At 72.0% G+C, this 226,544-nt stretch carries 204 protein-coding genes and 6 pseudogenes (1 of these 210 running past the window's edge); 117 read left to right on the top strand and 93 right to left on the bottom strand.

Features of this window, described 5'->3' with window-relative positions; all coding sequences use genetic code 11:
- Positions 1-1,296: heavy metal translocating P-type ATPase (locus tag ACWCXX_RS02695; protein WP_451123583.1), on the bottom strand; the 1,296-nt coding region annotated here is incomplete at its 3' end.
- A 247-nt stretch (positions 1,297-1,543) separates the two neighbouring features.
- Here ACWCXX_RS02695 and ACWCXX_RS02700 point away from each other — a divergent pair.
- Complete coding sequence (locus ACWCXX_RS02700) at positions 1,544-2,233, top strand: copper homeostasis protein CutC (protein WP_451123585.1); 690 nt, start codon at positions 1,544-1,546, stop codon at positions 2,231-2,233.
- Positions 2,234-2,333: 100 nt separating this feature from the next.
- Here ACWCXX_RS02700 and ACWCXX_RS02705 read toward each other — a convergent pair whose 3' ends face one another.
- Positions 2,334-4,466: a HelD family protein gene (locus ACWCXX_RS02705; protein WP_451124332.1), complete on the bottom strand. Its 2,133-nt coding sequence runs from the start codon at positions 4,464-4,466 to the stop codon at positions 2,334-2,336.
- Positions 4,467-4,926: 460 nt separating this feature from the next.
- Between ACWCXX_RS02705 and ACWCXX_RS02710 the strand changes: the two genes are divergently transcribed.
- Positions 4,927-5,907, top strand: a complete 981-nt coding sequence (locus ACWCXX_RS02710) for a pyridoxal-phosphate dependent enzyme (protein ID WP_451124334.1) — start codon at positions 4,927-4,929, stop codon at positions 5,905-5,907.
- A 239-nt stretch (positions 5,908-6,146) separates the two neighbouring features.
- Positions 6,147-6,338, top strand: a complete 192-nt coding sequence (locus ACWCXX_RS02715; protein WP_451123587.1) for a hypothetical protein — start codon at positions 6,147-6,149, stop codon at positions 6,336-6,338.
- 36 nt (positions 6,339-6,374) lie between these two features.
- On the opposite strand, the gene ACWCXX_RS02720 is transcribed toward ACWCXX_RS02715, so the two are convergent.
- Positions 6,375-8,018: a DNA repair helicase XPB gene (locus ACWCXX_RS02720; protein WP_451123589.1), complete on the bottom strand. Its 1,644-nt coding sequence runs from the start codon at positions 8,016-8,018 to the stop codon at positions 6,375-6,377.
- A 180-nt stretch (positions 8,019-8,198) separates the two neighbouring features.
- Complete coding sequence (locus ACWCXX_RS02725; RefSeq protein WP_451123591.1) at positions 8,199-10,733, bottom strand: helicase-associated domain-containing protein; 2,535 nt, start codon at positions 10,731-10,733, stop codon at positions 8,199-8,201.
- Between the two features lie 184 nt (positions 10,734-10,917).
- On the opposite strand from ACWCXX_RS02725, the gene ACWCXX_RS02730 reads away from it, so the two are divergent.
- Positions 10,918-12,189, top strand: coding sequence for a hypothetical protein (locus ACWCXX_RS02730; protein WP_451123593.1), 1,272 nt, complete (start codon positions 10,918-10,920; stop codon positions 12,187-12,189).
- 97 nt (positions 12,190-12,286) lie between these two features.
- On the opposite strand, the gene ACWCXX_RS02735 is transcribed toward ACWCXX_RS02730, so the two are convergent.
- The 4 genes from ACWCXX_RS02735 to ACWCXX_RS02750 all read right to left on the bottom strand — a co-directional run bounded on the left by ACWCXX_RS02735 (position 12,287) and on the right by ACWCXX_RS02750 (position 16,366).
- On the bottom strand, positions 12,287-13,276 hold the full coding sequence (locus ACWCXX_RS02735) for an ABC transporter substrate-binding protein (RefSeq protein ID WP_451123595.1): 990 nt from the start codon (positions 13,274-13,276) through the stop codon (positions 12,287-12,289).
- A gap of 119 nt (positions 13,277-13,395) precedes the next feature.
- Positions 13,396-14,274 (bottom strand): ABC transporter ATP-binding protein, encoded by an 879-nt coding sequence (locus tag ACWCXX_RS02740; RefSeq protein WP_451123597.1) that lies wholly within the window; start codon positions 14,272-14,274, stop codon positions 13,396-13,398.
- Positions 14,271-15,359, bottom strand: a complete 1,089-nt coding sequence (locus ACWCXX_RS02745) for a FecCD family ABC transporter permease (protein WP_451123599.1) — start codon at positions 15,357-15,359, stop codon at positions 14,271-14,273. Before ACWCXX_RS02745 ends, ACWCXX_RS02740 begins: the two co-directional genes overlap by 4 nt.
- The gene (locus ACWCXX_RS02750) at positions 15,356-16,366 is read right to left on the bottom strand and encodes a FecCD family ABC transporter permease (protein ID WP_451123601.1); all 1,011 of its coding nucleotides are present in this window, start codon (positions 16,364-16,366) and stop codon (positions 15,356-15,358) included. Before ACWCXX_RS02750 ends, ACWCXX_RS02745 begins: the two co-directional genes overlap by 4 nt.
- Positions 16,367-16,549: 183 nt before the next feature.
- On the opposite strand from ACWCXX_RS02750, the gene ACWCXX_RS02755 reads away from it, so the two are divergent.
- On the top strand, positions 16,550-17,173 hold the full coding sequence (locus tag ACWCXX_RS02755; RefSeq protein WP_451123603.1) for an HAD family hydrolase: 624 nt from the start codon (positions 16,550-16,552) through the stop codon (positions 17,171-17,173).
- 72 nt (positions 17,174-17,245) lie between these two features.
- Here the strand turns inward: ACWCXX_RS02755 and ACWCXX_RS02760 are convergent, their stop codons facing one another.
- Together ACWCXX_RS02760 and ACWCXX_RS02765 are read right to left on the bottom strand one after the other, a co-directional pair.
- Positions 17,246-18,133, bottom strand: coding sequence for an alpha/beta fold hydrolase (locus tag ACWCXX_RS02760; RefSeq protein WP_451123605.1), 888 nt, complete (start codon positions 18,131-18,133; stop codon positions 17,246-17,248).
- Between the two features lie 147 nt (positions 18,134-18,280).
- Positions 18,281-18,505 (bottom strand): hypothetical protein, encoded by a 225-nt coding sequence (locus ACWCXX_RS02765; protein ID WP_451123607.1) that lies wholly within the window; start codon positions 18,503-18,505, stop codon positions 18,281-18,283.
- Positions 18,506-18,714: 209 nt separating this feature from the next.
- On the opposite strand from ACWCXX_RS02765, the gene ACWCXX_RS02770 reads away from it, so the two are divergent.
- A complete protein-coding gene (locus ACWCXX_RS02770; protein ID WP_072485776.1) occupies positions 18,715-19,098 on the top strand; it encodes a cold-shock protein in 384 nt (127 codons plus the stop codon).
- 139 nt (positions 19,099-19,237) lie between these two features.
- Here ACWCXX_RS02770 and ACWCXX_RS02775 read toward each other — a convergent pair whose 3' ends face one another.
- From ACWCXX_RS02775 to ACWCXX_RS02790, 4 genes are all read right to left on the bottom strand, one after another.
- Positions 19,238-20,098 carry a 1,4-dihydroxy-6-naphthoate synthase gene (locus ACWCXX_RS02775; RefSeq protein WP_451123609.1) on the bottom strand — a complete coding sequence of 287 codons (861 nt, stop codon included), beginning with the start codon at positions 20,096-20,098 and terminating at the stop codon, positions 19,238-19,240.
- Complete coding sequence (locus tag ACWCXX_RS02780) at positions 20,079-20,798, bottom strand: futalosine hydrolase (RefSeq protein WP_451123611.1); 720 nt, start codon at positions 20,796-20,798, stop codon at positions 20,079-20,081. The genes ACWCXX_RS02775 and ACWCXX_RS02780 overlap by 20 nt, the downstream gene beginning before the upstream one ends.
- An 89-nt stretch (positions 20,799-20,887) precedes the next feature.
- Positions 20,888-21,367 carry a DUF2771 domain-containing protein gene (locus ACWCXX_RS02785; RefSeq protein ID WP_451123613.1) on the bottom strand — a complete coding sequence of 160 codons (480 nt, stop codon included), beginning with the start codon at positions 21,365-21,367 and terminating at the stop codon, positions 20,888-20,890.
- Between the two features lie 27 nt (positions 21,368-21,394).
- Positions 21,395-22,906, bottom strand: a complete 1,512-nt coding sequence (locus ACWCXX_RS02790) for an MFS transporter (RefSeq protein WP_451123615.1) — start codon at positions 22,904-22,906, stop codon at positions 21,395-21,397.
- Positions 22,907-23,353: 447 nt separating this feature from the next.
- Between ACWCXX_RS02790 and ACWCXX_RS02795 the strand changes: the two genes are divergently transcribed.
- The 3 genes from ACWCXX_RS02795 to ACWCXX_RS02805 all read left to right on the top strand — a co-directional run bounded on the left by ACWCXX_RS02795 (position 23,354) and on the right by ACWCXX_RS02805 (position 29,218).
- Positions 23,354-24,289 carry a DUF3027 domain-containing protein gene (locus ACWCXX_RS02795; protein ID WP_451123617.1) on the top strand — a complete coding sequence of 312 codons (936 nt, stop codon included), beginning with the start codon at positions 23,354-23,356 and terminating at the stop codon, positions 24,287-24,289.
- A 416-nt stretch (positions 24,290-24,705) separates the two neighbouring features.
- Positions 24,706-27,990, top strand: a complete 3,285-nt coding sequence (locus ACWCXX_RS02800; RefSeq protein WP_451124336.1) for a sacsin N-terminal ATP-binding-like domain-containing protein — start codon at positions 24,706-24,708, stop codon at positions 27,988-27,990.
- Positions 27,991-28,336: 346 nt separating this feature from the next.
- Positions 28,337-29,218: a calcium-binding protein gene (locus ACWCXX_RS02805; RefSeq protein WP_451123619.1), complete on the top strand. Its 882-nt coding sequence runs from the start codon at positions 28,337-28,339 to the stop codon at positions 29,216-29,218.
- 134 nt (positions 29,219-29,352) lie between these two features.
- Here ACWCXX_RS02805 and ACWCXX_RS02810 read toward each other — a convergent pair whose 3' ends face one another.
- On the bottom strand, positions 29,353-31,869 hold the full coding sequence (locus ACWCXX_RS02810; RefSeq protein WP_451123621.1) for a cation-translocating P-type ATPase: 2,517 nt from the start codon (positions 31,867-31,869) through the stop codon (positions 29,353-29,355).
- A gap of 181 nt (positions 31,870-32,050) precedes the next feature.
- A complete protein-coding gene (locus ACWCXX_RS02815; protein ID WP_451123623.1) occupies positions 32,051-32,341 on the bottom strand; it encodes a DUF2530 domain-containing protein in 291 nt (96 codons plus the stop codon).
- 230 nt (positions 32,342-32,571) lie between these two features.
- Here ACWCXX_RS02815 and ACWCXX_RS02820 point away from each other — a divergent pair, with 230 nt between their 5' ends.
- The gene (locus tag ACWCXX_RS02820; RefSeq protein WP_451123625.1) at positions 32,572-34,026 is read left to right on the top strand and encodes an NCS2 family permease; all 1,455 of its coding nucleotides are present in this window, start codon (positions 32,572-32,574) and stop codon (positions 34,024-34,026) included.
- Here ACWCXX_RS02820 and ACWCXX_RS02825 read toward each other — a convergent pair.
- Complete coding sequence (locus tag ACWCXX_RS02825; RefSeq protein ID WP_451123627.1) at positions 34,019-34,249, bottom strand: ribbon-helix-helix protein, CopG family; 231 nt, start codon at positions 34,247-34,249, stop codon at positions 34,019-34,021. The genes ACWCXX_RS02820 and ACWCXX_RS02825 overlap by 8 nt on opposite strands.
- Positions 34,250-34,394: 145 nt before the next feature.
- On the opposite strand from ACWCXX_RS02825, the gene ACWCXX_RS02830 reads away from it, so the two are divergent.
- On the top strand, positions 34,395-34,835 hold the full coding sequence (locus tag ACWCXX_RS02830) for a MarR family winged helix-turn-helix transcriptional regulator (protein WP_451123629.1): 441 nt from the start codon (positions 34,395-34,397) through the stop codon (positions 34,833-34,835).
- A 100-nt stretch (positions 34,836-34,935) separates the two neighbouring features.
- Complete coding sequence (locus ACWCXX_RS02835) at positions 34,936-36,270, top strand: MFS transporter (protein WP_451123631.1); 1,335 nt, start codon at positions 34,936-34,938, stop codon at positions 36,268-36,270.
- Positions 36,271-36,348: 78 nt separating this feature from the next.
- On the opposite strand, the pseudogene ACWCXX_RS02840 reads toward ACWCXX_RS02835, so the two are convergent.
- Positions 36,349-36,903, bottom strand: a pseudogene (locus tag ACWCXX_RS02840) (Uma2 family endonuclease).
- A 130-nt stretch (positions 36,904-37,033) separates the two neighbouring features.
- Here ACWCXX_RS02840 and thpR point away from each other — a divergent pair.
- Positions 37,034-37,609, top strand: a complete 576-nt coding sequence (gene thpR, locus ACWCXX_RS02845; RefSeq protein WP_451123633.1) for an RNA 2',3'-cyclic phosphodiesterase — start codon at positions 37,034-37,036, stop codon at positions 37,607-37,609.
- A 196-nt stretch (positions 37,610-37,805) separates the two neighbouring features.
- Here thpR and ACWCXX_RS02850 read toward each other — a convergent pair whose 3' ends face one another.
- Positions 37,806-38,612 (bottom strand): alpha/beta fold hydrolase, encoded by an 807-nt coding sequence (locus ACWCXX_RS02850; protein ID WP_451123635.1) that lies wholly within the window; start codon positions 38,610-38,612, stop codon positions 37,806-37,808.
- 85 nt (positions 38,613-38,697) lie between these two features.
- On the opposite strand from ACWCXX_RS02850, the gene ACWCXX_RS02855 reads away from it, so the two are divergent.
- A complete protein-coding gene (locus ACWCXX_RS02855; protein ID WP_451123637.1) occupies positions 38,698-39,225 on the top strand; it encodes a PadR family transcriptional regulator in 528 nt (175 codons plus the stop codon).
- A 156-nt stretch (positions 39,226-39,381) separates the two neighbouring features.
- On the opposite strand, the gene ACWCXX_RS02860 is transcribed toward ACWCXX_RS02855, so the two are convergent.
- The 4 genes from ACWCXX_RS02860 to pip all read right to left on the bottom strand — a co-directional run bounded on the left by ACWCXX_RS02860 (position 39,382) and on the right by pip (position 44,623).
- Positions 39,382-40,377, bottom strand: coding sequence for an aldo/keto reductase (locus ACWCXX_RS02860; protein ID WP_451123639.1), 996 nt, complete (start codon positions 40,375-40,377; stop codon positions 39,382-39,384).
- A 53-nt stretch (positions 40,378-40,430) separates the two neighbouring features.
- Complete coding sequence (locus ACWCXX_RS02865) at positions 40,431-41,645, bottom strand: alpha/beta hydrolase family protein (protein WP_451123641.1); 1,215 nt, start codon at positions 41,643-41,645, stop codon at positions 40,431-40,433.
- 103 nt (positions 41,646-41,748) lie between these two features.
- Entirely contained in the window at positions 41,749-43,524 is a 1,776-nt protein-coding gene (locus tag ACWCXX_RS02870) for a serine/threonine-protein kinase (protein ID WP_451123643.1), read from the bottom strand.
- 46 nt (positions 43,525-43,570) lie between these two features.
- Positions 43,571-44,623 (bottom strand): prolyl aminopeptidase, encoded by a 1,053-nt coding sequence (pip, locus tag ACWCXX_RS02875; RefSeq protein ID WP_451123645.1) that lies wholly within the window; start codon positions 44,621-44,623, stop codon positions 43,571-43,573.
- Between the two features lie 84 nt (positions 44,624-44,707).
- On the opposite strand from pip, the gene ACWCXX_RS02880 reads away from it, so the two are divergent.
- Complete coding sequence (locus ACWCXX_RS02880; protein WP_451123647.1) at positions 44,708-45,232, top strand: hypothetical protein; 525 nt, start codon at positions 44,708-44,710, stop codon at positions 45,230-45,232.
- A gap of 136 nt (positions 45,233-45,368) precedes the next feature.
- Positions 45,369-47,537, top strand: coding sequence for a serine/threonine-protein kinase (locus ACWCXX_RS02885; protein ID WP_451123649.1), 2,169 nt, complete (start codon positions 45,369-45,371; stop codon positions 47,535-47,537).
- Between the two features lie 21 nt (positions 47,538-47,558).
- Here the strand turns inward: ACWCXX_RS02885 and ACWCXX_RS02890 are convergent, their stop codons facing one another.
- Positions 47,559-47,936, bottom strand: coding sequence for a hypothetical protein (locus ACWCXX_RS02890; RefSeq protein WP_451123651.1), 378 nt, complete (start codon positions 47,934-47,936; stop codon positions 47,559-47,561).
- Between the two features lie 143 nt (positions 47,937-48,079).
- Here ACWCXX_RS02890 and ACWCXX_RS02895 point away from each other — a divergent pair, with 143 nt between their 5' ends.
- Positions 48,080-48,670: a cysteine hydrolase family protein gene (locus tag ACWCXX_RS02895; protein WP_451123653.1), complete on the top strand. Its 591-nt coding sequence runs from the start codon at positions 48,080-48,082 to the stop codon at positions 48,668-48,670.
- A 12-nt stretch (positions 48,671-48,682) separates the two neighbouring features.
- On the opposite strand, the gene ACWCXX_RS02900 is transcribed toward ACWCXX_RS02895, so the two are convergent.
- On the bottom strand, positions 48,683-49,276 hold the full coding sequence (locus ACWCXX_RS02900) for a TetR/AcrR family transcriptional regulator (protein WP_451123655.1): 594 nt from the start codon (positions 49,274-49,276) through the stop codon (positions 48,683-48,685).
- A gap of 271 nt (positions 49,277-49,547) precedes the next feature.
- Between ACWCXX_RS02900 and ACWCXX_RS02905 the strand changes: the two genes are divergently transcribed.
- Complete coding sequence (locus ACWCXX_RS02905; RefSeq protein WP_451123657.1) at positions 49,548-50,198, top strand: hypothetical protein; 651 nt, start codon at positions 49,548-49,550, stop codon at positions 50,196-50,198.
- An 89-nt stretch (positions 50,199-50,287) separates the two neighbouring features.
- On the opposite strand, the gene ACWCXX_RS02910 is transcribed toward ACWCXX_RS02905, so the two are convergent.
- The gene (locus ACWCXX_RS02910; protein WP_451123659.1) at positions 50,288-51,136 is read right to left on the bottom strand and encodes a class I SAM-dependent methyltransferase; all 849 of its coding nucleotides are present in this window, start codon (positions 51,134-51,136) and stop codon (positions 50,288-50,290) included.
- 226 nt (positions 51,137-51,362) lie between these two features.
- Here ACWCXX_RS02910 and ACWCXX_RS02915 point away from each other — a divergent pair, with 226 nt between their 5' ends.
- Both ACWCXX_RS02915 and ACWCXX_RS02920 read left to right on the top strand, forming a co-directional pair.
- Positions 51,363-51,989 carry a TetR/AcrR family transcriptional regulator gene (locus tag ACWCXX_RS02915; RefSeq protein WP_451123661.1) on the top strand — a complete coding sequence of 209 codons (627 nt, stop codon included), beginning with the start codon at positions 51,363-51,365 and terminating at the stop codon, positions 51,987-51,989.
- An 87-nt stretch (positions 51,990-52,076) separates the two neighbouring features.
- A complete protein-coding gene (locus ACWCXX_RS02920; RefSeq protein ID WP_451123662.1) occupies positions 52,077-52,694 on the top strand; it encodes a cupin domain-containing protein in 618 nt (205 codons plus the stop codon).
- Between the two features lie 54 nt (positions 52,695-52,748).
- Here ACWCXX_RS02920 and ACWCXX_RS02925 read toward each other — a convergent pair whose 3' ends face one another.
- Positions 52,749-53,495: a GDSL-type esterase/lipase family protein gene (locus tag ACWCXX_RS02925; protein ID WP_451123664.1), complete on the bottom strand. Its 747-nt coding sequence runs from the start codon at positions 53,493-53,495 to the stop codon at positions 52,749-52,751.
- Here ACWCXX_RS02925 and ACWCXX_RS02930 point away from each other — a divergent pair.
- Positions 53,494-54,474, top strand: a complete 981-nt coding sequence (locus tag ACWCXX_RS02930; RefSeq protein ID WP_451123666.1) for a WD40 repeat domain-containing protein — start codon at positions 53,494-53,496, stop codon at positions 54,472-54,474. The two genes, ACWCXX_RS02925 and ACWCXX_RS02930, sit on opposite strands and share 2 nt — an antisense overlap.
- A gap of 184 nt (positions 54,475-54,658) precedes the next feature.
- Here the strand turns inward: ACWCXX_RS02930 and ACWCXX_RS02935 are convergent, their stop codons facing one another.
- Complete coding sequence (locus ACWCXX_RS02935; RefSeq protein ID WP_451123668.1) at positions 54,659-55,441, bottom strand: TetR/AcrR family transcriptional regulator; 783 nt, start codon at positions 55,439-55,441, stop codon at positions 54,659-54,661.
- Between the two features lie 92 nt (positions 55,442-55,533).
- Here ACWCXX_RS02935 and ACWCXX_RS02940 point away from each other — a divergent pair, with 92 nt between their 5' ends.
- The 3 genes from ACWCXX_RS02940 (at position 55,534) to ACWCXX_RS02950 (ending at position 57,887) form a co-directional block, all read left to right on the top strand.
- Entirely contained in the window at positions 55,534-56,541 is a 1,008-nt protein-coding gene (locus ACWCXX_RS02940) for an ATP-binding cassette domain-containing protein (protein WP_451123669.1), read from the top strand.
- On the top strand, positions 56,538-57,365 hold the full coding sequence (locus ACWCXX_RS02945; RefSeq protein ID WP_451123671.1) for an ABC transporter permease: 828 nt from the start codon (positions 56,538-56,540) through the stop codon (positions 57,363-57,365). The genes ACWCXX_RS02940 and ACWCXX_RS02945 overlap by 4 nt, the downstream gene beginning before the upstream one ends.
- 114 nt (positions 57,366-57,479) lie before the next feature.
- Complete coding sequence (locus tag ACWCXX_RS02950) at positions 57,480-57,887, top strand: DUF4259 domain-containing protein (RefSeq protein ID WP_451123673.1); 408 nt, start codon at positions 57,480-57,482, stop codon at positions 57,885-57,887.
- On the opposite strand, the gene ACWCXX_RS02955 is transcribed toward ACWCXX_RS02950, so the two are convergent.
- The 8 genes from ACWCXX_RS02955 to ACWCXX_RS02990 form a co-directional block, all read right to left on the bottom strand.
- A complete protein-coding gene (locus tag ACWCXX_RS02955; protein ID WP_451123675.1) occupies positions 57,888-58,499 on the bottom strand; it encodes a Uma2 family endonuclease in 612 nt (203 codons plus the stop codon). It abuts the gene before it with no gap.
- Between the two features lie 148 nt (positions 58,500-58,647).
- On the bottom strand, positions 58,648-59,766 hold the full coding sequence (serC, locus tag ACWCXX_RS02960; RefSeq protein WP_451123677.1) for a phosphoserine transaminase: 1,119 nt from the start codon (positions 59,764-59,766) through the stop codon (positions 58,648-58,650).
- A gap of 120 nt (positions 59,767-59,886) precedes the next feature.
- Positions 59,887-61,095: a cytochrome P450 family protein gene (locus ACWCXX_RS02965; RefSeq protein ID WP_451123679.1), complete on the bottom strand. Its 1,209-nt coding sequence runs from the start codon at positions 61,093-61,095 to the stop codon at positions 59,887-59,889.
- Positions 61,092-62,342 carry a cytochrome P450 gene (locus ACWCXX_RS02970; RefSeq protein ID WP_451123681.1) on the bottom strand — a complete coding sequence of 417 codons (1,251 nt, stop codon included), beginning with the start codon at positions 62,340-62,342 and terminating at the stop codon, positions 61,092-61,094. The genes ACWCXX_RS02965 and ACWCXX_RS02970 overlap by 4 nt, the downstream gene beginning before the upstream one ends.
- Entirely contained in the window at positions 62,339-63,004 is a 666-nt protein-coding gene (locus ACWCXX_RS02975; RefSeq protein ID WP_451123683.1) for a GTP-binding protein, read from the bottom strand. The genes ACWCXX_RS02970 and ACWCXX_RS02975 overlap by 4 nt, the downstream gene beginning before the upstream one ends.
- Entirely contained in the window at positions 62,985-63,356 is a 372-nt protein-coding gene (locus tag ACWCXX_RS02980) for a DUF742 domain-containing protein (RefSeq protein WP_451123685.1), read from the bottom strand. Before ACWCXX_RS02980 ends, ACWCXX_RS02975 begins: the two co-directional genes overlap by 20 nt.
- Entirely contained in the window at positions 63,353-63,802 is a 450-nt protein-coding gene (locus ACWCXX_RS02985; protein ID WP_451123687.1) for a roadblock/LC7 domain-containing protein, read from the bottom strand. The genes ACWCXX_RS02980 and ACWCXX_RS02985 overlap by 4 nt, the downstream gene beginning before the upstream one ends.
- On the bottom strand, positions 63,799-65,358 hold the full coding sequence (locus tag ACWCXX_RS02990) for a sensor histidine kinase (protein ID WP_451123689.1): 1,560 nt from the start codon (positions 65,356-65,358) through the stop codon (positions 63,799-63,801). The genes ACWCXX_RS02985 and ACWCXX_RS02990 overlap by 4 nt, the downstream gene beginning before the upstream one ends.
- A gap of 429 nt (positions 65,359-65,787) precedes the next feature.
- Here ACWCXX_RS02990 and ACWCXX_RS02995 point away from each other — a divergent pair, with 429 nt between their 5' ends.
- Entirely contained in the window at positions 65,788-68,628 is a 2,841-nt protein-coding gene (locus ACWCXX_RS02995; RefSeq protein ID WP_451123691.1) for an FAD-binding and (Fe-S)-binding domain-containing protein, read from the top strand.
- Positions 68,629-69,010: 382 nt separating this feature from the next.
- Positions 69,011-69,922 (top strand): annotated as a pseudogene (locus ACWCXX_RS03000) (MarR family transcriptional regulator); the annotation flags it as partial.
- A gap of 42 nt (positions 69,923-69,964) precedes the next feature.
- Here ACWCXX_RS03000 and ACWCXX_RS03005 read toward each other — a convergent pair.
- The gene (locus ACWCXX_RS03005; protein ID WP_451123693.1) at positions 69,965-70,756 is read right to left on the bottom strand and encodes an alpha/beta fold hydrolase; all 792 of its coding nucleotides are present in this window, start codon (positions 70,754-70,756) and stop codon (positions 69,965-69,967) included.
- Positions 70,757-70,881: 125 nt separating this feature from the next.
- Between ACWCXX_RS03005 and ACWCXX_RS03010 the strand changes: the two genes are divergently transcribed.
- The 3 genes from ACWCXX_RS03010 (at position 70,882) to ACWCXX_RS03020 (ending at position 72,838) form a co-directional block, all read left to right on the top strand.
- Positions 70,882-71,532 carry a TetR/AcrR family transcriptional regulator gene (locus tag ACWCXX_RS03010; RefSeq protein WP_451123695.1) on the top strand — a complete coding sequence of 217 codons (651 nt, stop codon included), beginning with the start codon at positions 70,882-70,884 and terminating at the stop codon, positions 71,530-71,532.
- 347 nt (positions 71,533-71,879) lie between these two features.
- Complete coding sequence (locus tag ACWCXX_RS03015; RefSeq protein ID WP_451123696.1) at positions 71,880-72,257, top strand: PadR family transcriptional regulator; 378 nt, start codon at positions 71,880-71,882, stop codon at positions 72,255-72,257.
- Positions 72,254-72,838, top strand: coding sequence for a hypothetical protein (locus ACWCXX_RS03020; RefSeq protein WP_451123698.1), 585 nt, complete (start codon positions 72,254-72,256; stop codon positions 72,836-72,838). Before ACWCXX_RS03015 ends, ACWCXX_RS03020 begins: the two co-directional genes overlap by 4 nt.
- A 292-nt stretch (positions 72,839-73,130) precedes the next feature.
- On the opposite strand, the gene ACWCXX_RS03025 is transcribed toward ACWCXX_RS03020, so the two are convergent.
- The 4 genes from ACWCXX_RS03025 to ACWCXX_RS03040 all read right to left on the bottom strand — a co-directional run bounded on the left by ACWCXX_RS03025 (position 73,131) and on the right by ACWCXX_RS03040 (position 74,977).
- A complete protein-coding gene (locus tag ACWCXX_RS03025) occupies positions 73,131-73,700 on the bottom strand; it encodes a GNAT family N-acetyltransferase (RefSeq protein WP_451123700.1) in 570 nt (189 codons plus the stop codon).
- Between the two features lie 240 nt (positions 73,701-73,940).
- On the bottom strand, positions 73,941-74,150 hold the full coding sequence (locus ACWCXX_RS03030; protein WP_451123702.1) for a DUF397 domain-containing protein: 210 nt from the start codon (positions 74,148-74,150) through the stop codon (positions 73,941-73,943).
- Positions 74,147-74,641: a DUF5753 domain-containing protein gene (locus ACWCXX_RS03035; protein WP_451123704.1), complete on the bottom strand. Its 495-nt coding sequence runs from the start codon at positions 74,639-74,641 to the stop codon at positions 74,147-74,149. Before ACWCXX_RS03035 ends, ACWCXX_RS03030 begins: the two co-directional genes overlap by 4 nt.
- 39 nt (positions 74,642-74,680) lie before the next feature.
- On the bottom strand, positions 74,681-74,977 hold the full coding sequence (locus tag ACWCXX_RS03040; RefSeq protein ID WP_451123706.1) for a helix-turn-helix domain-containing protein: 297 nt from the start codon (positions 74,975-74,977) through the stop codon (positions 74,681-74,683).
- 139 nt (positions 74,978-75,116) lie between these two features.
- Between ACWCXX_RS03040 and ACWCXX_RS03045 the strand changes: the two genes are divergently transcribed.
- From ACWCXX_RS03045 to ACWCXX_RS03075, 7 genes are all read left to right on the top strand, one after another.
- Complete coding sequence (locus ACWCXX_RS03045; protein WP_451123708.1) at positions 75,117-75,374, top strand: hypothetical protein; 258 nt, start codon at positions 75,117-75,119, stop codon at positions 75,372-75,374.
- Complete coding sequence (locus tag ACWCXX_RS03050; protein WP_451123709.1) at positions 75,371-75,646, top strand: DUF7848 domain-containing protein; 276 nt, start codon at positions 75,371-75,373, stop codon at positions 75,644-75,646. Before ACWCXX_RS03045 ends, ACWCXX_RS03050 begins: the two co-directional genes overlap by 4 nt.
- Positions 75,646-76,056, top strand: coding sequence for a hypothetical protein (locus ACWCXX_RS03055; RefSeq protein WP_451124338.1), 411 nt, complete (start codon positions 75,646-75,648; stop codon positions 76,054-76,056). The genes ACWCXX_RS03050 and ACWCXX_RS03055 overlap by 1 nt, the downstream gene beginning before the upstream one ends.
- 94 nt (positions 76,057-76,150) lie before the next feature.
- Positions 76,151-76,294: a hypothetical protein gene (locus ACWCXX_RS03060; RefSeq protein WP_451123711.1), complete on the top strand. Its 144-nt coding sequence runs from the start codon at positions 76,151-76,153 to the stop codon at positions 76,292-76,294.
- A 262-nt stretch (positions 76,295-76,556) separates the two neighbouring features.
- Positions 76,557-77,027 carry a hypothetical protein gene (locus ACWCXX_RS03065; protein ID WP_451123713.1) on the top strand — a complete coding sequence of 157 codons (471 nt, stop codon included), beginning with the start codon at positions 76,557-76,559 and terminating at the stop codon, positions 77,025-77,027.
- A gap of 8 nt (positions 77,028-77,035) precedes the next feature.
- Positions 77,036-78,871: an alpha/beta hydrolase gene (locus ACWCXX_RS03070; RefSeq protein ID WP_451123715.1), complete on the top strand. Its 1,836-nt coding sequence runs from the start codon at positions 77,036-77,038 to the stop codon at positions 78,869-78,871.
- Between the two features lie 92 nt (positions 78,872-78,963).
- The gene (locus ACWCXX_RS03075; protein ID WP_451123717.1) at positions 78,964-79,419 is read left to right on the top strand and encodes a hypothetical protein; all 456 of its coding nucleotides are present in this window, start codon (positions 78,964-78,966) and stop codon (positions 79,417-79,419) included.
- A 46-nt stretch (positions 79,420-79,465) separates the two neighbouring features.
- Here the strand turns inward: ACWCXX_RS03075 and ACWCXX_RS03080 are convergent, their stop codons facing one another.
- Positions 79,466-80,428: a LysR family transcriptional regulator gene (locus tag ACWCXX_RS03080; protein WP_451124340.1), complete on the bottom strand. Its 963-nt coding sequence runs from the start codon at positions 80,426-80,428 to the stop codon at positions 79,466-79,468.
- Between the two features lie 116 nt (positions 80,429-80,544).
- Between ACWCXX_RS03080 and ACWCXX_RS03085 the strand changes: the two genes are divergently transcribed.
- Both ACWCXX_RS03085 and ACWCXX_RS03090 read left to right on the top strand, forming a co-directional pair.
- Positions 80,545-81,636 carry an EamA family transporter gene (locus tag ACWCXX_RS03085; protein WP_451123719.1) on the top strand — a complete coding sequence of 364 codons (1,092 nt, stop codon included), beginning with the start codon at positions 80,545-80,547 and terminating at the stop codon, positions 81,634-81,636.
- 176 nt (positions 81,637-81,812) lie between these two features.
- Positions 81,813-82,247 carry a DUF3592 domain-containing protein gene (locus tag ACWCXX_RS03090; protein WP_451123721.1) on the top strand — a complete coding sequence of 145 codons (435 nt, stop codon included), beginning with the start codon at positions 81,813-81,815 and terminating at the stop codon, positions 82,245-82,247.
- A 37-nt stretch (positions 82,248-82,284) separates the two neighbouring features.
- Here the strand turns inward: ACWCXX_RS03090 and ACWCXX_RS03095 are convergent, their stop codons facing one another.
- Complete coding sequence (locus ACWCXX_RS03095; protein ID WP_451123723.1) at positions 82,285-82,821, bottom strand: hypothetical protein; 537 nt, start codon at positions 82,819-82,821, stop codon at positions 82,285-82,287.
- A gap of 188 nt (positions 82,822-83,009) precedes the next feature.
- Between ACWCXX_RS03095 and ACWCXX_RS03100 the strand changes: the two genes are divergently transcribed.
- The 10 genes from ACWCXX_RS03100 (at position 83,010) to ACWCXX_RS03145 (ending at position 96,628) form a co-directional block, all read left to right on the top strand.
- Positions 83,010-83,822: a TIGR03084 family metal-binding protein gene (locus ACWCXX_RS03100; RefSeq protein ID WP_451123725.1), complete on the top strand. Its 813-nt coding sequence runs from the start codon at positions 83,010-83,012 to the stop codon at positions 83,820-83,822.
- Positions 83,819-85,531, top strand: coding sequence for an acyclic terpene utilization AtuA family protein (locus ACWCXX_RS03105; protein ID WP_451123727.1), 1,713 nt, complete (start codon positions 83,819-83,821; stop codon positions 85,529-85,531). The genes ACWCXX_RS03100 and ACWCXX_RS03105 overlap by 4 nt, the downstream gene beginning before the upstream one ends.
- An 86-nt stretch (positions 85,532-85,617) precedes the next feature.
- Entirely contained in the window at positions 85,618-87,216 is a 1,599-nt protein-coding gene (locus tag ACWCXX_RS03110; protein WP_451123729.1) for an acyl-CoA carboxylase subunit beta, read from the top strand.
- A 7-nt stretch (positions 87,217-87,223) separates the two neighbouring features.
- Complete coding sequence (locus tag ACWCXX_RS03115) at positions 87,224-89,224, top strand: ATP-binding protein (protein ID WP_451123731.1); 2,001 nt, start codon at positions 87,224-87,226, stop codon at positions 89,222-89,224.
- Entirely contained in the window at positions 89,221-90,411 is a 1,191-nt protein-coding gene (locus ACWCXX_RS03120; RefSeq protein ID WP_451123733.1) for an acyl-CoA dehydrogenase family protein, read from the top strand. The genes ACWCXX_RS03115 and ACWCXX_RS03120 overlap by 4 nt, the downstream gene beginning before the upstream one ends.
- Before the next feature lie 116 nt (positions 90,412-90,527).
- Positions 90,528-92,111 carry a 4-coumarate--CoA ligase family protein gene (locus ACWCXX_RS03125; protein ID WP_451123735.1) on the top strand — a complete coding sequence of 528 codons (1,584 nt, stop codon included), beginning with the start codon at positions 90,528-90,530 and terminating at the stop codon, positions 92,109-92,111.
- 29 nt (positions 92,112-92,140) lie between these two features.
- Complete coding sequence (locus ACWCXX_RS03130) at positions 92,141-92,887, top strand: enoyl-CoA hydratase family protein (RefSeq protein WP_451123737.1); 747 nt, start codon at positions 92,141-92,143, stop codon at positions 92,885-92,887.
- The gene (locus ACWCXX_RS03135; protein ID WP_451123739.1) at positions 92,875-93,468 is read left to right on the top strand and encodes a TetR/AcrR family transcriptional regulator; all 594 of its coding nucleotides are present in this window, start codon (positions 92,875-92,877) and stop codon (positions 93,466-93,468) included. Before ACWCXX_RS03130 ends, ACWCXX_RS03135 begins: the two co-directional genes overlap by 13 nt.
- 125 nt (positions 93,469-93,593) lie before the next feature.
- On the top strand, positions 93,594-94,982 hold the full coding sequence (locus ACWCXX_RS03140) for a serine hydrolase domain-containing protein (RefSeq protein ID WP_451123741.1): 1,389 nt from the start codon (positions 93,594-93,596) through the stop codon (positions 94,980-94,982).
- Entirely contained in the window at positions 94,979-96,628 is a 1,650-nt protein-coding gene (locus ACWCXX_RS03145; protein ID WP_451123743.1) for an alpha/beta hydrolase, read from the top strand. The genes ACWCXX_RS03140 and ACWCXX_RS03145 overlap by 4 nt, the downstream gene beginning before the upstream one ends.
- A gap of 57 nt (positions 96,629-96,685) precedes the next feature.
- On the opposite strand, the gene ACWCXX_RS03150 is transcribed toward ACWCXX_RS03145, so the two are convergent.
- Positions 96,686-97,795: a citrate synthase 2 gene (locus ACWCXX_RS03150; RefSeq protein WP_451123745.1), complete on the bottom strand. Its 1,110-nt coding sequence runs from the start codon at positions 97,793-97,795 to the stop codon at positions 96,686-96,688.
- Between the two features lie 243 nt (positions 97,796-98,038).
- On the opposite strand from ACWCXX_RS03150, the gene pdxH reads away from it, so the two are divergent.
- Together pdxH and ACWCXX_RS03160 are read left to right on the top strand one after the other, a co-directional pair.
- Positions 98,039-98,665 carry a pyridoxamine 5'-phosphate oxidase gene (gene pdxH / locus ACWCXX_RS03155; protein WP_451124342.1) on the top strand — a complete coding sequence of 209 codons (627 nt, stop codon included), beginning with the start codon at positions 98,039-98,041 and terminating at the stop codon, positions 98,663-98,665.
- Positions 98,666-99,077: 412 nt separating this feature from the next.
- A complete protein-coding gene (locus tag ACWCXX_RS03160; RefSeq protein ID WP_451123747.1) occupies positions 99,078-100,436 on the top strand; it encodes a PAS domain-containing protein in 1,359 nt (452 codons plus the stop codon).
- 105 nt (positions 100,437-100,541) lie between these two features.
- Here ACWCXX_RS03160 and ACWCXX_RS03165 read toward each other — a convergent pair whose 3' ends face one another.
- The gene (locus ACWCXX_RS03165; RefSeq protein ID WP_451124344.1) at positions 100,542-101,297 is read right to left on the bottom strand and encodes an SIS domain-containing protein; all 756 of its coding nucleotides are present in this window, start codon (positions 101,295-101,297) and stop codon (positions 100,542-100,544) included.
- Positions 101,298-101,513: 216 nt separating this feature from the next.
- On the opposite strand from ACWCXX_RS03165, the gene ACWCXX_RS03170 reads away from it, so the two are divergent.
- Both ACWCXX_RS03170 and ACWCXX_RS03175 read left to right on the top strand, forming a co-directional pair.
- Positions 101,514-102,206 (top strand): metal-dependent transcriptional regulator, encoded by a 693-nt coding sequence (locus tag ACWCXX_RS03170; protein WP_451123749.1) that lies wholly within the window; start codon positions 101,514-101,516, stop codon positions 102,204-102,206.
- 793 nt (positions 102,207-102,999) lie between these two features.
- The gene (locus ACWCXX_RS03175) at positions 103,000-103,893 is read left to right on the top strand and encodes an alpha/beta fold hydrolase (RefSeq protein WP_451123751.1); all 894 of its coding nucleotides are present in this window, start codon (positions 103,000-103,002) and stop codon (positions 103,891-103,893) included.
- Positions 103,894-104,045: 152 nt separating this feature from the next.
- Here the strand turns inward: ACWCXX_RS03175 and ACWCXX_RS03180 are convergent, their stop codons facing one another.
- From ACWCXX_RS03180 to ACWCXX_RS03190, 3 genes are all read right to left on the bottom strand, one after another.
- Positions 104,046-105,689 carry a transporter gene (locus ACWCXX_RS03180; protein ID WP_451123753.1) on the bottom strand — a complete coding sequence of 548 codons (1,644 nt, stop codon included), beginning with the start codon at positions 105,687-105,689 and terminating at the stop codon, positions 104,046-104,048.
- Entirely contained in the window at positions 105,686-106,534 is an 849-nt protein-coding gene (locus ACWCXX_RS03185) for an ABC transporter ATP-binding protein (protein WP_451123755.1), read from the bottom strand. Before ACWCXX_RS03185 ends, ACWCXX_RS03180 begins: the two co-directional genes overlap by 4 nt.
- Before the next feature lie 180 nt (positions 106,535-106,714).
- On the bottom strand, positions 106,715-107,410 hold the full coding sequence (locus ACWCXX_RS03190; protein WP_451123757.1) for a bifunctional DNA primase/polymerase: 696 nt from the start codon (positions 107,408-107,410) through the stop codon (positions 106,715-106,717).
- A gap of 362 nt (positions 107,411-107,772) precedes the next feature.
- On the opposite strand from ACWCXX_RS03190, the gene ACWCXX_RS03195 reads away from it, so the two are divergent.
- Together ACWCXX_RS03195 and ACWCXX_RS03200 are read left to right on the top strand one after the other, a co-directional pair.
- Positions 107,773-109,155 (top strand): transcriptional regulator, encoded by a 1,383-nt coding sequence (locus ACWCXX_RS03195; RefSeq protein ID WP_451123759.1) that lies wholly within the window; start codon positions 107,773-107,775, stop codon positions 109,153-109,155.
- A 318-nt stretch (positions 109,156-109,473) separates the two neighbouring features.
- Positions 109,474-111,066 (top strand): hypothetical protein, encoded by a 1,593-nt coding sequence (locus ACWCXX_RS03200; RefSeq protein WP_451123761.1) that lies wholly within the window; start codon positions 109,474-109,476, stop codon positions 111,064-111,066.
- A gap of 98 nt (positions 111,067-111,164) precedes the next feature.
- Here ACWCXX_RS03200 and ACWCXX_RS03205 read toward each other — a convergent pair whose 3' ends face one another.
- Complete coding sequence (locus tag ACWCXX_RS03205; protein WP_451123763.1) at positions 111,165-112,442, bottom strand: ABC transporter substrate-binding protein; 1,278 nt, start codon at positions 112,440-112,442, stop codon at positions 111,165-111,167.
- Positions 112,443-112,616: 174 nt separating this feature from the next.
- Here ACWCXX_RS03205 and ACWCXX_RS03210 point away from each other — a divergent pair, with 174 nt between their 5' ends.
- Together ACWCXX_RS03210 and purU are read left to right on the top strand one after the other, a co-directional pair.
- Positions 112,617-113,063: an SCO4402 family protein gene (locus ACWCXX_RS03210; protein ID WP_451124346.1), complete on the top strand. Its 447-nt coding sequence runs from the start codon at positions 112,617-112,619 to the stop codon at positions 113,061-113,063.
- A 28-nt stretch (positions 113,064-113,091) separates the two neighbouring features.
- Positions 113,092-113,970 (top strand): formyltetrahydrofolate deformylase, encoded by an 879-nt coding sequence (gene purU, locus ACWCXX_RS03215; RefSeq protein WP_451123765.1) that lies wholly within the window; start codon positions 113,092-113,094, stop codon positions 113,968-113,970.
- Between the two features lie 170 nt (positions 113,971-114,140).
- Here purU and ACWCXX_RS03220 read toward each other — a convergent pair whose 3' ends face one another.
- Positions 114,141-115,484: a zf-HC2 domain-containing protein gene (locus tag ACWCXX_RS03220; RefSeq protein ID WP_451123767.1), complete on the bottom strand. Its 1,344-nt coding sequence runs from the start codon at positions 115,482-115,484 to the stop codon at positions 114,141-114,143.
- A complete protein-coding gene (locus tag ACWCXX_RS03225) occupies positions 115,481-116,059 on the bottom strand; it encodes an RNA polymerase sigma factor (RefSeq protein ID WP_451123769.1) in 579 nt (192 codons plus the stop codon). The genes ACWCXX_RS03220 and ACWCXX_RS03225 overlap by 4 nt, the downstream gene beginning before the upstream one ends.
- A 367-nt stretch (positions 116,060-116,426) precedes the next feature.
- Here ACWCXX_RS03225 and ACWCXX_RS03230 point away from each other — a divergent pair, with 367 nt between their 5' ends.
- Together ACWCXX_RS03230 and ACWCXX_RS03235 are read left to right on the top strand one after the other, a co-directional pair.
- On the top strand, positions 116,427-116,795 hold the full coding sequence (locus tag ACWCXX_RS03230) for an STAS domain-containing protein (RefSeq protein ID WP_451124348.1): 369 nt from the start codon (positions 116,427-116,429) through the stop codon (positions 116,793-116,795).
- Positions 116,796-116,891: 96 nt separating this feature from the next.
- Positions 116,892-117,413 (top strand): EF-hand domain-containing protein, encoded by a 522-nt coding sequence (locus ACWCXX_RS03235; RefSeq protein ID WP_451123771.1) that lies wholly within the window; start codon positions 116,892-116,894, stop codon positions 117,411-117,413.
- A 128-nt stretch (positions 117,414-117,541) separates the two neighbouring features.
- Here the strand turns inward: ACWCXX_RS03235 and ACWCXX_RS03240 are convergent, their stop codons facing one another.
- Positions 117,542-119,086 carry a class I adenylate-forming enzyme family protein gene (locus tag ACWCXX_RS03240; RefSeq protein ID WP_451123773.1) on the bottom strand — a complete coding sequence of 515 codons (1,545 nt, stop codon included), beginning with the start codon at positions 119,084-119,086 and terminating at the stop codon, positions 117,542-117,544.
- 146 nt (positions 119,087-119,232) lie between these two features.
- Here ACWCXX_RS03240 and ACWCXX_RS03245 point away from each other — a divergent pair, with 146 nt between their 5' ends.
- The 4 genes from ACWCXX_RS03245 (at position 119,233) to ACWCXX_RS03260 (ending at position 123,652) form a co-directional block, all read left to right on the top strand.
- Positions 119,233-120,450 carry an amidohydrolase family protein gene (locus ACWCXX_RS03245; protein WP_451123775.1) on the top strand — a complete coding sequence of 406 codons (1,218 nt, stop codon included), beginning with the start codon at positions 119,233-119,235 and terminating at the stop codon, positions 120,448-120,450.
- 7 nt (positions 120,451-120,457) lie between these two features.
- Complete coding sequence (locus tag ACWCXX_RS03250; protein WP_451124350.1) at positions 120,458-121,621, top strand: acyl-CoA dehydrogenase; 1,164 nt, start codon at positions 120,458-120,460, stop codon at positions 121,619-121,621.
- A 6-nt stretch (positions 121,622-121,627) separates the two neighbouring features.
- Positions 121,628-122,566, top strand: a complete 939-nt coding sequence (locus ACWCXX_RS03255; RefSeq protein ID WP_451123777.1) for an acyl-CoA dehydrogenase family protein — start codon at positions 121,628-121,630, stop codon at positions 122,564-122,566.
- Between the two features lie 507 nt (positions 122,567-123,073).
- Positions 123,074-123,652: an ATP-binding protein gene (locus ACWCXX_RS03260; RefSeq protein ID WP_451123779.1), complete on the top strand. Its 579-nt coding sequence runs from the start codon at positions 123,074-123,076 to the stop codon at positions 123,650-123,652.
- Between the two features lie 114 nt (positions 123,653-123,766).
- On the opposite strand, the gene ACWCXX_RS03265 is transcribed toward ACWCXX_RS03260, so the two are convergent.
- Positions 123,767-124,693 (bottom strand): cyclase family protein, encoded by a 927-nt coding sequence (locus ACWCXX_RS03265; RefSeq protein WP_451123781.1) that lies wholly within the window; start codon positions 124,691-124,693, stop codon positions 123,767-123,769.
- Between the two features lie 83 nt (positions 124,694-124,776).
- Here ACWCXX_RS03265 and ACWCXX_RS03270 point away from each other — a divergent pair, with 83 nt between their 5' ends.
- The 3 genes from ACWCXX_RS03270 to ACWCXX_RS03280 are packed head-to-tail and all read left to right on the top strand — an operon-like array spanning position 124,777 to position 126,982.
- Complete coding sequence (locus tag ACWCXX_RS03270; protein WP_451123783.1) at positions 124,777-125,691, top strand: SDR family oxidoreductase; 915 nt, start codon at positions 124,777-124,779, stop codon at positions 125,689-125,691.
- A 53-nt stretch (positions 125,692-125,744) separates the two neighbouring features.
- Positions 125,745-125,936, top strand: coding sequence for a hypothetical protein (locus tag ACWCXX_RS03275; protein WP_451123785.1), 192 nt, complete (start codon positions 125,745-125,747; stop codon positions 125,934-125,936).
- Positions 125,933-126,982, top strand: coding sequence for a Zn-dependent alcohol dehydrogenase (locus ACWCXX_RS03280; protein ID WP_451123787.1), 1,050 nt, complete (start codon positions 125,933-125,935; stop codon positions 126,980-126,982). Before ACWCXX_RS03275 ends, ACWCXX_RS03280 begins: the two co-directional genes overlap by 4 nt.
- 47 nt (positions 126,983-127,029) lie before the next feature.
- Here the strand turns inward: ACWCXX_RS03280 and ACWCXX_RS03285 are convergent, their stop codons facing one another.
- The gene (locus ACWCXX_RS03285) at positions 127,030-128,013 is read right to left on the bottom strand and encodes a GlxA family transcriptional regulator (protein ID WP_451123789.1); all 984 of its coding nucleotides are present in this window, start codon (positions 128,011-128,013) and stop codon (positions 127,030-127,032) included.
- Positions 128,014-128,216: 203 nt separating this feature from the next.
- Here ACWCXX_RS03285 and ACWCXX_RS03290 point away from each other — a divergent pair, with 203 nt between their 5' ends.
- Both ACWCXX_RS03290 and ACWCXX_RS03295 read left to right on the top strand, forming a co-directional pair.
- A complete protein-coding gene (locus tag ACWCXX_RS03290; protein ID WP_451123791.1) occupies positions 128,217-128,669 on the top strand; it encodes a ribosomal maturation YjgA family protein in 453 nt (150 codons plus the stop codon).
- 139 nt (positions 128,670-128,808) lie between these two features.
- On the top strand, positions 128,809-130,155 hold the full coding sequence (locus tag ACWCXX_RS03295; RefSeq protein WP_451123793.1) for an MFS transporter: 1,347 nt from the start codon (positions 128,809-128,811) through the stop codon (positions 130,153-130,155).
- Positions 130,156-130,178: 23 nt separating this feature from the next.
- Here ACWCXX_RS03295 and ACWCXX_RS03300 read toward each other — a convergent pair whose 3' ends face one another.
- Positions 130,179-130,922, bottom strand: coding sequence for a DUF6585 family protein (locus tag ACWCXX_RS03300; protein WP_451123795.1), 744 nt, complete (start codon positions 130,920-130,922; stop codon positions 130,179-130,181).
- A 142-nt stretch (positions 130,923-131,064) separates the two neighbouring features.
- On the opposite strand from ACWCXX_RS03300, the gene ACWCXX_RS03305 reads away from it, so the two are divergent.
- Entirely contained in the window at positions 131,065-131,949 is an 885-nt protein-coding gene (locus ACWCXX_RS03305; protein WP_451124352.1) for a LysR family transcriptional regulator, read from the top strand.
- A gap of 59 nt (positions 131,950-132,008) precedes the next feature.
- Here the strand turns inward: ACWCXX_RS03305 and ACWCXX_RS03310 are convergent, their stop codons facing one another.
- Positions 132,009-132,632: a flavin reductase family protein gene (locus tag ACWCXX_RS03310; RefSeq protein ID WP_451124354.1), complete on the bottom strand. Its 624-nt coding sequence runs from the start codon at positions 132,630-132,632 to the stop codon at positions 132,009-132,011.
- 232 nt (positions 132,633-132,864) lie between these two features.
- Here ACWCXX_RS03310 and ACWCXX_RS03315 point away from each other — a divergent pair.
- Positions 132,865-133,563: pseudogene (locus ACWCXX_RS03315) on the top strand (phosphatase PAP2 family protein); the annotation flags it as partial.
- Here ACWCXX_RS03315 and ACWCXX_RS03320 read toward each other — a convergent pair.
- Both ACWCXX_RS03320 and ACWCXX_RS03325 read right to left on the bottom strand, forming a co-directional pair.
- Positions 133,546-134,232 (bottom strand): response regulator, encoded by a 687-nt coding sequence (locus ACWCXX_RS03320; protein WP_451123797.1) that lies wholly within the window; start codon positions 134,230-134,232, stop codon positions 133,546-133,548. The pseudogene ACWCXX_RS03315 and the gene ACWCXX_RS03320 overlap by 18 nt on opposite strands.
- 40 nt (positions 134,233-134,272) lie before the next feature.
- Complete coding sequence (locus tag ACWCXX_RS03325) at positions 134,273-135,739, bottom strand: sensor histidine kinase (protein ID WP_451123799.1); 1,467 nt, start codon at positions 135,737-135,739, stop codon at positions 134,273-134,275.
- Between the two features lie 216 nt (positions 135,740-135,955).
- Here ACWCXX_RS03325 and ACWCXX_RS03330 point away from each other — a divergent pair, with 216 nt between their 5' ends.
- Positions 135,956-136,777: an SDR family NAD(P)-dependent oxidoreductase gene (locus tag ACWCXX_RS03330; RefSeq protein WP_451123801.1), complete on the top strand. Its 822-nt coding sequence runs from the start codon at positions 135,956-135,958 to the stop codon at positions 136,775-136,777.
- A gap of 52 nt (positions 136,778-136,829) precedes the next feature.
- On the opposite strand, the gene ACWCXX_RS03335 is transcribed toward ACWCXX_RS03330, so the two are convergent.
- The 4 genes from ACWCXX_RS03335 to ACWCXX_RS03350 form a co-directional block, all read right to left on the bottom strand.
- On the bottom strand, positions 136,830-138,281 hold the full coding sequence (locus ACWCXX_RS03335; RefSeq protein WP_451123803.1) for an amidase: 1,452 nt from the start codon (positions 138,279-138,281) through the stop codon (positions 136,830-136,832).
- A gap of 107 nt (positions 138,282-138,388) precedes the next feature.
- Positions 138,389-139,228 (bottom strand): enoyl-CoA hydratase/isomerase family protein, encoded by an 840-nt coding sequence (locus ACWCXX_RS03340; RefSeq protein WP_451123805.1) that lies wholly within the window; start codon positions 139,226-139,228, stop codon positions 138,389-138,391.
- Between the two features lie 223 nt (positions 139,229-139,451).
- Positions 139,452-141,680, bottom strand: a complete 2,229-nt coding sequence (locus ACWCXX_RS03345) for an acetate--CoA ligase family protein (RefSeq protein ID WP_451124356.1) — start codon at positions 141,678-141,680, stop codon at positions 139,452-139,454.
- A gap of 278 nt (positions 141,681-141,958) precedes the next feature.
- Positions 141,959-142,537 carry a TetR/AcrR family transcriptional regulator gene (locus ACWCXX_RS03350; protein WP_451123807.1) on the bottom strand — a complete coding sequence of 193 codons (579 nt, stop codon included), beginning with the start codon at positions 142,535-142,537 and terminating at the stop codon, positions 141,959-141,961.
- 91 nt (positions 142,538-142,628) lie between these two features.
- Here ACWCXX_RS03350 and ACWCXX_RS03355 point away from each other — a divergent pair, with 91 nt between their 5' ends.
- The gene (locus ACWCXX_RS03355) at positions 142,629-143,075 is read left to right on the top strand and encodes an anthrone oxygenase family protein (RefSeq protein WP_451123809.1); all 447 of its coding nucleotides are present in this window, start codon (positions 142,629-142,631) and stop codon (positions 143,073-143,075) included.
- A gap of 63 nt (positions 143,076-143,138) precedes the next feature.
- Here the strand turns inward: ACWCXX_RS03355 and ACWCXX_RS03360 are convergent.
- A pseudogene (locus ACWCXX_RS03360) lies at positions 143,139-143,303 on the bottom strand (IS5/IS1182 family transposase); the annotation flags it as partial.
- Between the two features lie 151 nt (positions 143,304-143,454).
- Here ACWCXX_RS03360 and ACWCXX_RS03365 point away from each other — a divergent pair.
- Positions 143,455-144,816, top strand: a complete 1,362-nt coding sequence (locus ACWCXX_RS03365) for a hypothetical protein (RefSeq protein ID WP_451123811.1) — start codon at positions 143,455-143,457, stop codon at positions 144,814-144,816.
- An 84-nt stretch (positions 144,817-144,900) separates the two neighbouring features.
- Here ACWCXX_RS03365 and ACWCXX_RS03370 read toward each other — a convergent pair whose 3' ends face one another.
- Positions 144,901-145,422: an SMI1/KNR4 family protein gene (locus tag ACWCXX_RS03370; protein ID WP_451123813.1), complete on the bottom strand. Its 522-nt coding sequence runs from the start codon at positions 145,420-145,422 to the stop codon at positions 144,901-144,903.
- A 224-nt stretch (positions 145,423-145,646) separates the two neighbouring features.
- Between ACWCXX_RS03370 and ACWCXX_RS03375 the strand changes: the two genes are divergently transcribed.
- Both ACWCXX_RS03375 and ACWCXX_RS03380 read left to right on the top strand, forming a co-directional pair.
- Positions 145,647-146,156 (top strand): N-acetyltransferase family protein, encoded by a 510-nt coding sequence (locus tag ACWCXX_RS03375; protein ID WP_451123815.1) that lies wholly within the window; start codon positions 145,647-145,649, stop codon positions 146,154-146,156.
- A 323-nt stretch (positions 146,157-146,479) separates the two neighbouring features.
- Positions 146,480-147,651: pseudogene (locus tag ACWCXX_RS03380) on the top strand (beta-ketoacyl-[acyl-carrier-protein] synthase family protein).
- Between the two features lie 125 nt (positions 147,652-147,776).
- Here the strand turns inward: ACWCXX_RS03380 and ACWCXX_RS03385 are convergent.
- From ACWCXX_RS03385 to ACWCXX_RS03395, 3 genes are read right to left on the bottom strand one after another with little or no spacing between them, the layout of a single operon-like run.
- Positions 147,777-148,220 (bottom strand): hypothetical protein, encoded by a 444-nt coding sequence (locus ACWCXX_RS03385; RefSeq protein WP_451123817.1) that lies wholly within the window; start codon positions 148,218-148,220, stop codon positions 147,777-147,779.
- Positions 148,217-148,477 (bottom strand): DUF7848 domain-containing protein, encoded by a 261-nt coding sequence (locus tag ACWCXX_RS03390; RefSeq protein WP_451123819.1) that lies wholly within the window; start codon positions 148,475-148,477, stop codon positions 148,217-148,219. The genes ACWCXX_RS03385 and ACWCXX_RS03390 overlap by 4 nt, the downstream gene beginning before the upstream one ends.
- On the bottom strand, positions 148,474-148,734 hold the full coding sequence (locus ACWCXX_RS03395) for a hypothetical protein (RefSeq protein ID WP_451123821.1): 261 nt from the start codon (positions 148,732-148,734) through the stop codon (positions 148,474-148,476). Before ACWCXX_RS03395 ends, ACWCXX_RS03390 begins: the two co-directional genes overlap by 4 nt.
- A gap of 105 nt (positions 148,735-148,839) precedes the next feature.
- On the opposite strand from ACWCXX_RS03395, the gene ACWCXX_RS03400 reads away from it, so the two are divergent.
- Both ACWCXX_RS03400 and ACWCXX_RS03405 read left to right on the top strand, forming a co-directional pair.
- On the top strand, positions 148,840-149,670 hold the full coding sequence (locus tag ACWCXX_RS03400) for a helix-turn-helix domain-containing protein (protein ID WP_451124358.1): 831 nt from the start codon (positions 148,840-148,842) through the stop codon (positions 149,668-149,670).
- The gene (locus ACWCXX_RS03405) at positions 149,667-149,876 is read left to right on the top strand and encodes a DUF397 domain-containing protein (RefSeq protein WP_451123823.1); all 210 of its coding nucleotides are present in this window, start codon (positions 149,667-149,669) and stop codon (positions 149,874-149,876) included. The genes ACWCXX_RS03400 and ACWCXX_RS03405 overlap by 4 nt, the downstream gene beginning before the upstream one ends.
- 87 nt (positions 149,877-149,963) lie before the next feature.
- On the opposite strand, the gene ACWCXX_RS03410 is transcribed toward ACWCXX_RS03405, so the two are convergent.
- Positions 149,964-150,407 (bottom strand): nuclear transport factor 2 family protein, encoded by a 444-nt coding sequence (locus ACWCXX_RS03410; protein ID WP_451123825.1) that lies wholly within the window; start codon positions 150,405-150,407, stop codon positions 149,964-149,966.
- A 104-nt stretch (positions 150,408-150,511) separates the two neighbouring features.
- On the opposite strand from ACWCXX_RS03410, the gene ACWCXX_RS03415 reads away from it, so the two are divergent.
- The 3 genes from ACWCXX_RS03415 to helR all read left to right on the top strand — a co-directional run bounded on the left by ACWCXX_RS03415 (position 150,512) and on the right by helR (position 154,308).
- The gene (locus ACWCXX_RS03415) at positions 150,512-151,081 is read left to right on the top strand and encodes a PadR family transcriptional regulator (RefSeq protein ID WP_451123827.1); all 570 of its coding nucleotides are present in this window, start codon (positions 150,512-150,514) and stop codon (positions 151,079-151,081) included.
- Positions 151,068-151,931, top strand: coding sequence for an SGNH/GDSL hydrolase family protein (locus ACWCXX_RS03420; protein WP_451123829.1), 864 nt, complete (start codon positions 151,068-151,070; stop codon positions 151,929-151,931). Before ACWCXX_RS03415 ends, ACWCXX_RS03420 begins: the two co-directional genes overlap by 14 nt.
- 229 nt (positions 151,932-152,160) lie before the next feature.
- The gene (gene helR, locus ACWCXX_RS03425; RefSeq protein ID WP_451123831.1) at positions 152,161-154,308 is read left to right on the top strand and encodes an RNA polymerase recycling motor ATPase HelR; all 2,148 of its coding nucleotides are present in this window, start codon (positions 152,161-152,163) and stop codon (positions 154,306-154,308) included.
- 116 nt (positions 154,309-154,424) lie between these two features.
- Here helR and ACWCXX_RS03430 read toward each other — a convergent pair whose 3' ends face one another.
- Positions 154,425-155,624: a flavin-containing monooxygenase gene (locus ACWCXX_RS03430; RefSeq protein WP_451123833.1), complete on the bottom strand. Its 1,200-nt coding sequence runs from the start codon at positions 155,622-155,624 to the stop codon at positions 154,425-154,427.
- A gap of 205 nt (positions 155,625-155,829) precedes the next feature.
- On the opposite strand from ACWCXX_RS03430, the gene ACWCXX_RS03435 reads away from it, so the two are divergent.
- Complete coding sequence (locus ACWCXX_RS03435; RefSeq protein ID WP_451123835.1) at positions 155,830-156,282, top strand: DoxX family protein; 453 nt, start codon at positions 155,830-155,832, stop codon at positions 156,280-156,282.
- On the top strand, positions 156,279-156,689 hold the full coding sequence (locus ACWCXX_RS03440) for a Zn-ribbon domain-containing OB-fold protein (RefSeq protein ID WP_451123837.1): 411 nt from the start codon (positions 156,279-156,281) through the stop codon (positions 156,687-156,689). Before ACWCXX_RS03435 ends, ACWCXX_RS03440 begins: the two co-directional genes overlap by 4 nt.
- A 59-nt stretch (positions 156,690-156,748) precedes the next feature.
- On the opposite strand, the gene ACWCXX_RS03445 is transcribed toward ACWCXX_RS03440, so the two are convergent.
- Genes ACWCXX_RS03445 through htpX form a run of 3 tightly spaced genes read right to left on the bottom strand, consistent with a single transcriptional unit; the run spans position 156,749 to position 158,920 of the window.
- The gene (locus ACWCXX_RS03445; protein WP_451123839.1) at positions 156,749-157,327 is read right to left on the bottom strand and encodes a DUF1707 SHOCT-like domain-containing protein; all 579 of its coding nucleotides are present in this window, start codon (positions 157,325-157,327) and stop codon (positions 156,749-156,751) included.
- Positions 157,328-157,386: 59 nt separating this feature from the next.
- Positions 157,387-157,971 carry a PspA-associated protein PspAB gene (gene pspAB / locus ACWCXX_RS03450; RefSeq protein WP_451123841.1) on the bottom strand — a complete coding sequence of 195 codons (585 nt, stop codon included), beginning with the start codon at positions 157,969-157,971 and terminating at the stop codon, positions 157,387-157,389.
- Between the two features lie 37 nt (positions 157,972-158,008).
- On the bottom strand, positions 158,009-158,920 hold the full coding sequence (gene htpX, locus ACWCXX_RS03455) for a zinc metalloprotease HtpX (RefSeq protein WP_451123843.1): 912 nt from the start codon (positions 158,918-158,920) through the stop codon (positions 158,009-158,011).
- Between the two features lie 263 nt (positions 158,921-159,183).
- Between htpX and ACWCXX_RS03460 the strand changes: the two genes are divergently transcribed.
- Both ACWCXX_RS03460 and ACWCXX_RS03465 read left to right on the top strand, forming a co-directional pair.
- Complete coding sequence (locus ACWCXX_RS03460) at positions 159,184-160,380, top strand: cytochrome P450 (RefSeq protein ID WP_451123845.1); 1,197 nt, start codon at positions 159,184-159,186, stop codon at positions 160,378-160,380.
- Between the two features lie 38 nt (positions 160,381-160,418).
- A complete protein-coding gene (locus ACWCXX_RS03465; protein WP_451123847.1) occupies positions 160,419-160,607 on the top strand; it encodes a ferredoxin in 189 nt (62 codons plus the stop codon).
- 103 nt (positions 160,608-160,710) lie between these two features.
- Here the strand turns inward: ACWCXX_RS03465 and ACWCXX_RS03470 are convergent, their stop codons facing one another.
- Positions 160,711-161,376 carry a pyridoxine/pyridoxamine 5'-phosphate oxidase gene (locus ACWCXX_RS03470; protein ID WP_451123849.1) on the bottom strand — a complete coding sequence of 222 codons (666 nt, stop codon included), beginning with the start codon at positions 161,374-161,376 and terminating at the stop codon, positions 160,711-160,713.
- Between the two features lie 84 nt (positions 161,377-161,460).
- On the opposite strand from ACWCXX_RS03470, the gene ACWCXX_RS03475 reads away from it, so the two are divergent.
- Together ACWCXX_RS03475 and ACWCXX_RS03480 are read left to right on the top strand one after the other, a co-directional pair.
- Positions 161,461-161,739, top strand: coding sequence for a type II toxin-antitoxin system Phd/YefM family antitoxin (locus ACWCXX_RS03475; protein WP_451123851.1), 279 nt, complete (start codon positions 161,461-161,463; stop codon positions 161,737-161,739).
- Positions 161,732-162,136 carry a type II toxin-antitoxin system VapC family toxin gene (locus ACWCXX_RS03480; RefSeq protein ID WP_451123853.1) on the top strand — a complete coding sequence of 135 codons (405 nt, stop codon included), beginning with the start codon at positions 161,732-161,734 and terminating at the stop codon, positions 162,134-162,136. The genes ACWCXX_RS03475 and ACWCXX_RS03480 overlap by 8 nt, the downstream gene beginning before the upstream one ends.
- 34 nt (positions 162,137-162,170) lie before the next feature.
- Here ACWCXX_RS03480 and ACWCXX_RS03485 read toward each other — a convergent pair whose 3' ends face one another.
- On the bottom strand, positions 162,171-163,340 hold the full coding sequence (locus ACWCXX_RS03485; RefSeq protein WP_451123855.1) for a thiolase C-terminal domain-containing protein: 1,170 nt from the start codon (positions 163,338-163,340) through the stop codon (positions 162,171-162,173).
- A 194-nt stretch (positions 163,341-163,534) separates the two neighbouring features.
- On the opposite strand from ACWCXX_RS03485, the gene ACWCXX_RS03490 reads away from it, so the two are divergent.
- Together ACWCXX_RS03490 and ACWCXX_RS03495 are read left to right on the top strand one after the other, a co-directional pair.
- Positions 163,535-164,818: an acyl-CoA dehydrogenase family protein gene (locus ACWCXX_RS03490; protein WP_451123857.1), complete on the top strand. Its 1,284-nt coding sequence runs from the start codon at positions 163,535-163,537 to the stop codon at positions 164,816-164,818.
- Positions 164,815-165,342: a nitroreductase family deazaflavin-dependent oxidoreductase gene (locus ACWCXX_RS03495; protein WP_451123859.1), complete on the top strand. Its 528-nt coding sequence runs from the start codon at positions 164,815-164,817 to the stop codon at positions 165,340-165,342. Before ACWCXX_RS03490 ends, ACWCXX_RS03495 begins: the two co-directional genes overlap by 4 nt.
- Positions 165,343-165,574: 232 nt before the next feature.
- Here the strand turns inward: ACWCXX_RS03495 and ACWCXX_RS03500 are convergent, their stop codons facing one another.
- Entirely contained in the window at positions 165,575-166,222 is a 648-nt protein-coding gene (locus tag ACWCXX_RS03500; protein ID WP_391725495.1) for a TetR family transcriptional regulator, read from the bottom strand.
- 677 nt (positions 166,223-166,899) lie between these two features.
- On the opposite strand from ACWCXX_RS03500, the gene ACWCXX_RS03505 reads away from it, so the two are divergent.
- Entirely contained in the window at positions 166,900-169,275 is a 2,376-nt protein-coding gene (locus ACWCXX_RS03505) for an outer membrane protein assembly factor BamB family protein (RefSeq protein WP_451123862.1), read from the top strand.
- Between the two features lie 75 nt (positions 169,276-169,350).
- Here ACWCXX_RS03505 and ACWCXX_RS03510 read toward each other — a convergent pair whose 3' ends face one another.
- Positions 169,351-170,046, bottom strand: a complete 696-nt coding sequence (locus ACWCXX_RS03510; RefSeq protein ID WP_451124360.1) for a hypothetical protein — start codon at positions 170,044-170,046, stop codon at positions 169,351-169,353.
- Positions 170,047-170,216: 170 nt separating this feature from the next.
- Here ACWCXX_RS03510 and ACWCXX_RS03515 point away from each other — a divergent pair, with 170 nt between their 5' ends.
- Positions 170,217-170,768: a hypothetical protein gene (locus ACWCXX_RS03515; RefSeq protein WP_451123864.1), complete on the top strand. Its 552-nt coding sequence runs from the start codon at positions 170,217-170,219 to the stop codon at positions 170,766-170,768.
- A 17-nt stretch (positions 170,769-170,785) separates the two neighbouring features.
- Here the strand turns inward: ACWCXX_RS03515 and ACWCXX_RS03520 are convergent, their stop codons facing one another.
- From ACWCXX_RS03520 to ACWCXX_RS03530, 3 genes are read right to left on the bottom strand one after another with little or no spacing between them, the layout of a single operon-like run.
- Positions 170,786-171,577: an enoyl-CoA hydratase/isomerase family protein gene (locus tag ACWCXX_RS03520; RefSeq protein WP_451123866.1), complete on the bottom strand. Its 792-nt coding sequence runs from the start codon at positions 171,575-171,577 to the stop codon at positions 170,786-170,788.
- Positions 171,578-171,583: 6 nt separating this feature from the next.
- Positions 171,584-172,024 (bottom strand): Zn-ribbon domain-containing OB-fold protein, encoded by a 441-nt coding sequence (locus ACWCXX_RS03525; RefSeq protein ID WP_451123868.1) that lies wholly within the window; start codon positions 172,022-172,024, stop codon positions 171,584-171,586.
- Between the two features lie 5 nt (positions 172,025-172,029).
- A complete protein-coding gene (locus ACWCXX_RS03530; RefSeq protein ID WP_451124362.1) occupies positions 172,030-173,178 on the bottom strand; it encodes a lipid-transfer protein in 1,149 nt (382 codons plus the stop codon).
- Positions 173,179-173,269: 91 nt separating this feature from the next.
- On the opposite strand from ACWCXX_RS03530, the gene ACWCXX_RS03535 reads away from it, so the two are divergent.
- Positions 173,270-174,823, top strand: coding sequence for a FadD3 family acyl-CoA ligase (locus tag ACWCXX_RS03535; protein ID WP_451123870.1), 1,554 nt, complete (start codon positions 173,270-173,272; stop codon positions 174,821-174,823).
- Between the two features lie 174 nt (positions 174,824-174,997).
- On the opposite strand, the gene ACWCXX_RS03540 is transcribed toward ACWCXX_RS03535, so the two are convergent.
- Positions 174,998-175,207, bottom strand: coding sequence for a hypothetical protein (locus ACWCXX_RS03540; protein WP_388991708.1), 210 nt, complete (start codon positions 175,205-175,207; stop codon positions 174,998-175,000).
- Between the two features lie 221 nt (positions 175,208-175,428).
- On the bottom strand, positions 175,429-178,386 hold the full coding sequence (locus tag ACWCXX_RS03545) for a BTAD domain-containing putative transcriptional regulator (protein WP_451123872.1): 2,958 nt from the start codon (positions 178,384-178,386) through the stop codon (positions 175,429-175,431).
- Positions 178,387-178,648: 262 nt separating this feature from the next.
- Between ACWCXX_RS03545 and ACWCXX_RS03550 the strand changes: the two genes are divergently transcribed.
- On the top strand, positions 178,649-179,881 hold the full coding sequence (locus ACWCXX_RS03550; protein ID WP_451123874.1) for an amidohydrolase family protein: 1,233 nt from the start codon (positions 178,649-178,651) through the stop codon (positions 179,879-179,881).
- A 127-nt stretch (positions 179,882-180,008) separates the two neighbouring features.
- Here the strand turns inward: ACWCXX_RS03550 and ACWCXX_RS03555 are convergent, their stop codons facing one another.
- Positions 180,009-180,833 (bottom strand): MerR family transcriptional regulator, encoded by an 825-nt coding sequence (locus ACWCXX_RS03555; protein WP_451123876.1) that lies wholly within the window; start codon positions 180,831-180,833, stop codon positions 180,009-180,011.
- 379 nt (positions 180,834-181,212) lie between these two features.
- Positions 181,213-181,416, bottom strand: coding sequence for a cold-shock protein (locus ACWCXX_RS03560; protein ID WP_003967102.1), 204 nt, complete (start codon positions 181,414-181,416; stop codon positions 181,213-181,215).
- 492 nt (positions 181,417-181,908) lie between these two features.
- On the opposite strand from ACWCXX_RS03560, the gene ACWCXX_RS03565 reads away from it, so the two are divergent.
- The 4 genes from ACWCXX_RS03565 to ACWCXX_RS03580 all read left to right on the top strand — a co-directional run bounded on the left by ACWCXX_RS03565 (position 181,909) and on the right by ACWCXX_RS03580 (position 187,056).
- Positions 181,909-182,787 carry a menaquinone biosynthetic enzyme MqnA/MqnD family protein gene (locus ACWCXX_RS03565; protein ID WP_451123878.1) on the top strand — a complete coding sequence of 293 codons (879 nt, stop codon included), beginning with the start codon at positions 181,909-181,911 and terminating at the stop codon, positions 182,785-182,787.
- 458 nt (positions 182,788-183,245) lie between these two features.
- A complete protein-coding gene (locus ACWCXX_RS03570; protein ID WP_451123880.1) occupies positions 183,246-185,114 on the top strand; it encodes a protein kinase domain-containing protein in 1,869 nt (622 codons plus the stop codon).
- A gap of 71 nt (positions 185,115-185,185) precedes the next feature.
- Positions 185,186-186,385, top strand: coding sequence for a cyclic dehypoxanthinyl futalosine synthase (mqnC, locus tag ACWCXX_RS03575; protein ID WP_451123882.1), 1,200 nt, complete (start codon positions 185,186-185,188; stop codon positions 186,383-186,385).
- A gap of 38 nt (positions 186,386-186,423) precedes the next feature.
- Positions 186,424-187,056, top strand: coding sequence for a hypothetical protein (locus tag ACWCXX_RS03580; RefSeq protein ID WP_451123884.1), 633 nt, complete (start codon positions 186,424-186,426; stop codon positions 187,054-187,056).
- A gap of 55 nt (positions 187,057-187,111) precedes the next feature.
- On the opposite strand, the gene ACWCXX_RS03585 is transcribed toward ACWCXX_RS03580, so the two are convergent.
- Positions 187,112-187,846 (bottom strand): DUF3152 domain-containing protein, encoded by a 735-nt coding sequence (locus ACWCXX_RS03585; protein WP_451123886.1) that lies wholly within the window; start codon positions 187,844-187,846, stop codon positions 187,112-187,114.
- Between the two features lie 135 nt (positions 187,847-187,981).
- On the opposite strand from ACWCXX_RS03585, the gene ACWCXX_RS03590 reads away from it, so the two are divergent.
- The 3 genes and pseudogenes from ACWCXX_RS03590 to ACWCXX_RS03600 all read left to right on the top strand — a co-directional run bounded on the left by ACWCXX_RS03590 (position 187,982) and on the right by ACWCXX_RS03600 (position 191,464).
- Positions 187,982-188,674 (top strand): demethylmenaquinone methyltransferase, encoded by a 693-nt coding sequence (locus ACWCXX_RS03590; RefSeq protein WP_451123888.1) that lies wholly within the window; start codon positions 187,982-187,984, stop codon positions 188,672-188,674.
- 201 nt (positions 188,675-188,875) lie between these two features.
- Positions 188,876-188,920 (top strand): annotated as a pseudogene (locus ACWCXX_RS03595) (hypothetical protein); the annotation flags it as partial.
- Between the two features lie 354 nt (positions 188,921-189,274).
- Positions 189,275-191,464: a cell division protein PerM gene (locus tag ACWCXX_RS03600; protein WP_451124364.1), complete on the top strand. Its 2,190-nt coding sequence runs from the start codon at positions 189,275-189,277 to the stop codon at positions 191,462-191,464.
- Positions 191,465-191,529: 65 nt separating this feature from the next.
- Here the strand turns inward: ACWCXX_RS03600 and ACWCXX_RS03605 are convergent, their stop codons facing one another.
- On the bottom strand, positions 191,530-192,060 hold the full coding sequence (locus ACWCXX_RS03605; RefSeq protein WP_451123890.1) for a GNAT family N-acetyltransferase: 531 nt from the start codon (positions 192,058-192,060) through the stop codon (positions 191,530-191,532).
- A 96-nt stretch (positions 192,061-192,156) separates the two neighbouring features.
- Between ACWCXX_RS03605 and ACWCXX_RS03610 the strand changes: the two genes are divergently transcribed.
- On the top strand, positions 192,157-193,443 hold the full coding sequence (locus ACWCXX_RS03610) for a geranylgeranyl reductase family protein (RefSeq protein WP_451123892.1): 1,287 nt from the start codon (positions 192,157-192,159) through the stop codon (positions 193,441-193,443).
- A gap of 32 nt (positions 193,444-193,475) precedes the next feature.
- Here the strand turns inward: ACWCXX_RS03610 and ACWCXX_RS03615 are convergent, their stop codons facing one another.
- The 3 genes from ACWCXX_RS03615 to ACWCXX_RS03625 all read right to left on the bottom strand — a co-directional run bounded on the left by ACWCXX_RS03615 (position 193,476) and on the right by ACWCXX_RS03625 (position 197,410).
- Entirely contained in the window at positions 193,476-194,690 is a 1,215-nt protein-coding gene (locus tag ACWCXX_RS03615; RefSeq protein WP_451123894.1) for an MraY family glycosyltransferase, read from the bottom strand.
- 161 nt (positions 194,691-194,851) lie between these two features.
- Positions 194,852-196,333, bottom strand: a complete 1,482-nt coding sequence (locus ACWCXX_RS03620; RefSeq protein ID WP_451123896.1) for an acyltransferase family protein — start codon at positions 196,331-196,333, stop codon at positions 194,852-194,854.
- A gap of 258 nt (positions 196,334-196,591) precedes the next feature.
- Positions 196,592-197,410, bottom strand: coding sequence for a C40 family peptidase (locus tag ACWCXX_RS03625; protein ID WP_451123898.1), 819 nt, complete (start codon positions 197,408-197,410; stop codon positions 196,592-196,594).
- A gap of 806 nt (positions 197,411-198,216) precedes the next feature.
- Between ACWCXX_RS03625 and ACWCXX_RS03630 the strand changes: the two genes are divergently transcribed.
- The 15 genes from ACWCXX_RS03630 to recQ all read left to right on the top strand — a co-directional run bounded on the left by ACWCXX_RS03630 (position 198,217) and on the right by recQ (position 216,500).
- Positions 198,217-198,576: an NADH-quinone oxidoreductase subunit A gene (locus tag ACWCXX_RS03630; RefSeq protein ID WP_003992243.1), complete on the top strand. Its 360-nt coding sequence runs from the start codon at positions 198,217-198,219 to the stop codon at positions 198,574-198,576.
- A gap of 18 nt (positions 198,577-198,594) precedes the next feature.
- Positions 198,595-199,149 (top strand): NuoB/complex I 20 kDa subunit family protein, encoded by a 555-nt coding sequence (locus ACWCXX_RS03635; protein WP_451123900.1) that lies wholly within the window; start codon positions 198,595-198,597, stop codon positions 199,147-199,149.
- Complete coding sequence (locus ACWCXX_RS03640; protein WP_451123902.1) at positions 199,146-199,871, top strand: NADH-quinone oxidoreductase subunit C; 726 nt, start codon at positions 199,146-199,148, stop codon at positions 199,869-199,871. The genes ACWCXX_RS03635 and ACWCXX_RS03640 overlap by 4 nt, the downstream gene beginning before the upstream one ends.
- Positions 199,871-201,232: an NADH-quinone oxidoreductase subunit D gene (locus ACWCXX_RS03645; protein ID WP_451123904.1), complete on the top strand. Its 1,362-nt coding sequence runs from the start codon at positions 199,871-199,873 to the stop codon at positions 201,230-201,232. Before ACWCXX_RS03640 ends, ACWCXX_RS03645 begins: the two co-directional genes overlap by 1 nt.
- A gap of 29 nt (positions 201,233-201,261) precedes the next feature.
- Positions 201,262-202,083, top strand: a complete 822-nt coding sequence (gene nuoE / locus ACWCXX_RS03650) for an NADH-quinone oxidoreductase subunit NuoE (protein ID WP_451124366.1) — start codon at positions 201,262-201,264, stop codon at positions 202,081-202,083.
- The gene (gene nuoF / locus ACWCXX_RS03655; protein ID WP_451123906.1) at positions 202,083-203,459 is read left to right on the top strand and encodes an NADH-quinone oxidoreductase subunit NuoF; all 1,377 of its coding nucleotides are present in this window, start codon (positions 202,083-202,085) and stop codon (positions 203,457-203,459) included. Before nuoE ends, nuoF begins: the two co-directional genes overlap by 1 nt.
- Positions 203,456-205,987, top strand: a complete 2,532-nt coding sequence (locus ACWCXX_RS03660; protein WP_451123908.1) for an NADH-quinone oxidoreductase subunit G — start codon at positions 203,456-203,458, stop codon at positions 205,985-205,987. The genes nuoF and ACWCXX_RS03660 overlap by 4 nt, the downstream gene beginning before the upstream one ends.
- A complete protein-coding gene (gene nuoH / locus ACWCXX_RS03665) occupies positions 205,984-207,387 on the top strand; it encodes an NADH-quinone oxidoreductase subunit NuoH (RefSeq protein ID WP_451123910.1) in 1,404 nt (467 codons plus the stop codon). The genes ACWCXX_RS03660 and nuoH overlap by 4 nt, the downstream gene beginning before the upstream one ends.
- A complete protein-coding gene (gene nuoI, locus ACWCXX_RS03670) occupies positions 207,380-208,024 on the top strand; it encodes an NADH-quinone oxidoreductase subunit NuoI (protein WP_451123912.1) in 645 nt (214 codons plus the stop codon). Before nuoH ends, nuoI begins: the two co-directional genes overlap by 8 nt.
- A complete protein-coding gene (locus ACWCXX_RS03675) occupies positions 208,021-208,854 on the top strand; it encodes an NADH-quinone oxidoreductase subunit J (RefSeq protein ID WP_451123914.1) in 834 nt (277 codons plus the stop codon). The genes nuoI and ACWCXX_RS03675 overlap by 4 nt, the downstream gene beginning before the upstream one ends.
- A complete protein-coding gene (gene nuoK / locus ACWCXX_RS03680; RefSeq protein WP_018101339.1) occupies positions 208,851-209,150 on the top strand; it encodes an NADH-quinone oxidoreductase subunit NuoK in 300 nt (99 codons plus the stop codon). The genes ACWCXX_RS03675 and nuoK overlap by 4 nt, the downstream gene beginning before the upstream one ends.
- Positions 209,151-209,164: 14 nt before the next feature.
- Positions 209,165-211,108: an NADH-quinone oxidoreductase subunit L gene (gene nuoL / locus ACWCXX_RS03685; RefSeq protein ID WP_451123916.1), complete on the top strand. Its 1,944-nt coding sequence runs from the start codon at positions 209,165-209,167 to the stop codon at positions 211,106-211,108.
- Between the two features lie 5 nt (positions 211,109-211,113).
- Positions 211,114-212,685: an NADH-quinone oxidoreductase subunit M gene (locus ACWCXX_RS03690; protein WP_451123918.1), complete on the top strand. Its 1,572-nt coding sequence runs from the start codon at positions 211,114-211,116 to the stop codon at positions 212,683-212,685.
- The gene (gene nuoN, locus ACWCXX_RS03695; protein WP_451123920.1) at positions 212,682-214,346 is read left to right on the top strand and encodes an NADH-quinone oxidoreductase subunit NuoN; all 1,665 of its coding nucleotides are present in this window, start codon (positions 212,682-212,684) and stop codon (positions 214,344-214,346) included. The genes ACWCXX_RS03690 and nuoN overlap by 4 nt, the downstream gene beginning before the upstream one ends.
- Positions 214,347-214,502: 156 nt before the next feature.
- Positions 214,503-216,500, top strand: a complete 1,998-nt coding sequence (recQ, locus tag ACWCXX_RS03700) for a DNA helicase RecQ (protein ID WP_451123922.1) — start codon at positions 214,503-214,505, stop codon at positions 216,498-216,500.
- Between the two features lie 42 nt (positions 216,501-216,542).
- On the opposite strand, the gene ACWCXX_RS03705 is transcribed toward recQ, so the two are convergent.
- The 5 genes from ACWCXX_RS03705 to ACWCXX_RS03725 form a co-directional block, all read right to left on the bottom strand.
- Positions 216,543-217,151, bottom strand: coding sequence for a Uma2 family endonuclease (locus tag ACWCXX_RS03705; RefSeq protein WP_451124368.1), 609 nt, complete (start codon positions 217,149-217,151; stop codon positions 216,543-216,545).
- Positions 217,152-217,292: 141 nt separating this feature from the next.
- Entirely contained in the window at positions 217,293-217,970 is a 678-nt protein-coding gene (locus tag ACWCXX_RS03710) for a GOLPH3/VPS74 family protein (protein ID WP_451123924.1), read from the bottom strand.
- Positions 217,967-219,196, bottom strand: a complete 1,230-nt coding sequence (gene fahA / locus ACWCXX_RS03715) for a fumarylacetoacetase (protein WP_451123926.1) — start codon at positions 219,194-219,196, stop codon at positions 217,967-217,969. The genes ACWCXX_RS03710 and fahA overlap by 4 nt, the downstream gene beginning before the upstream one ends.
- Positions 219,197-219,498: 302 nt before the next feature.
- Entirely contained in the window at positions 219,499-221,493 is a 1,995-nt protein-coding gene (locus ACWCXX_RS03720; protein WP_451123928.1) for a CocE/NonD family hydrolase, read from the bottom strand.
- Positions 221,494-221,502: 9 nt separating this feature from the next.
- The gene (locus ACWCXX_RS03725) at positions 221,503-223,002 is read right to left on the bottom strand and encodes a peptide MFS transporter (RefSeq protein ID WP_451123930.1); all 1,500 of its coding nucleotides are present in this window, start codon (positions 223,000-223,002) and stop codon (positions 221,503-221,505) included.
- Between the two features lie 156 nt (positions 223,003-223,158).
- Here ACWCXX_RS03725 and ACWCXX_RS03730 point away from each other — a divergent pair, with 156 nt between their 5' ends.
- From ACWCXX_RS03730 to ACWCXX_RS03740, 3 genes are all read left to right on the top strand, one after another.
- The gene (locus tag ACWCXX_RS03730; protein WP_451123932.1) at positions 223,159-224,169 is read left to right on the top strand and encodes a polyprenyl synthetase family protein; all 1,011 of its coding nucleotides are present in this window, start codon (positions 223,159-223,161) and stop codon (positions 224,167-224,169) included.
- A gap of 228 nt (positions 224,170-224,397) precedes the next feature.
- A complete protein-coding gene (locus ACWCXX_RS03735; protein WP_451123934.1) occupies positions 224,398-225,675 on the top strand; it encodes a LolA family protein in 1,278 nt (425 codons plus the stop codon).
- Between the two features lie 171 nt (positions 225,676-225,846).
- Positions 225,847-226,544 carry the 5' portion of an ATP-binding cassette domain-containing protein gene (locus ACWCXX_RS03740; RefSeq protein WP_451123936.1) on the top strand. It continues 340 nt past the right edge of the window, so 698 of the gene's 1,038 nt are visible here — the first part of the coding sequence; the start codon lies at positions 225,847-225,849; the stop codon falls past the right edge of the window.

Here is a 226,544-nt window from a genome sequence, read left to right on the forward strand (position 1 = left end):
GGTGCCGACCATGAGGGCGGTGGGGGTGGCCAGGCCCAGGGCGCAGGGGCAGGCGATGATCAGTACGGCGACGGCCGCGGTGAACGCCGCGGTCAGGCCGCCGCCGTTGCCGAGCCAGAAGCCGAGCGTGCCGAGGGCGAGCGCGATGACGACGGGTACGAAGACGGCGGAGATCCGGTCGGCGAGGCGCTGGGCGGCGGCCTTGCCGTTCTGGGCCTCCTCGACGAGCTTCGCCATCCGGGCCAGCTGGGTGTCGGCACCGACCCGGGTCGCCTCGACGACGAGCCGACCGCCCGCGTTGAGGGTCGCCCCGGTCACAGAGTCGCCGACGCCGACCTCCACGGGCACGGACTCGCCGGTCAGCATCGACGCGTCCACGGCCGAGGCGCCCTCGACGACGGTGCCGTCGGTGGCGATCTTCTCGCCGGGGCGGACCAGGAACCGGTCGCCGACCTGGAGTTCGGCCGTCGGAACGGTCACCTCGCGGTCACCGCGCAGCACGGTGACCTCCTTGGCGCCGAGTTCGAGGAGCGCCTTGAGGGCCGCGCCCGCCTTCCGCTTCGACCGGGCCTCGAAGTAGCGGCCGGCCAGGATGAAGGCGGTGACGCCCGCGGCGGCCTCCAGGTAGATGTTGCCCGCGCCGTCGCTCCGGCCGATGGTCAGCTCGAAGGGGTGCGTCATGCCGACCATGCCCGCCGTGCCGAAGAACAGCGCCCACAGCGACCAGAGGAACGCGGCCGTGGTGCCGACCGAGATCAGCGTGTCCATCGTCGCCGCGCCGTGCCGGGCGTTGGTGAACGCGGCCTTGTGGAACGGCCACGCGGCGTACGTGACGACGGGGGCCGTCAGGGTCAGCGAGAGCCACTGCCAGTAGTCGAACTGGAGCGCCGGGACCATTGACAGCGCGATCACCGGCACGGCGAGCGCGACGGCGGTGAACAGCCGCTGCCGCAGCGGTCGCAGCTCCTCGGCCCCGTCGTCCTCGGCGGCGCCGCCCGGGGCGTCGCCCTCGGCGCGGGCCGGCGGCGCGGGCTCGTGCGCGGTGTAACCGGTCTTCTCGACGGTGGCGATCAGGTCCTGCACCGAGACGTCCTCGCCCCGGTAGCTGACCTTCGCCTTCTCGGTGGCGTAATTGACGGTGGCCTCGACCCCGTCCATCCGGTTGAGCTTCTTCTCGATGCGAGCCGCGCAGGAGGCGCACGTCATGCCGCCGATCGCGAGCTCGACCTCTGCGGTGGTGCCGGTGGCTGTCCCGGTGCCGGTACCGGGGCCGGGTGTGGCGGTGTGCGCGGACACGATGTCCTCCCTGGCGGAGACCTTGATACCCCTAGGGGGTATGCATTGCTGATTCATGTATACCCCCCACCCCTATGAATTGCAAGGGTGGAAATATCGCGGGAGCCCGGAGTGTGCGCGTCCGGTCGCCCGGCACGCGTCCGACCTCGCGTATCTTCGCCTGGCGTTGAGCTGCGCACTCGACGTACCGGCCCGTAGGCTGGTCATTGGACTAGACCTATTGCTGCTTCCTGGAGGATTGGGACCCATGAGCAACCGTGCAGTCCTGGAGGTGATCGCTCTCGACGCGGAGGACGCGGTCGCCGCCCAGGCGGGTGGTGCGGACCGGCTTGAGCTGGTCACCGACATGGCGGCGGACGGCCTGACCCCGTCCTGTGCGACCTTCGCGGAGATCCGGGCGGCGGTGGACATCCCGCTGCGGGTGATGCTCAGGCTGGCGGACGGCTTCGCGGCGGGCGACATCGAGGAGCTCGTGGCCAGGGCGCGCGAGCTGCGGGCGGCGGGTGCCGAGGAGTTCGTGTTCGGCTTCCTCGACGAGGAGGGGAACCCGGACCTGGTCGCCGTCGAGCGCCTCGTCGCCGAACTGGACGGCTGCCGGTGGACCTTCCACCGGGCGATCGACCGGGCCGCCGACCGGGACGCCCTGCGCAAGCAGCTGGCCGACCTGCCCGGCCTGGACACCTATCTGACCGCCGGTTCGGCGAAGGGCGTCGACGAGGGCATCCCGACGCTGCTGGTCGAGGCGGCGCGCAAGGGCGAGGCCGGGTACGAGCCGCAGATCCTGGTGGGCGGCGGCCTGCGCCTGGAGCACCTGCCGGAGCTGCTGGCCGCGGGCATCGACGCCGTGCACATCGGCGGCGCGGCCCGCCCGCACGGATGGTCCGGCCCGGTGGACGCGGCGGCGGTACGGGAGTGGCGCACGGTGCTGGACGCGTAGGGGGTGGGCTTCGGGGGCCGGGGCCGAGGGGCCGCCGGTACGGGCGGGCCGGAGGTACGGAGGCCGGGGCCGGGAGGCGTGGGCCCCGGCCCCGTACCCCTCAGACCTCCGGTGCCGCCAGCTCGTCCGGCAGCTCCGCCGAGTGCACCACCGTCAGCCCCGACACCGCACGCGTCAGCGCCACGTACAGCCGGCGCAGCCCCGTGCGTTCGTCCGGCTCCCCGTCCACCACCGCGGCCGGCTCGTCCAGTACCACGTAGTCGTACTCCAGGCCCTTCGCGAGCGAGGCCGGAACCAGCGTCAGCCGGGACTCGGCGCTGGTCTCCTCGCCGGGGGAGAGGTACGGCTGCCCCGCCGCGGTCAGGGCCTCGGCCAGTACCGGGATCCGGGCGTCGGCCGCGATCAGGCCGATCGACCCCTCCCGGGTCAGCGATGCCGCGCACTCCGCGAGCACCGCCGCGTCCAGCTCCGCCGGGCCGGCCACCCGCCGCACCTCCAGCGAACCCGGCGACTCGCGCACCGACTCCACCGCCGCCAGGCCCGGCGAGATCACCGGCAGCAGCCGCGACGCGTACGCGATCACCTCGCGCGGCACGCGGAAGCCCGCCGTCAGCTCCTCCACCACCGCGTCCGGCTTGCCGAGGTGGTGCAGCGCCTGCGCCCAGCTCTCCGTCGACCACGGCGTCGTGCCCTGCGCGAGATCGCCGAGCACCGTCGCCGAACCGGTCGTGCAGCGGCGGCCCACCGCCCGGTACTGCATGGGCGACAGGTCCTGCGCCTCGTCGAGCACGACGTGGCCGAGCGAGTGCGTGCGCGCCACCAGATCGCTCGCCTCGTCGATCAGCACTGCGTCCGCCGCCGACCACTTCGCCGACTTCACGCTCCGGGCGGGCTTCGCCCACAGGATCGTCTTCTGCTCGTCCTCGTCGAGCAGTCCCTCGGCGTGGGCGGCCAGGAACTCCGCGTCCGACAGCAGCCGCAGTACCAGCTTGGCGGGGTCGACGGCCGGCCAGATCGCCTTCACGGCCGCCTTCACCGCGGGGTTGCGGGCCACCGCGTTCTGCACCCGGTCGTCGGGGGCCTCGCCCGCCTCCTCCATCCGGACCAGGACGGCGTGCGCGATGCGCTGCGGAAGCGCCTCGTGGGCGGCCCCGTAACGCATCTCACGGGCCAGGAGCTCGTTCACGATCTCCTCCAGCTCGTACGCCGGAATCCGCCAGCGCCGCGAACCGCGCACGACCACGACCGGCTCCGTCGGCGGCGTCACGTGCGAACGGATCGCCCGCCGCAGCACCTCGGCCATCCTGGCGTCGCCCTTGACGACGGCGGCGTCCGCCGCGTCCGTGCCGCGCACCTCGACGCCCGCCGTCGCCACCAGGTCGTCGACGGTCGCCTGCTTCACCTCCAGCTCGCCGAGCGCGGGCAGCACCTGCTCGATGTAGTGCAGGAACGACCGGTTCGGCCCGATGACCAGCGTGCCGGTACGGGCCAGCCGCTCGCGGTGCGCGTACAGCAGGTACGCGACCCGGTGCAGGCCGACGGCCGTCTTCCCGGTGCCGGGCCCGCCCTGCACGCACACCGTCCCGCCGAGCCCGCTGCGGACGATCTCGTCCTGCTCGGGCTGGATCGTCGCGACGATGTCCCGCATCGGGCCGACGCGCGGTCGCTCGATCTCCGCCTGGAGGAGCTTGCTGACCTGCTCGGCCTCCGCGGGATCGGTGAGGTGCTCGTCCTCGTACGCGGTCAGCTCGCCGCCGGTGTAGCCGAAGCGGCGGCGCTGCCCGACGTCCTGCGGGTCCTTCCGGGAGGCCCGGTAGAACGGCTGCGAGACCGGCGCGCGCCAGTCGATGACCATCGGGTCGCCGTCGGCGTCGTGGACGTGGCGCCGCCCGATATAGAACTGGCCCTCCCGTCGCCCACCACCGCCCTTGTCCGAGGCGCTGCGCGCCGCCCCTTCGGATGCACCCTCGGCCAGATCGCCCCCGACCCGGTGCAGATAGTCCAGGCGCCCGAAGAAGAGGGGGGTGTGGGAGAGGTCGGCGAGCGACTTGATGCGCTCGTCGATCTGGGCCTGCAGGACGGCCGCGTTGACCCAGTTCGCGGTGACGTCGCGGATGTCGAGGGCCTGGGCGTCCTCGCGCATGGCGCGCAGCGCGGAGCGGGACGCGGCGAGATGGGCGCGTTCGCGAGCCAGGGGATCGGTGGTGTCGCTTTCGAGTTCGTGCGCGGGCACGGTGTTGCCTCCGGCTTTTCGACGCAGGACGGCGAACCGCACCCCGCCCCCGGGCGACACCCGGGAACGATGTGATGCGGTCCGCTCGGGAATCGATCACGGGTGCGCACAGCGGGTGTGCACACGGCTGCCGGCCGGTTTCCGTCCGGTCGGCGGCGCTCCCCCGGCTGCCGGCACGGACCCTCACGGGCCGCCGGTACCACGGTGCGGGAGGCGGGCAGACCGGCGATTGTATCCACCGGGCCGGATTCGGGCCAACGCGTATCACCCGGGGCGGCACCGCGCCCACCCCGGGCGGGGGCCGTGTCGGCCGGGACGCGCGCGGCGTAGGGTGACCGAACCGCCGCCCGATCGGTCCCGTCGTGCGTGGAGCCGGTGCCACCTGGGCGCCGGCCCTCCGTCACGGACGGCACGATCCCCGGTCGTCGCGGCTCGGACCGGGTGAGGGGGAGCGAAGGTGCTGATCACTGTCGCAGAGGTGGAAGCCGCAGCCGAGCGGATCGCGGGGCATGTCGTATGGACCCCGACGGTGCCGAGTCCCGGGCTTTCCGACTTCCTGGGCGCACAGGTCACCGTGAAACTGGAACTCCTCCAGCGCACCGGCTCCTTCAAGGCCCGTGGCGCGACGGCGAAGCTGCTCACGCTCGGCGAAGCCGAGCGCGCCGCCGGTGTCGTGGCGGTGAGCGGCGGCAACCACGGCATCGCGACCGCGGTCATGGCCGGCGCGCTGGGCATCGGGGCGACCGTCGTCATGCCGCGGTCCGCCCCGGGCCGTGCCGTGGCCGTCGCCGAGGCCGCCGGGGCGAGTGTCGTCCTCGTCGACACCATGGACGAGGCGTTCGCCCTCGTGGACGAGTTCCGGGCCAAGGGCCTCGCCCTCGTCCATCCCTTCGACGACCCGGTCGTCATCGCCGCCCAGGGCACCGTCGGCCTGGAGTTCGCGCAGGACGCCGGGGAGCTGACCGACGTACTCGTCAGCATCGGCGGCGGGGGACTGATCTCCGGCGTCGCCGCCGCGCTGCACGCGCTCCGTCCCGGGGTACGGATCTGGGGCGTGGAGACCGAGGGCGCGCGGGCGATGTCGCAGGCCCTGGCCTCCGGCGGGCCGGTGCCGGTCGAACTGTCCTCGATCGTCTCGACGCTGAGCGCCCCCAGCGCCTCACGGCTCACCTACGAGCACGTCTCGTCGCTGGTCACCGACGTGCTCACGGTGAGCGACGCGGAGGCCGTGCGGGGCACCCTCGATCTGGCCGACCACGCGAAGGTCTGGGCCGAGCCGGCCGCCGGATGCCTGCTGCCCGCGGCGCGCCGGGTGCTGGAGCGCGTCGGCGGGGACGCGAGGCTGGGCCTGGTGGTCTGCGGCGGCAACGCGACGACCGCCGACATGACCGCCTGGGCCGACCGCTTCGGACTGCGCCGACCCCTCCCCGAGCACCCCTGACCTCTCCCTGAGTACCCCCGACCTCTCCCCGGCTGCCCCACGGGCCCCGCGTTTCCTGGCACTCCCCGGCACTTTCCGGTGTTCCCCGGCATCCCGCCCGATCCACCGGTCCACCCAGCCGTCCACCTGCGGGTCCATCCCGTAGGGGACGGGATGCGACCGGAGGTCTACACGGGTCGTGCGCCGGTTCAATCCACGGGCCGATGCCCGCGGGGGCCCGGCGCAGGACCATGGAACACATGAGCACCGTCACCCTGAACCCCCGCAGGACCGACCCCGCGCACGGCGCGACCGCGGCCACCGGTCACCACCACACCCACCGCATCGGCGACGCGGCGCGTGCCGTCAAGGTCTTCGTCCGCGCCGCGTTCGGCGTGGTCGTGCTCGGCGAGTACGCCGAGGAAGCGGGCATACGCCGCCGCTCCCGCTGAGCACGCGGACCGTTTCCCCGTGCGCCGGTCGCTGCCTCAGCTCCCGGACAGCAGCTCGTCCGCGTCGACGATCCGGTACGCGTACCCCTGCTCGGCCAGGAACCGCTGGCGGTGCGCCGCGAAGTCCTGGTCGATCGTGTCGCGGGCGACCACCGAGTAGAACCGCGCCTCGTGCCCGTCGGCCTTCGGACGCAGCACCCGGCCGAGCCGCTGCGCCTCCTCCTGGCGCGAGCCGAACGTCCCCGACACCTGGATGGCGACGGTGGCCTCCGGCAGGTCGATGGAGAAGTTCGCGACCTTCGACACCACCAGGACGTTGAGCTCGCCCCGCCGGAAGGCGTCGAAGAGCTTCTCGCGCTGGGCATTGCTCGTCTCGCCCTTGATCACCGGGGCGTCCAGATGCTCGCCCAGCTCGTCGAGCTGGTCGATGTACTGCCCGATGACCAGGGTCTGTTCGCCGCGGTGCCTGCGCACCAGGGCCTCCGTGACCTTCCGCTTCGTCGCGGTCGTCGCACAGAACCGGTACTTCTCCTCGGCCTCGGCGGTCGCGTACGCGAGGCGCTCCGAGTCCGTCAGATTGACCCGCACCTCGACGCAGTCGGCGGGCGCGATGTAGCCCTGCGCCTCGATCTCCTTCCACGGGGCGTCGAACCGCTTGGGCCCGATCAGGGAGAAGACGTCCGACTCCCGGCCGTCCTCGCGCACCAGCGTCGCGGTGAGGCCGAGGCGCCGCCGCGCCTGGAGATCGGCGGTGAACTTGAAGACGGGCGCGGGCAGCAGGTGCACCTCGTCGTAGATCACCAGTCCCCAGTCGCGCGAGTCGAACAGCTCCAGGTGCGGGTAGACGCCCTTGCGACGCGTCGTCAGCACCTGGTACGTGGCGATGGTGACCGGCCGGATCTCCTTGCGCGTACCGCTGTACTCGCCGATCTCGTCCTCGGTCAGCGAGGTCCGCTTCACCAGCTCGTGCTTCCACTGCCGGGCCGAGACGGTGTTGGTCACCAGGATCAGCGTGGTCGCCTTGGCCCGGTCCATCGCCCCGGCCCCGACCAGCGTCTTCCCCGCACCGCAGGGCAGCACGACCACACCCGAACCGCCGTGCCAGAACCCCTCGACGGCCTGCTTCTGGTACGGGCGCAGCGTCCAGCCGTCCTCGACGAGCTCGATGCGGTGCGCCTCGCCGTCCACGTAACCGGCGAGGTCCTCGGCGGGCCAGCCCAGCTTCAGCAGGGTCTGCTTGATCTGCCCGCGCTCGGACGGGTGCACGGCCACGGTGTCCGCGTCGATGCGCGCCCCGACCAGCGGCTGCACCTTCTTCGAGCGCAGGACCTCCTCCAGCACGGGCCGGTCGGTGGAGGTCAGCACCAGCCCGTGCACCGGATGCTTGGAGAGCGTGAGGCGGCCGTACCTGGCCATCGTCTCGGCGATGTCGACGAGCAGCGCGTGCGGAACGGGGTACCGCGAGTACTGCACGAGGGCGTCGACCACCTGCTCGGCGTCGTGCCCCGCGGCCCGCGCGTTCCACAGCCCGAGCGGGGTCAGCCGGTAGGTGTGGATGTGCTCGGGCGCGCGCTCCAGTTCGGCGAAGGGCGCGATGGCACGACGGCAGGCGTCGGCCTGGTCGTGATCGACTTCGAGAAGCAGTGTCTTGTCGCTCTGGACGATGAGGGGTCCGGTCACGTACGGCCCTTTCTGTTGCGGAGACGGCCGGGAACAGCCGGGACGACCGGCAACGGCCAAACGTCCAGTGTGCCGCATGAAGGGGACATGGCGCGTGTGTCGTCGCGCACGGACCCGCCCCGAGCGCCGGCCCGGTCCCGGGGCTCGGGACGGTATCGGGGCCGGTGCTCGTACCGGTGCTCAGGCCGTGGTGTCGTCGGCGAGTTCGGCGACGCCGGTGATGCGGTGCAGGGGGTAGGTGCGGATCTCGTCCGCCGTGTGGTCGTACGCCGTGACGAAGCCGCCCTCGACCCGGACCGGGGCGATGACGCGTTGGCTGGCCGCGCCGTCCGCGTTGACGTAGCCGATCCAGAGCGCCGAGCCGGTCAGGACGGCGGCCTGGACGGTGGCGAGGGTCTCGGCGGAGGTCGTGCGGGGCAGGGTGCCGGGCGTGGCCGCGGGGGACTCCGGGGTGTCCTTGCGGGCCACCGTGGCGGCGGTGTCCCCGGCACGGATCGCCCGTACCGCCGCGCCGAGCAGGGTGTCGTCGGGTACCGGCGGGCCCTCGGGGACGGGGGCGGGGGGTGTGCGGGGCGGGGTGCGGCGGGCGCCCGCGCGGGTGATCAGGACGTCGCCCTCGGCGGACTCGGCAGCCGGGGCGTAGCCCATCTCGCGCAGCCCGTCGAGCAGGGACGCGGGATCGACCTGGGCGGCCAGGGCCGTCGGCGCGAGGCGGCGCAGGCGCAGGGTGACCGAACGCCGGTCGGCGAGGATCTCGTTCAGCACGGCCTCGTCGTCGCAGCGCACGTACGAGGAGGCGGCGCCGATCCGCAGATGGCCGTGGCGGCGGGCGACGTCGTCGATGAGGTAGCTGAGCGGCTGCGGGACCGGCGTGCGGCTGTGGGCGGCGAGGAACGCGTGCAGGTCGGCCGCGGACTGCCCGGCGTCCAGGGCACGGCGCACAGACCCGGGGGTGAACCGGTAGACCGTCGCGCCGCCCTTCGACTCGATGTCCGCGAGGGCGGAGAGCATGTCGGCCAGGGGGCGTTCCAGTGGGCCGGGGGCGACGGCCGTGAGGTCGGCCTGGAGCAGGACGTGGTCCAGCGGCTCCGGGATCAGGGGCGCGAGCAGCGCGGCGGCCTCGGCGGGCCCGGAGTCGAGCAGGGCGCGGGTGTGCGCGGCGAGCGCCCCGCGGCCGGTGATGCCGAGGAGTTCCGATTCGTTGAGCGTCCACAGCGCGATCCGCGACCGCAGGTCCGCGCCCCCTCCCGAAGCGCCGGACGCGGAAGCACCGGATGCCGAAGCAGTGGACGCGGTGGAGGGTGCGGCGCCGCGCAGGGGGCGTTCCCAGCGGAGCCGGGCGAGCACGGTCTCCGGGTCGGGGGCGGTGCCCGGGTCGAGGGCGGCGAGGAGCGCGAGGACCCGGTGGCGCACCTCCGGGGCGGCGGAGCGGTCGAGTTCGGGGCCGAGCGCGGACAGGGCCCGGCCCTTGGCGTCCTGGCCGCCGACCAGCCCCGGGGTGCGGGTGGCGGCGAGCCAGGCGGTGGCGAGGGCCACCCACCGTTCCTGGGCGGGGAGTTCGACCCAGTCGTCGTACGCGGGCGTCGGGGCGTACCGTTCGTCGGCCTCCCCGTCGGAGGCCAGCAGCCCGGCCGCGTAGGCGGTCTCGGCCCAGAACGCGGCGACCGGTTCGGGGACTTCGAGGGCGGCGGCCGTCCTCTTCAGGTCGCGGACGCTGAGCCCGCCGGAGCGCAGTATCGGGGGGCCGCCGCCGTTCCAGCTCTTCAGCAGTTCCTCGACGGTGCTCACCGCCAGGAACGCCTGACCGGCCGCGGCGCTGTCCACAGCCTGTGGATCGCGTTGGGCGACCGCCTCCACGGCCGGCGGTCGCGGTTCCGGTACGCGGTGGGCGCGGCCGGCCCGCAGGTGCAGGGCGGCCTCGCGGGGCAGCACCACGGTGCGGGTGGCCACGGGCAGCAGCAGCCCCCGGTCGCGCAGCCACTTCACGGGCGGGGTGGGGTTCGGGGTGATCTCCCCGTACGGCGGCCCCCACACCAGCCGGTCCAGCACGGACAGGGCCTCGGCGGGGGCGGTGTCCAGCAGCTCGCCCATCCGCGCCCGGTCGGTGAACAGCCCGGTCAGGGACGCCACGGCGGAGACCGGGTCGTGGGTGGCGGGCAGCCCGGCGGCGGCCAGGATCTCCTGGAGGCGGCCGGGGGACATCCCGGAGGTCGCCTCGGCGACGGTCGGCCCGAGACCGGTGGGGGAGGGGTGCTGCGGGGACGGGGCGAGGAGTTCGCGCGCGGTGCGCACCAGACGCAGCCGCTCGTCGTCCCCCCAGACGAGGGCCTGTTCGCGCAGGGTGGCCAGGGCGCCGGGCAGCGCGTCCGCGATTGCCTTGTTCGCGATCACCGTGTCCGCGGGCACCGCGTCCGCGCCGCCGCCCTGGTCGGGGCCGTCGTGCCCGTCGCCGGTGAGCAGGCCGAGCAGCGTTCCGTACGGGGCGGGGTCGGGCGCCACCGCGAGTGCTTCGGCGGTCTGCAGGGCGAACTTGTCGAGGTGCTCCAGCGCGCGTACGACGGAGGCGCGGGTGCCGGCTCTCGTCGCGAGCTGGGTGATGTCGCCCGGCACGGGGTTGAGGAGATCGGGGCGGGCGCGCAGCAGTCCGGCCAACGACTCGTCGTCCCGGGCGCGGAGGGCTTCGGCGAGCGTCCGCGGTGGTGTGGTCATCCCCATCCGCCCCACGGTAGTCCCCATCCGCCCCCGGGAGGTCGCCATCCGCTCCGGGGCGGGCGGCTGTCCGGCACCGCCCGCGTCGCGGCAGTCGTCACGACAGTCGCCGTGGCAGTTGTCACGGCAGTCGTTCGGGACGGGGCCGGGACGCTACCGTCGGTGCAGGGCGGTAGAGGGGAATCGACGCGTGGGGATCGAGAGCGACCAGCTGGTCTACGACTACCTGAGCCGGGTCGGGGACCTGGCCCAGCAGCAACAGCTGTCCTCGGGCACCCGGATGAGGCTCGTCGCCGAGCTCCGGGGCGAGATCGACCGGCAGCGCGGAAAGCAGTCCGCGGACTCTCCGGCGGCGGTCCGCCGCATCATCGGGAAACTCGGCACGCCGGACGAACTGGTCGCCGCGGCGGCCGCGTCGGCGGACGGGACGGTCGAGCTTCCGGACCGGACCGGGCGAACCGGGCGAACCGAACAGCCGGGACGGTCGGCGAGTACGTCGACAAGCACGCCGACGAGCACACCGGCGGACGCGGGAAGTACGGGAAGCGCGGGAAGTACGGCGAGTGCGGGCCGGGTCGGGGAAGCGGCGGGGAAGCCGGGGGCGGGGCCGGACGTTCCCCGCCCGCGCACGTCGTTCGACCCGCGCACATCGCTCAAGGGGGTGCTCCGGAAGGCCGGTCCCGGCAAGGACGCGCCGCGCCCCCGGGCGGAGAAGCCCGGCCCCGAACCGGGGGCCGACGCCGAATCGGGCCCCGACTCGGGTGCGCCCGGCACGGCGGCCGGGCAGGTGCCTTCGCCGCCGCACCGGGCCGGTACGGACGAGCTGGGGCCGTCCGGGAGCGAACCCGACTGGTGGCGGATCGAGCCGGGGCCGTTCGGTGACGGCGTCGACGTGCCGGGGTTCGTCGGCGGGGTCGAGATCCCGGCCATGCTGAAGCCGCCCGCGCCGAAGGACGCGGTACCGGCCCAGCGCGCGGGCACGGACGAGGCACTGGACGACGAGGGGGCGGCGGCCGAGGACGACGCGCCCGAGGCTGACGAGGCACCCCCCAAACGCCGCCGCCCACCCGGGCTCCGCCGTCGCGCCCCTCGCGCCCCCCGCGAGGAAGGGGCGAGTGGCCGCGGCTTCTCCCACCCCCTGCTGCTGCTCGCCGCCGCATTGCTGGTCGTCGGCGCGGCCCTGGGCAACTGGCTGGGCCTGGCCGGCGGCTGGCTGCTCGCGTACAGCTCGCGCACCCTGTCCCGCACGGAGGCGAAGTGGGCGGCGATGGGGCTGCCGGGCGTGGTCGCGGCGGGCGCCGTCGTCTGGCTCTGGGGTCGCACCGAGGGCCGCTGGGGCGAGCCCGTCCCGCGGGGCGGGATGGACGACGTGCTGAGCGGGATGTGGCCGGTGGTGGTCCGTACGGCCGCGCTGGCCTCGGCGGCGTTCCTGGTGTGGCGGGCGCGCAAGCGCACGGAATAGACGGACGGAGCGGAGCGGGGGAGAGGACGGGGTCGGGCGGCACAGCCGTACCCGTACCCGGCCGTAGGCGCCCCGGGCCTCGTCCGTCCCCCGCTTCCTACTTCGGCAGGTCCGCTTCCTGCTTCGTCAGGTCCGCCTGGAGCTCGTCGAGGATCTTGCCCGCGGCCGTGTAGCCGATGCCCGCGATCCACAGCCGGTCGTCGACCTTGAAGACCTTGCCGTTCCTGGACGCCCTCAGCCCCTTCCACAGGCCGCTGTTCATCGTCCTGGTCGTCCCCGCCTTGCCCGGGTCGCCGTAGGTGGACGTGAAGACGACGTCCGCGTCCGCGAGGTCGATCTTCTCGGGGGACACGTCGTACGAGAAGCCGTCCTTGGCCTTGTCGGTGATCGCGGGGCGGCCCAGGCCCAGGTCGGCGAGGATCGAGCCGATGTAGTTCTGCTTGCCGTAGATGCGGATGTCGGCGCCCTCGACGAAGCGGACGAAGTTGACCTCCGTTCCGGCCGCCTTCTCCTTCCCGCCGATCGCCCCGGTCACCTTCGCGACGTGGGCGTCGTACTCGGCGACGACCTTCTTCGCCTCGGCCTGCTTGCCGAGCGCCTCCGCGTGCACCTGGAAGTTCTCCTTCCAGGCCGTTCCGGTGGACTCCGTCATCACGGTGGGGGCGATCTTGCTGAGCTGTTCGTAGCGGTCGCCGTCCCGGACCTTGCTGGTGAGGATCAGGTCCGGCTTCAGCGAGGCGACGGTCTCCAGGTTGGGGTTGGCGATCTCGCCGACCTCCTTGATGTCCTTCGTCCGGCTCTCCGGCAGGTAGGAGGGGAAGCCGTCCTCCGTCGCCGAGTGCGTCGCGCCGACGGGCCGCACGCCGAGGCTGAGCGCGGAGTCCAGCTCGCCGGTGTCGAGGACCACGACGCGCTTCGGGGCCATGGGGACCTCGACGTCGCCCATGGCCGTCTTGACGGTGTGCGTCCGGGCCGCCCCGCCGTCACCGCCGCCGGAGTCCGAGGAACCGCAGGCACCGAGCGTGAGCGCGCCGGTCAGGGTGAGGGCGCCGAGGACGGGGCCGCGGCGGCGGATGGAGGTGGGCATGGGCTGCCTTTCGTCGGGGTCGGAGTGCCGGTCACGGATGCGCGGGCGGCCGGCCGGTCACCGCGGACGGCCGGAGAAGGAACGACGGCGCGCCGGGCCACGGGAGGAAGGGCGCGGGTTCACGGCGTCGGCGTCGGCGCGGCCTGCCAGGGCGCCCCCGGCACCACCAGCGGCGAACCCGTCACCGGGTCCGGGACGATCACCGCCTCCAGGCCGAAGACCTCGTGCACGAGGCCGGCCGTGACGATGTCCTCCGGGCGGCCCTCGGCGACGATCCGGCCCGCCTTCATGGCGACCAGGTGGTCCGCGTAACGGGCGGCCTGGTTGAGGTCGTGGAGCACGGTGACGACGGTCCGGCCGCGGGTGCCGTCCACCGCCGGGGCGGTGAGCCGGCGCACCAGGTCCAGGACCTCCACCTGGTGCGCGATGTCGAGGTACGTGGTCGGCTCGTCGAGCAGCAGCAGGTCGGTCTCCTGGGCGAGTGCCATCGCGATCCAGACCCGCTGGCGCTGCCCGCCGGACAGCTCGTCCACCGACCGGTCGCCGAGCGCGGCGACGTCCGTGCGCTCCATCGCGTCCGTCACCGCCCGCTCGTCCTCGTCCGACCACTGCTGCCACCAGTGCTGGTGCGGCTGCCGGCCGCGGGCGACGAGGTCGGAGACGGTGATCGCCTCCGGGGCCACCGGGGTCTGCGGCAGCAGTCCGATCGACTGGGCGATCTTCCGCGTGGGGATCTTCGACAGCTCGGTGCCGTCGAGGAGCACCGAACCGCCGCGCGGCTTGAGCAGCCGGCCGAGCGCGCGCAGGGTGGTCGACTTGCCGCAGGCGTTCGGGCCGACGATGACCGTCACCCGGCCGTCCGGCACGGTGAGGTCCAGCTCGTGGACGACGGTGCGGTCCTCGTACGAGAGCGTCAGCCCCCGCGCGGCGAGCCGACCGGTCGCGGGCGCTTCCGCCCCCGTCCCGGTCCCGGTCTCGGACGTACGGGTCGAACTCATGCGGTGCCTCCATTGCGGCCGCGACCGCCGTCCCGTCCGCGGACGATCAGCCAGATCAGGTACGGGGCGCCGACCGCCGCCGTCAGGACGCCCACCGGCAGTTCGGTGGGCGAGAAGAGCTTGCGCGCGAGCAGGTCCGCGAACACCACGATCACCGCGCCGAGCAGTGCCGAGCAGAGCAGCGGGATCTGCGCGGTGCGGGTCGTCCGGCGGGCGATCTGCGGGGCGAGCAGCGCCACGAAGTCGACCGGCCCGGCCGTGCCGGTCGCCACGGACGCCAGGACCACCCCGAGGGCGACGAGCCCCAGCCGCACCCGCCCGAGCCGCACCCCGAGCGCGGTCGCGGTGTCGTCGTCCAGCGAGACGGTGCGCTGCGCGCGGGCGGCCCACAGGAGGGCCGGGGCGAGGAGCAGCAGTGTCCAGCCGAGCGGCGCGGCCTGGTCCCAGCCGCGGCCGTTGAGCGAGCCGGTCATCCAGACCTTGGCCTGCTGGGCGACCAGGTAGTCGCCCTTCGTCATGAACAGCGTGGTGACCGACCGCAGCGCGATGGCGAAGCCGATGCCGATGAGGACGAAACGGGCCGCGTGCAGACCGCCGCGCCACGCGAAGACGTACACGAGCGCCGCCGCGGCCACCCCGCCGATGACGGACAGGTACGGCAGGACGGTGTACGAGGTGACGCCGAAGGTCATCGCGCCGACCGTGAGCGCGCTCGCGCCCTGGCTGATGCCGATGATGTCGGGGCTTGCGAGGGGGTTGCGGGCGACGGTCTGGATCAGTGCGCCGGCGATCCCGAACGCCGCGCCGACCAGCAGCCCCACGACCATCCGCGGCAGCCGCAGGGTGCCGACCACCAGCTCGTCCGGGGACGGCTGCCCCAGGACCACCTTCACGACCTCGCCGGGCGCCACGAAGCTCTCGCCGACGCAGAGGTACGCGACACAGACCGCGGCCAGCAGGACCACGAGGGCGACGGCGACGAGGGCCGCCCGGCGGTGCAGCAGGAACCGGCCCCGCGCCCCGATCCGTACGACGCCGTACCCGGCGGGCCGCACCCGCACCTCCGTCTTCGTCCCGGTGCTCATGCGGGCACCGCCTTCCGGCGTACCAGGGTGACCAGGAACGGAACGCCGATCAGTGCCGTCATCACGCCCGCCGGGACCTCGCTCGGCGGGAACAGGACCCGGCCGACGACGTCGGAGACGAGCAGCATCACGGGCCCGAGCAGTGCGGCCATCGGCAGCACCCAGCGGTGGTCGGAGCCGACGATCGCGCGGGCGAGGTGCGGGACGGCGAGTCCGATGAACGCGATCGGCCCGGCCGCCGCGACCCCGGCACCGGTCAGCACCGTGGCCCCGACGCCGCCGACGATCCGTACCGTCGCGACCTTCTGCCCGAGGCCCTTCGCCAGGTCCTCGCCGAGCGCCAGCGCGTCGAGACCGCGTGCCACGGACAGCACGAGGACCGTTCCGAGCAGCATGAACGGCCAGATCTGCTGGGCGATGTCGGCCTCGCGCCCGCCGAGCGAGCCGACCTGCCAGAAGCGGAACTCGTCCAGCGCGGACGCCTTGGTCGTCAGCACCGCCGAGGTCACGGACACCAGCAGCGCGTTGATCGCGGCGCCGCCCAGGGCGAGCTTCACGGGGGTGGCGCCCCCGCGCCCGCTCGACGCGACGGCGTACACGGCGACGGAGGCGATCGCCGCCCCCGTGAACCCGAACCACACGTACCCCGTCAGGGTGTGGACACCGGCGTACGCGATGGCCAGCACCACGCCCACCGACGCGCCCTGGCTGATGCCGAGGATGCCGGGGTCGGCGATGGGGTTGCGGGTGATGCCCTGGAGCACCGTGCCCGCGAGGGCCAGTCCGGCGCCGACCATCAGCCCGATCAGGGTGCGCGGCACGCGCAGGTTCCGGACGACCTCGGCGTTGTCGGAGTGCCCGCCGTTCAGCAGGGCGTCGAACACCTCGGACGGGGGTATGGAACGGGCCCCCACGGCGAGGCTGAGAAGTACCGCCGCCAGCAGCGCCACGACGGCCGCCGCCGTCGCGAGTGCGCGTCTGGAGCGGCGTGGAGCGACGGCTGACATCGGACCCAATCGAGAGCGAAGCAAAGTTAGGCTTGGCTAAGTCTAAGCACCGCCGATTTCGGACCACAGAGCCCCACCGGGTCGACCCGACGCCCCACCCACCACACCCGCCCCGCTTCCGCACCCACCCCCGCTTCCGCACCCGGCTTCGCGCCCGCCCTCGTACCCCGCGTCCCGCGCACAATGGATGCCATGCCTTCGCATCCCTTGACGGTCGGCTTCGACCTCGACATGACGCTCATCGACACCCGCCCCGGAATCAAGGCCGCCTACCAGGCGCTTTCCGCCGAGACGGGGACGCCGATCGACGCGGACCTGGTGGTGAGCAGGCTCGGCCCGCCGGTCGACGAGGAACTGCGGAACTGGTTCCCGGCCGACGCGGTGGCCGCCACCGCCGACCGTTACCGGGAGATCTACCCCGCACACGCCATCCTCCCGAGCCCCGCGCTGCCCGGCGCCCGGGAGTCGGTCGCGGCGATCCGCGCACGGGGCGGCCGGACGATCGTCGTCACCGCCAAGCACCGGCCGAGCGCGGAACTCCACCTGGCCCACCTCGGCATCGAGCCCGACGCGGTCATGGGCGGCCTGTGGGCGGAGGCCAAGGGGCGCGCGCTGCGCGAGCACGCGGCGGACGTCTACGTGGGCGACCACACCGGCGACGTACGCGGCGCCCGCGCGGCCGGCGCCCTGTCGGTCGCGGTCACCACGGGCCCGTGCGACGCGGACGAACTCCGGGAGGCGGGAGCGGACGTGATCCTGTCGTCCCTGGCGGAGTTCCCGGACTGGCTGGAGAAGTACACGGCGTAACCCATCGGTGGGAGCCGGGGCCGCGCGGCCCCGGTCACCCCGTCCCGATGCCGCGGGGCGCCGAGACGACGCTCACGCGCGGCCGGTGTGCGCCTCGACGGCGTCGTTGATCACGGGCCAGAGCTCACGGGGGCGGTCGTGCCCCATGTCGGGGATCAGCAGCAGCTTCGCTCCGGGTACGAGAGCCGCGGTGCGCTCCCCGCCGCTGGGGTCGATCAACGTGTCGTCCAGCCCGTGGATCACCAGGGTCGGGACCCGGAGCTCCCGGAGGGCGTGGGCGCGTGAACCGCTGAGGAGCATCGCTCCGAGCTGACGCCCGACCCCGGCCGGGTAATGCGCGCGGTCGTAGCCGGCGGCGGCCAGCTCACGGAGGGCCGCGGGGTCGCCGTAGCGCTTGGAGGCCCAGACCAGGTCCCGCTCCGCCGCCGCGATGTACCCCTCCCGGTCCGTCGGCTTCGGACCGGAGATCACCGCCTGGGCCTCGGGGCTGGACCGGCCGTATTCGGGTTCGCCGGTCGTGGACATCATCGACGTCAGGGTCAGCACCCGGTCCGGCCGGGCGATGGCCATCAGCTGCGCGAGCACGCCGCCCATCGAGGACCCGACCACGTGGGCCCGTTCGATCCCGAGCGCCGTGAGCAGGCCGAGACCGTCGTCGGCCATGTCCTGAAGCGTGTAGGGAACCATCGCGAGGGCGGCCGGAACGTCCCCCGAACTCACGGCGGCGATGAGCCGGCCCGTGTCGACGGGACGGTCGTCGAACTTGGTGGACAGCCCGCAGTCGCGGTTGTCGTACCGGATCACATAGCGGCCACGGCCGGCGAGTTCGCGGCAGAAGTCCTCGTGCCAGGCGATCATCTGCGCGCCGAAACCCCCCACGAGCAGGACGGGCGGGTCGACGGGGTCACCGAAGGTCTCGTACGCGAGGGACACTCCGGGAGAGACTTCAACAATCGGCATGTCGGCAGTTTCCCCGTACACACTGCCTGGACACACCTGGATTACCGGCCGCGCCCGGCCTCTGCGTTCCCTGCCGCCGGGCGGCGCGCTCCGCGCCAACGCTTCGCCGAACCCGCCCGCGCTAACGCTTCGCCGAACCCGCCCGCGCTAACGCTTCGCCGAACCCGCCCGCGCGGACCGGATCACGCCCGCGGCGGCGATCAGGAAGCCGACGCCCATCAGCATGCACAGCGACCAGGCGATGGACGGCAGCGGGCGGGTGCCGAGGAACAGCGGGGCCACCGTGACCAGTGTGGACAGCGCGCCGACGAAGAAGACGATCGCGCCGATCCGGACCAGCCGGTCGCCCGCGCCAGAAGGTGTAGTACTCACCCCGCCAGGGTAGTTCCCGGGGGCGGCGAACCACCCCGGGGCCATCGACGCGCGCAACAGGCGCCGTTTCCGGACAGCAGTCCGGATGACCAGGCTTGACGAGGGGTACTCCTCCTGTGGAGGCTGCTGCCAGCAGGGGAGCACCACCACTGGATAGCCTGACCTGCTGAGGCTTGTTCCGGCACACGGGTTGAGATGGGGTGCGTGCTTTGCCGACTGGCAAGGTCAAGTGGTTCAACAGCGAGAAGGGCTTCGGCTTCCTCTCCCGCGACGACGGCGGCGACGTCTTCGTGCACTCCTCCGTGCTGCCCGACGGCGTCGACGCCCTCAAGCCGGGCCAGCGCGTCGAATTCGGAGTCGTCGCAGGTCAGCGGGGAGATCAGGCGCTCTCGGTGGCGATCTTGGACCCGACCCCCTCCGTCGCGGCCGCGCAGCGCCGCAAGCCGGACGAGCTCGCGTCCATCGTGCAGGACCTGACCACCCTGCTGGAGAACATCACGCCGATGCTGGAGCGCGGCCGTTACCCCGACAAGGCGGCCGGCAAGAAGATCGGCGGCCTGCTGCGCGCGGTAGCCGACCAGCTCGACGTCTGAGCCCCGGTTCCGTACGGGCTCCGGTTCCGTACGGGCTCCGGTTCCGCGCGAGCCCTTGCTCTGCACGGGCCCGGCTTCGTACGGGCCCCGGTTCCGTACGGTCACGGCCCCGGTGGCCGGTTCAGCCCCGGTGGCCGTTTCAGACGAACGACAGCGCGTCCGGGCCGAGGGGCGGTACCAGTCCCTCGGCCGCCGCGCGGGTCAACAGGCCGCGGATCGCCGCGTAGCCCTCTTGGCCGAGATCGGACGTGAACTCGTTGACGTACAGCCCGATGTGCTGGTCCGCCACGGCCGGGTCCATTTCCTGGGCGTGCTCCAGCACATAGGGCCGGGACGCCTCCGGCTCGTCCCAGGCCGCCCGCACCGAGGCGCGCACGGAGTCGGCGAGCAGTTTCAGGGTGTCGGCGCCCAGCGACCGCTTGGCGATGATCGCGCCGAGCGGGATCGGCAGTCCGGTCGTGTCCTCCCAGTGCCGGCCCATGTCGGCCAGGTTGTGCAGCCCGTAGTTCCGGTACGTGAAGCGGGCCTCGTGGATGACGAGACCGGCGTCCACCTTCCCGTCGCGCACGGCGGGCATGATCTCGTCGAACGGCATCACGACGATCTTGCCGACGCCTCCCGGCACCTTCTCCGCGGCCCAGAGCCGGAACAGCAGGTACGCGGTGGAGCGCTCGCTCGGCACGGCGACGGTCCTGCCCGTCAGGTCCCCGTCCGCGCCCTCCCGCGTGAGGACGAGCGGCCCGCAGCCCCGCCCGAGCGCCCCGCCGCACGGCAGCAGCGCGTACTCGTCGAGGACCCAGGGCAGCACCGCGTACGAGACCTTGAGGACGTCGAGTTCGCCGCGCTCGGCCATTTTGTTGGTGAGGTCGATGTCCGCGAAGGTGACGTCGAGGGCGGGCGCGCCGGGGACCCTGCCGTGTGCCCAGGCGTCGAAGACGAAGGTGTCGTTGGGGCAGGGCGAGAAGGCGATCCGCAGCGGGTCAGGAGTCGTTTCGGTCACGGTGGATCCAACTTTCCAGTACGGGGGCGAGCTTCCCGAACGCGTCGGTGAGCGCGGCCAGCGCGTCGCCGATGCGCCAGGCGTCCCGGTCGCGCGGGCCGACGGCGTTCGAGACGGCCCTGATCTCCAGGACGGGCACGCCGATGCACTCGGCCGCCTCCGCGACCCCGAAGCCCTCCATGGCCTCGGCGGCGGCCCGCGGGTGCGCGGCGAGCAGGGCGGCGGCGCGCCCGGCGCTGCCGGTCACGGTGGAGACGGTGAGGACGTCGCCGGTGACCGCGCCGGTGGCGGCGGCCACGTCCCGTACCAGCGACCGGGGCGGGAAATGCAGGACCCGGCCGAAGCCGAGCCCGGTGACGGGCACGAAGCCCTCCGGGGTCTCGGCGCCCAGGTCCGCCACGCCGATGCGATCGGCCACCACGAGGGAGCCGACCGGTGCGACACCGGCGAACCCGCCGCCGATGCCGGCCGAGATCACCAGGTCGTAGCGGTCCGATGCCGGACCGAACGCGGCCAGACCGAACGCGGCCGAGGCCGCCGCGGCGCCCGGCCCCACGCCGCCCGCGAGGACGTCGAAGGGGCCCGCGCGGTGGATCTCCGCCCCCGGGGCATGGCACACCGACACCTCGGCCCGGTCCTCGAACGCGCGCGTGACCGCGTCCCGTTCTGCCGGGACAGCGGTCACGACGAGCACATGCACGGAGCGGTCCTCCGAGGTTCAGGAGGGGTTTTCGGGGTTCGCGGGGCCTGCCGGGCGGTCGGGAGGGCCGTGCCGGGCACGGCCCGGGGTCAGGAGGTCTTCTTCAGCTCGAAGTGCCAGATGCCCGTGAGCTTCTTGCCCTGGGTCTCCACGATGCTGACCTGCGTCTTGTTCGTGGTCTCGCCGGTCTGGCTGGAGAAGAAGGCGCTGCCCGGGATGGACCGGTAGGTCTTCTTGTACGGCTCCTGCTCGGCCTGCTGGCCGTTGATGAACAGGGTCCAGCCGTTCTCGGCGATCTCGGGGTCGACGCCGAAGCGGACCTTGTCGTCCATCGCGACCTCGACGGACTTCTCCGCCTTCTTGTTGAGGCAGCGCTTGATGTCGGCCTGCTTGAGGGCCTTGCCGTCGTTGTAGCAGGAGGCCTCGGAGCTCACCGAGTTGCCGCCGACCGTTACGGTCGCGAGCGGCGTCGGCTTGTCGCAGGCGGAGAGGACGAGGAGTCCCGCGGACACGGCACCAAGAGCGACGCCGATTCGACGGCCCTTACCGGAGAAGAACGCAACGGTCATGAGCCGAAGGCTATCGGTCGCTCCGGCTCACGCCACGCGGGGGTGCGGCGAGCCGCGTCGTGCGGCGCCCAGCAGGCCCCGTACGGAGGTGGCGGCGCCGAGGGCGAGAATGCCCGCGGCGACCGACATGCCCAGTACGCCGTTGAGGGGGAGGGCGATGCCGATGCCGCCACCGACCACCCAGGCCATCTGGAGCGCGGTCTCGGAGCGTGCGAACGCGGAGGCGCGCACCTCCTCCGGCACGTCGCGCTGGATCATCGCGTCCAGCGACAGTTTCGACAGGGCCAGGGTGAAGCCCGCGGTGGCGCTGAGCGCGGCGACCAGCACCGTGCCGAACAACAGCGTGGCGAGCACGGCGACCCCCAGGGCCAGGGCCAGCATCGCCACGACGATCACTTCGGGGCCGCGGGCCCGGAGCCAGGAGCCGACCGCCGTACCCGCCGCGTTGCCGGCGCCGGCCGCGACGCCGGCGATGCCGAGCGAGACGGCGGCGCTCTGCCCGGCGAGCGGGTGCTCGCGCAGCAGGAACGCCAGGAAGAAGATCAGGAAGCCGGAGAGCGCGCGGTGCGCGGCATTGGCCTGGAGGCCGTTCAGCACGGACGGCCCCACGGACCGCAGCCCCGGCCGCCTCTCGCCGTTCCGCCCCGGTGGCCTCTCCCCGTTCCGTTCCCCGCGCCGTGCCCGACGGAGCCACTTCCCGCCGGTCCGCTTTCCACCGGCCCACTTCCCGCCGGTCCGCTTCCCGTCGCCTTGCCCCGGGCCGGCCCCTCCCGGACCGCTCGGGGAGACCGCCACCCCGTGCGGCGGCACCAGCCGGGCCTTCCGCTCGCCCTTCGCGGAGTCGACCTTGGGCGGCAGCGTGAAGGCGAGGACGGCCCCGCCGACGAAGATCGCGCACGCCCCGTACAGCGGCCAGGCGGGCCCGGCCATCTGGAGCGCCGCCCCGATCGGGGCGGCGACACCGGTCGCCAGCAGCCCGGCCAGGGTGACCCGGGAATTGGCCTTCACGAGGGAGAAGCGCTGCGGCAGCAGGCGCGGCACGACGGCGCTGCGCACCACCCCGTACGCCTTCGAGCAGACCAGGACGCCCAGCGCGGCCGGGTACAGCTCCAGGCCGCCGGTGGCGACCGCGCCCGACATGGCGAGCGCGAGCACCGCGCGGGTCAGCATCGCGGCCGCCATCGCGGCGCGGCGGCCGTGCGGCAGCCGGTCCAGGAGCGGGCCGATCACGGGGGCGAGGAGGGCGAAGGGCGCCATGGTGATGGCGAGGTAGAGGGCGACCCGGCCGCGGGCCTCGTCCGTCGGCACCGCGAAGAACACCGTCGAGGCGAGCGCGACCGTGATCATCACGTCGCCCGCGCCGTTCACGGCGTGCAGCTCGATCAGTTTGCCGAGCCCGGACTCGCCGGCGCCGTGGGCGTGGGTCGCCTTCCGGATGCCCTTCGCGGCGCCGGTGAACGGCGTGTGGAGGGCACGACCGACCGCCCGGCCCGTCCTGCGGAGCGGACCGGGCTCCTCGTGCGACCTGGCGGAAGCCACCCCGTCATAGTGCCCCAGTCGCGACGGCGGCGAACCGGTATCGGCGCGGGGCGCGGCGCACTCCGTCCTGCCGGGCCGGTGGTTCGCGCCGGTCGGGCGCGCCCGGCGCGACCCGGATCCACCGGCGGTTCACAAGCCCTCCGAAGCGGCCCGCACCCGGGACGTGGCGTCGGACACGACCTCGGATACGACCTTGTTTGGGACGGGCAGGTGGGCGGGGGGCGAGAGAGGGGGTAGCGTGCGTAGCGCGCCACCGGCGGTTGACCTCGGCCGCGCGCCTCTCGGCGATCCCGCAGAATGGATGGCAGAAGGTGCGCCCGAGACAGGCAGCAACGGGTGTGGACGTCGACGCGGCCCCCAGGTCCGCTCCGCCCGCATCCGTCATGGCCGGGACCGATGGATGTGCAGGCGCGCTCGTGAGACTGGCGTAGGAGAGAAGCGAGACCTGTGAGTGCTGCGACGACGCGAAGCCGTACGGCCCGTACCCCCGTTCCCGACCGTCTGTGCGCCGAGGCGGTAGACCTCGCCCGCGCGGCGGCCGAGGAGGCAGCCGCGCCGGGGGTCGTCGGTGAGCATGTGGGCGTGGTCTCCGAGGGGGACCGGGTCGTCACTCACTTCTTCGAGTGCCAGGAACCCGGCTACCGGGGCTGGCGCTGGGCGGTGACCGTCGCCCGCGCCTCCCGCGCGAAGAAGGTCACCCTCGACGAAACGGTGCTGCTGCCCGGCAGTGACGCGCTGCTCGCCCCGGAGTGGGTGCCGTGGAGCGAGCGGCTGCGCCCCGGCGACATGGGGCCCGGCGACCTGCTGCCCACCGAGGCGGACGACCTCCGCCTGGAGCCCGGCTACACCGGTGAGGACGAGCCGCCGCCGAACTCCGCGGTCTCCGAGGTGTCGCAGGAGATGGCCGACCTCGTCGACGCGGAGGACGCGGAGCTGACGACGCGCCCCGCGACGACGAGCCGGGGTTCGATCGCCGCGGTCGCGGAGGAGCTCGGCATGCGGCGGGCGCGGGTGCTGTCCCGGTACGGGCTGCACACGGCGGCCGACCGCTGGGACGAGGGGTTCGGGGCGAAGACGCCGATGGCACAGGCGGCCCCGGCCTCGTGCGTCACCTGCGCGTTCCTGGTGCCGCTGGCCGGTTCGCTGAAGCAGGCGTTCGGGGTGTGCGCGAACGAGTTCGGTCCGGCGGACGGCCACGTGGTGTCGCTGTCGTACGGCTGCGGCGGGCACTCGGAGGCGGCGGTCATGCCGAAGCCGCCGAAGCCGGCGCCGCACGCGCTGGACACGATGCAGGTGGACGAGTACCCGCTGCGGCCGGCCCGGGACTCCGGCTCGGTCCCGGCGGAGCCGGACGAGCCGACGGAGGACCTCGGCCACTCGTAGGCGGCGGCCGGGGACGGTGGGGTTTCCCGCGGCTGCGGGGTGCGGGCTGTTCCGGCGGACCGGCCTCCGTCCTCAGACGCCGGACGGGCTTGAGCGGGATGCCGCTCGGCCGGGGCTTCCCGGGGCCGCCGTGACACGAGGGGCATCGGGTCCGGCGGGGCACCGGTTCCGTCCTCGATCGCCGGACGGGCCTGATCGTGCCGCTCGTCCGGGGACTCTTCGCTCGGCCGGGAGATTTTCCGCCTGCCCGGCAACCTCCTGCCCGGAGGCGGAGCCGGGTGCGCAGCCCGAGGCCCCGAACCGGCCGATGCGCTGTTCGGCGGCCCCCGCCCGACGAGAGGACCCGGTACCTTCGGGCGCACACTTGGCGGCACGGGCAACGCGTAACCGAAGAAGAGCGGAGTCAGAGCGTGAGCATGAATGCGACCGAAGGGGCCGATCCGTTCGGGACCGCACGGCTGCGCCGCGGGGTGCTCGACGCCTGGGGCGCCGGCCCCGCCAGGTTCCGCGAGGACGCCAACGCCGAGGAGGACCTCGCGCTCGGCGGCTACCGTGACCGCCTCGTCGTCGAGCTGGCCCAGAACGCCGCCGACGCCGCCGCCCGTGCCCGGGTCCCCGGCCGGCTCCGCCTCACCCTGCACCCGGCGACCGGGGGCACCCCCGCGGTCCTCGCCGCCGCCAACACCGGTGCGCCCCTCGACGCCACCGGCGTGGAGTCCCTCTCCACCCTGCGCGCCTCCGCCAAGCGCGAGGGCCACGAGGGGGCCGTCGGCCGGTTCGGCGTCGGGTTCGCCGCCGTGCTCGCGGTGAGCGACGAGCCCGCCGTGGTCGGCCGGCACGGCGGCGTCCGCTGGTCGCTCGCCGAGGCCCGTGACCTCGCCGCACGCACGGCCGCCGCCAGCCCCGGCCTCGGCGACGAACTCCGCCGCCGCGACGGCCACGTACCCCTGCTGCGGCTCCCGCTGCCCGCCGAGGGCACCGCACCCGACGGCTACGACACCGTCGTGGTCCTCCCGCTGCGCGACGGCGGCGCCGAGGACCTCGTCGTCAGACTGCTCGACGCGGTCGACGACGCACTGCTCCTCACCCTGCGCGGCCTCGACGAGGTCGTGATCGAGACCCCGGCGGCCGTACGGACGCTGCGCCGCTCGCAGCGCGGCCCGTACGTCCACGTCGAGGACTCCGCGCACGGCACGACCCGCTGGCGCGCCGTCACCCACCACGGCGCCGTCGAACCGGCCCTCCTCGCCGACCGGCCCCGCGAGGAACGGCTGCGCCCGCACTGGTCGGTCACCTGGGCGGTCCCGGTGGACGCGGAGGGCGCCCCGGCACGCCCCCGCACCGCTCCCGTCGTCCACGCCCCGACCCCCACCGACGAGCCCCTCGGCATCCCCGCCCTGTTCATCGCGTCGCTGCCGCTCGACACCAGCCGCCGCCACTTCGCGCCGGGGCCGCTCACCGACTTCCTGGTGCAGCGCGCCGCCGACGCGTACGCCGAACTGCTCGCGGGCTGGCAGCCGCTGTCCCCCGACACCATCGACCTCGTACCGGGCCCGCTCGGCAAGGGCGAACTGGACGGCGCCCTGCGCGGCGCGATCCTGGAACGGCTGCCGCGCGTCGCGTTCCTGGCCCCCGCCGTCCCGCGCGACACCACCGTCGACGCGGGCCGCTGGGACGGCTGGGAGGAGCGGACGGAGGACATCGGCGACCCCACGGCCACCACCGCCCTGCGGCCCATCGAGGCCGAGGTCCTGGAAGGGGCCGGCGCCGAAACCGTACGGGTGCTCGCCGAGGTCCTGCCGTGCCTGCTGCCCGCCGGGCTGGAACGCCGCAGCGAACTGCGCACGCTCTCCATCGCCCGGGTCCCGCTGACCGAGGCGATCGACCGGCTGGCCGGCCTGGAGCGCGAACCCCGCTGGTGGCGGCGGCTCTACGACAGCCTGTCCGGCATCGATCCGGACCGCCTCTCCGGCTTGCCCGTACCGCTGGCCGGAACCCCAGGAGCGGCCGGGGCGACGGACTTCGAAGCGGTGGAGGCTGCAGAGGCGGCCGGGGCGGCGGAGAGCGGTGTGCCCGGCGCGGCGGAGGCCGGGCCCTCGCCCGTGCCCCGCACCACGATCGGCCCCCGCCAGGTCCTCCTCCCGCTCCCGGACGCGCTCACGGGCCCCGTCCTGGACCGCCTCGCCCGGCTCGGGCTGAAGGTCGCCCACCCGGACGCCGCCCACCCGCTGCTGGAGAAGCTGGGCGCCCTGCCCGCCACCCCGCGCGCCGTGCTGACGACCCCGCAGGTGCGGGCCGCCGTCGCCGGATCGCTGGACGCGGGCGAGATCTGGGACGAGGACGCGCTGGACGTCGACGAACTCGCCGAGACCGTCCTCACCCTCGTACGGGACGCCGAACTGGCCCCCGGCGACGAACCCTGGCTCGGCGCGCTCGCCCTCCCCGACGAGGACGGCGAACCGGCCCCGGCCGGTGAACTCGTACTGCCGGACAGCCCCTTCGCGACCGTCATGCGGGAGGGCGAACTGGCCCTGGTCGACCGGGAACTGGCCGACCGCTGGGGCGAACAGCCGCTCACCGCCTGCGGCGTGCTGGCCGGCTTCGCCCTCGTACGGGCCACCGACGTCGTCCTGGACCCGGACGAACTGGAGCCGCGCGACGGCGACTTCGCCGAACCCGACGACGCCGGTCTGCTCGACGCCGTCGACGTGTGGTGCGAGGACGTCCTCGACCAGCTGCCCGACACCCCGGTGCCGCCGGTCGCCACCGAACTCGTCGCCGTCCGCGACCTCGACCTCGTCGACGACGACGCCTGGCCGCAGGTGCTCGCCATGCTCGCGCAGCCGCCGCTGCGCGACGCCCTGACCCAGCCGGTGCGGGTGCTGCTCCCCGACGGCACCACCCGGTCCGTGCGCCCGTACACCGCCTGGTGGCTGCGCGGCCACCCGGTGCTCGACGGCCGCCGCCCCGCCGGGCTGCGAGCCGCGGGCGGCGACCCGCGGCTCGCCGGGCTGTACGACTCCGCCGACGCGACCGGCTTCGACGACGCCCAGGTGCTGCGCGCCCTCGGCGTGCGGACGTCCGTGGCCGCCCTGCTCGACGAGCCGGGCGGCGCCGCCGAACTCCTCGGCCGGCTCGCGGACGAGGAACGCCCGGTCGACCCCGTACAACTGCACTCCCTGTACACGGCCCTGGCCGACCTCGACCCCGAACAGGTCACGCTGCCCGACGAGTTGCGGGCCGTGGTGGACGGCGAGGTGCGGGTCGTGGACGCGGCGGACGCCGTGATCGCGGACGCCCCCGACCTGCTGCCGCTCGCCGCCGGACTCCCGCTGCTGCCGGTCGCCCCGACGCGCGCGGCCGAACTCGCCGAGCTGTTCCAGGTGCGGCGGCTCGGTGACAGCGTCGAGGCGGAGGTGACGACGGAGGGCGAGGAGCACCGCGTACCGGAATCGGTGCGGGTGCTGCTCGGCGCGGGCACGCCGGAGGTGTACGTCGAGCACGGCGAACTGCGCGCGGGCGGCGTCGAACTGGACTGGCGCCGCACCCCCGACGGGACCGTGCACGCCGCCACGCTGGAGGGCGTCGCGGCGGGGCTGGCCTGGGCGGCGGGGCAGTGGCCGCGCCGCTTCGAGGTGGCGGCGCTGCTGGAGGACCCGTCCCGCACGGAGGAACTGGCCCGGGACCGCTGGTTCGACTGACGACCGGTGCACCGACGGGCCGACGCCCACGGACCGGCACCCACGGACCGACGCCCACGGACCGGCCCGGTGCGGCCGATGCGCCCACGGACCGGCCCGGTGCGGCCGATGCGCCCACGGGCCGGCCCGATGCGGTCAACACGGACCGCCGCCGAGGGGCGATCGGCCCGGCCGACGGCCGTCACGGGCACCCAGAATGGATCTTCGCAAGAAATTCAATGCTGCGTACAACCCTTCACATGTGTCACTGGTCTGGTCTGTCGAGTCAGCAGGCTCTACAGACCGAACCAGCTCCGCCCGGAGCACATCACGTGCCCGCGGAGCTCTTTCTCCACTGGGGAAGCACATGCGTATTCGCGCCACTGTCGCTGCCGTTTCCGGCGCGCTGGCCCTGTCTGCTCTGGCTGTTCCGGTCGCCCAGGCGGGCGACCACTCCGCATCGAACCTGAACAAGCCGACGTCGGGTGCCGAGGCGTTCGGCATCACCGCCCGGAGCGCCGCGAAGGCGTCCGTGGCCGCCGCCGACGTGTCGGAACCCGTCATCTCCAAGGTCGTCGTCAACGGCGGCAAGAACATCGTCCTGGGCACCACCGCCACGAAGACGATCTCCATCTCGGTCACGGCCTCGCACCCGTCCGGTGTCGTCGACGCCTACGCCGACCTGTGGCACGGCACGAACCCGACGTCGCCGGACACCATCGACGGCGCGATCCTGCCGAACGAGGACGTGTCGAAGTGCACCAAGATCAACGCGACGACCTCGACCTGCAAGCTGACGTTCACGATCGACCCGCGCTACGACCTGTACAAGAACTCCCTGGCCGGCACCTGGCACGTCTCCGCAGGCGCGCTCGCCGGTAACCAGACCGACATCGCCTACACCGACTTCTACAGCACGGCGAAGGTCCAGCGGCTGTCGCGGCTGACGGTCAACGCCGCGCCGGAGCCGGTGAAGAAGGGCGGGACGATCACGGTCACCGGGAAGCTCTCGCGGGCCAACTGGGAGGACTACAAGTACCACGGCTACACCGGCCAGGCGGTGAAGCTGCAGTTCCGCAAGAAGACCAGCTCGACGTACACCACGATCAAGACGGTCAAGACGAACAGCACCGGGAACCTGAAGACCACGGTCACGGCCTCGGTCGACGGCTACTGGCGCTACAGCTTCGCCGGTACGTCCACCACCTCGGCCATCACCACCGCGGGCGACTTCGTCGACGTGAGGTGACACCGAGACGTGAAGTGACGTCGAAGTGACGCGGGGCGGGGACGGCGCCGAAGCCGTCCCCGCCCCGCTGCCTCGTCGCCCCGCCCCGCCCCGTGCCGTGCTGGGGACGGCGGGTGTCGGCTTCGGCGTCGGCGTTACGACGGGAAGCGTCGGCCGATCAGCCGCCAGGCGTACTCCAGGACGACCGCCGCCACCACCGAGATGCCCACCGCGGTCCACGGCATCGTCGTCCCCACCAGCTTCAGCGCGAAGAATTCCTGCAGCCACGGCACGGCCAGCACGATCAGGAACGCCAGCCCCATCGCCGCCACCAGGCAGATCCGCCACCAGGTGTACGGGCGGGCGATGATGGCCAGGACCCACATCGAGACCAGGAACAGCGTGAGCGTGGCCGCGCTGGTCTCCGCCTCCAGGGAGCCCGGTCCGGTGTAGTGGTGCCGGGCGAGCAGATACGTCACGAAGGTGGCGGCCGCCGCGACGACGCCCGAGGGGATCGCGTACCGCATGACCCGGCGCACGAAGTGCGGATGCGCCCGTTCCTTGTTGGGGGCGAGGGCCAGGAAGAACGCCGGGACACCGATCGTCAGCGTCGACAGCAGGGTCAGGTGGCGCGGCAGGAACGGGTAGTCGACCTGCGTGCAGACCACCAGGATCGCCAGCAGCACCGAGTAGACGGTCTTGGTCAGGAACAGGGTGGCGACCCGGGTGATGTTGCCGATCACCCGGCGGCCCTCGGCGACGACGGACGGCAGCGTCGCGAAGCTGTTGTTCAGCAGCACGATCTGGGCGACGGCCCGGGTCGCCTCGGAGCCCGACCCCATGGAGACGCCGATGTCGGCGTCCTTCAGCGCCAGGACGTCGTTGACGCCGTCGCCGGTCATGGCGACGGTGTGGCCGCGGGACTGGAGGGCGGCGACCATGTCCCGCTTCTGCTGCGGGGTGACCCGGCCGAAGACCGCGTTCTCCTCCATGGCCGTGGCCATCTCGTCGGGGTCGGTGGGCATCCGGCGCGCGTCCAGGGTGTGCTCGGCGCCCGGCAGGCCCAGCTTCCCGGCGACCGCGCCGACCGAGACCGCGTTGTCGCCGGAGATGACCTTCGTGGCGACCCGCTGGTCCGCGAAGTAGGCCAGGGTCTCCCCGGCGTCGGGCCGCAGCCGCTGCTCCAGGACGACCAGCGCGCTCGGCACGGCCCCCTCGGTGGCGCCGCTCCCTTCGAGTCCGCCCTGCGCGCGGGCCAGCAGCAGCACCCGCAGGCCCTGCTCGTTGAGCTGCTCGATCTCGGCGAGCGCCGGGTCCTGCTCGGGCAGCAGCACGTCGGGGGCGCCGAGCAGCCAGGACGACTCCCGGCCGTCGCCCTCGTCGAACGCGGCGCCGCTGTACTTGCGGGCCGAGGAGAACGGCAGCGTCTGCGTGCACCGCCACCCCGCGCCGTCCGGGTAGGCGTCGGCGATGGCCTGCAGGCTGGCGTTGGGCCGGGGATCGGACGAGCCGAGGGCGCCCAGGACGCGTTCCAGCTGGGCCCGGTCCGCTTCGCCGAGCGCGCGGACCTCGGTGACGTCCATGCCGCCCTCGGTGAGGGTGCCGGTCTTGTCCAGGCAGACCACGTCGACCCGGGCCAGCCCCTCGATGGCGGGCAGCTCCTGCACCAGGCACTGCTTGCGGCCGAGCCGTACGACCCCGATCGCGAAGGCGACCGAGGTGAGCAGCACGAGCCCCTCCGGGATCATCGGCACGATGCCGCCGACGGTCCGGGCGATCGACCCCTTGAAGTCGTTGTTCTTGACGACGAGCTGGCTGATCACCAGGCCGATCGCGGTCGGCACCATCATCCAGGTGACGTACTTCAGGATCGTGGAGATGCCACTGCGCAGCTCGGACTGGACGAGGGTGAAGCGGGACGCCTCCTCGGCCAGCTGCGCGGCGTAGGCCTCGCGGCCGACCTTGGTGGCGGTGAAGGCGCCGCCGCCCGCGACGACGAAGCTGCCGGACATCACCGGATCGCCGGGGTGCTTCAGCACCGGGTCGGCCTCGCCGGTCAGCAGCGACTCGTCGACCTCCAGGCCGTCGGCCTCGGCGACCGTGCCGTCCACCACGACCTTGTCGCCGGGGCCCAGCTCGACGAGGTCGCCGAGGACGATCTCGGAGGTGGAGATCTCGGCGGCGACCCCGTCGCGCCGCACCGTGGGTTTGGCCTCGCCGATGACCGCGAGACTGTCCAGGGTCTTCTTGGCCCGCCACTCCTGGATGATGCCGATGCCGGTGTTGGCGACGATCACGAAGCCGAAGAGGCTGTCCTGGATCGGCGCGACGAACAGCATGATCGCCCAGAGCACGCCGATGATCAGGTTGAACCGGGTGAAGACGTTGGCGCGGACGATCTCGCGCAGCGAGCGGGACGAGCGGACCGGTACGTCGTTGACCTCGCCGCGGGCGATCCGCTCGGCCACCTCGGCGGCCGTCAGACCGCGGGTGTTCACGGCCGGGCCGGGAAGGTCCATCGGGTGGACCGGGTCGAGCTCGGCCCCGGCGTCGATCATCGCCGGACTGGTGGAGCCGGTGGAACCGGAGGGGCCGGGGGGTCCGGCGGAGCCGGCCGAGCCGGTCGTCTCGGGAGGCTGCTCGCCGAAGGAATTGGGTGCCCGGTGCGTCATGGTTCCGACGGTACGGGGGGATGGTCTGGTTCACCCACCGAGGGGTACGAAGATCAGACCGGGGGAGGAGGGGGATGGTCCCGTGGGTGGACGAAGAACCTGGCGGCAGCCGTCCGGCAACGGGCCCGTGTGCGCCGCGGGTCCCGGGAGGCGACGCGGCTCCCGGGCGACCCCGCGGGTCTCAGGAGGTGGCGTGGTCGGCGGCGTCGTCCCGGTCGGCGGTGGCCGCGGCGGCGGCCCGCTTGATCGCCGCGTCGCGCCCCCGCACGTACCAGATGCCGATCAGCCCGAGTCCCGCACCGGCCAGGCAGGTCCACAGCCACCACAGGTGGCCGTGGTCGTCGAACCAGTTGTAGAACGGAAGCTGGACCAGGAAGAGGACGAACCAGAGGATCGTGCCGCCGGTGATGGTGGCGACGACGGGCCCCTCCAGGGGCTCGGGTGCCTCGTGCTTCGGTGTCCACTTCGCCATGGGCTCAGTGTATGGGGCCCTCCCGGACCTCCGGCCGGTCCCTCCCAGCCCTCCGGCCGGTCCCTCCCGGACCTCCGGGCGGCCCGGTGGCCCAAGGGTCTACGCGCGGAGATAGCGATCTTTGTCTTATGTATTCATACTGAATCCGCTTAAGACTGTCTCGATTTATTCATGCGAAAGTCCAAAGCTGACCATATTTAACCCCCCTCTCTGTACGTCTGAGGTCATACATGTCCCCCTCGGCCACCGCTCCGGTCGACTCCAAGCAGCCTTCGGCCCAACAGCCGCACGGTGGGCTGGATCGTTTCTTCAAGATCTCCGAGCGGGGGTCGTCGGTCGCGCGCGAGATCCGCGGAGGATTCGCCACGTTCTTCGCGATGGCGTACATCATCGTGCTGAACCCGATCATCCTCGGCAGCGCGAAGGACATGTACGGGCACCAGCTCGACGGTGGCCAGCTGGTCACCGCCACCGTGCTGACCGCCGCGTTCTCCACGCTCCTGATGGGCGTCATCGGCAATGTGCCGATCGCGCTGGCCGCGGGCCTCGGCGTCAACACCGTCGTGGCGCTCCAGCTCGCCCCCCGGATGAGCTGGCCGGACGCGATGGGCATGGTCGTCCTCGCGGGCTTCGTGGTGATGCTGCTGGTCGCGACCGGTCTGCGGGAACGCGTCATGCACGCCGTGCCGACCTCGCTCCGCAAGGGCATCGCGATCGGCATCGGCCTGTTCATCCTGCTGATCGGTCTGGTCGACTCGGGCTTCGTCTCCCGCATGCCGGACGCCGCGCACACCACCGTGCCGCTCCAGCTCGGCGGCAACGGACACCTCCACGGCTGGCCGGTCCTCGTCTTCATCATCGGCACGCTGCTCACCCTCGCGCTGCTCACCCGCAAGGTGCCGGGCGCGATCCTGATCTCCATCGTCGCGATGACGGTCCTCGCGCTGATCATCGACGCCGTCGCCGGCCTGCCGTCCGAGGCGTGGGGTCTGACCGTCCCGAAGTGGCCGGGCAACCCGCTCGCCACCCCGGACTTCGGGCTGGTCGGTCAGGTCAGTGTGTTCGGCGGCTTCAGCAAGGTCGGCGTGCTCACGGGCGTCCTGTTCGTCTTCACCGTGCTGCTGTCCTGCTTCTTCGACGCGATGGGCACCATCCTCGGCGTGGGCGACGAGGCGAAGCTGACCGACCCGGAGGGCAACTTCCCCGGCATCAACAAGGTGCTGTTCGTGGACGGCATCGCGGTCGCCGCGGGCGGTGCGAGCTCCTCCTCCGCCACGACCTGCTTCGTGGAGTCCACGGCGGGGGTCGGCGAGGGCGCCCGCACCGGCCTCGCGAGCATCGTGACGGGTGCGCTGTTCACGGTGGCGCTGTTCCTGACGCCCCTGGCGACCATGGTCCCGTCGCAGGCGGCCACCCCCGCGCTGCTGGCGGTGGGCTTCCTGATCATCTCGGGCTCGGTGCGGGACATCGACTGGAGCGACTACACGCTCGCCATCCCGGCCTTCCTCGCCATGCTGATGATGCCGTTCACGTACTCGATCACCAACGGCATCGGCATCGGCTTCATCGCCTTCTGCGTGCTGCGGGTGGCGGCCGGGCGCTGGCGCGAGGTGCCGGTGCCCATGTACGTGGTCTCGGCGGTCTTCGTCTTCTACTACGCGATGCCGGCCCTCGGCCTCACGTGACCTCTTCGGCCCTGACCTCCGCGGTACCGGCCACCGGGGTTCCCTCCGACCCGTAGAACTTCTCCGTCTCGTCGACGGCCGCCTTGAAGCGCTCGTCGAAGTCATCGCGAATGAGCGTCCGGACGACATAGTCCTGGACGCTCATTCCGCGTTTCGCGGCATGCTGCCGGAGCCGGTCGAGCAGCTCACCGTCTATCCGCAGGCTGAGCACAGTCGATCCCATGGCAAGCAGGGTTACGGCCCGAGGCGTCGTTTCACGTCACTTTCCGGATCCGACTCACTCGTTCGGGTGAGCAATTGGGCGAAGTGCCCCGCGCGCGTGTAACACGAATGGTCTTTAGGTTGGGTAATGAGTTACGCTAATAAACATGCCTGACCTGATCCACGACGGCGAAAACGCCGCCGCCGTGAGCTCCCTCCGCTCCGCCGTGATGCTGCTCAGTCGGCGCCTCAAGCACCAGCGCGTCGACGAGTCGCTGAGCCCCACCGAGATGTCGGTGCTCGGCACACTCGCGCGGTGCGGCTCCGCCACACCCGGCGAGCTGGCCCGCAAGGAGCACGTGCAGCCTCCGTCGATGACCCGAATCGTCGCGCTGCTGGAGGCGAAGGGGCTGGTCAGACTGGAACCGCACCCCGACGACCGTCGCCAGAAGGTGGTCAGCCAGACCGAGCAGGCGGAAGCCATGCTCGAAGAGAGCCGTTCCAAACGGAACGCCTGGCTGACCTCCCTGGCCGAGGGTCTGGACGAGGACGAGTGGGAGACGCTGCGCAAGGCGGCGCCCGTGCTGGAGAAGCTCGCCCACCTGTAGCGGGGCGGGGCGGACCGCGCCGGCCCCGGGCCGGCGCACCGCCCGCACCGCCGCACCTCGTCAGTCGGCGAAACGTATACGTCCGAGGAGGCGAACCCTTTTGAGTACGGGATCCGGAGCAGACTCCGCCCCCGCACCGACTTCCACCCACGAGAGCAAGCCCGGCGGGACCTTCTCGTCGCTGAAGATACGCAACTACCGCCTGTTCGCCACGGGCGCCGTGATCTCCAACACCGGTACCTGGATGTCCCGCATCACGCAGGACTGGCTCGTCCTGAGCCTCACCGGGTCCGCCGCCGCCGTCGGTATCACCACGGCCCTCCAGTTCCTCCCGATGCTCCTCTTCGGTCTGTACGGCGGTGTCATCGCGGACCGCTTCCCGAAGCGGAAGCTCCTTCTGTTCAGCCAGGCGGCGCTCGGCCTGTGCGGGATCGCCCTGGCGGTCCTCACCCTCTCCGGCGTCGTCCAGGTGTGGCACGTCTACCTCATCGCCTTCCTGCTCGGCATGGTGACGGTGGTCGACAACCCGGCCCGCCAGTCCTTCGTGTCCGAGATGGTCGGCCCCGCCCAGCTGCGGAACGCGGTCAGCCTCAACTCGGCCAACTTCCAGTCCGCCCGGCTCATCGGCCCCGCCGTCGCGGGTGTCCTGATCACCACGGTCGGCAGCGGCTGGGCCTTCATGTTCAACGGCCTGTCCTTCGCGGCCCCGCTCGTCGGCCTGCTGATGATGCGTACGAACGAGCTGCACAAGACCACCGTCGTGCCCCGCGCCAAGGGGCAGCTGCGCGAGGGCCTGCGCTACGTCTCCGGGCGCCCCGAGCTGATCTGGCCGATCGTCCTGGTCGGCTTCGTCGGCACGTTCGGCTTCAACTTCCCGATCTGGCTCACCGCCTTCGCGGACGAGATCTTCCACGGCGGCGCCGGGATGTACTCGCTGTTCAACATCCTCATGGCGGCCGGCTCCCTGGCCGGTGCCCTGCTCGCCGCCCGCCGCCGCTCCTCGCGGCTGCGGATGCTGGTGGCCGCGGGCACGGCGTTCGGTCTGCTGGAGATCGTCGCGTCCCTGTCGCCGTCCGTCTGGCTCTTCGCGATCCTGCTGGTCCCGATCGGCATGATCGGCCTGACGACCAACATCAGCGCGAACACGAGCGTCCAGATGGCCGCCGACCCGGCCATGCGCGGCCGGGTGATGAGCCTGTACATGATGGTCTTCGCCGGTGGTACGCCGGTGGGCGCCCCGATCGTCGGCTGGATCAGCGACGCCTACGGGGTCCGTACGGGCATGGCGGTCGGCGGCGCGTTCTCGCTGGTGGCCGCGCTCGGCGTCGGCCTCGTGCTGGCCCGCGTCGGCGGCCTCCGCCTCCGCCTCGACCTGCGACCGGGCCGCCCGCACGTCCGGTTCGTCCCGCGCGAGGAGCTGGCCACGGCGGCGTGAGCGCCGTCCGACGAGACGCATGACAAGGCCCCGACCGGTACTCACCGGCCGGGGCCGTGCCATGTGTTCCGGGGCGCGTCAGTCGCGGGGGAAGTCGCCGGTCTCCAGGACGAGGCCGACCACGGTCGAGGTGAGACCGACCGGGGCGCCGAAGTCGAGGCTCAGCACGCTGCGGTACTCGTCCTCCTTCGGGAGCGTGTGGAGGTGCCACGTGCCGGTGTACGGGTCGACGATGAGGTACCCGGGCACACCGGCGGTGGCGCAGGTGGCCTTCTTCGACCCGTAGTCGTTGGCGGCGGTGTCCTTGGAGATCACCTCGGCGACGAACTCGATGTCCTGGTAGCGCCAGCGGCCGTTGGAGTCCTTGGTGGCCTCCTCGGACAGGGCCACGACGTCGGAGGCGAAACCATTGAGACGTCCCGGAAAGTCGATACGCACGTCGGACTTCAGCCGCTTTTACGGGTACCTGGCACGGAGTTGCTCGACGATGTCGAAGACGACCTCCCCGTGGGTGTCCCGTTGCGACGACATGTAGATGTTCCCCTCGACGATCTCGACCTTGAATCCCTCGGGGGTGGGCTCAAGCCGCTCGAACATCATGTCCGGAGTGCGCTCGTCGCTGCTGTCGGCCATCTCGATCCTGTCGGTCTCCACGACGGTCGTCGTGCCGCTCCTCCCCGCTGCCGTGCGGGCGCGGGCAGCCACGTAGTACAACGAGACGTACGGAGACCTGGACACGCCGGGACGGTGCGACACTCGGCGCATGAGCCGTCTCAGACTCTTCGTCGCCGTGCTGCCGCCCGCTTCCGCGGTCGAGGAACTGCGCAGTGCCGTCGCCCCGCTGCACACGCTTCCCGGTGCCAGGGGTCTTCGCTGGACCGGGGTGCCCGGCTGGCACTTCACACTCGCCTTCCTCGGGTCCGTGGACGAGGAGCTGCTGCCCGAACTGGGCGAGCGCCTCGCGCGGGCCGCGCACCGCACCGACCCCTTCCCGCTGCGCATCCACGGCGCCGGGCGGTTCGGCGGGCGGGCGCTCTGGGCGGGCGCCGCGGGCTCGCTCGACATGCTGCGGCTCCTCGCCGAACGCGCCGAGGCCGCCGCCCGCCGCACCGGCATCCCCATGGAGGAGCACCGCCGCTACACCCCGCACCTCACCCTCGCCCGCAGTCGCCGCGCCGAGCTGGACCTGCGCCCCTGGACCGACGCGCTCAAAGGCTTCGAGGGCACCCCGTGGGAGGTCGAGGAGCTGTCTCTCGTACGCAGCAACCTGCCGGTCGCCGGAGTGCGGGGGGAGCAGCCCCGGTACGAGGTGGTCGGATCCTGGTCGCTGGGAAGCTGAGGGCTGCGGTTACGCTCGAAGGGTGGATCCGAAGACCAGAAACCGCGTCATGGCGGCCGTGCTCGTGCTGATGTTCGTCGTCGTCGCCGTGGCGGCCGCGGCCGGAGCGTGACGCGGCGGGCCCGTCGTGGTGCGGCCCACGGGCCATGGGCGGGGCCGGGCGCGACGACGGGTCCGGCGGCACACCCGTCTCCCCTCAGGCGGTGAGCCTTCGGGGAGCGAGGGCCGACGCGGTCTCCCGGGCGAACGCCTCCGGGTTGTCCAGCATGATGTTGTGCCCGCAGTCCGGGACCGCCACGACGCGTACCCCGTGCTCGACGAGGGCGGCCTCGCCGGGCAGCGGTCCGTCGGCCGACGGGCGCAGGAACGTACGCGGAATCCGCAGGCCCAGCAGGATTTCCCGCATCGTCGGCGTCGTCCCGCGGGCGAGGTGCGCCGCACTGCGGTACAGCGCCTCGGGGCCCGCCAGCCGCATGGTCGCCCACCAGAACGGGCCCACCCGCTCGCCCACCTCGGCCAGGCCGCCGGCCAGGAACTCCTCCTCCGTGTACGCCGCGATGCCGCTGCTGCTCGGCCGGTCACGGACGGGGGCGACCGGGTCCAGATTGGCGTCGACCAGGACCAGCCTGCCCACCAGGCGGGGGTGGCGCGCCGCGAGCACGATGGCCACCGCGCCGCCCATGCTGTGCCCGATCACGTCCGCGCCCTCCGCACCGGCCGTCTCCATCGCCGTCGCCACCGCGTCCGCGTGCTCCTCCAGGGTGTAGCCGAAGTCCGCGGGGCGGTCGCTGATGCCGAAGCCGAGCAGATCGACGAGCAGCGACCGGCCCTCGGCCAGCAGGGGGTGCGTCGCGCTCGCGGCGAAGTACGGGCCGGAGGAGGCGCCGAGCCCGTGCAGATAGACCCGGGTGGGGCCGCCGGTGCTCCCGGGGCCGCCTGTACCTCCGGGGAGTTCCACCCACCTGATGCGTGCGCCCTCGTCCGTCACCTGTGCGTCGCGCATGTCCGCTCCTCCCCGAGCCGCTCAAACCATCGAGAAGACTATACATAGATGTCGATGTATAAAATCCTCGGGAGAGGATACGCACATGCTGGAACTGGCCATTCTTGGATTTCTGTACGAGCAACCCCTGCACGGCTACGAGCTGAAGCGCCGGGTAGCCCACCTCACCGGGCACGTCCGGCCCATCGCGGACGGCACGCTGTATCCGGCGATCAAGCGGCTGGAGCGCGCCGGGTGGCTGGAGCGCCGGACCGAACCGGGCACCAGGGCCGCCCCCCGCCACACCCTGACCCTGACCGGGGCGGGGCGCGAGGAGCTGCTGCGGCGGCTGCGCGAGGCCGACGAGGTGGACATCAGCGACGAGAACCGCTGGTTCACCGTCCTCGCCTTCCTGCGCCACCTGCCGTCCCCGGCCGAGCAGGCGGAGGTGCTGCGGCGCAGGCTCGCGTTCCTGGAGGAGCCGAGCAGTTTCTTCTACGAGGACGACCGGCCGCTCGGCGCCGAGTCGTTCGACGACCCCTTCCGCCGGGGCCTGCTGCGGATCGCCCGCGCGACCAGCGAGGCGGAGCTGAGCTGGCTCGACTCGACGCTGAAGGAGCTCGGGGCGAGCTGAGGGGCGGAGGGGAAGTGGAAGCGGGGGCAAAAAGACGGAGCGGGGGTGGGAAGACGGATGCCGCCGCCCCGCCCCCGCCGGAGCGGGAGGACGAGGCGGCGGCGGGGGCGGGCGGCAGCCATCAGGTCCATTGGCCCACCGGCCCCCGGGTGGTCCCTACCAGGCGAACGCCTCCGGAGAGGGCCCCGGACCCGGGAAGATCTCGTCCAGCGAGGCCAGCAGCTCCGCGGAGAGGTCGAGTTCCAGCGCCCGCAGCGCCGAACCCAGCTGCTCCTGGTTGCGCGGCCCGATGATCGGACCCGTCACTCCCGGCTGGGCGAGGAGCCATGCCAGGCCGACCTCGCCGGGCTCCAGGCCGTGCTTGTCGAGCAGGTCCTCGTACGCCTGGATCTGCTTGCGCTGCTCCGGGTCGCGCAGGGCATCCGCGCCGCGGCCGGAGGCCGTGCGGCCGGCCGAGCCCTCGCGCTCCTTCCTGATCGCACCGCCCAGCAGGCCGCCGTGCAGCGGGGACCACGGGATGACGCCGAGCCCGTACTCCCGCGCCGCCGGAATGACCTCCATCTCGGCACGGCGTTCCATCAGGTTGTAGATGCACTGCTCGCTGACCAGGCCCAACGAGCCGCGCCGGGCGGCCAGTTCATTGGCCTGGGCGATCTTGTACCCGGCGAAGTTCGACGAACCGGCGTAGAGGATCTTGCCCTGCTGGACCAGGACGTCGATCGCCTGCCAGATCTCGTCGAAGGGCGTGTTCCGGTCGACGTGGTGGAACTGGTAGAGGTCGATGTGGTCCGTCCGGAGCCGCTTCAGCGACGCCTCGACCGAGCGCCGGATGTTCACGGCGGAGAGCTTGTCGTGGTTGGGCCAGGCCTCGCCGTCGGGGCCCATGTTCCCGTACATCTTGGTGGCCAGGACCACCTTGTCGCGGCGTTCGCCGCCCTTGGCGAACCAGGTGCCGATGATCTCCTCGGTACGGCCCTTGTTCTCGCCCCAGCCGTACACGTTCGCCGTGTCGAAGAAGTTCAGGCCCGTGTCCAGCGCCGCGTCCATGATGGCGTGGCTGTCCGCCTCGTCGGTGTGCGGACCGAAGTTCATCGTGCCGAGCACGAGTCGGCTGACCCTGAGTCCGGTGCGTCCGAGCTGTGTGTACTCCATGGTTCTCCAGCCAACGCCTTCGAGTCCGCTCGAAGCAAGGGCTCCCGGGCCGGTCACGGCTGCCGGAAGACGACCTCGGGGCGGTCGGCCGCGGGGCCGTCCAGCAGCGGCTGCGGTGTGCCGCGCAGGTGGAGGTCGAAGAAGGCGGTCAGGTAGTCGCGCGTGAGGTGCCAGGACCGCTGCCCCGACAACGGTACGGCGGGATCGGCCAGGCCGAGCCGGTCGGCCAGTACGGGCAGGTCGGTGAAGGTGAAGTGCCCGGCCCCCGAGACCGTCAGCCAGCGCTTCCAGCCGTCCAGGCGCGCCCAGGCGGCCGACCAGTCGTTCTGCCCGCCGGGGCTGTGCGTGGTCTCGGTGCCCATCATCAGGAACGGGCGCCCGCCCAGGCCGTCCTCGGGCAGCGGGGCGAAGAAGCCGCCGTCCAGGTTCAGGCCGGCCCGCACCCGCTGGTCCCGGGCCATGAGCGCGGCGGCGCCCGCGCCCCCGACGGAGTGACCCGCCGCCCCGATCCGCCGCGGGTCGACCATTCGGGCGTACGGGAGGGCCGGGCGTCCCCGGACCGTCCGAGCCGTTCCCCTTTCCCCGGTCAGCCGGTCGATCACGAACGAGAGGTCGTGCGCCCGCCCCACGGCCACGCGCGCGTAGTCCCCGGTCGAGTCGACCCGTTCGCAGGCGGCGCAGGTGAGCATCCGGCCGCCGGGGAAGGCCGTGCCGACCGACTCGTACGCGTGGTCGACGGTGGCGACGACGTACCCGCGGCTCGCCAGGTCGTTCGCCAGGGACGTGAGGGTGGCGCGGGGCATCGAGAAGCCCGGCGAGAGCACCACCAGCGGGAAGCGGCCGGGGGCGGGGCGGGCGTCGACGCGTGCGTGGGTGCGGGTCGCGGCGACGGTCCCGGCGGGGACGACGCCTCCGAGTCCCCGTGCCTCCAGCAGGAGTTGGGCCTCCTTCGTGGTCATGTACGCCGCAGAACCGCCCCGGCCCGGCCCGGCCGGACGGTACGCCGGGTAGAACACCGACACCATCAACTCCCTGTCCACCGAGGGCACCCACGGGTCGCGGCGCCGGTGGTCGGTCAGGTGCAGGGTCTGTGTCCCGACCGCGTGGTGACCCGCGGGCCGCGGCAGGGCGAGCTCCGTGGCCGCCGTGGCGCCGGGTGCGGTGGCCGTGGTCGTGGGTGCGGCCGTGGCAGTACCCGTACCCAGGAGGGTGAGGGCCAGGAAGAGTCCGAGCAGCGCGGAAGCGGTCGTGCCGTGACGTCTGTTCATGCCCCGCACGGTAGGCGTGGGGAGCCGCCCGGCACGTCGGCCCGCGGTGGTGACCGGAGCGGCGGGACGTACCTCCGGGGAGGTACGTCCTCCACCCCCGGTCCTACCCGCGCCCGCCTGGAAGCGTGCCGGTCCGGGGAGCGCCGGGAGCCAGGATCCGGCCGAGTCCCAGGGCGGTGACGAGCCAGACCACGCAGCCCACGACCAGTGAGCCGATCGCTCCGAGCGGGGTGCGGAAGGCGAGCATCCCCCAGGTGCCGAGGCCGTTGACCCAGCCGCTCATCGAGACGAGCAGGGCCGCGCGGGCCGGGACGCGGAACATGGTGATGAGCCGGTCGGCGATCAGCACTCCCACCGTCATCGCGGCGACATTGGCTCCGAGGGCGATCCAGAAGAAGGGCGGGGGGTCCTCCTCCGAGAGCGCCTCCTGGATCGCCAGGCCGGCCATCCCGAGGGGCAGGGCGATCCAGAGCGCCGAAAGGATGCGATGGCCGAGCGTCTTCGACAGCGGGTCGAAGACGTTCGTGAACCCCCGGGCGGCGGCCATGCCCACCAGGCAGGCACCGACGGAGAGGGGGAGCGCCTTCAGGGAGTCGACCGGGGTGAAGAGGACCGCCAGCACATAGGTGACCAGCGCCGTTCCCGCCCCGGCCAGCCAGGTCGCGGCCACGGAACCGGGGGAGGACAAGCCATTGCGCGGGTCCCGCCCGCTGACGCGGAGCCGTTCGGGGACAGGACTGGGCACGGGGAACGATCCGTAGGGCGCGCCGTGGAACGGACCCGGGGCAGTGGGGAACGGGGCGGAGGGAGGGGGCTGCGGGGCGGGCGACGGCGGGGTCTGCGTGGCGAGCGGGAGGGACTTGTCGGACGGCAGGACGCGCGTGGACGGGACGACCGGTGCGGCGGCCGGAGCGGGCGATGCGTGCGCGCCCCCGGCCGGAGCCCCCGCGTCCCCGCCCGTCCCCGCTTCCCCGCCCGTCCCCGTGCCCGCGTCCCCGTCACCGGTGTGCTCGTCGTCGGCGCGCCCGGATCCGGCCGCCCGGCGCAGGAGAGCGGCGACCTCCGCCGCGTCCTTCGGACGCTCGTCGGGGTCCTTGGCGAGCAACCGCATGACGAGCGCGTCGAGTTCGCCGAACTCCCGGAGACCGGGCCGGTGCGCGCTCGGCGGCTCGGGGACGTTGCCGAGGTGCCGGGCCAGCACGGCCGTGCCGGCCCCGGTGAACGGCGGCCGGCCGGTGAGCAGGTGGTAGAGGAGACAGCCGAGGGAGTACAGGTCGCTGCGGCTGTCGAGGACGTCGGGCGCCTGGATCTGCTCCGGCGACATGTACAGGGGCGTGCCGATCATGAACCCGGTCCCGGTCAGATCGGTACGGGTCGCCGCCGCGGCCGTCGACAGCATCCGGGCGATGCCGAAGTCGAGGATCTTCACCGTCCCCGAGGTGGTGAGCAGGATGTTGGCGGGCTTGATGTCCCGGTGGACGATGCCCGCCCGGTGCGCGGTCTCCAGACCCGCGCAGATCTCGACGGCCCAGCCCACCGCTTCGGAGGGCTCGGGAAGGTCCGGGCTCCGGCTTTCCAGGACGGCGCCGAGGTCACGCCCCTGAAGGTGTTCCATGACGAGGTACAGGACCCGTTCCCCCGCCACCTGCGCCTCGCCGAAGTCGTGCAGGGTGACGATGTGCGGGCTCGACAGGCCGCCCACCACCCGGGCCTCCCGGGCGAACCGGGTCGCCGAGGTGTCCTCGTCGATCCGGGAGAGGACCTTCACCGCGACCTTCCGGCCGATGCGTTCGTCCTCCGCCCGCCACACCCGGCCCATGCCGCCCGAACCGATCGGCTCGGTCAGCCGGTACCGTCCGTCGAGAATCTCGCCACGCATTCGTCGCCCCCGCTCAACTCCTGTGGCCCATCCCGTACATGATTGCTCAACAGGCGGTGTCCGGACCCCCGCGGGAGGCAACCGGAGCCTGGGCTCCCGCGGGCCCGGAACGCCCCGGAGCCCTCCGGACCGCGAACCGGTCCAGGGCCGCCAGCACCGCCCGGCTCGTCGCCGCGCCGCCCAGGTGCCCGGCGCCGTCGATCACGGTCAGTTCGGCGTCCGGCCACACCTTCGTCAGTTCCCACGCGGTGACGAGCGGCCCGCCCAGGTCGAACCGGCCGTGCACCAGCACGCCCGGAATCCCCGCCAGCCGCCCCGCGTCCCGGAGCAACTGCCCCTCCTCCAGCCAGGCACCCTGCGAGAAGTAGTGCGAGCAGATCCGCACCAGCGCCTGCCGTGCCCGGCCGGGCCGCCCGCTGTACGGGGGCGGCCCGGTGTACGCCTCCTGGGAGAGCACCGCGTCCTCCCACGCGCACCAGTCGGCCGTCGCCCGCTCCCGCACATCGGGGTCGGGGCTCTCCATCCGCCGGGCGTACGCGGCCAGGACGTCCGGCGTCGCGTCCCCCTCGGCCTCCGGAACCCCGGCCCGGAACAGGTCCCACGCCTCGGGGAAGATTTGGCCCACCCCCCGGTACAGCCAGTCGATCTCGGAGCGCCGGGTGGTGGTGACGGCCGGGATCACGATCTCCGAGACCCGCTCCGGATGCCGTTCGGCGTACGCGAGGATCAGCGTCGAGCCCCAGGACCCGCCGTACAGCAGCCACTTCTCGATCCCGAGCCGGACCCGCAGCCGTTCCATGTCGGCGATCAGCCGGTCGGTCGTGTTGAACCGCATGTCGGTGGCCGGGTCGCTCGCGTGCGGGGTGGAACGCCCGCAGCCCCGCTGGTCGAAGAGGACGACGCGGTACAGGTCCGGGTCGAAGTGCTGCCGGTGCCGCTCGGTGCACCCCGACCCCGGTCCGCCGTGCACGACGACCGCGGGCTTGCCCTCCGGGTTGCCGCACACCTCCCAGTACACGAGGTTGCCCTCGCCCACATCGAGCATGCCGTGCTCGTACGGTTCGATCGGCGGGTACTTCTCGTCGGGCCCGCGGTGCATGGTGACTCCCTCGGCTCCTCGGCCCCGCGGACGGCTTCCGCGGGCAAAGGGGACAGCGTACGGCCGGGGCGTAACCTGAGGGGCGTGAATCCCGCACCGCGCGTTCTGGCCGTACTCGACGATCTGCTCCGCACCGCGACCCCCGGCGAACGTGGTGCGCTGTGGCAACTGTCCGATCAGGGACGCGAGTTGGACGCCAATCTGGTGCGCCTTCCGCCGGGCGCCGAGGTGGGCGAGCACCAGGAGGACGTTCTGGACGTCCTGCTCGTCGTCGTCGCGGGCGGCGGCCGGATCACCACCGTGGGCGAGGTACTGGACCTGGCCCCGACCACGGTCGTCTGGCTGCCCCGCACCTCCCGCCGCGCCCTCGCCGCCGGTCCGGACGGTCTCGCCTACCTGACGGTCCACCGCCGCCGCCCCGGCCTGACCATCAAGCCCCCGGCCGAGTCCCGGACCGAGTCCCGGGTCGCGAGGCCCGCCACGTCCCCGGCACCGTCCGAGGGAGGCGAGGCGCCCTGCATGCTGGACCGCGTCTGCCCCGGATGCGGACGCCTCTCGCACGATCCGGAGCCGGTGTTCTGCAGCCGCTGCGGGGAGCGGTTCGCGTAGATCCGGCGTTCGGCGAACGGTGCGTGGAGCCGGTGGGAAAGGCTCCGTGACGTGACCGAATCACAAGTCCTGCCGAGCGTCCCGGACATGGCCGAGCGTCTACTCTGTTGCCTCCATGTAGTCCACAGGGGGTCGCATGCACAGCGAGGGTACGGCCGGTCGTGATTCGGCCGACGGGCAGGGCGACGGCTCCTCCCGCAGGCCCGATGACGGCTGGGCCGACGACTATCTCCGGAGCGACTCGACCGAGCACGCGCAGCCGTGGTCGGAGATGCAGCAGACCCCCGGGGCCTCGGACCGTGCGACGGCGACCCCCGCACCGCACCATGTGATCGACGGCCGTTACGAACTCCTGCACAGCCTCGGGCGCGGCGGCATGGGCGAGGTCTGGGAAGCCCTGGACACCCGCCTCGACCGGCACGTCGCGGTGAAGGGGCTGCTCGGCCGGGACGCCGTGGGAGCGGCCACGCGGGAACAGATGATGAACCGGGCGCGGCGCGAGGCCGCGGCCATCGCCAAGATCAGGCACCAGAACGTGGTGGCCGTGCACGACCGGGTCGAGTCCGGCAACCAGGTCTGGATCGTGATGGACCTGCTCGACGCGCGTTCGCTCGCGGACCTGATGCGTGTGGAACAGCGGCTCTCGGTGCGGCGGACGGCCGCGATCGGCCTTCAGGTGCTGGGCGGGCTGCGGGCCGTTCACGAGGCGCGGGTGGTCCACCGTGACGTGAAACCGGCCAACATCCTTTTCGCCAGGGACGATTTCGCGATCCTGGCGGACTTCGGGATCGCGACCTTCGACGGTGCCATACCGCTCACCAGGGCCGGGGAACTCATCGGCACGTTCAAGTACCTGGCGCCCGAACTCCTCGGCCAGACGGCACAGCAGAGCGCCGCGACACCGGCGTCCGACCTGTGGTCGCTGGGCGTCACGCTGTACGAAATGGTCGAGGGCAGGCACCCGTTCGACCGGGCCACCGAGTACGAGGTCCTGATCGCGGTCTGTCAGTCCGCCCCGCTGCCGATGGAGCACGGCGGGGCCCTGGCCGAGGTCGTGGAGCGGCTGATGCACAAGGACCCGCGGCAGCGGCTGGGCGCGGAGGCCGCGGAGGAGATGCTGCGGAACGTCCTCCGGGAGACCGCCGCGCCCCGGCCCTCCGCCCCCGACTTTGCCCCGCCCCCGGTGAAGGCGGGGGAACAAGCGGAAGCAGGGCCAGGGGCAGAGGAAGAGGCGAAGGCAGAGGCGGCGGAGGAGAGCGGGGACGGGGACGGGGACGGGGCGTCCGCGCCCGTACCGCCACGGGCGCCGGTCTCCGTACCGCCCGTGCCCCCCGTACCGCCCGTGCACGCCGTCCAGGAACCGAAGGGGCAGGGCGGCGGGGGCCGGGGACGGCGGACGGCCGCGGTGGGCGTGGTGTGCGCGGCGTTGCTGGCCGGTCTCGTATGGGGCGGTGTGGAATGGCTGGGGAAGAACGGCGGGACGGACCCGGACGGCCGGGCGGGGTCGGAGCCCGCGCCGGAGCCGTACAGCAGGACGCATCCGATCCTGAAGGTGGGCGTCAAGGACGACCAGCCCGGCCTGGGCGAGAAGGTCAAGAACGGCAAGTACCGGGGGTACGAGGTCGACCTGGCCTACGCGATCGCGCACGACATGGGGTACAGCCGTGAGCACGTCGTCTTCGAGTCCGTGAGCAGCGAGAACCGGAGCACGATACTGCAGAAGGGTGATGTGGATCTGGTCATCGCCACCTACAGCATCACGGAGGAGCGCAAGCACGCGAAGGCGCCGGACTACAGCGTCGCGTTCGCCGGTCCGTACTACGTGGCGAGCCGCAGTTTCATGGTCCGCAAGAAGGCGAAGGCCGTGTCGATCGACGACTCCAGGGTGCTGAAGGAGAAGGAGCTGGAGGTGTGCACGGCGAGGGGCTCGACGTACGAGGGGTGGCTGCCCAAGGCCGGGTACACCATGACGAAGTTGCTCCCGAACGGCTACAACAAGTGCGTGAGGGACCTGCTGGACCGGAGGTCGCCGGTCTACGCGGTGAGCACGGACGACGTCATCCTCGCCGGGTTCGTCGAGGACAACCCCACCGAACTGAAACGGCTGGACAGCAGCGCGGGCGCGGAGGGCTACGGCGTCGCGATGAACCCGGACGAGAAGGGGCTGAAGAAGGAGGTGTGCTCGGCGCTGAGGAGGATCATGACCGACGGGTCCTGGGAGAAGCTGTACGCCGACCACCTCTCCCCGCTGCTGAACAGGAAGAATCCGCCGAACAAGCCGAAGATGACGGAGTGTTCGCCCTGACGCCCTGACGCGGCGGGGTGTTCAGCGGTCGATCACCCATGCGGCGTCGACCGGTGGCCGGCCGGTGGCGAGGATGTGGCGGACGATCCGGAACGCCTCGTCGAGCGGCACGGTGTCGGCGTCGGGATACTCGTCGGACTGGCCGTTCGAGAGCTCGAAGCCGTCGCTCCATCCGTCGGCGTCGGCCTCGGGGTCCGTGGCGTGCTCGCCCGGGTCACCGGAGTGTTCGAGCAGCATCACCATCGCCCGCTCGGTGTTGCTCACGACGGCCAGGGAGCGCCCGGACGCGCTTTCCAGCCAGGCGTCGAGCTTCCCTTCGGCAATCCTGCTCCGGAGCACTTCCGCCACCGTGTCCGCGGACACCGGGGCGGTGCCGTCCGTCAGGGTCCACGACTCCATGGGCCCGACCTTCTCACAGCACGGACTTGTTACATCAACGCCTTTGAGAATAGCGGTACTTGATCATGACGACGGCCGGGCCCGGGAGCGCCGGGCGTCCAAAACATGTGGAGGCGTCCGACGGCGGCGACCATGATGGCGCCATGAACAAACGTGCGCCCGCCGCCCCCGTGGAAGCCCTGCTCGTCGTGGACGTCCAGGCCGACGCCGTGACCGGTGACCGGGCGGTGCCCGACGCCGCCCGGCTCGTGGACCGGACGGCGGACCTGATCGCACGGGCGCGGCGGTACGGGGCGCTCGTCGTCCATGTGCAGAACGATGGGGCGCCCGGCGCGGGCGACGAGCCGGGTACGCCCGGCTGGGAGCTGCACCACCCCGTCGAGCCGTCCCCCGTGGAGGCCGTGATCCGGAAGACCCGGGACGACGGCTTCGAAGGGACGTCGCTGGGAGACCTGCTGACCGGTTCCGGGGTCCGGGCGCTCGCCGTCTGCGGTGTGATGTCGGAGATGTGTGTCCAGGCCACGGCCCGTACGGCACTGGCGCTGGGGTACCGGGTCGTCATGCCGCACGACGCCCACGCGACGCACGACATCCCGGCCGCGCCCGGAATCAGCGACGTGGTCCCGGCCGCGGCGGTCTCCCGGGTCGCCGAATGGGCCCTGGGCAGCGAGCTGGAGGTCGTGGCCCACGCCGCGGACGTCGTGTTCACCGCCCCGCCCCCGCGCACCGGCTGACGAGCCGGGAGGTCAGTCGGGCCGGAGGGAGCGCCAGATCCGGTCGGGCAGGATGCGTGCGGCCTGCGCGAGGTCCATGTCGTACGTACTGGCCAGCCAGCGGTGCGCGGCCTCGGTGACCGGCCCCATGACCAGGACCTCCAGGATGGGCACCGGCACCGGGGCGATCTCGCCCGCCAGGACCCGCGGTCGCATCCACTCCGAGATGACCGCCAGCTTGGCGGCCTTGGCGGAACGGATCTCGTCCGCGTGCGCCGCGAGGTAGCCGGAGTGGGCGGAGGCGTGCAGGAAGAGCGCGGCGTCCGGGTGCTCCTCGGTGAAGCGCAGATAGGCGACGATCAGGGCCCGGACCCCGGTACGGGCGGTGCGCGCCCGGTGCAGCGCGGCGATCATCTCGTCGAAGAGCTGTTCCATGCAGCGGATGTACAGGGCGGCGGCGAGACCGTCGAAGTTCCCGAAGTGGTGGTAGAGGCTGCCGAGGCTGACGCCGCTGGCCTCGGTGACCGCGGTGACGGTGAACCCCGGCCGGCCGGACGTCGCGTACACCTCCAGCGCGGCGGTCAGGAGCCGGTCGACGGTGACTTCGCCGCGCTGTTGTTTAGCCACGGTGGCCCCGCCCCGCCGGATTCGTCGTCGCTCCCGCCGTCCCGTTGTCCGCCATGACGACACCCTATCGCACCACAATTGGAAAATTTTTCTAGAAATCAACTCCACAAGTCCGGTTGTGCGATGGATACTTGTAGCTTTCCGGCGAGGAAACCGGCCGATGCCGGGAACCGTGGGGCGCACTCCTCGCGTCCTCACGCGCGCGCCACCCCATACGGGCCCGCGCCGAAAGTCGTGCGGGGCACGTCACACACAGATCTCAAGGAGCAGCATGAGCGTTAACGGCAGCACGCGATCTTGGAGCGGCAGCCGCAGCAGCACCGGTCTCCCGGCCCGGCGCGGCACCCGCAAGGCTCTCCTGGACTGCTCGAAGGCGGTACTGGTCGTCGGTCTCCTCGTGGGCGCCGCCACCGCGTGCAGCGACTCGTCCAAGGACGGGACCCACGCGGCCCGGGAGTGGAAGGTCGGCGACTGCGCCGGGCCCGACAACGAGGTGAAGGACAGCTACAAGGCGATGGACTGCGACGAGTCCGGAGCCACGATCAAGGCCCTTGAGATCAAGGGAGGTTCCATGTTCTCCGACGCCATCCAGTGCCCGGCCGGGACGGACGCGATCATCTCGGTGAAGGTGTCCTACAGCTCCGGCGACGCCAAGACCGGCCTTCCGAGCAAGACCATCTGCGGCCGCAACCTGTCCGGCGACCACCCCGGTGACGCCGGGGCGGGCGGCGGTCAGCTGGTGAAGGGCGACTGCGTCACCGACCAGGCCAAGGAGGTCGCCTGCGCCGGTGCGGGCAGCGGCGTCACCAAGGTGGTCGACCTGAAGGAGAAGGCCGAGCAGTGCCCGTCCGGCTCCGAGCCCCTTGAGCTGTTCCCGAGCCCGGGGCGCCCGTACAACGCGATCTGCACGAGCAAGATCTGACCGGACGGACACCGCGCGGCCGGTGGGGCCCACGCCCCACCGGCCGCGTCGCGTCTCCGGCGCGGACGGGCCGGCCGTCCGTGGCCGGGTCAGCCGTCGTTGTCGGGGTCCCGGCGGAACAGGGCGGTCCAGAGGAAGGGTTCGCCGAAGAGCGGGGAGTCGGCCGGCTCGTCGCGCATCCGGCGCAGTTCGACCTCGGTCAGGTCGGAGAAGATCCGGCGCAGCGAATCCGGGGTGTAGGCGAGACCGCCCTGCAGGCCGCCGCGCTCGTAGAAGGCGGCGTCGGGGAGCTCGGATCCCATGCTCGCCGGACTCGCCCCGCCCGCCGCACCCGCCCCGCTCGCCGCACTCGCCCCGCTCGCCGCACTCGCCGCACCCGCAGCCTCACTTGCCTCGCCCGCCTCACTCGCCGCGAAGCAGCTGAGGGCGAAGTGGCCGCCGGGGGCGAGGGAGTTGTCGAGAAGGGCGAGGTAACTGATCCGGCGATGGGGCGGCAGGTGGTGGAAGCAGCCCGAGTCGTAGATCAGGTCGTACGGCCCGGCCAGCTCCGTCGCCGCGAGGTCGAAGGCGTTGCCGTGGTGGAACCGGACGGCGTTCCCGGCCCCGGCCTCGCGGGCGCGGTCCTCGGCCCAGGCGATGGCCGCCCCGGACAGGTCCACGGCGTCCACCTCGAAGCCCAGCGACGCCAGGTGCAGGGCGTTGCGGCCCGGCCCGCAGCCCAGTTCGAGGGCGCGGCCCGGCGCGACCAGGCCGCGTCCGGTGTACGAGACGAGGTTCTCGTCCGGCTTCGCCGCGAAGAACGGCACCGGCCTGTCCCGGTCCGCGTAGAAGCCGTCCCACCAGGAGCCGGCGTCGGCCGTCCAGCGGTCGGCATCGCGGGCGAACAGGCCGTCCAGCAGCCTCAGTACGTCGTCCACCGTGCGTATGTCGCGGTCCACGGGGGACCTCCTTTCAGGTCTTTCCGGCAGACGGCGATCGTAGGTCCGCCCGGCCGGGCCGCCTGCTCGAAGCCCCATATCAGCAACGGTTCGATGGGTAATCGGACTTGGCTCAGGGACCACCCTGCGCGGGTCCGATTGCGTGGCGGAGTCACCAACGGCGCGACGGAGCGGGGAGAGTGGGGGCAGCGGTACGGACGACGAAGGAGGACCGATGGTGGGTGTCATGGCGAACCAGCGGAACGGTGCGGTCGGGCAGTCCATGGAGCTTCTGGAGGCACGGGACCGACTCCTGCGGGCGGGGCGCGAGCTGTTCGCCCTGTACGGGTACGCGCATACGAGCGTCGAGGACCTGTGCGCTCGGGCGAAGGTGCCCACGCACGTCTTCCAGCAGGAGTTCCTCTCCCGGGAGGTGCTGCTGATGGCGCTGTACGACGAGGTGGCGACCCACGGGATTCGTGCGGCCGAGAACGCCCTGATGGCGGAGGGCATGGAGGAGTGCACCACGACGGAACGGGTGCGGCGGCTCTTCGAGGCCTACGTGAAGGCGGTCACCGTGGACCCGTGCGCCGCCAGGGTGGCCTTCGTCGAGGTGCTGGGGGTGAGCCGGGAGGTGGACAAGCACCTGGCGACCTGGCGGGCGATGTGGATCGAGTTCCTCACGTCCGAGGCCGAGCGCGCCGTGCGCCGGGGCGAGGCGGTGGCGCGGGACCACACGGTCACCGTCACGGTGCTGAACCACTCGGTGGACGAGCTCATGGCCCACCACGGCCGGCGGCCCCGGCAGGTCGACGCCGCGTGGCTGACCGACGAACTGACCCGGCTCTCGCTGGCCATGATCCTGTCGTCCTGACCCGCCGCGAACCGGACAACGACCCGCCGTGCCGCGCCGCGCCGCGAACCGGACGACCCGCCGCGCCGCGAACCGAATAATGGGGGGATGGCGAGCGGCGCGGAGCACACGGAACGACCGGACGACGAGATCACGACCGTCCTGACCGGCGTCGGGCCCCGGCTACGGGCCCTGCGGCGGGACCGCGGCACGACCCTGGCCCGGCTCAGCGAGACGACCGGGATCTCCTCCAGCACCCTCTCCCGCCTGGAGTCGGGCGGCCGCAAGCCCACGCTCGAACTGCTCCTGCCCCTGGCCAAGGCGTACGGGGTGCAGCTGGACGAACTCGTCGGCGCCCCGGCCACCGGCGACCCACGCGTCCACTTCCGCCCCTTCACCCGTGACGGCATGACGTTCGTACCGCTCACCCGGCACCTCGGCGGGCTGCACGCGTACAAGCAGATCCTGCCCGGCGGGCGAGGGACGACGGGGCCGCTGGAACAGCGGGTGCACGAGGGGTACGAGTGGCTGTACGTGCTGGCGGGGCGGTTGCGGCTGCTGCTGGGGGAGCACGACCTGGTGCTCACCGCGGGCGAGGCCGCCGAGTTCGACACGCACACCCCGCACGCGTGGGCCAGCGCCGGGCCGGACCCGGTGGAGTTCCTCAGCCTGTTCGGCCGGCAGGGGGAGCGGATGCACGTGAGGGCCCGGCCCACGCAGCGGTGAACCGTACCGGGCGTACGGGAGCCGCCCGGACGCACAAGAGGGACGTGCCGGGGGTCACGGGCGGGCCGTGTACGGACCGCCCACCCCCCACGCCTGGTGCATCGCGTCGGCGAACGCGCCCGCCAGCAGGTGCTCGCCGGTGGGGCCGGGGTGCGTCCCGTCGTACGTGTCCCGGTGGATGTCGTACCCGGGCGGGCGGGAGGCCAGCAGGATCGGGGACCTCGGCTCGTCGAGATCGGCGACGGCCTTCGCCAGGAGCTCGTTGAAGCGGTCGCACTCGGCGGCGAACGGGGCGTCCGACTCCGCCCGGACGTTCGGTATCACGGGCATGAACACCATCCTGACGTGCGGATTCGCGGTACGGGCCGCCGCGACGAACGCCCTGGCGTTCAGGGCCGTCTGGTCGCTGTTCGTGTAGAACCCGAGGTCTATCAGGCCGAGCGAGACGAGCAGCACGTCCGTGCGGTGCCCGGCCACCGTGTCCGCGATCACCGGGGCCATGTGCAGCCAGCCCTCGCCCCAGCCGGCCAGGTGGGCGCGGGCCGCGGCGGGGAAGTCCGGCGCGCCGTACTCGTGAGCGACCGGGGCGTCCGCCGCCGTGTCGTACAACGCGCTGCGCGGTCCGACGATCGCGAACGGCGTGCCGAGGGTGGCGGAGAGGTGCTGCCACATCCGGTAGCGCCAGGTGAAGTCGCCGGCGCGGCCGATGGTCATGGAATCGCCGACAAACGTGAACCGCATGGCGTCATCATCGCGGATCGCCACTCCGACCTGCGACGTGACGATGGACACTTGGGCCATGCGTTCGTACCTGACTGTTTCCGCGGCCGCCGCGCTGCTCCTCGCCGCCGGGCCCGCCCCGGCCGTGGCCGACGACGGGGCCGACCGGAGCTTCACGATCGAGGACCCCCGGATCACCGAGTCCAGCGGCCTCGCCGCCAGCCGCACCCACCCCGGCATCTACTGGACGCACAACGACAGCGACGACGGGCCGTACGTCTACGCCGTCGACTCCCGCACCGGGAAGACCGTCGCGACGATCACCCTGCGCGGGGTGGGGCAGCCGCGCGACGTGGAGGCCATCTCGCTCGGACCCGACGGCAACCTGTACGTCGGTGACATCGGCGACAACCTGAACGGCAGCTGGGACCACGTCTGGATCTACCGCTTCCCGGAGCCGAAGGAGCTGAAGGACGCGACGGTCCGGGCCACCCAGTTCGACGTGAAGTACGCCGACGGCCCGCGCAACGCCGAGGCGCTGATGGTCCACCCCGGGACGGGGCGCGTCTACATCGCGTCGAAGAACGAGGACGGCGGCGGACTGTACGAGGGCCCGAAGAAGCTGACCACCGGCGGCACCAACGTGTTCAAACGGGTGGGGGAGGTGCCGTGGGTGACGGACGGGGCGTTCTCGCCGGACGGCAAGGAACTGCTGCTGCGCTCCTACTTCAGCGCCCGCGCCTACGTCTTCGAGAACGGCAGGCTCGGCGCCGACCGCGCCGTACGGGCCCCGATCCAGCGGCAGGCCGAGTCGGTGACGTACACGGCGGACGGCTCGGCGCTGATGTTCGGTTCGGAGGGGGAACAGAGCGACGTGGAACGGGTGGAGGTCACCGGAAGGGCCGGTGAGGACGGGAAGCAGCCGTCCGGGGGCGGCGACTCGTCGGCCTCGTCCGACGGGGGCTCCGGTGACGCGAAGGGCATCAGCCTGACCGGCACGCTGGTGCTCGTGGGGGTGGGCTTCCTGGTGTTCCTAGGACTGCGGCGGAAGAAGGGCTGATCACCGGCCGGCCTGCGCAGGCGCACGGGCGCAGGCGCACAGGCGTCGGTACACGGCCATCGGCGCACGGGCGTCGGCACGCGGGCATCGGCGCACGGGCGTTGGCACGCGGGCATCGGCGCACGGGCATCGGCGCACGGGCGCCGGTACACGGGCGCCGGTCGCGCGGTGCGGGGCCGCTCGTTCACTGCTGGGCGCGTTGCTCGACGAGCACCTCGAAGCCGTCGATCAGCCGTTGCAGGCCGAACGCGAAGTGGTCGACGTCGTAGCCGAACGCGTCCTCGGCGAGCGCCGCCATCAGCGGATAGTCCCCGCTCGCCATGGCCCGTTCCAGATAGGGGCGCTGGTTCTCCCAGAAGGCGTCGTCGCCCAGCCCGGTCTGCTGCACCGCCTCGACGGCCTGGAGCCGGGTGCGGGCGATGCCCTCCACGAAGCTGTTGACCGTGATGATCGTCGAGATCAGCTCCCGGTCGGCCAGCCCCATGCCCCTGATGCCGGCGAGGGCCCGTTCGAGACCCCGAAGGGCGCTGGGACCGAGGACCGTGCGCGCCTGGTTGATCTTGAGCAGCCAGGGGTGGCGGTCGAGCTGCTCCAGGTAGGTGCGGGCCATGGTGCCGAGGGCGGCGCGCCAGTCCGCCGGCTCGTCGGCCGGGGCGGCGTCCAGGGGTTCGCCCAGTACGTGGTCGAGCATCAGGTCGAGCAGCTCGGCCTTGCCGGGGACGTACCGGTAGAGCGACATCGTGCCGGTGCCCAGATCGGTGGAGAGCCGGCGCATCGAGAGGGCGGCCAGGCCCTCCGTGTCGGCGATCGCCACGGCGGCGGTGACGATCCGGCCGAGGGTGAGAGCCGGTTTGGGGCCGCGACTGGGACGGTCGCCGGTGCCCCAGAGGAGCTCCAGACTGCGCGCGATGTCGCCGCTGCCGGTCGCCGTGCCGTCCGCCCCGCCCGCTGAAACGCTTTTCGTCATGGGTTCAGCGTAAGACTCCGGAGAAGAAGTGGGTACGGTGCACCCTAATTCGGGTACGGTGTACTCAATTCTTGACTGAAGGGGGTTCCGGCATGAGTGCGAGCGGATGGGCTGTACGTGCCGAGGGGGTCGTGAAGCGGTACGGGGGCAGGCGCCGCGGCGAGCGGGGCGCCGAGGAGAAGAGGGCTCTCGACGGATTCGACCTGGCCGTCCGGTCCGGCACCGTCCACGGGCTGCTCGGGCCCAACGGGGCCGGCAAGACCACCGCCGTGCGCGCCCTGTCGACGCTGCTGCGGTTCGACGAGGGGCGGGCCGAGGTCGCCGGGCTGGACGTGGCGCGCGAACCCCGGCGCGTACGCGCGAGCATCGGGCTCACCGGGCAGTACGCCGCCGTCGACGAGGTCCTGACCGGGCGGCAGAACCTGGAGATGTTCGGGCGGCTCTTCCGCCTGGGCGGCGCGCGGGCCCGGCGGCGGGCCGCGGAACTGCTGGAACGGTTCGACCTGCGCGACGCCGCCGACCGGGGGGTCAAGGAGTACAGCGGCGGCATGCGGCGCCGCCTCGACCTCGCGGCATCGGTGATCCTCGCGCCCCGGGTGCTGTTCCTGGACGAGCCGACGACGGGCCTCGACCCGCGGGGGCGGGGCGAAGTCTGGGACAGCGTGCGGGCGTTGGTGGCGGACGGCACGACGGTGCTGCTCACCACCCAGTACCTGGAGGAGGCCGACCGGCTCGCCTCGCGCATCACCGTCGTCGACCGGGGCCGGGCCATCGCCGACGACACCCCGGACGGGCTGAAGAACCGGGTGGGGGGCGTCCGGATCGAGGTCGTCGCGGCCGAGCCGGCCGACCTGCCCGCGGTCGTCAGGGCCGTGGAGCGCGTCGCCGGGTCCGGCCCCGTCGTCCGCGACGAGGAGGCCCGCCGGGTCCACACCCGGGTCGCCGACCGGGTCGCCGCGCTCACCGAGGTCGCGCGCGTCCTCCAGGACGAGCACGTCGAGATCGAGGACATCGGGCTGCGCAGACCGAGTCTCGACGACGTGTTCCTGAACCTGACCGGACACCGCGCGAAGACGATCGGGGAGGAGGTGGCGGCATGACCGTCCTCGCACCGCACACGACCGGCCCCGCCCGCGGCCGACTCGGCTGGGCGCTCGCCGACAGCTGGAACGTCACCCGGCGCAGCCTCACCCACTACCAGCGCCAACCGACCGCCATCATCTGGCAGTTGGGATTCCCGATCCTCTCCGTGCTGCTGTACGGGTACGTCTTCGGCAGCGCCATGAAGGTGCCCGGAGGCGGCGACTACCGGGAGTTCCTGATGCCGGGCATGTTCGCCACGACCATGGCCATGGGGTTCATGAACACCGCGATGGCCATGGTGACCGACGTCGGCAAGGGCGTCGTCGACCGTTTCCGCTCCATGCCGATGGCGCCGTCCGCGGTCTCCGCCGGACGCGGCCTCGCCGATCTGCTGGTCGCCGGCGCCGAACTGGCGATCCTCGCGGCGACGGCCCTCGCGATCGGCTGGCGCGCGGACGGCGGCCCGACCGCCGCGGTCGGTGCGTTCGGGCTGCTTCTGCTGCTCCGGTTCAGCCTGATCTGGGTCGGTGTCTGGCTGGGACTCCTGGTCCCGGACGCGGAGTCGGCGGGTGGCCTGTACGCCGTCGCCTTCCCGGTCACGATGATCTCCAGCGCCCTGGTCGCGCCCTCCCTGATGCCGGGCTGGCTGGGCACCGTCGCCGCCTGGAACCCGATCTCGTCGACGGTCACGGCGACCCGTGAACTCTTCGGCAACCCGGTGGCGGGCGGCGGTACCTGGGTGGAGGAACACGCCCTGCTGATGGCGTTGGTGTGGCCGCTGGTACTGACCGCCGTGTTCCTGCCGCTGGCGGTGCGGCGGTTCCAGCAACTGAGCCGCTGATCCGCTGATCCACCGAGCTGTCGAGCCGCCGAGCTGCCGTTGTCAGTGGCCCGTGCGAGCATGCGCTTCGTACGGAAGCACACGAAGCACGGGAACAGTACTTACGGAGGATCCATGGGCACCTGGGACACCGGCCACTTCGACAACGACACCGCCGCGGACTTCTCCGGGACGCTCGACGGCGCGCCGGAGGCCGGGCGGGAAGCGGTGATCCGCAAGGCTCTGGAGGCGGTGATCGCCCCCTCGGACTACCTGGACAGCGACGACGGGGCGGTCGCCGTCGCGGCGGCGGCGCTGGTCGCCTCCCAGTGCCCCGGGGGCGAACCGGTGACCACCGCGTACGGCCCCGACAAGCCGCTGCCGACCCTGGCGACGGACCTGCGCCCCCTCGCGGTGAAGGCCCTCGACGCGGTGCTGGGCGAGGACTCGGAGCTGCGCGAACTGTGGGACGAGGCGGGCGACGAGGAATGGGCCCCGGGCATAGCCCGCCTCCGGGAGGTGCTGGTGGCGGCGTCCGGCTGATCAGCCGCGGGGGCGGCCGGCCCGGACGAGTTCGTCGACGTCGAGGGTCACCGGGGCGCCGATCGACTCGGGCAGCGTGACCTCCTGCCCGGGGGCGTACACCTGGTGACTGTCGTAACCGCCGCCCATGGGCTCCGTCAGGACGTGCACCCGGCCGTGCCTGCGGTCGACGATCACGTACACCGGGATCTTGGCCTCGGCGTACGCGGCGACCTTGTTGCGCAGGTCGTTGTTGTAGTTGCTGGAGGTGACCTCCAGGACGAGACGGAAGACGGCGGGGTCGTAGCAGTTGTTCTCGATCAGGTGCTCGTCGAGATCGGCGTCGACGATCGCCAGGTCGGAAATGGCGTAGTCCTCGGGGCCGCCGGGGAGCCACAGGCCGATTCCCTGGAGGACTCTGGTCTCCTCGCCGTGAAGGCCTGCGGCCAGGAAGGGAATCATGAGCGTGGTCAGTGCGTTGGCGTGCGGTCCGTCCGGGGGTGGGGCCACGGTGATGACGCCTCCGATGATCTCGACGCGGTAACCCGTGAGCTGTTCACTGAGGCTGTTGGCCGTTTCGAGCAGCGATTCCGGTTCACCGTCACAGGGGTGCTCGACTGCTGCTGCAGACATTGCGGGCCTCCTGAAGGGGTGAGGTCGAGGCCATCATCGTAGGACGGTCCGAGGGGAATCGCCCGAAAGTCGTTCCGCCACCCGACCGGATGAACGAGAAGGGCCCCGCACTGACGCGCGGGGCCCTTCTCGTACGGGTACTACGTCGTCACAGCTTCTCGATCACGTAGTCGATGCAGGCCGTCAGCGCCTGGACGTCCGCCGGGTCGATCGCCGGGAACATCGCCACGCGCAGCTGGTTGCGGCCCAGCTTGCGGTACGGCTCGGTGTCGACGATGCCGTTGGCGCGCAGGGCCTTGGCGACGGCGGCGGCGTCGATCTCGTCCGCGAAGTCGATCGTGCCGATGACCTGCGAGCGCTTGGCCGGGTCGGTGACGAACGGGGTCGCGTACTTCGACTCCTCGGCCCAGCCGTACAGGTTCCGCGCCGAGGTGGCCGTGCGACGGACCGAGAAGTCCAGGCCGCCCTGGGAGTTCAGCCAGGTCAGCTGCTCGTTCAGGAGGAAGAGCGTGGCCAGGGCCGGGGTGTTGTACGTCTGGTTCTTGAGGGAGTTGTCGATCGCCGTCGGGAGCGAGAAGAACTCCGGGACGTGCCGGCCCGAGGCGTGGACGCGCGCGGCGCGCTCCAGGGCCGCCGGGGAGAAGACGCCGATCCAGAGGCCGCCGTCGGAGGCGAAGGACTTCTGCGGGGCGAAGTAGTAGACGTCCGTCTGGGTGATGTCGACCGGCAGGCCGCCCGCGCCGGAGGTGGCGTCCACCAGGACCAGGGAGCCCTCGTCGGCGCCCGCGACGCGCTCGATCGGCGCGGCGACACCGGTCGAGGTCTCGTTGTGCGTGAAGGCGTAGACGTCCACGCCCGCCTCGGCCCGCGGCTCCGGGTGGGTGCCGGGCTCGGAGGAGATCACGGTCGGTTCGGCCAGCCACGGGGCGAGCTTGGCGGCCTTCGCGAACTTCGAGGAGAACTCGCCGAAGTTCAGGTGCTGGGACTTCGTCTCGATGAGCCCGTGCGTCGCGATGTCCCAGAAGGCGGTGGAGCCGCCGTTGCCCAGGATCACCTCGTAGCCCTCGGGGAGGGAGAAGAGGTCGCGCACGCCCTGCCGCACCGCGCCGACCAGGTTCTTGACCGGGGCCTGGCGGTGGGACGTGCCGAGAAGGGATGTGCCGGTGGCGGCCAGGGCGTCGAGCGCCTCCGTCCGCACCTTGGAGGGACCGGCGCCGAAGCGTCCGTCGGCGGGCTTGATGTCAGCGGGAATCTGGATATCGGCCACGAACCGGAGCGTAGTACCTCACGGACACGGCCGAGGACCGTGTCCGTGGGATGAGATGCGCACTCCGGCCCGTGGACGACGTGCGGGAGGGCCGGTGGACGGGGTACGGGAGGGGGCCGGTCAGCCCAGACGCACCGGCAGGTCGTGCAGGTCGTTCTGGGTGACGATCGGCTTGTTCCGCAGCTCGGAGGCGGGCACGGCGAGTTCCAGTCCCGGGAACCGCTCGTACAGCGCGGGCAGGGCCACCCCCGCCTCCAGCCGGGACAGCGCCGCGCCCGGACAGATGTGCGGGCCGTGACCGAACGCGATGTGGCGGTTGGGGGAGCGGGTGACGTCGAAGTCACCGGCGCTCGGCCCGTGCTGCGCCTCGTCGCGGCCGAGCGCGCCGAAGGAGACGATCAGCGCCTCGCCCTTGGGCAGCACCTTGTCGCCCACCTGGACGTCCTCGGTGGCGAACCGGATCAGGAGGTGCGAGGTGGGCGTGTTCCAGCGCAGGGTCTCCTCGATCACGTTCTCCCACGGCACCTCGCCGTCCAGCACCCGCCTGCGCTGCTCGGGGTGGGTCTGGAGCGCGACGACCGCGTTCACGATCAGGCTGATCGTGGTCTCGTGACCGGCCGCGATGATCAGCTGGAGGGTGTTGACGATCTCCTCGTCGGTGAGGTGGTCGCCGTCCTCGGAGGCCGCGATCAGGGCGCTGGTGAGGTCGTCGCCCGGGTTCTCCCGCTTGCCCTCGACGATCTTCGTGAAGAGCGTGCCGAGGTCCGCCATCATCTGCGGGACCTCCTCCGGCGGCGTCTGCGTCGAGAAGAACTTCTCGAAGAGCTCCTTCAGCCGGGGGTGGTCGCCGCTGTCCACGCCCATCAGCTCGCTGATGACGTTCATCGGCAGCGGGTAGGCGAACTCCGCCTTCAGATCGACCGGTTCGCCCTTCGGCAGCGCGGCCAGCCGGTCCAGGCTCGCCGCCGTCAGCGCCTCGATGCCGGCGCGCAGCCGCTCCACCCGCTTCACGGTCAGGGCGTGCGCGACCAGGGTGCGCAGCCGACGGTGGTCCGCGCCGTCGACCGTGAGCATGGAGCGGCCCGGGTTGGCGAGGCCGATCAGCGGCCAGTCGAGCGGGATCTCGCCGCGCTGCCAGGCGCCCCAGACGTTGATGTCCTTCACGATCCGGCTGTCGGTGAGCAGCTGCCGCGCCTCGGCGTGGTGGGTGACCGCGTAGCAGTGCACCCCGCCCGGCAGCTCCACCTCGGCGAGCGGACCGGCGGCCCGCAGCCGGGCGCTCTCGCCGTCGAGGTCGGCGACGAAGGGGTCGAGGGCGATCCGGGTCATCTCTGGCCTCCGATGGCGGGGGTGGGTGTGAAGATCACCGGCAGATCGGTCAGGCCCCGCAGCCACGGGGACGGCCGCCGGGTGAGCCGCTCGGCCGGGACGGCGAGGTCGATGTCCGGGAGCCGGTCGAGCAGCACCTCGATGCCGGTACGGGCGATGACCTCGGCGGTCTCCTGGGCCGGGAACGGGCAGCGGTGCTCGCCGTGGCCGAAGGAGAGGAAGGCGTTGTTGCCGCCGGTCAGCGCGGAGCCGTCGGTGCGGACCTGCGGGTCGGCGTTGGCGGCGGCGATGCCGAGGAGCAGCAGGTCGCCCGCCTGGATGTGGCGTCCGCCGAGGTGGGTGTCGCGCGAGGCCCAGCGGCCCGCGACGTTCTGGGTCGGGGTGTCCTCCCACAGGACCTCGTTCATGGCCTCGGCGACGCTGTGCCGGCCGCCCGACAGGGAGGCGGCGAACCGGTCGTCGGTGAGCATGAGCCGCAGCGAGTTGCCGATCCAGTCGGCGGTCGGCTGGTGGCCCGCGGCCATCATGACCATGAGGTCCTGGGCGACCTCCTCGTCGGTGAAGCCGCCGCGGTCGGCGAGCATCCGCGAAGCGACGTCGTCGCCGGGCGCGGTGTGCTTGTCGGCCAGCAGCTGGAACATGGACGAGGCGAGGTGCTGCTGCCCGGCCAGTGCCCGCTCCCGGCCGTCGATCATGTCGTTGATCGAGCCGACGAGCGCGGCGCCGACGGTGTCGCTGAAGCCGTAGATCTTCGCCAGGACGAGGGCGGGGAGCAGCATCGCGTACTCGGCGATGATCTCGGTGCCGCCGGTGGAGCAGAACCGGTCGATGAGGTCGTCGGCGAACTCCTCCGCGTACCGCTTGAGGGAGAAGGGGTCGACGGACTCCAGCGCGTTGCTGATCATCGCGGCGCGTTCGGTGTGCCGGGGGCCGACGGTGTACAGGATCGACGGCTGCTTGTGGCCGATCATCGGCAGCAGCGGCCAGTCGGCCGGGATGCGGTCCCACTGGTTCCACAGCTCGGAGTCGCGGCTGAACAGCACCGGGTCGGCGGTGACCTGGTGCAGTTCGCGGTAGCCGAGCACCAGCCAGGCGGGGACGTCGCCGTCGAGGACGACGGGCGCCACCGCGCCGTGGTCGCGGCGCATCTCCCGGTACAGCCGGGCCGGTTCGGTCTGGAACCGGGGGCCGGAGAGCGGGACGCGGCCCTGGGACACGGGGCAGCCGGAGGCCGGGGGCTGGGTCACGGGGTGGGCTCCGGGGTCATTGCCGGGGTGATCTCCGGACGCGGGGCGGGGTCGGGGGTGCCGGACCGGTCGGCGGTCCTCTTCTGCGAGAGGGTGCGGAGGTGCTCGACCAGGGTGATCAGCACGTACTTGCTGGAGGAGCGGTCCCGGGCGTCGCACTCCACCAGGGGTACGTCGTCCGGCAGGTCGAGCGCCTCGCGTATCTGCTGTTCGGTGTGGAGCGGGCCGCCGAAGTCGTTGCACGCCACGATGAACGGCGTGCCGTGGTGCTCCAGGCGGTCGATGGCGTACCAGGAGTCGGCGAGCCGACGGGTGTCGACGAGCACGACGGCGCCGAGGGTGCCGGAGAACAGCCGGTCCCACAGGAACCAGAAGCGCTCCTGGCCGGGTGCGCCGAAGAGGTACAGCACCGAGCGGGCGTCGAGCGAGATCCGGCCGAAGTCGAAGGCGACGGTCGTGGACGTCTTCGACTGCACGCCGTCGAGGTGGTCGACGGCCTCGCCCGCCCGGGTCATGGTCTCTTCCGTGTTCAGCGGGCGGATCTCGCTGACGGAGCGGACCATGGTGGTCTTGCCGACCCCGAAGCCGCCGACGACGACGATCTTCAGTCCGTTGTCGGCCGTCGCCTGCAGGGCGGCACGGTCAGAGGTTGCGGAGTCCAACGAGCACCTGTTCCAGGATGTCGGGGTCGGGGAGCCGGTCCGCGACACGGGCGGTACGGGGGTGGCGGGCGCTGATGCGGCCGGTGTCCAGCAGATCGGACAGCATGATCCGGACGATGCCGACGGGCAGGCCGAGGCCCGCCGCGATCTCCACGACCGCGGTGGGCAGTTGGCACATCCGCAGGATCGTGGCGTGCTCCGACTGCATGCCGGGGGTCGGCTCGCACTCGGAGACCACCAGTGTCACCAGGTCGAACGCGTCCGAGTCGGACCGGCTGCGGCCCCCGGTGAGGGTGTACAGCCGGTCCGGGTCGTCGTCCCGGCCGGGCCGGGGGCGGGGGCGGGTGGTCATACGGCCGCGGTCGCGTCGGTGGCGGGTGACGCGGCAGCCTGCGGCGAGGGGGTGCGCGGCGGGGCGCTGAGGTGTTCGCCGAGCTGCTCGACGAGTTCGCTCATGTTGTGGCCGATGAGGCCGACGTCGGAGTCCTCGGAGGCGACGACCGCGAGGTGGGCGCCGTCGCCCGCCTCGACGATGAACAGCACGCCGCCGTAGAACTCGGCCATCGCGGACCGTACGCCGCCGGTGCCGTCACCGAACTCGACGGACGCGCCGTGCGACAGGCTCTGGATTCCGGCGGAGATCGCGGCCAGCTGGTCGGCCTGGTCGACGGAGAGCTCGGGGGTGCGGCACAGTTTGAGGCCGTCCCTGGACAGGACGAGGGCGTGACGGGTGCCGGGGGTGCGCTCCAGCAGCCCTTCCAGCAGCCAGTTGAGCTTCTCGTCGGTCGTCGCGGTCATCGGGTGTTGCCTTCTTCCGGGTGCGGGGAATTGGCCCGAACAGCCTGGCGGAAGCTGCTGAAGCGGGCGGCCTGTTCCTTGGGGTCGGAGGTACGGGGGCGGGGGGTCCTCGCCCCGTCCGCGTTGGCGTTGGCACGGGCCTCGGCGGCGGCGAGGGTACGGCCGCGGCGGCGCTTGGGCAGCCCGCTCTCGCCGAACCGGGGGAGGCTGCGGGTGGTCTCGGAGGCGGGGGTGTCCTCGGAGGCGTCGGCGCCGGTGCTCGCGGGGGTGCTCGCGTCGGCGTTCACGGGGGTGTCCGTGGGGACGGGCGTGGTGGCCGTGGCTGTGGGGGCAGCCGGGGCCGGTGCGGCGTCGGGCGTGGGCATGGGTGCGGGCTCGCGCGTGTGCGCGGGCTCCGGTTCGGGCCGGGAGGCCGGCACCGGGGGCTGCGCGGGGGCGCGGGTGAGGAGCTCCTGCGGAAGCATCATCAGGGCGCCCGTGCCACCACGCGCGGACGGGCGGAACGACACGGTCAGCCCGTGCTTGCGGGCCAGCCGGCCGACGACGGCGAGGCCGAGCCGGGTGCCGGACAGGCCCGTCAGGTCCCGGACGTCGGCGGACACCGCGCGTTCGGCACGGCGCAGCTGCACCTCGCTCATGACCAGGCCGCTGTCCTCGACGGTCAGCACGATGCCGGCCGGGACCTCCTCGACGTACACGTGGACCTCGGCCGTGGGCGGCGAGAAGTTGGCGGCGTTGTCGAGGAGTTCGGCGAGCGCGTGCATGACGCCCTCCGCCGCGTGACCGGCGACGGCGACGTCGCTGGTCGAGTGGAGCCGCACGCGCTGGTAGCCGCTGATGCGGCCCATCGCGCCGCGCAGGATCGACTCCATCACGATCGGCTTCGCCCAGCGCCGCCCGGAGCGGGCACCGGTCAGTACGGCGATGGAGTCGGCGAGCCGGCCCGCCTGGGCGGTGCGGTGGTCCAGGTGGAGCAGATCGCCCAGGACCTCCTCGGCGGCGTGCCGGTGCTCCATCTCGCGCAGGTCGGCGAGCATGCTGGTGGCCAGGGCCTGCATCCGGCCCGCGGCGTTGGCGCAGGCGGCGAGGGCGGCGGAGCGCTCGGTCTCGCTGCGGGTCGCGCGGGCGGTGAGCCGTTCGATCTCGGCGGTGAACCGCTCGGTGTCGGCGGCGGACTGCGCGGCGGAACGGGCGCTCTCGGCCTCCGCGGCCGCCCTGATCCGGGCGGTCTCGGCCGCGGCGGCGGACTTGATCCGGGCGGTCTCGGCGGTGAACCGCTGGCCCTCGGCCGCGGAGGCGGACACGAGACGGCTGATCTCACCGGTGAACCGCTGGTTCTCCGAGGCGATACGGGCACGCAGGCGGTTCGCGGTGCCGCGGGCGTGGACGGCGGTGGCCACGGCGGCGGACAGCAGCACGGCGGCGGCGCCCGCACCCCAGGCCAGAGTGGTCCGCACCGAGTCGGGGGCAGCGACGACCGCCCACACGCACAGGGCGCCGGTGACGGCCAGCGATATCAGCAGGGCCGCTGCGGTCGGCCGGGATGAGGGGCTCAATGGGAGTCCTTGGGGGACGGACGGGTGCGGACGGGGGCGGTCGGGTGCGGACGGACAGACGGGCGGACAGACGGACGGGCGGGACGATCGATTTCGATCGGGTTCAATCGGGCGAACCGCTCGAATCCGTTTGGTTTCGGACGGCTCGTTACAGCAGGAGCAAAAGCGACAACTGGAGCTGATAATTCCAAGATAACTCGGGGTCACTATATGAGAATTGGTGCTCTCTTTGGGAAGCGCTTGTGGTGTTTTCTGTTGCGTATGTGACTGCACGTCCGAAGCGCGCCCGGGGTGCGTCCGAGGCGGCCCCGAAGCGCGTACGAGGTGGGTCCGAAGCGCGTCCGAAGCGCGTACGGCACCGCGGCGTATTCGCGGGAAACGCGCGGTTCCGGGCCGCCGGACGGCCCGCTCGGCGGCATCCTGGGTTTTATGGCCGCACACCGGAATCCGACGGAACGCCCCGCGCTCGAACGGGCCCTGCGCGCCGAGGTCCGCGGCGAGGTCGAATTCGACGCCACCGCACGGGCGTTGACGACGATGGACGCCTCCAACTACCGCCGCGTACCGCTCGGCACCGTCGCCCCGCGCGACGCCGACGACGTGTCCGCCGCCCTCGCCGTCTGCCGCGCGCACGGGGTCCCCGTGGTGCCGCGCGGCGGAGGCACCTCCATCGCGGGCCAGGCCACCGGCACCGGCGTCGTCCTCGATCTCACCCGCCACCTGGACCGGATCGTCGCGCTGGACGCCCCGTCCCGTACCGCGGTCGTCCAGCCCGGCGTGATCCTGGACGACCTGCGCGCCGCCGCCGCCCCGCACGGCCTCACCTTCGGGCCCGACCCCTCCACGCACGGCCGCTGCACCCTCGGCGGCATGATCGGCAACAACTCCTGCGGCGCGCACTCGGTCGCCTGGGGCACCACGGCCGACAACGTGCGCACCCTGACCGTGGCCCGCTACGGCGGCGACACCCTGCGCCTGGGCCCGGCCGCGACGACCGGCCTCCCCGAAGCGCTGCGTGAACTCCCGGGGTTCGCCGGAGCGAACCTGGCCCTTCTGCGCACCGGCTTTCCCGACCTCCCGCGCCGCATCTCCGGATACGCCCTGGACGCGCTCCTGCCCGAACGCGGCACCGACCTCGCCCGCGCCTTCTGCGGCAGCGAGGGAACGCTCGGCGTGGTGACGGAGGCGACCGTACGCCTGGTCGAGGCGCCGGCGGCCCGAGCCCTGGCCGTACTCGGCTACGCCGACGAGTCCGCGGCGGCCGAGGCCGCACCCGGCCTGCTCCCGCACCACCCGCTCACCGTCGAGGGCATGGCCGCCGACCTCGTCCGCGAACCGGCCGGGCTGCCGCGCGGCGGGGCCTGGCTCTTCGTCGAGACGGGCGGCGCCACCCCGGCCGAGGCCCGCGCGCACGCCGAACGCGTCCTGCGCGCCGCCGACGCCCTGGACGGCACCGTCGTCACCGACCCGGCCGGACAGCGCGCCCTGTGGCGCATCCGCGAGGACGCGGCCGGCACCGCGACCCGCATGCCGGACGGCACCGAGGCATGGCCCGGCTGGGAGGACTGCGCCGTACCGCCCGCCCGCCTCGGCCCCTACCTCCGCGAGTTCCGCGCCCTGCTCGCCGAGCACGGACTGCGCGGCACCCCGTACGGGCACTTCGGCGACGGCTGCATCCACGTCCGCATCGACTTCGACCTGCTGAGCCCCGAGGGCGTGGCCCGCTTCCGCCGCTTCTCCGAGGACCTCGCCGACCTGGTCGTCGCCCACGGCGGATCGCTGAGCGGCGAACACGGCGACGGCCAGGCCCGCGCCGAACTGCTGCCCCGCATGTACGGGGACGAACTGGTCGCCCTCTTCTCCCGTTACAAGGACATCTGGGACCCGGACGGCGGCATGAACCCCGGCGTCCTCGCCCGCCCCGCCCGCCTCGACGAGAACCTCCGCTTCGAGGTGCTGCCGAAGCGCCCCGTGGACGTCGCGTTCGGCTACCCGCACGACGGCGGCGACTTCTCCGCGGCGGTGCGCCGGTGCGTGGGCGTCGCCAAGTGCCGTACGACACGGCCGACGGGCGCGGACGTGATGTGCCCGTCGTACCGGGCGACCGGCGAGGAGGCCCACTCCACCCGGGGCCGGGCCCGGCTGCTGCACGAGATGCTGGCGGGCGAGGTGATCACGGACGGCTGGCGGTCGCACGAGGTGCGCGAGGCCCTCGACCTCTGCCTGTCCTGCAAGGGCTGCCGCGGCGACTGCCCGGTGGGCGTCGACATGGCCACGTACAAGGCGGAGTTCCTGCACCACCACTACCGGGGGCGGCTGCGCCCGGCCGCGCACTACTCGATGGGCGGGCTGCCGACGTGGCTGCGCCTGGCCGCCCCGTTCGCCCCCGCCCTGAACGCCCTGGCCCGTCTCCGCCCCCTGGCGGCCCTGGCCAAACGGCTGGCCGGGATCACCCCCGAGCGCACGATCCCGTCGCTGCCGCACGAGACGTTCACCCGGTGGCTCGGGCGGCACCGGGGCGGGGGAACGGTGATCCTCTCCAACGACCGGGTGGTCACCGTCTGGCCCGACACCTTCACCAACCACCTCTCGCCCGAGGTGGGCCGGGCGGCGGTCCGGGTCCTGGAGGCGGCGGGCCGCAGCACCATGCTCCCCGGCCGGGGACTGTGCTGCGGCCTCACCTACGTGTCGACGGGCCGGCTCGACAGGGCCCGCAAGGTCATGCGCCACACCCTGGACCGGATGGGCCCCTCGCTGGGCGACCCGCTGGTCGTCCTCGAACCGAGCTGTGCCGCCACTCTCCGCACCGACCTGCCCGAACTCCTCCCCGACGACCCGCGCGCCGCCCGACTCGCCGCTTCCGTGAGGACCTTGGCCCAGTACCTGGAGGAGTACGCCCCGCACTGGCAGCCACCCCGCCTGGACCGCCCGGTCACCGGCCAGACGCACTGCCACCAGCACGCGGTCCTGGGCGACGCGGCGGAACGCCGACTGCGTGAACGGGCCGGGCTGACCGGCGGGTTGAGCGGCGGCTGCTGCGGCCTGGCCGGGAACTTCGGCTTCGAACGCGGCCACTGGGACGTGTCGGTGGCCTGCGCGGAGGAGACCCTGCTGCCATCGGTGCGAGCGGCGGAACCGGGCACGGCCTTCCTCGCGGACGGCTTCTCCTGCCGCACGCAGCTGGACCAGCTGGGCGGCGTACGGGCACGGCACTTGGCGGAACTGCTGGCGGACGGACTGCCGCCGGAACCGAGCGCTTCCTGCGACTGAGGAGCGGGCTTCGAGATCCGAGCCCCGAGCCCCGAGCCCCGAGCTTCGAGATCCGATCTTCGAGCTTCGGGAGGGTCCCGTTCACTCTTTAGTGGGTACGGAGAGGGCCCCGGGCCCGGGACTTGAGCTTCGGGCTTCGGGCCCCGGGTTTCGAGTGTCGAGATTCGAGCGATGTTGTTCAACTGGTCGGTAAAAGAGTTGGGTTGGTAAAACCTCCCCGCCCTCCCGAACCCGTAACGGCCAGCAAGTATGACTAATTATGACCGACTTGCGACGCGGAGTCGCGGCTGCTTACGGTGCCCCACGTAACGACCCCGGACGCGGTGTTGGACGCACCGGCCGGGGCCTGACCCCAAGATCGCCAATCAAAGGAAACGATCCCGTGGCTGTTGTGAACCTTAGCCGTGCCCCGCACGCGCCCGCATCCCCGCGCCCCCGCTCGCGCGCCCACCCGAACGCCAGGCCGGGTTACGGAAAGCGATCCGTTCCGGAACAACGTCCGTCCCACGCCGACGACTTCACGCTGCTGCCCGAGCGTGAGCGGCACATCGCGGGTTTCATCGACCTGCTGCCCGAGGGCGGGGCGATGGACATCAAGTCCCTGGCCAGGACTCTGCCGCTGTACGGCCAGATGGCCGTCGGCAGCGCGCTGCGGGCCCTGGGCGTGGCCGGTCACCTGCGCAAGGTCCGGTGCGAGAAGGTCGACGACCACGGCCGGGTCCGCTGGGTCACCCACACCTACTGGTCGAGGACCGCCCACGACAACGAGTGGTGGAACACCTACCTGGCCACCGAGGAACACCGCCCCGCGCCCGGCCCGGCCACCCGGCCCGAGCCCGCCCCCGTACCGGCGCAGCCGCCTGCCGCGTCGGTACCGCAACAACGCACCGCAGAACCGCAGCCGGGCCCGGTGCCGAGCCACCCCGAGAAGAACCCCTCACCCGCCTACCTCGCCCTGGCCGGCCTCGGCCGCACCGACCCCCGCCTGGCCCTCTCGTCGACGGACTGCGCGGCACTGGAACAACTTGCGGCCGAGTGGTTCGCACGCGGCGTGGACACCGACTACCTCACGCACGCCCTGACGGCCGGTCTCCCCGAGTCCGTCGCTTCCCCCTTCGGCCTCGTCCGCCGCCGCCTCCACGACAAACTCCCGCCCCGCCTGCCCGCCCCGGCAACCCCCGTACGCCGTCTGCTGATGGTCGAGTGCACCGAATGCGGCACCCCCGGCCGCCCCGAAGCCTTCCGCGACGGCCTGTGCGCCCCCTGCCGTCACCCCGCCCCGAACCCGGCGGCCTGCCCGCTGCCGCGTTCGTGCCGGGGGAGGTGCTGGACCCTTTCAGGGTCTGTCGGTCCGGGTGAGGAAGTCGCTGATGACCTTCAGCCATTGCTGAGGCTGCTCGGCGAACGGCAGGTGCCCGGTGGGGACTTCGGCGATCTCGGCGGTGGGGATGGCGGCGGCCAGCTCGCGCTGCAGGGTCGGGGAGACGAGCGGGTCCGCGGTGGTGACGACGACGAGGGCCGGCGCCGTGATGCGCGCGAGGTCGCCGCGGACGTCGATCCTGCGCACCAGGTCCACCTGCTCGGGGGTGCCGACGGGCAGAGCGGTTGCGAGCTGCTCGACGGCGGCCCGGACCTGGGCGGGGGTGAGGGCGTTCAGGGCTGTTTCGCCGAGGGCCATCAGATTCAGGTAGGCGGCGAGCACGGTGTGCTGACCGGCCTCGAAGAGCTGCTGCCAGATGGAGGCGGCCAGCTCGGTGCGGGTGTCGGCGTGCGCGAACGTCGCGCTCAGCACGAGCGAGCTGACGCGCTCCGGGTACCGCGAGGCGAGGCGGATCGCGACCGGGCCGCCGAGTGAGTACCCGCTGACCGCGAAGGTGTCGAGCCCTTCGGCGTCGGCCGCCGCGACGAGCCGGTCCACCAGGTCGTCGACCTCCAGGCGGTCCGGTGCCGCCGGGGTGGCACCGGAGCCGGGGTAGTCGACCCCGACGACGGTGTGCCGCGCGGCGAGCCCTTCCAGGATCGGTCCGTAGTTGTCCTCGATGCTGCCGCCCGCACCGTGGGCGAGCAGGAGGCCGGGGCCGCTGCCTCGGACGGTACGGGCGAAGGCGGCCGGGGGCGTCGTCGTCATCAGGAGTTCCTTTCGGAGCGCTGTGTGCCGCACCAGCAGCTGTAGCGATCGCTAAAGCTGGATGCGGGAGCGACCGTACCAGAGCTTCTTTAGCGATCGCTATAGTCGAGCGGTAGGCTGTGGTCATGAGCAGCGCGAACAACCCGTCCGAGGCCACCAAGAAGGGGGCCAGGTCGACCCGCCGCGCGTTCGACCGCGATCAGGCCCTGGCCGCCGCCCTGCGGGAGTTCTGGACGCACGGGTACGACACGACGTCCATCGCCTCGTTGACCGAGGCGATGGGGATCAGGCCGCCGAGCCTGTACGCCGCTTTCGGCGACAAGCGGCAGCTGTTCGAGGAGGCCGTCGAGCTCTACGAGCGCACCCACGGCACTGTGCCGTCGCACGGACCGGACGGCCGCTCGGCCATCGCCGCGATGTTGCGGCACCTTGCCGCGGACTACACCGACCCGAGCCATCCGCCCGGCTGCCTCGTCATCAGCGCGGCGACCAACTGCGGCCCCGGCTCGCAGGACGTCAAGGCCAAGCTGCGCGCCATGCGCGAGAAGGCCAAGGCCGCGATTGCCTCCAGCATCCGCGGCGACATCGACGCGGGGCGCCTCCCCGCCGCCACGGACGCCGACGGGCTGGCCGCCTTCTACGCGGCGGTCGTCCAGGGGATGAACCAGCAGGCATGTGACGGGGCGGACCGGGAAACACTGCAGCGCATTGCCGACGCCGCGATGGCGGCGTGGCCGGCGTCACCGTCCCCGGTCGCCACCGGTGCGAGCGACTGAAGAGCCGACCGGGCCAACCGTGACGCTCCGCGGGTGCTGGGGCAACTCCTGCCGTGTGCCGCTGACGTACGCCGAACCGTGCCGGCACAGCTGCTCCTGCCGGCCCGGCACCACCGGCTCCGGCTTCGACTCCGGCCCCGGCGCCACCGACCCCGGCGCCACCGGCCCCGGATCCGGTCATGACCGATCCGGCGCGAAGACCCTGCCTCACAACACCTGGTAGGGCCTGTCCGGCCGATCGTGCCGGAGCCGGATCTGCCGCGAGTGCCTGTGCTGCCGGGGTCACTCATTGTCATGCACCACAAGTATCTTGCGGTGCATGGCAATGGCTGACTACCTTGTACCGCATGACAAAGGGGCTGCCTGCCATCGGTGACCAGCGTCGCAGCCAGCTGCTGCGCGGCGTGCTCGACCTGTGCCTGCTGTCGCTGATCGCCGAACGGCCGCGCTACGGCTTCGAGTTCGTGGCGGCACTCGCCGACAACGGGCTCGATCTCGTGAGCGAAGGAAGCATCTATCCGCTGCTCGCCAGACTGGAGCGGGACGGGGTCATCTCCTCGTACCGTGCCCCGTCGGCCAGCGGTGGCGCTCCACGCAAGTACTACCGCCTGACCGAAGCGGGACGTGCCGAACTGGCGAGCGGCCAGGCCGTGTGGCACGCCTTCAGCGGGCAGGTGGGGCGGATCCTGACCACCACCGAACCTACGGGGGGAAGCGAATCGTGACGAACCAGCACACCATGACGGACCAGCAGGTACTCGCGGTCTGCCGCAGCAACTGGGAGTACCGGGGCATCGACGACGGATCCGTCCGGGAAATGCTCGACGAGCTCTCCGCCCACCTGGAGGACGCGGCAGCCGCAGGCCGCACGCCCCAGGACGTCGTGGGCGACGACGTCAAGAAGTTCGCCGCGTCCTGGGCGCGGGCCCGCTCCCCGTTCGCCCACCGGCTGCTGCGCGCGGCGGCCAGGAGCTGTGCCGTGATCGGCGGGCTGATCCTGGCCATGTGTCTGGTCCGGTGGACCACCGAACGGGCCGTGGGCGTCGACGATGTCGCCTTCTGGGCCGTCGTCGCGACGGTCACGGTCCTCTGGGAGCTGCGGCGCGGCAGCCTGGGCCTCGGCAGGAACCTGGCGGTCGCCGTCGTCGTCGCCCTGGCCGTGGTGCTGCTCTCCCGGTGGCTGGGCGGCGACGTGGTGCTGTTCACCTTGCCGCTGTGGGTGGCCCCGGTGCTGTTCCTTCCCGAGCTGCCGTACGCCGTCGCCGATGCGCGGAGCAGGAAGAACACCGCCCCCGGCGTCGCCTAGGAGCATGGGTCGGCAACGAGCAAGCCGTCGAGGGTTGGTGGTCGGATCCCTGGCGGTGTCGACCAGTTCGGCCGCGAATCGGGCCGGATGCCCCTCGGGCAGTCACTCATCCAGTGACGGTGGCAGCATGCATCAGCATCTGATCGGGGACGAACGCCCGGAAGGTCTTCTTCACCGTCGGCGCGGCTCCGGCTTCACCACCGCCGCCGGATCCACCTCGAACAGGCCATCCCCACCAGACATACCAGGGTTCTCCCATGTGGAAGACCACGAACAGGAGGCGGCGCCGGGCTCAATCGTCTGATCGACTGCCAAGATCCGCGGACAGCGCCGCGTAGATGTACTCGCTGCCCCAGCGATCCCCGTCGAGGTCGTTCTCGACCAGGTGCGCCTCCCGGCGCATCCCGAGGCGCTCACAGACCCGCACAGACCCGGTGTTCTCCACATCCAGCCGTGCGTAGAGCCGGTGCACGCCCAGCGTGTCGAAGGCGAACCCGGCCAGCGCCGCGGCTGCCTCGGTCGCGTAGCCGTGCCCCTGGTGACCTGGGTCGAGAGTCCAGCCGATCTCGGCCTGGGCGGCGCGGGCATCGGCCAGGGCGAGGCTCACCTCGCCAAGGACGCCGGGCTCATCGCGTCGGCAGACAGCGAGCGCCAGCTTGTCCCCGTCGGCGCGCCAGGCCGTCTGCACCGCACGCTCGGCGGCAACCTGCTCGCTGCGCTCACGCGTGTGCGCCGGCCGGTACAAGTAGCGCGCCACGCTCGGCAGGCTCTGGTAGGCGTACAGGTCGTCGGCGTCGCCGGGAGTGAACAGGCGCAGCGACAACCGGGCCGTGGTCAACGGCAGCAGCGAGGCGACGTCCATGCGGACCTCCGGGACGCGGATGTGGATCGAGTGGCGGGCTGATTTTCGCATCACGCCTGCCCGGCAGCCACGCCTTTTCAAGAGCAGCGCTCCGCAGCCGCACTTCACCACGAGGCGCGGCATTCCAGGAGTTGTCTACTGACCCACGCTCCTGGGCGGGGAACCCGTGCGCCTTCCTTCAACGAGGCGGCCCCCGCCGGGAGGCGAGGGCCGGCCGCTCGGGGGCACTCGGGCAGTGGGTCACCCGTGGTGCTTGGCGAGCTCCACGAGGCCGGTGAACCCTTCACGCGTCAGGGTCAGGTGCGGGCCGTTCGGGTTCTTGCTGTCACGGATCAGGAACTCACCGGTCGTACGCGCGTGGCCGGGCGCCCACTCGATGCACTGGCCCTCACCGCCGCTGTAGGTGCTCTTGACCCACTGCACGGGCTGAGGGTCGGGAGTGCTGCTCATTTGGCGTGATCCTCCATGATCTTGCGAATCAGGGTCAGTGACTCTTCCTCGGACAGCGCCGCCATGCGAAGCCGGTCGAACATGCTGACGGCTGCCGTCACCACGCTAGAGGTGTCGTCCACCTGACCACCATGGGTGGGAGTCTCGGCGTAGACCGCGTGGGGTGCGCCATTCAGCGAAAGCAGCGTAAACGGCAAGTGGCTGGGCGCGGCACCCGCTTTGTAGGGCAGCACTTGAACCGTGACGTGGGGCGATGTCATCTGCGCGATCAGGTGCTCAAGCTGCCCGATCATGACGGACCGGCCGCCGACACATGCGCGCAGGACAGCTTCATGGATCACGACCCACAGGAGCGGTGGTTCGTCACGCTCTATGACAGCCTGCCGCCTGATGCGCAGCTCGACGCGCCGTTCGATTTGGTCCGCTGTCTCGCGCGGGAAGGCGGCACGGATGACGGCCGTCGCGTACTCCGTGGTCTGCAACAGACCCATGAGGAACGTGCACGAGTAGTCCGTGATCCCGCTCGCGGACTACTCAAGGGTGATGTACGGCACGAACCATTCAGGGTGCCCCTGCTTGCTCAGCTTGGCCCGGAGGCGGACGTACACCCCCGGCGTGCCGGCCACGCGGTCCATGGCATCCGCGAAGGCTTCCGACGCGAGCACGGTGCCGTTCTCGACCTTGCTGACCTGCGCCTGCCGGTAGTGCAGCTTGTCCGCGAACTGTTCTTGCGACAGTTCCAGGGCTTCACGCAGCGCCTTGGTTTCCTCGCCGAAGTACACGGCACCGTTCGCGGGCTCCCGTGCCTGGTCAGCCCCTTCGCTCACCTGTTCAACTCCCTGGTATTCCGCTTGCGTTGGAATGGCTCCAGATCTATCGAGCGTACGTGGTCCGCAGCCATGGTGTGAGCAGGCAGTCACGCAGGGCAGCGAGAACGGAAGGTCGATGGCGTACGGAGTGACAGGCATGGCGACGACAGACAGCAAGCGGCGGACAACAGGGGCGGGGATCGGGGACGCCGAGCGGGCGCGCGACGAACTGCGCGACGCGCTCAGGGCGACGGGGGTGAAACTGCCGTCCCTGTCCCTCGACGCCGTCTCCTGCGCAGGGTCCGCCCCGGGAGTGCTGATCGACCTGGGGCGCTGCAACGTGGCGACGGCCCGCGCGCTCACCGCCGCTCTCCAGGCCGACAGGGGTGTACGGCGGCAGGGAGCGCGGGCGTGACCCGGCGGGTGTTCCGCTACGTTCCGTTCTCCGTCGAGCAGGACGTCATGGCGGAGCCGGAGTACGAGATCCGTTGTGTGTCCGGCGACGAAACCGAGTGCGGCGCGGAGTCCGGTACGCACGGCGATCCCGGGCCGGTGGAGGAGTGGCAGCGCAAGCATGCGCAGGAGACGGGACACCGGCGCTACCGCCGGAGCTTCGGCGACTACGCGGTGCTGCGACCGCCGACGGAACCGGCCGGGCTCGCGGGGACGTACGGAGGCACGCCGTGATGTTCGCTCCTGCCGCCGGGCAACCGTGGCGCGACGCGTGGCCGCTGGTCGCACAGACCGATGACTGCAACACATGGGTGACCGGGGGCTGTTGGCTGTACTGCCGACGCGAGGGCGTGCGTGTGCTGTGGGTCGGTTCCGTGAACACTCCCGGCGCGACGGGCGACGTGTACGCGTGTGGCCCGTGCCTGGTGGAACTCGACCGCATAGTGCGGGCCCAGGCGCACGGGCGGGACGGGGCCGGTGGGCGTGCCGCGCGGTCCGCGAGGCTCGCCCTGCCCGCGCACGCACCTTCGTCGCGCGCACTGCCCGCGGCCGAGTCCGGGACGATGGTGTGCGAGCACCGGCAGACCGAGAGCCGCGCCGGCAAGACCTTCTGCCGGGCCTGCGAGCGACAGCTCTACCTGTGAAGAGTTCGCCCGGCGCGAGACCGAGGGAACGGACGAGATCCTCGTCCAGGGCGATCGTGAGGCCGACCCCGGACACCTGGTGCAGCCACGAGGTATGAAGCCGCACGGGGCGTCCGTGACCGTGGCCCGGTTCGCGTTCGACGAGAACGACACCACCCTCGGTGTGTACGTCACGGAGCTCCTGGGCGCAGGTGCTGTCGTGCTCCTCGGAACTGTGATCGTGGGCACCTGCGGCTGAACCTCCCGCATTCAAGTCAACTCTCCTGTGCAGGAAGCATGGTTGGCGCCTCTTTCGTGCAAGGTCCCAGATGCTTCCGCGGTGTCACCTGCCCAAGCGAGGACCGGGCTCCGCCTGAGTACAGGTACTCGGATGCCACGGTGGCCAATACGGATGGGGCATGTGATGCAGAGGCGTTACGGTGCGTCTCGATCGTCACAGCGTTGCGGTCACGCGTGCACATTTGCTTGGCGGCGCACGACAGGAAACGGGGAGGCCACGCATGGCGTGGGAGGAGTGGGAGCAGCTCAAGGCCGCAGCGGCCGAGCGGCAAGGGGCGCAGATGCAGCTCAACCAGCTGCTGCCGGCCGACCGGGGAAGCACCGGTTCAGGTGGCGGCGGTGGTTCCGGCAGGATGCGATCGGACAAGGCTGCATGGTCCAAGGCGGGGAGCGGCGTCGGTGACCTGCGGAACAACGTCGGCAAGGCGCTGACGAAACTGGAGGGTGGCCAGACGGGACTTGGCAAGGATTCCGGGTGCCTGACCGCAGTGGCACAGAAAAGTGTGTACGACTCCTGGGAACGCCGGGTGAGGGACATCAAGGAGCTGTGTGACGGGCTCGCCGATGTGCTGGAGAAGACGGGTAACGACCAGCTGAGGACCGATGACTCCATCGAGGCCGAAATCGCCAAGCTGAGGGTCCACTCCGAGAACTCGGCCACCGCTGACAGCGGCTCCGGCAAGGGCCGGTGATCCGGGGCATGGACTACGCGACGCTCAAGGCCATCAAGCCGTCCGAATACGCGGAGGCAGCGGACGGGTATGGCGCGGTGAGCGACATGGCCGACGCGGCCAGGGAGCGCATCGACAAACAGATCACCAAGGTCATACAGGCGGCCAACGAGGGCGAGGCCGCGGACGCGGCGCGGAAGCAGCTGAAGAAGCTCTCGGACAACTTCCACTACACCCAGGTCGAGTGCGGCATGATCAGTGGGGCACTCAACGGTTTCTCGTCCGAAATCGCCGCCCCCAGAGGCCGCCTGATGGAGGCTCTGGAGGACGCGGCAACCCAGGGGTACACCGTCGACGCGAACGGCGACGTCACGTATCCCGCCGGCGGTAAGAACGAGCTGACCGGGGCCGAGAATCCCGGCGGCACGGCCGTGGGGAACAACGGAATGCTGGGCCCCGGCAACAGAGGCCTGTACGCCCCTGACGGCAACGGGATGTACACACCGGGCGCGGGGGCCGGGAGAATCGATCTTCGTCACGGGAATCCGCACTACGCGAAGGCCCAGGAAATCGCTGACCGAATCGCCCACGCGGTACGGGAGGCGACGCAGGTCGACGAACGCTACAGCGATGCGCTGGAGAAGCTCAAGGCCGCGCCGGGGCTGACCGTGAACTTGAAGACCTGGGCGGACGTTGCATCCGATACCGACGCCGTCGGCTCGGCCGTCAGCGGCTACATCCCGCTGGACAAGTCACCGGCCGACCGCAAGGAGTGGTGGGACGGTCTCAGCGACGAGGAGCGCCACGAGCTCAAGAGGGACTTTCCGGAGATCATCGGGAACCTGGACGGGATTCCGGCAGTGGATCGGGACGAGGCCAACCGGGAGAACATCCAACTCCTCATCGCACAGTTGGAGGGACGCCCTGATGAATTGGCCCAAGACAGGCTCGACGGGTTGAAAGGTATTCAGAGAAAGCTCAACTCGGGAGTTCAACCGCCGATGTTTCTGCTGGGAGTCGGCCTCGAAGGAAACGGGAGAGCGATCGTCGCCTTCGGGAACCCCGACACTTCGAAGAACGTCTCGGCTTATGTGCCCGGCTTGAATACTTCACTCGATGGCGATTTCGCGGACGGCACAGTGAAACGGGCTTTCCATACTGCCAAGGGTGCCCAGTTTATTGATCCCTCCTCGTCTGCAATTGTCTGGCTCGGCTACGACGCCCCGCAATCGATTGACGTGATGACTGTGGACGACGCCGAGCGTGGCGCCCCTGCTTACAATAGTTTCCTCAGTGGCATTTCGGCCACCAATGAGCATGCCGACCCTCACGTCACTGCGATTGGTCATTCCTATGGATCCCGGCTCGTGGGTGCCGCCACGCAGGAAGCGGGAGGTATCCCTGGAGCCGATGACATCATTCTCGTCGGCAGCCCTGGCGTCGGCGTCGACAAGGCGGAGGACCTGGGCGTGGGCAAGGAGCACGTCTGGGTGGGAGCGGCTGAGAACGATGTCGTCACCAAGCTCCCTTCGAAGAAGGAAGCCATAGCAGGGGGCGTGGGGCTCGCCGGGGCAGGACCATCAGGTGCGTACCTCTTGGGAGAGGTCGCAGACCGGGGTGACGATGACATCTGGTTCGGAAAGGATCCGGCAAGCAAAGCTTTCGGCGCCAACAGGTTCCAGACCCTACCTGGACCGGAGCTGATTCAACCCGCTTTCCCGGACATGCTGAATTCGAAGGTCGATCTTGAGGCCCATAGCAATTATTTCACGCCGGAGGACGGGAAGGATCGGGTATCCGCGAAGAACATCGCTGCCATTGTTGCAGGGCAACCTGAATACGTCAAAAGGGAGACGCCGCGATGATGAAAAGGTTTGCCCTGGTCGCGATACTGGTACTTCTTACCGGGTGCGGCGTGACGGGTGTAGATTTCTCGGGTAGAAAAAGCAGGCCGAAGATGAACATGCAAGAAGCCGCTGACCGTGCGGACGCGATTCTGGACGATACGTTTGCTGCTATAAAGCCTCCCGTTCAGTGGACGCATACATACTCCATGCCAGGTGATTGCTACACGGATCGCGAGCGTTCCGTAATGACGATTATCTCGGCCGAACGGCGTGGCAGCTTTCTGGGTTTGGTGGAACGCCACTGGAAGAGCAAGGGGTACAAGCTTGTCGCGGTGAGTCCAAATGGGTTGTCGGCCCATTTCAGGACCCAGGACGGCTTTCAAATCGAAATTCTTATCGGGTACAAGGGGCAGGCCCATCTCGGCATCACCACCCCGTGCGCGGAGAAGTCCGAGGTCGCTCCGCCGACGAGTAAGCCGAACGGCCCGGACTACTCGAAGCAGAAGCTGCCGACGCCGAACGTGCGGTCGACATTCTGGTCGAGCGACGAGCCCCTCCCGAAGTGACGCAGGCGTCCGACAGGTCCACCCACCACCTCGCCCCGCTGAATCCTCAGCCGTCGGCGGTGCCCCGGCGCACGATTTCGTGGGCGAGGGCGGCGAGTGCCGGGAGGGCCGGGTGGCCGGGGGCGTCGCGGTGGGCGAGGAGGACGGGGACGGGCGGGGCGTCGACGAGGGGGCGGTAGGCGACGCCGGGGTGCGGGTGCATGGAGGCGGTGGACGCGGCGGAGACCCCGACGCCGCGGCCCGCCGCGATGGCGGCCAGCCAGTCGTCGGTGTTGGCGACGGTGAGGGTCGCGGCGGGTCTGGCGTGCGGCGGCCACAGGTCCACGGTGGTGGTGCCGGACACGGTGTTGAGGACGACGGTGCCGTCCGCCAGGTCGGCGAGGCGGAGCGTGGCGCGGGCGGCGAGCGGGCCGTCCGCGGCGACCGCCGCCACCCGGCCCTCGTCGAACAGCACCTCGGTGACGAGCCCGGGAGCCTCCACGGGCCCCCGCAACAGCGCGGCGTCGACCTCGCCGCGGGTCAGCCCGGCGGTGCGGTCGTCGATCCGCAGCAGTTCGAGCGGGGTCTGCGGGTACCGCTCCTGCCAGCGGCGGAGCAACGGTGTGGTGTACGGGCCGAACGCCGACCAGGCGTGCCCGAGCCGCAGCGGCCAACGGCCCGGACCGCCGGGGGCGAGCGCCTCGTCGAACGCGGCGACCGCGACGGCGGCCTTGTCCCGGAAGGCGATGCCCTCGGGGGTGAGGGCGAGGTGGTGGGTGGACCGGTCGACGAGCCGGATGCCGAGGTGCTGTTCCAGGGCGGCGAGCGTACGGGAGACCGCGGGCTGGGTGAGGCGGAGCCGGGCGGCGGCCCGGGTGACGTTGCCCTCGTCGGCGACGGCGAGGAAGGCGCGCAGATGGCGGATCTCGATGCTCCGGGCGGAGTCGCGGCCCGGCCGGCCTCCGCCGCGGTCGTCGTCACCATGTCCCGGGCTCATGCGCGGGGAGCATAACGGGAGCCCAGCAGGCATTTCACGTGCCACGCGGAGACACCTACCGTAAGAGGGGCATACACGACGGGAGCGCGGCGCGTCCGGATCGAACGGCGCACGGGACCGCACTTCCGGATCCGGGAGGAACACCGCAGGTGAACGAACGACGCAGTGCGGCAGGCGCGGCCACGGAGCGGGCCGCGGCCGTCGCCGTACCCGAGGCGGCCCCCGCCCTGAACGGGGCGTCGGCGTCCGGCCCGGGTGGGGTGTCAGCCCCCGCACTGGAGGGGGCGTCGGCGTCCGGCCCGGGGAGGGTGGTGGCGTCCGGCCCGGACGGGGCGGCTCCCGCCCCGGACAGCACGGCGACCCCCGCGCGGGCCCGCGGTCGGGCGGCGGCGCTCGGCCCGGTCGCGCTGGTCGTCGCGGGCGGGCTCTCCGTCCAGTTCGGCGCCGCCGTCGCGGTCCTGCTGATGCCCCGGGCCGGGGCGCTCGGCGTCGTCACCCTCCGCCTGGCCGCGGCCGCACTCGTGATGCTGGTCGTCTGCCGCCCGAAGGTGCGCGGCCACTCGCGGGCCGACTGGGGCACGGTCCTCGCCTTCGGGGTGGCCATGGGCGGCATGAACACGCTCTTCTACCAGGCCGCCGACCGCATCCCGCTGGGCGCGGCGGTCACCCTGGAGGTGCTGGGCCCGCTCGTCCTGTCGGTGGTGGCCTCCCGCCGCCTGGTCAACGTGGTGTGGGCGGGCCTCGCGCTGGGCGGCGTCGTGCTGCTGAGCGGGGGCGGCTTCGACCGCCTCGACCCGGTCGGCGCCGCCTGCGCGCTCGGCGCGGGCGCCATGTGGGCGACGTACATAGTCTTCAGCGCCCGCACCGGCCGCCGCTTCCCCCAGGCGGACGGTCTGGCCCTGGCCCTGGTCGTCGCCGCGCTCCTCTCGCTGCCCCTGGGGGTGATGGAGGCGGGCTCGAAGCTGCTGGTCCCGTCCACGCTGGGGCTGGGCGCGCTGGTGGCACTGCTCAGCTCGGTGCTCCCGTACACCCTCGAACTCATGGCGCTGCGCCGCCTGCCCGCCTCCACCTTCGCGATCCTGATGAGCCTGGAACCGGCGATCGCGGCCACGGCCGGCTTCCTGATCCTCGACCAGGCCCTGTCGACCACCGACGCGCTGGCGATCGCCCTCGTCATCGGGGCGAGCATGGGCGCGGTACGCAGCCAGACGCGGCGCGTGAAGGCCCGCGAGCACGCCTGACGTACGGGCCCGGGGGAGGGGAGCCGACCGCGGCGGGTTCCGCGGTGCTCACCGGCCCTTGCCGACCGGCCGCACGCACGGGACCATGGCGGGCCGTACGCGTACGGGCATACGGCATTCGGCCGTCGGACACCACGGCGACCAAAGCCGAGCTGGCACCACATCGGGGGGAGCCCATGGCCGTCGTCGCCGCCGCTGTCTATTTCGTTCTCGCCGTGGGCGCGGCCGTGATGTTCGGAAGGAGCCTGGACCGCCAGCTCCAGGGGCCCCGGCTCCGGGCCGTCTGGGCCGAGGGGCTCACCGCCGAGGCCCGCTGCACCGCCGTGCGCGCCGAGGAGGCCCAGGACGCCGAGGGCGGCTTCGTCGTGCACAAGTACCCCACCCTGGAGTTCCGCACGGGTGACGGGCGCACCGTCGTCTTCGAGGACCGTCAGTCGCGCCTCGATCCGGCCGTGGGCGACTTCGTGACCGTCCACTACGGCGCCGCGGACCCGGAGGACGTGACCAGCCGGACCCCGTCCTTCGGCGTGCTTCATGCCAGGGCCGTGGTCACCGGGGTGGGCAGCGTCTTCGCTCTGATCACGGCGATCGTCCTCGCCGTGGTCCCCTGACCACCCGCCGAAACCTCGGCCGCGTCCGCCTTCCCCCTCACTCCGGGTTGACGGTGTCGAAGTACAGGGTGTCCGTCGCCGCGTCGAGGAAGAACCGCCCCCGCGTCAGCTCGTCCACCGGGCCGGGCCCCAGGAGCAGCGCGTCGTAGGAGGCACTGGTCGTCCACCGCGCGTGCGCGGGCAGGAATTCGGCCAGCACGTCCGGTACGCCGTGCGGTTCGGCCGGTCCGAAGGCGTGCGCCGGGTCCGCCACGGTCCGGGCCGCGGTTCCGGCGGGCAGCCGGGCCACGCCCACCACCCGGTACCGCGGGTCCGGGCTCGGCAGGTACGAACGGCCCTCCGCGCCCCGGCCCTTCGCGTCCTGGTCGTACGCCAGCCAGTGCGCCCCGCTCAGCCGCCCCGCCTCGCCGAACCTGCGCCGCAGCGGGGCCAGGTCCGTCCGTACCCGCTCGTGGTCCGGCACGGGGTCGTCGTCGGTGGACGCGTACACCGTCCCCCCGACCGCAGCCGCTGCCGCGGCGCCGACGCCCAGTGCCAGCCAGGCGCGGCGGCTCGGCCCTCTCGAACGTTCCATGTGCTGCGCAGCCCCCGCCGTGCGATGCGTTGTCGGTGTCGTCGGCCGCGAGCGTAACCCCGGAACGGGCCGGGCGGGCAGGGCTCGGGAGGAGAGGGGCGGGCAGAAAATAATGCAAGCATGCTTGATTGTTTATTGGTCCGCTGCCATGCTCCTGGGCACACCGCCACGCCCCGAGGGAGTGCACCGTGTCCGATGCATCGGCCGTGACCGCTGCCGTACTCGACGACCTGCGTCAGGAGAGCGAGGAACTCGACCTGCTGGTCGCCGGTGCGGACGCGGACCGCTGGGCGAGGCCGACCCCGGCCGAGGGGTGGACCGTCGCCCACCAGATCGCCCATCTGAACTGGACCGACGAGGTCGCCCTGATCGCCGTCACCGAGCCGGACGCCTTCGCCGCCGAGGTCGAGAAGGCGCTCGCGCACCCCGAGACGTTCGTCGACGAGGCCGCCCGGGAGATCGTCGCGCAGCTGTCGCCCGGGGAACTGCTCGCCCGGTGGCGCGAAGGCCGGGCCCGGTTGTACGAGGCCCTGGGCGCGGCCCCGCCGGGCGTGAAGTTCCCCTGGTACGGGCCGCCGATGAGCGTCGCCTCGATGGCGACCGCGCGGCTCATGGAGACCTGGGCGCACGGCCAGGACGTCGCCGATGCCCTCGGTGTCACCAGGACCCCCACCGCCCGGCTCCGGCACGTCGCCCGGATCGGGGCGCGGGCCCGTGACTACGCCTACCTGGTACGGGGGACGAAGGCGCCCGAGGAGGAGTTCCGGGTCGAGCTCGACACCCCCGACGGCGGGACGGTCGCCTTCGGACCCGAGGACGCGCCGCAGCGCGTCACCGGGCCGCTCCTCGACTTCTGCCTGCTCGTCACGCAGCGCGCGCACCGCGACGACCTCGCCCTGCGGGCGGTCGGCCCCGACGCCGACCGGTGGCTCGACATCGCCCAGGCGTTCGCCGGCCCCGCCGGGCCGGGCCGCGCGCCGAAACAGGGGGCGGGCGAGTGACCGGCGTCCTGCGGATCGGCAACGCCTCCGGGTTCTACGGCGACCGCTTCGACGCCGTGCGCGAGATGCTCACCGGCGGCCCCCTCGACGTCCTCACCGGCGACTACCTGGCCGAGCTGACCATGCTCATCCTCGGCCGGAGCATGCTCAAGGACCCCGCACGCGGCTACGCCACCACCTTCCTGAACCAGCTGGAGGAGGGCCTCGGGCTCGCCCACGAGCGCGGGGTGAGGATCGTCACCAACGCGGGCGGGCTCAACCCGGCCGGACTCGCCGACGCCGTGAGGAAGTTGGCGGACAAGGTCGGCGTCCCGGTGCGGGTCGCCCATGTGGAGGGCGACAGCCTGCCCGTGCCCGAGGGGTTTCTCACCGCCAACGCCTACCTCGGCGGCGCCGGGATCGCCGCCTGCCTCACCGCGGGCGCGGACGTCGTCGTCACCGGGCGGGTCACCGACGCCGCCCTCGTCACCGGCCCCGCCGCCGCCCGCTTCGGCTGGGGCCCCGACGACCTGGACGCCCTCGCCGGAGCCGTCGTCGCCGGGCACGTCCTGGAGTGCGGCACCCAGGCCACCGGCGGCAACTACGCCTTCTTCCACGGCCACGACCTGCGCCGCCCCGGTTTTCCCGTCGCCGAGATCCACGCCGACGGCTCGTCCGTCATCACCAAGCACGACGGCACCGGCGGTGTCGTCGACCTCGGCACCGTCACCGCCCAACTGCTGTACGAGACGGGCGGCGCCCGGTACGCGGGACCGGACGTCACCGCCCGGCTCGACACCGTACGGCTGACCCAGGACGGACCCGACCGGGTCCGGATCTCCGGGGTGCGCGGCGAGGCCCCGCCGCCCACCCTCAAGGTCGGGCTGAACCGGCTCGGCGGCTGGCGCAACGAGGTCGTCTTCGTGCTCACCGGCCTCGACATCGAGGCCAAGGCACGGCTGGTGCGGGAACAGTTCGCGGACGCCCTGGCCCGCTCCGGCACCGCCCCGGACGAGGTGCGCTGGGAGCTGTCCCGGACCGACCGGGCCGACGCCGCCACCGAGGAGACCGCGAGCGCGCTGCTGCGGCTCGTCGTGCGCGACCGGGACCAGGAGACCGTCGGACGCGCGGTCTCCGGCGCCGCGATCGAGCTGGCGCTCGGCAGCTACCCCGGCTTCCACGTCACCGCCCCGCCCGGAAAGGGCGCCCCGTACGGGGTGTTCGAGGCCCGGTACGTACCGGCCGACGAGGTCGCCCACGTCGCCGTGCTGCCCGACGGGCGGCGCGAGGTGCAGGAGCCGCCCGCCCGGACACGGGCCCTGGAGGACGCCGAACCGCCGCCCCTGCCACAGCCGTTGGAACCCGGTCCCACCCGTCGCGCTCCCCTCGGGCTCGTCGCCGGAGCCCGCAGCGGCGACAAGGGCGGGGACGCCAACGTCGGGGTCTGGGCCCGCGGCGACGAGGCCTGGCGGTGGCTGGCCCACGAACTGACCGTCGAGCGGTTCCGGGAACTGCTCCCGGAGACCGCCGGTCTCACCGTCGTACGCCACGTCCTGCCGAACCTGTGTGCCCTGAACTTCACCGTCCACGGACTGCTCGGCGAGGGCGTCGCCGCCCAGCACCGGTTCGACCCGCAGGCCAAGGCGGTGGGGGAGTGGCTGCGCTCCCGCCACCTGCCCATTCCCGTATCGCTGCTGGAGACCGTCCACGCACCGGAGGCGCACGCATGACCGTTCACATACCGGAGGCGTACTCATGACCGTCCAGGCACCGGAGGCGCACGCATGACCGCCCACGTACCACCGGAGGCGCACGCATGACCGTCCTGCCCACCGCGCTCGACACCGCGAGCCCCGAGTACGCCGCGAACCGCACGGCCATGCTCGCGAAACTCGACGAACTGGCCGCCGAACACACCAAGGCACAGGCCGGCGGCGGCGAGAAGTACGTGGCCCGGCACCGCGCCCGCGGCAAGCTCCTGGCCCGGGAACGGATCGAGCTGCTGATCGACGAGGACACCCCGTTCCTGGAACTGTCGCCGCTCGCCGCCTGGGGCAGCGAGTACGCCGTGGGCGCCTCGCTCGTCACCGGAATCGGGGTGATCGAGGGCGTGGAGTGCCTGATCACCGCCAACGACCCGACCGTGCGCGGCGGCGCCTCCAACCCCTGGACGCTGAAGAAGGCCCTGCGGGCCAACGAGATCGCCTTCGCCAACCGGCTGCCCTGCGTCAGCCTCGTCGAGTCCGGCGGCGCCGACCTCCCCTCCCAGAAGGAGATCTTCATCCCCGGCGGGGCGCTGTTCCGCGACCTCACCCGGCTGTCGGCGGCCGGCATCCCGACCGTGGCCGTCGTCTTCGGGAACTCCACCGCCGGCGGAGCGTACGTCCCCGGCATGTCCGACCACACGGTCATGATCAAGGAACGGTCCAAGGTCTTCCTCGGCGGACCGCCCCTGGTCAAGATGGCGACCGGCGAGGAGAGCGACGACGAATCGCTCGGCGGCGCCGAGATGCACGCCCGCACCTCCGGACTCGCCGACCACTTCGCCGTCGACGAGCAGGACGCGCTGCGCCAGGCCCGCCGGATCGTCGCCCGCCTCAACTGGCGCAAGGCACACGCCGATCCGGGCCCCGCCGAGCCGCCGAAGTACGACGAGGACGAGCTGATCGGCATCGTGCCCGGCGACCTGAAGGTGCCCTTCGACCCGCGCGAGGTCATCGCCCGGATCGTCGACGGCTCCGACTTCGACGCGTTCAAACCGCTGTACGGGACCAGCCTGGTCACCGGCTGGGCGACCCTGCACGGCCACCCCGTCGGCATCCTCGCCAACGCGCAGGGCGTGCTGTTCAGCGAGGAGTCGCAGAAGGCCGCCCAGTTCATCCAGCTCGCCAACCAGCGCGACATCCCGCTGGTCTTCCTGCACAACACCACCGGCTACATGGTCGGCAAGGAGTACGAGCAGGGCGGCATCATCAAGCACGGCGCCATGATGATCAACGCGGTGTCGAACTCGAAGGTCCCGCACCTGTCCGTGCTGATGGGCGCCTCGTACGGGGCCGGGCACTACGGCATGTGCGGCCGGGCGTACGACCCGCGCTTCCTCTTCGCCTGGCCGAGCAGCAAGTCCGCCGTCATGGGACCGCAGCAGCTCGCCGGGGTGCTGTCCATCGTCGCCCGCGCCTCCGCCGCAGCCAAGGGCCGGCCCTACGACGACGAGGCCGACGCCGGACTGCGCGCCATGGTCGAGCAGCAGATCGAGTCCGAGTCGCTGCCGATGTTCCTGTCCGGGCGGCTGTACGACGACGGGGTCATCGACCCGCGCGACACCAGGACCGTCCTCGGGATGTGCCTGTCCGCGATCCACACCGCCCCGGTCGAAGGCGCCCGCGGCGGCTTCGGCGTCTTCCGGATGTGAGGCGAAGATGATCTCCACACTGCTCGTGGCCAACCGGGGCGAGATCGCCTGCCGGATCTTCCGGACCTGCCGGGCGCTCGGCATCACCACCGTCGCCGTGTACTCCGACGCGGACGCCGACGCCCTCCACGTACGGGAGGCCGACACCGCCGTACGGCTGCCGGGCGCCGCCCCGGCCGACACCTACCTCCGCGGCGACCTCGTCGTACGCGCCGCGCTCGCGGCCGGTGCCGACGCCGTCCACCCCGGCTACGGCTTCCTCTCCGAGAACGCCGGATTCGCCCGCGCCGTGCAGGACGCCGGACTCGTCTGGGTGGGTCCGCCGGTCAAGGCCATCGAACTCATGGCGTCCAAGACCCGCGCCAAGGAACTCATGGCCGCCGCCGGGGTGCCGCTGCTCGCCCCCGTCGACCCGGCCCTGGCCACCGCCGAGGACCTGCCGCTGCTCCTCAAGGCGGCGGCGGGCGGCGGCGGGCGCGGCATGCGGATCGTGCGCGAACTCGCCGAACTGCCCGCCGAGTCGACCGCGGCCTCCGCCGAGGCGGCTGCCGCGTTCGGGGACGGCGAGGTCTTCGCCGAGCCCTACGTGGAACGCGGCCGACACGTCGAGGTCCAGATCATGGCCGACGGCCACGGCGGGGTCTGGGCGCTCGGCACCCGCGACTGCTCGCTCCAGCGCCGCCACCAGAAGGTCGTCGAGGAAGCCCCCGCACCCGGCCTCGACGACGCGCTGCGCACCCGGCTCCACGACGCCGCCACCGCCGCCGCCCACGCGGTCGGCTACCGGGGCGCGGGCACCGTCGAATTCCTCCTCTCCGCCGACGGACGGCCCTACTTCCTGGAGATGAACACCCGCCTCCAGGTCGAGCACCCCGTCACCGAAGCGGTCTTCGGACTCGACCTCGTCGCCCTGCAACTGCGCGTCGCCGAGGGCGAACCACTCCCCTCCCCCGCACCTCCGGAACCGCGCGGCCACGCCGTCGAGGTCCGCCTCTACGCCGAGGACCCCCCCCACGAATGGCAGCCGCAGACCGGCACCCTGCACGCCCTGGACGTGCCCGCCGAACCCGGAATCCGCCTCGACACCGGCTACACCGGCGGCGACACCGTCGGCGTGCACTACGACCCGATGCTCGCCAAGGTCGTCGCCCACGCCCCCACCCGCGCCGAAGCCGTACGCCTGCTCGCCCGCACCCTGGAACGCGCCCGCGTGCACGGCCCGGTCACCAACCGCGACCTGCTCGTACGGTCCCTGCGCCACCCCGACTTCCTTGCCGCCCGGCTCGACACCGGCTTCTACGACCGCCACCTCACCGCCCTCACCCCCGCCCCGGACGGACCGGACCGCCACCTCGCCGTCCTGGCCGCCGCCCTCGCCGACGCCGCCGCCCGGCAGCACGCACCCGGTTCCGTACCGGCCCGCCTCGGCGCCTGGCGCAACATCCCCTCGCAGCCCCGGACCAAGCGCTACCGCGCCGAACCCGACGGCACCGAACACGAGGCCGCCTACCGCACCACCCGCACCGGCCCCGTCCCCGAGACCGGGGAACGGGTCGTCGCCGCCCGGCCCGACCTCGTCACCCTCGAAACCGACGGCATCACCCGCCACTTCCACATCGCCGTCCACGGCGACCGGACGTACGTGGACACCGCCACCGGCTCGCACACCCTCACCGCCCTGCCCCGCTTCACCGACCCCACCGACCGCACCGAACCCGGCTCGCTGCTCGCCCCCATGCCCGGCACCGTCGTCCGCGTCGCGGACGGCCTCGCCGCCGGGGCCGCGGTCACCGCCGGACAGCCCCTGATCTGGCTGGAGGCGATGAAGATGGAACACCGCATCCTCGCCCCCGCCTCCGGCACCCTCGCCGCACTCCACGCCGCACCCGGCCTCCAGGTGGAGGTCGGCGCCCTGCTCGCCGTCGTCACCGAAACCGCGGGCCCCGAGGCCGCGGACGCCGAAACCGCGGCCCCCGAAACCGCAGACCCTGCCGAGGAGAACGCATGAGCACCGTCAGCACCGCCGGCACCGTTCTCGAAACCGAGGAACACCAGGCGCTGCGCGCCGCCGTCGCCGCCCTGGGAAAGCGCTACGGGCGGGACTACATGACCTCCGTCGTACGCGACGAGGGCCACCCGCGCGAACTGTGGGCCGAGGCCGCCAAGCTCGGCTACCTCGGGGTGAACCTCCCCGAGGAGTACGGCGGCGGAGGCGGCGGAATGGCCGAACTCTCCATCGTCCTGGAAGAGTTGGGGGCGGCGGGCAGCCCGCTGTTGATGATGGTCGTCTCCCCGGCGATCTGCGGCACCGTCATCGCCCGCTTCGGCACCGAGGACCAGAAGCGCAAGTGGCTGCCCGGTCTCGCCGACGGCAGTCTCACCATGGCCTTCGGCATCACCGAGCCCGACGCCGGCTCCAACTCCCACCGCATCACCACCACCGCCCGCAGGGACGGCTCCGGGCCGGATGCCGACTGGCTGCTCACCGGCCGCAAGGTCTTCGTCTCCGGCGTCGACATCGCCGACGCCACCCTCATCGTGGGCCGCACCGAGGACGCCAGGTCCGGCAAGCTCAAGCCCTGCCTGTTCATCGTCCCGCGCGATGCCCCCGGCTTCGGCCGCTCGCAGATCGACATGGAACTCCAGGCCCCGGAGAAGCAGTTCGAACTCGTCCTGGACGACGTACGGCTGCCCACCGACGCGCTCGTGGGCGACGAGGACGCCGGACTCCTCCAGCTCTTCGCCGGACTCAACCCCGAACGCATCATGACCGCCGCCTTCGGCATCGGCATGGGCCGCTACGCACTCGACCGTGCCGTCGACTACGCGAAGACCCGGCAGGTGTGGAAGGAACCCATCGGCTCCCACCAGGCCATCGCCCACCCCCTCGCCCAGGCCCACATCGAACTGGAACTGGCCCGGCTGATGATGCAGAAGGCCGCCCGGCTCTACGACAACGGCGACGACATCGGCGCGGGCGAGGCCGCCAACATGGCGAAGTACGCGGCGGGCGAAGCCTGCGTCCGGGCCGTCGACCAGGCCGTGCACACCCTCGGCGGCAACGGCCTCACCCGCGAGTACGGCCTCGCGTCCCTGATCACCGCGGCCCGCGTCGCCCGGATCGCCCCCGTCAGCCGGGAAATGATCCTGAACTACGTCTCCCACCAGTCCCTGGGTCTCCCCAAGTCCTACTGACCCGGGCCATCCTGTCCCTCCACACCGCGGTCGCGGCGGTGGCGCGGCCCCGCCACCGCCGCACCACCGCCCTTCCCGCAGCCCGCAGCCCCGCCGCTTCGAAGGGACCCGCCAGGATGCACGTGTTCCACAGCGACCACCCCGCCGTACCGATCCTCGACACACCCATCCACGAAGCGGTCCTCGGCGACGCCGCCACGTACGCCGACACGGTCGCGCTGATCGACGGGACCGACGACGGCACCGCCCTCACCTACCGGCAGCTCGACGCCTTCCACCGGAAGATCGCCGCCGCACTGTGCGAGGCCGGGCTCCGCAAGGGCGACGTACTGGCCCTGCACAGCCCCAACACCATCGCCTACCCGGCGGTGTTCTTCGGCGCGACCCGGGCCGGCGCCACCGTCACCACCGTTCACCCCCTCGCCACCGCCGAGGAGTTCGCCAAGCAGCTCCGCGACTCCGCCGCCCGCTGGATCGTCACCGTCTCCCCGCTCCTGAGCACCGCGCTCGCCGCCGCGGAACTCGTCGGCTCCATCGAGCAGATCTTCGTCTGCGACCGGGCGGAGGGACACACCTCCGTACTCGACATGCTCGCCACCACCGCCCCCGAGCCCCGCGTCACCATCGACCCCGGCGAGGACGTCGCCGCCCTCCCGTACTCCTCCGGCACCACCGGAATCCCCAAGGGCGTCATGCTCACCCACCGCTCCATGGGCACCAACCTGGAGCAGCTGCGCCCCTTCGTCCCCATGGCCCCCGGCGCCCGCATCCTGGCCGTACTCCCGTTCTTCCACATCTACGGCCTCACCGCCCTGATGAACGCCCCGCTGCGCCTGGGCGCCACCGTCGTCGTGCTGCCCCGCTTCGACCTCGACCAGTTCCTCACCGCGATCGAGAAGCACCGGATCACCGGCCTGTACGTGGCCCCGCCGATCGTCCTCGCCCTGGCCAAGCACCCCGCGGTCGACCGCTACGACCTCTCCTCCCTGGAGTACGTCGTCAGCGCCGCCGCCCCGCTCGACGCCGCGCTCGCCGCCGCCTGCTCGAAGCGGCTCGGTCTGCCGCCGGTGCGCCAGGCGTACGGCATGACGGAACTCTCCCCGGGCACCCACGTCGTCCCGCTCGCCGCCGAGAACCCGCCGCCCGGCACGGTCGGCAGGCTGCTGCCCGGCACCGAGATGCGCATCGTCCCGCTGTCCGACTCCTCGTCCGGACAGGGCGAGATCCTCATCCGCGGCCCCCAGGTGATGAAGGGCTACCTCGGCCGCCCCGACGCCACCGCCGCCATGATCGACACCGACGGCTGGGTGCACACCGGCGACATCGGACACGTCGACGACGACGGCTGGCTGTTCGTCGTCGACCGGGTGAAGGAACTGATCAAGTACAAGGGCTACCAGGTCGCCCCCGCCGAACTCGAAGCCCTCCTCCTGACCCACCCGTCCGTCGCCGACGCCGCCGTCATCGGCGTGACCGACGACGGGGGCAACGAGATCCCCAAGGCATACGTCGTCCGCCAGCCCTCCGCCCCGGACCTCACGACGGACGACGTCATGGCGTACGTCGCCGAGCGCGTCGCCCCGTACAAGAAGGTCCGCCAGGTCGAGTTCATCGACGCGGTACCGCGCGCCACCTCGGGCAAGATCCTCCGCCGCGAACTGCGCGACCGGGAGAAGACCCGCGCGACGACCACCGACTGAAGTACCGGCCAGAAGGAGACGACCGACCCATGGCGCCACTCGCCGACCCCGTCCACGACCGGGGCATCACCACCCTCGCCCTCGACTCGCCGGCCAACCGCAACGCGCTCTCCGCGCGCCTGGTCGACGAGCTCGCCACCGCCCTGGACGCGTGCGCGGCCGACGACACCGTACGGGCCGTCGTCCTCACCCACACCGGCAACACCTTCTGCGCCGGCGCCGACCTCACCGCACCACCCGACCCGCACGCCCTCGTCGCCCTGATGCGGCGGATCGTCGCCCTGCCCAAACCCGTCGTCGCCCGGGTCACCGGACACGTCCGGGCGGGCGGCCTCGGGCTGCTCGGTGCCTGCGACATCTCGGCGGCCGGACCCGACGCCTCGTTCGCCCTCACCGAATCCCGGCTCGGCCTCGCCCCCGCCGTCATCTCACTGCCGCTGCTGCCCCGCACCGACCCGCGCGCCGCCACCCGCTACTACCTCACCGGCGAACGCTTCGACGCCGCCGAGGCCGCCCGCATCGGCCTGATCACCCTCGCCGTCGGTCCGGGCGAGGACATCGACAAGGCACTCGTACCCGTACTGGACGGCCTGCGCCGGGCCTCGCCCCAGGGGCTGAGAGCATCGAAGGAGCTGGTCACGGCTACTGTGCTGGAAAGCTTCGACCAGCACGCCGAAGACCTCATCGCCCGCTCGGCGGCACTCTTCGCCTCCGCCGACGCCCGGGAAGGAATGACGGCCTTCCTCGAACGACGGGACCCCGCATGGGTGTTGTGACGCCCCCCACCGACCGGACCCCCAAGCAGGACCGCAGCCGCGCCACCCGCCGCCGACTCCTCGAAGCCGCCGTCGCCTGCCTCGCCGAACACGGCTGGGCGGGCTCCACGGTCTCCGTCGTCGCCGAACGCGCGGGCGTCTCGCGCGGCGCGGCCCAGCACCACTTCCCGACCCGCGAGGACCTGTTCACCGCGGCCGTCGAATACGTCGCCGAGGAACGCTCCGCCGCCCTGCGCGCCCTGCCCGTGCAGGGCCGCACGGACGTCCTCGCCGCCCTCGTCGACCTCTACACGGGACCCCTCTTCCGCGCCGCGCTCCAGCTCTGGGTGGCCGCGTCCAACGAGGAGCAGCTCCGCCCCCGCGTCACCGAACTCGAAGCCCGCGTGGGCCGCGAGACCCACCGCATCGCCGTCGAGCTCCTGGCCGCCGACGAGAGCCGGCCCGGCGTGCGCGAAACCGTCCAGGGCTTCCTCGACATGGCCCGCGGCCTGGGGCTGGCCAACGTCCTCACCGACGACACGGCCCGCCGCCGCAGGGTCGTCGCGCAGTGGGCGACGCTGCTGGACGAGGCGCTGGGCTGAGCCGGACACGGACGGCACCGCCCGCGGGGCTTGCTCGGCGCAGCCCGTAAGTAGGGCTGGCACCAGGGGCGTTGGGGTGGCAGCCACAGTGATCGCCGATCATCGCGCGGCTAGCGTCTGAGCATGTGAGACACGGACAGAACAGAACGAACGGACCCCCTGCCGGAACGATTCGCCCGACCCGTGCCGCCGCCGTTCTCGCCACGGCCACGGCCCTGCTGGCGAGCGCCGTCCCGACGGCCCTGGCCACGAACGCCGCGCACGCCCCGCCCGGTACGGGCCGAGCACCCGGCACGCACCGCACGGCCCTGCCGAACGGCTGCGGCACCGCACGCGGCGCGCTGGCCGACCGGCTGGACACCCTCGTCACCCGGCACGGCATCCCGGGGGTGGCCGCCGAGGTCATCGGCCGGGACTGCGGCCGGTGGACGGCGGAACGCGGCGTCGCGGACCTGGACACCGGCCGGCCGATGCGGGCCGCGGACCGGCTGCGGATCGGCAGCGTCACCAAGACCTTCACCGCCACCGTCGTCGTGCAGCTCGCCGACGAGGGCCGGATCGGGCTGGACGACCCGGTCGAGCGCCACCTCCCCGGACTGATCCGGGGCAACGGCCACGACGGCCGCACGATCACCGTGCGACAGCTCCTCCAGCACACCAGCGGGCTTCCCGACTACGTCGAGGCGATCGTCGAGCGGCCCGTCGACGAGTGGCGGTTCCGCCACTTCGAGCCCCGGGAACTGGTCGCGACCGCGCTGGCGATGCCGCGCCCCGCCGCCGGGTGGCGCTACTCGACCACCAACTCCGTCATCGCCGGGATGATCGTCGAGAAGGTCACCGGACACGGCGTCGAGGCGGAGGTGCGCCGCCGGATCATCGAGCCGCTCGGCCTGCGCGACACGTACTGGCCCGGTGACCGCACCCGCATCCGGGGCCCGCACTCGCGCAGCTACGTCCCCGCCGAGGACCCCGCGGACGCGGTACGGCCGGACGGTCCCCCGCAGGCCGACGGCACCCCGTCGCCCGACAACTCCCCGCTGTCCGACGGCACCGCGCTCTCCGACGGCACCGAGTGGAACATGAGCTTCGGCGGTGCGGGTGGGGCACTGGTCTCCACGCCCGGCGATGTGAACCGGTTCTTCCGCGGCCTGTTCGGCGGACGGCTGGTGTCCGCGCGCGGGCTCGCCGAGATGAAGCGCACCGTCCCCGCCGACCCCGAACGGCTGTGGCCCGGCGCCCGTTACGGCCTCGGCCTGATCGCCTCCCCGCTGACGTGCGGCGGCATGTGGTGGGGGCACGGCGGGACGGTGCCCGGCGGACATCGCGCGCTCGGGGCGATCGGCCCCGACGGACGCGGTGTCGCCCTCGCCCTCAACAAGGTGCCCGACAGCCAACAGGCCGAGACGGACTTCCTCGCCGCCGTGGACGCCGGCCTCTGCCCCGCCCCTCACAAGAACAGCACCGACAGCAACAACCACACCAACAGCACCAACCAGCTCAGGGAGACAGAGTGAACGCCTCGAACAACCGCCTGACCAGTTCGGCGAGCCCGGCCGGGGCCGTGCGCCGAGCCTCCGCCGTCGGCCTCGCCCTGGCCGCCTGCGTCACCGCCTCCTCAGCGCTGGCCACGGCCACGGCCGCCGCGTCCCCGACGACCGGCCGCGGGACGAACTCCGCCACCACGACCACGGGCACCGATACCGCCACCGCCACCGGGGCCGGCCTCGACCGGTACTACCGGCAGAACCTCGCCTGGGGAAGCTGCGTCACGGGCCCCGACGACACGGTGGGCCGTGAGCTGGACGAGGCCGGGGCCCAGTGCGCGGACGCGACCGTGCCGCTCGACTACGCCAAGCCCCACGGCCGCACGATCACCGTGGCCATGTCCCGGCTGAAGGCCACCGACACCCGCCACCGCATCGGCGCCATCCTGCTCAACAACGGCGGCCCCGGCGGCACCGCCGTCGACTCCCCTCCGCACATCCGCGAGGCCATGAAGGGCGTCGGCGCGCGCTACGACATCATCGGCTTCGACCCCCGCTTCGTCGGCCGCAGCACCCCGCTGGACTGCGACTGGCCCACCGGCATGTTCTTCCGCTCGGCCGGACCCGACCGGGCCGGCTTCGACCGCCAGGTCGCCTTCCAGAAGAGCCTCGCCGACAAGTGCCGGGCCACCAACGCCGACGTCCTCCCGCACGTCACCACCCGCAACACCGCCCGCGACATGGACGTCATCCGCGGCGCCCTCGGCGAACGGCGGATCTCCTACCTCGGCTACTCGTACGGCACCTACCTCGGCACCGTCTACAGCCAGATGTTCCCCGGCCGCTACGACCGGATGGTGCTCGACGGGGCGATCGACCCCGACAACTACGGCCCCCTGCTCCTCCGCGACGGCCTGAACGAGAACGAACAGGCCCTCGCCTCCTGGGCCTCCTGGGCCGCCGGCCGCCACGACACCTACCGCCTCGGCCGCACCCGCGCACAGGTCCTCGCCACCGTCGACCGCGTGGCGAAGGCCGCCGCCCGGAAGCCGCTGACCCTCGGCACCGGCGCCGACACCTTCCGGATCGACGCCTCCCACATACCGCTGCTGCTCTTCATGTCGCTCGCCGACGACCACGACGCGACCCGGGCCGAACTCGGCGGGACCCTCGCCGTGCTCTCCGAGGCCGCGAAGGGGCGCCCGACCACTCTGACACCGGGGCTCGTCGAGACGTTCCGGTTCATCCTGACCGGCGCGGCCTCGCACGTGGGCAGCGTGCAGACCGCGATCCTCTGCGGCGACCGGGCCGCACCCCGCGACCCCGAGACGTACTGGCAGGACATCGAACGCGACCGCGCCGCCCACCCGCTCTTCGCGCCCATGACCGACAACATCCTGCCGTGCGCCTTCTGGGACCGTCCCCGCGAGGAGCCGACCCGGGTGGAACGGGACGCCCGCGCACTGATCGTGGGCGCCACCGGCGACCCGCGCACCACCTACCGCGGCACCCTCGAACTGCACCGCAAGCTCCCCGGCTCCCGGCTCGTCACCCTGGAGGGAGCCAACCGCCACGGCCTGTACGGCGAGTACGGAAACGCCTGCGTCGACAACCGGGTCAACCGCTACCTGGCCACCGGAAAGCTGCCCGCCAAGGATCTGACCTGCACCAAGTGACAGAAGCGGACGGGCGTCCGGCCCCGGGCCACCCCGGGACCGGACGCCCGTCCCCCTTCAGTTCCCCAGATCCGCGAGCTGGTCGTACCCCGGGATCTCCCGGGGGTCGCGCGAGCCCGGACCGACGTACCGCGCCGAGGGCCGCACCAGCCGCCCCGTCCGCTTCTGCTCCAGGATGTGCGCCGACCAGCCCGCCGTACGCGCACACGTGAACATCGACGTGAACATGTGCGCCGGAACCTCCGCGAAGTCCAGCATGATCGCCGCCCAGAACTCCACGTTCGTCGCCAGCACCCGGTCCGGGCGCCGCGCGTGCAACTCCTCCAGCGCGGCCTTCTCCAGCGCCTGCGCCACCTCGAACCGCGGCGCGCCCAGCTCCTCGGCGGTACGCCGCAGCACCCGCGCCCGCGGGTCCTCCGCCCGGTACACCCGGTGCCCGAAGCCCATCAGCCGCTCGCCCCTGTCCAGGGCCTTCTTCACGTACGCGGTGGCGTCGCCGGTCCGCTCGATCTCCTCGATCATGCCGAGCACCCGGGACGGCGCACCACCGTGCAGCGGCCCCGACATCGCACCCACCGCACCCGACAGCGCGGCCGCCACGTCGGCCCCGGTGGACGCGATGACCCGGGCGGTGAACGTGGAGGCGTTCATGCCGTGCTCGGCGGCCGAGGTCCAGTACGCGTCGACGGCCTTCACGTGCTTGGGGTCCGGCTCCCCGCGCCATCGGATCATGAACCGCTCGACCACGGACTGCGCCTTGTCGATCTCGCCCTGCGGAACCATCGGCAGCCCCTGCCCGCGCGCCGACTGGGCGACGTACGACAGCGCCATCACGGCGGCCCGCGCCAGGTCGTTGCGCGCGGTCTCCTCGTCGATGTCGAGCAGCGGGCGCAGACCCCACACGGGAGCCAGCATCGCCAGCGCGGCCTGCACATCGACCCGGATGTCACCGGAGTGCACCGGGATCGGGAACGGCTCGGCCGGCGGCAGACCGGGATTGAACGCCCCGTCGACCAGCAGGCCCCAGACGTTTCCGAACGACACGTGGCCGACGAGGTCCTCGATGTCGACACCCCGGTAACGGAGCGCACCGCCTTCCTTGTCCGGTTCGGCGATCTCCGTCTCGAACGCGACGACTCCCTCTAGTCCCGGTACGAAGTCGGACATGGCGGCTCCCTCGGTCGACGGCTCTGCGGAGGCCCTGCGGCGGCCTGCCCCAAGATATTGGCGGGTTCCCCCGACACGGGGGAAGCGTGACATCCGGCACAGGACCCCGCTCCCGCCGGGCGCGGGTCCCCGTTCTGTCCAGTCCAGTACCCCTCCGATGCCGGGCGGGAACAACCGCTGCGGCAGGATGGCCCCGTGCCCACCGCAGACTCTTCCTCCGATTCCACCACCGATCCGGCCGCGATGCGCGAGCACTACCGCTCCGAGGCCTTCACCGAGGACACGCTGGCCGACGACCCGATGCGGCAATTCGCCCACTGGTTCCGGCAGGTGGCCGTGGGCGGGGTGCTCCACGAGCCCAACGCCATGATCGTCTCCACCGCCACCCCCGAGGGCCGGCCGTCCTCCCGCACGGTGCTGCTGAAGAAGTACGACGAGCGCGGCTTCGTCTTCTTCACCAACTACGAATCCCGCAAGGGCCGCGAACTGGCCGCCAACCCGTACGTCTCGCTGCTCTTCCCCTGGCACCCGATGGCCCGCCAGGTCATCGTCACCGGCAGGGCGGACCGCGTCGGCCGCGAGGAGACCGTCGCCTACTTCCGCACCCGCCCGCACGGCTCCCAACTCGGCGCCTGGGCGAGCGCCCAGTCCACGGTGATCGGCACCCGCGACGAGCTCCTCGCCCGCTACGAGGAACTGGCCGCCCGCTACCCGGAGGGCGAACACGTCCCCGCGCCCCCGCACTGGGGCGGCTACCGCGTCGTCCCCGACACGATCGAGTTCTGGCAGGGCCACGCGAACCGGCTCCACGACCGGCTGAGGTACGTACGCGAGGGCAAGGACTGGCGCGTCGAGCGCCTGTGCCCGTAACCCCCCGCCCCGCCGAAGCCCCCGGCTCCGAAACCCCGGGCCCGAAACCCCCGGGCCCGAAACCCCCGGACATGCAGAAACCCGCAGGCTCTGGTCCCTCCTTGCGGAGGAGCCGGCCGGACTTACCGGCGAGCCTGCGGGTCGGTGACTGCTTGGGATTGGCCGACGTCCGGCCTGCACTGCAAAGAGCGCGACAACGGGCGTCAGCCCGCAGCCACCTCACGAGTCCGAGAAGAAATCACTTCCGGAACACCTCCTTTCACGTGTGGCAGCAGCCTAGGAACGCCCTCGGCACAGCACAACCGAATTAACGGCGCGGCTGTTTTCCGGGAAGTCGGTGTGTGCTGCGGCGCCTTCGAGTTCAATGGTCTGACGTGCGGAAATACCGAATGCGTCCTGCGGGGGGTACGGGGTGAGTGCGTCCACGAGCAGTGGAACGGCCGAGGCGCTCGGGCCTGACGAGGGGCCGAGGGGCGGGTTCGGGGCCGAGCTGCTCGCGGCGTTGCTGGACGGGATGGACGCCGCGCTCTGCGCGTTCGACGCGGACGGCACCATCACCCACTGGAACCGGGAGGCCGAGCGGATTCTCGGCTGGTCCGCCGAGGAGGCCGTGGGGCGTCCCGGGTTCGCCGGGTGGGCGGTGCGGCGGGCGGACGCGGGGGAGGTGCAGGGGCGGCTGATGGCGGTCATGGACGGGCCGGGCCGCCGGGTTCACGAGTTCGCGCTGCTGCGCAAGGACGGCGGCCGGGTGCTCGTGCGGACCCAGTCGGCCGGGGTGCGGGGCGCCGACGGCCGGCCCGCCGGGGTGTACTGCGCGTTCAGCGAGGTCCACGCGCAGATCGACCTGGAACGGTCGATCGCGCTGAGCGAGGCGCTGTTCGAGGACGCGTCCTGGGGCGTGGTCCTCGTCGACGCCGATCTGCGGCCCGCCGTCGTCAACGCGCACGCGGCACGGGCCCTGGGCGTCGGCCGTACGGCGCTGCTGGGGCGTCCGTTGGGGGAGGCGGTGGTGCAGGGCGTCGAGGAGTTGGAGGGTGCGTTGCAGCATGTGCTGGCCGAGGGCGCACCACCGGCGCCCGCCGATCTGTGGGTGACGTTGCGGACGGCGGAGGGGGAGCGGCGGCGCTGCTGGCGCAGTGGTTTCCTCCGGCTGACGTCGCCGCTCGCCGAGGAGCCGGTTCCGCTGGGGGTCGGCTGGTTGTTCCAGGACGTGACGGCGGATCGGCTGGCGGCGCAGGAGGCGGACCGGATGCGGTTCCGGTCGAACCAGCTGCACCGGGCCTCGCGCTCGGCGTCCGAGTGCGAGGACCCGATGGAGGCGGCCACCTCCTACCTGGACTACGCGCTCGCGGGCTTCGCGGACCACGCGCTGGTCGATCTGGTGGTGGGGGAGCGGCTGGTGCGGATGGCGGCGACCCCGTCCGGTGAGCCGGGCCCGTGCCTGCCGGTGGTGGCCGGTTCCCTTCCGCTGCGGTACGCGACGGGGCACCCGGCCCTCCAGGCGGTGGACCGTGCGGGGTCGGTGCGGGCCAGCGCGGGGAGCGGGGCGGGGGCCGGGCAGTGGGCGGCCGAGCGGCAGTGGCCGGACGACGCCGCGCACGCGCTGTGCGCGGTGCTGCGGAGCAGGGGGCGCACCCTGGGGGTGGTGACGTTCCTGCGGTCCGCCCACCGCACCGCCTTCGAGCGCCCCGACGCGGCGTACGCGGAGAGCGTGGCGGTCCGGGTCGCGGCGGCGGTGGACCTGGCGCAGGTGCTGACGCCGCGGGGGTGAGGACCGGAGGTGCCGGGCGGGCCCGCCGTCGTCGTCCGGCGGGCCCGGTGTCGCGGGGTGGGGCCGGTGTCGGGGTGGTGCCGTGGGGCGGGGCCCGGGGTGGTGCTACTGACGGTAGAAGATGCGGTCCCGGTACTCCGTCATGACACGGCCGTTCCACTCGTGGCCGCCGTCCACGTTCCCCGACCGCAGCAGCGGCGGTTCCACGCCCCGCTCGGCGAGCTGCTCCGCGGCGGCGGCCATCATCGCCTGCATCACCGCGCTGGTGACCACCGTCGACGCGGGCGCGAACGGTGCCTCGATCCCGTCGAGGGTCAGCTCCGCGTCGCCGATCGAGATCTTGCTGTCGAGCACGATGTCGCAGTGGTCCCGCAGGAAACCGCCCGAGCTGTGCCGGGACCGGGTGCCGTCCGCGTACGCCACGGACGTGACGCCGATGACCTTCAGGCCGAGCGCCCGTGCGTTCAGCGCCATCTCCACCGGGAGCGCGTTGCGTCCGGAGAGCGAGATGATCACGAGGACGTCGCCGGCCCTGGCAGGGCTGGAGTCCAGCACGGCGCCCGCCAGCCCGTCGACCCGCTCCAGCGCGGAGCCGAGGGTGGCCGGCATGACGTCGACGCCGACCGTTCCGGGCACGGCCAGCAGGTTCATCAGGGCGAGGCCGCCCGCCCGGTAGACGACGTCCTGCGCGGCGAGCGAGGAGTGCCCGGCGCCGAAGGCGAAGAGCCTGCCGCCCGCCTCGACGGTGTCGGCGATCGCGGCACCGGCGGCCGCGATGTTGCCGGACTCCTCGTCGCGCACACGCTTCAGCAGGCCGATCGCCGCGTCGAAGAACTGGCCGGCCAGCTTGCTGTCGCTCATCGAGGAGGCCCTTTCCGGCGGGGAGACGTTCATGGGGGTGTCCATGTCGCGGATCACGTTGCGGTCTGGACCAGTGGCCTGTCAATACCGCCCGCCCCGTTCCGCCGCATGGTCTTCGACGGGCGGGCACGGTTGTCGGCGGTATGCGTCAGAATTGGAGGAGGGCCAGCGCACAGCGCTTATGACGTTTTCATGTCACAGCATCGAGGGGCACGTATGTCCGGACTGATCGACACCACGGAGATGTATCTCCGCACCATCCTCGAACTCGAAGAGGAAGGCGTGGTCCCCATGCGCGCCCGGATCGCGGAACGGCTGGACCAGAGCGGTCCGACGGTCAGCCAGACGGTGGCGCGCATGGAGCGCGACGGCCTGGTGCAGGTCGCGGGTGACCGGCACCTGGAGCTGACCGAGGAGGGCCGACGCCTCGCGACCCGCGTCATGCGCAAGCACCGGCTCGCCGAGTGCCTGCTCGTCGATGTGATCGGCCTGGAGTGGGAGCAGGTCCACGCCGAGGCGTGCCGCTGGGAGCACGTGATGAGCGAGGCGGTGGAGCGGCGGGTGCTGGAGCTGCTGCGGCACCCCTCGGAGTCCCCGTACGGGAACCCGATCCCGGGTCTGGAGGAGCTGGGTGAGAAGGCGGAGGCCGACCCGTTCCTCGACGAGAGCATGGTGAGCCTGTCGGAGCTCGACCCGGGCGCCGACGGCAAGACGGTGGTCGTGCGCCGGATCGGTGAGCCGATCCAGACGGACGCCCAGCTGATGTACACGCTGCGGCGGGCGGGCGTGCAGCCCGGTTCCGTGGTCAGCGTGACCCAGTCGCCGGGCGGTGTGCTGGTGGGCAGCAGCGGTGAGGCGGCGGAGCTGGACGCCGAGGTCGCCTCGCACGTGTTCGTGGCCAAGCGCTGAGCGCTGGTCCGGGCTTTCCGCACCCCGTACCGCCCGCGTGCCGCGGGCGTGGGTGCGGGTGGTGTCGGGGCGGATGCCGCTGACGAGGTGCCGCGGCCGGGATGTGGTCGCGGCGCCGAGGGGCGGCATCCGCTTTCTTTTTTCCGTGCGGAACAGCAGCGCCCGGACGGATCGCATGCCAGGCTGTGGCTGAGACATACCTGAGAGTGTCGGTCGGTTGGCCGTGCGGTCGGGGAGGGAGCAGGTGCATGCGCCCGTCGTACTGGTGTGTCCGGCATGTCCGGTACGCGCATCGCAAGGTGATCGTCCCGCTTCCGGCCGTCCATGAGCCGGGCGCCCGCTCCCAAAAGGCGCGCGCCGGTACGCGCGCCGTGCGCGCCGTCGCCCGCGCGCCCCGTCCCCGTACCAATGTGTCGTGCACCGGTGAATCGTGTGCCGTCGCGTCGTGCACCGGTGAATCGTGTGCCGTCGGAACGCGAGTCCCCTGCCGCCGGAACAGCAGAGGGCCCCGGCGCCGCGCGGCGCCGGGGCCTGTCCTCCCCTGTTTCGACCTGGAGCCCCGAGCTCTCGAGGTCGGTCCCCACGGGCCCTCATCCCCGAGTGGCCCGCCTCCCGGAGAAGGTCTCCCCCCTGTGGGAGTCGCCAATCCTTGTGACTGGTCACTCGAACGAGGGGTGTTGGGTTCGGAACCCGGTTTTCGAATATGAGTTCGATAGTCTGATGTGGCACGACCACGTGGCGATCGAGCAGTGGTCAAGCGGTGATCGAGGACCTGAAGGAGGTGCCAGGACATATGGTGCGGCGCATCGATGTGACCGGGACCGACGGCGTACGCCTCGCGGCCTGGGAGTTCGCCGATCCGCCCAAGGGACGCGCGGAGGGCGAGCGCGTCCCCGGCGTCTTATTGCTCCACGGCTTGATGGGCCGGGCCGCGCACTGGGCCTCGACCGCCCGCTGGCTCGCCGCACGCCACCGGGCCGTCGGCCTCGACCAGCGCGGACACGGCCGCAGCGAGAAGCCGAGCGACGGCCCGTACACCCGTGATGTGTACGTCGCCGACGCGGAGGCGGCGATCGAACAGCTCGGCCTCGCCCCCGTGACCCTCGTCGGACACGCGATGGGGGCGCTGACGGCCTGGCAGCTCGCCGCGAAGCGCCCCGACCTCGTCCGGGCCCTGGTCATCTGCGACATGCGGGCCTCCGCGCTCGGCGCGGCCTCGCAGCATGAGTGGGAGGACTGGTTCAGATCCTGGCCGGTGCCGTTCGCGACGCTCTCCGACGTACGGAAGTGGTTCGGCGAGGACGACCCCCGGGTGGAGCGGCCCAACCCGGCCCGGGGCGAGTTCTTCGCCGAGGTGATGGCCGAGCGGGCGGACGGCTGGCGGCCCGTCTTCTCCCGCCGCCAGATGCTCCAGTCCCGCGCGACATGGGTGTTCGACGCGCACTGGGAGGAGCTGGCCCAGGTGCGGTGCCCGACCCTGGTGCTCCGCGGCCTCGACGGCGAACTCGGCCGGGCGGAGGCCCAGGAGATGGTCCGCGTACTGCCGCGCGGGCAGTACGCGGAGGTGGCCGATGCCGGTCATCTCGTCCACTACGACCAGCCCGAGGGCTGGCGCGCGGCGGTCGAACCCTTCCTGGAGCAGTTCGCCGAGGACCCCCAGAACGACCGCGAGCCCGCCATGCCGTGACGAACCGTCGTGCCATGACGGCCGTCGTGCCGTGACGAGCCGTCTTGTCGTGACGGCCCGCCGTCTCGTGACGTCCCCTCGCGCCATGACGGACCGCCGCCCCGCAGCGAACCCCCACGACGCGGTGGTTCGCCACGGGGCGGCGGCCGTTGTCAGCCCTTGCTGACCGCCGCCAGGATCTCCGGGAGCCGTGCCGCCGTGCGCGGCGCCGCGATCCGCAGCCCCGCCAGGACGAGCAGCGCCCCGTACGCGATCCCCGCGGGCAGCAGCGTCCACAGCCACTGCTGGTGGTCCGCGACGTGCAGCCAGATCGTCACCCCGACCAGGGGCAGGCAGAGCAGCCCCGCCGAGAACATCCCGCCGAACATGGAGATCCAGGCGAGCCCGGCCTGCCCCGGCGCCACGTTCTTGAACGCCCCGTCCTGCGGGATCGAGTACGGGAAGAGCGCCGACGTCACCGCGCCCGTCGCCAGCATCCCGCACAGCACCCCGATCGACAGCCCCAGCGCCGGCGGCAGCGTGCCCCACTCGCCGAGCACCGCCGCGGTCAGCACCGTCACCACGATCGTGAAGGGCAGCGTGATCAGCAGCAGCATCAGCGCCCGCGCCCGCAGTTCGAGGTAGGCGTCCCGGGTGGAGGAGATCGTCAGCGACACCATCCAGAACGCGGAGGTGTCCTGGCCGAACTGGTTGTACATCTGGATGCCGAGCATCCCGGCGGCGAAACAGGCGAAGTAGACCGAGCCGTGGCCCTGGAGCGCGTTGAACAGCGGTACGAGCAGCCCGACCGCCAGCGCCGTGACCCAGGCGGACTTGGTCTTCGGATCGCGGGCGACGTACCGCAGGCTCCGCTCCATCACCGGACCCGTGCGTCCCGCGGGCAGCAGCGCGGAGAGCCGGGAGCCCTCCTTGCCGGTCTTCTCGCGGGCCGGAGCCGAGGCGGCCAGGGTCGAGCCGTCCGGCGCCGTCATCAGCTTCGCCAGGCTCCGCTGCCACAGCCACAGCAGCGCCAGCAGGCCCGCCACCGACAGCAGCAACTGTCCGGCGGCCTGCCCGTACGCGCCCCGGGACGCCGAGTCCACCGCACCGATCGCGGAGGCGGGCGGCAGCCAGCGCACCACGTCCGCGACCGGGTCGAGCGCGGACAGCCCGCCCGCCCGGCCGAGCCGCTGCGCGCCGAAGTTGACGACCTGGAAGCCCACCGCGATCACCAGCCCGCTGAGCACCGCCAGGTCGCGGCCCTTGCGCGAGGTCAGCAGCCGGGTGTTGGCCGTGGCCACCGCACGGGCCAGCGCCACGCACAGCAGCAGCGCGAGCGGCGCGCACACCACGGCGAACACGGCCCCGGCCGCCCCGTACGCCACCGCGACCACCGAACCGGTCATCAGGCACAGCGTGAACAGCGGCCCGATCCCGACCAGCGAAGCCGTCAGGAGCGCCGAGATCAGCGGACGCGGACGCAGCGGCAGCATCACCAGCCGGCTCGGGTCGAGGGTCTCGTCGCCGCTCGGGAAGAACAGCGGCATCACGGTCCAGCCGACCGCCAGCACGCCCGCCAGCAGGACGACGACGGAGGCGGCATGGGCGTTGCCGCGCAGCGCGATCAGTGCGATCAGCTGGCCCGCGGCGATCAGCAGGGCGAAGACGACGGAGGTGATGTAGGCGGCCCGCCGCCCGGACGACTGCCGCAGCCCGTTGCGCAGCAGGGCCAGCTTCAGCCGTACGAAGACGCCGACGAGTCCCTCGCCGTCGGCGCGGCGGGCAGTGGTGCCCGCGGGGGCGTCGAGCACGCTCATCGGTCGCCGCCCAGCCAGTCGAGGGAGTCGTCGGCGGTGCGCGCATTGGCCCCGACGAGTTCGAGGAAGGCGTTCTGCAGCGACGACGCCTCGCCGCGGACCTGCTCCAGGGGGCCCTGGGCCCGGATGCGTCCGGCCGCCATGACGGCCACCCAGTCGCAGAGGGACTCGACGAGTTCCATCACATGGCTGGAGAAGACGACGGTCGCCCCCGAGCGGGTGTAGCGCACCAGCACTTCGCGGATGGTCTGCGCCGACACCGGGTCCACACCCTCGAACGGCTCGTCCAGGAAGAGCACTTCGGGGTTGTGCAGCAGCGCCGCCGCGAGCCCGATCTTCTTCCGCATGCCGGTCGAGTAGTCGACGACCAGCTTGTGCTGGGCGCCCGCCAGGCCGAGCACGTCGAGCAGCTGGGTGGCCCGCTTGTCCACCTCGGCGCCCGGCAGGCCGCGCAACCGGCCGGTGTACGCGAGGAGTTCGCGGCCCGAGAGGCGTTCGAAGAGCCGCAGTCCCTCCGGGAGCACGCCGATCCTGGCCTTCACCTCGACCGGGTCGCGCCACACGTCGTGGCCGCCGATCTCGACGGTCCCCCCGTCGGGGCGGAGCAGCCCGGTGACCATCGACAACGTGGTCGTCTTGCCCGCCCCGTTGGGCCCGACCAGGCCGATGAACCTGCCCGCGGGCAGCTCCAGATCGATCCCGGCCACCGCGGTCTGTTCCCCGAACCGCTTCCACAGCCCCTGTACGCGAACGGCGGGCGGAGCCGCACCGGCCCCGCCCGTTCCGTCCGCCCCTGCCGCCCTGTCCGTTGCCACCGCTTCGTCGGTCTCCGCGCGGTCACGCATGATGCTCTGCCTTTCGGTTTCCCCGTCTTTCGGGACCAGCCTACGAAAGGGCGTTCTAGGGGATAAGGGGCAGAGGTACAGAAAGGCGTTCCCCGGGAGACGGGGGCCGAGTTACGGGGGTCCAGTCATGGGGACCGCGGGACGGGGACTGCGCAACGGGGCCGAGTCGCGGGGGCCGGGCTACGGACGGGCGTTTCGCGAGCGGCGGGCACGGGCGTCGGCCGCCTCCCTCGCGCAGGCGTAGGCGAGCGGGCTGATGAGCTCCTCCGCGTCCGGCAGCCACCGGTTGGCGGGGGTGGGGCGACGGGCCCACTGCACCGCGCCGCGCCCGCCGACCCGGGTCGGCGGCGCCGTCACGTAGTGGCCGTCGCCGCGGCCGACCAGATCGATGGCGGCGGCCCGCCAGCCCAGCTTCCGTACGAGCTCGTCCGACTTGGCCGCCGCGCCCGGCAGTACGAAGAAGTGCATCCGCCGGTCGGGGGTGCGGGTGACGGGGCCGAGCGGCAGCCCCATCCGTTCCATCCGGGCCAGGGCGAGGAAACCGGCGGCCTCCGGTACGTCGATCGCGTCGAAGGCGCGCCCGGTGGGCAGCAGGATCGACGCCTTCGGGTGCCTGGACCACATCCGGCGGGCCGCGGCGCCGCTCCCGGTCGCCCGGCCCGCCCAGTCGGGGCCCGCGGGGTGCGCGCCGGGGGAGGCGCAGCCGGTGTCGCCGCAGGAGCACCGCTCGGCTACTCCGTCCGCCTCCAGCCAGGTGCCCGGACACACGTCCCAGTGCCGCTCCTCCGCGTACCGCACTGCGGCGTCGAGCAGTTGTTCACCCCGCTGACCGGGAACTTTCGTGTTTTCTGCGGCTTTTGTGTCCTTCGTGGCCACGGAGGGAGGTTCTTCGACTGCGATGGGCTCGTTCACGCACAGCACAACTGTGGCCGACGCTCGGGGTTACGGGCGCGGCGGGCGCGTCCCCGGCGTACCGGCCGGCCGTGCGGGGCGCATGGATGCATGGGCGGGGGCGCGCGTGAGGCGGCGGCCGGGTGGGCGGGTAGCCATATACGGGCGACCGCTGCGGGCGACCGCCGAGCAGACGGCGAAGGCGTCCGGAACGATCGGCCTCTGTCATATGCCGACACGAATGGCAAGGAACACAACACACCTGACGATCACGATGAATGTGCGCATTTTCCGGGTATTCGCCGGGCAGTGATCCGCCCATGATCACTGCGGCCTCAGGGGGAAACATGGCAGCCAGGCCTCTCGTCGCACGCCAGCCGAACGAACGGCTCCAGGCGCTCATTCAGGAAGCCGGATGCTCCAACGCCGGTCTCGCCCGGCGCGTCAACATGGTCGGTGCGGAACGCGGGCTCGACCTGCGGTACGACAAGACCTCCGTGGCCCGTTGGCTGCGAGGACAGCAACCACGCGGCAGGGCCCCGGGCATCATCGCCGAGGCGCTCGGCCGCAAGCTCGGCCGTACGGTCACGATCGACGAGATCGGCATGGCCAACGGCAAGAACCTGGCGTCCGGCGTCGGCCTGCAGTTCGCCCCGACCGTGATCGGCGCGATCGAGCAGGTCTGCGAGCTGTGGCGCAGCGACGTCGGCCGCCGCGACTTCCTGTCCGGTTCGACGGTCGCCTCCTCCGCGCTCGTCGAACCCAGCCGCGACTGGCTGATCACCGGCGCCGACCCGCAGGTGGAGCGGGCCGCCGGGGCCCGCGTCGGGATGCCGGACGTGGAGGCGGTGCGGGCGATGACGACCGCGCTGGTCGACCTCGACCACCGGTTCGGCAGCGGGCACGTGCGGCCGGTCCTGGTGCACTACCTGAACAGCGTCGTGTCCGGGCTGATCTCCGGGGCGTACCGCGAAGCGGTCGGCCGGCAGCTGTTCGCCGCCGTCGCGCGGCTCACCGAACTCGCCGGGTACATGGCGGTCGACACGGGCCAGCCGGGGCTCGCCCAGCGCTACTACATCCAGGCGCTGCGCCTGGCCCAGGCGGCGGGCGACCGGGCGTACGGCGGCTATGTGCTGGCCGCGTCGATGAGTCACCTCGCCGCGCAGCTCGGCAACCCCAGGGAGATCGCCCAGCTGGCGCGGGCCGCGCAGGAGGGCGCACGCGGGCGGGTGACGCCGAGGGCGGAGGCGATGTTCCACGCGGCGGAGGCGCGCGGGCACGCCCTGCTCGGCGACGTCCGCACCTGCCAGGCGGTGATGGGCCGGGCGCTGGCGGCCATGGAGCAGGCCGAACCGGACTCGGGCGACGACCCCGACTGGATCGCCCACTTCGACCACGCCTATCTCGCGGACGAGCTGGCGCACTGCCACCGCGACCTCGGCCAGGCGGAGGCGGCGGCGCGCCGGGCGAAGGAGTCCCTGGACGGCCACCCGGAGTCCCGGGCCCGCCGCCGGGGCATCGGTCTGGTGCTGCTGGCCACGGCCCAGGTCCAGATGCGCGAGGTGGAGCAGGCGTGCCACACGGGCACCCGGGCGATGGAGCTGCTGGGTTCGGTGCGTTCCAGCCGGGGAGCGGAGTATCTGGACGACCTCCAGCAGCGGCTGGTCCCGTACGGGGACGAGTCGGCGGTGCGGGAGTTCGGGGCGCGCCTGGAACTCCAGGCGGCCTGACGAAGGCCCGGCCGGGGTCCGGTACGCCGTTCCGGCCGGGACCCGCAGGAGGGGTACCAGAGTTCCGGTACGCGTTCCTCCGGTATGTGTTCTTCCGGTACATGCTCCGGTCGGGGAGTCGGCACGGGGGCCGGGCCGGGGGCGGAATCGGGGCTGTGACCAGGGGGTACGGGGCCGTTGCCTTGACTGCGTCTCAAGAACGCCGGATGTGACGGCTCCTGTGAAGGGGTGGTGAGTGACATCACGCGCTTGGCGAACGGCGGCAGCCACCCGATAGCGTGAGCCGACGATTCCGTAGGTTCACACGTAGGAGTCCCGGTGACGCAGAGCGGACAGGGTGACGAACAGCAGCTCCCTGCTGTACGGCCCGCGCACGAAGGTGTCGTGCTGCCCGCGGGTGGCGGAGAGCCCTGGATACCAGGGGGGCCGACGGACCAGGCCGCCCCGGCGGGCGGCCAGCCGTGGGGGCAGCCGTGGGGGCCGCAGGCGGCACACCCGGACGCCTCGTCCCAGCAGCAGCCCCAGCCCCATCAGCCTCAGCAACAGGCGCACGCGCCGGGGCAGGGGGCGTACGGGCAGGGGCAGTACGGAGCGGGGCAGCAGGCCCCGGGGTACGGACAACAGCAGCCCGCGCAGCAGTACGGGCAGATGCCGCAGCCCCAGGCTTCACACCCCCAGGCCCCGCAGCCCCAGCCTCCCCAGGCTCCGCACCGGCCGCAGTCCCAGCCACTGCCTCCCATGCAGTCGCAGCAGCCCCCGCAGCCGCAGCAGCCCCCGCAGCCGCAGCAGCCGCAGTCGTTCGCGCAGCCGCTGCCGCCGGAGGCCGTGCCCGGCATGGGGCCGGGCGGGGACGAGGCGGCCACGCAGTACATCGCGCCGGTTCCCGGAGGTCCGGCCCCCGGCGGGCTGCCGCCGGAGAACCCCGCGGAGTCCACCCACTTCCTCGGCCGCGGGGCGCCGCCGCAGCAGGCCCAGCCGTACCAGCAGCAGCCCGGCCACGGTTCCGACGCGGAGGCGACCCAGTACATCCCGCCGGTTCCCGGGGGCAGCCCGTACGGCATCCGGCCCGGAGCCCCGGGCGACCGGCAGCCGCCCGCCGAGTTCGACAACCTGTTCCGCAGCGACGAACCGGCCGGCGCCACCCAGCAGATGCCCCTGCCCGACCACCCGCAGCAGCATCAGCCGCGCCAGTCGCACCAGCACCAGCAGCACCCGGGCGACCGGCAGCCCCCGTACCGGCCCGTGGACGAGGAGCCGTACGAGCCGCAGCCGCGCAGGAAGCGACCGCACGTCACGCTCATCGCGGCGGTCGTGGCCGGCTGCGCCGTCGTCGGTCTCGGCGCGGGCGCGCTGTTGAGCGGCGGTGACAAGGGCGACGACGGCAAGGAGCCGGTCGCCTCGGCGAGTTCGACCGCCGCCCAGCAGCCCTCCTCCCCGAAGGCCGAGGTCGATCCGGCGAAGCCGCAGGCCGAGGCGCTCGACAAGCTGCTGGCCGACAGCAACAACAGCCGTGCCGCGGTCATCGGGGCCGTCGAGAAGACCAAGAACTGCACGGACCTGGACCAGGCCGTGACCGATCTCAAGGGCGCCGCCCAGCAGCGCCGCGATCTGGTCACCCGGCTCCAGGAGCTGAGCGTCGACAAGCTGCCGAACCACGCCCAGCTGACCGCCTCCCTCACCAAGGCGTGGCAGGCGTCCGCCTCGGCCGACGAGCACTACGCCGCGTGGGCCGCGCAGGCCAAGCACGGCAAGAAGGTGTGCAAGCACGGGAAGGCCCGCACGACGGAGGAGACCCAGAAGGCCACCGTGCAGAGCGGCGAGGCGAGCCGGGCGAAGCAACAGGCGGCCGGGCTGTGGAACTCGATCGCGTCGAAGTACGGGCTGACCCGGCGGACGGCGACACAGCTCTGACGGTGCGGGGGAGGCCGGGCGGTCCACCACAGGACGCCCCGCCCGGCCTCCCCGCCCTGTCGAACCTCCCCGCCCGGTTGCCCCGCCCCGCCCCGGGGTCAGCTCCTGGCGCTCGCGTCCGACAAGGTCTCCGCGACGTCCACGAAGCCCTTCCTGTCCGCGACGAGCCGCCCGTCACGCACCACCTGGAACGTCACCCCGGTGTTGACGATCCGCGGGTACGAGGACGAGCCCAGCACGTCCTCGTAGCTCCAGCGCAGCACCGGGGTGAGGCCGCCGGTCCGCACCGGGGTGCCCCGGTTGAGGGCGGAGGAGAGCTTCCAGGCGGTGATCTTCGAGGAGTCGACCGCCTTCACGATCTCGTTCAGCACCGTGTACGCGATCCACGTGGTCTGGACACCCGTGTCGTCCGGGTCGATCCGGTTGTCGCCGAAGGCGTGCTCGCGGATCACCTTCCGCATCCCGTCCCAGCGGTCGTCGCCCGATTCCGGGTACCAGCCGGTGACGTAGGCCCCCTCGAACGGGCTGTTCCGGCCGCCGGTGCTGTCGATCAGCGGCTGGTCGACGCTGCCGAGCACGGAGGAGACCCGGAGCTTCCCGTACGACGGTTCGAGCCGCCGGAAGGAGTCGAAGAAGGTCTCCGTGCTCTTCCCGAGCACGGCCGTGACACAGCCGCCGGACCTCCCCGCCGCCCGGAGCGCCGATCCGGCGGCCTCCTCGTACGACGTGGCCGACTCCTGCGCCTTGATGTCGGCGGGCGAGGACCGGCCGGTCTCGGTGAGGCCGCTCTTGAGCAGCCATGCCTGGCCGTCGCCGCTCAGGGTGTCGGGGCGCACCACGGCCACCCGCTCGCAGGCGCGGCCCAGCTGACGGGCGTTGCCCGCGAGCAGAGCAGACTGGCCGCCGTTGACGGGGTACGAGGTGAAGCTGCTGAACTCCTCGTCGGAGGCGCCGTACCCGCCGATGTAGGGGATCTGGGCGGTCTCCAGCGAGGACATGAAGGCCGATCCGTGCCGGCTGTACGAGCCGACGACCGCCACGGCCTTCTCCTTGAGGGCCTTCCGGGCGCAGTCGGCCGCGCCGGTCGAGGTGTCCTTCTCGTCGCAGGTGAGGACGCGCAGCTCGTGGCCGTCCAGCCCGCCGTTGTCGTTGACCCAGTCGGCGTAGGCGCGGGCCATGGCGGTCACGCCCGCCATGTCGAGCGTGTCCGGCCCGGCCCCGGCCGGTGCCCACGTCATGACGGTGACGGGCTCCCTGGAGCCCCCCGTGGCCCCAGGGAGTGCGCCGCAACCGGTGACCAGCAACGCTCCCACCACCGCCGTGCTCGTGAAGAACTTGTAGGGGCGGGGAAAGGTGGGGCGGCGCCGTCCGGTCATGGATACGAACACTTCCGGCCGTCGGGTAACGCCGCAGTGTGCCCCGTTCAACGCTCGGTGACATCCGGGTGAATTGCGGGGGTCCCCGTGGAAGGGGAAAAAGGGAACGTACGATCGATGACCGTGCAGCAAGGTTCGGAGAACACTTCACGTCGCGGCCGTCGCTCCTCCACCATGGGCGGCATGCCGCTGAATGACATGCCTTGGTGGCGCTGGCGCAGCAACGTGCGCTCGGCGCTGCACATGCTCTCCGACCCCGTCTTCCACCACGAGTGCTGGCTGGCCGGCCGGGAGGGGTACGGCGACGTCACCGACGCCGTGTACCGCCTGGTCGAGGACACCTGGCTGGACAACTGGTCCGCCGAGAAGTACGTCGGGACGATATTCCGCGACGCCGGCGAGGCCGCCCTCGTCGACGTCGCCGTGCTCCGGGTGCTGCGCATCATGCACCAGGTCGGAGCGGACGCCCCGGTCTCGGCGTACATGGAGCACCACGGCTGGCAGGAGGCGGTGCGGGCCGCCCGCGAGGCGCACGTGCTGCTCGCCACCAACGACGGCGAGGACCCCGACACGCCCCCGCGTTCCCTGGACGTGCTCCGCATTCTGACCAGGTCGGCCTGATACCGGAACGATGTGGCACGCTACGGGAATGACCCCGCCCCAGCCTGCCGACACCACCCCCGACCAGTACGTCCTCACCCTCTCCTGCCCCGACAAACAGGGCATCGTGCACGCCGTGTCGAGCTATCTCTTCATGACCGGCTGCAACATCGAGGACAGTCAGCAGTTCGGCGACCACGACACGGGCCTGTTCTTCATGCGCGTCCACTTCTCGGCGGAAGCCCCGGTGACCGTGGAGAAGCTGCGGGCGAGCTTCGCCGCGATCGGCGACTCCTTCCGGATGGAGTGGCAGATCCACCGCGCCGAGGAGCGGATGCGGGTCGTGCTGATGGTCAGCAAGTTCGGGCACTGCCTCAACGACCTGCTGTTCCGGTCCCGGATCGGCGCGCTGCCGATCGACATCGCGGCCGTCGTCTCCAACCACACGGACTTCGCCGAGCTCGTCGCCTCGTACGGCATCCCCTTCCGGCACATCCCGGTGACCAGGGAGACCAAGGCCGAAGCGGAGGCGCAGCTGCTGGAGCTGGTCCGCGAGGAGAACGTCGAGCTGGTCGTCCTCGCCCGCTACATGCAGGTGCTCTCGGACGACCTCTGCAAGCGGCTGAGCGGCCGGATCATCAACATCCACCACTCCTTCCTGCCGAGCTTCAAGGGCGCGAAGCCGTACCACCAGGCGCATGCCCGCGGTGTGAAGCTGATCGGTGCGACGGCGCACTACGTGACCGCCGACCTCGACGAGGGCCCGATCATCGAGCAGGAGGTCGAGCGGGTGGACCACGGCGTCACGCCGGACCAGCTGGTCGCCATCGGGCGCGACGTGGAGTGCCAGGCGCTGGCACGGGCGGTGAAGTGGCACGCGGAGCGCCGCATCCTGCTCAACGGCCGACGCACGGTGATCTTCTCGTAGCGGCCGGCGGCGCGACGTCCGACGGCCGGCCCCGTCCGCACGGAGTGAGGCCGACGTCCGGCCCCGGCCGTACGGCGCGACGGACGAGGCAACGCCCCGGCCGTACGACCCGGGGCAACGCAACAGTTGTACGACACGTCGCCCCGGCCCCCGTACCGGCCGGGGCGCCCCTACAGCCTGCTCAGCGAGGCCGCGGCGAACAGCACGTCGCGGATCGCCTCGCGGTCTCCCTGCTGTCCGGCCGCCGCGTCCACCGGCGGTACGCGCCCGGCCACCAGCTGGCAGAACTCCACCCCGTCCAGTGCCACCTGCGCCACCGTGTGCTCGGGCGAGCCGAGTGCGGCCGGGGAGTCCAGCGGGATGTACCAGTCGCCGCCGCCCGAGCCCTCGATCTCCAGGTGCAGCGAACGGCCCGGCGAACCGGCCGTCACCAGATGCCGGGCGGGCCCGGCCAGTCCGGATCTGCGCCGCCCGGCGAGCGCGGCCGGGAGCATCCGGGCCGCCAGGTCGACCATCCGGTTGAGATGGGCCGCGGACGGCGCCTCGTACGGATAGTCCACCGCGTCCGCGATGTCGCCGCCGTGCACCCAGCACTCGAAGGCCCGGTCCAGCAGGGCGTCGTGCATCGGCAGGGCGAAGTCCCCGTACGAGACGGACAGCTCGGAGACCCCGCGGCCGGCGAAGGACACCGTGCGGATGAGGGTGTGGCTCTGGGCGCGCCACGGCTCGCGGACGGCGCGGGTGGGCGGCAGCCGGGTGGCGGACCAGTACTTCTCCGTGCGCGGGGCGGGCGACAGCGGCCAGTCGTCGGCCCGGCCCGGGACGCCGTCCTCGAGGGGGACGTCGAGGCCGAGGGCGGTGGCGACCAGCCCGTCGACGGTCATGAGGTGGCCGATGATGCCCGCGACCGTCGTCCGGTGCCGGACCTGCTGCTCGTCCTCGAACCACTTCAGGCGCACCGGGGCGTGCCACTCCGCGTCGCCGATGTCACGGAGCAGCGCGTCGAGCCGCGCGGTCTCGGCGTCGTACGGGGCGGCCCAGTCCGGCACCGGGATGCCGGGCGGGCGGCGGGTCAGACAGGTGTCGATCACCCGGTTGCGCAGCGTCGGATCGAGGTCCAGGCTGCGGTCGGTGTGCAGCAGGCCGACCGCGTCGCGCAGCCGCAGGGCCTCGTCCGCGCAGGCGGCGCACTCGGTCAGGTGCGCCTCCACGGCCTCGGTCTCCTCGGCCGAGCAGGCGGTCAGGGCCCAGGCGCCGAGGAGCGCCTTGAGGACGCGGTGCGACAGGGTCGGCACCGGGGCGGGCGGGTCCGAGGGGGCCGGTGGTGCCATGGCGGTTTCCGGTTCCGGTGTCGTCGGCCGGGGTGTCGGCCGCGCGGTCCCGAAGAAGGACGGCGGGGGAACGGCGCCGAGGGCGAAGTCGTCCGCGGCGACCCGCGGCGCCGGTATGCGCCGGGCGCCCCGCACCTCGTCGCGTCCGCCGTCATCGAGGCCGCCCGCGTGGTCGCCGTTCACAGGGGCTGTCCGTATCCGGGCGGCGACATCCCCTCCAGCGGACGGGCGCGGGCGGTGGAGAGCAGCTGCAGCCCGAGCCGCAGCCGACGGCGGGCCTCGTCCTCGCTGACCCCGAGGTCGGAGGCGGTCTGCCGGTAGTTCCTGCGCTGGACGTACGCGAGCTCCAGTGCGGCCCGCAGCGGGGCGGGCATGGAGGCGACGATGTAGTCGGCGCGGGCCGCGGTGGTGGCCAGGCGCACCCGTTCTTCCAGGTCCTTCTCGATCTCCTCGTCCGTGCCGTCCCGCAGGTCGGCCTCCTCGCGCAGCCACCGCACGGACTGGCGGTGCGTGAGCCGGGCCACCCAGGAGCGCATCGAGCCCTGCTTCGGGTCGTACGCGTCCGGGTTCTCCCACACGTAGCCGAAGACCTCGCGGGTCACCAGGTCGGCGGCGGTCTCGTCGTCGAGCATCCGATGGGCCTGGCTGTGCACGAGCGGGGCGAACCGGTCGTAGAGCTCGCCGAGGGCCGCCGCCTCACCGCGTGCCAGCCGCTGCTGCATCTTGCGGTCCCAGCGGGGTGGTGCGTTTTTCGCCATGCGAACCCCCAGCCCTGTTCCCCTCGTCACACCGAATGTAGTCGGACACGCCGACCGGGTACGTCTTTTTGCGGCAAGTACGTGCCTGGAGCGGCCCGGGATGATAGGGAATGCGTCGCCCGGCGGTGGCGGAACCGGACCCGAAACGATCATTTCTGTTTGATCCCGGTTGCGCCCTGTGGTGCGCCCCGGTGTTTCATCGACGTACGACCGGGCACGCGCGAGAAGGAACGGAAACTTCCGGATCGTCGGAAATCCCCGGAACGAGAGGTCCCGTAACGTGAGGAGTCCCCGCCTTCCCGGAAACCGCCCGGCGCCCGCGGCCGGCTACACCTCCCGGATCGCCCAGGAGCACTCCCGCGAACCGCTGGAGGTCGCCGAGACCGTGCGGGACGGGTGGACCGTGCTGCGGGTGCGCGGCGAACTGGACCTGGTGTCGTCGCCCACCGTGCGGCAGTCCGTCCACGACGCGGTCGCAGTCGGCCGCCACGACGTGGTGCTCGACCTCTCCGAGGTCCTGTTCTGCGACTCCAGCGGCGTCGGCGTGCTGATCGCCTCCCGCCGTCTGATGCGCTCCTGCGGCGGTCGGCTGCGGCTGGTCCTACCGGCCCGGGGGGCGGAGGAGGGCTCCCACCTCAACCGGGTGCTCGCCGCGCTGGGCGTGCGTCGGCTCTTCGACGTCTACCCCGACCGGGACGCCGCCGTGGACGACCGGGCCCGCCCGCTCTCGGCCTGAGCCGCCCGGGACGCATGGCGTGCCGATGACCAGGTCGTGACAACGACGGGGCGAGCAAGTGACACGTGACGCCGCTCGGCGTCGTACGCTCCCCGCATGGACAGCGCAGAGTACGAGCGCAAGATCGCCCACCGCTTCGCCGCCTTCGACCAGGACGGCAACGGGCACATCGATCGCGCCGATTTCAACGCCGCCGCGGCCCGGCTGCTCGCCGAGTTCGGCACGACGGCCCGCTGCGACAGGGGCCAGGCGCTCTACACGGGGGCCGAGGCGTTCTGGCAGGGCATGGCGGGCATCGCCGACGTGGACGGGGACCAGCGGGTCACCCGCGAGGAGTTCGTGGGCGGGGCCGTGAAGCGGCTGCGCGACAACCCGGAGCGCTTCGCGGAGATCGCCCGCCCGTTCCTGCGCGCGGCGATCGCCGTGGCGGACCGGGAGGGCGAGGGCTCGGCCTCCGTGCCCGCCGTGCAGCGGGCGCTCGCCGTGCTGGGCGCGGACACCGCCACGGCGGAACTCGCGGCCCGGGGCCTGGACGCGGACGGGGACGGCAGGATCACGGAGGGCGACGCGGTGGCGGCCTTCGCCGCGTACTTCACGGTGATCGCCCCGGACACCTAACCGGGCCGGTCGCCCCGGGCGCGGAGGGACGGTTGGTCCGGGCGTGCGCCCGGGGCGGTCCGTACGTGCGAGGCGCCGCGGTCGCCCCGGGGGCCGGGCGGCGGCCCGGACCGCGCCGCGGCACCCCGTCAGGAAAACCGCTCCCGCAGCCGGTACTTCAGTACCTTCCGCAGCGTCTCGTTGCGCGGCAGCTCCGGTACCACCTCCAGCCGTTCCGGCAGTTTGTGGACGGCGAGTCCCGCCGCCCGCAGATGGGCGGTGACCTCGGCCAGGGTCAGCGGGGCGGCGCCGGGCGGCTGTTCCACCACCGCGCAGACGAGTTCGCCGCGTGCCGGGTCGGGGAGGCCGATCACCGCGGCGTCGCCGACGCCGGGGTGGTGGTGCAGCAGGTCCTCTATCTCCTTGGCGGAGATGTTCTCGCCCTTGCGGATGATGATGTCCTTCAGCCGGCCGGTGAGCACGAGGTGGCCGCTCTCCCGGAGGTGGCCGACGTCGCCGGTGATGAGGAAGCCCTCGTCGTCGAACGCCGCGGCGGACGCCGCCGGGTCCAGGTAGCCCCGGCAGACGGCCTCCCCGCGCAGCCGCACCTCGCCGTCCGTGCCGTGCGGCAGCGGGGCGCCGTGCTCGTCGGTGATCCGGATCTCCATGTCGGCGGGCGGGCGTCCCTCCGTTTCGGCGAGGTGTTCCGCCGTGTCGTCGGGGGAGCCCATCGTGATCATGGGGACCTCGGTCATGCCGTAGCCGTGGGTGAGCCGGACGCCCATCTCCCGCACCACCGCGTGGTGGAGCTCCGGCGGCTTCGGGGCGCCGCCGCCCGCCAGCAGGCGCAGGGTGGGGACCGGCTTCCGGTCCGGGTCCTTGCGCTGTTCGGTCAGGAACATCGAGTAGAACGCCGTGGACCCGCCCGCGACCGTCACCCCGTGCCGCCGGTACTCCGCCAGCGCGTCCTCCATCGCGAAGTGCTCGAACAGGACCGCGGGGAACCCGTACAGCAGCAGCATCACCGCGTAGTCCGGCCCTCCGACATGGGCGAACGGGAAGGCCACCGAACCGACGTCGTCCGCCGTCAGGTGCAGCGCGTGGGCCAGGCAGGCGCCGGCCGCGAGCAGGCTGCGGTCGGTGTGCAGCACCCCCTTCGGGTCGGAGGTGGTGCCCGAGGTCCAGTAGATCCAGCGCACCGCCGTGCCGTCGGCGGGCGGGGGCGGGAGCACGGCGGGGTCGCCGTCCGGCAGTGATTCGTACGCCTCCAGGACCAGGGGCGGGCGGTCGAGTCCGGCGGCCAGGCGGGTGGCCATCGCCGTGTGGTCGAAGCCGCGCCAGGTGCCCGGTACGGCGAAGAACCCCGCCTTCGACTCGCGCAGCGCGAACCCCACCTCGCGCTCCCGGAGGAACGGGATGACGGGGGACTGCACGGCCCCGAGGCGGGTCAGTGCGAACGACAGCAGGACCGTCTCGATGCGGGTCGGCAGCTGCCAGGCCACCACGCTGCCGGGACGCACGCCCAGCCCGTGGAGGCCGGCCGCGACCCGCTCGGCGCGGGTGCGCAGCTCACCGAAGGTCAGGGTGCGGTCGCCCTGGAACAGGAACGGGCGGTCCGGGGTCAGGACGGCCCGGCGTTCGACGAGTTCCCAGAAGGTGCCCGACGCGCCCAGGGCGTGCGCGGTCTCGGTCATGGCCGGCCCCTCTCAAGTGCTGACGGGTAGTCAGATCGTGCGGAGAGCGTAGGGCGCCGCGCCTTGTCGGTCCAGGGGTGCGGAGCTAGCCTGAGGGCGACGTCAATCTGACGGGTCATCAGAAAGCGCGCGTCGAAGGGGACACCATGACGGAACTGCCTCGGATCGTCAGCGTCGACGACCACGTGATCGAGCCGCCGCACCTCTTCTCGACCTGGCTGCCCGCCAAGTACCGCGAGCGCGGACCGCAGCCGCTCACCGCGGGCATCGGCGAGCTGGCGTACACGGGGGGCAAGTACGTCATCACGATGGACCCGGACGGCCCGCCCACGGACTGGTGGATCTACGAGGACCTGAAGTTCCCGTACAAGCGCAACATCGCCGCCGTCGGCTTCGACCGCGACGACATGACGCTGGAGGGCATCACCCGCCAGGAGATGCGCCCCGGCTGCTGGGACCCGGCCGAGCGCCTGAAGGACATGGACCTCAACCACGTCGAGGCGAGCCTCTGCTTCCCGACCTTCCCGCGCTTCTGCGGCCAGACCTTCGCGGAGGCGCGGGACAAGGAAGTAGCGCTCGCCTGCGTACGCGCCTACAACGACTGGATGGTCGAGGAGTGGTGCGGCAACAGCGGCGGCCGGCTCATTCCGCTCTGCATCATCCCGCTCTGGGACATCGGCCTGGCCGTCGCCGAGATCCGGCGCAACGCGGCGCGCGGGGTGCGGGCGGTGACCTTCTCGGAGATCCCCACCCACCTCGGACTGCCCTCGATCCACACCGGCTACTGGGACCCGTTCTTCGCCGTCTGCGAGGAGACCGGCACGGTCGTCAACATGCACATCGGGTCCAGTTCGCAGATGCCCGCCGCCTCGCCGGACGCCCCGCCCGCCGTGCAGGCCAGCCTCTCCTTCAACAACGCCATGGCCTCGATGATGGACTTCCTGTTCAGCGGGGTCCTCGTGAAGTTCCCGCGGCTCAAACTCGCCTACAGCGAAGGCCAGATGGGCTGGATCCCATACGCCCTGGAACGCGCCGACGACGTCTGGGAGGAGCACCGCGCCTGGGGCGGGGTGCGCGACCTGATCCCCGAGCCGCCGTCCACGTACTACTACCGGCAGATCTTCTGCTGCTTCTTCCGCGACAAGCACGGCGTCGCCTCGCTCGACGTCGTCGGACGCGACAACGCCACCTTCGAGACCGACTACCCGCACGTCGATTCGACCTTTCCGCACACCAAGCAGGTCGCCCTGGACCACGTCAACGGACTGGACGACGAGACCGTCTACAAACTGATGCGTGGAAACGCGATCCGGATGCTCGGCCTGGACCTGGACCGGGAACGGCGTCCGGGCCGGGGCGAGTAGGCGCGCGGTGGACCTCTCGTACACCCAGGAGGAGGAAGAGTTCCGGGCACGGCTGCGCGAATGGCTGGCCGCGGTGCTCCCCTCGCTGCCGGCGAAACCCCGCCCCGACGACTGGCCGGGCCGCCGCGCGTACGACACCGCGTGGCAGCGGATGCTGTACGACGCCGGATACGCGGGACTGCACTGGCCCGTCGACGCGGGCGGCCGGGGCGCCACCCCGACCCAGCACCTGATCTTCCTGGAGGAGACGGAGCGGGCCGGGGCCCCGTACGTCGGCGCGAACTTCGTCGGGCTGCTGCACGCCGGACCGACGATCGCCGCCGAGGGCACGGCACGGCAGCGGGCCCGCTGGCTGCCCCCGGTGCTGCGCGGCGACGAGATCTGGTGCCAGGGGTTCAGCGAGCCCGACGCCGGTTCGGACCTCGCCGCGCTGCGGACCAGGGCGGTGCGCGACGGCGACCACTACGTGGTGAGCGGCAGCAAGATCTGGACCTCGCACGCGGAGGTCGCCGACTGGTGCGAACTCCTGGTGCGCACGGACCCGGCGGCCCCCCGGCACCGCGGGATCAGCTGGCTCGCCATGGAGATGGACGCCCCCGGCGTCACCGTCCGCCCGCTGCGCACCCTCGCCGGCTCCACCGAGTTCGCCGAGATGTTCCTCGACGAGGTGCGGGTGCCGGTCTCGCACCGGGTCGGCGCGGAGAACGACGGCTGGCGGGTCACGATGGTCACGCTCTCCTTCGAGCGCGGCACGGCCTTCGTCGGCGAGGTCGTCGCCTGCCGCCGCACCCTGGACGCCCTGGCCGGCGAGGCACGGGCCAACGGCCGCTGGGACGACCCGGTGCTGCGCCGACGGCTGGGCAGGCTGAACGCCGAGTTCCGGGCGCTGTGGCGGCTCACCCAGTGGAACGTCGCCGAGGCCCAGCGGGCCGGGGCCGGCGGCGGCGTGCCCGGCACCGGCGGTTCGGTCTTCAAACTGCGCTACTCGCAGGCCCGCCAGGAGCTGTACGAGACGGCCGCCGAGGTGCTCGGCGCGGACAGCGCGGACCTGGACCGGGAATGGGTCCTGGACCGGCTGTCCTCGCTCTCGTACACCATCGCCGCGGGCACCTCGCAGATCCAGCGGAACATCGTCGCCGAGCGCATGCTCGGCCTGCCGAAGGGGCGCTGAGGCGGCATGGACTTCCAGCTCTCGGACGACCAGCGGGCGCTGCGGGCGGGGGTGCGCGAACTGCTCGCCGGACGCTTCGGCAGGGACCGGATGCGGGCCGCCCTCGACGCCGGTACGGGCCTCGACCGGACGCTGTGGCGGGAGCTCGCACGGGCGGGGTTCTTCGCGCTGCGGCTGCCGGAGGCGGAGGGCGGCGTCGAGCTCGGGCTGCCGGAATCGGTCCTCCTCTTCGAGGAGGTGGGGGCCGCGCTGCTGCCGGGGCCCCTGATCGCCACCCAGCTCGCGGCCGGTGCGGTGAAGGGCGCGGCGGAGGGCGAGGCGGTGGTGACCGTACGGGAGCCGGGGCGGCCGGTGGCCCACCTGGACGGGGCCGACGCACTGCTCGTCCTGGGGACCGGGGGAGGGCGCGTGCTGCGGGACACCGACCGGGTGCGGGAGGCCGCCGTACCCGTACGCCCGCTCGATCCGTTCACTCCCCTGTGGCGGGTGCCCGACCCTCCGGCAGGTGGGGAACAAATGTCGGACGGGGGGCGGTTGCGGGCGGAAGGGGCGCTCCTCGCCGCCGCCGAACAGCTCGGAAGCGCCGCCCGAACGACCGGGATGGCCGTCCAACACGCCGGTGCGCGCGAGCAGTTCGGTGCGCCCATCGGCTCCTTCCAGGCGGTCAAACACCTGTGCGCGGAGATGCTGGTCCGCGCCGAACTCGCCCGCTCCGCCGTGTACGCGGCGGCCGTGACGGCGGACCCGGTGGAGATCGCGGGCGCCAAACTGCTCGCCGACGAGGCGGCGGTCCGCAACGCGCGCGACTGCCTCCAGGTGCACGGCGGCATGGGCTTCACCTGGGAGTCCGACGTCCATCTGCATCTCAAACGGGCCTGGCTGCGGGCCGGGCAGTGGATGACGGCGGCGACGGCCGAGGAGATCCTTGCGGCGGACCTGTGCTGAAGCCGGGCGGATCGTGTGCGGACCCGGAACGGGTGGCTGCGGGCCATCCGCACATGGCAGGCCGGGGTGCGAGCTTCACGCTGCGGAGTCACGCAGTGCAGTCGGCGGATGCGGGCCCGGGTGCGTGCCCCCTCCATGATTCGTCACGGGGTGGAGTCGGCGCCGTGCTCGGGTACGCTCCGTTGGGTGCGACAGGAACTGGAACCGGGCAATCCGGGGGTGGCCCGTGCGGCGGCCCCGGTCCGGTGCCGGTGTGCTGCTCGTATTTCGCACAGAAGCTCGGGGCCTGCCCGGAAGATGATTCCGGCACCCCGGTCGGGCCTCTGTTCGATTCCCCGCAACGTGCGTCGCGCAGTATGCACCACGCGTACTCCTTCGCGCTGGAATATGCCCGAAGCGCTTGTTGCGGTGACTGTACGTCAACCATGCTGTCTCGTAGGGGAATCACGTTCCGTGACCCTGAGGAGGCGCGAGGCGATGTGTCCGCCGGTTCGGATGGTGTGAGCGGTGCAGGTGCTTCAGGTTCAGCTGGAAGTCGGGCCGGATCCCGCGGAGGTGGGGCGGGCCCGTAGATGGGCGCGGTCGAGACTGATCGGGTCCGGGATACGGGACGACGAGCCACTGGCGGAGACGCTCATCCTGTTGATCTCGGAGCTGGTCACCAACGCGGTGGTGCACACCGGGTGCCCGGCCGTGCTGCGCATGCTGTTCGGCTCGGTGAGCGGGTCCGGGACCGGGACCGTGCGGGTCGAGGTGGCCGACGCCAGCTGTCGCCCGCCGCAGCAGCGGCATGCCGAGGGCGAGGACACCAACGGCCGGGGTCTGGAGCTGGTCGACGGCCTCGCCGACCGCTGGGGCTGGCAGCCGGAGGGCGCGGGCAAGCGCATCTGGTGCGAGGTGGACCGGAGCGTGCCGGTGATCCAGATGCCTATGCACTCGGTTGCGCCGGGCGCACACGGATCGGTGGCGAGTGCGCCGGGCGCATCGGGCGTACACGGTGCCGTGGCGAGTACGCCGGTTGCGTCGGCCACGTCGGGCGTGGACCTCGCACGCAAGGTTTCGCGCGTCGCGACGAACCGTGCATAAAGGTTAAAGCAGTTCGCCCGAGGGGCCTCCGGGCCCCATTCCTTCGAGGGCGGCGACTTCTTCGAGGGTGGCGAATCCTCTGAGGATGGCGACTCCTCCGAGGGTGGCGACTCTTCAGAGGAGGGCGATCGGCGCGACCGGGGTGCCGGTCGCGCCCGTGAACGGTTCCGGCATCGCGGAGAGCAGAAAGGCGTACCGCCGCTCCTGCGCACAGGCTGTGGACAGCTCCTCCAGGTTCCAGTTCTGGCCCTGGAGCATGCCCATTTCGACCAGGTCCAGCGCGTGCACTCCCAGCCACAGGTCGTCGATCTCCGGCGGGAAGATCTCGAAGGTCAGGGTGTCGTTGGCGACGGCCGCGACATCGCGCGCGTGGAACCACTCGGGCGTCCGGACCGAGAGGCCGGGCGACGGATGGGCGTACGCGTGCCGGTCGCCCGCCAGGAGGACCCGCATCTGGCCGGTCCGTACGAGCACGATGTCGCCGGCCCGGACCCGGACGCCCGCCAGTTCCTCCGCCGCCTCCAGGTCCTCCGGCGTGACGGCGTGGTCGCCGGGCAGCCGGTCCGTGCCGTGCGCGCGGGCCACGTCGAGCAGCACCCCGCGCGAGACGACGGGCGGCACCTTGTCGATCCCGCTGAACCGGGCGCCCTCGTGCGCGGTGATCGTGTCGGCCGGGCGGCCGTTGTAGATCTTCCCCGAGTGCGAGGCGTGGGTCAGGGCGTCCCAGTGGGTGGCCGTCTGCAGGCTCAGTACCGCCGTGTCGTCGCTGGTGGCGACGGTGCCGGGGCCGAAGAGCTCCTGGTTGATCTGGACCATGGTGTGCAGCGGATTGATCCGCCCGGGGACCAGCCCGCTCTGCACGCCGTCCGGCCCGAGGGGGAGGGCGAGCGGGACGCGCAGCCCGGTGCGGACGGTGGCGACCGCGTCGCGCACGACGGCATCGGTGATCAGGTTGAGCGTCCCGATCTCGTCGTCGGCGCCCCAGCGGCCCCAGTTGTTGACCCGCCCGGCGATCTCGTGGAACTCGGCCGGCAGTGACACGGTGCCTCCCGGGGCTTGTGTTCGTGGACCTGATGACCCATAAAATCTAACGGTCCGTCAGAAACCGCGGGAAGGGGCCGGGCGTGGGGAACTTCTTGGCAGGCAAGGTGGTCGCCGTGACGGGGGCCGGGCGCGGCATCGGGCGGGCGGTCGCGCTCGCGGCGGCGGCCGAGGGGGCGCGGGTCGTCGTCAACGACTACGGCGTCTCGGTCGGGGGCGGCGAGCCGAGCAGCGAGGTGGCCGAGTCCGTCGTCGAGGAGATCGTGGCGGCGGGCGGCGAGGCGGTGGCCGTGGCCGACGACATCTCCACGATGGCGGGCGGACAGCGGGTCGTGGACACGGCGCTCACCCGGTACGGGCGCATCGACGGGGTCGTGTGCGTGGCCGGCATCCTGCGGGAGCGGATGCTGTTCAACATGTCCGAGGAGGAGTGGGACCCGGTGGTCGCCACCCATCTCAAGGGCACCTTCACCGTCTTCCGGGCCGCCTCGGCGGTGATGCGGAAACAGGAGGACGGCGGCACGCTGATCGGTTTCACCAGCGGCAACCACCAGGGCAGCGTCGCCCAGGCGAACTACAGCGCGGCGAAGGGCGGGATCATCTCGCTGGTCCGCAGCGCGGCGCTCGGCCTGCACAAGTACGGCGTCACGGCCAACGCCGTCGCCCCGGTCGCCCGGACCCGGATGTCCGCCAACGTGCCCATGGAGCTCAAGGAGATCGGCGAGCCGGAGGACGTGGCCGCGTTCGTCGTCTACCTGCTCGGCGACCGGGCCCGCAAGGAGGGCATCACCGGCCAGGTGTACACGGTCGCGGGCCCGAAGATCGCGGTCTGGGCCCAGCCGAGGGAGCTGCGGGCGGGGTACGTGGAGGGGGCGTGGACCCCGGAACGGATCGCGGACTTCCTGCCGGGGACGGTGGGCACGGACCCGATGCCGATGCTGGCGCGCCTGGAGGAGATGGCCGCCGCGGCGAAGGCGGGGACGAGGCCGAACGCCTGACGGGACGCGGGACGGCGGCCGGCACCGGCGGGCCCGGCGGCGAGCACGAGGGTGTGGCGGTCCGTCGGGCCAGGGAGCGCGGACTCGGCCCGGCCGACCGGTCGGCGAAGGCGCCGTACGAACTCGACGGGGCACAGCGGCTGTTCCTGTTCAGCCGGTCCGGCGCCGTCCACGGCGGCTCGGACGAGATCCAGCGGAACATCATCGCCGAGCGGGTGCTCGGCCTACCGAGGGAGACGGGATGAGAGGCGTCGTCTTCGACGGCAGTCGGACCGAGGTCGTCGACGACCTGGAGGTGCGCGACCCGGGCCCCGGCGAGGTGCTGGTGGCGGTGACCGCGGCCGGGCTGTGCCACAGCGACCTGTCCGTGCTCGACGGGACGATCCCGTTCCCGGTGCCGGTGGTGCTCGGGCACGAGGGCGCGGGCGTGGTCGAGGCGGTCGGCGCGGGCGTCGGCCATGTGGCGCCCGGCGATCACGTGGCGCTGTCCACGCTCGCCAACTGCGGGACGTGCGCCCAGTGCGACCGGGGCAGGCCGACGATGTGCCGCAAGGCGATCGGGATGCCGAAGCAGCCGTTCTCCCGGCACGGGAAACCGCTGTACCAGTTCGCCTCCAACTCGGCCTTCGCCGAACGGACCCTGGTCAAGGCCGTGCAGGCGGTGAAGATCCCGGCGGACGTCCCGCCGGCCTCCGCGGCCCTGATCGGCTGCGGGGTGCTGACGGGGGTCGGCGCCGTGCTCAACCGGGCGAAGGTGGACCGGGGCGACACCGTCGTGGTGATCGGCACCGGGGGCATCGGGCTCAACGTGATCCAGGGCGCCCGGCTCGCGGGCGCGCCGACGATCGTCGCCGTCGACAACAACCCGGAGAAGGAGCAGGTCGCCCGGCGGTTCGGCGCCACCCACTTCCTGACCTCGGCCGACGGCGTACGGGAGATCCTGCCGACCGGCGCCGACCACGCCTTCGAATGCGTCGGCCGCACGGAGCTGATCCGTGCCGCAGTCGACCTGCTGGACCGGCACGGACAGGCGGTCCTGCTGGGCGTCCCGGCCGCGACGGCCGAGGCCTCGTTCCTCGTCTCGTCGATGTACCTGGACAAGTCGATCCTGGGCTGCCGGTACGGCTCCTCGCGCCCGCAACGGGACATCGCGCTCTACGCGGACCTGTACCGGCACGGGCGGCTGCTCCTGGACGAACTCGTCACCCGGACCTACCCGGTGGAGGACTTCGCCGAGGCGGCGGACGACGCGCACCACGGCCGGGTGGCACGGGGCGTGCTGGTGTTCTGACCGCCCACGGGGACCCTTTCGACGCCGCCTCCCGGGACCGGCCCTTTTCAGGTCCGCCCGGCCCGGAACGTGCGCCGGTACACCGTCGGGGACACCCCCAGCACCGCCTGGAGGTGCTGCCGCAGCGACGTGGCCGTGCCGAAGCCCGCGTCCCTCGCCACCTGGTCGATCGACAGGTCCGTCGACTCCAGCAGCTGCCGGGCCCGTTCGACCCGCTGCCGGGTCAGCCACTGGACGGGGCTGACGCCGACCTCCTCCCGGAACCGGCGGGTGAACGTCCGCACGCTCATCGACTCCTGCTGCGCCATGTCGCGCAGCAGGATCGGCCGCTCCAGCCGCCCGAGCGCCCAGGTGCGCGCGGTGGTCGTGGTCGCGAACTGGGTGTCGGGGACGGGGCGTTGGATGTACTGCGCCTGCCCGCCGTCCCGGTGCGGGGGCACGATCGTGCGGCGGGCGACGTCATTGGCGACGGCGGTGCCGTGGTCGCGGCGCACGATGTGCAGGCAGAGGTCGATCCCGGCGGCGACCCCGGCGGAGGTCAGGACGTCCCCGTCGTCGATGAACAGGACGTCCGGGTCGACCCGCACCTTCGGGAAGAGCTGCTGGAAGTGGTCGGCGTGCCACCAGTGGGTGGTGGCGGGCCGCCCGTCGAGGTACCCGGCGGCGGCCAGTACGTAGCTGCCCGTGCAGATGGAGACCATCCGGGTGCCCGGCCGGACGTACGCGAACGCGGCGGCGAGCTCGTCGGTGAGCCGGCCCTCCTCGTGGACGGGGCCGAGTTCGTAACTGGCGGGGACCACGACCGTGTCGGCGGTGGCCAGTGCCTCCGGGCCGTGCTCGACGGTGATCGTGAAGTCCGCGTCGGTACGGATCGGGCCCGGCGCGCGGACGGAACAGGTCACGACCTCGTACAGACTGCGGCCCTTGTTGTGCGGCTCGGCCCCGAACGAGCGGCCGAAGATCCTCTGCGGGATGCCCAGCTCGAAGGGGAGCAGTCCGTCGAGGGCCAGGACGACGATCCGGTGCGGCACGGGTGGACTCCCTTCTCTCATCCCTAGCTGGTATAGACCTAGTTGGTATAGACCACAAGTCGTCGTGCGGCATTCCCAGAAGACAAGGCGGCCGGCGCCCCGCGCATTCCCGGCGTGGGACCCTCGTACGGGCCCGGAACCGGAAGCGTGTGCGCCGCGGTCGTGGGGGTGCGCGGCGGCGGGGCCGGAAGGGGGACGGGGAGATGTACGAGGACGCGGTGGCGGGGACGTCCCGCACGGCCCTGCGCGCACGGGCGGTCGCGGCCGGGAGCGCGGTGCTGACCGTCCTCGCCGGGCTCGGCGTCAGGGCGTTCATGGACGGCGACATCGCCAAGTACGCCGGGGACGCGCTCTACACCGTGCTGGTCTGCGCCCTGGTCGCCGTGATCGCGCCCGGCGCGCGGCCGGTCGTCGGGGCCGGGACGGCACTGGCGTTCAGCTGGGCGGTGGAACTGCTGCAACTGACCGGGGTGCCTGCGGACCTCTCCCGCCACAGCGCGGTGGCGCGGCTGGTGCTCGGCTCGACCTTCAACGCGCCCGACCTGTTCTGGTACGTGGTGGGGGCGGGGGTCGCCTGGGCGGTGATGGCCGCGGCGGCTTCTGCGGGCCGCGCTCCTCGGGCTTCCGCGTCTCGCCGGCCTCGCCGGCCTCGTTGATCTCGAAGGCGCGGGTGCCGGGCCGTCCGCGTACGGCGTCGACGTCGCCGGACCGGTGGAATCCGGCCGCCGGCACCCATGGCCCGATCCCTGCGAACAGTGTCCCTCCGGCCACTCGCGGCGGTGCGCGCCCGCCCGGATGCTGAGTGACGTGACCCAGACAACCGAAAGCGCCGCCGGCCGGGACGAGGACCGGCGGACGGCCCCCGGGGCCCCCGGCCGCTCCTCCCGCCGGCGCGTCCACCGCGCCTGGATCGTCGCCGCCGTCACCTTCGTGACGATCATCGGCGGCGCCGCCTTCAACTCCCTGCCCGGCCTCCTCATCGACCCCCTCCACACGGAGTTCGGCTGGTCGCGCGGGGAGATCGGGCTCGCCGTCTCCATCGACATGGCGCTGTACGGGCTGACCGCGCCGTTCGCCGCCGCGCTGATGGACCGCTTCGGCATCCGCAGGGTGGTCGTCGTCGCGCTCGGCGCGGTGGCGGCCGGGGCGCTGGCCAGTGTCTGGATGACCGCCGCCTGGCAGCTGATGATCTACTGGGGCCTGCTCGTCGGCCTCGGCACCGGCTCCATGGCGCTGGCGTTCTCCGCCACCGTCACCAACCGCTGGTTCGTGGCCCGGCGCGGCCTGGTCACCGGCGTCCTCACCGCCGCGGGCGCCTCCGGCCAGCTGGTCTTCCTGCCGCTGTGCGCCTGGATCGTCTCCGAGCACGGCTGGCGCCCGGCCTCGGTGACCGTGGCGCTCGCGGCCCTGGTCGTCGTCCCCTTCGTCTGGCTCCTGCTGCACGACCACCCGGCCGACGTGGACCTCGCCCCGTACGGCGGCGAGTACGTGGCGAAGCCCGAACCCGAACGGGGCGCGGCGGGACGGGCCGTGCGCGTCCTGGTCGACGCGGCGCGCACCGGACCGTTCTGGCTGCTGGCCGGTACGTTCGCGATCTGCGGCGCCTCCACCAACGGCCTGATCCGTACGCACTTCGTGCCCTCGGCCCACGACCACGGCATGCCGATCACCGCCGCCGCCTCGCTGCTCGCCGTCATCGGGGTCTTCGACGTCATCGGCACGATCTTCTCCGGCTGGCTCACCGACCGCTTCGACGCCCGCAGGCTGCTCGCCGTCTACTACGCGCTGCGCGGGATCTCGCTGCTCTTCCTGCCGATGCTGATGGCGCCGACGGTGCACCCGCCGATGGTGTTCTTCATCGTCTTCTACGGCCTGGACTGGGTCGCCACCGTCCCGCCGACACTGGCCCTGTGCCGCGAGCAGTACGGCAAGGACAGCGCCATCGTCTTCGGCTGGGTCCTCGCCTCCCACCAGGTGGGCGCAGCGCTGGTGGCGTTCCTGGGCGGGGTGGCGCGGGACGTGTTCGGCTCGTACGACGTGGTCTGGTACGCCTCCGGGGCGCTGTGTGCGACGGCGGCGTTGATGGCGCTGGTGATCCGGCGGGTCCGCGAACCGGAGGACATGGCCGCGGCCACGGGCTGAGCGGGGCCGGGGCCCGTCGTGCTTCAGGCCGCCCGGCCGTCGGCGGAGAGTTCCCCGGCGACGGCCAGGAAGACGTGGAGGTTCACGACGTCGCTGACTGCGGCGTTGCACCAGACGCCGGACCCGCCGATCCTCGTGACGAGGACCCTGCCCGCCGCGATCCGGATCTCCCGGACCTCGGACCAGGGGAGGCGTCCCGTCGTCCTGGCAGTGATGCCGGTACGGGAGAGCGAGAAGTACCCGAAGTCGACTGTCCCGCCCTCCAGGGCCGACCGCAGGGCCGTCGGGCCCTGGGCGCGCAGGACGCACTGCTGCATGTGGGGTCCCCAGATCTCGGGTCCTTCGTAGAAGTGCGTGATGCCCGCGCTGTCGCGGCCCGGCCCCACCGCGGAGTAGACGTACTCGGTGGGGCCCGGGATGCCGTTGATGATCTTCTGGGTGATGTCCTGGTAGAGCCGCACGGAATCCCAGCGGATGGCGACCGTGCCGTCGCCGGACTGCGGGTTCACGATCAGTCCGTTCTCGAACAGGTGGAGGCGCTTGGCGGCCTGCCTCCGACTGAAGTCCGGCGTCCGGCGCAGCCACCAGAGGAACAGCAGGCCGGGTATCACGAACATCATCAGGAGGTTGAGCGTCGTGAAGATGTAGAGGGCGAAGAGCAGTTTGTTCAGGCGCTTGGGGACGAACGTGCCTTCCAGGACGCCGAGCCGGTGGGCCGAGGCCAGTTCGACGGCCTCGGGCGACAGGGGTTTCGGTACTGCTGCCATGAGCTTCTTCCTCGGGTGCGCAGGGGGCGGATGCCGGCGGAGCGGGGCCGGCTGCGGCGTCCGATCCCGTTTCTCGACGCTAGGGCGGCACCGGACATCCCACCAGCGACTGGATCGCATGCGAGCCATGCTTGGATGGAATGTGTTCGAGATCGACGCACTGCGTCTGCTGGTGACCGTGGCCGAGACCGGGTCCTTCACGAAGGCCGCGTCCCGGCTCGCCTATACGCAGTCCGCGGTGTCCAGGCGCATCGCCTCGCTGGAGAAACGGGCGGGCGGCCCGCTCTTCGAACGGCTCGCCCGGGGCGTGCGGTTGACCCCGGCCGGGCACGCGCTGCACCGGCATGCCGTGGAGGTGCTCGACCGCCTGTCGAGGGCGGAACACGAGATGGCCGCGATCCACGCGGGGCGGGGCGGGACGCTGCGGGTGGGGGCGTTCGCCACGGCCAACATCTCCTTGGTCCCCGGCGCGCTGCGGGCGTTCTCGCGGTCCGCGCCGGACGTCGAGGTCATCGCGACCGAGGGGCGGAGCGGTGCGCTGATGCGGGGCCTCGCGGAGGGGGCGCTCGACCTGGCCGTGGTGAGCGACTACCCGGCCGACCTGCCGTCCTTCGACGCCGTCACGACCGAGGTCCTGCTGGAGGACGAACTGTTCGTCGTGCTTTCCCGCACGCACCGCCTGGCCGGGGCCGAGGCGGTCGACCTGCGCGAACTGCGCGACGAGACCTGGCTCCAGGACGTGTCCGCCGACCGGCACACATTGCTCGCCGAGGTGTGTGCCCGAGCCGGTTTCAGGCCGAGGAGAACGATCAGGATCGCCGAGTGGACCGGAAAGTTCGGCTTCGCGGCCGCCGGGCTGGGAGTCGCGCTGGTCCCCTCGCTGGCCGCCCAGGCGGTCCCCGCCGAACTCTCCGTCTGCCGACTCGGCGACCTCGCGCCGCGCCGCACCGTGCACGTCGCGCTGCCCGCCGCCCCGCTTCCGGCGGCACTGGAACTGCGGGAGCTGCTGCACGGGGCTGCGGGCTGAACGACCCTCCGCCGGGGGCGCGGCCACGGGGCGAACGGCTGTCCGCCGGGGCGCGGCGTTCAGCCGTCGAGCGGCCCGAACCGTCCGAACATCCCCCGGTGGAACAGCAACGGCCCCGCCCCGTCCGCCGTTTCCGCCGTCCCCAGCGCCTCCACCCGGCCGACGACGATCAGGTGGTCGCCCCCGGTGTGGACGGCGTGGATGCGGCAGTCGATCCAGGCCGGTACGGACTCCAGCAGCGGCGACCCGGTCGCCGGCGCCGCCCCGTACGCCACCCCCGCGAACTTGTCCGCCCCGCTCACCGCGAAGCTCCGGCACAGCGCGCCCTGGTCCGCGCCCAGGACGTTGACGCAGAAGACCCCGGCGCGGGCGATGCGCGGCCAGGTCGTCGAGGTGCGGGCGACCATGAAGGCGACCAGCGGCGGATCGAGGGAGAGCGAGGCGAAGGACTGGCAGGCGAAGCCCGCCGGACCCGCCGCGTCGTCCGGGTCGTGGGCGGTGACGACGGTGACCCCGCTGGCGAAGTGGCCCAGCACGCGGCGGAATTCGGCCGGGCCGACGGGCGGCCGTTCGCCGTCGGCGACCGCCCGCAGCTCCGGGCGCGGCAGCGGATCGACCGGTGCGGGCCCCGCGCTGGTGGCGGCGCCGACGGACATGAGGTACCGGAGGGCGGTGGCGGCCATGCCTGCGTGTCCCATCATCCTTCGATTAGAGCTGACGGTTCGTCAGATGTGAAGGGTCGGGAGCGGGGCAGCGGGCTCGGGCGCGTTCGTGCGACGCGAGGCGCAGCGCATCGCGTCGCCGCGGGGGAGCTGGAGGAACCCGGTTCCCGGCCCCACCCCCGACGATCGTCAGGGGTGGGGCCTGCCGTTCGGCCCGGGTGCGCCGCTCCCGCCGCTCCTAGGTTCGCGTCCCATGAGACGAGAAACCGGAAGCAGAACCCGGACCGGCCGGCCGCTGCTCGCCTGCGCCGTCCTGGGTGCGGGCGCGGCAGCCGTCGTGGGCCTCGCCCCCGGCGGCCTGGGCACGGACCGCGCCGTGGAGGTGACGGGCGGCGCGTCGGCGTCCGCGTACCGCTCGGTGACCGGGGCGGTGGCCGACGCCCCGTCCTGGACGGGACCGGTGCTGGAGACGGCCACCGACGGCACCCTGGTGGTCCTCGGCCTGCTGCTGGTGTGGGTCTGGTGGAGCGCCGTGCGGCGGCGGGACACCCGGATGTCCGCCGGTACGGTCCTCACCGGCATCGGCACCGTGGTGGCGTACGCCGTCAGCGAGGCCGTGAAGCTGGTGGTGGACGAGGAGCGCCCCTGCCGGGCCCTCGACGCCGTCGCGGAGACGGCCGCCGAGTGCCCGCCGCCCGGCGACTGGTCCTTCCCGAGCAACCACGCCACCCTGGCCGTCGGCCTCGCGGTGGGCCTGGCCGTGCTGCGACCGCGCCTCGCCGCCGTCACCCTGCCGGTGGGCGCGGCGGCGGCGCTGCTGCGGGTCGCGGTCGGGGCGCACTACCCGCACGACGTGCTGGCAGGTGCGGCCCTCGGCGCGTCGGTGGTCGCGGCCGTGCTGCTCGCCTTCCTGCCGCTCGCCCGGACGGCGGCGTCAGCGGTCGAGCGGCGGCTGGGCGGGCGCGACGATTCCGGCCTCGTGGGCGACGACCGCCGCGGCGGCCCGGTTGTCCACGCCCAGCCGGGCCAGGATGGAGCTGACGTGCGCCTTGACCGTCCCCTCCACCACATGGAGCCGCCGGGCGATCTGCCCGTTGGACAGCCCGCTGCCGAGGAAGGCCAGTACGTCGCGTTCCCGGGCAGTGAGCGCCCCGACCCGTTCCCGGGCGGCGGTGCGGCGGCCGGCCAGGGCGCCCGCGCCCGTGGCCGAGAGATGGGCGACGACCCGCGCCGCGACCTTCGGTGACAGATAGGCGGCGCCGTCGGCCACCGCACGCACCCCCGCGATCAGCTCCTCGGGCTCGCCCGACTTGATCAGGAACCCGGCGGCGCCGCCCCCCAGCGCCTGGAGGATGTAGTCGTCCTCGCCGAACGTCGTGAGCATCACCACCCCCGTGGCCGGTGCGGTGCGCCGGATCTCGGCCGCGGCCTCGATGCCGTTCAGCCGGGGCATCCGGATGTCGAGCACGGCGACGGCCGGGCGGTGGGCGCGCACCAGCTCCACGGCGTCCTGCCCGTCGGCGGCCTCGGCGACGACGTCGATGCCCGGATCGGTGGACAGCACGGCGCGCACCCCGGCGCGGATCATCGGCTCGTCGTCGGCGATCAGCACCCGGATCACCGGCCGCTCACCGCCCCGTCGCCCGCCGTACGCGTCGGACTCACGGCGTCAGGGCCTCCTTGGACAGCAGCCGGCCGCCTCGGAAGCAGAGCCGGTAGGCATCCCCCGACCGGTCGTCGAAACGGTCCGCCGTCATCGCGTAGTACGCGCATGTGATGCCCTTTCCCTTCGGTTCCCCGGCCACCGGCCGCTGCCTGGTCTCCCGGTCGGGCAGCAGCCGCCGGACCGCCTCCCGATCCTGTCCCACCCGCAGCCGGGCGTAGTCCCCCGGGTCCAGCACGGACTGCCGGGCCGAGCGGATGTCCCAGGCCATCAGCGCGGCGCTCAGCAGCGCCCACACCACCAGGGGCAGCACGACCGCGAGGGCCAGCGCCCGGCGCACCCGGCTGCGGGCGTGCCGGTGCTCCGGCGGCAGGGCCGGGAACGGGGCGGCCGGCCGGTGGGCGGCCGGGCCGTGAGGTGTCCGGGCGGCGCCTGCGAAGCCGCCGTCGTACGGGGCGGCCGGGGCGTGCGGTATCCGTGCGGTGACCGCGAAGCCGCCCTCGTACGGGCCGTGCTCGAACGTGCCGCCCGCGAGCCGTACCCGCTCGTCGAGCCCGATCAGTCCCCGCCCGGTGCCGGGGGCGTCCTCGGCGCGGACCGGTGCGGGCACGGGCCCGTTCTCCACCCGGACCGTCGTCCCCCCGGCGGTGTGCGTCACCCGCACCTCCACCCGCGCCCCCGGGGCGTGCTTGGCCGCGTTGGTCAGGGACTCCTGGACGACCCGGTGGGCGGCCCGCGCGGCGGCCGGGGGCACGGCGTCCGCGTCCCCCGTCACCCGCAGCTCCACCGCGAGACCGGCCGCCGCGGCCTCCTCGACCAGCCGGGGGATGCCGGTGCCGGGCGGTCGCGGCGGTTCGTCGTCCGCCTCCTCGCGCAGCAGCCCGATCACCTCGCCGAGCCGCTCCACCGACGCGGCGGCACGGGCGCGGATCTCCCCGGCCGCCGCCCGGTGGGCCTCGTCGAGCCCGGGGGCCAGCTTGAGGGCACCGGCCGACAGCGCGATGAGACTGAGGTCGTGCCCGAGGACGTCGTGCATGTCCCGGGCGATCCGGGACCGTTCCCGGGACCGGGCCTGCTCGGCGACGAGCCGCTGCTCGCGCTCCAGCCGGGCCGCCCGCTCCCAGCCCGCCCGGACGAGCTCCTGGTACTGGCGCCAGAAGCGCCCCACGAACCACGGCAGCACCGCGGCCACCGCCACCACGGCGACGAACCGCCCCGCCATCAGCAGCCAGGAGGGCACCAGGGCCACGGCCACCACTCCGCCCGCGAGGAGCGCGACCAGCACGAGGAGCGCGGACCCGGTCCTGCCCGGCTCCCGCCCGGCGAGGAAGGCGGTCACGGCGGCGGGCAGCGCCCACCACGGGCTGACGGCGCTCAGTCCGACACAGGCCGCCGCGGCGACGGTCAGCAGACCGCCCCGCGTGGCGGCCCGCCCGGCCGCGTCGATGATCGTCGCTCTGTCCACCCGGACGACGGTACGCAGCCCGGCGGCGCCCCGGCACTGCCGAAAGTCACGGTTCCCGGGCCCGTTCCGGGCCCCGATCGGCTGGCGAGGGGGTGCGGGGGTGGACTAGGCTCCCCAACGAGACGGAACGTTCCGTCTCGTAGATGCTCGGGACCGGCCACCGTGGCACACGGAACACATGGCCGGCCGAGGACGAAGACGAAGGAGAGGGTCTCCGTGCCGAGTACCAGGACGTGGTTCATCACCGGCGCCTCCCGCGGCCTGGGACGCGCCTTCACCGAGGCCGCCCTGTCCGCCGGGGAACGGGTCGTGGCCGCCGCCCGCGACATCGGCCCGCTCGCCGCGTTGTCGGAGAAGTACCCGGACGACTTCCTCGCGCTGCCCCTCGACGTCTCCGACCGCCGGGCCGTGTTCGAGACCGTGGAACGCGCGGCGACGGCCTTCGGCGGCCTCGACGTGGTGGTCAACAACGCCGGTGGGCTGCTGTACGGGATGGTGGAGGAGGCCACCGAGGAACAGATCCGGGCCCACTTCGACGTCAACTTCTTCGGCGCGGTCTGGGTCTCCCAGGCCGTGATCCCGTACCTGCGCGCCCGGGGCTCCGGCCGCATCCTGCAGATCACGTCGATGGGCAGCGGCGGCGGCATGGCCTCCGTCGGTTTCTACGGTGCCGGAAAGGCCGCGCTCGGCTCGGTCGGTGAGGCGCTGGCGATGGAGGTCGAGCAGTTCGGCATCAAGGTCACCGCCGTCCAGATGGGCGGCTACGCCACGGGACTCTTCACGACGGGCACCACGACGACCGAACCCGACCCCGCCTACGAGGAACTGCGCGCCCGGCTGGCGGAGATGTGGGGCGACGACGCCGGCCCCGACCCGAGCGAGGCGGCCCCCGCCCTCCTGGAACTGGCCGCCCTGCCGGACCCGCCGCGCCGCCTGATCCTCGGCAGCCGGTCCTTCGACCTCGTCCAGGAAATGGACCGGGCCCGCACGGAGCAGTACCAGGCCTGGGAAACCCTCAGCCGCACGGCCCCGGGCTGAGCACGCACGCCACGCCGCACCCCGCCCTCGACGGACACCCAGGCAGTACGCCCTACTCCGGTGCCTGGAAGCCGCCGATCTTCTGTTCGAGCAATTCGGCCAACCGCAGCGGGGTGCGGTCCTCGAACATCGGACCGATGAGCTGCACTCCCACCGGCAGACCCTCGGGCGACCGGCCCGCCGGTACAGCGGTGGCGGGCAGACCGGGCATGGTGGCCAGACCGGCCCAGACGAGCTGGTCGAAGTACGGATACTCGACGCCGTCGATGTCGATCCGACGTTCCAGCAGGTCGGGGTTGTGGTCGTGCGGGAACGCGGGAGTGGGCGTGATGGGACACACCACGGCGTCGAACTCGGCGAAGAACTGCCGCCAGCCGTGGCGGTGGAGCTCGCGAAGGCTGTTCGCCTCGATCCAGTCGCGGTGGCGGAACACCATGCCGCGCAGCCGTGCCGCATCGAGACTCTCGTCGTCTGCGCTCAGTCCGGCGGCGCGGGCCTGCAGCTGCTCGTACGCTTCGACGGGAAACCGTGCGACGGAGCCCGAGAACAGGAACTTCGTGTAGAGCACCGCGGCTTCGGCCAGATCGGGCAGCAGCGGACTGTCCCGCTCGACGCGGGCACCGCCGTCGACAAGCGCGTCGGCCACCCGGCCCACGCCCGCCCGCACGGCGGACCCGGTCGGAATGAGCGGATGCTCGTCGAGGACCAGGACCCGGAAGTCGCGGAGCCGTTCGTGGCGCGCGGGCGGCAGCGTCACCTCGTGCGCCACACCGAGCGTCAGCGGGTCCGGTCCGGCCATGACGTCGAGCAGGAGCGCGAGGTCGCGGGCGGTGCGCGCCATCGGACCGACGACGGCGAGGTCGTGCTCGACCGGCAGGGCCGGACCGGGCGGCGGGACCATGCCGCGGCTCGCCGCCAGCCCGAGTGTCGGCTTGTGCGCGTAGATGCCGCAGAAATGCGCGGGGGTGCGCAACGAACCGGCGAGGTCGGAGCCGATGGACAGCGCGCCGAATCCGGACGCCAGGGCCGCCGCCGAGCCGCCGGAGGATCCGCCCGACGTGCGGCCGTGGTCCCACGGGTTGTTGGTGGTGCCGTAGAGCTCGTTGAAGCTCTGTATGTCTTGCAGCCCCAAGGGCACATTGGTCTTCCCGAGCACCACCGCGCCCGCGGCCTTGAGCCGCGACACCTGCACCGCGTCCTCGGCCGGCACGAAGTCCCGGTGCGGCGGCATGCCCCAGGTCGTGGGCAGTCCGGCGATGTCGTACGACTCCTTGACCGTCACCGGAATGCCCAGCAGCGGCCGGTCCTCACCGCGGGCGCGCGCCCGGTCGGCATCGCGCGCGGCGGCCCGCGCACGGTCGAAGTCCGGCACACAGATCGCGTTGATCGCATCGTCGTCCCGCTCGATACGGGCGATCGCCTCGTCGGTCAGTTCCGCCGAGGTCACTTCACCGGCACGCAAGGCAGCCGCGAGTTGTTCGGCCGTCAGAAAATTCCACTCCATGAATCCGACCGTAGGGGCCTGTGGAAGAGGGCACGAAATGCCGCTTCGCACAACGGGCCGGACGTCTCGGTACTCATCTGTCCGAACACGACCTTCTGCAACACGCTTCAGATTCCCCGGTACTTCGGCATCCGGCGCTCCACGAAGGCCGCCACGCCCTCGTTGGCGTCCCGCGTCGTCATGTTGATCTCCTGGGCCGCGGCCTCGGCGGCGAACGCCGTCGCGCGGTCGGCGTCCAGGGAGGCGTTGACGAGCTGCTTGGTGAGGGCGATCGCCCGGGTCGGGCCGTCGGCCAGGCGCTGGGCCCACGCGAGGGCGGTCGCCGCCAACTCGCCGTCCGGCACGACCCGGTTGACCAGACCCAGCCGTTCCGCCTCCGCCGCCGGGAGCGAATCCCCGAAGAACATCAGCTCCTTGGCGCGCTGCGGGCCGATCAGCCGGGGCAGCAGATACGCGCCGCCACCGTCCGGCACCAGGCCGCGACGCACGAACACCTCGATGAACTTCGCCGATTCGGCGGCCAGCACCAGGTCGCAGGCGAACGCGAGATGGGCGCCGAGGCCGGCCGCGGTGCCGTTGACGGCGGCGACGACCGGCTTCTCGCAGTCCAGGACCGCGCCGATCAGCCGTTGCGCGCCGAGCCGGATCGTACGGGCCACGTCGCCCGGTACCCGGTCGCCGGTCGCCGCCGCCCCGCGCAGGTCGGCACCCGCACAGAAGCCGCGGCCGGTGGCGGTGAGGACGACGGCCCGGACCGCCGGGTCCGCGGACGCCTCGCAAAGCAGTGCGATGACGCGTTCCCGCTGGTCACGGGTGACGGCGTTCATCGCGTCGGGGCGGTTGAGCGTGATCCGGGAGACGCCGTTGTCAGTGGCGTGGAGTACCAATGAATCAAGCGGGTCGGGAGACCCGGCGGACTCGGTGGTGTCTTCGGGGGAGGACGGCATGGGGCAACTCCTGGGCGGTCGACGGGACGGCGGGACGGCGCGGGGTGTTCGCGAGGGCCGGGGCGGGGGCGGCCGGCACGGGGGCGGCTCGTGGCTCCGGTTCCGGCCTTGGTTTCGGGGCGGCGGGCGGGGGCTCGGGCCGTACGGGGGCCGGGGAGGCGGGTCCGGGGCACGGGGGCCGTGCCCGCGCGGCCCGTGGTGGGGGCGGTGGTGGCGGGGCCGGTCAGCGGCAGACGGCGAGCGCGTCCAGCGCCACCGCGCCCTGACCGCGCCCCAGCACCATCAGCGGGTTGATGTCCAGCTCGGCGAGGTCGTCGCCCAGCTCCAGCGCCATCCGCTGCACCCGCAGCACGACCTCGACGAGCGCGTCCACGTCCGCCGGAGGCCCGCCGCGCACGCCCTCCAGCAGGGCCCGGCCGCGCAGTTCGGCCAGCATCGACCGCGCCTGGTCCTCGCCGAACGGCGGCACCCGCACCGTCGTGTCGTGCAGCACCTCGACCAGTACGCCGCCGAGCCCGACCGTCACCGTCGGCCCGAAGAGCGCGTCGTGCGTGACGCCGACCATCATCTCGACGCCCCGCTCGACCATCTGGCAGACCAGGATTCCGTCCAGCTCGATCTCCTCGAAGCGCGCGATGTCGGTCAGCTCGCGGTACGCGTCCCGGACCTGGCTCGCGGAGGTGAGCCCGACCTTGACCAGGCCCAGTTCGGTCTTGTGGGCGAGCCGGGCGCCGGACGCCTTCATGACGACCGGGTAGCCGACCAGCCCCGCCGCCCGGACGGCCGCCGCGGCACTGGTCACCAACTGCTCGCGCGGCACCCGTATCCCGTACGCCCGCAGCAGCTGTTTCGCCGCGTGCTCGCTCAGCCGGCGGCCCGGACGCATCAGCGCCTGCGCCTTGCGGAACGAGGGCGAGGGCGTGCGGGGCGCCTCGTCGAAGGGGGAGCGGTAGGAGGCCGCGAAGCGGTGGTGGTCCAGATAGGCCCGCACGGCGGTGATGCAGTTGCCGAAGGTGCGGAAGGTGGCGACGCGGGAGGAGCCGAGCAGCGTCGTGCGGTACGCCTCCTCCGTCCCGACGGGCGATCCCCACACCACGCACACGAGCTTGTCCGTGGTCTCCGCGGCGTCCACCAGGTCCTGCGCGAGCCGGTCGCTCATCGGCGGGAAGGGGCCGGTGATCGGGCAGATCAGCACCCCGACGCCGGGGTCGGCGAGTATCGCGTCGATGATCTTCCGGCCGCGCCAGTCGCCCACCGGGTGACCGCCGTTGTCGACCGGGTTCGCCACGTTCAGGTAGTCGGGGATCCACTCGTGCAGCTCGCGCTGCTTCGCCTCGGACAGGGTGGGCAGGCTCAGCCCGGCCCCGGTCGCCAGGTCCGCGAAGTGTGCGCCCGTGCCGCCAGAGATCGAGTACACGACGACCCCCTCGGCCTGCGGCCTGCGGGCTCGGGCGAGCAGGGCCGAGGTGTCCTGGAGCTCGTCCAGGCCGTCCACCCGGATCACGCCGAACTGCCGCATCGCCGCGTCCACCACCTGGTCGGCGCCGGTCAGCTTGCCGGTGTGCGACGCGGCGGTCCTGGCCCCCGTCTCCGTACGCCCCACCTTGACCGCCACGACCGGGACCCCGGCCCGTGCCGCCCGGTCCGCGGCCAGCAGGAAGGAGCGCCCGTCCTTGAGCCCTTCCACGTAACAGGCGATGGCCCCGACCTCGGGGCGCTGCGAGAAGTACGAGATGAAGTCGGCGGTCTCCAGGTCCGCCTCGTTGCCCGTGGGCGCCCAGTGCGAGAGCCGCACGCCCAGTTCCTGGAGGGTGAAGACGGGGCGGCCCTGGTGGCCGGACTGGGTGATCAGCGCGATCGCCGGTCCGCCGAGGTCGTCCCGGAACCTCTCGAAGGCGTTGAGGTTGGTGTTCGGCCCGAGCAGCCGCAGCCCGGACCGTTCCACCGCCGCGGCCAGCCGTTCCTGGGCGGCGGCTCCCTCCTCGCCGGTCTCGGCGAACCCGGAGGCGAAGGCGACGGCGAACCGCACCTCGGCCTGCGCGAGTTCCTCGATCACCGGCAGCGGGTCACCGACCAGGAGCACGGCCAGATCGACCCGCTCGGGCAGCTTCGCGACGGAGGGGGCACAGGGCCGCCCGAACACGGACTCCCGCGTGGGGTGCACGGGATACAGCCGCGCCCCGACCCGCTCGGCCCAGCCGATCAGCTGCCGGGTGATTCCGGTGTTGGGCCGCCCCTCGGTGTCGGACGCGCCGACGACGGCCACGGACTCGGGCCGGAAGAACCGGTCCAGGTCCGGCACGGCCGCGTGCAGTGGCCGGCCGCTGACATCGAGTACGCCCTCCGCGGCGGCGGCCGTCGTGCTGTGGACGGCGGCATGCGGTTCCTCGCCGCAGGCCACCACCCGGGCGCGGAAGTCGGTGGTGAGGGTGCCGTGAGTCGATCCAAGCATCGTTCCGCCCACTCCTGCTCGAAGTCCGTCGGGTGCTCGTGCCCGGCCAGCCCATAGCTGACACTCTGTCAGGTTACTGAACTGACGGCTCGTCAGGAATGGGTGTGCAGGCAAAGGCTGGGGGAGGGGCGGGGGAAGCCCTCCCGGGTGCCCGTCCGGGGTGCGGGGTCCGGCGGTCTGTGGCTGTGCCGTGAGGGTGCGAGTGAGTGGAGGCGATGCCGCAGGCGGGCGGAGGTGGGGTCCGAGGGTCCCGGCCGCATGCCCGCCGGGACGGCGTGTCAGACCACGGCGAGCCGGCCCACCAGCAGCTCCACCCTCGGCCCGGTGTGCTCCGGCGGCAGCCGTCCCGCCCGGGTCAGGGTGGCCAGCCCGTGCAGGGCCGCCCAGAACGTCTCGGTGAACAGTCCCGGGTGCACGCCGTCCCCGGCGACCTCGTCGAGGCTTTCCAGTAGGGCGGCGAAGGCGTCCTTCAGCGGCTCCGGGGTGTCCTCCTGCGCGTACGCCAGGCCGCCGTCGAGCTCGAACATGGCGTCGTAGACCGCCGGGTTGCGTGCGGCGAAGTCGAGGTAGGCGCGGGCGAGCGCGGCGACCCGCTCGCGCGGGCCGTCCGCGGCGGAGGTCGCGGCACGCACCGCCGCGGCCAGCTCGGCAGCGCCCTCCAGGGCGACGGCGCCGATGATCTCCCGCTTGCCGCGGAAGTGGCTGTAGAGGACGGGCTGGCTGTATTCGATGCGCTCGGCGAGCCGGCGGGTGGTGACCGCGTCCCAGCCCTGCTGCTCGGCGATTTCGCGGGCCGTCGCCACGATGAGGCGCTCGCGCTCCGCCCGTTCGCGCTGCTTGCGTTCCTGTACCGACATGGTTCGATCCTAGCACCGCTAGACAATCGAGCGGCAGAAGTACTAGCGTTGCCTCATCGGATAGCAACGCTAGATTGCAGGAGGGGTCGTCATGCTCAACGCACTTGAGGTGTTCACCACCGTGGTCGTCGGCGTGATGGTGGGGGTGGAGTTCTCCGTCGCCTTCGTCATCAACCCGATCTTCAACGCACTCCCCGATGACAGTGGCCAACTCGGCCGCGCCCACGGGGGCCGGATGCTCGGCGCCGTGATGCCGGTCTGGTACATCACCTCGCTCGTCCTCGTCGCGGTCTGGGCCATCGCCGGACGGCACCACCACGGCACTGGCCTCGTCGTCACCGCAGGCGCGCTGCTGATCCTCAGCGTGATCATGTCGATCCTGCTGCTCGTCCCGATCAACAACCGGGGCAAGACGTGGACCCCCGAGAACCGGCCGGCCGACTGGAAGGAGCAGATGAACCGCTGGGACCGCTTCCACTACGCCCGCGTCGCCGTCATCATCGCCGCCTTCACCCTGCTGGTCGCCGCCCTCGCCTGAGCCCACGGGCCGGGACCGCGCCGGTGGCGCACGATCCCCACTCCCCGTGCGGCTCTCGGCTCTGCTTCGGGTGAGGTCTCTGATCCAGATCACCGGGGCACGCAGGTGAAGCCCGGCGAGGCAGCTTTCCGGGGTCCCGCCGCAGTGGGTCGCGATGCCCCGCCACGCCCTGAGCCTGTCGATCAGGCGCTCGACGGTGTTCCTCTCCTCGTGGAGCTCGGTGTCGTGGAGGAACCGGCCTGGGGCGGGCAGGGCTGCCGGGGTGTCCGGAGTCGGGGCGGCCGGATTCGTACAACCCCTTGGTGATCTTGGTTGTCCAACGAGCGGGCCGGGCCCACCGGCCGTCGTCCGCCATTCGTGGCCCACCCCTGGGAGAAACATGAGACCCGTCTCCACCCGACGCGCCGTGCGCCTCGGCTTCTGCGCCGCCGCGGCTGCCGGCCTGCTGACCGCAGGGCTCGCGGCTCCCGCGTTCGCGGAGGAACAGTCCGACCAGCTCTGGATCCAGGCGCCCGGCGAGCAGAAGGTGACGCCCGTCGGCGACCCTTCGCAGGGCAGCCCGCTGGACATCGGGCTGTACCACGACAACGACAACTTCGTCGTCACCGACGGCCTGCTCACGGTCGACATCTCCGGGGTCGCCGGAGTGGCCGAGGTGACCTGGCCCGACAACTGCGCGCCGACCGGGACCACTGCCGTGTGCACCGTTCCCGAGGTCCCCGTCATGGGCGACGCCTACAGCCCGCAGGTCCGCCTCGTGGTCCGCGCCGCCGACGGTGCCGCGCTCGGTGCCCAGGGCCGGATCACCTACGCCGCCGTGGCCACCGGCGGCCCCGACGGCACGCTGGAGGCCCCGCACGACTCGTTCGACACCACGGTCACGGTCGGCTCGGGCCCCGACCTGTCCCTCGGGGCGATCGCCCCGGTGAAGGGTGCCCAGCCGGGCGCCGTCCAGACCGTCCCGTTCACGGTGACGAACAAGGGCGGCGAGCGCTCCGAGGGCCTCACCGCCAGGTTCACCGCCTCGTACGGGCTGGAGTTCCTCGACAAGTACGCCGAGTGCGCGTACGACGCGATCGGCGGCGACGACGGCTACGCCCCGATGACCGAGGTCAGCTGCTCCTTCGACCAGGTGATCGAGCCGGGCGGCTCCTTCGTGCTGCCCGCACCGCTCCGGGTGGCCCTCGCCGCGCACGCGTACGGCGAGCGGCTGGACATCACCGTCGAGCCCGGCAACGGCGCCACGGACCTCGCGGACGAGGACAACTACGCCATGGCCCGCTTCACCGCGGTCAACACGGCGGACTTCGCGGCGCAGGGCGCGAAGGTCACCGGCGCCGCGGGCGAGACCGTCACCGCCGAACTCGGCTTCCGCAACAACGGACCGGCCTGGATCGGCAACCTCGGCTCCGGCGACCCGGTCGCGGCCGTCGACCTCACCGTCCCCGACGGCGTCACCGTCACCTCCGCCCCCGCCGAATGCGAGCCGCGCACCCTGAGCGGCGGCTACTACCCGCAGCGGGTCGGCGCCCCGCGCTACAGCTGCGAGATGCCCTACTGGGCCCTGCCGGACACGGCACGTTCCCTGCCGTTCCAGCTGCGCATCGACCGCGTCGTCCCCGACGCGACCGGCCGGGTCGTGCTCACCACCGGCAGATCCAGCCCCGCGTCCTTCCCGTTCGACCCGCAGACCGCCAACAACACCGCACAGCTCGTGGTGAACGCCACGCCCACCGCCTGACGCCCGAGCGGGCCCGAAACACCCGCGCGGGGCGCGGCCGGTCCTCCCGGCCGCGCCCCGCGACGGCTGCCCGCGTCCCGCAGCTCAGGGCAGGAACTCGTAGAACGGGCCGTCGGGCGCGAAGTTGCGCGAACACAACATCACGTCCCTGCCCTTGAGATAGGCCAGCAGCCACTCGCCGAACGTCATCTCGTAGAGGGTCCAGGACGGACTGTCGAATTCCTGGACCACCACACGCCAGGGGGACGACGAGTCGTCGGGGATGCGGAGGAAGATCGCCTCGCCCGTCGTGGCCGACGCCACCGGTATCAGCTCCCCGGGCTTCGCCCCCACCGGACTCGGCAGGAACTCCACCATGTCCTCGTCGCGCCAGAGTTCGAGATCGTCCCTGATGTTCTTTCCCAGACTGTGCAGGAGATGACCGGCGGGATGCTTCAGATACAGCTGATTGTTGATCTGGACCGAACCGTAGGCGTCCACGATCTCGCGGAAGTCCGCGGGGAATTCGACACCGAGTTCCCGCTCGAGTTCGGTCCACGGAGCCGGATCCGACCAGTTGAAACGGGGTTCGCCCAACAGGGCTGTGATCTCTGGGAGCGTTGCCACCACGGAGTTCCTTCGGGGACGTCGGGCCGAGGCCCGTCCTGGGCCGAGCGCGGTACGGGAGAGAGTCTCCTCGAACCCCGGAGCTTCGTACACGGCTGCCCCCGCTACCCCGTTGCCCCTGCGACAGCCGCGTCGGCCGTCTCACCGGCCCAGATGCCCGGACGCCCGGACGCCCGGATGCCCGGACGTGACACCGCTCCTGATCATGGGCGAGGCTGGGCAACATGGAGATCAGAACGGGCGGGCGGGGCGATGCCGAGCAGGTCGCGGCACTGCATGTGGAGAGTTGGCGCACGGCCTACGCGGGAATCATGCCGGCCGACTTCCTGAACGGTCCGCTCCTGGAGGACCGCCTGGAGCTCTGGCGCGGCCGGCTCGACGAGCCGCATCCGGGGGCGGCGCTGTTCGTGGCGGAGAGCGCGGGTGAAATGACCGGGTTCGCATATCTGATGCCGCGGCCCGACGGCCGTCTGCTGCTGGACAACCTGCACGCCAGGCCGGGCCGGACCGGGTCCGGGATCGGCGGCCGACTCCTGCGGCACGCTTTCGCCTGGGCCGACGATGAACACCCCGGCAGGGCGGTCTATCTGGAAGTGCTGCGCGCCAATACGCGCGCGATCTCCTTCTACGAGCGGCACGGGGCCCTCCGTACCGACGAACGTGTCTGCCGGTTCGAGCAGGGCTTCGAACTGCCCGAGCTTGAGTACACCTGGCCTCCCGTCCCGCCTTCGTAGGCGCGAGGGGTTCGCTCGGCTCAAGGGTTTCCGCGGCATCGCCGCCCGGTACGGGAAGACCGCCATCTTCCATGGAGCGGCGGTCGTTCCCGTCTCCGTCCTGCTCGGGGCCGGAGCTTCTCGGGGACCCCTGGTGCAACCCCATGGATTGTTGGGGCAGGACAATTTCTCGCTGTCGAAACGGTCGGCTCCTTTCCTGGTACCCCCTTTGGGTACTGACATGACTCTTGTGAGGGCAAGTCAGGCGCTATGTAGCACCTGAACAACTCAAGAAGGATCGTGTGACCCGTAACGATGGTGTGCTGGTGACGGGCCTCGGTGCGATGACGCCGCTGGGAGCTGATGCGCCGTCGTCGTGGTCGGGGCTGCCGGCCGGGAAGTCGGGGGTGAGTTTCCTGGAGGAGGAGTGGGCCGCGGATCTGCCCGTGCACGTCGCGGCCGGGTTCACGGTGGACCCCGCTTCCCTGCTTCCGAGGACGGAGGCCAGAAAGCTGGACCGCAGCGAGCAGGTCGCTCTCCTCAGTGCGCGCGAAGCCCGGCAGGACGCCGGTGCTCCGCAGGTCGAGCCGGAACGACTCGCCGTCGTCATCGGCACGGGACCGGTGGGGTCCTCACCACGCTGGGGCAGGACGACATCTTCGAACGTGCCGGGATCCGCCGGATGTCGCCGTTCACGGTCCCGATGCTGATGCCCAACGGACCGGCTGCCTGGGTGAGCATGGACCTGGGCGCGAAGGGAGGCGCCAGGACTCCGGTGAGCGCCTGTGCGTCCGGGGCGGAGGCCCTGGCCCTGGGGCAGGATCTGATCCGCGGCGGGCGGGCGGACGTGGTCGTCGCGGGCGGGGTGGAGGCATGTCTGCACCCCTTCACCCTCGCGGCGTTCGCCCAGATGAAGGCCCTGTCGACGCAGTCCGTGGACCCGGATACCGTGTCCCGCCCGTTCGACGTCAAGCGGTCCGGGTTCGTCATGGGCGAGGGCGCGGGGATGATGGTGCTCGAACGTGCCGGGTTCGCACGGGCCCGTGGAGCACGTACCTACGGCACGCTGGCCGGCAGCGCCGTGAGTTCGAGCGCGAACCACATCACCGCCTCCGACGCGGAAGGCCAGGTCTTCGCCATGGAACGGGCGCTGGGCGACGCCGACTTGGCCCCCGCGGACATCGGGATCGTGCACGCGCACGCCACCTCGACGGAGTCCGGCGACCTGGCGGAGGCCGAGGCGATCGGCCGGGCGATCGGCAGCCACCCCGTGGCGACGGCGACGAAGTCGATGACCGGTCACATGATGGGCGCGTCCGGAACGGTCGGCGCCATGGCCGCTCTGCTCGCGCTCAAGGACGGTACGGTCCCGGCCACGCGCAACCTCGACGAACTCGACCCGCACGTGGAACTGGACGTGGTGCGCGGCGAGCGGCGCACCGGGCAGTGGTCTGCCGCGCTGGCCAACTCGTTCGGGTTCGGCGGACGCAACGTCAGTCTCGTCTTCGCCAAGTGACGCCGAGACCTCGACCGCCACGCCGGGCGGTACGGCCCCGGCGCCGACAGAGGTCCGTCGGCCGCCGACCCTAGGCGCCCCCTCGTTCCCCCCTCACGCACCACGCCGTCCCCGACCCGGTCCGGTCACTCGACCGGGGGGACCCCGGGGTGGGCCCCGGGGTGTGTTTCGGGATGGACGGAGAGGGTGTAGGTGCAGTCGGTGTCGGGGACGACGACGAGGAGCGGGTGGCCGTTCTTGAGGTGGGCGTGGGCGGCGCGCTGTCCTTCGCGGTCCCGGTACCAGGCGAGGAGTTCGGCGGGCCGGTCGCGGACAGAGACGGGGGTGGGGGCGGCGGGGAGGCGCATGAAGGGCTGGACCCAGGGCGAGCGGCGCGGGTCGGGGTCGAGCCGGTCCACGATCCACAGCGCCTGACCCCCCAGCCACCGCAGCGCGAGAACCGGGGAGATGGTCCGGAAGGTCCCCAGGACGTACTGGGTGGTCTTCCCGGTGCAGTACACCAGCCCCTCGGCAAGCGCCACACACAGGTAACCGGCAGGCTCCGACAGTTGGTTCAGGCCGTCGTTCATGCCGGGCCGTCCATCCACATCACCCACGGACGCTCGACCACCTCGGCGAAACCGGTGTGCTCCGGGTGCGCCCGCCAGTGCCCGAACGCCCACTCCTGCGCCTCACCCACGTCCGCGAAAGCGGCGGAACGCGCACCGCACTCCTCGTCGCGGTCGTCCAGCGCCAGACACCGGAACCGGTGCACGACCGGCGGCGCATCCGGCTCCATGTCGGGCCGCAGCGCCCACTTCACGAACCGGTACCGGTGAACGGTCACAGAATCCTCCCCGCACTGCGGGCATTGCACCGCGCGATCTCGGCCCGCAACCGCTCCTCGGGACTCGGCAGCCGCACGTCCGCCGGCTCCGCCTCCCACTCCGTACCGCCACTGACCGGCCGCAACGACCAGTACGGGCCGGCCACCCCACGGAACTCACCCACCCGGTCGCGATGCCCCATGTCCACCAAGAGCGTTCCACGGGACGGGACTTGAGGGGATTCCTGCCGGGTCGGGGAAACGTTCTCTTCGGGCATGGTCAACTCCGCTCCGTAGCGATCCCACTACCAAGGCGATTCAGCGTGGCCCAGGGTCGGGAAGGTCTTCAACTTGCACAAATTGCTTGGGGAGTTAGGTGACAGCTGTTGAATCGGAAAGAGTTGGATCCCGAGGAATCACCGAGTGCGCAGTTCGGGCAACGCCTGCGCATGATGAGAGACGAACGAGGTTGGACGCAGGACGAACTGGCCGCGCGCGTTGGATGCTCGGGAACGCATATTTCCGCTGTGGAAACTGGTCGCCGTCCTCCAACTCGTCGCTTTGCTTCAAGCATTGACAGGGTGTTTGGGACGGGGGACAGGTTCGAGCGTCAGAGCATGGCTGTGCGCCACACAGCGCTCATCGAAGGGTTCCCTGAGTACGTTGCGCATGAAGGGCGAGCCTCGGAGATCAGGCTGTACGAGGTGGGCGTTATCCCTGGCCTGCTCCAGACGGCGGAGTACGCAGCGACGCTCGAAGCAGACGCGGTGCGGCGGGAAGCAATCACACCCGAACAAGCCGACGAACGTGTCAGGCTGGTGGCGAAGCGGCAAGCCGCCCTCGTGCGGTCGCCATCCCCTCTGATCCTTGCGGTACTTGACGAAGGGTGCATCCATCGGCCGATGGGAGACCCAGCTGTCATGGATGCCCAGTTCGCGCGCTTACTTGAGTTCGCCGAGCTGCCGAACACCGTGCTTCAGATCGCGCCGTTCTCCATAGGAGCGCGCAGGCCGTTCAGCCTGCCCATCACTGTGCTCACGATGCCGGACCGCTCGTTGATGTCCTACGCCGAGTCCACCCACCGAGGCCACCTCGAACGGGAAAGCACGTCCGTGCTGCCGATACTGACCGCCTACCATCAACTACAGGCCGAGGCGCTCTCCCAAGCGGCATCCGTGGCCATGATCGAACAGGTACGAAAGGGCTCCCTGTGACGACCGAATCCCCCCGTTGGTTCACGTCCTCCTACAGCGGCAACGGCGGCCAGTGCATCGAGGTCGCTTCCAACCTCGCCGGCTCGTTCGGCGTGGTCCCCGTACGCGACTCCAAGAACCCGAACGGCCCGGTGTTGAACACCTCCCCCGCCTCGTTCGCCACCTTTGTCGCGGGCGTCAAGGCCGGAGAGTTCGGCACCGTCTGACCACCAGGTTCAGCGCATGTGATCAGAGAAGGCCCCGCCGTGCGAGCTTGAGCGCATGGTGGGGCTTCTTGCTGTTGTGGGCCGGGATCACCGGTCGACGTGGGTGTTGGTCTGCTGGTCCAGGCCGTCGGCGGTCAGTCCGGCCAGGACCGCCTCGCCCAGGGCCTGTACGGCGGACTGCGGCCGGACCATCACCGTGAACTCCTTGATCCGGCCGTCCTCGGCGAAGTGCAGCAGGTCGATGCCGTGGATCTGCTTGCCGTTCACGGTCGCCCGGAAGAGCAGGACCGCCGAGGGGGACTCGGTGTCGTCGGCGCTGGTCCAGGAGGCGCCGTCGTAACGGCCGATGTAGTGGAAGTCCTCGAAGACGCGCAGGAGCACGCCGAAGAGGCCCAGCACCATCGTCCTGCCCTCGAAGGGCGTGAACTTCACGGGGCTGTAGAGGCGGACGTCCTCGGTGAACAGGTCCTCCAGGGCGGCGAGATCACGGTGGTCGACGGCGGTCCGGAAACGGTCTGCTGCGGCGGTCACGGTCTCTCCTCATATTCATGAATCTGAGTAGTCAGGTTCTTGAGTACCATGGAGGGCGCCCCGGTGGACAGAGGGGGCCGGGAAGGGACGGAGGAGGTGGCCCGATGGCCCTGCGGCATGCCGTGCTGGCGGCGCTGCTCGACGAGGAGCTGAGCGGGTACCAGCTGGCCAAGGCGTTCGACCTCGGTGTGGCGAACTTCTGGTACGCGCAGCCGCAGCAGCTCTACGCCGAGCTGACCCGGCTGGAGAAGGACGGACTGGTCACGGGCCGGGAGGTGGTCCAGGAGACCCGCCCCAACAAACGCCTGTTCAAGGTCACCGACGCCGGCCTGGCCGAGCTGCAGCGGTTCACCGCCGCCACCGCCAAGCCCTCCTTCATCCGCGACGACCTGCTCGTCAAGGTCCAGGCCGCCGACCACGTCGACACCGGGACGCTGATCTCGCAGCTCGTCGAGCGCGCCTCCTTCGCCCAGGCCAAGATCGACCTGGTCGGCGAGCTGCTGCGCACCATGCGCGGTGATCGCACCGAGGAGGAGTTCCTGCGCCACGGCGCGTGCGTCGGCCCCTATCTGACGGGCCTGCGCGGTCTCGCCTTCGAGGAGGGCAACCGCGACTGGTGCCTGCGCACGGCTGCCGTCCTGCGGGAGAGGCGGGACGCCCATGTCCGGCACTGACGACCCGCCTCACCTGCGTTGCGTACCTCACCTGCGCTACGTAGCCCTGGGCGACAGCCAGACCGAGGGCCTGGGCGACGGCGACGACGCCACCGGGCTGCGGGGCTGGGCCGACCGGCTCGCCGAGCACCTGGCCCGGCACAACCCCGGCCTGCGGTACGCCAATCTGGCCGTGCGGGGGTGTCTGGCCCGTGAGGTCCGCACCACCCAACTCGCCCCCGCCCTCGCCCTGCGCCCCGACCTGGCCACCGTCGTCGCCGGGGTCAACGACCTGCTGCGACCGGGGTTCGACGCCGACGAGACGGCCGGCCACCTGGAGGCGATGTTTGCCGCGCTCACCGCCGAAGGCGCCCGCGTCGCCACCCTCACCTTCCCCGACGTCACGCGCATCACCCCGCTCGCCCGGCCGCTCGCCCCCCGCGTCACCGCCCTCAACGACCGCATCCGCCGGGCAGCGGGTCGATACGGGGTCGTCGTCGCGGAGACCGGTCACCACCCCGTGGTCACCGACCCCCGCCTGTGGAGCCCGGACCGGCTCCATGCCGGCCCCCTCGGCCATCAGCGGATCGCCGCCGCCGTGGCCCACGCCCTCGCGCTGCCCGACAGCGACGACACCTGGACCCACCCCCTGCCCCCGCCCGCGACACCCTCGCCCACCGGCAAGAGCGCCGTCCTCGCCGAACTGCGCTGGGTCGCCGCCTTCCTCGGGCCCTGGCTGGGCAGACGACTGCGCGGCCGGTCGAGCAGCGACGGCCGCACCGCCAAACGCCCCCACCTGCTCCCCGTACGGGAACCCGAAGACGCCGGTCATGGAGAAGTACGGGACCGAGCGGACAAGGGGCGGGGCTGAAGAACTGTCCGTCGATACGAGCGGGGCTGTCGGCCACGTACGAAAAGGCTGTCCGTCACGTGCGAGGGGGCTGTCCGTCACGGCGGACGAGAAGGGCAGGAGGAACAACCCACTCCTTGCCACTTTCAACGTATAGCGCACCGGGGGGCTTGCGGCAAGGCCCCCGGGATGGCGCAGAATCTCCGTTCGCAAGCGGCCTCAGACGGCCTCAGAAATCGGAGACGACTTCGTGAACCCCCTCACCACCAGTGCTTTCGACCTTTCCGATCGTCTCGCCCCCAAGGCTGTCCCGGCGCTGATCGCCCGCGACGAGGAGCACTTCGCGGCCATCGCGCGGTGCCTGGAGGAGACGATCGCCGAGCTGTCCGACCGGCTCGACGCCGAGCGCAGGGCGCCCGGTGGCGCCGGGCGGCAGGCGATGGACCGGGACGTGGAGATCCACCGGCTCTCCGCCCGGCTGCGCGCGCTGCGCCGCTTCGGCCTGGACCTGTGCCTCGGGCACATGGTCGGCGCGGACGGTTCCGAGCCCCTGTACGTCGGACGGCTCGGCCTCACCGACAGCGCGGGGCGCCGGCTGCTGGTCGACTGGCGTTCCCCCGCGGCCGAGCCGTTCTTCGGGGCCACCCACGCCAACCCGATGGGCCTGGCGAGCCGTCGCAGGTACCGCTGGACCCGTGGCCGGATCAGCGACTACTGGGACGAGGTCTTCACCCCGGACGCGTTCGCCGGGCACGCCGCGCTCGACGACCAGTCCGCCTTCATCGCCAGCCTGGGCAGCAGCCGTTCGGCCCGGATGCGGGACGTGCTCGGCACCATCCAGGCCGACCAGGACGCCATCATCCGGGCGGGGTCCCGCGGGGCCCTCGTCGTCGACGGCGGGCCGGGCACGGGCAAGACCGTCGTCGCCCTGCACCGCTCCGCCTACCTCCTCTACTCCGACCCCCGCCTCGGCCACCGTCGGGGCGGCGTGCTGTTCGTCGGCCCGCACGAGCCCTACCTGGGCTATGTCGCCGACGTCCTCCCCAGCCTCGGCGAGGAGGGCGTGCAGACCTGCACCCTGCGCGACCTCGTCGCCGAGGGGGCCACGGCGACGGCCGAGACCGACCCGGACGTGGCCCGGCTGAAGTCGTCCGCGAAGCTGGTGAAGGCGGTCGAGGCGGCCGTCCGCTTCTACGAGGAACCGCCCACCCGGGGCATGACGGTCACGACCCACTGGTCCGACATCCGGCTGACCGCCGACGACTGGGCCGTGGCGTTCGAGGCGGCGGACCCCGGCACCGCGCACAACGAGGCGCGCGAGCAGGTCTGGGAAGAGCTGCTCACGATCCTGATGGACAAGCACGACGGCGACGCCCCGACCGAGCTGCTGCGCAGGTCGTTGTCGCGGAACCGGGAACTGCTCACGGCCTTCAACCGCGCCTGGCCGCTGCTGGAGGCGGCCGACGTCGTCGGGGACCTGTGGTCGGTCCCCGCCTACCTGCGCAGGTGCGCCCCCTGGCTCGGCCCCGACGAGGTCCGGCTGCTGCAGCGCGCGGACGTACGGGCCTGGACGGTCTTCGACCTGCCGTTCCTGGACGCGGCGCGGCAGCGGATCGGCGACCCGGAGGCGGCGCGGCGCAGGCGTCGGCACAAGGCGTCCGTCGCCGCCGAACGCGAGCACATGGCCAAGGTCATCGACACCCTGATCGCGGCCGATCACGACGGCGAGGGCGTGATGACGATGCTGCACGGACAGGACATGAAGGAGACCCTGGTCGACGGGAGCGAGGTGTCCGGCACCGAACCGGACCTGCTCGCCGGGCCGTTCGCGCACGTCGTCGTGGACGAGGCCCAGGAACTGACCGACGCGGAATGGCAGATGCTGCTGCTGCGGTGCCCGTCCCGGAGCTTCACCATCGTCGGGGACCGCGCCCAGGCCCGGCACGGGTTCACCGAGTCGTGGCGGGAACGGCTGGAGCGGGTCGGGATCGACCGGATCGAGTCGGCCTCCCTGAGCATCAACTACCGGACGCCGGAAGAGATCATGGCGGAGGCCGAGCCGGTGATCCGGGCCGCGCTCCCGGACGCCAACGTGCCGACCTCCATCCGCGGCAGCGGCGTCCCCGTCGTGCACGGATCGGTTTCGGAGCTGCAGCCGGTCCTCGACGCCTGGCTCGCCGCCCACGACGAGGGCACCGCCTGCGTCATCGGCGATCCCGCGTTCCGGGCGACGTCCCGCGTCCGGTCGCTGACCCCGGAGCTGTCCAAGGGGCTCGAATTCGACCTGGTCGTCCTCGTCGACCCGGAGTCGTTCGGCGAGGGCGTCGAAGGGGCGGTCGACCGCTACGTCGCGATGACCCGGGCGACCCGGCAGCTCGTCGTCCTCACCAGCCCCTGACGAGGCCCGGCCGGGCTGTGGGGGCGCCGTCGTGCCCCGGCGGTGCTCGGTGGTCCGCCGGGGCGCCGTGCCCCGGCGGACGGCCGGGCGCGCGGGGCAGGCGGGGTGCGGGTTCCTCAGCCCGTGCGCGAGGCCGTGCGCGCCAGCTTCTTCGCTATCTTCTCGGCGTCCAGAGCCAGTTCGCGCAGCATGCCGCTGATCGGGTTGGTGAAGCCGGTGAAGTACAGGCCGGGGGCCTGTCGGGGGGTGCGGGCGCCGTGCACCACCGGCCGGCCCCGGTCGTCCAGTACGCCGAGGTGGCCGACCAGCCCCTCCAGGGACCGTCGGTAGCCGGTCGCCGCGATCACCGCGTCCGGGGTGATCCGTTCCCCGTCGGCCAGTACCACCGCGTCCCCGTCGAACGACTCGACGGCCGCGACCGGCGCCACCCGGCCGCCCTTCACCGCGTCGATCAGCCCCACGTCCTGCACCGGGATGGCGCCCTGCCTGGCCCGGGTGTACAGACCGGCGTCCGGGCGCGGGAGCCCGTGCGCGGTGAGGTCGGGCACGGCGACCCGGGCCATGGCGCCCGCGGCCCGGTCCACCAGTCGCACCGGCAGTCGGCGGGCCAGGACGCCGTTCGCCTGGGCGGGCCAGCCCGCCGTCGAGCGGCGCACGATGTACGGCGGGGTGCGCACCGCGATCCGCACCCGGGACGCCCCGCCCTCCACCAGGTCGACGGCGATCTCCGCCCCCGTGTTGCCGATGCCGACGACGAGGACGTCCTTGCCCGCGTAGGGGGCGGCGTTGCGGTAGTCGGCGGCGTGCACCAGGTCGCCGGTGAAGGCGTCGCGGCCGGACCAGTCGGGGACGTGCGGGGTGTGGTTGAAGCCGGTGGCGACGACGACGGCCCGGCCGGTCAGCACCCGCCCGCCGCTTGCGGTCAGCTGCCAGTCCGTCCCGTCGGGGGCGCGGTCGATCCGGGAGACCTCGACGCCCGTCACCACTTCCAGTTCGTGGTGTTCGACGTACTTCTCCAGGTAGCGCACCACGTCGTCCCGGCCCACCCAGCGGCCGAACCGGCGCGGCATCGCCAGGCCCGGCAGCGCGGACCAGCGGCGGGTGGTGTGCAGGTGCAGCCGGTCGTAGTGGCGGCGCCAGGACGCGCCCACGTTCCCGGACTTCTCCAGCACGACCGCCCGTACTCCCCGCTCGCGCAGGGACGCGGCGACGGCGAGGCCGCCCGGACCGCCGCCGACGACGTAGACGGGCCGGTCCTCGGTGCGACCGAAGGGGGCCGGGGCGGAACCATCGGCGGTGCGTGCGCTGTCGGACATGATCCGGAGCGTAATCGCGCACCCGGTTGATGGGTCTCGGTCAAGACCGGAATCGATTGCGAATTGGTCACGCCTGCCGCCGGGGCCGGGCCGGCACGCCACCCGCCCGCCCCCGCCCACCAGCCGTTCGTGGCACGCCTCTTGCGCACGGCGGCTGCCATCAGGTGAACTGACGTACCGTCAGATTCCTTGAGGGGGAGGCATCGTGCAGACGATCTGGCTCGACGGAGCGGAATGGCTCGCCGTCCTCCGGGTGGGGCTCGGCCTGTGGTGGCTGGAGAGCTGGCGGCACAAGGACAAGAAGGGCTGGTTCGAACGCGGTACGGGCATCGCCTGGGCCGCCGACGTGGCGGGCAAGCACCGGTGGCCGGCGGTGAGGAAGGGTTTCGAGCGGATCGTCGCGCCGCGCCCCGGGCTCATGGCCCATGTCGTCGTGTACGCGGAACTCGCCCTGGGGCTGGGCCTGGTGGCGGGGTTCCTGACCCCCGTCGCCCTTGTCGCCGGGCTGTTGCTCAACCTGCTCTACCTGGTGCTGATGATCCACGACTGGGCCGAACAGGGGCAGAACTCGATGATGGCGCTGATCTCGCTCGTCGCGCTGTTCGCGATGTCCTGGCAGACCTGGTCCCTCGACGAGGCGATCGGACTCTTCCGGTGACCGCGGCGGCAGCACGTTTCGACCTTCCCGAACCCGACGCCTTCACCCGGCCCTACTGGGACGCCGCGGCCCGGGGACAGCTGCTGCTGCGCCGCTGCCGCGCCTGCGGGCGCGCCCACCACTACCCCCGCGAGTTCTGCCCGCACTGCTGGAGCGAGGACGTCGTCTGGCAGCCCGCGAGCGGCCGGGCCACGCTCTACACCTGGTCCGTCGTGCACCGCAACGACCTGCCGCCGTTCGGCGCCCGGGTCCCGTACGTCGCCGCCGTGGTCGACCTGGCCGAGGGGCCGCGGATGATGACGGAGATCGTGGAGTGCGCGGAGTCCGCCCTCGCCATCGGCATGGCGCTGCGGGTGACCTTCAGGAGGGAGGAGGGACGGGAGGCCGTGCCGGTCTTCCGCCCCTGAACGGTGTACGGCGCGGGGGCCGGGGCGGTGGACGGTGCGCGGTGCAGGCCCCCGGCGCGCTACTTGGTGTCGCGCAGCTTGCGGCGTTCGCGGAAGTTGGGGTGGCGGACGGTCACGCCGCCCATGCCGCAGGAGCCCGTCAGCCGGAGCACCGGGGCGCCGGGCGTGCCTGTGCCCTCGGTCCGGTCCTTCAGACCGCCCATGGCGGGATCCAGCTCGTCGGCCCGCGCGGTCCAGCCCTGCGGGACCACGATCATGATTCCGCCCATCTCGCCGTACACCTCCAGCTCGACCTCGCGCAGTCGGCACTCGGCGAGGGTGAAGTCGAGCTTGACGCTCCCCATCCCCGCGTGGACGAGGATCACCGGGGGCACCTTCCAGCGGCCCGAACGGCTCGCCCCGTGCACGCCCCCCTTGAGTACCAGCGGCTCGACCGGTACCACGGGGCCGAGGTCCTCGGTGAGCGGCGCCAACTCCGCGTGGGTCCTGGCGGACAGGGCCTGCCCGAGCCGGATGTCCAGCTCCTCCATGTCGATGCGGCCGTCGGCCGCCGCCTCCCGCAACTGCTCGACCACCGCCTCCCGATCGGCGTCGGAAGCGCGCATACGGCCGGCGGAACGCGAGGGGTCGACAGTCATGGGGGCGATGATACGTACGGGCCGCACCGGGCGCCCCGGCCCGTACGGCGCCCTTCGGGTCACAGCCCCGGCGCACCCCACACCGGGAACCACCGGGACAGGTCCTGCTCGATCCGGAGGTCGTCCCCGAGGACCGCTCTGACCTGCAGCTCCAGCTGGTTGTCGCGCCGCTCCACCCCGCCGGGCAGGGGTGCGAACGGGTAGAACGTGCCGCGTTTGTAGAGATAGACCAGCGCCAGCGGACGGTCCCGCTCGTCCCGGAAGCCGATCAGCGAGCAGAGCAGGTGCGGGCCGAACCCGCCGTCCTGGAGCAGCGTGTTGACCGCGTGCAGGTCGTTGACCAGCCCGGCCGTGTCGTCGGGGGAGTGCTCGGCCAGCAGCCAGGTGTAGCCGTAGCCGTCCTGGCTGAACCTCACCGGGATGCCGCCGCGGCCGGTGTCGGCGTCGAGCAGTTCGCGCACGTCCTGCTGGAGGCGGGCGAAGGCGCCGCCCTCGACACCCGCGAAGCAGACCGACCCGAGACCGGTCGGGGCGAATCCGGCGCCCGCCTGGAGGGTGAGGGCGGCGGACGGCACGGCGAAGAGCTGGTCGAGATCGGGGCGGACCGGCTTGCTGCGGCCGAGGATGGTGTCGAGAAGGCCCATGGGCGTACCTCCGGACGGGAGAGCGGGCTGCGGCAGGTCACGGGCGGGCGAGGTCGGCGGAGATGCGGGCCAGCTGGTCGAGGCGCTGTTCGAGGGTCGGGTGGGAGGAGAGCAGTCGGCTCAGGCTCTCCTGCGAGGAGAACGCGGGGACGAAGTAGAAGGCGTTGTACGGCTCCGCCTTGCGCAGGTCCTCGGTCGGGATGCGGGCCATCTGGCCGCTCACCTTCGTGAGGGCGGAGGCGAGCGTGGAGGGGCGCCCGGTGAGCAGGGCGGCGGTGCGGTCGGCGGAGAGCTCGCGGTAGCGCGAGAGCAGCCGGGTCAGCAGGAAGCCCAGGGCGTACACGGCCGCGCTGACCAGCGGAATCAGCATGATCGCAATGCCTGCGGGGCCGCTGTTCCGGGCGCTGCGGGAGAGTCCGCCCCACAGGGCGGCCCGGGTGATGACACCGGCGAGCACACCGAGGAACGAGGCGATCGTCATGACGGCCACGTCACGGTGGGCGACGTGCGACATCTCGTGCGCGAGCACTCCTTCCAGCTCCGGGGGGTCCAGTCTGCGCAGGAGCCCGGTGGTGGCGCAGACGAGGGCGGTCTTCTCGTTCCGGCCGGTCGCGAAGGCGTTGGGCACATCGCTCCGGGCGATGGCCACGCGCGGTTTCGGCATGTCGGCAAGAGCGCAGATCCGGTCGACGGCGCCGTGCAGCTCGGGCGCCTCCTCCGGGGTGACCTCGCGGGCCCCCATGCCGAACGCGGCGATGCGGTCGCTGAACCAGAACTGCGCGATGAACATGCCGCCGACGAAGAGCAGGATGATCGGCCAGGCGCCGCGCAGCACGGCGAGCAGCACGCCGACCAGGACCACGTACAGCAGGCCGATCATGAACATGGTGCCGACCATGCGTGTGGTCAGTCCGCTGTCCGGGGCGTAGCGGGAACGGGTTCGGCTCATTGTCGCCTCCAGTCACCCTGATGCCTTCCATATTGCCCCTTTCGCAGGGGAAATCAGATTTTTGGATCTGGCTCGAAAGCGCGCCCGGAGATGCTGCGGGAATATGGCAGACAGAGAGCGGACGGAGAAGCAAAAGGATCAGGGGGGTGCCCGATCGGGCGCCGGAGGATATTTGGCCGAACATTACCTGGACCCATTAGGTGCCTCAGGCATCTAGTGGGCAGAGATCGGTAGGACTCCCTCACCCCTTGCGAGGCCCCGACATGGCAGACGCCGACACCATCCCGTTCCCGCAGAACCGCACCTGCCCCTACCAGCCCCCGGCGCAGTACCGCGGCACCCCCGGCGACCGGCAGCCGGTGTCGCCCGCCCGGCTCTTCGACGGCCGTACGGTGTGGCTGGTCACCGGGCACGCCGAGGCGCGCTCCCTCCTGGTGGACCCCAGGCTGTCGTCCGACCGGGAGAATCCGGACTTCCCCCTGATCGCCGAACGGCTGGCCGCGACGAGCCTGCGGCGCGTGGAACTGCTCGGCGTCGACGACCCCGAGCACAACGCCCAGCGCCGGATGCTGATCCCGAGCTTCACCGTGAAGCGGACCGCGGCCCTGCGGCCGCAGATCCAGCGGACCGTGGACGGGCTGCTCGACAGGATGATCGAGCAGGGGCCGCCGGCCGACCTGGTCGGCGCCTTCGCGCTGCCGGTGCCCTCCATGGTCATCTGCGCGCTACTCGGGGTGCCCTACGCCGACCACGAGTTCTTCGAGGCGCAGTCGCGCAAGCTGCTCCGCGGCCCCGCCGCCACCGACGTCGAGACCGCGCGGGAGGCCCTGGACGAGTACTTCCGCGTACTGATCGACCGGAAGCGGGCCGCCCCGGGCGAGGGGCTGCTCGACGAACTGGTCGAGAAGCAGCTGGAGACCGGGGCCGTGGACCGCGATCAGCTCGTGCGACTGGCGGAGATCCTGCTCGTGGCCGGTCACGAGACGACCGCGAACATGATCTCGCTCGGTACGTTCACGCTGCTCCAGCACCCCGACCAGCTGGCCCGGATGCGGGACTCGGAGGACCTGATGCCCTCCGCGGTCGAGGAGCTGCTGCGCTTCCTGTCCATCGCCGACGGAATCTCCCGGGTGGCCGTCGAGGACATCGAGGCGGGCGGCGTGACCATCAGGAAGGGGGACGGCGTCATCCTGTCCACGTCGGCGATCAACCGCGACGAGACCGCGTACGAGTCGCCGGACGAACTGGACCTCGGCCGGAACGCCCGGAACCACGTCGCCTTCGGATTCGGGATTCACCAGTGCCTGGGGCAGAACCTGGCCCGTGCCGAGATGGAGATCGCGTTGCGCACGCTCTGCCGACGCCTTCCCGGCCTGCGGCTCGCGGTGCCCGCGGAGGAAATTCCGTTCAAACCCGGGGACACCATTCAGGGGCTGATCGAAATGCCGGTGACATGGTGAACACGGTGATCGGAATCGGATCGGAAAGGCTTGCCGGGATGCGTATCAGTATCGACAAGGACCGGTGCATCGGCGCGGGACAGTGCGCGCTCACCGCACCGAAGGTATTCACCCAGGACGACGACGGATTCAGCGAACTGCTGCCCGACCACGAGGACGCCCTCGAAGGCCCCCTGGTCAAGGAGGCTGCCCGCGCCTGCCCCGTGCAGGCGATCACCGTCGACTGACGGGGAGCGGGGTACGGGAACGGGGACGCCGGCCGGCCGTCGCCACCGACTTCCTCCGCCCGGGGAAGGCGTGGCGGCGACGGGCGGCCGGCGTCCCGGGCCGTCAGGGCCAGAGCAGCTCCCGCTCCCAGCCGTCCGCCCGCCCGCGGTAGCGCAACCGCACGTGCCGACGTCCGGCGTCGCCCTGGAAGAACTCGACCTCCCGCGGCTCGACCACGTACCGCGTCCAGCTCGCGACCTCCGCGTCCGGCTCCGCCCGCGCCCGCTGCCAGGCCGCGTCCGAGGCGCGGCCCAGTTCCTCGTACGAGCCGAGCACCTCGCTCTGCCGTCCGACCAGCGCCGACGCCAGCGCCCCGGCCGAGCGGGCGTGCAGATCGGCGCTGCTCTCGGCGGGCGTGCAGGCCGTGACCCGGCCCCGGACCCGCACCTGCCGTCCCCGCGCGGGCCAGTAGAAGCCGAGCGCGGCGTGCGGCCGGCCGGCGAGCTGGCGGCCCTTCGCGCTGGTGCGGTGCGTGGCGAAGTGCCAGCCGCGCCCGTCCGCGTCGTGCAGCATCACCGTCCGCACATCGGGCCGGCCCTCGTCGTCGGCGGTGGCCAGCGACATCGTGTGCGGCTCGGCCTGCCCGGCGGCCACGGCCTCGGCGAACCAGGCGTGGAACAGGGCAAGCGGGTCGGCGGGCGCGGCGGCCGGATCGAAGACGGGAAGCTCCACGTCCCAGACCCGCTGGGCGTGGAGCAGATCCAGGAACCTCTGGTGTGCGTCGCTCATGCCCCCATTGCAGCGCACGGCGCGGTACGGGGGGCGAAGCGATCCCCGTAGCGCAGCGAGACACGCCGGGCTACGCTTGTCCGCATGAGGACCATCACCCAGCGCGAGTTCCGGAACAACTCCGCCGAAGTCATGAACGCCGTGGAGGCGGGCGAGGTCTTTCGCGTCACCCGCAATGGAATAGAGGTCGCCGAACTGCGGCCGCTCGCCCGGAAACGGCGGCTGAGCGCGGAAGAGCTGGTGGCCAGACACCGGCGGCTGCCTCGGGTGGACGCCGCGCTGATGCGCCGCGAGGCCGATGAACTCTTCGGGGGCGAGGACCGGGTCGGCGACGACGACCCGTGGGAGCGCGGGCGTGGCTGAGCGACCTGCCGAGGGGGTGCTCGACACCTGCACGTACATCGATCTCGATCTGCTGCGTGCGGAGGACCTGCCCGCCCTCCCGGCGCTCACCGCTGTGACGACGGCCGAGCTCCAGCAGGGCGTGGCGACGGCCCGAGACGCCGCCGTGCGGGCGGCCCGGATGGAGAAACTCGGCGCGGCCGTGGCCGACTTCGAGCCGCTTCCCTTCGACGCGGACGCCGCTGCCCGTTACGGGACCCTGGTGGCCCTGGTGATCGCCGCCCGGCGCGACCCCCGGCCCCGGCGCATGGATCTGATGATCGCGTCCATCGCCTCGGTCAGGGGGCTGCCGCTCTACACGCGCAACGCGGACGACTTCAAGGGGCTGGAAGGGGCGCTCACCGTCGTCCCGGTGTGACCGCCCGGCCGCGGAACCCGCCCCGCCCCGCCCCTCACCCCCGCCCCAGCACCACCGTGGCCGACGAGCAGAACCAGCCGCCCGTGCCCGAGGCCACCGCCAGTTCCGGGAGCCGGCCGCCCCGACGGCGCACCTGGCGCTCGCCCGCCTCGCCGCGCAGTTGCCGTACCGCCTCCACCAGCAGGAACAGCCCGCGCATCCCGGGGTGGCAGGCGGACAGGCCGCCACCGTCGGTGTTCACCGGCAGCTCGCCCGTCAGCCCCGTCCGGCCCTTCTCCACGAACGGGCCGCCCTCGCCCTTCGCGCAGAAGCCCAGGTCCTCCAGCGTCACCAGCGTCATGTAGGTGAACGCGTCGTAGATCTCGGCGAGATCGATGTCCGCGGGCCGCACCCCGGCCCGTTCGAACGCCAGGCGGCCCGAGACCGCCGCGGGGGAGACCGTGAAGTCCTCCCACTCGGACATGGCGGAGTGCGAGACGTGCTCCCCCGTGCCGAGAATCCACACCGGGGCCTTCGCGGTGTCCGCCACGTACTCCTCGGCGGCCAGCAGCACCGCGCAGCCGCCGTCGCTGCGGATGCAGCAGTGCAGCTTGGTGAACGGGTCCGCGATCATCGGCCCCGACAGCACGTCGTCCACGGTGATCGGGTCCCGGAACATGGCGTCCGGGTTGGCCGCCGCGTTCGCCCGCGCCCGGACCGCCACCTCGGCGAGCTGTTCCGGGGTCGTCCCGTACTCGTGCATGTGGCGGCGGGCGGCCATCGCGTACTTGGCTATCAGCGAGTGCCCGTACGCCACCTCGAACTGGAGCGGGCCGCGCGCGCCGAAGGAGAGGTTGGAGGTGCGGCGGCCCGCCTTGACGTCCGACCGGGCCGTCGACCCGTACACCAGCAGTACGGCATTGGCGCGCCCCGCCGCGATGGCGTCCGCCGCGTGGGCCGCCATCACCTCCCAGGTCGAGCCGCCGACCGAGGTGGAGTCCACCCAGGTGGGCTTCAGCCCCAGGTACTCGGCGACCTCGACCGGGGCGAGCGTGCCGAGCCCGGCGGAGGCGAAACCGTCGACCACGGACCGGTCCAGCCCCGAATCGGCCAGGGCCCGGCGGGCGGCCTGGGCGTGCAGGGCGTACGGCGTGGCCGTCTCGACGCGCCCGCAGTCGGCGAGGGATATGCCGACGACAGCGACCTTGCGGTGGGAAGAAGGCATGGATCTGACGGTACATCAGATATGGGCGGGAGGAGCCCGGTCGGCGGCTCGGTGTTCGGGGCCTGGGGTTCCCTCCGCTTCCGCTGCGCGACTCTGGGCATCTCGCGGATTCACCCCTAACATGACGGACCGTCAGATCGGGGGCCGATGGTCCCTGAGGGGAAAACGGAAGCCCCTGGGGAAGGAGCCCGCCGATGGACGCCGCCTTCACCGCGGAACAGGACGAGATCCGCCGCACCCTGCGCGCACTGCTGGCCACGCACGGCACGCCCGACGCTGTCAGGAGCGCCGTGCGCACCGACGAGGGGTACGACCCGGCCCTGTGGCGACGGCTCGCCCGGGACCTCGGGCTGCCCGGACTCGCCCTCCCGGAGGAGTACGGAGGCGTCGGCCGCGGCCTCGCCGAGCTGGCCGTCGCCTGCGAGGAGACCGGCCGGGCCCTGCTGCCGTCCCCGCTGATCGCCACCGCCGTCCTCGCCGCACCCCTGATCGCCGCGCTCGGCACCGAGGCCCAGCGCGCCGACCTGCTGCCGCGCATCGCGGCCGGCGAGCTGACCGCGGCCCTGGCCGTCCCCGGCGCCGCGCTCACCGCCGCGCTCGGCCTCGCCGCCGACCCCACCGGCGGCACCTGGGCGGGCGGCGGCCGGGCGGGCGGCGTGCAGGCGACCACGGTCCCCGGCACGGTGGACCGGCGGCTGTACGGGGAGGTGGACCAGGTCCTCGACGGGCACGGCGCGGACCTCCTCCTGGTCGCGGCCCACACCGGCGGCTTCCCGCGCAGCCGCACGCTGCTCTTCCTGGTCCGCCCCGGCACGGCGGCCGGAGTCGTCCGCACCCGGCACACCCCGCTGGACGAGACCCGCCCCTCGGCCCGGGTCGAACTCCGCGACACCGGGGCCGAACTCCTCGGCGCGGACGACACGGAGGACGTCACCGGCGCACTCGCCCGGGTGGGCGGCCCTGCCGCGGCCCTGCTCGCCGCGGAGGCGGTGGGGTCGGCGGCGAGCGCACTGGAACGTACCGTCGAACATGTGAGGACGCGCGAACGGTTCGGCCGCCCGATCGGCTCGTTCCAGGCCGTGAAGCAGCGCCTGGCGGACCTGTACGTCCGGGTGCGGGCGGCCCGCTCCGCCGCGTATTGCGCGGCCTGGGACCCGACGGCCGGCGGGCTCGCCCTCGCCCAGGCCCTGGAGGTGCTGCGGCTCACCGCCGCCGAGGCCGTCCAGCTGCACGGCGGAATCGGCTCCACCCGGGAAGACGAGGCGCACCTGTACTTCAAGCGGGCCGTGGCCGGCGAACTGCTCCTCGGCCCCGTGCACACGCTCCGTGACCACGCGGCGCGGCAGGCCGGGCTGTTCGCGCCGCCGGGCGATCCGTCGGCCGCCGGTCCTTCGGGCGGTCCGTCGGGCGTCGGCCTCCCGCTCGCCGGTCCGGCGGCCGTCGATCCGGGAGCGGCCGAACGGGTGACGGTCCGATGACGCCCGGCGTCCGGCTGGTCCGGAAGATCTCCGCCACCCGCACGTTCGCGAGGATCGCCCCGCACGTCGTCCCCGCCGTGGACCGTACGGTGCACCGGCTCACGCGCGGCAGGGTACTGCTCAGCGCACGCATGCTGCCGGGGCTGGTCCTGACGGTGCCGGGGGCGCGGAGCGGGCGGCCCAGGACCACCCCGCTGGCCTGCATGCCGGAGTACGGGGGCGAGGGAGGGGGGCGTGCCGGGGGAGGGGCGGAGTCGAGCTGGATCCTGATCGGCAGCAACTTCGGCCGTCCGGGGCACCCGGCCTGGACCGCCAATCTGCTGGCCGGCCCCGAGAAGGCCGTCGTCAACCGCAGGGGCCGGGACATTCCGGTCCGGGCCACGCTGCTGAAAGGGGCGGAACGGGAGGCGGTGTGGCGCAAGGTGCTGGAGTTCTGGCCGCCGTACGCGGCCTACCAGGCACGGGTCGAGCGCGAGATCCGGCTGTTCCGGCTGGAGAGACGGGAGGACGGCCCGGCGTCCTGAGACGTACGAGGCGTGCGTGGAGGGGGCGTACGGAGCGGAGATGTACGCGGATGGGGCGTGTGGAGGCGTACGGGGCATACGGGGCGTATGGGGGTCTACGCCGGGGGCGTGAAAAATGGTCCGGGTACACCGACGGCGGACCACATGCGTGGTCCGCCGTGATGAGACAGGACCTGAGGCACCCGGAACTGCCGCGCGATGCCCAGTGGGGGATGGGGCGTTGGCGCCGGTGCTACTTCGTCGGTTTCCTGCCGGTGATGCCGAGGTGGACCAACAATGCGAGGTTCGGCTTGAGTTCGGCCTGCTTGACGCCCCAGGTCGTGAAGCCCTTCTGGTGCGAGGCGACCGCGGCCAGCATCGCGACCAGCGAGCCCGCCATCGCGGCGGCGCTCACGTCCTTGTCGACCTTGCCCCTGGCCTGGAGCTCCTTCACCGAATCGGTGAGGGAGTTGGTGACCGAGTTCAGGATCTTCATGCGGATCTTGTAGAAGCGTTTGTCGCCCTCGGCCGCACCGAGGTCGACCACGCGCAGGATCGCGTCGTGGTGCCGCCAGAAGTCGAGGAACCCCTCCACGAGCTCCTCGGCCGTCTGCCAGCCGGCCTTGCCGACCCAGGAGCGCCCTGCGACCAGTTCGGTCAACCCGGCGCCCTCCTTCGCCATTTCCTCGGCGATTTCGAGGACGGCGCCCTCGACGTCGGGGAAGTATTGGTAGAAGGTCGCGGGGGAAGTCCCGGCCTTCCGGGCGACGTCGATGACTTTGACGTCCCGGTACGGCGAGGAGCTGAGCATCTCGCTGAGGCAGTCGAGCAGCTTCTGCCGCGTTGCCTGTCCGCGTCGACCGGCCACGCGGCCGTCGACGGTGCGTACTTGTCCTGTCATGCCGTCAGCTTACCGAGGGGTGATCGGAGCGCGATTCGGCCGAGTGCAAATGGGGAGCCCCGCAGGAACGGTGGGGGGAGTGGCCGGATTTCGACGGATGCGCACCGCTGAACGGTAAGTCGTATCAACAGCCTGTGGATAACTTCCGTGGATAACTTTCTGTGACGTTGTGAGTATGGAACTTTTCTATCGAAATTTTGTTCGTTTTTGTTGGGCGGGAACGGGGGTGGAGGGCGTCGCGTGCACCCCGTGTGCGCCTTGGCTGTGACGAGTGTCACCGAAATGAACCGCGGGTCGCGCGGGGGTGGGGCGCGGGCCGTTCCCGGTGTGGAGACGGGCTGCTGTGGTCGGGCTGCGGACATGGCGCGATCACGTCGTGTCCGGGAAGCGGTCGGAGTGTGGCAAAAGTGCTACTGCGAACCGCGGCGCGACGGCTCGGGGGCCGGTCCGGCGGGGCGGTTGGGATGTCGCGTTAGGTGTGTTCCGTCCCTCTGTGTCCGGGATGGGGGCGGAGTGAGCTGTGACACCCCGATCCGCCCCCGGGTTCGCAACCGGGGCCTCAGCCAGGAAGAATCGGGGGTGCGCACCGCCGGGTGGTGCCCAGTGGTGAGACGCCGTACAGGGCGGGTTTCACGGGCTTCTGTTCCTGAGGCTCGTACGGGGAGGTGGCAGGGCAAGTGGTGGAGCAGCTGACGCAGCACGACCCGAGGAGGATCGGCCCGTTCGAGGTGCTGGGACGGCTCGGCGCCGGCGGCATGGGGCTCGTCTACCTCGCCCGTTCGGCTTCGGGCCGGCGGGTGGCGATCAAGACCGTGCGTACGGAGCTCGCCGAGGATCAGCTGTTCCGGGTCCGCTTCACGCGCGAGGTGGAGGCGGCCAGGGCCGTCAGCGGCTTCTACACGGCCGCGGTGGTGGACGCCGACCCGCGGGCCGCCGTGCCGTGGCTGGCCACCGCCTATGTGCCCGCCCCCTCGCTGGAAGAGATAGTGACCGAGTGCGGGCCCATGCCCGTCCAGGCGGTGCGCTGGCTGGCCGCCGGGATCGCCGAGGCGCTGCAGTCCATCCACGGTGCCGGGCTCGTCCACCGCGACATGAAGCCGTCGAACGTGCTCGTCGTCGAGGACGGCCCCCGGGTGATCGACTTCGGGATCGCGTCCGGGGTCTCCAACACCCGGCTGACCATGACGAACGTCGCCGTGGGCACCCCCGCCTACATGTCGCCCGAGCAGGCCAGGGACTCGCGCAGCGTCACCGGCGCCAGCGACATCTTCTCGCTCGGCTCCACCCTGGTCTTCGCCGCCACCGGCCACGCCCCGTTCCACGGCGCCAACCCCGTCGAGACGGTCTTCATGCTGCTGCGCGAGGGCCCGGACCTGGAGGGCCTGCCCGGCGAACTGCGTCCGCTGATCGAGTCCTGCATGCAGATGGACGCCGCGCTGCGCCCCACCCCCGCCGACCTCCAGGCCCAGCTCGCCCCGCACCTGTTCGCCTCCGGCGGCGACGACAGCGGCACGGCCTCGGCGTGGCTGCCGGCCTCCGCCACCACGATGATCGAGCAGCGCCGCGGCGGCCGGCGTCCCGCGCCCGCCCCTCCGGTGACCCCGCCGCCCCCGCCGCCCGGACCGCCGCCCGGCGGCCCCGACGGCGGTCGGCCCGCCACCCCCGACCCGCGCCCCTCGGTCTCCCTCTCGGCGCACGTCTCCGACGCGGGCGGCCCGGTGCGGCTGCCCGGGGCGAAGGTGCCGATCGGCCCCGGCCCGCGGGCCCAGGACGTGCGGTCCGCCGCCACGGCCGCCGCGGAGGCGGGCCCCGCGACCGGCTGGGTGCGCCCGCCCGCCGGGGTGGACGGTGCCACCCGGTCCGCCCCCGCCCCCGTGCCCGCCCCCGCGCAGCCCTCCGACCCCCCGCCCGAGCCGGACCGCTGGCGGCCCTGGCGGTTCCGGATGTCCAACGACGTGTGGGGGACACCCGTCGTCGCCGGGGACCTGCTCTACGTCACGTCGTTCGAGGTGCACGCCCTGGACGTCGGCAACGGGCGGCGCCAGTTCAAGACCCGCGACGTGGCCTGGGTGATGGCCGTCGAGGGAGGCAGGATCCACGCCTCCGACGGGCCGTCCCTGTACGCCCTGGACGCGGCGACCGGCGCCGAGCTGTGGCGGCTGCAGACGGACGCCTGGGTGTACTCCCTCAAGGCCGAGCGCGGCACCGTCGTCACCGGCACCCGCGGCGGCGGCGTCCAGGCGTGGGAGGCGTCCTCGGGCGAGAAGCTGTGGGAGAGCGGCGGCCTGCAGACCGACTTCGAGACGGCCGAGGCAGGCCCCGTCGTCCACGACGGCACCGTCTACCTCTGGCAGGACGCCCGGCTGCGCGCCGTGGACGCCCGCACCGGCATGGAGCGCTGGTCCTACCCCATCGGCGACGCGGCCTCCTGCGGCGGCGTGCCGGTCCGGGTGACGGCGGCCCCGGACGGCTACGTCTACGTCGGCGCGGGGGCCCGGGTCCTGGCCGTCGACACCATGTCCGGCCACGTCCGCTGGCACTTCGAGTCGCCCTCGGTCTTCCTCTCCCCGCCCGCCTTCGCCCCGGGCCCCGCCGTCACCGGCGGCGGCGTGTACCTCGCCGACTACCTCGGCACGGTGTACGCGATCGACGCCTCGACCGGCAAGGACCGCTGGCGCATCGCCACGGAGGCCCGCCAGTCGATCGAACCCGTCCTGGTGACGGCCGGGAACGTCCACGTCGGCAGCGGCAGCGCCCTGTACACGCTCGACGCGGTCACCGGCACCCCGAAGTGGCGGTTCGCGGCCGGCGGCGAGGTGGTGGGCTCCCCGGTGGTCGCCGACGGACGGGTCCACTTCGGCTCCGCCGACCACGTCCTGTACACCCTGGACGCGGCGGGCGGGCAGCTCCGCTGGAAGCTGGCGACGGGCGGTGAGATCACGGGCTCGCCCGTGGCGCAGGGCGGCGTCGTCTACGCGTGCAGCAAGGACCGCTGCGTGTACGCCCTGGACGCGCTCAAGGGCACGGGCACGGGAGGCCGGGCCCGGACGTGACGCACCGCCCGCACCCGGGGGCGTCCGGAGCCGTCCGTGGGCGAGGCCCTTTGCGCCCGGGGACCGCCCGGGGCGTCAGCGGTGCGGCGGACGGTCCGTGTCCGGGCTCCCGCCATACGGGCCCTGGTCCGGTGCGGCGTCCGGTACGACGGGGTGCGGGACGGTGTCCTGATCCCTGTGGCCTCCCGGGCGGTGGCCCGGGGGCGGCGGCCCCGTGTACAGCTCGGGTTCGGGCTCCGGCAGCGTGCTCGTCTGCACGGACGGGCCCGGCTCCTGCGTCGGCGGCCAGGTGTCCGGATGCTCCGAACCGGGTGCCGGGTACGGCCGGGCGCGCGCCCCGCGACCGGACCCCCCGCGACCGGGCCGCCCCGACATCACCGCCGCACCCACCAGCAACAGCACCCCGCCCGCCGCGGCCTGGGCCACCCCCCACCTCAGCCCGGAACCGTCGCCCGCGACCGCCAGACCGCCCGCCGCCTGCCCCTGGCGCACCATCCACAGCACGGTGAACCCGAGCACCACCACACCCGCAACCCCCACCAGCAGCCGGGACCGCAGCGCCACGCCGAGCACCGTCAGCAGTGCGGCGAAGAGGAACACGAGCAGGACCGATCCCAGGGGGCCCGGCCGACCGCCGGTGACCCCGGTGAACAGGTCGTCGATCCGGTACTGGCGCCCGAGACGGCCGTCGTACCAGTCACGGAAGGGGCTCAGCACGGCGGCCGTCGCTCCGGCGAGAGCGAGGACCGAGCCGAGGACGTTGCGGATCATCATCGGCCTCCTGCGGTGTGCGGGCAGGCATCACCGCTCTGCACCGCTTCTGCACCGCTCTCGGCCTCGACGCTACGCCCGCCTCCCCACCCCCGCCACCGTGCGCTAGCGTGTCGCGCGGTCGTTCGACAACAGAAGAAACGGACAACAACACAAGGGGGGCTGCATCGATGATGCGGCAGCACGTCAGGCTTTCCGCGGTACTGATCGTGGTGGTACTCGCTCTCACCGGTTTCTCCACGTCCACCCACGGTGGCCGCAGCGGCAAGAGCAAGGGGTCCAAGAGCAGCAGCGGCGGCGGTGGCTGCTCCAACTCCAAGAAGAGCAACAACGGTTACCACGGCAGCGACTACGACGACGATGACTACGGCTCGTCGAGCAGCTCCTCCGGCGGCACCGACTACGGCACCCCGACCCCGACCGCCACGGCGTCCGGCGGGCCCGAGACGTACGTCGTCCGCTGCGCCCAGCCCCGCAAGGGCAAGCGCAAGGCCGTGACCACCTCCACCGTCAGGCTCACCGCCGACGCCGGTGCCACCGGCTCGCACACCTACGAGGTCGACGTGACCTTCCTCGACGCGATGGGCAGGACCGTCGACACCGGCGAGGCGAGTGTGACCGCCGAGGGAGGCGAGACCAAGACCGTCTCCGTGCGGATGGACAACCCGCGCAAGGTCTCCAAGGTGAAGAACTGCCGCGTGGATGCCGAGCTGAGCTACTGAGCCGAGCCACTGAGCCGTCAGCGTGTCCGGAACCCGCCCCGGCCTCCGTCTCCGTCCCGGCTACGGCCCCGGAACAGCTCGGCCTGCTGTTCCGGGGGCAGGTTCCCCAGCGCGATCAGGTGCGGGGCATGGGCCATGGCCTGCGCCCTGGCCGCCTCCTTCGCGGACCACACCGCCCGCACCGTCCCCTGCACCGCCGCCGTCGGGTACGAGGCGATCACCTCCGCCGCCCGCAGCGCCGCCGCCACCGCCCCGCCGACCGCCGTCACCTCGCTGACCAGCCCGGTCTCGTACGCGCGGCGGGCCGTGACCCGCTCGGCCGTCCCCATCAGCGACATCCGGGCCACCTCGCCGAACGGCATCCGCTGCGCCATGGAGATCGCCTCGTACGCGCTGACCATGCCGTACGTCGTGTGCGGGTCGAAGAACGTCGCCTCCTCGGACGCGATCACGAACTCCGCCTCGCCCAGCAGGTAGAACGCCCCGCCGCAGGCCATGCCCTCCACGGCCGCGATCACCGGTTTCCACAGGTCGTTCGCCTTCGGCCCGATCGCGATCAGCGGGTCGTCGATCGTGTACGGGGACGAGGGCTGCGGCACCCGCGCGTCCCGGTCGATCCCGGTGCAGAAGGCCCGGCCGCCCGCACCGGTCAGGACCACCGCCCGCACGTCGTCGTCGTACCGGAACGCCCGCCACCCGGCGGCCAGTTCACCCGCCGTCGCCGGATCGACCGCGTTGAGCCTGGCCGGCCGGTCGAGGGTGACGAGCGCGACCCCGGTCTCCTTGTCCGTCTCGATGCGCAGCGCCACCGCCGCTCACCTCTCCAGCAGCCAGCGCACCAGCGTCACCCCGGACCCGGCCGGGCAGAACACCGCCCGCACCGGTGCGCCGATCCGCAGCCGAGCCGGGTCGACCGAGTCCAGCGGGGCGTCCGGCCCGCTCACCACGTTCCCGACCAGCCGGATCCCCGGCGCGTCGGCCAGCTCGACCACCACGGCGTTGTACGGGGCCTGCGCGGCGTACGCCGGCAGCAGCGGCGGATGCGGCAGCACGTACGACCAGATGCGCCCGCGCCCGCTCGTCGGCCGCCACTCGCTGTCGAAGGACCGGCAGTGCGGGCAGCACGGCCGGGGCGGGAAACGGAGCCGCCCGCACTCCGGGGCGGCGCACGCCTGGACCCGGAGTTCGCCGCGGGCCGCGTACTCCCAGAAGGGGGCGCCGTCCTCGTCCACGACGGGCAGCAGCAATCCATCCATTGCGGTCAACTCCTCAGCAGTACGGCGGATGTGGGCACGCCCTCGCCCGCGGTGACCAGGCACGTGGCGGCGTCCGGGACCTGGGCGGTGGAGTCGCCGCGCAGCTGCTTCACGCCCTCGGTGATCAGGTTGAAGCCGTGCACGTACGCCTCGCTGAGCCCGCCGCCCCCGGTGTTGATCGGCAGCCGGCCGCCGCTCTCCAGCGCCCCGCCCTCGGTGAACGCGGCGCCCTCGCCGCGCCCGCAGAAGCCGTAACCCTCCAGGGAGAGCGGGACGAGCGGGGTGAACGCGTCGTAGATCTGCGCCACATGGACGTCGTCCGGGCCGAAGTCGGCCTGTTTCCACAGCTGCCGGGCGGCCGTCCAGGCGGGGCCGGAGAGCGGATCGTCGTTCCAGTAGTTGACCATGCCGTGGTGCTGGGCGGGCAGGCCCTGGGCGACGGAGTGGATGTAGACGGGCTTGCGCCGGCAGTCGCGGGCCCGCTCCGCCGACACGACGACGCAGGCCAGCGCCCCGTCCGTCTCCAGACAGTTGTCGAAGAGGCAGAGCGGCTCGCTGATCCAGCGCGAGGTCATATACATGTCGCGGGTCAGCGGCCGTTCGTACATCACCGCGTCCGGGTTCTGGTTGGCGCGGTTGCGGCAGGCGAGGGCGACGTTGAAGAGATGGTCGCGGGTCGCCCCGTACTCGTGCATGTACCGCCGGGCCAGCATCCCGATCTCGTCGGCCGGCCGCAGCAGCCCGTACGGGCGGGTCCACTGGCCGGGGGTGGGCAGTTGCACCGCGGTGTTCCTCCACGGCCGGGGGCCCGAGCCCCGCTTCCGCGACCGCCAGGCGACACCCACGCTCGCCTGCCCGGTCGCCACGGCGGCGGCGAGGTGCGCGATCGTCGCGCAGGAGCCGCCGCCCCCGTACCCCACCTTGCTGAAGAAGGTGACATCGCCCGCCCCGACGGACTTGGCGATCTCGACCTCGTCGGTCTCCTCCATGGTGTACGAGGCGAACGCGTCCACCTCCGACGCGGCGATGCCCGCGTCGTCGAGCGCCGCGACGATGGCCCGGCAGGCCAGGGTCTTCTCGGATTCGGGCAGTCGTTTCGCGAAGGCCGTCTGTCCTATGCCGGCTATCGCCGTCGCGTCCTTGAGCGCCGTCACCGCCACCTCCCAGGCAGTCATGACTGCTGACAGCGGCTGAGGCTACAGCTAATCTGACGGATAGTCAGCTATTGCGTCAGGAGGACGGACGATGCGCGGCGACGAGCAGTGGGGCAGCATCCCGGGGCTGGTGCGGGCGGCGGCGCGGCGGTACGGGGACCGGGAGGCGGTCGTCGAGGGCCGGACCCGCATCTCGTACGCCGCGCTCGGCGAACGCGTCGAACGGGCCGCCGCGGCGTGTCTGGCCTCGGGCGTGGAACAGGGGGACCGGGTCGCGATCTGGGCCCCGAACACCCTGGACTGGATCGTCTCCGCGCTCGGCGCCGTCACGGCGGGCGCGGTCCTCGTCCCCCTCAACACCCGCTTCAAGGGCACGGAGGCGGCGTACGTCCTGCGACGCAGCCGGGCGAAACTCCTCTTCGTCACCGGCACCTTCCTCGGCACCTCGTACGTGGCGTCCCTGCGCCGGGCGGGGACGCCGCTCCCGCACCTGGAACGGGTGGTGGTGCTCGCCGACTCCGCCCCCGACGACTACGTCACCTGGAAGGACTTCCTGGCGGCGGGGAAGGGGGTGTCCGGGACCGAGGTGCGCGCCAGGGCCGATGCCGTCGCCCCCTCTGCCCCCTCCGACATCATCTACACCTCGGGCACCACGGGTCGGCCCAAGGGCGCGGTGATCACCCACGCCCAGACCCTGCGCTGCTACGCGATCTGGAGCGAACTGGCCGGTCTGCGCGAGGGCGACCGCTATCTGATCGTGAACCCCTTCTTCCACACCTTCGGCTACAAGGCGGGCGTCCTCGCGTGCCTGATGCGGGGCGCGACGATGGTCCCGCAACCGGTGTTCGACGTGGACACGGCCCTGGCCAACATCGCCGCCGAACGCATCTCGGTCCTCCCGGGCCCGCCCACCCTCCACCAGTCCCTCCTGGACCACCCGGCGCGCTCCGCCCACGACCTCTCCGCCCTGCGCCTGGTGGTGACGGGCGCGGCGGCCGTCCCGCTGAAACTGGTGGAGCGGCTGCGCACGGAGCTCGGCGTCGCGACGGTCCTCACCGCGTACGGCCTCTCCGAGGCGAGCGGCATCGTCACGATGTGCCGCCGCGGCGACCCGGCCGGGACGATCGCCTCGACCTCGGGCCGGGCCATCCCGGGCACGGAGGTCCGCGTACGGGCCGAGCCCGGCGAGCCCGGCGAGATCCTGGTCCGCGGTTTCAACGTGATGGCCGGCTACTTCGAGGACCCCGACACCACGGCCGCCACGATCACCCCGGACGGCTGGCTCCGCACCGGCGACGTGGGCGTCCTCGACGAGGCGGGCAACCTCCGCATCACCGACCGGATCAAGGACATGTTCGTCGTCGGCGGCTTCAACGCGTACCCGGCCGAGATAGAACAGCTCCTCGGCCTGCACCCGGACGTGGCCGACGTCGCGGTGATCGGCGTCCCCGACCCCCGGCTCGGCGAGGTCGGCAAGGCGTACGTGGTCCGCAGACCGGGCGCGACGGCGACCGCCGACGACCTGATCGCCTGGTCGAGGCGCGAGATGGCGAACTACAAGGTCCCCCGGGCGGTCGAGTTCGTCCCCGGCCTCCCGCGCAACGCGAGCGGCAAGGTGCTGAAGGGGGAGTTGCGGGGGCGGTAGGGGCGGGCGGCGGACACGGAAAGGGGCACGAGCCGTCCGGCTCGTGCCCCTTCGTCACTGTGTGCCCGCGGTCGTTGCCGTGGGCCGTGTCCGCTGCCGTGGCCCGCGGACATGCAGCGGCCGCGACGGCTCCCCCTCCGCGCCGCCGCGGCCGCTCCCCCGTCGAGTGAGGTTTCAGGCCTTCTCGGAACCCGCGTGGTTCTCCTGCGTCTTGAGGAGGTCCTTCGGCGTGCTGCCGGCGTGGTTCTCCAGGGTCGTGATGTCCTCGCCGACGCTGCCGGCGTGGTTCTCCAGCGGCTTGACGGTGCCGCCGCTGCTCGGGCTGCCGGCGTGGTTCTCCTGTGTGATCGCGGCACCGGTCTTCGGCTTCAGTGCGTCGCTCATGCCTGTCAACTCCCCAGAGATCTTGCTTGCTCGGTCGGCGATGCCTGTCCAGCTGTTCCCCCGTGGACTGCTGGACAGGCATGTCAGGGCCGTTCACCCTAGCGGTGTGGTCCCCCCTGCGATCCGTCTGCCCCCCGACAGGGCGGATCGATGGGCTTAAGACTGGCGAGTGGCGATAAACGTTCGATGAACGCCGGCGATTTTCTTCCGGACCCGGCGGCTCAGGCGGTGCCGGCCGGGGTGAGCAGGGCCCGGACCTTGTCCGCCTCCGCGGCGCCGAACTGCTCGTGGATGGCGAGTGCTTCGGTCCAGCATGCATGGGCCCGGTCGATCTGACCGAGGCGTTCGAGGGCGTGTCCCAGGGTGATCAGAACATTGCCCCGCATCCACTCGCCCCCGATGACGCGCAGGGCCAGTGCCTGCTCCGCGTGCTGGGCCGCCCGCGCGGGGCGCTCGTCCGTCAGGTGCGCCTCCGCCATCCGGAAGTGGGTCGAGCCCTCCCAGAGCCGCTGGCGGTTGTCCTGGAACACGCGCAGCGCCTCGTCGAGTTCCTCCAGGGCCTCGGTCGGCCTTCCGGCCTGGGTGAGCGCGATGCCCAGGGCGAAGCGGCCGTTGGCCGTACGGAGACTGAGGCCCATCCCGTCGAAGATGGCCGTCCCCTGCCGGGCGAGCTCGACCGCGCTGGCCGTGCGGTTCATGTTCACGTGGATGCGGGAGAGGTTGCACAACGCGGACGCCTCGCCGACCAGGTTCCCGTCCGCCCGGTAGCGGTCTATCGCCTCCTGCAGGAACTCCTCGCCCTCCTCGTGCCGCCCCTGGTAGAACGCGATGATGCCGCGGTCGTTGGGCGCCCAGCAGGCGGGGATCGGGTCCTTGGTGGTCCTGGCCAGGTCCATCGCGTGCCGGGCCTCCTCGTCGGCCAGCGTGAAGCGGCCGGAGACGAGGAAGACGGTGGACAGCGAGGCACGGGCCCGCGCCTCGGAACGGGGGTCGGCGGCAGCCCTCGCGGCATCGCGCAGGGCCGCGCCGGTGATCTCGTACTGGCGGGAGTTCGCCCCCGACTCGGCGAGGTCCTTCGCCGCGCAGAGCAGGTCGACGGCGCGCTGCAGCATTCCGTTCGACGCGCTCTGATGGGCGCAGGCGAGCAGCGAATCGGCCTCGCTGTACAGCCAGTCCACCGCCTCGTGCCCGTCGGAGAATTCGAGCCCCGGGTGCTCGGTGGCCACCAGGTGGGCGACGGCACGGTCCCCCGGCCGCTCCAGCGCGTACACCCCCGCCGCCGTCGCCAGGTAGAAGTCCAGCAGGCGGGAGAGGGCCGACTCGCGTTCCTCCAGGGGCTCTTCGCCGCGTTCCGCGCAGGAGCGGGCGTAGAGGCGCACCAGGTCGTGGTAGCGGTACCGGCCCGGGGCCGCCGACTCCACGAGGCTGGTGTCGACCAGGGCCTCCAGGAGGTCCTCCGCCACGTGCACGTCCAGGTTCAGCAGGGCGGCCGCCGCGGCGAGGGAGATGTCGGGGCCGTCGGCCAGGCCGAGGAGGCGGAAGGCGCGGGCCTGGGCGGGTTCGAGCTGGCCGTAGCCGAGCTCGAAGGTGGCCTTCACCGCGAGGTCACCGGCCTGGAGCTCGTCCAGGCGGCGGCGTTCGTCCGCGAGCTTGGCGGCGAGGACGGAGACCGTCCAGGTGCGGCGGGCGGCCAGGCGGGAGGCGGCGATGCGGATGGCCAGGGGGAGGAAACCGCAGGCGGCGACCACGTCGAGGGCGGCCTCGCGCTCGGAGTTGATGCGTTCCTCGCCCACGATGCGGGTGAAGAGCTGGAGCGCCTCCTCGGGCGACATCACGTCCAGGTCCACGAGGTGGGCACCGGCCAGGTCGACCATGCGGACGCGGCTGGTGACCAGGGCCGCGCAGCCCGCGGTGCCGGGGAGGAGGGGGCGGATCTGGGCCGCGTCGTGGGCGTTGTCGAGGAGGACCAGGATGCGGCGGCCGTCCAGGATGGACCGGTACAGCGCGGCGCGTTCGTCCAGCGAGTCGGGGATCGCCGAGTCCGCCGTGCCCAGGGCGCGCAGGAACGCGCCGAGGACCGTCTCGGGTTCGGCGGCCCGTGCCCCCGCACCCTGGAGGTCCACGTACAGCTGGCCGTCCGGGAAGTGCTGGCGCGCCTGGTGGGCGACGTGCACGGCGAGGGTCGTCTTGCCGACGCCGCCGATGCCGGCCAGCGCCGAGACGGCCATGACGGACCCCTCGGCGGTCGCCAGCCGGGCGCCGAGTTCGCGCACGAAGGAGGAGCGGCCGGTGAAGTCCGGCACGGTGGCCGGAAGCTGGGCGGGGCGCACCGGCGCGGGGGCCGGGGCCGGTTCGTCCGTCGGGCGGGCCAGTTCCTCGTCGGCCTGGAGGATGCGCTGCTGGAGCTGGGCCAGCTCGGGGCGCGGGTCGACGCCCAGTTCGTCGGCGAGCAGCCGGCGGGTGTCGGCGTACACCGCGAGTGCCTCGGCCTGCCGGCCGCTGCGGTACAGGGCGATCATGAGCAGTTCGCGCAGCCGCTCGCGCAGCGGGTGCGCGGCGGTGAGGGCGGTCAGTTCGGAGACCGCCTCCGCGTGGTTGCCGACCTCCAGGTCCAGGTCGAGGCGGGTCTCGGTGAGCTGGAGCCGCCATTCCTCCAGCCGGGTCCGCTGGTTCTCGGCGTACGGGCCGGGCACGGACGCCAGCGCCTCGCCGTCCCACAGCCCGAGCGCCTTGCCGAGGAGGGTGCGGGCCTGGGCGCGGTCGCCGCCCGCGCGGGCCTTCTCCGCCTCGGCCGCCAGGTCCTGGACCACGTTCACGTCGAGGGCGTCCCGGCCGGCCCGGATCGCGTACCCCCCGGCGTCGCTGACCAGGGTCTGCGGGTCCAGGAACTTGCGGAGCCGGGAGGCGTACGTGCGTATGGTGGCGAGCGCCTGCGAGGGCGGTTCGTCGCCCCAGATGGCGTCGATGAGCTCGGCGGCGGTGGCCGTGCGGCCGTCGCGCAGCAGCAGCGCGGTCAGCAGGGCGCGCTGCTGCGGTGAACCGGACGGCAGCGCCTCGCCGTTCCGCCACGACCGCACCGGACCGAGCACGGAGAAGCGCAGGTCGGCACCGTGTGCCGACCACTGCTGCGGAGCACGCTGCTCCGGAACACGCACGCGCGGCCCGTTGTCACGGTCCATTGCTGCCTCCTGTCCTGCTCGCCCCGCCGGTGCCGCCGACCGTGCCGGTGCCGCCCGTCCGGATTACCCGTCCCTGTACCGGTCCGGGTCGGGTGGATCCGGATTGCTCGGTACCGCTGGTATCGCGCTCAACAGTCTGCCTTGTCTTGGGCGGGCACGACAGCAGTGGGTGACGCTCTGCACAAGCCCTCGACAACGATTTCGGAAAGGGTGGCCGAACGGATAGCTGACGGTTCGTCAGATCGGCGCTACCGTGTTGGACATGGAGACCTTCCCGAAGATCATCTCGGTGGACGACCACACGGTGGAGCCCCCTCATGTCTGGCGGGACCGGCTCCCGTCCAAGTACCTCGACCGCGGTCCGCGGATCGTCCGCGCCCCGCTCAAGGAGATGACGTTCCTGGGTGGAAAGTTCGCACCCGTGATGGGGGAGCGGGGCGACGACGGACCGGTCGGCGACTGGTGGGTGTACGAGGACCTGCACCGGCCGCTCACCCGGCTCGACACCGCGGTCGGCTGCGACCGGGACGAGATCAAGCTGGAGATCATCACGTACGAGCAGATGCGTCCGGGTTCGTTCTCGGTGCCCGAGCGGCTCGCCGACATGGACGTCAACCACGTCCAGTCCGCCCTCTGCTTCCCCACCTTCCCCCGCTTCTGCGGCCAGACCTTCACCGAGGCGAACGACCGTGAGCTGGGGCTGCTCGGGGTGCGCGCCTACAACGACTGGATGGTGGAGGAGTGGTGCGGGCCCGAGGCGCGGGGCCGGCTCATCCCGCTCACCCTGATCCCGCTCTGGGACGCGCACCTGGCCGCCGAGGAGGTCCGGCGCAACGCGGCCCGCGGCGTGCGCGCGGTGGCGTTCTCCGAGATACCCCCGCACCTCGGTCTGCCGTCCATCCACACGGACGAGTGGGATCCGTTCCTGCGGGCCTGCGACGAGACGGGGACGGTGATCGCGATGCACATCGGCTCGTCCTCGAAGATGCCGTCCACCTCGGCCGACGCCCCGCCCGCCGTCGGCTCCACCATCACCTTCGCCAACTGCTGCTTCTCCATGGTCGACTGGCTGATGAGCGGCAAGTTCGAACGCTTCCCGAACCTGCGGATCATGTACGCGGAGGGCCAGATCGGCTGGATCCCGTACATCCTGGAGCGCGCCGACGTGGTCTGGGAGGAGAACCGGGCCTGGGGCGGCGTCGTCGACAAGGTCCACCGGCCGCCGTCGGAGCTGTTCGCCGAGCACGTCTACGGCTGCTTCTTCGACGACGCCTTCGGCCTGAAGAACCTGGACGCGATCGGCGTGGGGAACGTCCTGTACGAGACGGACTACCCGCACTCCGACTCCACCTGGCCCAAGTCGCGCGAGGTCGGCGAGGCGCAGATGGGGCACCTGGACGCCGATGTGGTGGACCGGATCGTGCGCCGCAACGCGATCGACCTGCTGGGGCTGACGGACGACGGGCTGTGGGCGGGGAGCGGGGGAGGACGGTAGGGGAGGCGGGGGGACGGAAGGACGTGACACCCGGGGGTGGGGTGTCACGTCCTTCTCGCGCCCGGGTGTCCGGGCAAGGGGGGGCAGGCCCTGACGACCGGGCCCCGGAGTCAGGGCCCGGAGGCGATCAGATCCTGGTGATCGGCTCCTGGAGCTCCGTCACCCACTGGTCCCGGTCCTCGGGGCACTCCAGGTTGATCTCGCGGGCGTACCCCGCCGACCGGTAGCCGTGGGCGTCGATCCAGCGGGCCAGGGTCTGGGACGTCGGCAGCACCCCGTCCATCGACCCCCGGTGGACGATCGTCGCGGCCTCGAAGGCCGGCAGCTCGACCACCGTGATCCCGGTGTCACCGAGCGGACCCGCCGGGGCGGAGACCGTGACCCCGGCGTGGACGACGACCCCACCGCCCTCCGGCGCGTCCTCGTAGTACGCGATTCCCGGTCCGCACGGAACGGTGCCCGCCGCGTCCAGCAGGGGGAACAGCCGGTCGTACAGCGGGCCGATCACGGGGGAGATGTGCTCCGGCCCGTAGCTCGCCGCGGTGCCGGTCAGCTCGGCGACCCGTACCGCCGCGATCTTCTTGACGACGACGTCGTTCGTGGACATGTGTCCCTCGCTCTCGATCGACCGGAGCCTCGCCTCGACCTGTGCCAGCCGTGCCGCCGCGGCCCTCATGGCCTCCTCCAGTTCCGCCCGGCGCAGCCGCAGCATTCCGCGCAGCTCCTCCGGCCCCACCTGCTCGTCGAGGACGGCTCGCACCTGCTGGAGCGTGAAGCCGAGGTCCTTGAGGGCGATGATGCGGTTGAGGCGGGCGAGCTGGGCGGCGCCGTAGAAGCGGTAACCGCTGGCGGGGTCGGTGCGGTCGGGGTGCAGCAGCCCGATGGCGTCGTAGTGGCGCAGCATCCGGGCCGACACCCGGCCGTAGCGGGCGAAGTCTCCGATGGTGAACATGATGTCTCCACCCCACGGCTTCACACGGTGTCAAGGTCAAGCCCCGCTGCCGGGCACGGGTGGGGCACGGGTCGAAGGAACTCCCGCCCCCTCGCACGGAAAGCCGCGGAAGCGGAAAAGGAACGGCGCCGGGGAAGGGGTCGGGGAAGGGGGCGGGGCAAGGAACGGGAGCGGTAAGGGGGCGGGTAACGGGAAGCAATTCCGTTCCGCTGTCGGCACTCCCGCACGGGCGGTGAAAAACGGCGGAAGAGAAGGAGGAGGGGGGAAGAGAAGCGGGAAGCGGAGAGCGGGAAAAGGCAGGAGCCCCGTTCCCCGCCGAGGCGGAGGAGCGGGGCTCCTTGGGTACTACTAGCCGGCCGCGATCGGCCGACCCGGGCAACTAGGCCGGGGTGACGTTCTCAGCCTGCGGACCCTTGGGGCCCTGAGTGACGTCGAAGTTCACGACCTGGTTCTCCTCGAGGGAGCGGAACCCGGACGCGTTGATCGCGGAGTAGTGGACGAAGACATCCGGGCCGCCGCCGTCCTGGGCGATGAAGCCGAAGCCCTTTTCAGCGTTGAACCACTTGACGGTTCCGGTAGCCATAAGCCCTCCTTGGGCCAAAGGGTTGCCCTGCTCCAGAACCTGCATAGAAGTCTGAAAACTACAAAAGCCTGCGGGTTACATGCTCCGCAGGCTCTGTACTGCAAGGGAAACCAAACTGCAACTTGCGTCGAGCCTAGCACGCAGCGTGTATCGAGGGGTAGAGGGAAAGATCACTTCACCCGGATGTTTGATTGCCGTGCTGATGAGCTGACGAAGTAGGTGCACCGGAGGGTGTCGCGGAGGTGCCTTCAAGGGGTACGGAAGGAGTCCTCGCGGCACTTCCCGGCACTTCCGGAGCGTGGCGCGCGTACTTCCGGAGCGTGGTGCGGGTGCTCCCGGGAGTGGGTGCGCGTACCCCCGGAGCGGGCGCGTGTGTTCCTGGGGCGGGCGTGCGTGCTCCCGGGAGTGAGTACGTGTGTTCCACGGGGTGAGATCGGGGACGCCCCGCGCCCCGGTGCCGTCCGGGCGGCACCGCGGGTCTAGCCTCGCGATGTGGACAATTCAACCGTTTCAACCGTCGCGGGCGACGGCCGCCGCAGCCGGCCACGCGTCGGCCACATCCAGTTCCTCAACTGCCTGCCGCTGTACTGGGGGCTGGCGCGCACCGGAACCCTGCTCGACCTGGAGCTCTCGAAGGACACCCCGGAGAGGCTCAGCGAGCAGCTGATCAGGGGCGATCTGGACATCGGCCCCGTCACGCTGGTGGAGTTCCTGCGCAACGCCGACGACCTGGTGGCCTTCCCCGACATCGCGGTGGGCTGCGACGGGCCCGTCATGTCGTGCGTGATCGTGTCGCAGGTGCCGCTGGATCGGCTGGACCGGGCCCGGGTGGCGCTCGGCTCGACCTCGCGCACCTCCGTACGACTGGCGCAGCTGCTGCTCGCCGAGCGGTACGGGGTCGCCCCGGACTACTACACCTGCCCGCCCGACCTGGGCCTGATGATGCAGGAGGCGGAGGCGGCCGTGCTGATCGGCGACGCCGCGCTGCGCGCCAACCTGCACGACGCGCCCCGGCTCGGCCTCCAGGTCCACGACCTCGGGCAGATGTGGAAGGAGTGGACCGGGCTGCCGTTCGTCTTCGCTGTCTGGGCGGCCCGCAGGGACTACCTGGCGAAGGAGCCCGACCGGGTGGGCGAGGTGCACGAGGCGTTCCTGGCCTCGCGGGACCTCTCCCTGGAGGAGGTCGCCAAGGTCGCGGAGCAGGCGGCGCGTTGGGAGGCCTTCGACTCGGAGGTGCTGGAGCGGTACTTCACGACCCTGGACTTCCGCTTCGGCCCGGCCCAGCTGGCGGGCGTGGCGGAGTTTGCGCGCCGGGTCGGCCCGACGACCGGCTTCCCGGCGGACGTGGAGGTCGAGCTGCTCGGCGGCTGACCGGGGCCCGGCGCGGTGTGGGCGGGGTGCGGCCGTGGCTGCGGGCTGCGGGATTGTGGGGCGCGGGTGGGGGTGCGAGGCGCGGGTGCGAATGCGCGGATCGGGCCGCCTCGGGGGAATGCACCGGACATAGGTGAATCCTGTACTTTCCGGGGCGGTTATCTCTTCCCGTGCTCTCTTCCGGCCCTCTCCGCGCTTCCTTCGCCCCTTCCCGGCCCGTTCCGTCATCGATTCGGGGCAATACGCGTCGAATAACCGATTGCCCGGAGAGGAGACGGCGGGTCGGTTCACGTGTCGTAATCGCTCAGGCGAACGACGCATTCACGCCTTTTGTTGTGCCGAAAACTGTTGTTCGTTCCCTTGGGGGCGAAATAGGCGGATGGTTTCCTCTGTGGCCCGATGACCTTCGCCCCCTAGGCTTCGGTCGGAGGTCGGGCCGGTACACAGGGGGAGTCCATATGCAGCCGCTGGAAGCCGGCGAACCGTTGAGCATCGGCTCCTACCGATTGCTCGGCAGGCTCGGCGCGGGCGGTATGGGCCGGGTCTATCTGGGGCGCAGCACGGGCGGACGCACCGTCGCGGTCAAGGTCGTGCACCCCCATTTCGCCCTCGACGAGCAGTTCCGGGCCCGCTTCCGGCGCGAGGTGGACGCGGCGCGGCGGATCGGTGCGCAGTGGACGGCGCCGGTGCTGGACGCCGACCCGGACGCGCCCATCCCGTGGGTCGCCACCGGCTACGTGGCCGGGCCCCCGCTCTCCGCCGCGGTCGCCGAGCACGGGCCGTTGCCCGAGAACGCCGTGCGGACGCTGGGTGCCGGGCTCGGGGAGGCGCTGGCCGCCGTGCACGAGCAGGACCTCATCCACCGCGACGTGAAGCCGTCCAACGTGCTGCTGGCCCTCGACGGCCCCCGCCTGATCGACTTCGGGATCGCCCGTGCCCTCGGCGCCACCGCCTCGCTCACCTCCAGCGGGGTCTCGGTCGGCTCGCCCGGCTACATGGCACCCGAGCAGATCCGGGGCGTCGACGTCTCGGGCGCGGCCGACGTCTTCTCGCTCGGTGCGGTCCTCGCGTACGCGGCGACCGGGACCGCCCCCTTCCTCGGCGACTCCTCGGCCGTGCTCCTCTACAAGGTGGTGCACGAGGAGCCCGAGCTGGGAGAGCTGGAAGGGGACCTGCGGGAGATCGTCGCGGGCTGCCTGATGAAGGACCCCCGGGACCGGCCCACGCCCCTGGAGCTGGCCCGGGGGCTGGCGCCGGGCGGGGCCGCCGCGCTGGTGGCGGCCGGCTGGCTGCCCGGACCGCTGGTGCGCGAGGTCAGCCGGGCGGCGGTCGCGCTGCTGGACCTGGAGCCGCAGGACGCTCCGGCGCAGTCGGGCCCGGTGCCGTTCAGCAGCGCCTCGTGGGGCGACGACGGAGCCGGAGGCGCGAACGGCGCCGGGAACACGGGCGGGGCCGGGGACCCGGGCGGCGGGTTCGGGCCGCCGGTCGAGCCCTTCCCCACGCACGACCCGACCCGGCTCTCCCATCCGGGCATACTGCCCTCGTGGCCCACGGCGACCGGTGCGGCCGAGCCGGTCGGAACGTCGGCGGCAGCCGGGTCGCGCGGGCGGCCCGGTGTGTCGGGGCTGCCCGGACCACGGGTCGCCGACCCCCGGTTCTCCGTCACCGTCAGCGCGGACTCCGCCCCGGCCCGGCCGGACCCCAACCGCGGCCGGAGGCTGAGCTGCACCGTCGCGCTCGCCGTGGCGGGCGCGTTCGTCGCCGTGACCCTGGGCAGCGCGTTCCTCCTCGACCTGATGCCGGGCGGCGGCAGTCGCAACGGCGCCGATCAGGGCGGTGCCCGCCCCGAGCCGAACGCCTCCCAGTCCAGCCCGTCGCGGCCCTCCGACGCGGGCACGGAGGACGGCTCGGGCACGGACGATCCGGGCGCGGGCAGCTCGGACGAGGTCTCCGCGCTCCCGAAGGAATTCGTCGGCACCTGGAAGGGTCCGGTCACCGAGAAGACCTCGGGACAGCCGCACGGAACGCTCACCGCCGTCTTCACCGCCGGGAAGAAGGGCGCGGACGTGGTCCGCATGAACACCGAGCTGACCAGCCTCGGCATCACCGTCAGCTGCAACAGCGTCGCCGCCCTCGCCTCCGTCACCGGCAAGGAGGTGACGCTCGAGGAACGCACCGACCCGGACCGCCCCAGCACCCCCGGCCTGTGCACCTCCACCACCTCCGTCGTCCACTTCACCCGCACCGCCGACGGCACCCTGGAGTTCCGGTCCGAGGAGCGGGGAGCGGGGCTTCCGTACGGCACGCTGACCCGGTCCGGGGGCTGACCCCGGCAGGGGCTGGCGTACGCTGAACCGGTCCGTAGATCGTTGAAAAACCGCCGAAAGGTGACAGCCCGGTGACCGAGAAGGCCGACCTTCAGCCCATCCTCGACCGAGCCGCCGAAGGCGGTCGGATCTCCGCGCAGGAGGCGCTCGACCTCTACCGCTCGGCGCCGCTGCACGCCCTGGGCGCGGCTGCCGACGCCGTTCGCCGACGCCGGTACGCCGGTACGGAGCACATCGCGACGTACATCATCGAGCGCAACATCAACTACACGAACGTGTGCGTCACGGCCTGCAAGTTCTGCGCCTTCTACGCCGCTCCGAAGGACACCGCCAAGGGCTGGACCCGCGACCTCGACGACATCCTGCGCCGCTGCGCGGAGACCGTCGAACTCGGCGGCACCCAGATCATGTTCCAGGGCGGCCACCACCCGGACTACGGCGTCGAGTACTACGAGGAGCACTTCTCCGCGATCAAGAAGGCGTTCCCGCAGCTGGTCATCCACTCGCTGGGCGCCTCCGAGGTCGAGCACATGGCCCGGATCTCCAAGGTCTCCGTCGAGGAGGCCGTCCGGCGCATCCACGCCGCCGGTCTCGACTCCTTCGCGGGCGCCGGCGCCGAGCTGCTGCCGGCCAGGCCGCGCAAGGCGATCGCCCCGCTCAAGGAGTCCGGCGAACGCTGGCTGGAAATCATGGAGATCGCGCACGGCCTCGGCGTCGAGTCCACCTCCACCATGCTCATGGGCACCGGCGAGACCAATGCCGAGCGCATCGAGCACCTGCGGATGATCCGCGACGTTCAGGACCGGACGGGCGGCTTCCGGGCGTTCATCCCGTACACGTACCAGCCGGAGAACAACCACCTGAAGGGCCGGACGCAGGCGACGCTCTTCGAGTACCTGCGGATGATCGCCATCGCCCGGATCTTCCTCGACAACGTCGCGCACATCCAGGGCTCCTGGCTGACCACCGGCAAGGAGGTCGGCCAGCTGACCCTGCACTACGGCGCCGACGACCTCGGCTCGATCATGCTGGAGGAGAACGTGGTCTCCTCGGCCGGTGCCAAGCACCGCTCCAACCGCATGGAGATCATCGACCTGATCCGCAAGGCCGGCCGGGTACCGGCGCAGCGCGCCACCACGTACGAGCACCTCGTCGTGCACGACGACCCGGCGAACGACCCGGTCGACGACCGCGTGGTCTCGCACATCTCCTCCACGGCGATCGAGGGGGGCACGGCGCACCCCGAGCTGAAGCTCCTGAACGCCAACTGAGTCCGACCGGCAGTCCGACCGGCAATGAGGAGGCCGCGTTGCTGACGATCCACGCCGCCGACGCGGTGCACGGGGGACCGGACGGGGCGGACGCCGTGGCCGTGGACGGTGCCGTGGTCGTCGCCGTCGGGCCGTGCGCGGAGCTGGCCGCCGCCCGGCCGCGGGCCCGGATCCGGCGGTGGTCCGGCCTGATCACCCCGGGGCTGCTGAACGCGGGCGCCCCGGAACTGCTGGAGGCCGCCTACCACCCGGACCCGCGCGAGGCGGACGAGCTCGGCGACCAGCCGCTCACCGGGGACGCGCTCGACGCGCTCGGCATGGACGACGCCCGCTGGGGCGCGAGCGCCCGGCGCGGACTGCAACGGATGCTGCGGCACGGCACGACCGCCGTCCGGGGCCCCTTCACCCGCCCGGCCGTGCGCACCGCCGTCGCCCGTTCGGGCCTGCGCGTCCACGCCCCCGCCACCGGACCGGCGGCAGGACCCGTCTCCCTGGACCCGCTGGCCGCCGGGCCGGGAGGGGCCGGGGCGTTCGCGGCGGCCCTCGACGTCGGCGGGCCCGCGGACCTGGCGGTGTTCGGCGTACCGGACCTGGCGGCGCTGCTCGCCGAGGGCGCCGGGTGCTGCACGGCGACGGTGCTCGACGGACGGCTGGTCTTCCGGCGGAGCTGAGGGGCGTACCCTCCCGTGCCCCTCCCGTTCACGGCACCACCGGGCCCCCTCCTGTTCACGGCACCGCCGGGCCGCCCAGGTAGCGGCCCTCGGCGTCGTACGGCCAGGCGTTGGAGACGCAGCCCTTCAGCCCGTATATCTGCTGCATCATCGCGGGGGCGGGGCGGCCCCTGCCCGGACAGGTCTCGTGGCCGCGGCCCAGCCAGTGGCCCACCTCGTGATTGATGATCAGGGCCCGGTACTCGGCGAGCGGGCCGTGGAACTCGGGCGACCCCCGCTGCCAGCGCTTGAGGTTGACCATGACGTCGGTGCCGACCCGGCAGTTGACCTCGCCGTGGGTGTCGAGGCCGCCCCTGCCGCAGACGGCGTCGGTGGTCCCGGGCGTGGCGATGCGGATCACCAGGCCCGCCGGTCCCTCGGAGACCCGGCGGAAGGTGTGTTCGCCGCGGTGCGACCAGCCGCGCGGCGAGGCCAGGACGCGGGCGATCTCGGCGGCGGCCCGGTCCGCGTCGACGCCCGCGCCCTTCTCCACCTCGACCCGGTACGGCCTGCCGCCGCCCCCGCTCCCGCCCTCCCGGGCCTCGGCGCGGGCGACGGTGAACGTGCCGGTGCCCGACGGCGTCCCGGACGCGGCGGGCGCGCCCGCCGGCTCCTTCTCGTCCCCGGCCGACCACCGCGGCCCCACCACGACGGCGGCACAGATCAGCGCCACCGGTACGACGGCCGTGACCAGCCGCCGGCCGCGGCCCCGCTCCGGTCGCCCCCGCCGACCCGCCCCCTGTGCGGACATCTGTGCCCTCCCCGGCCCCGGACGGCCCGGTGCCCCCTTCTGTACTGACCCCCGACGGGCCCGGTCGGTTCATTCCGTCCGCCCCCGACTCCGGCCGACGCAAAGCGCCGCGAACCGGGCTGCTTGAATGGGCGGGTGACCCGAGCCTCCCTGGACAAGCAGCCGCACGAAGTCGCCACGATGTTCGACAAGGTGGCGGCGAACTACGACCTCACCAACGACGTGCTCTCCCTCGGCCAGGCCAGACTGTGGCGCAAGGAGGTCGCGAAGGCGGTGCACGCCCGGCCCGCCGAGAAGGTCCTCGACCTGGCGGCGGGCACCGCGACGTCGTCGCTGCCGTTCGCCGCGACGGGCGCGTACGTCGTGCCGTGCGACTTCTCCCTCGGCATGCTGCGGGAGGGCAAGAAGCGCAACTCCTGGCTGCCCTTCACCGCGGGCGACGCCACCGGGCTGCCGTTCCGCGACGAGACCTTCGACGCGGTGACGATCTCCTTCGGGCTGCGCAACGTCCAGGACACGGACGCCGCGCTGCGCGAGCTGTACCGGGTGACGAAGCCGGGCGGCCGGGTGGTGATCTGCGAGTTCTCCCAGCCGACCTGGGAGCCGTTCCGCACGGTCTACACCGAGTACCTGATGCGGGCGCTGCCGCCGGTCGCGCGCGCCGTCTCGTCCAACCCCGACGCGTACGTCTACCTCGCCGAGTCCATCCGCGCCTGGCCCGACCAGCCCGGCCTCGCCGCCGCGCTCCAGCGGGCCGGCTGGTCGAAGGTCGCCTGGCGCAACCTCACCGGCGGCGTGGTGGCACTGCACCGGGGCGTACGCCCCTGAGCCGCGCCGGGCGCACGTACCGGAGTACTCGGAGTGCCCGACGGCCTCGGAATGCACCGGGCGTACGTCCCCGTACGTACCCGAATGTAACGCTCCGGTGACTTTCGCCGACGGGAACCGGGCATCGGTGAAGATGTGTCCCTGACAGGTCAGGTCTTCCCGTGTCCTGTTCCCGTTTCCGTATCTGCCGTCGGAGCCTTCATGTCGTCGTACTGCCCCTTCTGCGGAACTCCGGCTCCGGACGAGGCCCGCTTCTGCATGAAGTGCGGGCGCGAGCGTCCGGACACACCCCCGGCGGAGGCCACCGCGCCGACGAAGCCGGACGCGGCGCCCCCGCACGCGGCGCCACAGCCCCCGTCCGGGCCTCCGTCCGCTCCGCCGTCCCAGCCACCGGTGGCTCCGGCCCCGGCTCCGCCGATCCAGCCCCCGCCGCCCGGCATACCCGCGTCCGGGTACGTGCCGATGCCGTCGGCCCCGCCGGTGGCGACTCCTGCCGGGCCGTCGCCCGTCGGGGAGTTCTTCGGCCGCGTCTTCCGGGGCGGCTGGGCCGGTGCGGCGAAGGCGGCGGCCTGGCCCAGCGGGCTGTTGATCGCCCTGGCGGTGGCGCTCGCCATTCCCACGTACGGGCAGGACGACACGGTCGTCGTCGGGTGGACCGACCGGCTGCGGATCGCGCTGGCGATGCTGCTCCAGGCGTTCGGCGGCAACTTCGAACTGCGGGCCGTGGGCCCGGCCGGCCGCTACGAAGAGGACTACGGGAACGACTACGGAGGCGGCTACGACTCCGACGGCTACGGCATGGACGGGGACATGACGCAGGGCGCCGTGCTCTCCGTCGTTCCGCTGACCGTCACCGTGCTGTGGCTGGGGGCGCTGTTCCTGGCCGCCCGCGCGGCCCGCAAGCGGGGCGAGGGCATGGAGGCCGCGGTACGGATCAGCCTGGTGGCCTCGGCCGTCGTGCTGGTGCTCGGGCTGTTCTCCCAGCCCGACATCGCCGGGGTCTCGGTCTCGTCCGCGCCGCTGCTCGCCACCCTCGGGGCGCTGGTGCTGTCGCTGCCGGCCACCGCCGGGGCGCTGTACCGCGACGAGTCGGGCCGGTGGCGGGCGCAGAGCCCCGCCGTGCACGCCGCGGTCCGGGTGGCGGGGACGGCGGTACGGGCGCTCGGCATCGTGCTCCTGCTCTGCTCCCTGATCGGGTTCGTCTCCTACGCCAACATCGACGACGTGGACGGCGAGGCGATGCTGATCGCGTTGCCGCTGCTGCCGAACATCGGGCTCGCGGTGCTCGGCGTGAGCTGGGGGGCCCCGGTCGAGTACGACGTGCGGGGCCGAGTCGGGTACCTGGGCTCGGGGACGGAGCACGGTGGCTTCGGGCTCTCCGAGCTGGGCGACGAGGTCGGCGGCTGGGCGGTGGCCTGTGCGGTGGCGACCGGTGTGGTGTGCGCGCTCGTGGTGGGCATCACGGCCGCGCGGCGCTCGGCGGACCGGCGCGAACAGGCCGCCGCGGGAGCCCTGTTCCTCGCGATGTTCCTGGTGCTGTGCGGTATCGGCGGGGTGTCCACGGAACTGTCGGGCGGCTTCGCGGAGATGGGCGGGCAGGGCACGGCGGAGTTCGCGCCGAGCGTGCCGGACGCGCTGCTGTTCGGGCTGCTGTGGGTGGGCGGCGCGGTGTTCGTCGCGCCGTACCTGCTGCGCATGACGGGCCGGGGCACCCCGCCCGCCCCGACGCCCCCGGGCGTGCCCCCGGTGCACCCGGGCGCGGCCCCGTTCGTACCGGCACAACCGGGCACGGCCCCGGGAACCCCGGCCCAGCCCGCCCCGCTCCAGCCTCCGGCGGCCCACCCCGCACCGGCCCAGCCTCCGGCGGCCCAGGCTCCGGAGCACCCCGCCCCGGCGGCTCCGGAAGCTCAGGCCCCGGGCCAGAACCCGCCCCCGGCCCCGGGCCAGAACCCGCCCCCGGCCCCGCCCCAGGCGCCGGCCCAGACCCAGGCCCAGGCACCGGCCCCCGGCCCGTACGACGCGCAGACCGCGCAACTGTCCGCCCTGCCCGCACCCTCCGCCGGGTCCGGGACGCCTTCCGCCTCCAGGCCCGCCCCGGCGGCCGGTTCCCGCAGGCGCACCGCGCTCGTCTGGACCGGCACTCTCCTCGCGGCGCTGCTCGTGGGCGGCGGCGCCACCGCGGGCGTGCTGTTCCTGATGGACGATCAGAAGGACGGCCCGGCGGACGGGAACAAGCCCGCCGCGACGGCCGGACCTTCACAGGAAGGCACCCCGTCCACCGACCCGTCCTCCTCCGCCGGAGCCACCCCCTCCGCGTCCGGCTCCACCGCTCCCACCGTTCCCGAGGGGTTCCGGTACGTCTCCGACACGGCCGGGTTCTCCCTCGCCGTCCCGACGGCCTGGGACCAACGGACCGAGAAGGACGACCAGATCACCTACTCGGGCTCCACCGGGCGGGCCGAGCTCAAGATCGGTGTCATCCGCAACGCCTCGTACACCTCGTACGAGAACTTCCGGACGATGGAGGCGACCGCCGAGAAGAACCAGAAGAACTACCGGCGGATCCAGCTGTCGGCCAACACCTTCCAGGGACTCCCGGGCGCGATCTGGGAGTACACCTACGAGGACGGGCAGAGCGGCGAGACGATCCACGCGATCGACCAGAGCCACATCGCGGAGGACGGCACCGAGTACGCGGTCTTCACCTCCGAACGCGATACCGATTGGGAGCCGGCCCGGAAGATCTTCGACACCGCCCTGTCCACCTGGCTCCTCAACGACGTCGACTGACGGCCGCCGTCACCGCCGGCACCGCCGTCACGACCGTCGACGGTGCCGGCCTCGCCCCGACCCCGTCACGGAGCCGACGTGGGCACCGGCCGGAAGCAGTCCACCTGCCGCCCCGTCCGCGGATCGGTGAAGCTCTCCGCCCGTTCCATGCCCAGCCGCCGGGCCACGGCGATCGACCGTTCGTTGCCCGCGTCGATCGTCGCGACCACCCGTTCCACCCCGGCCGCGCGCAGCCGCTCCAGCGTGATGCGCGCGGCGGTGGTGGCGTAACCCCGGCCCCAGGCCGTCCTGGCCAGCCGCCAGCCGATCTCGGTCTCGCCCACCGGGCCGTACTCGGTCCGCGGCCAGGGCTGGGCGCCGGTGAAGCCGACCACCTCGCCGTCCTCGTCGAGCACCGTCCACAGGCAGTAGCCGAGCTCCGCGTCGAGCTTGCGCTGACGGGCGGTCCACTCCTCGTACAGGGAGAGTTCCTCCGACGCACCGCCGAAGAACTCCATCACCTCGGGGTCGTCGAAGGCGCGGTGCCAGGAGAGCGCGTCCTCGTCGGTCGGGACACGCAGCCGCACGGCGGGAGCGCCGGAATGCTCGGTCGACATCTGGGAGCCCTTCGGAAGTTGATCGGCGAACCCCCATAGACTGCATGGGACAGGTGCCGCGCGGCACGCGATTTCGAGTTTTCGGGAGATCCGACCGTGACCGAGCAGCCCCTCTCCGAGCACAGCGCGGATGTGATCGTCGTCGGGGCAGGCCCGGCCGGCTCCACGACCGCGTACTACCTCGCCAAGGCCGGACTGGACGTCCTGCTCCTGGAGAAGACGGCCTTCCCCCGCGAGAAGGTCTGCGGCGACGGTCTCACCCCGCGCGCCACCAAGCAGCTCGTCGCCATGGGCATCGACATCTCCGAAGAGGCCGGCTGGCTGCGCAACAAGGGCCTGCGGATCATCGGTGGCGGTGTCCGCCTCCAGCTGGACTGGCCGGACCTCGCGGCGTACCCGGACTACGGACTGGTCCGCAAGCGCGACGACTTCGACGAGCAGCTGGCCCGCCAGGCGCAGAAGGCCGGCGCGCGGCTGTACGAGCGCTGCAACGTCGGTGCCCCGATCATCGACGACCGCACCGGCCGCATCGTCGGGGTCAACGCCAAGCTCGGCGAGGAGAAGACCCCGGTCACCTTCCACGCCCCGCTCGTCGTCGCCGCCGACGGCAACTCCACCCGGCTGTCGCTCGCCATGGGCCTGCACCGCCGCGAGGACCGCCCGATGGGCGTCGCCGTGCGCACGTACTTCACCTCGCCCCGCCACGACGACGACTACCTGGAGTCCTGGCTGGAGCTGTGGGACCGCCGCGGCCCCCAGGACCGGCTGCTGCCCGGCTACGGCTGGATCTTCGGCATGGGCGACGGCACGTCCAACGTCGGCCTCGGCATCCTCAACTCCTCCTCCGCCTTCAAGGAGCTGGACTGGCGCGAGGTCCTCAAGGCGTGGTGCGCCTCGATGCCGGAGGACTGGGGCTACACCCCGGAGAACATGACGGGGCCGATCCGCGGCGCCGCCCTCCCGATGGCCTTCAACCGCCAGCCGCACTACACCAGGGGCCTGCTGCTCGTCGGCGACGCGGGCGGCATGGTCAACCCGTTCAACGGCGAAGGCATCGCGTACGCCATGGAGTCGGGCCAGATCGCCGCCGACGTCATCGTCCAGGCCCACGCCCGCGCGACCCCCGCACAGCGTGAACTGGCGCTGAACAACTACCCGAAGGTGCTCAAGGAGACCTACGGCGGCTACTACACGATGGGCCGCGCCTTCGTGAAGCTGATCGGCAACCCGAAGATCATGAAGATCGCCACCCAGCGCGGTCTGACGCACCCGCTGCTGATGAAGTTCACGCTGAAGATGCTCGCCAACCTCACCGACCCCACGGGCGGCGACGCGATGGACCGCATCATCAACGGCCTCTCCAAGGTGGCCCCGAAGGCCTGACCGGCCGCGCGGCCTCCCGCACGGGCGGGGCGTCAGCCGTTCCGGTGGCCGGCGCCCACGCGGACGGGCCGCTCGGGGGTTTCGGAGGTCTCCGGTGCCGGGGACCCGGTGCGCTTCCGGCGCCGGGTGAGGCCGGCTCCGTAGCGGGGCTGGAGCAGCAGGAGCAGGCCCACTCCGCAGACGAACGCGACGCCGTACAGGATCCAGGACTTGGCGCCGCGTGCCGAGAAGGCCACGATCCCGAACGAGAACAGCGCCGACCAGAAGTACATGAGCAGCACGGCCCGGCGGTGCGAGTGGCCGAGCTGGAGCAGCCGGTGGTGGAGGTGGCCCTTGTCGGCGGCGAAGGGCGACATTCCGTTCCAGGTGCGCCGGACGACGGCGAGCACGAGGTCCGCGACCGGCAGCGCGATGACGGACAGCGGCAGCAGCAGCGGGATGTAGACCGGAACCATCGCGGCCGAGCCGGAGGTGCCGTCGACCGACTGGTTGAGGAGGCTGGGGTCCACCTCGCCGGTTACGGAGACGGCGCATCCGGCGATGAGCAGTCCCAGCAGCATGGAGCCGGAGTCGCCCATGAAGATCCGGGCCGGGTGCGAGTTGTGGACCAGGAAGCCGAGGCACATGCCGGCCAGGATCGCGGAGAACAGCGTGGTGGAGGCCGCGGCCTCGATCCCGTAGCCGTACCAGAGCCGGTAGCCGTACAGGAAGAACGCCGTCGCCGCGATGCCCACCGTTCCGGCGGCCAGTCCGTCCAGGCCGTCGACGAAGTTGACCGCGTTGATGGTGACCACGATCAACGCCACGGTCAGCAGGGTGCCCTGGCCGTCGGAGAGGTAGATCCCGTCGGTGCCCGGCACCGGGAGCCAGAGGATGGTCAGGCCCTGGAACGCCATCACCCCGGCGGCGATCACCTGGCCGCCGAGCTTGATCAGCGAGTCGACGCCCCATTTGTCGTCGAGCACCCCCAGGAGCCAGATCAGGGCCGCCCCGGACAGCAGGGCCCGCGGCGTCGAGCTCTGGGTGAAGATCTCTTCGAGCTGGGGCAGGTGCGAGGCCGCGAGGTATCCGGCGAGCAGTCCGCCGAACATGGCCACACCGCCCAGGCGCGGAGTGGGTTCGCGGTGGACGTCGCGGGCCCGGATCTCCGGCATCGCCCCGATCGAGATGGCGAACTTCCGGACGGGGCCGGTCAGGAGAAGGGTCACCGCGGCCGTGATGAACAGCATGAGCAAGTAGTCCCGCACGGGCGGCCTCACATCCCGGCCCACGGGGGCCGATACCTGAACAGTTTCTTCCGGTTCTCCGGGGCTGCTGCTCAGGGCGGGACGGGGCCGGTGGTGATTCCGATCCGGCGGCACGGGTGACCCGGACCCTGTTCGAGGCCCCTCACTGCACCCCGGCGAGCCTAGCCCATACGGATTTCCGTGCGGTGCGGGGCGGTGGGGGCGGGGCGGGGGACTCGCGCGGCGGTGGGGGCAGGACGGGGGACTCGCGCGGCGGTGGGAGCAGGACGGGGGACTCGCGCGGCGGTGGGGGCAGGACGGGGGACTCGCGCGGCGACGGGCTCCGGGGCGTGCTTCTCCCGTGTCCTCCGTATCCCCTGTGGCTCCCGTGTCTCCCGTACGGCGAGCAGTCCCGCCAGCACCAGTGACACCCAGAGCACCGGGTTCAGCGGGTTTCCGGGGGAGACGAAACCCTGCGCGGCGAGTCCGAGGAGGCCGCCGGAGGAAAGCACGGCCGCGAGAACGACCTTGCCGAGACTCGTGTGCGACACCGCACCGGAACCGCGCCGGAATTCGAAACGGCCGAATGTTCCGGTGAAACACAGCAGGGAGATTCCCGCGATCGCGATCCACGCCGGAATCACCGCGAACCACATCGGGCTGCCGGGCGTCGGAGTCGCGAAACCGAATCCGATAACGGTGATTCCCACCGTCACCGCGAGCGCGGGCATGTGCCAGAGATACAGGGTCATGAATCGGGCCCCGCACCACCGCAGAAAGGCGGCGGCGAAAGGGAGTTCGGCGCATCGCGCCAGGGCCGGCCGGAACGTCAGCCAGAGCCCGACCTGGCCGATCGTCAGCGACAGCATCACCGCGGTCGGAGGGCTCATGTTGGAGACGGGAGCGCCGGGCATTCCGATCATGGACGCCGGGTAGGGCCCGAAGAACACGGCGGCCGCGGTGAGCCCGAAGCCGACGACGGCCAGGGCCGACGACGCCCACGCGCTCCGCACGCGCAGACCGCCGTCGGCGTAGTGGAAGCCGAGCTGGTGGGCCGCGGGCCAGACGAACAGGGCATTCAGGAAACCCGCCGCGGGGGCGACCTCGAAGCGCAGTACGTCGACGACCAGTGCGCAGACGGCGAGGACCCCGAGCACGCGCCACCCGTACCGGCGGTACCACCTGAACATCACCGGCGTGAGCGCCACCACGAGCACGTAGACGGCGAGGAACCAGAGCAGCTGCCCGGCCAGTTTGCCCGCCATCAGCACCGGCTGGCGGGGCACCCCCGCACCGATCAGCACATGGGGCAGCACCAGCCACACGGCGGCCAACGGCACGACCGGCACCAGGAGCCGCGCGATCCTGCTCCGGAGCCAGACGGGCACCGATTTCGCCGACCGGAACGAGAAGAAATTGGCGGCACCACCGGCGAAGAACACCATGGGCATGACCTGCGTCAGCCAGGTGACAATCCACCAGCCGGGGCTGGAGAAAGCATTCCCGGCGCTCATGTGCCCATTCTCGTAGGACAGGACCGGCATGAGCCAGTGCTGGGAAATGACGGCCAGCACGCACAGCGCTCTGACGATGTCTATGAACGGGTCGCGATCATGGCCGCGACTTCGGCTGGGAGTGGGCGAATGGGCGGGCGTCGGCTGCATGCAATTATCGTGCGGTCGGCGGTCGACGAGGTCAGTGACGCGGCCCCCCGAATTGCCCGGGGGGCCAGCACTGGGGCCGGGGGTGGGGCTGTCCCCACCGGCCGTCGGCCACTGTCCACCCCGCTGTCCGCCACCACCGGTTCACGGCGAAGGGCCGCCGCTCCCGAGCGGGGAGCGACGGCCCTTCGCCGTCTTCACACGCGCCTGCACGCGCTCACGCACGCTTGTGAATCAGAGAACTCGGAGAGCTCGAAGAACTCAGAGAACGCGGACCGCGCCCGACGGCGGGTCGTAGGAGAGCGGGCGCTGCACCACACCGGTGCTGGAGTTCTGCGCACCGACGAACTCGCCGCCGCCCACGTAGATCCCGACGTGGTACGCGCTGCCCGCGCCGCCCCAGTACAGGATGTCGCCGGGCTGGAGGTTGCTCAGGGAGACCTGGGTGCCGGCGGTGGACTGGGCCTGCGAGACGCGCGGCAGGTCGATGCTGACCGAACGGAACGCGGCCTGGACGAGGCCGGAGCAGTCCCACGAGGAGGGGCCGGTGCCGCCGGACACGTACGCGTCGCCGATCTGGGCCTTCGCGAAGGCGATGACGGCCGCGGCCGAACCGGTCGCGTTCGACGAGGAGGAGGGGGACGGGGACGACGTGGAACCGGAGCTCGCACTGAGCGTCGTGCGCTCGGCGGTGCGGGAGGCGCGCTCGGCGGCCTCCGCCTTGGCCTTGGCAGCCGCCTCGGCCTTCTTCTTGGCCTCCGCCTTGCGGACCGCCTCGGCCTTGGCCTTCTTGGCGGCCTTGGCCGCGGTGGCGGCTGCGGCGTCCTGCTGGGCCTGCGTCTGCAGGTCCTGGGCGACCTGCTGCGTGGCCTGGGCGGACGCGGCGACGGCGGGGGAGAGCCCGGAGGTGATGGTGGGCATCTCGATGGTCTGGGTCACCGGCTCGGCCTGGGCCGGACCGGCAGCGCCTGCGACCGCGATGGTGCTGAGGACGCCACCGGCAACTCCGGCCCGCAGCGCCGTCTTCGGGGCGTTTCGGCGGGGCTTCCGGTGGCTGGGTATGTGAGCGGTGTGGGACATGAGTACTAGCGCTATCAGGGCCTCGGGGCTCCCATCAAGAAACGTGTGTTGCGACACAGTTACGTCCGGAATCCCTGAATCCGCTTTCCGGTGCCCCCCATTGACGCCGTAACGGGCAAAACGGTCATGTGTGATCACGGCTGTGATCACGGGCTTTCGGCAATATGCCTGAATTGCCCGCCGCCTACCATCCGTTCGCACCGATGGCCAAGCCCGCTTTTGTCGGGGCCCCGATGGCGTGACGCAGGTCACATGCCCGTTGCGGCGACGCTCTCACATGCGTGACGAACCCTCAACGCGGCGTCAGGGGGCGGGCCATGTCCCGTTTACGGTGAAAATCACACATGTAGGCGTGTGTCCACTTCGCGCCTTCCGTCCCCTCGCCCGGGTGAGTCCGGTCGGTCCGGACGGAGTGCGGTGACCCCGGACCACCGGAGCGGGGTCGTAGATCATCCGGCTCCTTTATCACCTCGGGCCGTCCATCTCCAATTTGCTTGGTGGTGCCATCTCTTGATAGTGCGGCACCTGTTTGACCAGCGGTAACAGCATCAGATGTCACGTCTCGTGATCACTCGACCGCTTCACGTGTGAAGATCACCGCTCATCCGACTTCATGATCCTTCGTCAGGTGGTGGAGATCACAAAGACGTTGCTGTACCCCGTGTCGCAGATCACAGGACGGCGGGCATAGGATGCGGGGCAGTCGGGCTTGTGAACTGCCTCACATGTGCACGATCTTGCTGGGGTGGTGAGCCGGTCGCCCGATGCGGTCCAACGGTCAAGGACGACTGGAAGGAGCGAGGAGCGTGAATGCCTACGCGCCCATCCTCGTGCTCGGCGCCCTCGGGGCAGGGTTTGCGATCTTCTCCGTGGTCATGGCCACGCTTATCGGCCCCAAGCGGTACAACCGGGCGAAGCTCGAAGCGTACGAGTGCGGCATCGAGCCCACTCCGACGCCGGCCGGAGGCGGCCGCTTCCCCATCAAGTACTACCTGACGGCGATGCTCTTCATCGTCTTCGACATCGAGATCGTCTTCCTCTACCCCTGGGCGGTCACCTTCGACGCCCTGGGGATCTTCGGGCTCGTGGAGATGCTGCTCTTCGTGCTCACCGTCTTCGTCGCCTACGCGTACGTATGGCGTCGCGGCGGCCTGGAATGGGACTGAGGGGCTGAGGGGCACACCATGGGACTCGAAGAGAAGCTGCCCAGCGGCTTCGTGCTGACCACTGTCGAGCAGGCTGCGGGCTGGGTGCGGAAGTCCTCCGTCTTCCCCGCCACCTTCGGCCTCGCCTGCTGCGCCATCGAGATGATGACGACCGGAGCCGGGCGCTACGACCTGGCCCGTTTCGGGATGGAGGTCTTCCGCGGATCGCCGCGGCAGGCGGACCTGATGATCGTGGCAGGGCGGGTCAGCCAGAAGATGGCTCCCGTCCTGCGCCAGGTCTACGACCAGATGCCCAACCCCAAGTGGGTGATCTCCATGGGCGTTTGCGCATCGTCGGGCGGAATGTTCAACAATTACGCAGTTGTTCAGGGTGTTGATCACATCGTCCCGGTCGACATCTATTTGCCGGGCTGTCCGCCGCGGCCCGAGATGCTGATGGACGCGATCCTCAAGCTCCACCAGAAGATCCAGGGCTCCAAGCTCGGGGTCAACGCGCAGGAGGCCGCCCACGAGGCGGAGGAAGCGGCACTCAAGGCGCTGCCCCTGATCGACATGAAGGGGCTGCTGCGATGAGCGAGAGCCGGAACCACGACGAGCACAACGACAACGGCGTCCCCGTCCCGCGCGGCGAGGGCGGCGAGGTCATCGGCGTACGCAAGGGCATGTTCGGCGCCAACAACGGCGGCGACACCTCCGGCTACGGCGGCCTCGTCCGCACCGTGGCCCTGCCGGGCGCGGCCTCCCGGCCGTACGGCGGCTGGTTCGACGAGGTCGCGGACGAGCTCGAAGGGGCCCTGGAGGAGCAGGACCTGCTGCCCGCCAGCGCCATCGAGAAGACCGTCGTCGACCGCGGCGAGCTCACCTTCCACATCGCCCGCGAACACCTCGTCCAAGTCGCCCGCACCCTGCGCGACGACCCGGCGCTGCGCTTCGAGCTCTGCACGGGCGTCAGCGGCGTCCACTACCTCGGCGACAAGGGCCGGGAGCTGCACGCCGTCTACCACCTGCGCTCGATCACGCACACCCGGCTGATCCGGCTGGAGGTGTCGGCCCCGGACAGCGACCCGCACATCCCGTCCCTCGTCCCGGTCTATCCGACCAACGACTGGCACGAGCGCGAGACCTACGACTTCTTCGGGCTCGTCTTCGACGGGCACCCCGCCCTCACCCGGATCATGATGCCGGACGACTGGCAGGGCTTCCCGCAGCGCAAGGACTACCCGCTCGGCGGCATTCCCGTCGAGTACAAGGGCGCCCAGATCCCGGCTCCGGACCAGCGGAGGTCGTACTCCTGATGACTACTCCCCACCCCCACCCCACCTCGTCGGGGCCCTCCGGAACGCCCTTCTCGGACGCCCGCGACACCACCGAGGGGACCGTGTACACGGTCACCGGCGGCGACTGGGACGAGGTCGTCGAATCCGCGGCCAAGTCCGACGACGAGCGCATCATCGTCAACATGGGCCCCCAGCACCCGTCCACGCACGGGGTGCTGCGACTGATCCTGGAGATCGACGGCGAGACCGTCACCGAGGCCCGCTGCGGCATCGGCTACCTCCACACCGGCATCGAGAAGAACCTCGAATTCCGGAACTGGACCCAGGGCACCACCTTCGTCACGCGGATGGACTACCTGACGCCCTTCTTCAACGAGGCGGCGTACTGCCTGGGGGTCGAGAAGCTCCTCGGCATCGAGGACCAGATCCCCGACCGGGCCACCGTCCTGCGCGTGCTGCTGATGGAGCTCAACCGGATCTCCTCGCACCTGGTGTGCATCGCCACCGGCGGCATGGAGCTCGGCGCCACCACGATCATGATCTACGGCTTCCGCGATCGTGAACTCGTTCTCGACCTCTTCGAGCTGATCACCGGCCTCCGCATGAACCACGCGTTCATCCGGCCCGGCGGACTCGCCCAGGACCTGCCGCCCGGCGCGATCGACCAGCTGCGCGAGTTCGTGAAGACCATGAAGAAGAACCTGCCGGAGTACGACAAGCTCGCCACCGGCAACCCCATCTTCAAGGCCCGCATGCAGGACGTCGGCTACCTCGACCTGACCGGCTGCATGGCGCTCGGCGTCACCGGCCCGATGCTGCGCTCCGCCGGACTCCCGCACGACCTGCGCAAGACCGACCCCTACTGCGGGTACGAGAACTATGAGTTCGACGTCCCCACCGCCGACAGCTGCGACGCCTACGGCCGCTTCCTCATCCGCCTGGAGGAGATGCGCCAGTCGCTGCGGATCGTCGAGCAGTGCATCGACCGGCTCGCCCCCGGACCGGTGATGGTCGCCGACAAGAAGATCGCCTGGCCCGCGCAGCTCGCGCTCGGCCCGGACGGCCTGGGCAACTCGCTCGACCACATCAAGAAGATCATGGGCACCTCCATGGAGGCCCTGATCCACCACTTCAAGCTGGTGACCGAGGGCTTCCGGGTCCCGGCAGGGCAGGCGTACACCGCCGTCGAGTCCCCCAAGGGCGAACTCGGCGTGCACGTCGTCTCGGACGGCGGCACCCGCCCCTACCGGGTCCACTTCCGTGACCCGTCCTTCACCAACCTCCAGGCCATGGCGGCGATGTGCGAAGGCGGCCAGGTCGCCGACGTCATCGTCGCCGTCGCGTCCATCGACCCCGTGATGGGAGGCGTCGACCGGTGACCGAAGCACGTCAGGAAGTCAGTCTGGGGATGCCGCAGCTCCCCGCCCCCGCCTACCCGGCCGAGGTGCGCGCCAGGCTCGAAACGGACGCGAGGGAGGTGATCGCCCGCTACCCCGACAGCCGCTCCGCCCTGCTGCCCCTGCTGCACCTGGTGCAGTCGGAGGAGGGCTACGTCTCCCGCACCGGCATGGCGTTCTGCGCCGACATGCTCGGCCTCACCACCGCCGAGGTCACCGCGGTCGCCACCTTCTACACGATGTACCGGCGCAAGCCCAGTGGCGACTACCAGGTCGGTGTCTGCACCAACACCCTGTGCGCGGTGATGGGCGGCGACGCCATCTTCGACCGGCTCAAGGAGCACCTCGGCGTCGGCAACGACGAGACCACCGAGGACGGGAAGATTACCCTTGAACACATCGAGTGCAACGCGGCCTGCGACTTCGCCCCCGTGGTGATGGTCAACTGGGAGTTCTTCGACAACCAGACGCCGGAGAGCGCGACCCGCCTGGTCGACGACCTGATCGCCGGGCGCACCGTCGAACCCACTCGCGGCGCCCCGCTGTGCTCGTACAAGGAGACCGCCCGGATCCTGGCCGGCTTCCCCGACGAGCGCCCCGGTGCCGTCGAGGCGTCCGGCGGCGCGGGCCCCGCCTCGCTGATCGGCCTCCGGCTCGCCAAGGGCGAGGAGCCGCACCCGCGCGTCGTCGCCCCGCGCGGCGAGCGCCCCACCGGCCCCCAGCCCCACGACCCGTCGCCGTCCGAGCACCTCGGCTCGCACGACGCACCGCAGCAGACCTCGGCCTCCGACCCGGACCACCCGGCCGGCCCGACCGCCGAGGAGGGGGAGTGATGACATTGGCGACCGAGATCAACGACAACGGAAGCGGCCACGGGGACAGCCCCGAGAAACTGCTCGCCCCCGTCCTCTCCGCCTTCTGGGACGAGCCGGAATCCTGGACCCTGGAGACCTACCGGCGCCACGAGGGATACGAGGGACTGCGCAAGGCCCTCGCCATGGCACCGGACGACCTCATCGCCTACGTCAAGGACTCCGGCCTGCGCGGCCGCGGCGGTGCGGGCTTCCCCACCGGGATGAAGTGGCAGTTCATCCCGCAGGGCGACGGCAAACCCCACTATCTGGTTGTCAACGCCGACGAGTCGGAACCGGGCACCTGCAAGGACATCCCGCTCCTCTTCGCCAATCCGCACAGCCTCATCGAGGGCATCGTGATCGCCTGTTACGCGATCCGTTCGTCGCACGCGTTCATCTACTTGCGCGGTGAGGTCGTCCCCGTGCTGCGGCGGCTGCACGAGGCCGTACGAGAGGCGTACGAGGCGGGTTATCTGGGGACGAACATCCTGGGCTCGGGGCTCGATCTGGAACTCACGGTGCACGCCGGTGCCGGCGCGTACATCTGTGGTGAGGAAACCGCGCTGCTCGACTCTCTCGAAGGACGGCGTGGCCAGCCCCGGCTGCGCCCCCCCTTCCCCGCGGTCGCCGGTCTGTACGCCTGCCCCACAGTGGTGAACAACGTCGAATCCATCGCCTCGGTTCCCGCGATCCTGAACCGGGGCAAGGACTGGTTCAAATCGATGGGCAGCGAGAAGTCCCCCGGCTTCACGCTGTACTCGCTCAGCGGGCACGTCGCGAGCCCCGGCCAGTACGAGGCCCCGCTCGGCATCACGCTGCGCCAGCTGCTCGACATGAGCGGCGGCATGCGCCCCGGGCACCGGCTGAAGTTCTGGACCCCGGGCGGCTCGTCCACCCCGATGTTCACCGACGAACACCTCGACGTGCCGCTCGACTACGAGGGCGTCGGCGCCGCCGGCTCCATGCTCGGCACCAAGGCGCTCCAGTGCTTCGACGAGACCACCTGCGTCGTGCGCGCCGTCACCCGCTGGACCGAGTTCTACGCCCACGAGTCCTGCGGCAAGTGCACGCCCTGCCGCGAGGGCACCTACTGGCTCGTCCAGTTGCTCCGCGACATCGAGGCGGGCAAGGGACGGATGGCCGACCTCGACAAGCTGAACGACATCGCCGACAACATCAACGGCAAGTCCTTCTGCGCCCTCGGCGACGGCGCCGCCTCGCCGATCTTCTCCTCGCTGAAGTACTTCCGCGAGGAGTACGAGCAGCACATCACGGGCAAGGGCTGCCCCTTCGATCCCGCCAGGTCCACCGCGTGGGCCGACGACAAGAACGCTCACCAGGGGGTGAACGCATGACAGTCACCACGAGTGCGCCCTCCGGGGGCGGCGAGGCGGCCATCCCGCCCGAGGACCTGGTCACGCTGACCATCGACGGCATCGAGATCAGCGTGCCCAAGGGCACCCTGGTCATCCGGGCCGCCGAACTCCTCGGCATCGAGATCCCGCGCTTCTGCGACCACCCGCTCCTCGACCCGGCCGGCGCCTGCCGCCAGTGCATCGTCGAGGTCGAGGGCCAGCGCAAGCCGATGGCGTCCTGCACCATCACCTGCACCGACGGCATGGTGGTGAGGTCGCAGCTGACCTCGCCCGTCGCCGAGAAGGCGCAGAAGGGCGTGATGGAGCTGCTGCTCATCAACCACCCGCTGGACTGCCCGGTCTGCGACAAGGGCGGCGAGTGCCCGCTGCAGAACCAGGCGATGTCGCACGGCGACGCGGACTCCCGCTTCGAGGGGAAGAAGCGGACCTACGAGAAGCCCGTCCCGATCTCCACCCAGGTGCTGCTGGACCGCGAACGGTGCGTGCTCTGCGCGCGCTGCACCCGGTTCTCCAACCAGGTGGCGGGCGACCCGATGATCGAGCTGATCGAGCGCGGCGCGCTCCAGCAGGTCGGCACCGGCGAGGGCGACCCGTTCCAGTCGTACTTCTCCGGGAACACCATCCAGATCTGCCCGGTCGGGGCGCTGACCTCGGCGGCGTACCGGTTCCGTTCCCGGCCCTTCGACCTGGTGTCCTCGCCGTCGGTGTGCGAGCACTGCGCGGGCGGCTGCGCGACCCGCACCGACCACCGGCGCGGCAAGGTCATGCGGCGGCTCGCCGCCGACGACCCCGAGGTCAACGAGGAGTGGGTCTGCGACAAGGGCCGCTTCGCCTTCCGCTACGCCCAGCAGCGCGACCGGCTCACCACCCCGCTGGTGCGCAACGCGGACGGCGTCCTGGAACCGGCGAGCTGGCCCGAGGCCCTGGCCGCCGCCGCCACCGGACTGGCCGCCGCGCGCGGCCGGACGGGGGTGCTCACCGGCGGCCGGCTGACCGTCGAGGACGCCTACGCGTACGGCAAGTTCGCCCGGGTCGTGCTGGACACCAACGACGTCGACTTCCGGGCCCGCGCGCACAGCGGCGAGGAGGCCGAATTCCTGGCCGCCCGCGTCGCCGGACGCGGCCGGGACCTGGACGGCACGGGGGTCACGTACACCTCGCTGGAGAAGGCCCCGACGGTGCTGCTGGCCGGGTTCGAGTCGGAGGAGGAGGCGCCCGGCGTCTTCCTGCGGCTGCGCAAGGCGATGCGCAAGTACGGCCAGCGCACCTTCTCGATCGCCTCGCACGCCACCCGGGGCCTGGAGAAGGCGGGCGGCACGCTGCTCCCCGCCGCCCCCGGCACCGAGACCGAGTGGCTGGACGCGATCGCGGGCGGCGTCGGCCTCGACGGCGACGGAGCCGTGGCGGCCGAGGCGCTGCGCGACGAGGGCTCCCTGATCGTGGTCGGCGAACGGCTCGCCGCGGTACCGGGCGCCCTGACCGCCGCGGTACGGACCGCCACCGCGACCGGGGCCGCGCTGGTGTGGATCCCGCGCCGGGCCGGTGAGCGCGGTGCGGTGGAGGCGGGCGTGCTGCCCTCGCTGCTGCCCGGCGGCCGTCCGGCGACCGACCCGCGGGCCAGGGACGAGGTGGCGGCCGTCTGGGGCGTGGGCGAACTCCCGTCCCGCTTCGGCCGCGACACCGGCCAGATCGTGGAGGCCGCGGCCACCGGCGAACTGGGCGCGCTGCTCGTCGCCGGGGTCGAGCCGACGGACCTGCCGGACCCGGCGCGGGCCCTGGAGGCGCTCGACGAGGTCGGCTTCCTGGTCTCGCTGGAGCTGCGGCCCAGCGAGGTCACCGAGCGTGCCGACGTGGTCCTCCCGGTCGCCGCGGTGGCCGAGAAGCCCGGCACCTTCCTCAACTGGGAGGGCAGGGCGCGGATGTTCGAGGCGGCGCTGAAGCCCGAGCAGATGACTCGTCCTCTCGCGCCGACCGACGCCCGGGTGCTGCACATGCTGGCCGACGCCCTGGCCGGGGTCACGGACGCCGAAGGGCCCGCCCGCTTCGCGCTGCCGGACCTGAGGTCCGTACGCCGTGAGCTGGACCGGCTCGGCGGCTGGACCGGCGCGCACGCCGCCGACCCGAGCGAGACGGCGCACCCGCTGCCCAGGCCCGGCAGCGGCGAGGCGGTCCTCGCGGGCCACCGGATGCTGCTCGACCTGGGCCGGCTCCAGGAGGGCGACGAGGCGCTGGCCGGCACCCGGCACGCCGCCCTCGCCCGGCTCTCCGCCGCCACCGCGGCCGAGACGGGCATGAAGGACGGCGACCTGCTGGCCGTCACCGGCCCGACGGGCAGCATCGAACTCCCGCTGAAGATCACCGACATGCCGGACCGGGTGGTCTGGGTGCCGCTGAACTCCGTCGGGCGGGGCGTCCCGGCCGACACCGGTGCCCGGCCCGGCGGCCTGGTCCGGATCGGCCCCGCCGCACCGGGCGGCCACGACATCGCATCGGAGGTGGGGGCGTGACCGGCTTCGCTCAACTGGCCGCGGCGCCGCACAGTGCCGTACTCGCCGCCGAGGACCTGTCGATGTTCGGCACCGACCCCTGGTGGCTCATCGGCATCAAGGCGGTGTTCTGCTTCGCGTTCCTGATGGTGACGGTGCTCTTCTCCATCGTGTGGGAGCGCAAGGTCGTCGCCTGGATGCAGCTGCGCATCGGCCCCAACCGGAACGGGCCCTGGGGCCTGCTCCAGTCGCTGGCCGACGGCGTGAAGCTGATGCTGAAGGAAGACGTCGTCGTCAAGCGCGCCGACAAGGTCGTGTACGTGCTCGCGCCGATCGTCGCCGCCATCCCGGCGTTCATGGCGATCGCCGTGATCCCGTTCGGCCCGTCCGGCAACGAGGTCTCGATCTTCGGGCACCGTACGGCGATGCAGCTCACCGACCTGCCGATCGCGATGCTCTACGTCCTCGCGGTCGCCTCTGTCGGGATCTACGGCATCGTGCTGGCGGGCTGGTCGTCCGGATCGACGTACCCGCTCCTGGGCGGTCTGCGCTCCTGCGCGCAGATGATCAGCTACGAGATCGCGATGGGGGCCGCGTTCGCCTCGGTCTTCCTCTACTCCGGGTCGATGTCGACCTCGAAGATCGTGGAGGCGCAGCAGGACCGCTGGTTCATCCTGCTGCTGCCGGTCTCCTTCATCATCTACATCGTCACGATGGTCGGCGAGACCAACCGGGCCCCGTTCGACATGCCGGAGTCCGAGGGCGACCTGGTCGGCGGCTTCAACACCGAGTACTCGTCGATCAAGTTCGCAATGTTCATGCTCGCCGAGTACGTCAACATGGTCACCGTCTCCGCGGTCTCCACGACCCTGTTCCTGGGCGGCTGGCGGGCCCCGTGGCCGATCAGCACCTTCTGGGAGGGCGCGAACCACGGCTGGTGGCCGTTGCTCTGGTTCGTCATCAAGGTCCAGCTGCTGCTGTTCTTCTTCATCTGGCTGCGCGGCACGCTGCCCCGGGTCCGCTACGACCAGCTGATGAAGCTCGGCTGGAAGGTCCTGATCCCGGTCTCCGTGGTCTGGCTGATGATGGTCGCCACCGTGCGGGCGCTGAGCAACGAGGGCTACGACTTCTCCCGGATCGTGCTGTACGTGGCCGGGACCGTGCTCGCGATCCTGCTGCTCTCCTTCGTCGTCGACGTCTTCCGCGACAAGAAGGTCCGGGCGGAGACCGAGAAGGCGGGCCCGGAGCCGGAGTTCGACCCGATGGCGGGCGGATTCCCGGTGCCGCCACTGCCGGGGCAGACCCTGCCGCCGGTGCCGCGCCGCAGGCCGCGGGGCGAGCGGGAGCTCGTTGTCAGTGGCGGGTCGGATACTCAGAGTGACGAACACGCGAGTGACGGAAAGGAGGCGGACGGTGTCTGAGTCGTCAGAGTCCTCGGGGACCCCGGGATCCTCGGAGAAGTTCCAGAACCCCGTCGCCGGCTTCGGCGTGACCTTCAAGGCCATGTTCAAGAAGCGGCTGACCGAGCAGTACCCGGAGACGCCGAAGGTGACGGCGCCGCGCTTCCACGGCCGGCACCAGCTCAACCGCCACCCGGACGGCCTGGAGAAGTGCATCGGCTGCGAGCTGTGCGCCTGGGCCTGCCCGGCCGACGCGATCTACGTCGAGGGCGCGGACAACACCGACGAGGAGCGCTACTCCCCGGGTGAGCGCTACGGACGCGTCTACCAGATCAACTACGCGCGCTGCATTCTCTGCGGGCTGTGCATCGAGGCGTGCCCCACCCGGGCGCTGACGATGACCAATGAGTTCGAGCTCGCCAACACCACCCGCGAGAGCCTCATCTACACCAAGGACGAGCTCCTCGCGGGCCTGGAGGAGGGCATGGTCGACACCCCGCACGCGATCTACCCGGGGATGGACGAGCAGGACTACTACCGGGGCCTCGTCTCCGGCGCCGCCCCCGGCACGGAGCGTCAGACCGCGGTCTCCAAGGGCGAGAAGCCCTCGGACGACGCCCACGAGAACAACGGCTCGGCGCGGGGGGTGGGCGCATGACCGCCCTGGCCGCCGCGGCCTCGACCGGCGAGGCCGTCCAGTTCTGGGTGCTGGGCGTCGTCGCCGTCCTCGGGGCGCTGTCCACCGTACTGATGAAAAAAGCCGTGCACAGCGCGCTGAGCCTCGCCGGGACCATGATCGTCCTGGCGGTGTTCTATCTGGCCAACGGCGCTTACTTCCTGGGCATCGTCCAGATCGTCGTCTACACCGGCGCGATCATGATGCTGTTCCTCTTCGTGGTCATGCTCGTCGGCGTCACCGCGGCCGACTCCCTGAAGGAGACCCTCAAGGGGCAGCGCTGGCTGGCCGCGGGCTGCGGCCTCGGCTTCGGCGTCCTGCTGATCGCGGGCATCGGCCACGCCTCGCTGCACAGCTTCAACGGACTGGGCACCGCCAACACCGCGCACGGCGGGAACGTGGAGGGGCTGGCCAGCCTCATCTTCACCAGGTACGTCTTCGCCTTCGAGATCACCGGCGCCCTGCTGATCACGGCGACGGTCGGCGCGATGGTGCTCACCCACCGGGAGCGCACCGAGCGGGCCAGGACCCAGCGGGAGCGGTCCGAGGAGCGGGTGCGCGGCACGCAGCTGCCGCCGCTGCCCGCGCCCGGCGTGTACGCCCGGCACAACGCCGTGGACATCCCGGGGCTGCTCCCGGACGGCACCCCGTCCGATCTCACCGTCATGCGGACTCTGCGCGACCGCGGTCAGATCCGCGACGTGTCGCACGAGTCGCTGGACCGGCTCAAGGCACTGGAGCAGCGCTCCGGCGAGCGGCTCGGCCGCAACGGTGAATCCGACCGGGCCGACGAAGAGGAGGTCGCCAAGTGAATCCGGTCAACTACCTCTATCTCGCCGCCCTGTTGTTCACCATCGGCGCGGCCGGTGTGCTGATCCGGCGGAACGCGATCGTGGTGTTCATGTGTGTGGAGCTGATGCTCAACGCCTGCAACCTCGCGTTCGTGACCTTCTCCCGGATGCACGGCAATCTCGACGGCCAGATCATCGCCTTCTTCACGATGGTCGTCGCCGCGGCGGAGGTCGTGGTGGGGCTCGCGATCATCGTGTCGCTGTTCCGTTCCCGCCACTCGGCCTCGGTCGACGACGCCAGCCTGATGAAGCTGTAAGGGGACGTTGAATCGTGGAGAATCTGATTGCGCTGCTCGTCGCGGCGCCTCTGCTCGGAGCGGCGGTCCTGCTCTGCGGCGGCCGACGGCTGGACCGCGCCGGACACTGGCTCGGCACCCTGCTCGCCGCCGCGTCGTTCGTCATCGGTGTCGTGCTCTTCCTCGACCTGCTGGGGAGGGGCGCCGAGGACCGGACGCTGCACCAGAAGCTGTTCAGCTGGGTTCCGGTCGAGAGCTTCCAGGCCGACGTGGCCTTCCAGCTCGACCAGTTGTCGATGACGTTCGTGCTGCTGATCACCGGTGTGGGCACCCTGATCCACATCTACTCGATCGGCTACATGGAGCACGACGAGCGCCGTCGCCGCTTCTTCGGCTATCTGAACCTGTTCCTCGCGGCGATGCTGCTGCTGGTCCTGGCCGACAACTACCTGCTGCTGTACGCCGGGTGGGAGGGCGTCGGTCTGGCGTCGTACCTGCTGATCGGCTTCTGGCAGCACAAGCCCAGCGCGGCCACGGCCGCCAAGAAGGCGTTCCTGGTCAACCGCGTCGGCGACATGGGCCTGTCGATCGCGATCATGCTGATGTTCACCACCTTCGGCACGTTCGCCTTCGGGCCCGTCCTGGAGGCGACGGGCCGGGCGAGCGAGGGCAAGCTGACGGCGATCGGTCTGATGCTGCTGCTCGCGGCCTGCGGCAAGTCGGCCCAGGTGCCGCTGCAGTCCTGGCTCGGTGACGCGATGGAGGGCCCGACCCCGGTCTCGGCCCTCATCCACGCCGCGACCATGGTGACCGCGGGTGTGTACCTCATCGTCCGGTCCGGCGCGATCTTCAACGCCGCCCCGGATGCGCAGCTGGTCGTCGTGATCGTCGGAGCGGTCACGCTGCTCTTCGGTGCGATCGTCGGTTGTGCGAAGGACGACATCAAGAAGGCCCTCGCCGGGTCGACGATGTCGCAGATCGGCTACATGATCCTGGCTGCCGGGCTCGGCCCGATCGGCTACGTCTTCGCGATCATGCACCTGGTGACGCACGGCTTCTTCAAGGCCGGGCTCTTCCTCGGCGCCGGTTCGGTCATGCACGGCATGAACGACGAGGTCGACATGCGCAGGTACGGCGGACTGCGCAAGTACATGCCGGTCACCTTCATCACCTTCGGCCTCGGCTACCTGGCGATCATCGGCTTCCCCGGCCTGTCCGGCTTCTTCTCCAAGGACAAGATCATCGAGGCGGCCTTCGCCAAGGGCGGCACCGAGGGCTGGATCCTCGGCTCGGTGGCCCTGCTGGGCGCCGCGATCACCGCGTTCTACATGACGCGTGTGATGCTGCTGACGTTCTTCGGCGAGGAGCGGTGGCGGACGTCGACGCCGTCGCCCGCCGAGACGGACGTCGAGCCGGCGGCCGAGACCCGCGGTGAGCACGCCGAGCCCCACCCGCACGAGTCCCCGAAGTCGATGACCATCCCCATGATCGTCCTCGCGTTCGGGTCGGTCTTCGCGGGCGGCCTCTTCTCCATCGGCGACCGCTTCCTGAACTGGCTGGAGCCGGTCACCGGCCACAGCCACGGACACGCCCCGGTCAGCGCCACGACGATCACCGCCGCCACCATGGTGGTACTCGCCATCGGCGTCGCCATCGCCTGGGCGATGTACGGCCGCAAGCCCGTTCCGGTCGTCGCCCCGCGCGGCTCGCTGCTCACCCGGGCCGCCCGCCGCGACCTCCTCCAGGACGACTTCAACCACGTGGTCCTGGTCCGCGGCGGCGAGCACCTCACCCGCTCCCTGGTGTACGTCGACCACACCCTGGTCGACGGCGTCGTCAACGGCACGGCCGCCTCGATGGGCGGGCTCTCCGGCCGGCTGCGCAAGCTGCAGAACGGCTACGCCCGCTCCTACGCGGTCTCGATGTTCGGCGGTACGGCGATCGTCATCGCCGCGACCCTGCTGATGAGGGCGGTCTGATCACCATGTCCTTTCCCCTCCTGACAGCGACGGCGGCACTCCCGGCGATCGGTGCGGTCGCCACCGCCGCCGTCCCGGCCGCCAGGCGCACCGCCGCCAAATGGACGGCGCTGGTCTTCTCCCTGGCCACGCTCGTCCTGGCGGGCGTCGCGCTCGCCCGCTTCGAGCCCGGCGGCGACCGCTACCAGCTCACCGAATCGCACGCCTGGATCAAGGACTTCGGCGTCCGCTACGAGCTGGGCGTGGACGGCATCGGGGTGGCGCTCATGGCGCTCACCGCGCTGCTGATCCCCTTCGTCGTCCTGGCGGCCTGGCACGACGCCGACCCCCTGGAGACCAGCTCCTCGCGCTGGCGCCCGACGCAGGGCTTCTTCGCCCTGATCCTGATGGTCGAGGCGATGGTGATCCTCTCCTTCGAGGCCACCGACGTCTTCCTCTTCTACATCCTCTTCGAAGCCATGCTCATCCCGATGTACTTCCTCATCGGCGGCTTCGGGGACCGGGCACACAGCGGCAGCGACGAGAACGCGGCGGCCCAGCGCTCGTACGCCGCGGTCAAGTTCCTCCTCTACAACCTGGCCGGCGGCCTGATCATGCTGGCCGCCGTGATCGGGCTGTACGTGGTCGCGGGGACGTTCTCGCTCTCCGAGATCGCCGAGGCCCGCGCCAACGGCTCGCTGTCCATGGCGACCGGCACCGAACGCTGGCTGTTCCTCGGGTTCTTCTTCGCCTTCGCGGTGAAGGCCCCGCTGTGGCCGCTGCACACCTGGCTGCCCAACGCCATGGGCGAGGCGACCTCCCCGGTCGCCGTCCTGATCACCGCGGTCGTCGACAAGGTCGGCACCTTCGCGATGCTCCGCTTCTGCCTCCAGCTCTTCCCGGAGGCCAGCAAGTGGGCGACGCCGGTGATCGTCGTCCTGGCGCTGATCAGCATCGTGTACGGGGCGCTGCTCGCCGTCGGCCAGCGCGACATCAAGCGGCTGATCGCCTACGCGTCGATCTCGCACTTCGGCTTCATCATCCTGGGCATCTTCGCGATGACCAGCCAGGGCCAGTCCGGCGCCACGCTCTACATGGTCAACCACGGCATCTCGACCGCGGCGCTGATGCTGGTGGCGGGCTTCCTGATCACCCGGCGCGGCTCGCGGCTCATCGCCGACTACGGCGGGGTGCAGAAGGTGGCGCCCGTCCTGGCCGGCACCTTCCTGATCGGCGGTCTGGCCACCCTGTCGCTGCCCGGACTCGCCCCGTTCGTCAGCGAGTTCCTGGTCCTGGTCGGCGCGTTCAGCGTCTACCCGGCGGCGGGCATCGTCGCCACGACCGGCATCGTGCTCGCCGCGCTCTACGTCCTCGTCCTCTACCAGCGGACGATGACGGGCCCGGTGAAGGCCGAGGTCCAAGGCATGGCGGACCTCAAGGTCAGGGAACTGACGGTGGTCCTGCCGCTGATCGCACTGCTGCTCTTCCTGGGCGTCTACCCGAAGCCGCTGACCGAGATCGTCAACCCGGCGGTGCAGCACACCATGTCGGACGTCCAGAAGAAGGACCCCCAGCCTGAGGTGGAGGCCGCCAAGTGAGCGCAACAGCTGTCCACAGCTTGTGGACGACGGCGGGCGGGACGACAACGGCCGCCCCGGGCGAGAGGTTCCAGGCCCCGGTCATCGAGTACACCCAGCTGATGCCGGTCCTCATCGTGATCGGTGTGGCCGTCGTGGGCGTGCTCGTCGAGGCCTTCGTGCCGCGCCGGGCCCGCTACCACACCCAGGTCTTCCTGACGGTCGTCGCCCTGGCCGCCGCGTTCGCCGCGGTCGTCGGCCTGGCCGCCGGGGGATACGCCACGACGAAGGCGCACATCGCCGCGATGGGCGCCATCGCGATCGACGGGCCGACGCTGTTCCTGCAGGGCACCATCCTGCTGACGTCGCTGGTCGCCGTCTTCACCTTCGCCGAGCGCCGCCTCGACCCCGCCGCGCACGGCAACAGGGTGGACTCCTTCGCCGCCCAGGCCGCCTCGGTCCCCGGCAGCGACAGCGAGAAGGCCGCGGTCAAGGCCGGATTCACCACCACCGAGGTCTTCCCGCTGGTCCTGTTCTCGGTGGCCGGCATGCTGGTCTTCCCCGCGGCCAACGACCTGCTGACGCTCTTCGTGGCCCTGGAGGTCTTCTCCCTCCCGCTCTACCTCCTCTGCGCCGTCGCCCGCCGCAAGCGGCTGATGTCGCAGGAGGCCGCGGTGAAGTACTTCCTGCTCGGCGCGTTCTCCTCGGCGTTCTTCCTCTTCGGGATCGCCCTGCTGTACGGGTACGCGGGCTCCGTCTCGTACGGAGTCGTCGCGAGCGTCGTCGACGGCTCCGTCACCCGGGTCGACCCGGCGCTCGCCGCCACCATGGGCAACGACGCGCTGCTCCTGATCGGCGGCGCGATGGTCCTGACCGGTCTGCTCTTCAAGGTCGGCGCCGTCCCGTTCCACATGTGGACCCCGGACGTCTACCAGGGCGCCCCGACCCCGGTCACCGGCTTCATGGCCGCGGCCACCAAGGTCGCCGCGTTCGGTGCGCTGCTGCGCCTGCTGTACGTGGTGCTGCCGGGGCTCGTCTGGGACTGGCGCCCGGTGATGTGGGGCGTCGCGATCGTCACGATGCTGGGCGGTGCGATCGTCGCCATCACCCAGACCGACATCAAGCGGCTGCTCGCCTACTCCTCGATCGCCCACGCCGGTTTCATCCTCGCCGGTGTGATCGCGGCGACCCCGGCCGGCATCTCGTCGGTCCTCTTCTACCTGGGCGCGTACTCCTTCGTGACGGTCGGCGCGTTCGCCGTGGTCACCCTGGTGCGCGACGCGGGCGGGGAGGCGACGCACCTGTCGAAGTGGGCCGGGCTCGGCCGCCGCTCGCCACTGGTCGCCGCGGTCTTCGCGGTGTACCTGCTGGCCTTCGCGGGCATCCCGCTCACCTCCGGTTTCTCCGGAAAGTTCGCCGTCTTCAAGGCGGCGGCGGACGGCGGTGCGAGCGGTCTGGTCGTGGTCGGTGTGATCTCCTCGGCCATCGCCGCGTTCTTCTACATCCGGGTCATCGTGCTGATGTTCTTCAGCGAGCCGAAGGCGGAGGGCCCGACGGTCGCCGTCCCGTCCCCGCTGACGATGACCACGATCGCGGTCGGCGTCGCCGTCACCCTGGTGCTGGGCCTGGCCCCGCAGTACTTCCTGGACCTGGCGAGCCAGGCGGGAGTCTTCGTGCGGTAGCACCCCGCGCACAGCAGCGACGACGCCGGACGGGCCCTGGAAGTCAAGCCCGTCCGGCGTTGTCGTAGGCGGCGCCTATCGTGGCAGGGGACGGCGGCGACGAGGACGAGCCGCGGACGGAGCCGGGACAGGACGATGGGCACGACGGGCGGAACCATGGATGTGACCGAGAGCGACGCACGACGGACGCTGCACCGGGTGTTCGGATACGAGGCGTTCCGCGGCGAGCAGGAAGCGATCGTCGACCACGTGGTGGCCGGCGGGGACGCCGTGGTCCTCATGCCGACCGGCGGCGGCAAGTCCCTCTGCTACCAGATCCCGTCCCTGGTCAGAGCGGGCACGGGCGTCGTCGTCTCCCCGCTGATCGCCCTGATGCAGGACCAGGTGGACGCCCTGCGGGCGCTCGGCGTGCGTGCCGGTTTCATCAACTCGACACAGGACTTCGACGAGCGCCGCTCGATGGAGGCGCAGTTCGTCGCCGGTGAGCTCGACCTGCTCTACCTGGCTCCGGAACGGCTCCGCCTCGACTCCACGCTGGCGCTGCTCTCCCGCGGCGAGGTCTCCGTCTTCGCGATCGACGAGGCGCACTGCGTGGCCCAGTGGGGCCACGACTTCCGCCCGGACTACCTGGCCCTGTCGGTCCTTGGCGAGCGCTGGCCCGAGGTGCCGCGCATCGCCCTGACGGCGACCGCGACCGCCGCCACGCACGAGGAGATCACCCGGCGACTGGGCATGCCCGACGCCAAGCACTTCGTCGCCAGTTTCGACCGGCCCAACATCCAGTACCGGATCGTGCCCAAGGCCGACCCGAAGAAGCAGCTGCTCTCCTTCCTCAAGGAGGAGCACGCCGGGGACGCCGGCATCGTCTACTGCCTCTCGCGCAACTCGACGGAGAAGACCGCCGAGTACCTCTGCCGCAACGGCATCGAGGCCGTCCCGTACCACGCGGGGCTCGACGCGGGCACCCGCGCCGCCCACCAGTCCCGGTTCCTGCGCGAGGAGGGCCTGGTCGTCGTCGCGACCATCGCCTTCGGCATGGGCATCGACAAGCCGGACGTCCGTTTCGTCGCCCACCTCGACCTGCCGAAATCGGTCGAGGGCTACTACCAGGAGACCGGCCGCGCCGGGCGTGACGGGCTGCCGTCCACGGCCTGGATGGCGTACGGCCTCCAGGACGTCGTGCAGCAGCGCAAGCTCATCCAGGGCGGGGAGGGCGACGAGTCCTTCCGCCGCCGCGCCGCCTCCCACCTCGACTCGATGCTCGCCCTGTGCGAGACGGTCCGGTGCCGGCGCGCCCAGCTCCTGAGGTACTTCGGCCAGGAGCCGGGCGCGGCGTCCTGTGGCAACTGCGACACCTGCCTCACCCCGCCGGAGAACTGGGACGGCACGGTGGCCGCCCAGAAGCTGCTGTCGACCGTGGTGCGGCTGAAGCGGGAGCGGGGGCAGAAGTTCGGCGCGGGCCAGATCGTCGACATCCTGCTCGGCCGCAAGACCGCCAAGGTCATCCAGTTCGACCACGACCAGCTCTCGGTCTTCGGCATCGGCGGCGAGCTGACCGAGGCCGAATGGCGCGGAGCGGTACGGCAGTTGCTGGCCCAGGGGCTGCTCGCGGTCGAGGGCGAGTACGGCACGCTGGTGCTGACCGAGGAGAGCGGCTCGGTCCTCGGCGGAGGACGCGAGGTGCTGCTGCGCAAGGAGGCCCCGAAGCCCGCCTCGCGGTCCACGAAGGGCGAGCGCAAGGCGAAGTCGCAGGCGGCCGGGGCCGAGCTGGCGCCCGAGGCCGTCCCCGTCTTCGAGGCGCTGCGGGCCTGGCGCGGCGCGCGGGCGAAGGAGCAGGGCGTCCCGGCGTACGTCATCTTCCACGACGCGACGCTGCGCGAGATCGCCACGGTGCGGCCGGATTCGGTGAGCGCGCTGGGCGGGATCAGCGGCCTGGGCGAGAAGAAGCTGGCGACGTACGGGGAAGGGGTGCTGGAGGTCCTGGCGACCTTCGGGACCGACGGCACGACCCCGGCTCCGGCTCCGGAAGCTGTGCCGACCCCGGCAGCCGTGCCGACCCCGGCTCCGGAAGCCGCGCGGGTCCCGTCGGCGCCGTCGGCTCCCGACGACGACCCGGAGTTCGGCTGGGACGAGGAGCCGCCCGAGTACGAGTGAGCGGTACGGGCCGGGTGGCGGTGGCGCGGGCGGCGGGACGGCCTACTGCGGCTCCGCCGCCCGGCGGCGCGCGGTGATCGCGGTGAGGTCGAGGTCGACGGGGAAGGGGACGGAGACCTTCATCCGGTCGTGGAAGATGCCGGTGGAGGTGTAGGTCCCGGTCGACGGCTCCAGCTCGAAGACGTAGACCACCGCCCGGTCGTCGTGGTTCTCCACCCGCCAGTAGTGCGGGATCTTCGCCCGTGCGTACTTCACGGGCTTGGTCTCCCGGTCCCGGGTGACGGATTCCTCGGACACGACCTCGATGGCCAGCAGCACACTGTCCGCGGGGAAGCGGGTCTGCCTCAGTCCCTCGACCACGTCCGCGCGCACGACGACCACATCGGGTTCGGGCCTGTTCTGGATGTCGATGTCGACGGTGAACTCGCGCACGACCTCAAGATCGTGCGGCAACAGCGACTGCAACTGCCACTCGAAGAAGCTCACTGCCCTCGAATGGAACAAGGTCTGCGGACTCACGAAAACAAGACTCCCGTCGATCAGCTCCGTGTGCGGAGGCAGATTCGGGAGTGTGTCCAGGTCATCGGCGGTCCAGCCGCCCACGGGCGGAACCGCCCACCGCGGCTCGGGGGCCTCGGGTTCGACGCTCATCAGTGCTCCCATGACGCAGAGTCTCGCGGGACTTTCCAGCGTATCCGCAGGGAACAGGACATGGTTCCCCCGAACGCGTGAACGCCCCGCACGTCGCTGACCAGCGGGTTTCCGGGGCGTCCCCCCAGCATGTCCGTTCTCTCAGTCGTCGTCCGAGCCGCCGTTCGAGCCGAAGGCCGGGCTGCGGTTCCCGGACGACTGGTCCCGGCGGACGTTCTGGTGCACCGCGTGCGCGGCCCAGTCGTCGTGGACCAGGTCGCGCATCGCCCAGCGGCCGCGCAGGCCGCCCCGGCTCACCTCGGCCGACAGGTCGATCGCCGAGACCAGCGCGGCCAGGGCCCGGCTGCGCGGGTCCGGGAAACCGGCGGCCCCGGCGGCCGTGAAACGGTCCCGGACCGCGAGCGACCGGGCCGGGTCCGTCGCCGGGTGGCGGTGGTACGGCAGCAGGCCCAGCAGACGGCCGGTCTCCCGGCGCAGGACCGAGCGGCGCACCAGGTGTTCCACGCACAGCTCCTCGGCGTACCGGCCGGCCTGCCGCACCCAGCCCCGCGCGCCGACGCCGCCCCCGGGCCCGCCCGGGGGCGGCAGGCTCCCCAGGACCTGGGCCAGGAAGGGGTCCGGGGGAGCGGGCGCGCCGATCACCCGTATGCGGCCGTGCTCCTCGGCGACCCGCCCCTGGAGCTCCAGCTCCCGCAGGGCCGCGCCCGCCGTCCCGTATCCCAGGAAGCGGTCGCGGCACAGCGGCTTGCCGCGCAGCGGATCCAGGGCGAGCAGCAGCAGTTCCTCGGGGAGCGTGAGCTCCGGGGCGGGCGGTGTCATGACGCGGGCACGATCCGCCCGGTGACCTCGCCGATCCCGACCCGGGTGCCGTCCGGGCCCGGTGCCCAGGCCGTCATCGTCACCGTGTCGCCGTCCTCCAGGAACGTGCGCTTGCCGTCCGGGAGGTCCAGCGGGTCGCGGCCGTTCCAGGTCAGCTCCAGGAGGGAGCCGCGCTGTCCGGGCTCGGCGCCGCTGACCGTGCCGGAGCCGTACAGGTCGCCGGTGCGCAGCGACGCGCCGTTCACCGTCATCTGGGCCAGCATCTGGGCCGCCGTCCAGTACATGGTGGCGAACGGCGGCTCGGCGACCACCTGGCCGTTGATCGCGACGGAGATCCGCAGGTCGAAGCCGCCGGCCTCGTCCTCGTCCGCGTCCTCCAGATAGGGGAGCAGCGGGAAGTCGCGGGCCGGGGGTGCGGTCCGGGCCGACTCCAGCGCCTCCAGCGGGGTCACCCAGGCCGAGACGGACGTGGCGAAGGACTTGCCGAGGAACGGGCCGAGCGGGACGTACTCCCAGGCCTGGATGTCCCGCGCCGACCAGTCGTTGAGCAGGCAGAGCCCGAAGACGTGGTCGCGGAAGCCGCCGAGCGGGACCGGGGTGCCCTGCTCGGAGCCGACGCCGACGACGAAGCCGACCTCGGCCTCGATGTCCAGCTTGACGGAGGGGCCGAAGACGGGGGCCGCGTCGGTCGGCGCCTTGCGCTGGCCGGACGGGCGCACCACGTCCGTGCCCGACACGACGACGGTGCCGGACCTGCCGTGGTAGCCGATCGGGAGGTGCTTCCAGTTGGGCGTCAGCGCCTCGCCGTTCGGCCGGAAGATCTGCCCGACGTTGGCGGCGTGGTTCTCGCTCGCGTAGAAGTCGACGTAGTCCGCGACCGCGTAGGGCAGGTGGAGCGTCACGGCGTCGAGCGGGTGCAGCAGCGGCTCGATGTCCGCGCGGTGCGCCGGGACCGTGACCCAGGCGGTCAGGGCCCGCCGGACGTCCCGCCAGGCGGTGCGGCCCGCCGCCAGCAGCGCGGTCAGGTCCGGCTGGGCGAGGAGCTGCGCGTAGGGCGAGCCGAGCGCGTGCGCGGCGGCCCCGGCGTCCAGGACGTGGTTGCCGATGCGGACGCCGACCCGGCGGTCCTCGGGGTGGTCGGGGGTGGAGAACACTCCGTACGGAAGGTTGTGCGGACCGAAGGGGTCGCCCTCGGCCAGATCGAGCGGGCTGCTCTGCTCGGGCATGTGTTGCTGCCTCGCTTTCCAGGTCGCTTGGGGGACACGTTACGTGGGTGCCACCGCCCGGCGGGAGTGTCCCCAACTGCTCCTGATGCCCGGAAAGTTCCGCCGTCCCCCTGCCGGGAGCAAGGGGTACGGCGGTGGCTCAGAGCGTCCGCCAGTAGGCCTCGCGGCGTCGCGGGGCCGGGGCACGCACCTCGCGGCGTTGTCGTCCGTCACCATGGCTCCGCCATGATTCAATCCTCCGCCTCGCGATGCACGTACCCCGGCCCCGCTCCTTCCCCCGCGCTGCCCACCGGCAGACGCTCTCAGCCGGCCGTGCGCGGGATCCGCTTCTCCCAGGTGCGGTGGAAGACCACCTCACCGCCCTCCTTGCACATCACCTCGTTGGACGTGATGAAGTCGGTGGCGTCCGCGGTGGTCTCGGAGCGGGTCTCGATCCGGGCGTCCCAGGCCATCTCCGGCCGGTGCAGCCGGATCGCCCAGTCGGACCGGGCGTGTGCGCCGAGCGGGTCGCCCTCCCGGATCGTGTACGTCTCCAGGGCGTCCTCGGTGAACTCCAGGCCGTCCGGGTAGATGCGGGTGCCGCCGTAGCGCGGGTCCACCTCCAGCCGCCATTCGCCCTTGGCGACGTCGCGGACCACCAGCCGTTCGGGGCGCTGCTCGTCGAGCGTCACCGGGTGGACGACACCGAGCGGTTCCGACTGCTCCGGGCGCTCGAAGCGGATGCCCGGGTCCTGGGTGCGGCGGCGCACCGGCAGTTCGACGAGGCTGCCCTCGGCCTCCAGGACGAACCCCGCCGACCCGGCCTGCGGCCAGATCCACGGCCAGTACGAGGAGGAGACCGCGAGCCTGATCCGGTGGCCGGGCGGGAAGGTGTGCCCGATGGCGTTCAGTTCGAAGGCGACGTCCTCGGTCGCGCCGACCGGCCAGTCGTCCGAGCGGTCGCGGCCGTGCCGGGCGCCCAGGTTGAGTGCGCCCCGGGTGACCAGGGTGGAGGAGCCGTCCGGTGCGACGTCGCAGAGCCGGGCGATCGCCTGGCCGCGCGGGGTGTCCATCCGGATGCGCAGCTTCACCCGGGGGCGGCCCAGGATCTCGATCGGGTCGCCCTCGACCGGGAATTCGAAGCAGACCGACTTGGCGTCCTCGTCGCGCTGGTCGGGCGGCAGGTCGGCGTCGTTGCCGAACGGGAAGAAGCGCCCGGCGTCCAGGCCGGTCTGCTGCGGCGAGTCGACGATCTGCGGGCCGCCCTGGAGGGCGTACGCGACCGGCGTGACGTTCGGCGACGGCCAGTGGGTCTCGCCCACCCAGCGCCCCGGCAGCGTCTCGTACACCGTGGCGGGGCGGTGCGAATCGCTGATCCAGGCCCGCAGCAGCGGCTCGGACATGACGCCGGTGTCCTCGTCCTTCAGGTGCTGGTCCCACCAGCGCAGCGTCTCCTGGAGGAAGCCGATCGACGGGCCCGGCGGCAGCCCGCGGTCCGGGTACTGGTGCGACCAGGGCCCGATCAGCCCGCGCACCCGGTCCGGGTCGAGGTGCTCGACGAGCCGCAGGACGGTGTCGCGGTACGGGTCGTGCCAGCCGCCCACCGCGAGGACGTTCGCCCGGATCGCGGAGTAGTCCTCGCAGACGCTGCCGTGCTTCCAGTAGTCGTCGCGGGTCTGGTGGGCCAGCCAGGTGTGGATGAAGGGGTCGACGGCCGCCAGCCGTCTGCGCCACATGTCCTTCCAGCCCTCGCCGACCTGCGCCGGGTCCGGCGGCCGGGCGACGAAGGCCAGCATGGTGGCCGCCCAGGCGTGCATGTCGACGGCGAGCACCGAGCCGCCCATGTAGTGGACGTCGTTGTCGTAGCGGTCGTCGGTCGAGCAGACGGTCACGACCGCCTTCAGCGGTTCGGGGGCCAGTGCGGCGATCTGGAGCGAGTTGAAGCCGCCCCACGAGATGCCGAACATGCCGACCCGGCCGGAGCACCAGTCCTGCCGGGCCAGCCAGTGGACGACCTCGACGCCGTCGGCCAGTTCCGTCGCGTCGTACTCGTCGCCCGGCAGGCCCTCGCTGTTGCCGTGGCCGCGCACGTCCACCCGGACGGAGGCGTAGCCGTGGCCCGCGTACCAGGGGTGGCGCTGCCAGTCGCGCGGCGCCGTCCAGTCGCTCAGCCGGTACGGCAGGTATTCGAGGAGCGCGGGCACCGGTTCGTCGGTGACGGGCCGCCAGATCCGGGCGTACAGCAGGGTGCCGTCCGGCAGCGGGATGCGGACGTCCTCACGGGTGGTCTCGTACGGGAACGTGGTGCGGATGTGCATGGCGTTACCTCAGTGGACGGGGTGCATGGTGCGCTTGAGCCAGGGCGCGGCGGCGACGACGGCCAGACCGGCCACCACCGCGATCGTGCCGTTGACACCGAAGTAGGCGGCGTTGGAGACCTCGCCGTACAACTTCACGACCTGGGCCTGGATGCCGTTGGCGAGGGCCAGCGAGAGGAACCAGAGCGCCATCGTCTGGCTGGCGAACGCCTTGGGGGCGAGCTTGGTGGTCGCGGACATGCCGGAGGTCTCCAGCAGGACGTCCCCGAGACCGAGCAGCAGGTAGGAGCCGACGATCCACCAGGCGGCCATCTTGTAGGTGTCGCCGGAGTGCCCCGAGGTCGGGAGCACCATCAGCAGGAAGGACAGCCCGCCGAGGATCACCCCGATCGCGATCTTGTTGGAGGCGTGCGGCTGGCGCGGGCCCATCCGGGCCCAGACCATGGCGACCACCGGGGCGAGCGCCACCTCGAAGGCGCCGAGCGCGGAGGCGTACCAGCTCGCCGGGAAGTGGAAGCCGAGGATCTCGGTGCGGGCGTTGGTCGACGCGAGCAGCATCATCGTCGAGTACGCCTGGAACAGGATGAAGTTGAAGACGACGGAGGCCAGGAACAGCACCACGTACGGGCGCAGCCTGCCGCGTTCCTCGCCCGTGACCTGCGGGCTGCGGAACATCACCGCGAAGTACACGACCGGCGCGATCACCGAGACGAGGGTGAGCAGGTTCACGAAGCGGTCCATGGTGAGCCACCCCGCCAGGGCCAGGGCGGTGGCGAGGGCGGCGACCACGACGGCCCCGGCCGCGACGAGCCGCACGGCGCGCCGCATCGGCTCCGGCGCCAGCGCGAATTCGGCGCCGTGCTTTCGCCCGGCCAGGTGACGTCGGCCCAGTACGTACTGGGCGAGACCGAGGGTCATGCCGAAGGCGGCGGCGGAGAAGCCCCAGTGCCAGCTCGCGTGGTCGCCGAGCCAGCCGGTGACCAGCGGGCCGAGGAACGCCCCGATGTTGATGCCCATGTAGTAGAGGGCGAAGCCGGCGTCGCGGCGCTCGTCGTCGGTGCGGTAGAGCTTGCCGACCATGGTGGCCACATTGGGCTTGAGCAGGCCGGTTCCGGCACTGATCAGACCCAGGCCGATCCAGGTCATCGCGTCGGTGGGCACCGCCATGGCGTAATGCCCGCAGGCGATGAGGATGCCGCCGTACAGGACGGCGCGGTACGAGCCAAGCATCCGGTCGGCCAGCCAGCCGCCCGCCACGGAGACCAGGTAGACCAGGGTGCCGTAGGCGGCCGAGACGGACGCGGCGGTGCCCGGCTCCATGCCCATGCCACCGCGGGCGACCGTGTCGGCGAAGTAGAGAACCAGAATCGCCTGCATGCCGAGGAACGAGAACCGTTCCCAGACCTCCAGGCCGGAGAGAGTCATCAGCCCCCGAGGCTGGCCGAAAAAAGCCTGGTCATCGCCGGGGGCAAGCTGAGTCGGTTCGGTGTTTGCTGCCGCGTTGGACAAAAGGGGGACTCCTGATCGTATGAGCTGATCACGAACATACCGGCGGCGGCGGGAAGGCGCCCACAGCGATCCAAAGGGGACCGGATACGCTGACTTGAGTGATGGCAGCGACACATCGACATCCCGTGTGATCGTCAGCAGACAGGAGATCCCCTCGTGACCGTCGTCGGGCCGTTCGGACTGAGCGTGCGGGACCATGCTCTTGAGGCCGATGTCCAGGCCGGGTTGGCTGCTGTCGAGTCCGGGCTGCTCGATGCCACCAAGAGCGACGTGCCCTTCATCACGGAGGCCGCACAGCATCTCGTCCGCGCCGGAGGCAAACGTTTCAGGCCACTGCTGGCGATGCTGGCCGCCCGGTTCGGGAACCCCGACGCGCCGGGCGTGGTGCCCGCCGCCGTCGTCGTCGAGCTGACGCACCTCGCCACGCTCTACCACGACGACGTGATGGACGAGGCGGACGTGCGCCGTGGCGTCGACAGCGCCAACAGCCGCTGGGGCAACTCGGTGGCCGTCCTGACCGGCGACTTCCTCTTCGCCCGCGCCTCGCACATACTGGCCGACCTCGGTCCGGAGGCCGTACGCATCCAGGCGGAGGCGTTCGAACGGCTGGTCACGGGCCAGATCCTGGAGACCGCGGGCCCCGGCGAGGGCCGCGACCCGATCGAGCACTACCTGGAGGTGCTGCGCGGCAAGACCGGCTCGCTGATCGCGGTCGCCTGCCGGTTCGGCGCGATGATGGCCGGCGCGCACGGGTCGACCGTCGACATCCTCACCCAGTACGGCGAGCGGCTCGGCGTCGCCTTCCAGCTGGCCGACGACGTGCTCGACATCGCGTCCGACTCCCACGAGTCCGGCAAGACCCCGGGCACCGACCTGCGCGAGGGCATCCCCACCCTGCCCGTGCTGCACCTGCGGGAGTGGGCGGCGACCGTCGGCCGGCCGGAGGACCTGGAACTCGTCGCGCTGCTGGACGGCGGCCTGGAGGACGACGTCCGGCACGCCGAGGCGCTGCGCAGGCTGCGCGCCCACCCGGCGCTGGAGCAGGCCAGGCGGGACACCGTCCGGTACGCGGAGGAGGCGCGGGCGACGCTGGCGCCGCTGCCCGCGAACCACGCGAAGGCCGCGCTGGAGGAGCTGTGCGACGCGGTGGTGCACCGGGCGGGCTGAGAGCCTGTCCCGGACCCCCGTCGCACGTCCCCTACGGGACAGGGGAGACGGACCCGCGCGGTGTCATACCGAAGAGGTAGGCGGAGTTGCTCCCGCGGGCTGACGCTTTCGCCCCGCCGATTTGGTCGGATGGAGAACATCCACTCCTGACCAAGACGGTGAGAATGGCGGCACGGAGTGGACGAGTGCAACCGGACGGAAGCCGCCGACCACGGAGGTAGGGCACACATGGCACCGAACGACAGCGCAGAGACCAACGGCGGCGGGACCAGGGGCACCGTCGCCGGCCGTCGGAAGGCGGCGCGCTACATCGTCCCGGTCGCAGTGGCGGGAGTGGCGGCCGCGACGATCGGGCTCGTGCCGGCGCTCGCGAGCACCGGCGACCCCGATCTGCCGAAGATCACCGCACAGGAACTCGTCGAGAAGATCGCCGCCTCGGACACCGAGCGGCTCTCCGGCACGGTACGCATCAGCACGGACCTCGGCATCCCGTCGCTCGGCGGCCTGGCCGACGCGTTCGTCCAGGGCGGCGGGTCCGGCCGGGGCGGTTCGAGCGCCGACCCGCAGGAGCGGCTGACGGAGCTGGCCTCCGGCACGCACACGCTCCGGGTCGCCGCGGACGGCCCCGACAAGCAGCGGCTGTCGATCCTGGGCAACGCCTCGGAGTACAGCCTGATCCACAACGGCGACGAGGTCTGGGCGTACGACAGCGGCTCCGACCAGGCTTACCACGCCACCGCGGACCGGTCCGCGCGGGACTCCGGCAAGAAGTCCGCGCACCCCGCCCCCGACGGCGTGCCGGCCACCCCGAAGGAGCTGGCCGAGCAGCTCCTGGAGACGGCGGGCCCCACCACGTCCGTGACGGTCGACGGCACCACCCGGGTCGCCGGACGCGACGCGTACAAGCTGGTCGTCAAGCCGAAGCAGAGCGGCTCCACGATCGGTTCGGCCACGGTCGCGGTCGACGCGGAGAACGGCGTGCCGCTGAAGTTCACCCTGCTCGCGAGCGACGGCGGCAAGCCCGTCGTCGACGCCGGGTTCACCAAGGTCGACTTCGGGAAGCCGGCCGCCTCCTCGTTCACGTTCACCCCGCCCAAGGGCACCGAGGTGACCGAGGCCGACGACGCCAAGGCGCAGCACGAGAAGGGCACGGGCCCGGACAAGGGCCTGGGCAAGGGGCTCGACGGTCTGTTCCCGGGCGCCGACCAGTTGGGCGCCGGGGACCGGGGGGCCAAGGGCACGAAGGTCATCGGCGAGGGCTGGAACGCGATCGCGGAGATCAGCACCCCCGGCGGCACCGGGCTGCCCTCGAAGGCGTCGGGCGAAGTACCGGCCGAGGCCCAGCAGTTCCTGGACGCGCTGGGCGACAAGGTCACCGGAAAGTTCGGCTCGGGCACGGTCTTCAAGACCCGCCTGGTCAACGCGCTGCTGACGGAGGACGGCAAGGTCTACGTCGGCGCGGTCACGAAGGACGCACTGGTCGAGGCGGCGAACAGCGCCTCCTGACCCCGGGCGCGCCGAGCGCCTCCGGCACCGTCCACCCGCCCCGCCGTACGCTCCGTACGGCGGGGCGGTCCGCCGCGACCGTCCTTCCGGCGGACGGAGCCGCCGGAACACGGCCCGGGGGCGCCCGCCCCGCACGGCCGGACGAACCCTGCCGACCCATGGGGAGCACGCATGACAGAGCCCGGGACCGCGGTCGATCCGAAGGGGGTTCCCGAGCCGGGAGTGATCCCCGGACCGGGGGCGTTCGACGGCCCGGGGACCGCTGACGGCCCGGAGGCCGTGATCGAGACCCGGGGGCTCAGCAAGCGCTACCGCGGCGGGCAGCTCGCCGTGGACGGCCTCGACCTCAGCGTTCCCGGCGGCAGCGTCTTCGGCTTCCTCGGCCCCAACGGCTCGGGCAAGACCACCACCATCCGGATGCTGATGGGCCTGATCGCCCCGACGTCCGGCACCGCGCGGCTCCTCGGCCACCCCGTGCCGGACGCCGCCCGCACCGTGCTCCCGCAGGTCGGCGCGTTGATCGAGGGGCCCGCGCCGTACGGCTTCCTGAGCGGCCGGGACAATCTGCTGCGGTACGACTCCGCCGACCCGACCGCCGACCCGCGCACCCGCCGGGCCCGGGTGGGGCAGGCCCTGGAGCGGGTCGGGCTGGCCGCGGCGGCCGGCAAGAAGGCCAAGGCGTACTCCCTGGGCATGAAGCAGCGCCTCGGGCTCGCCGCCGCCCTGCTCCAGCCGCGCCGCCTGCTCGTCCTCGACGAGCCGACCAATGGTCTGGACCCGCAAGGCATGCGGGAGATCCGCGCCCTGGTCAGGGAACTGGCGGCGGAGGGCACCACGGTCTTCCTCTCCTCGCACCTCCTCGACGAGAT

Source organism: Streptomyces sp. NPDC001732, from assembly GCF_053596315.1.

Excerpts from the sequence above, each read along its gene's own strand:
- ACWCXX_RS02700 (WP_451123585.1), top strand. The coding sequence starts at position 1,544 with ATGAGCAACCGTGCAGTCCTGGAGGTGATCGCTCTCGACGCGGAGGAC.
- ACWCXX_RS02715 (WP_451123587.1), top strand. The coding sequence starts at position 6,147 with ATGAGCACCGTCACCCTGAACCCCCGCAGGACCGACCCCGCGCACGGC.
- ACWCXX_RS02725 (WP_451123591.1), bottom strand. The coding sequence starts at position 10,733 with ATGGGGATGACCACACCACCGCGGACGCTCGCCGAAGCCCTCCGCGCC.
- ACWCXX_RS02735 (WP_451123595.1), bottom strand. The coding sequence starts at position 13,276 with ATGCCCACCTCCATCCGCCGCCGCGGCCCCGTCCTCGGCGCCCTCACC.
- ACWCXX_RS02740 (WP_451123597.1), bottom strand. The coding sequence starts at position 14,274 with ATGAGTTCGACCCGTACGTCCGAGACCGGGACCGGGACGGGGGCGGAA.
- ACWCXX_RS02745 (WP_451123599.1), bottom strand. The coding sequence starts at position 15,359 with ATGAGCACCGGGACGAAGACGGAGGTGCGGGTGCGGCCCGCCGGGTAC.
- ACWCXX_RS02750 (WP_451123601.1), bottom strand. The coding sequence starts at position 16,366 with ATGTCAGCCGTCGCTCCACGCCGCTCCAGACGCGCACTCGCGACGGCG.
- ACWCXX_RS02755 (WP_451123603.1), top strand. The coding sequence starts at position 16,550 with ATGGATGCCATGCCTTCGCATCCCTTGACGGTCGGCTTCGACCTCGAC.
- ACWCXX_RS02760 (WP_451123605.1), bottom strand. The coding sequence starts at position 18,133 with ATGCCGATTGTTGAAGTCTCTCCCGGAGTGTCCCTCGCGTACGAGACC.
- ACWCXX_RS02785 (WP_451123613.1), bottom strand. The coding sequence starts at position 21,367 with ATGACCGTTGCGTTCTTCTCCGGTAAGGGCCGTCGAATCGGCGTCGCT.
- ACWCXX_RS02800 (WP_451124336.1), top strand. The coding sequence starts at position 24,706 with ATGAATGCGACCGAAGGGGCCGATCCGTTCGGGACCGCACGGCTGCGC.
- ACWCXX_RS02805 (WP_451123619.1), top strand. The coding sequence starts at position 28,337 with ATGCGTATTCGCGCCACTGTCGCTGCCGTTTCCGGCGCGCTGGCCCTG.
- ACWCXX_RS02810 (WP_451123621.1), bottom strand. The coding sequence starts at position 31,869 with ATGACGCACCGGGCACCCAATTCCTTCGGCGAGCAGCCTCCCGAGACG.
- ACWCXX_RS02815 (WP_451123623.1), bottom strand. The coding sequence starts at position 32,341 with ATGGCGAAGTGGACACCGAAGCACGAGGCACCCGAGCCCCTGGAGGGG.
- ACWCXX_RS02820 (WP_451123625.1), top strand. The coding sequence starts at position 32,572 with ATGTCCCCCTCGGCCACCGCTCCGGTCGACTCCAAGCAGCCTTCGGCC.
- ACWCXX_RS02825 (WP_451123627.1), bottom strand. The coding sequence starts at position 34,249 with ATGGGATCGACTGTGCTCAGCCTGCGGATAGACGGTGAGCTGCTCGAC.
- ACWCXX_RS02830 (WP_451123629.1), top strand. The coding sequence starts at position 34,395 with ATGCCTGACCTGATCCACGACGGCGAAAACGCCGCCGCCGTGAGCTCC.
- thpR (WP_451123633.1), top strand. The coding sequence starts at position 37,034 with ATGAGCCGTCTCAGACTCTTCGTCGCCGTGCTGCCGCCCGCTTCCGCG.
- ACWCXX_RS02850 (WP_451123635.1), bottom strand. The coding sequence starts at position 38,612 with ATGCGCGACGCACAGGTGACGGACGAGGGCGCACGCATCAGGTGGGTG.
- ACWCXX_RS02855 (WP_451123637.1), top strand. The coding sequence starts at position 38,698 with ATGCTGGAACTGGCCATTCTTGGATTTCTGTACGAGCAACCCCTGCAC.
- ACWCXX_RS02860 (WP_451123639.1), bottom strand. The coding sequence starts at position 40,377 with ATGGAGTACACACAGCTCGGACGCACCGGACTCAGGGTCAGCCGACTC.
- ACWCXX_RS02865 (WP_451123641.1), bottom strand. The coding sequence starts at position 41,645 with ATGAACAGACGTCACGGCACGACCGCTTCCGCGCTGCTCGGACTCTTC.
- ACWCXX_RS02870 (WP_451123643.1), bottom strand. The coding sequence starts at position 43,524 with ATGCGTGGCGAGATTCTCGACGGACGGTACCGGCTGACCGAGCCGATC.
- pip (WP_451123645.1), bottom strand. The coding sequence starts at position 44,623 with ATGCACCGCGGGCCCGACGAGAAGTACCCGCCGATCGAACCGTACGAG.
- ACWCXX_RS02885 (WP_451123649.1), top strand. The coding sequence starts at position 45,369 with ATGCACAGCGAGGGTACGGCCGGTCGTGATTCGGCCGACGGGCAGGGC.
- ACWCXX_RS02890 (WP_451123651.1), bottom strand. The coding sequence starts at position 47,936 with ATGGAGTCGTGGACCCTGACGGACGGCACCGCCCCGGTGTCCGCGGAC.
- ACWCXX_RS02895 (WP_451123653.1), top strand. The coding sequence starts at position 48,080 with ATGAACAAACGTGCGCCCGCCGCCCCCGTGGAAGCCCTGCTCGTCGTG.
- ACWCXX_RS02905 (WP_451123657.1), top strand. The coding sequence starts at position 49,548 with ATGAGCGTTAACGGCAGCACGCGATCTTGGAGCGGCAGCCGCAGCAGC.
- ACWCXX_RS02915 (WP_451123661.1), top strand. The coding sequence starts at position 51,363 with ATGGCGAACCAGCGGAACGGTGCGGTCGGGCAGTCCATGGAGCTTCTG.
- ACWCXX_RS02920 (WP_451123662.1), top strand. The coding sequence starts at position 52,077 with ATGGCGAGCGGCGCGGAGCACACGGAACGACCGGACGACGAGATCACG.
- ACWCXX_RS02930 (WP_451123666.1), top strand. The coding sequence starts at position 53,494 with ATGCGTTCGTACCTGACTGTTTCCGCGGCCGCCGCGCTGCTCCTCGCC.
- ACWCXX_RS02925 (WP_451123664.1), bottom strand. The coding sequence starts at position 53,495 with ATGGCCCAAGTGTCCATCGTCACGTCGCAGGTCGGAGTGGCGATCCGC.
- ACWCXX_RS02935 (WP_451123668.1), bottom strand. The coding sequence starts at position 55,441 with ATGACGAAAAGCGTTTCAGCGGGCGGGGCGGACGGCACGGCGACCGGC.
- ACWCXX_RS02940 (WP_451123669.1), top strand. The coding sequence starts at position 55,534 with ATGAGTGCGAGCGGATGGGCTGTACGTGCCGAGGGGGTCGTGAAGCGG.
- ACWCXX_RS02945 (WP_451123671.1), top strand. The coding sequence starts at position 56,538 with ATGACCGTCCTCGCACCGCACACGACCGGCCCCGCCCGCGGCCGACTC.
- ACWCXX_RS02950 (WP_451123673.1), top strand. The coding sequence starts at position 57,480 with ATGGGCACCTGGGACACCGGCCACTTCGACAACGACACCGCCGCGGAC.
- ACWCXX_RS02955 (WP_451123675.1), bottom strand. The coding sequence starts at position 58,499 with ATGTCTGCAGCAGCAGTCGAGCACCCCTGTGACGGTGAACCGGAATCG.
- ACWCXX_RS02965 (WP_451123679.1), bottom strand. The coding sequence starts at position 61,095 with ATGACCCGGATCGCCCTCGACCCCTTCGTCGCCGACCTCGACGGCGAG.
- ACWCXX_RS02980 (WP_451123685.1), bottom strand. The coding sequence starts at position 63,356 with ATGACCACCCGCCCCCGCCCCCGGCCCGGCCGGGACGACGACCCGGAC.
- ACWCXX_RS02985 (WP_451123687.1), bottom strand. The coding sequence starts at position 63,802 with ATGACCGCGACGACCGACGAGAAGCTCAACTGGCTGCTGGAAGGGCTG.
- ACWCXX_RS02995 (WP_451123691.1), top strand. The coding sequence starts at position 65,788 with ATGGCCGCACACCGGAATCCGACGGAACGCCCCGCGCTCGAACGGGCC.
- ACWCXX_RS03005 (WP_451123693.1), bottom strand. The coding sequence starts at position 70,756 with ATGACGACGACGCCCCCGGCCGCCTTCGCCCGTACCGTCCGAGGCAGC.
- ACWCXX_RS03010 (WP_451123695.1), top strand. The coding sequence starts at position 70,882 with ATGAGCAGCGCGAACAACCCGTCCGAGGCCACCAAGAAGGGGGCCAGG.
- ACWCXX_RS03015 (WP_451123696.1), top strand. The coding sequence starts at position 71,880 with ATGACAAAGGGGCTGCCTGCCATCGGTGACCAGCGTCGCAGCCAGCTG.
- ACWCXX_RS03025 (WP_451123700.1), bottom strand. The coding sequence starts at position 73,700 with ATGGACGTCGCCTCGCTGCTGCCGTTGACCACGGCCCGGTTGTCGCTG.
- ACWCXX_RS03030 (WP_451123702.1), bottom strand. The coding sequence starts at position 74,150 with ATGAGCAGCACTCCCGACCCTCAGCCCGTGCAGTGGGTCAAGAGCACC.
- ACWCXX_RS03035 (WP_451123704.1), bottom strand. The coding sequence starts at position 74,641 with ATGGGTCTGTTGCAGACCACGGAGTACGCGACGGCCGTCATCCGTGCC.
- ACWCXX_RS03045 (WP_451123708.1), top strand. The coding sequence starts at position 75,117 with ATGGCGACGACAGACAGCAAGCGGCGGACAACAGGGGCGGGGATCGGG.
- ACWCXX_RS03055 (WP_451124338.1), top strand. The coding sequence starts at position 75,646 with ATGTTCGCTCCTGCCGCCGGGCAACCGTGGCGCGACGCGTGGCCGCTG.
- ACWCXX_RS03060 (WP_451123711.1), top strand. The coding sequence starts at position 76,151 with ATGAAGCCGCACGGGGCGTCCGTGACCGTGGCCCGGTTCGCGTTCGAC.
- ACWCXX_RS03065 (WP_451123713.1), top strand. The coding sequence starts at position 76,557 with ATGGCGTGGGAGGAGTGGGAGCAGCTCAAGGCCGCAGCGGCCGAGCGG.
- ACWCXX_RS03070 (WP_451123715.1), top strand. The coding sequence starts at position 77,036 with ATGGACTACGCGACGCTCAAGGCCATCAAGCCGTCCGAATACGCGGAG.
- ACWCXX_RS03075 (WP_451123717.1), top strand. The coding sequence starts at position 78,964 with ATGAACATGCAAGAAGCCGCTGACCGTGCGGACGCGATTCTGGACGAT.
- ACWCXX_RS03080 (WP_451124340.1), bottom strand. The coding sequence starts at position 80,428 with ATGCCTGCTGGGCTCCCGTTATGCTCCCCGCGCATGAGCCCGGGACAT.
- ACWCXX_RS03090 (WP_451123721.1), top strand. The coding sequence starts at position 81,813 with ATGGCCGTCGTCGCCGCCGCTGTCTATTTCGTTCTCGCCGTGGGCGCG.
- ACWCXX_RS03095 (WP_451123723.1), bottom strand. The coding sequence starts at position 82,821 with ATGGAACGTTCGAGAGGGCCGAGCCGCCGCGCCTGGCTGGCACTGGGC.
- ACWCXX_RS03110 (WP_451123729.1), top strand. The coding sequence starts at position 85,618 with ATGACCGTCCTGCCCACCGCGCTCGACACCGCGAGCCCCGAGTACGCC.
- ACWCXX_RS03115 (WP_451123731.1), top strand. The coding sequence starts at position 87,224 with ATGATCTCCACACTGCTCGTGGCCAACCGGGGCGAGATCGCCTGCCGG.
- ACWCXX_RS03120 (WP_451123733.1), top strand. The coding sequence starts at position 89,221 with ATGAGCACCGTCAGCACCGCCGGCACCGTTCTCGAAACCGAGGAACAC.
- ACWCXX_RS03125 (WP_451123735.1), top strand. The coding sequence starts at position 90,528 with ATGCACGTGTTCCACAGCGACCACCCCGCCGTACCGATCCTCGACACA.
- ACWCXX_RS03130 (WP_451123737.1), top strand. The coding sequence starts at position 92,141 with ATGGCGCCACTCGCCGACCCCGTCCACGACCGGGGCATCACCACCCTC.
- ACWCXX_RS03135 (WP_451123739.1), top strand. The coding sequence starts at position 92,875 with ATGGGTGTTGTGACGCCCCCCACCGACCGGACCCCCAAGCAGGACCGC.
- ACWCXX_RS03150 (WP_451123745.1), bottom strand. The coding sequence starts at position 97,795 with ATGTCCGACTTCGTACCGGGACTAGAGGGAGTCGTCGCGTTCGAGACG.
- pdxH (WP_451124342.1), top strand. The coding sequence starts at position 98,039 with ATGCGCGAGCACTACCGCTCCGAGGCCTTCACCGAGGACACGCTGGCC.
- ACWCXX_RS03165 (WP_451124344.1), bottom strand. The coding sequence starts at position 101,297 with ATGAGCGACAGCAAGCTGGCCGGCCAGTTCTTCGACGCGGCGATCGGC.
- ACWCXX_RS03170 (WP_451123749.1), top strand. The coding sequence starts at position 101,514 with ATGTCCGGACTGATCGACACCACGGAGATGTATCTCCGCACCATCCTC.
- ACWCXX_RS03175 (WP_451123751.1), top strand. The coding sequence starts at position 103,000 with ATGGTGCGGCGCATCGATGTGACCGGGACCGACGGCGTACGCCTCGCG.
- ACWCXX_RS03180 (WP_451123753.1), bottom strand. The coding sequence starts at position 105,689 with ATGAGCGTGCTCGACGCCCCCGCGGGCACCACTGCCCGCCGCGCCGAC.
- ACWCXX_RS03185 (WP_451123755.1), bottom strand. The coding sequence starts at position 106,534 with ATGCGTGACCGCGCGGAGACCGACGAAGCGGTGGCAACGGACAGGGCG.
- ACWCXX_RS03195 (WP_451123759.1), top strand. The coding sequence starts at position 107,773 with ATGGCAGCCAGGCCTCTCGTCGCACGCCAGCCGAACGAACGGCTCCAG.
- ACWCXX_RS03205 (WP_451123763.1), bottom strand. The coding sequence starts at position 112,442 with ATGACCGGACGGCGCCGCCCCACCTTTCCCCGCCCCTACAAGTTCTTC.
- ACWCXX_RS03210 (WP_451124346.1), top strand. The coding sequence starts at position 112,617 with ATGGGCGGCATGCCGCTGAATGACATGCCTTGGTGGCGCTGGCGCAGC.
- purU (WP_451123765.1), top strand. The coding sequence starts at position 113,092 with ATGACCCCGCCCCAGCCTGCCGACACCACCCCCGACCAGTACGTCCTC.
- ACWCXX_RS03225 (WP_451123769.1), bottom strand. The coding sequence starts at position 116,059 with ATGGCGAAAAACGCACCACCCCGCTGGGACCGCAAGATGCAGCAGCGG.
- ACWCXX_RS03235 (WP_451123771.1), top strand. The coding sequence starts at position 116,892 with ATGGACAGCGCAGAGTACGAGCGCAAGATCGCCCACCGCTTCGCCGCC.
- ACWCXX_RS03240 (WP_451123773.1), bottom strand. The coding sequence starts at position 119,086 with ATGACCGAGACCGCGCACGCCCTGGGCGCGTCGGGCACCTTCTGGGAA.
- ACWCXX_RS03245 (WP_451123775.1), top strand. The coding sequence starts at position 119,233 with ATGACGGAACTGCCTCGGATCGTCAGCGTCGACGACCACGTGATCGAG.
- ACWCXX_RS03255 (WP_451123777.1), top strand. The coding sequence starts at position 121,628 with ATGGACTTCCAGCTCTCGGACGACCAGCGGGCGCTGCGGGCGGGGGTG.
- ACWCXX_RS03280 (WP_451123787.1), top strand. The coding sequence starts at position 125,933 with ATGAGAGGCGTCGTCTTCGACGGCAGTCGGACCGAGGTCGTCGACGAC.
- ACWCXX_RS03290 (WP_451123791.1), top strand. The coding sequence starts at position 128,217 with ATGTACGAGGACGCGGTGGCGGGGACGTCCCGCACGGCCCTGCGCGCA.
- ACWCXX_RS03295 (WP_451123793.1), top strand. The coding sequence starts at position 128,809 with ATGCTGAGTGACGTGACCCAGACAACCGAAAGCGCCGCCGGCCGGGAC.
- ACWCXX_RS03300 (WP_451123795.1), bottom strand. The coding sequence starts at position 130,922 with ATGGCAGCAGTACCGAAACCCCTGTCGCCCGAGGCCGTCGAACTGGCC.
- ACWCXX_RS03310 (WP_451124354.1), bottom strand. The coding sequence starts at position 132,632 with ATGGCCGCCACCGCCCTCCGGTACCTCATGTCCGTCGGCGCCGCCACC.
- ACWCXX_RS03335 (WP_451123803.1), bottom strand. The coding sequence starts at position 138,281 with ATGGAGTGGAATTTTCTGACGGCCGAACAACTCGCGGCTGCCTTGCGT.
- ACWCXX_RS03340 (WP_451123805.1), bottom strand. The coding sequence starts at position 139,228 with ATGCCGTCCTCCCCCGAAGACACCACCGAGTCCGCCGGGTCTCCCGAC.
- ACWCXX_RS03345 (WP_451124356.1), bottom strand. The coding sequence starts at position 141,680 with ATGCTTGGATCGACTCACGGCACCCTCACCACCGACTTCCGCGCCCGG.
- ACWCXX_RS03350 (WP_451123807.1), bottom strand. The coding sequence starts at position 142,537 with ATGTCGGTACAGGAACGCAAGCAGCGCGAACGGGCGGAGCGCGAGCGC.
- ACWCXX_RS03355 (WP_451123809.1), top strand. The coding sequence starts at position 142,629 with ATGCTCAACGCACTTGAGGTGTTCACCACCGTGGTCGTCGGCGTGATG.
- ACWCXX_RS03365 (WP_451123811.1), top strand. The coding sequence starts at position 143,455 with ATGAGACCCGTCTCCACCCGACGCGCCGTGCGCCTCGGCTTCTGCGCC.
- ACWCXX_RS03375 (WP_451123815.1), top strand. The coding sequence starts at position 145,647 with ATGGAGATCAGAACGGGCGGGCGGGGCGATGCCGAGCAGGTCGCGGCA.
- ACWCXX_RS03385 (WP_451123817.1), bottom strand. The coding sequence starts at position 148,220 with ATGAACGACGGCCTGAACCAACTGTCGGAGCCTGCCGGTTACCTGTGT.
- ACWCXX_RS03395 (WP_451123821.1), bottom strand. The coding sequence starts at position 148,734 with ATGCCCGAAGAGAACGTTTCCCCGACCCGGCAGGAATCCCCTCAAGTC.
- ACWCXX_RS03415 (WP_451123827.1), top strand. The coding sequence starts at position 150,512 with ATGGCCCTGCGGCATGCCGTGCTGGCGGCGCTGCTCGACGAGGAGCTG.
- ACWCXX_RS03420 (WP_451123829.1), top strand. The coding sequence starts at position 151,068 with ATGTCCGGCACTGACGACCCGCCTCACCTGCGTTGCGTACCTCACCTG.
- ACWCXX_RS03430 (WP_451123833.1), bottom strand. The coding sequence starts at position 155,624 with ATGTCCGACAGCGCACGCACCGCCGATGGTTCCGCCCCGGCCCCCTTC.
- ACWCXX_RS03445 (WP_451123839.1), bottom strand. The coding sequence starts at position 157,327 with ATGACTGTCGACCCCTCGCGTTCCGCCGGCCGTATGCGCGCTTCCGAC.
- pspAB (WP_451123841.1), bottom strand. The coding sequence starts at position 157,971 with ATGGGCCTTCTCGACACCATCCTCGGCCGCAGCAAGCCGGTCCGCCCC.
- htpX (WP_451123843.1), bottom strand. The coding sequence starts at position 158,920 with ATGAGCCGAACCCGTTCCCGCTACGCCCCGGACAGCGGACTGACCACA.
- ACWCXX_RS03460 (WP_451123845.1), top strand. The coding sequence starts at position 159,184 with ATGGCAGACGCCGACACCATCCCGTTCCCGCAGAACCGCACCTGCCCC.
- ACWCXX_RS03465 (WP_451123847.1), top strand. The coding sequence starts at position 160,419 with ATGCGTATCAGTATCGACAAGGACCGGTGCATCGGCGCGGGACAGTGC.
- ACWCXX_RS03470 (WP_451123849.1), bottom strand. The coding sequence starts at position 161,376 with ATGAGCGACGCACACCAGAGGTTCCTGGATCTGCTCCACGCCCAGCGG.
- ACWCXX_RS03475 (WP_451123851.1), top strand. The coding sequence starts at position 161,461 with ATGAGGACCATCACCCAGCGCGAGTTCCGGAACAACTCCGCCGAAGTC.
- ACWCXX_RS03485 (WP_451123855.1), bottom strand. The coding sequence starts at position 163,340 with ATGCCTTCTTCCCACCGCAAGGTCGCTGTCGTCGGCATATCCCTCGCC.
- ACWCXX_RS03490 (WP_451123857.1), top strand. The coding sequence starts at position 163,535 with ATGGACGCCGCCTTCACCGCGGAACAGGACGAGATCCGCCGCACCCTG.
- ACWCXX_RS03495 (WP_451123859.1), top strand. The coding sequence starts at position 164,815 with ATGACGCCCGGCGTCCGGCTGGTCCGGAAGATCTCCGCCACCCGCACG.
- ACWCXX_RS03500 (WP_391725495.1), bottom strand. The coding sequence starts at position 166,222 with ATGACAGGACAAGTACGCACCGTCGACGGCCGCGTGGCCGGTCGACGC.
- ACWCXX_RS03510 (WP_451124360.1), bottom strand. The coding sequence starts at position 170,046 with ATGATCCGCAACGTCCTCGGCTCGGTCCTCGCTCTCGCCGGAGCGACG.
- ACWCXX_RS03515 (WP_451123864.1), top strand. The coding sequence starts at position 170,217 with ATGATGCGGCAGCACGTCAGGCTTTCCGCGGTACTGATCGTGGTGGTA.
- ACWCXX_RS03525 (WP_451123868.1), bottom strand. The coding sequence starts at position 172,024 with ATGGATGGATTGCTGCTGCCCGTCGTGGACGAGGACGGCGCCCCCTTC.
- ACWCXX_RS03535 (WP_451123870.1), top strand. The coding sequence starts at position 173,270 with ATGCGCGGCGACGAGCAGTGGGGCAGCATCCCGGGGCTGGTGCGGGCG.
- ACWCXX_RS03540 (WP_388991708.1), bottom strand. The coding sequence starts at position 175,207 with ATGAGCGACGCACTGAAGCCGAAGACCGGTGCCGCGATCACACAGGAG.
- ACWCXX_RS03545 (WP_451123872.1), bottom strand. The coding sequence starts at position 178,386 with ATGGACCGTGACAACGGGCCGCGCGTGCGTGTTCCGGAGCAGCGTGCT.
- ACWCXX_RS03550 (WP_451123874.1), top strand. The coding sequence starts at position 178,649 with ATGGAGACCTTCCCGAAGATCATCTCGGTGGACGACCACACGGTGGAG.
- ACWCXX_RS03555 (WP_451123876.1), bottom strand. The coding sequence starts at position 180,833 with ATGTTCACCATCGGAGACTTCGCCCGCTACGGCCGGGTGTCGGCCCGG.
- ACWCXX_RS03560 (WP_003967102.1), bottom strand. The coding sequence starts at position 181,416 with ATGGCTACCGGAACCGTCAAGTGGTTCAACGCTGAAAAGGGCTTCGGC.
- ACWCXX_RS03570 (WP_451123880.1), top strand. The coding sequence starts at position 183,246 with ATGCAGCCGCTGGAAGCCGGCGAACCGTTGAGCATCGGCTCCTACCGA.
- ACWCXX_RS03585 (WP_451123886.1), bottom strand. The coding sequence starts at position 187,846 with ATGTCCGCACAGGGGGCGGGTCGGCGGGGGCGACCGGAGCGGGGCCGC.
- ACWCXX_RS03605 (WP_451123890.1), bottom strand. The coding sequence starts at position 192,060 with ATGTCGACCGAGCATTCCGGCGCTCCCGCCGTGCGGCTGCGTGTCCCG.
- ACWCXX_RS03620 (WP_451123896.1), bottom strand. The coding sequence starts at position 196,333 with ATGCAGCCGACGCCCGCCCATTCGCCCACTCCCAGCCGAAGTCGCGGC.
- ACWCXX_RS03625 (WP_451123898.1), bottom strand. The coding sequence starts at position 197,410 with ATGTCCCACACCGCTCACATACCCAGCCACCGGAAGCCCCGCCGAAAC.
- ACWCXX_RS03635 (WP_451123900.1), top strand. The coding sequence starts at position 198,595 with ATGGGACTCGAAGAGAAGCTGCCCAGCGGCTTCGTGCTGACCACTGTC.
- ACWCXX_RS03640 (WP_451123902.1), top strand. The coding sequence starts at position 199,146 with ATGAGCGAGAGCCGGAACCACGACGAGCACAACGACAACGGCGTCCCC.
- ACWCXX_RS03645 (WP_451123904.1), top strand. The coding sequence starts at position 199,871 with ATGACTACTCCCCACCCCCACCCCACCTCGTCGGGGCCCTCCGGAACG.
- nuoE (WP_451124366.1), top strand. The coding sequence starts at position 201,262 with ATGCCGCAGCTCCCCGCCCCCGCCTACCCGGCCGAGGTGCGCGCCAGG.
- nuoF (WP_451123906.1), top strand. The coding sequence starts at position 202,083 with ATGACATTGGCGACCGAGATCAACGACAACGGAAGCGGCCACGGGGAC.
- ACWCXX_RS03660 (WP_451123908.1), top strand. The coding sequence starts at position 203,456 with ATGACAGTCACCACGAGTGCGCCCTCCGGGGGCGGCGAGGCGGCCATC.
- ACWCXX_RS03675 (WP_451123914.1), top strand. The coding sequence starts at position 208,021 with ATGACCGCCCTGGCCGCCGCGGCCTCGACCGGCGAGGCCGTCCAGTTC.
- ACWCXX_RS03690 (WP_451123918.1), top strand. The coding sequence starts at position 211,114 with ATGTCCTTTCCCCTCCTGACAGCGACGGCGGCACTCCCGGCGATCGGT.
- recQ (WP_451123922.1), top strand. The coding sequence starts at position 214,503 with ATGGATGTGACCGAGAGCGACGCACGACGGACGCTGCACCGGGTGTTC.
- ACWCXX_RS03705 (WP_451124368.1), bottom strand. The coding sequence starts at position 217,151 with ATGAGCGTCGAACCCGAGGCCCCCGAGCCGCGGTGGGCGGTTCCGCCC.
- ACWCXX_RS03710 (WP_451123924.1), bottom strand. The coding sequence starts at position 217,970 with ATGACACCGCCCGCCCCGGAGCTCACGCTCCCCGAGGAACTGCTGCTG.
- fahA (WP_451123926.1), bottom strand. The coding sequence starts at position 219,196 with ATGCCCGAGCAGAGCAGCCCGCTCGATCTGGCCGAGGGCGACCCCTTC.
- ACWCXX_RS03720 (WP_451123928.1), bottom strand. The coding sequence starts at position 221,493 with ATGCACATCCGCACCACGTTCCCGTACGAGACCACCCGTGAGGACGTC.
- ACWCXX_RS03735 (WP_451123934.1), top strand. The coding sequence starts at position 224,398 with ATGGCACCGAACGACAGCGCAGAGACCAACGGCGGCGGGACCAGGGGC.